General features: G+C 72.2%; 198 protein-coding genes, 7 tRNA genes, 1 pseudogene and 1 riboswitch (1 of these 207 cut by a window edge). Of the genes and pseudogenes, 142 read left to right on the top strand and 64 right to left on the bottom strand.

The window, feature by feature from the left end:
- The 4 genes in view from ACH4LD_RS13245 to ACH4LD_RS13230 are tightly spaced (at most 59 nt apart) and all read right to left on the bottom strand, a layout consistent with a single transcriptional unit that may run on beyond the window.
- Positions 1–251: the 5' end (the start) of an FMN-binding protein gene (locus ACH4LD_RS13245; RefSeq protein ID WP_398055826.1), read on the bottom strand. The gene continues 523 nt to the left of window position 1, outside the view; only the first 251 of its 774 coding nucleotides appear in the window; its start codon is at positions 249–251; the stop codon falls past the left edge of the window.
- Between the two features lie 16 nt (positions 252–267).
- Positions 268–1,650 carry a ferric reductase-like transmembrane domain-containing protein gene (locus tag ACH4LD_RS13240; protein WP_398055827.1) on the bottom strand — a complete coding sequence of 461 codons (1,383 nt, stop codon included), beginning with the start codon at positions 1,648–1,650 and terminating at the stop codon, positions 268–270.
- 59 nt (positions 1,651–1,709) lie between these two features.
- Positions 1,710–2,162: an FMN-binding protein gene (locus ACH4LD_RS13235; protein ID WP_398055828.1), complete on the bottom strand. Its 453-nt coding sequence runs from the start codon at positions 2,160–2,162 to the stop codon at positions 1,710–1,712.
- Between the two features lie 40 nt (positions 2,163–2,202).
- The gene (locus ACH4LD_RS13230; RefSeq protein ID WP_398055829.1) at positions 2,203–3,564 is read right to left on the bottom strand and encodes a ferric reductase-like transmembrane domain-containing protein; all 1,362 of its coding nucleotides are present in this window, start codon (positions 3,562–3,564) and stop codon (positions 2,203–2,205) included.
- Between the two features lie 156 nt (positions 3,565–3,720).
- On the opposite strand from ACH4LD_RS13230, the gene ACH4LD_RS13225 reads away from it, so the two are divergent.
- Together ACH4LD_RS13225 and ACH4LD_RS13220 are read left to right on the top strand one after the other, a co-directional pair.
- The gene (locus ACH4LD_RS13225; protein WP_398055830.1) at positions 3,721–4,461 is read left to right on the top strand and encodes a response regulator transcription factor; all 741 of its coding nucleotides are present in this window, start codon (positions 3,721–3,723) and stop codon (positions 4,459–4,461) included.
- The gene (locus ACH4LD_RS13220; protein ID WP_398055831.1) at positions 4,458–5,930 is read left to right on the top strand and encodes an ATP-binding protein; all 1,473 of its coding nucleotides are present in this window, start codon (positions 4,458–4,460) and stop codon (positions 5,928–5,930) included. Before ACH4LD_RS13225 ends, ACH4LD_RS13220 begins: the two co-directional genes overlap by 4 nt.
- Positions 5,931–5,950: 20 nt before the next feature.
- Here ACH4LD_RS13220 and ACH4LD_RS13215 read toward each other — a convergent pair whose 3' ends face one another.
- From ACH4LD_RS13215 to ACH4LD_RS13205, 3 genes are all read right to left on the bottom strand, one after another.
- Positions 5,951–6,655, bottom strand: a complete 705-nt coding sequence (locus ACH4LD_RS13215) for a L,D-transpeptidase (protein WP_398055832.1) — start codon at positions 6,653–6,655, stop codon at positions 5,951–5,953.
- A 3-nt stretch (positions 6,656–6,658) separates the two neighbouring features.
- A complete protein-coding gene (locus ACH4LD_RS13210; RefSeq protein WP_132786513.1) occupies positions 6,659–7,246 on the bottom strand; it encodes a pyridoxamine 5'-phosphate oxidase family protein in 588 nt (195 codons plus the stop codon).
- Positions 7,247–7,368: 122 nt separating this feature from the next.
- Positions 7,369–8,235 (bottom strand): hypothetical protein, encoded by an 867-nt coding sequence (locus tag ACH4LD_RS13205; protein WP_398055833.1) that lies wholly within the window; start codon positions 8,233–8,235, stop codon positions 7,369–7,371.
- Positions 8,236–8,407: 172 nt separating this feature from the next.
- Between ACH4LD_RS13205 and ACH4LD_RS13200 the strand changes: the two genes are divergently transcribed.
- From ACH4LD_RS13200 to ACH4LD_RS13180, 5 genes are all read left to right on the top strand, one after another.
- On the top strand, positions 8,408–9,601 hold the full coding sequence (locus tag ACH4LD_RS13200; protein WP_398055834.1) for an argininosuccinate synthase: 1,194 nt from the start codon (positions 8,408–8,410) through the stop codon (positions 9,599–9,601).
- A gap of 126 nt (positions 9,602–9,727) precedes the next feature.
- The gene (gene argH / locus ACH4LD_RS13195; RefSeq protein WP_398055835.1) at positions 9,728–11,161 is read left to right on the top strand and encodes an argininosuccinate lyase; all 1,434 of its coding nucleotides are present in this window, start codon (positions 9,728–9,730) and stop codon (positions 11,159–11,161) included.
- A 92-nt stretch (positions 11,162–11,253) separates the two neighbouring features.
- Positions 11,254–12,225, top strand: a complete 972-nt coding sequence (locus ACH4LD_RS13190) for an aldo/keto reductase (protein ID WP_398055836.1) — start codon at positions 11,254–11,256, stop codon at positions 12,223–12,225.
- A gap of 82 nt (positions 12,226–12,307) precedes the next feature.
- Complete coding sequence (locus tag ACH4LD_RS13185; protein ID WP_398055837.1) at positions 12,308–12,859, top strand: TetR/AcrR family transcriptional regulator; 552 nt, start codon at positions 12,308–12,310, stop codon at positions 12,857–12,859.
- Positions 12,856–14,379: an MFS transporter gene (locus ACH4LD_RS13180; protein ID WP_398055838.1), complete on the top strand. Its 1,524-nt coding sequence runs from the start codon at positions 12,856–12,858 to the stop codon at positions 14,377–14,379. Before ACH4LD_RS13185 ends, ACH4LD_RS13180 begins: the two co-directional genes overlap by 4 nt.
- 82 nt (positions 14,380–14,461) lie before the next feature.
- Here ACH4LD_RS13180 and ACH4LD_RS13175 read toward each other — a convergent pair whose 3' ends face one another.
- Both ACH4LD_RS13175 and ACH4LD_RS13170 read right to left on the bottom strand, forming a co-directional pair.
- Positions 14,462–16,102, bottom strand: coding sequence for a multicopper oxidase family protein (locus ACH4LD_RS13175; RefSeq protein ID WP_132786519.1), 1,641 nt, complete (start codon positions 16,100–16,102; stop codon positions 14,462–14,464).
- Positions 16,103–16,418: 316 nt separating this feature from the next.
- Positions 16,419–17,108, bottom strand: a complete 690-nt coding sequence (locus tag ACH4LD_RS13170; protein WP_103816343.1) for a 1-acyl-sn-glycerol-3-phosphate acyltransferase — start codon at positions 17,106–17,108, stop codon at positions 16,419–16,421.
- A gap of 328 nt (positions 17,109–17,436) precedes the next feature.
- On the opposite strand from ACH4LD_RS13170, the gene ACH4LD_RS13165 reads away from it, so the two are divergent.
- The 3 genes from ACH4LD_RS13165 (at position 17,437) to ACH4LD_RS13155 (ending at position 19,784) form a co-directional block, all read left to right on the top strand.
- On the top strand, positions 17,437–18,612 hold the full coding sequence (locus tag ACH4LD_RS13165; RefSeq protein ID WP_398055839.1) for a glycerophosphodiester phosphodiesterase: 1,176 nt from the start codon (positions 17,437–17,439) through the stop codon (positions 18,610–18,612).
- A 122-nt stretch (positions 18,613–18,734) separates the two neighbouring features.
- Complete coding sequence (locus ACH4LD_RS13160; RefSeq protein ID WP_398055840.1) at positions 18,735–19,241, top strand: sigma-70 family RNA polymerase sigma factor; 507 nt, start codon at positions 18,735–18,737, stop codon at positions 19,239–19,241.
- 45 nt (positions 19,242–19,286) lie between these two features.
- The gene (locus ACH4LD_RS13155; RefSeq protein ID WP_132786674.1) at positions 19,287–19,784 is read left to right on the top strand and encodes a GNAT family N-acetyltransferase; all 498 of its coding nucleotides are present in this window, start codon (positions 19,287–19,289) and stop codon (positions 19,782–19,784) included.
- 43 nt (positions 19,785–19,827) lie between these two features.
- Here the strand turns inward: ACH4LD_RS13155 and ACH4LD_RS13150 are convergent, their stop codons facing one another.
- Together ACH4LD_RS13150 and ACH4LD_RS13145 are read right to left on the bottom strand one after the other, a co-directional pair.
- The gene (locus ACH4LD_RS13150) at positions 19,828–20,247 is read right to left on the bottom strand and encodes a hypothetical protein (RefSeq protein ID WP_398055841.1); all 420 of its coding nucleotides are present in this window, start codon (positions 20,245–20,247) and stop codon (positions 19,828–19,830) included.
- Position 20,248: 1 nt separating this feature from the next.
- The gene (locus ACH4LD_RS13145) at positions 20,249–20,608 is read right to left on the bottom strand and encodes a hypothetical protein (protein ID WP_103816348.1); all 360 of its coding nucleotides are present in this window, start codon (positions 20,606–20,608) and stop codon (positions 20,249–20,251) included.
- A gap of 537 nt (positions 20,609–21,145) precedes the next feature.
- On the opposite strand from ACH4LD_RS13145, the gene ACH4LD_RS13140 reads away from it, so the two are divergent.
- The 9 genes from ACH4LD_RS13140 to ACH4LD_RS13100 all read left to right on the top strand — a co-directional run bounded on the left by ACH4LD_RS13140 (position 21,146) and on the right by ACH4LD_RS13100 (position 34,284).
- Positions 21,146–22,180, top strand: coding sequence for a methionine ABC transporter ATP-binding protein (locus ACH4LD_RS13140; RefSeq protein WP_165951661.1), 1,035 nt, complete (start codon positions 21,146–21,148; stop codon positions 22,178–22,180).
- Complete coding sequence (locus ACH4LD_RS13135) at positions 22,177–22,914, top strand: methionine ABC transporter permease (protein WP_165951662.1); 738 nt, start codon at positions 22,177–22,179, stop codon at positions 22,912–22,914. The genes ACH4LD_RS13140 and ACH4LD_RS13135 overlap by 4 nt, the downstream gene beginning before the upstream one ends.
- A 118-nt stretch (positions 22,915–23,032) precedes the next feature.
- Positions 23,033–23,863: a MetQ/NlpA family ABC transporter substrate-binding protein gene (locus ACH4LD_RS13130; protein ID WP_398055842.1), complete on the top strand. Its 831-nt coding sequence runs from the start codon at positions 23,033–23,035 to the stop codon at positions 23,861–23,863.
- A 21-nt stretch (positions 23,864–23,884) separates the two neighbouring features.
- Positions 23,885–24,706, top strand: coding sequence for a MetQ/NlpA family ABC transporter substrate-binding protein (locus tag ACH4LD_RS13125; protein WP_398055843.1), 822 nt, complete (start codon positions 23,885–23,887; stop codon positions 24,704–24,706).
- Between the two features lie 161 nt (positions 24,707–24,867).
- A complete protein-coding gene (locus ACH4LD_RS13120; protein ID WP_132786525.1) occupies positions 24,868–25,506 on the top strand; it encodes a GNAT family N-acetyltransferase in 639 nt (212 codons plus the stop codon).
- A 91-nt stretch (positions 25,507–25,597) separates the two neighbouring features.
- Entirely contained in the window at positions 25,598–26,821 is a 1,224-nt protein-coding gene (gene cbiE / locus ACH4LD_RS13115) for a precorrin-6y C5,15-methyltransferase (decarboxylating) subunit CbiE (protein ID WP_132786526.1), read from the top strand.
- 342 nt (positions 26,822–27,163) lie between these two features.
- A complete protein-coding gene (cobT, locus tag ACH4LD_RS13110) occupies positions 27,164–32,005 on the top strand; it encodes a nicotinate-nucleotide--dimethylbenzimidazole phosphoribosyltransferase (protein WP_398055844.1) in 4,842 nt (1,613 codons plus the stop codon).
- Positions 32,006–32,146: 141 nt separating this feature from the next.
- Positions 32,147–33,379, top strand: a complete 1,233-nt coding sequence (cobA, locus tag ACH4LD_RS13105; protein WP_398055845.1) for a uroporphyrinogen-III C-methyltransferase — start codon at positions 32,147–32,149, stop codon at positions 33,377–33,379.
- Between the two features lie 83 nt (positions 33,380–33,462).
- Positions 33,463–34,284, top strand: coding sequence for a TrmH family RNA methyltransferase (locus ACH4LD_RS13100; protein ID WP_398055846.1), 822 nt, complete (start codon positions 33,463–33,465; stop codon positions 34,282–34,284).
- Between the two features lie 42 nt (positions 34,285–34,326).
- On the opposite strand, the gene ACH4LD_RS13095 is transcribed toward ACH4LD_RS13100, so the two are convergent.
- On the bottom strand, positions 34,327–35,799 hold the full coding sequence (locus ACH4LD_RS13095) for a serine/threonine-protein kinase (RefSeq protein ID WP_398055847.1): 1,473 nt from the start codon (positions 35,797–35,799) through the stop codon (positions 34,327–34,329).
- Positions 35,800–36,401: 602 nt separating this feature from the next.
- On the opposite strand from ACH4LD_RS13095, the gene ACH4LD_RS13090 reads away from it, so the two are divergent.
- The 3 genes from ACH4LD_RS13090 (at position 36,402) to ACH4LD_RS13080 (ending at position 38,458) form a co-directional block, all read left to right on the top strand.
- Positions 36,402–36,578: a hypothetical protein gene (locus ACH4LD_RS13090; RefSeq protein WP_030654904.1), complete on the top strand. Its 177-nt coding sequence runs from the start codon at positions 36,402–36,404 to the stop codon at positions 36,576–36,578.
- A 543-nt stretch (positions 36,579–37,121) separates the two neighbouring features.
- Positions 37,122–38,084 (top strand): phosphotransferase family protein, encoded by a 963-nt coding sequence (locus tag ACH4LD_RS13085; RefSeq protein ID WP_398055967.1) that lies wholly within the window; start codon positions 37,122–37,124, stop codon positions 38,082–38,084.
- Positions 38,085–38,164: 80 nt separating this feature from the next.
- Positions 38,165–38,458: a zf-TFIIB domain-containing protein gene (locus tag ACH4LD_RS13080; RefSeq protein WP_078611708.1), complete on the top strand. Its 294-nt coding sequence runs from the start codon at positions 38,165–38,167 to the stop codon at positions 38,456–38,458.
- A gap of 63 nt (positions 38,459–38,521) precedes the next feature.
- On the opposite strand, the gene ACH4LD_RS13075 is transcribed toward ACH4LD_RS13080, so the two are convergent.
- The 5 genes from ACH4LD_RS13075 to ACH4LD_RS13055 all read right to left on the bottom strand — a co-directional run bounded on the left by ACH4LD_RS13075 (position 38,522) and on the right by ACH4LD_RS13055 (position 38,992).
- Positions 38,522–38,593: transfer RNA gene (locus tag ACH4LD_RS13075), tRNA-Val, on the bottom strand.
- A 29-nt stretch (positions 38,594–38,622) separates the two neighbouring features.
- Positions 38,623–38,694 (bottom strand) — tRNA-Val (locus ACH4LD_RS13070).
- 40 nt (positions 38,695–38,734) lie between these two features.
- Positions 38,735–38,806: transfer RNA gene (locus tag ACH4LD_RS13065), tRNA-Val, on the bottom strand.
- A gap of 1 nt (position 38,807) precedes the next feature.
- Positions 38,808–38,881: transfer RNA gene (locus ACH4LD_RS13060), tRNA-Cys, on the bottom strand.
- Positions 38,882–38,919: 38 nt separating this feature from the next.
- A tRNA-Gly gene (locus ACH4LD_RS13055) sits at positions 38,920–38,992 on the bottom strand.
- A 178-nt stretch (positions 38,993–39,170) separates the two neighbouring features.
- Here ACH4LD_RS13055 and ACH4LD_RS13050 point away from each other — a divergent pair.
- Genes ACH4LD_RS13050 through ACH4LD_RS13040 form a run of 3 tightly spaced genes read left to right on the top strand, consistent with a single transcriptional unit; the run spans position 39,171 to position 41,919 of the window.
- The gene (locus ACH4LD_RS13050; RefSeq protein WP_398055848.1) at positions 39,171–40,226 is read left to right on the top strand and encodes a chorismate-binding protein; all 1,056 of its coding nucleotides are present in this window, start codon (positions 39,171–39,173) and stop codon (positions 40,224–40,226) included.
- A complete protein-coding gene (locus ACH4LD_RS13045; protein WP_132786533.1) occupies positions 40,223–41,044 on the top strand; it encodes an aminodeoxychorismate lyase in 822 nt (273 codons plus the stop codon). Before ACH4LD_RS13050 ends, ACH4LD_RS13045 begins: the two co-directional genes overlap by 4 nt.
- Positions 41,045–41,094: 50 nt before the next feature.
- Positions 41,095–41,919, top strand: a complete 825-nt coding sequence (locus ACH4LD_RS13040; protein ID WP_398055849.1) for a GNAT family N-acetyltransferase — start codon at positions 41,095–41,097, stop codon at positions 41,917–41,919.
- Positions 41,920–42,025: 106 nt separating this feature from the next.
- On the opposite strand, the gene ACH4LD_RS13035 is transcribed toward ACH4LD_RS13040, so the two are convergent.
- Entirely contained in the window at positions 42,026–42,547 is a 522-nt protein-coding gene (locus tag ACH4LD_RS13035) for a DsbA family protein (protein ID WP_398055850.1), read from the bottom strand.
- A gap of 218 nt (positions 42,548–42,765) precedes the next feature.
- On the opposite strand from ACH4LD_RS13035, the gene ACH4LD_RS13030 reads away from it, so the two are divergent.
- Both ACH4LD_RS13030 and ACH4LD_RS13025 read left to right on the top strand, forming a co-directional pair.
- Positions 42,766–43,218: a hypothetical protein gene (locus ACH4LD_RS13030; protein ID WP_398055851.1), complete on the top strand. Its 453-nt coding sequence runs from the start codon at positions 42,766–42,768 to the stop codon at positions 43,216–43,218.
- Between the two features lie 154 nt (positions 43,219–43,372).
- Complete coding sequence (locus ACH4LD_RS13025) at positions 43,373–43,525, top strand: hypothetical protein (RefSeq protein WP_014671572.1); 153 nt, start codon at positions 43,373–43,375, stop codon at positions 43,523–43,525.
- Between the two features lie 82 nt (positions 43,526–43,607).
- Here the strand turns inward: ACH4LD_RS13025 and ACH4LD_RS13020 are convergent, their stop codons facing one another.
- Both ACH4LD_RS13020 and ACH4LD_RS13015 read right to left on the bottom strand, forming a co-directional pair.
- A complete protein-coding gene (locus tag ACH4LD_RS13020; RefSeq protein WP_132786536.1) occupies positions 43,608–44,168 on the bottom strand; it encodes a CGNR zinc finger domain-containing protein in 561 nt (186 codons plus the stop codon).
- 318 nt (positions 44,169–44,486) lie between these two features.
- Entirely contained in the window at positions 44,487–44,900 is a 414-nt protein-coding gene (locus ACH4LD_RS13015; protein WP_004002642.1) for an SsgA family sporulation/cell division regulator, read from the bottom strand.
- A gap of 191 nt (positions 44,901–45,091) precedes the next feature.
- On the opposite strand from ACH4LD_RS13015, the gene ACH4LD_RS13010 reads away from it, so the two are divergent.
- The 10 genes from ACH4LD_RS13010 (at position 45,092) to ACH4LD_RS12965 (ending at position 55,161) form a co-directional block, all read left to right on the top strand.
- On the top strand, positions 45,092–45,568 hold the full coding sequence (locus tag ACH4LD_RS13010) for a TIGR02611 family protein (RefSeq protein ID WP_398055852.1): 477 nt from the start codon (positions 45,092–45,094) through the stop codon (positions 45,566–45,568).
- Between the two features lie 84 nt (positions 45,569–45,652).
- Positions 45,653–45,724 (top strand) — tRNA-Val (locus ACH4LD_RS13005).
- Positions 45,725–46,349: 625 nt separating this feature from the next.
- A complete protein-coding gene (locus tag ACH4LD_RS13000; RefSeq protein ID WP_398055853.1) occupies positions 46,350–47,369 on the top strand; it encodes an alpha/beta fold hydrolase in 1,020 nt (339 codons plus the stop codon).
- Between the two features lie 401 nt (positions 47,370–47,770).
- Positions 47,771–49,054: an ABC transporter substrate-binding protein gene (locus tag ACH4LD_RS12995; RefSeq protein ID WP_398055854.1), complete on the top strand. Its 1,284-nt coding sequence runs from the start codon at positions 47,771–47,773 to the stop codon at positions 49,052–49,054.
- A gap of 11 nt (positions 49,055–49,065) precedes the next feature.
- Positions 49,066–50,025, top strand: coding sequence for a carbohydrate ABC transporter permease (locus ACH4LD_RS12990; protein WP_398055855.1), 960 nt, complete (start codon positions 49,066–49,068; stop codon positions 50,023–50,025).
- Positions 50,022–50,939, top strand: a complete 918-nt coding sequence (locus ACH4LD_RS12985; protein WP_398055856.1) for a carbohydrate ABC transporter permease — start codon at positions 50,022–50,024, stop codon at positions 50,937–50,939. The genes ACH4LD_RS12990 and ACH4LD_RS12985 overlap by 4 nt, the downstream gene beginning before the upstream one ends.
- Before the next feature lie 3 nt (positions 50,940–50,942).
- Positions 50,943–51,533: a hypothetical protein gene (locus tag ACH4LD_RS12980; RefSeq protein ID WP_398055857.1), complete on the top strand. Its 591-nt coding sequence runs from the start codon at positions 50,943–50,945 to the stop codon at positions 51,531–51,533.
- Positions 51,534–51,741: 208 nt separating this feature from the next.
- The gene (locus ACH4LD_RS12975; protein ID WP_398055858.1) at positions 51,742–54,480 is read left to right on the top strand and encodes a Tat pathway signal sequence domain protein; all 2,739 of its coding nucleotides are present in this window, start codon (positions 51,742–51,744) and stop codon (positions 54,478–54,480) included.
- Between the two features lie 123 nt (positions 54,481–54,603).
- Positions 54,604–55,050, top strand: coding sequence for an SRPBCC family protein (locus ACH4LD_RS12970; RefSeq protein WP_398055859.1), 447 nt, complete (start codon positions 54,604–54,606; stop codon positions 55,048–55,050).
- A 39-nt stretch (positions 55,051–55,089) separates the two neighbouring features.
- A tRNA-Val gene (locus tag ACH4LD_RS12965) sits at positions 55,090–55,161 on the top strand.
- Between the two features lie 54 nt (positions 55,162–55,215).
- Here ACH4LD_RS12965 and ACH4LD_RS12960 read toward each other — a convergent pair.
- Positions 55,216–55,941, bottom strand: a complete 726-nt coding sequence (locus ACH4LD_RS12960) for a 3'-5' exonuclease (RefSeq protein WP_398055860.1) — start codon at positions 55,939–55,941, stop codon at positions 55,216–55,218.
- A gap of 168 nt (positions 55,942–56,109) precedes the next feature.
- Here ACH4LD_RS12960 and ACH4LD_RS12955 point away from each other — a divergent pair, with 168 nt between their 5' ends.
- The 4 genes from ACH4LD_RS12955 to ACH4LD_RS12940 all read left to right on the top strand — a co-directional run bounded on the left by ACH4LD_RS12955 (position 56,110) and on the right by ACH4LD_RS12940 (position 60,698).
- Positions 56,110–56,676, top strand: a complete 567-nt coding sequence (locus tag ACH4LD_RS12955; RefSeq protein WP_132786546.1) for a DUF4365 domain-containing protein — start codon at positions 56,110–56,112, stop codon at positions 56,674–56,676.
- Positions 56,673–57,890 (top strand): hypothetical protein, encoded by a 1,218-nt coding sequence (locus ACH4LD_RS12950; protein ID WP_398055861.1) that lies wholly within the window; start codon positions 56,673–56,675, stop codon positions 57,888–57,890. The genes ACH4LD_RS12955 and ACH4LD_RS12950 overlap by 4 nt, the downstream gene beginning before the upstream one ends.
- Positions 57,891–58,004: 114 nt before the next feature.
- A complete protein-coding gene (gene thrS / locus ACH4LD_RS12945; protein ID WP_398055862.1) occupies positions 58,005–59,981 on the top strand; it encodes a threonine--tRNA ligase in 1,977 nt (658 codons plus the stop codon).
- A 153-nt stretch (positions 59,982–60,134) separates the two neighbouring features.
- Positions 60,135–60,698, top strand: a complete 564-nt coding sequence (locus tag ACH4LD_RS12940; RefSeq protein ID WP_132786549.1) for an HIT domain-containing protein — start codon at positions 60,135–60,137, stop codon at positions 60,696–60,698.
- Between the two features lie 111 nt (positions 60,699–60,809).
- Here the strand turns inward: ACH4LD_RS12940 and ACH4LD_RS12935 are convergent, their stop codons facing one another.
- Together ACH4LD_RS12935 and ACH4LD_RS12930 are read right to left on the bottom strand one after the other, a co-directional pair.
- Positions 60,810–62,456, bottom strand: coding sequence for a hypothetical protein (locus ACH4LD_RS12935; protein WP_132786550.1), 1,647 nt, complete (start codon positions 62,454–62,456; stop codon positions 60,810–60,812).
- 223 nt (positions 62,457–62,679) lie between these two features.
- A complete protein-coding gene (locus tag ACH4LD_RS12930; protein WP_398055863.1) occupies positions 62,680–64,881 on the bottom strand; it encodes an elongation factor G-like protein EF-G2 in 2,202 nt (733 codons plus the stop codon).
- A gap of 308 nt (positions 64,882–65,189) precedes the next feature.
- Here ACH4LD_RS12930 and pgsA point away from each other — a divergent pair, with 308 nt between their 5' ends.
- The 15 genes from pgsA (at position 65,190) to ACH4LD_RS12855 (ending at position 80,545) form a co-directional block, all read left to right on the top strand.
- Positions 65,190–65,855: a phosphatidylinositol phosphate synthase gene (pgsA, locus tag ACH4LD_RS12925; RefSeq protein WP_132786552.1), complete on the top strand. Its 666-nt coding sequence runs from the start codon at positions 65,190–65,192 to the stop codon at positions 65,853–65,855.
- The gene (locus ACH4LD_RS12920) at positions 65,852–66,760 is read left to right on the top strand and encodes a phosphatidylinositol mannoside acyltransferase (RefSeq protein WP_398055864.1); all 909 of its coding nucleotides are present in this window, start codon (positions 65,852–65,854) and stop codon (positions 66,758–66,760) included. The genes pgsA and ACH4LD_RS12920 overlap by 4 nt, the downstream gene beginning before the upstream one ends.
- Positions 66,757–67,920, top strand: coding sequence for a glycosyltransferase family 4 protein (locus tag ACH4LD_RS12915; RefSeq protein WP_398055865.1), 1,164 nt, complete (start codon positions 66,757–66,759; stop codon positions 67,918–67,920). The genes ACH4LD_RS12920 and ACH4LD_RS12915 overlap by 4 nt, the downstream gene beginning before the upstream one ends.
- A gap of 180 nt (positions 67,921–68,100) precedes the next feature.
- Positions 68,101–68,643 carry a hypothetical protein gene (locus ACH4LD_RS12910; RefSeq protein ID WP_132786555.1) on the top strand — a complete coding sequence of 181 codons (543 nt, stop codon included), beginning with the start codon at positions 68,101–68,103 and terminating at the stop codon, positions 68,641–68,643.
- 115 nt (positions 68,644–68,758) lie between these two features.
- The gene (gene pdxS / locus ACH4LD_RS12905; protein WP_398055866.1) at positions 68,759–69,664 is read left to right on the top strand and encodes a pyridoxal 5'-phosphate synthase lyase subunit PdxS; all 906 of its coding nucleotides are present in this window, start codon (positions 68,759–68,761) and stop codon (positions 69,662–69,664) included.
- A gap of 13 nt (positions 69,665–69,677) precedes the next feature.
- Positions 69,678–70,277 carry a pyridoxal 5'-phosphate synthase glutaminase subunit PdxT gene (gene pdxT, locus ACH4LD_RS12900; RefSeq protein ID WP_398055867.1) on the top strand — a complete coding sequence of 200 codons (600 nt, stop codon included), beginning with the start codon at positions 69,678–69,680 and terminating at the stop codon, positions 70,275–70,277.
- A gap of 65 nt (positions 70,278–70,342) precedes the next feature.
- Positions 70,343–71,095, top strand: a complete 753-nt coding sequence (locus tag ACH4LD_RS12895; RefSeq protein WP_014671555.1) for a YebC/PmpR family DNA-binding transcriptional regulator — start codon at positions 70,343–70,345, stop codon at positions 71,093–71,095.
- A gap of 125 nt (positions 71,096–71,220) precedes the next feature.
- Positions 71,221–71,760, top strand: a complete 540-nt coding sequence (gene ruvC / locus ACH4LD_RS12890; protein WP_189814885.1) for a crossover junction endodeoxyribonuclease RuvC — start codon at positions 71,221–71,223, stop codon at positions 71,758–71,760.
- A complete protein-coding gene (gene ruvA, locus ACH4LD_RS12885; protein ID WP_132786558.1) occupies positions 71,757–72,362 on the top strand; it encodes a Holliday junction branch migration protein RuvA in 606 nt (201 codons plus the stop codon). The genes ruvC and ruvA overlap by 4 nt, the downstream gene beginning before the upstream one ends.
- A gap of 25 nt (positions 72,363–72,387) precedes the next feature.
- Complete coding sequence (ruvB, locus tag ACH4LD_RS12880) at positions 72,388–73,482, top strand: Holliday junction branch migration DNA helicase RuvB (protein WP_398055868.1); 1,095 nt, start codon at positions 72,388–72,390, stop codon at positions 73,480–73,482.
- Between the two features lie 188 nt (positions 73,483–73,670).
- Positions 73,671–74,174 (top strand): preprotein translocase subunit YajC, encoded by a 504-nt coding sequence (gene yajC / locus ACH4LD_RS12875; protein WP_398055869.1) that lies wholly within the window; start codon positions 73,671–73,673, stop codon positions 74,172–74,174.
- Positions 74,175–74,316: 142 nt separating this feature from the next.
- Positions 74,317–76,101 carry a protein translocase subunit SecD gene (secD, locus tag ACH4LD_RS12870; RefSeq protein WP_398055870.1) on the top strand — a complete coding sequence of 595 codons (1,785 nt, stop codon included), beginning with the start codon at positions 74,317–74,319 and terminating at the stop codon, positions 76,099–76,101.
- A gap of 3 nt (positions 76,102–76,104) precedes the next feature.
- A complete protein-coding gene (secF, locus tag ACH4LD_RS12865) occupies positions 76,105–77,217 on the top strand; it encodes a protein translocase subunit SecF (protein WP_398055871.1) in 1,113 nt (370 codons plus the stop codon).
- Positions 77,214–77,753, top strand: a complete 540-nt coding sequence (locus ACH4LD_RS12860) for an adenine phosphoribosyltransferase (protein WP_132786563.1) — start codon at positions 77,214–77,216, stop codon at positions 77,751–77,753. The genes secF and ACH4LD_RS12860 overlap by 4 nt, the downstream gene beginning before the upstream one ends.
- Before the next feature lie 254 nt (positions 77,754–78,007).
- Positions 78,008–80,545 carry a RelA/SpoT family protein gene (locus ACH4LD_RS12855; protein WP_398055872.1) on the top strand — a complete coding sequence of 846 codons (2,538 nt, stop codon included), beginning with the start codon at positions 78,008–78,010 and terminating at the stop codon, positions 80,543–80,545.
- Positions 80,546–80,634: 89 nt separating this feature from the next.
- Here ACH4LD_RS12855 and ACH4LD_RS12850 read toward each other — a convergent pair whose 3' ends face one another.
- Together ACH4LD_RS12850 and ACH4LD_RS12845 are read right to left on the bottom strand one after the other, a co-directional pair.
- Positions 80,635–81,864, bottom strand: coding sequence for a DUF349 domain-containing protein (locus ACH4LD_RS12850; RefSeq protein WP_398055873.1), 1,230 nt, complete (start codon positions 81,862–81,864; stop codon positions 80,635–80,637).
- A 177-nt stretch (positions 81,865–82,041) separates the two neighbouring features.
- Complete coding sequence (locus ACH4LD_RS12845) at positions 82,042–82,878, bottom strand: peptidylprolyl isomerase (RefSeq protein WP_398055874.1); 837 nt, start codon at positions 82,876–82,878, stop codon at positions 82,042–82,044.
- 169 nt (positions 82,879–83,047) lie between these two features.
- Here ACH4LD_RS12845 and ACH4LD_RS12840 point away from each other — a divergent pair, with 169 nt between their 5' ends.
- From ACH4LD_RS12840 to rpsD, 5 genes are all read left to right on the top strand, one after another.
- Positions 83,048–83,755 (top strand): MBL fold metallo-hydrolase, encoded by a 708-nt coding sequence (locus ACH4LD_RS12840; protein ID WP_132786568.1) that lies wholly within the window; start codon positions 83,048–83,050, stop codon positions 83,753–83,755.
- Positions 83,756–83,768: 13 nt separating this feature from the next.
- Complete coding sequence (gene hisS / locus ACH4LD_RS12835) at positions 83,769–85,031, top strand: histidine--tRNA ligase (RefSeq protein ID WP_398055875.1); 1,263 nt, start codon at positions 83,769–83,771, stop codon at positions 85,029–85,031.
- Positions 85,032–85,249: 218 nt separating this feature from the next.
- Positions 85,250–85,906 carry a vitamin K epoxide reductase family protein gene (locus ACH4LD_RS12830; RefSeq protein WP_398055876.1) on the top strand — a complete coding sequence of 219 codons (657 nt, stop codon included), beginning with the start codon at positions 85,250–85,252 and terminating at the stop codon, positions 85,904–85,906.
- Between the two features lie 43 nt (positions 85,907–85,949).
- Positions 85,950–87,305, top strand: coding sequence for a replication-associated recombination protein A (locus ACH4LD_RS12825; RefSeq protein ID WP_398055877.1), 1,356 nt, complete (start codon positions 85,950–85,952; stop codon positions 87,303–87,305).
- 306 nt (positions 87,306–87,611) lie between these two features.
- Positions 87,612–88,226, top strand: a complete 615-nt coding sequence (rpsD, locus tag ACH4LD_RS12820; RefSeq protein ID WP_014671539.1) for a 30S ribosomal protein S4 — start codon at positions 87,612–87,614, stop codon at positions 88,224–88,226.
- A gap of 21 nt (positions 88,227–88,247) precedes the next feature.
- Here the strand turns inward: rpsD and ACH4LD_RS12815 are convergent, their stop codons facing one another.
- On the bottom strand, positions 88,248–90,419 hold the full coding sequence (locus ACH4LD_RS12815; protein WP_398055878.1) for an ATP-binding protein: 2,172 nt from the start codon (positions 90,417–90,419) through the stop codon (positions 88,248–88,250).
- A 162-nt stretch (positions 90,420–90,581) separates the two neighbouring features.
- Here ACH4LD_RS12815 and ACH4LD_RS12810 point away from each other — a divergent pair, with 162 nt between their 5' ends.
- The 13 genes from ACH4LD_RS12810 (at position 90,582) to nusB (ending at position 103,413) form a co-directional block, all read left to right on the top strand.
- The gene (locus ACH4LD_RS12810; RefSeq protein ID WP_086011507.1) at positions 90,582–91,019 is read left to right on the top strand and encodes a DUF948 domain-containing protein; all 438 of its coding nucleotides are present in this window, start codon (positions 90,582–90,584) and stop codon (positions 91,017–91,019) included.
- Positions 91,020–91,035: 16 nt separating this feature from the next.
- Positions 91,036–91,383, top strand: coding sequence for a hypothetical protein (locus tag ACH4LD_RS12805; protein WP_398055879.1), 348 nt, complete (start codon positions 91,036–91,038; stop codon positions 91,381–91,383).
- On the top strand, positions 91,383–94,055 hold the full coding sequence (gene alaS, locus ACH4LD_RS12800; protein ID WP_132786572.1) for an alanine--tRNA ligase: 2,673 nt from the start codon (positions 91,383–91,385) through the stop codon (positions 94,053–94,055). Before ACH4LD_RS12805 ends, alaS begins: the two co-directional genes overlap by 1 nt.
- A 14-nt stretch (positions 94,056–94,069) precedes the next feature.
- Positions 94,070–94,534 carry a Holliday junction resolvase RuvX gene (gene ruvX / locus ACH4LD_RS12795; RefSeq protein ID WP_132786573.1) on the top strand — a complete coding sequence of 155 codons (465 nt, stop codon included), beginning with the start codon at positions 94,070–94,072 and terminating at the stop codon, positions 94,532–94,534.
- Positions 94,535–94,655: 121 nt separating this feature from the next.
- Positions 94,656–96,308, top strand: a complete 1,653-nt coding sequence (mltG, locus tag ACH4LD_RS12790; RefSeq protein WP_398055880.1) for an endolytic transglycosylase MltG — start codon at positions 94,656–94,658, stop codon at positions 96,306–96,308.
- Positions 96,289–97,128: a shikimate dehydrogenase gene (locus ACH4LD_RS12785; protein ID WP_398055881.1), complete on the top strand. Its 840-nt coding sequence runs from the start codon at positions 96,289–96,291 to the stop codon at positions 97,126–97,128. The genes mltG and ACH4LD_RS12785 overlap by 20 nt, the downstream gene beginning before the upstream one ends.
- A gap of 163 nt (positions 97,129–97,291) precedes the next feature.
- Entirely contained in the window at positions 97,292–98,476 is a 1,185-nt protein-coding gene (aroC, locus tag ACH4LD_RS12780) for a chorismate synthase (protein ID WP_398055882.1), read from the top strand.
- Positions 98,477–98,508: 32 nt separating this feature from the next.
- Complete coding sequence (locus ACH4LD_RS12775; protein WP_103816420.1) at positions 98,509–98,991, top strand: shikimate kinase; 483 nt, start codon at positions 98,509–98,511, stop codon at positions 98,989–98,991.
- On the top strand, positions 98,988–100,079 hold the full coding sequence (aroB, locus tag ACH4LD_RS12770) for a 3-dehydroquinate synthase (RefSeq protein WP_398055883.1): 1,092 nt from the start codon (positions 98,988–98,990) through the stop codon (positions 100,077–100,079). Before ACH4LD_RS12775 ends, aroB begins: the two co-directional genes overlap by 4 nt.
- 164 nt (positions 100,080–100,243) lie before the next feature.
- Positions 100,244–101,146, top strand: coding sequence for a Pro-rich N-terminal domain-containing protein (locus ACH4LD_RS12765; RefSeq protein ID WP_398055884.1), 903 nt, complete (start codon positions 100,244–100,246; stop codon positions 101,144–101,146).
- Between the two features lie 107 nt (positions 101,147–101,253).
- Positions 101,254–102,360 carry an aminopeptidase P family protein gene (locus ACH4LD_RS12760; protein ID WP_398055885.1) on the top strand — a complete coding sequence of 369 codons (1,107 nt, stop codon included), beginning with the start codon at positions 101,254–101,256 and terminating at the stop codon, positions 102,358–102,360.
- A 49-nt stretch (positions 102,361–102,409) separates the two neighbouring features.
- Entirely contained in the window at positions 102,410–102,976 is a 567-nt protein-coding gene (efp, locus tag ACH4LD_RS12755) for an elongation factor P (RefSeq protein WP_030644726.1), read from the top strand.
- A gap of 2 nt (positions 102,977–102,978) precedes the next feature.
- A complete protein-coding gene (gene nusB, locus ACH4LD_RS12750) occupies positions 102,979–103,413 on the top strand; it encodes a transcription antitermination factor NusB (RefSeq protein ID WP_014671525.1) in 435 nt (144 codons plus the stop codon).
- Between the two features lie 302 nt (positions 103,414–103,715).
- Here nusB and bldD read toward each other — a convergent pair whose 3' ends face one another.
- Positions 103,716–104,219, bottom strand: a complete 504-nt coding sequence (bldD, locus tag ACH4LD_RS12745) for a transcriptional regulator BldD (protein ID WP_014671524.1) — start codon at positions 104,217–104,219, stop codon at positions 103,716–103,718.
- 263 nt (positions 104,220–104,482) lie between these two features.
- On the opposite strand from bldD, the gene pyrR reads away from it, so the two are divergent.
- From pyrR to ACH4LD_RS12675, 14 genes are all read left to right on the top strand, one after another.
- Positions 104,483–105,064 (top strand): bifunctional pyr operon transcriptional regulator/uracil phosphoribosyltransferase PyrR, encoded by a 582-nt coding sequence (gene pyrR / locus ACH4LD_RS12740; protein WP_132786579.1) that lies wholly within the window; start codon positions 104,483–104,485, stop codon positions 105,062–105,064.
- A 91-nt stretch (positions 105,065–105,155) separates the two neighbouring features.
- Entirely contained in the window at positions 105,156–106,133 is a 978-nt protein-coding gene (locus tag ACH4LD_RS12735) for an aspartate carbamoyltransferase catalytic subunit (protein WP_103816407.1), read from the top strand.
- Positions 106,134–106,138: 5 nt separating this feature from the next.
- Positions 106,139–107,425: a dihydroorotase gene (locus tag ACH4LD_RS12730; RefSeq protein WP_398055886.1), complete on the top strand. Its 1,287-nt coding sequence runs from the start codon at positions 106,139–106,141 to the stop codon at positions 107,423–107,425.
- Complete coding sequence (locus ACH4LD_RS12725; RefSeq protein ID WP_398055887.1) at positions 107,422–107,982, top strand: hypothetical protein; 561 nt, start codon at positions 107,422–107,424, stop codon at positions 107,980–107,982. The genes ACH4LD_RS12730 and ACH4LD_RS12725 overlap by 4 nt, the downstream gene beginning before the upstream one ends.
- Positions 107,979–109,121: a glutamine-hydrolyzing carbamoyl-phosphate synthase small subunit gene (gene carA, locus ACH4LD_RS12720; protein WP_398055888.1), complete on the top strand. Its 1,143-nt coding sequence runs from the start codon at positions 107,979–107,981 to the stop codon at positions 109,119–109,121. The genes ACH4LD_RS12725 and carA overlap by 4 nt, the downstream gene beginning before the upstream one ends.
- Positions 109,114–112,422: a carbamoyl-phosphate synthase large subunit gene (carB, locus tag ACH4LD_RS12715; RefSeq protein ID WP_398055889.1), complete on the top strand. Its 3,309-nt coding sequence runs from the start codon at positions 109,114–109,116 to the stop codon at positions 112,420–112,422. Before carA ends, carB begins: the two co-directional genes overlap by 8 nt.
- Before the next feature lie 146 nt (positions 112,423–112,568).
- Positions 112,569–113,675: a quinone-dependent dihydroorotate dehydrogenase gene (locus ACH4LD_RS12710; protein ID WP_398055890.1), complete on the top strand. Its 1,107-nt coding sequence runs from the start codon at positions 112,569–112,571 to the stop codon at positions 113,673–113,675.
- Positions 113,672–114,517: an orotidine-5'-phosphate decarboxylase gene (pyrF, locus tag ACH4LD_RS12705; protein ID WP_398055891.1), complete on the top strand. Its 846-nt coding sequence runs from the start codon at positions 113,672–113,674 to the stop codon at positions 114,515–114,517. The genes ACH4LD_RS12710 and pyrF overlap by 4 nt, the downstream gene beginning before the upstream one ends.
- 298 nt (positions 114,518–114,815) lie before the next feature.
- Positions 114,816–115,139 carry an integration host factor gene (locus ACH4LD_RS12700; RefSeq protein ID WP_003977346.1) on the top strand — a complete coding sequence of 108 codons (324 nt, stop codon included), beginning with the start codon at positions 114,816–114,818 and terminating at the stop codon, positions 115,137–115,139.
- Between the two features lie 60 nt (positions 115,140–115,199).
- Positions 115,200–115,757 (top strand): guanylate kinase, encoded by a 558-nt coding sequence (gmk, locus tag ACH4LD_RS12695; protein ID WP_030644746.1) that lies wholly within the window; start codon positions 115,200–115,202, stop codon positions 115,755–115,757.
- 53 nt (positions 115,758–115,810) lie between these two features.
- Positions 115,811–116,083, top strand: a complete 273-nt coding sequence (gene rpoZ, locus ACH4LD_RS12690; RefSeq protein WP_003982715.1) for a DNA-directed RNA polymerase subunit omega — start codon at positions 115,811–115,813, stop codon at positions 116,081–116,083.
- A gap of 128 nt (positions 116,084–116,211) precedes the next feature.
- Positions 116,212–117,414, top strand: coding sequence for a bifunctional phosphopantothenoylcysteine decarboxylase/phosphopantothenate--cysteine ligase CoaBC (coaBC, locus tag ACH4LD_RS12685; RefSeq protein ID WP_398055892.1), 1,203 nt, complete (start codon positions 116,212–116,214; stop codon positions 117,412–117,414).
- A gap of 249 nt (positions 117,415–117,663) precedes the next feature.
- Entirely contained in the window at positions 117,664–118,872 is a 1,209-nt protein-coding gene (gene metK / locus ACH4LD_RS12680) for a methionine adenosyltransferase (RefSeq protein ID WP_398055893.1), read from the top strand.
- Between the two features lie 114 nt (positions 118,873–118,986).
- On the top strand, positions 118,987–121,134 hold the full coding sequence (locus ACH4LD_RS12675; RefSeq protein ID WP_398055894.1) for a primosomal protein N': 2,148 nt from the start codon (positions 118,987–118,989) through the stop codon (positions 121,132–121,134).
- A gap of 108 nt (positions 121,135–121,242) precedes the next feature.
- Here ACH4LD_RS12675 and ACH4LD_RS12670 read toward each other — a convergent pair whose 3' ends face one another.
- On the bottom strand, positions 121,243–121,776 hold the full coding sequence (locus tag ACH4LD_RS12670; protein WP_132786588.1) for a hypothetical protein: 534 nt from the start codon (positions 121,774–121,776) through the stop codon (positions 121,243–121,245).
- Positions 121,777–121,990: 214 nt separating this feature from the next.
- Between ACH4LD_RS12670 and fmt the strand changes: the two genes are divergently transcribed.
- The 11 genes from fmt (at position 121,991) to ACH4LD_RS12615 (ending at position 134,275) form a co-directional block, all read left to right on the top strand.
- Positions 121,991–122,923, top strand: coding sequence for a methionyl-tRNA formyltransferase (fmt, locus tag ACH4LD_RS12665; protein WP_398055895.1), 933 nt, complete (start codon positions 121,991–121,993; stop codon positions 122,921–122,923).
- A gap of 301 nt (positions 122,924–123,224) precedes the next feature.
- Positions 123,225–124,643, top strand: a complete 1,419-nt coding sequence (locus tag ACH4LD_RS12660; protein WP_398055896.1) for an RsmB/NOP family class I SAM-dependent RNA methyltransferase — start codon at positions 123,225–123,227, stop codon at positions 124,641–124,643.
- Between the two features lie 131 nt (positions 124,644–124,774).
- Complete coding sequence (rpe, locus tag ACH4LD_RS12655) at positions 124,775–125,461, top strand: ribulose-phosphate 3-epimerase (RefSeq protein WP_398055897.1); 687 nt, start codon at positions 124,775–124,777, stop codon at positions 125,459–125,461.
- Between the two features lie 90 nt (positions 125,462–125,551).
- On the top strand, positions 125,552–126,595 hold the full coding sequence (locus ACH4LD_RS12650) for a sugar-binding transcriptional regulator (protein WP_398055898.1): 1,044 nt from the start codon (positions 125,552–125,554) through the stop codon (positions 126,593–126,595).
- Positions 126,596–126,655: 60 nt separating this feature from the next.
- Entirely contained in the window at positions 126,656–127,054 is a 399-nt protein-coding gene (locus ACH4LD_RS12645) for a ribonuclease domain-containing protein (RefSeq protein WP_398055899.1), read from the top strand.
- On the top strand, positions 127,051–127,380 hold the full coding sequence (locus ACH4LD_RS12640) for a barstar family protein (RefSeq protein WP_398055900.1): 330 nt from the start codon (positions 127,051–127,053) through the stop codon (positions 127,378–127,380). Before ACH4LD_RS12645 ends, ACH4LD_RS12640 begins: the two co-directional genes overlap by 4 nt.
- A gap of 132 nt (positions 127,381–127,512) precedes the next feature.
- Positions 127,513–128,955 carry a GuaB1 family IMP dehydrogenase-related protein gene (locus ACH4LD_RS12635; RefSeq protein WP_398055901.1) on the top strand — a complete coding sequence of 481 codons (1,443 nt, stop codon included), beginning with the start codon at positions 127,513–127,515 and terminating at the stop codon, positions 128,953–128,955.
- A gap of 428 nt (positions 128,956–129,383) precedes the next feature.
- A complete protein-coding gene (locus tag ACH4LD_RS12630; protein WP_132786594.1) occupies positions 129,384–130,871 on the top strand; it encodes an amino acid permease in 1,488 nt (495 codons plus the stop codon).
- A gap of 27 nt (positions 130,872–130,898) precedes the next feature.
- Positions 130,899–131,351: an Lrp/AsnC family transcriptional regulator gene (locus ACH4LD_RS12625; RefSeq protein ID WP_014671501.1), complete on the top strand. Its 453-nt coding sequence runs from the start codon at positions 130,899–130,901 to the stop codon at positions 131,349–131,351.
- 389 nt (positions 131,352–131,740) lie between these two features.
- On the top strand, positions 131,741–132,529 hold the full coding sequence (locus tag ACH4LD_RS12620; protein WP_398055902.1) for a carbon-nitrogen hydrolase family protein: 789 nt from the start codon (positions 131,741–131,743) through the stop codon (positions 132,527–132,529).
- A gap of 48 nt (positions 132,530–132,577) precedes the next feature.
- The gene (locus tag ACH4LD_RS12615) at positions 132,578–134,275 is read left to right on the top strand and encodes a flavin monoamine oxidase family protein (protein ID WP_398055903.1); all 1,698 of its coding nucleotides are present in this window, start codon (positions 132,578–132,580) and stop codon (positions 134,273–134,275) included.
- A gap of 76 nt (positions 134,276–134,351) precedes the next feature.
- On the opposite strand, the gene ACH4LD_RS12610 is transcribed toward ACH4LD_RS12615, so the two are convergent.
- Together ACH4LD_RS12610 and ACH4LD_RS12605 are read right to left on the bottom strand one after the other, a co-directional pair.
- The gene (locus tag ACH4LD_RS12610; RefSeq protein WP_398055904.1) at positions 134,352–135,038 is read right to left on the bottom strand and encodes a DUF5995 family protein; all 687 of its coding nucleotides are present in this window, start codon (positions 135,036–135,038) and stop codon (positions 134,352–134,354) included.
- A 76-nt stretch (positions 135,039–135,114) separates the two neighbouring features.
- Positions 135,115–136,530, bottom strand: coding sequence for a uracil-xanthine permease family protein (locus tag ACH4LD_RS12605; protein WP_398055905.1), 1,416 nt, complete (start codon positions 136,528–136,530; stop codon positions 135,115–135,117).
- A gap of 147 nt (positions 136,531–136,677) precedes the next feature.
- Between ACH4LD_RS12605 and ACH4LD_RS12600 the strand changes: the two genes are divergently transcribed.
- Both ACH4LD_RS12600 and ACH4LD_RS12595 read left to right on the top strand, forming a co-directional pair.
- Positions 136,678–137,946 (top strand): alginate lyase family protein, encoded by a 1,269-nt coding sequence (locus tag ACH4LD_RS12600; RefSeq protein WP_398055906.1) that lies wholly within the window; start codon positions 136,678–136,680, stop codon positions 137,944–137,946.
- A 106-nt stretch (positions 137,947–138,052) separates the two neighbouring features.
- The gene (locus tag ACH4LD_RS12595; protein ID WP_398055907.1) at positions 138,053–138,511 is read left to right on the top strand and encodes an acyl-CoA thioesterase; all 459 of its coding nucleotides are present in this window, start codon (positions 138,053–138,055) and stop codon (positions 138,509–138,511) included.
- On the opposite strand, the gene ACH4LD_RS12590 is transcribed toward ACH4LD_RS12595, so the two are convergent.
- The gene (locus ACH4LD_RS12590; RefSeq protein ID WP_398055908.1) at positions 138,471–139,682 is read right to left on the bottom strand and encodes an MFS transporter; all 1,212 of its coding nucleotides are present in this window, start codon (positions 139,680–139,682) and stop codon (positions 138,471–138,473) included. The two genes, ACH4LD_RS12595 and ACH4LD_RS12590, sit on opposite strands and share 41 nt — an antisense overlap.
- A 140-nt stretch (positions 139,683–139,822) precedes the next feature.
- Between ACH4LD_RS12590 and ACH4LD_RS12585 the strand changes: the two genes are divergently transcribed.
- Entirely contained in the window at positions 139,823–141,247 is a 1,425-nt protein-coding gene (locus ACH4LD_RS12585) for an ROK family transcriptional regulator (protein ID WP_398055909.1), read from the top strand.
- A gap of 123 nt (positions 141,248–141,370) precedes the next feature.
- Here ACH4LD_RS12585 and ACH4LD_RS12580 read toward each other — a convergent pair whose 3' ends face one another.
- Complete coding sequence (locus tag ACH4LD_RS12580) at positions 141,371–141,859, bottom strand: hypothetical protein (protein ID WP_398055910.1); 489 nt, start codon at positions 141,857–141,859, stop codon at positions 141,371–141,373.
- A gap of 259 nt (positions 141,860–142,118) precedes the next feature.
- A riboswitch (FMN riboswitch) is annotated at positions 142,119–142,249 on the top strand.
- Between the two features lie 162 nt (positions 142,250–142,411).
- Here ACH4LD_RS12580 and ACH4LD_RS12575 point away from each other — a divergent pair.
- The 9 genes from ACH4LD_RS12575 to ACH4LD_RS12535 all read left to right on the top strand — a co-directional run bounded on the left by ACH4LD_RS12575 (position 142,412) and on the right by ACH4LD_RS12535 (position 149,733).
- The gene (locus tag ACH4LD_RS12575) at positions 142,412–143,017 is read left to right on the top strand and encodes a riboflavin synthase (protein ID WP_103816490.1); all 606 of its coding nucleotides are present in this window, start codon (positions 142,412–142,414) and stop codon (positions 143,015–143,017) included.
- Entirely contained in the window at positions 143,014–143,655 is a 642-nt protein-coding gene (locus tag ACH4LD_RS12570) for a nicotinamide mononucleotide transporter family protein (protein WP_132786604.1), read from the top strand. Before ACH4LD_RS12575 ends, ACH4LD_RS12570 begins: the two co-directional genes overlap by 4 nt.
- The gene (locus tag ACH4LD_RS12565) at positions 143,652–144,959 is read left to right on the top strand and encodes a bifunctional 3,4-dihydroxy-2-butanone-4-phosphate synthase/GTP cyclohydrolase II (RefSeq protein ID WP_398055911.1); all 1,308 of its coding nucleotides are present in this window, start codon (positions 143,652–143,654) and stop codon (positions 144,957–144,959) included. The genes ACH4LD_RS12570 and ACH4LD_RS12565 overlap by 4 nt, the downstream gene beginning before the upstream one ends.
- A gap of 23 nt (positions 144,960–144,982) precedes the next feature.
- Positions 144,983–145,468 (top strand): 6,7-dimethyl-8-ribityllumazine synthase, encoded by a 486-nt coding sequence (ribH, locus tag ACH4LD_RS12560; protein ID WP_132786606.1) that lies wholly within the window; start codon positions 144,983–144,985, stop codon positions 145,466–145,468.
- Between the two features lie 34 nt (positions 145,469–145,502).
- Positions 145,503–145,775, top strand: a complete 273-nt coding sequence (locus ACH4LD_RS12555; RefSeq protein WP_398055912.1) for a phosphoribosyl-ATP diphosphatase — start codon at positions 145,503–145,505, stop codon at positions 145,773–145,775.
- Between the two features lie 55 nt (positions 145,776–145,830).
- Positions 145,831–146,679: an ATP phosphoribosyltransferase gene (gene hisG, locus ACH4LD_RS12550; RefSeq protein ID WP_398055913.1), complete on the top strand. Its 849-nt coding sequence runs from the start codon at positions 145,831–145,833 to the stop codon at positions 146,677–146,679.
- A gap of 14 nt (positions 146,680–146,693) precedes the next feature.
- A complete protein-coding gene (locus ACH4LD_RS12545) occupies positions 146,694–147,164 on the top strand; it encodes a PH domain-containing protein (protein WP_132786607.1) in 471 nt (156 codons plus the stop codon).
- Between the two features lie 164 nt (positions 147,165–147,328).
- Positions 147,329–148,663, top strand: a complete 1,335-nt coding sequence (locus ACH4LD_RS12540; RefSeq protein WP_398055914.1) for a hemolysin family protein — start codon at positions 147,329–147,331, stop codon at positions 148,661–148,663.
- Entirely contained in the window at positions 148,660–149,733 is a 1,074-nt protein-coding gene (locus tag ACH4LD_RS12535; protein WP_103816496.1) for a hemolysin family protein, read from the top strand. The genes ACH4LD_RS12540 and ACH4LD_RS12535 overlap by 4 nt, the downstream gene beginning before the upstream one ends.
- An 82-nt stretch (positions 149,734–149,815) precedes the next feature.
- Here the strand turns inward: ACH4LD_RS12535 and ACH4LD_RS12530 are convergent, their stop codons facing one another.
- The gene (locus ACH4LD_RS12530) at positions 149,816–151,678 is read right to left on the bottom strand and encodes an AAA family ATPase (protein ID WP_398055968.1); all 1,863 of its coding nucleotides are present in this window, start codon (positions 151,676–151,678) and stop codon (positions 149,816–149,818) included.
- Positions 151,679–152,108: 430 nt separating this feature from the next.
- Positions 152,109–152,765, bottom strand: a complete 657-nt coding sequence (locus ACH4LD_RS12525) for a uridine kinase (RefSeq protein WP_398055915.1) — start codon at positions 152,763–152,765, stop codon at positions 152,109–152,111.
- A 239-nt stretch (positions 152,766–153,004) separates the two neighbouring features.
- On the opposite strand from ACH4LD_RS12525, the gene ACH4LD_RS12520 reads away from it, so the two are divergent.
- From ACH4LD_RS12520 to ACH4LD_RS12500, 5 genes and pseudogenes are all read left to right on the top strand, one after another.
- On the top strand, positions 153,005–153,961 hold the full coding sequence (locus ACH4LD_RS12520; protein WP_398055916.1) for a hypothetical protein: 957 nt from the start codon (positions 153,005–153,007) through the stop codon (positions 153,959–153,961).
- Between the two features lie 126 nt (positions 153,962–154,087).
- Positions 154,088–155,541 (top strand): annotated as a pseudogene (locus ACH4LD_RS12515) (amino acid permease).
- 212 nt (positions 155,542–155,753) lie between these two features.
- Positions 155,754–157,118: a peptidase C39 family protein gene (locus tag ACH4LD_RS12510; RefSeq protein ID WP_398055917.1), complete on the top strand. Its 1,365-nt coding sequence runs from the start codon at positions 155,754–155,756 to the stop codon at positions 157,116–157,118.
- Between the two features lie 118 nt (positions 157,119–157,236).
- Positions 157,237–157,377, top strand: a complete 141-nt coding sequence (locus tag ACH4LD_RS12505; protein WP_132786613.1) for an SCO1431 family membrane protein — start codon at positions 157,237–157,239, stop codon at positions 157,375–157,377.
- 100 nt (positions 157,378–157,477) lie between these two features.
- On the top strand, positions 157,478–158,125 hold the full coding sequence (locus tag ACH4LD_RS12500) for a TetR/AcrR family transcriptional regulator (RefSeq protein ID WP_398055918.1): 648 nt from the start codon (positions 157,478–157,480) through the stop codon (positions 158,123–158,125).
- Between the two features lie 14 nt (positions 158,126–158,139).
- Here ACH4LD_RS12500 and ACH4LD_RS12495 read toward each other — a convergent pair whose 3' ends face one another.
- A complete protein-coding gene (locus tag ACH4LD_RS12495) occupies positions 158,140–159,372 on the bottom strand; it encodes a glycoside hydrolase family 18 protein (protein WP_132786615.1) in 1,233 nt (410 codons plus the stop codon).
- A gap of 331 nt (positions 159,373–159,703) precedes the next feature.
- On the opposite strand from ACH4LD_RS12495, the gene ACH4LD_RS12490 reads away from it, so the two are divergent.
- Positions 159,704–160,876, top strand: a complete 1,173-nt coding sequence (locus tag ACH4LD_RS12490) for an acyl-CoA dehydrogenase family protein (RefSeq protein ID WP_398055919.1) — start codon at positions 159,704–159,706, stop codon at positions 160,874–160,876.
- A 336-nt stretch (positions 160,877–161,212) separates the two neighbouring features.
- Here ACH4LD_RS12490 and ACH4LD_RS12485 read toward each other — a convergent pair whose 3' ends face one another.
- Complete coding sequence (locus ACH4LD_RS12485) at positions 161,213–161,452, bottom strand: hypothetical protein (RefSeq protein WP_398055920.1); 240 nt, start codon at positions 161,450–161,452, stop codon at positions 161,213–161,215.
- A 67-nt stretch (positions 161,453–161,519) separates the two neighbouring features.
- Positions 161,520–161,954: a hypothetical protein gene (locus ACH4LD_RS12480; protein ID WP_103816504.1), complete on the bottom strand. Its 435-nt coding sequence runs from the start codon at positions 161,952–161,954 to the stop codon at positions 161,520–161,522.
- Positions 161,955–162,190: 236 nt separating this feature from the next.
- Between ACH4LD_RS12480 and ACH4LD_RS12475 the strand changes: the two genes are divergently transcribed.
- The 4 genes from ACH4LD_RS12475 to fxsA all read left to right on the top strand — a co-directional run bounded on the left by ACH4LD_RS12475 (position 162,191) and on the right by fxsA (position 166,318).
- On the top strand, positions 162,191–162,631 hold the full coding sequence (locus ACH4LD_RS12475; protein WP_014671472.1) for an Lrp/AsnC family transcriptional regulator: 441 nt from the start codon (positions 162,191–162,193) through the stop codon (positions 162,629–162,631).
- Positions 162,632–162,713: 82 nt separating this feature from the next.
- Positions 162,714–164,321, top strand: a complete 1,608-nt coding sequence (locus ACH4LD_RS12470; protein ID WP_398055921.1) for an amidohydrolase — start codon at positions 162,714–162,716, stop codon at positions 164,319–164,321.
- A 559-nt stretch (positions 164,322–164,880) separates the two neighbouring features.
- Entirely contained in the window at positions 164,881–165,675 is a 795-nt protein-coding gene (locus ACH4LD_RS12465) for a polyprenol monophosphomannose synthase (RefSeq protein ID WP_132786618.1), read from the top strand.
- Positions 165,676–165,766: 91 nt separating this feature from the next.
- Positions 165,767–166,318 carry an FxsA family membrane protein gene (gene fxsA, locus ACH4LD_RS12460; protein WP_398055922.1) on the top strand — a complete coding sequence of 184 codons (552 nt, stop codon included), beginning with the start codon at positions 165,767–165,769 and terminating at the stop codon, positions 166,316–166,318.
- A gap of 83 nt (positions 166,319–166,401) precedes the next feature.
- Here fxsA and ACH4LD_RS12455 read toward each other — a convergent pair whose 3' ends face one another.
- The 4 genes from ACH4LD_RS12455 to ACH4LD_RS12440 all read right to left on the bottom strand — a co-directional run bounded on the left by ACH4LD_RS12455 (position 166,402) and on the right by ACH4LD_RS12440 (position 169,932).
- Positions 166,402–166,776: an RNA polymerase-binding protein RbpA gene (locus ACH4LD_RS12455; RefSeq protein ID WP_003977404.1), complete on the bottom strand. Its 375-nt coding sequence runs from the start codon at positions 166,774–166,776 to the stop codon at positions 166,402–166,404.
- A 278-nt stretch (positions 166,777–167,054) separates the two neighbouring features.
- Positions 167,055–168,401 (bottom strand): MFS transporter, encoded by a 1,347-nt coding sequence (locus ACH4LD_RS12450; protein WP_398055923.1) that lies wholly within the window; start codon positions 168,399–168,401, stop codon positions 167,055–167,057.
- Between the two features lie 56 nt (positions 168,402–168,457).
- Entirely contained in the window at positions 168,458–169,234 is a 777-nt protein-coding gene (locus ACH4LD_RS12445; protein WP_398055924.1) for a glycerophosphodiester phosphodiesterase, read from the bottom strand.
- Positions 169,231–169,932: a YitT family protein gene (locus ACH4LD_RS12440; RefSeq protein WP_398055925.1), complete on the bottom strand. Its 702-nt coding sequence runs from the start codon at positions 169,930–169,932 to the stop codon at positions 169,231–169,233. The genes ACH4LD_RS12445 and ACH4LD_RS12440 overlap by 4 nt, the downstream gene beginning before the upstream one ends.
- 103 nt (positions 169,933–170,035) lie before the next feature.
- Here ACH4LD_RS12440 and ACH4LD_RS12435 point away from each other — a divergent pair, with 103 nt between their 5' ends.
- Entirely contained in the window at positions 170,036–171,544 is a 1,509-nt protein-coding gene (locus tag ACH4LD_RS12435; protein ID WP_132786623.1) for a PLP-dependent aminotransferase family protein, read from the top strand.
- A gap of 202 nt (positions 171,545–171,746) precedes the next feature.
- On the opposite strand, the gene ACH4LD_RS12430 is transcribed toward ACH4LD_RS12435, so the two are convergent.
- On the bottom strand, positions 171,747–173,465 hold the full coding sequence (locus ACH4LD_RS12430) for a hypothetical protein (protein WP_398055926.1): 1,719 nt from the start codon (positions 173,463–173,465) through the stop codon (positions 171,747–171,749).
- A gap of 40 nt (positions 173,466–173,505) precedes the next feature.
- Positions 173,506–173,700: a hypothetical protein gene (locus ACH4LD_RS12425; RefSeq protein WP_014671463.1), complete on the bottom strand. Its 195-nt coding sequence runs from the start codon at positions 173,698–173,700 to the stop codon at positions 173,506–173,508.
- A 294-nt stretch (positions 173,701–173,994) separates the two neighbouring features.
- Between ACH4LD_RS12425 and ACH4LD_RS12420 the strand changes: the two genes are divergently transcribed.
- The 5 genes from ACH4LD_RS12420 (at position 173,995) to ACH4LD_RS12400 (ending at position 179,995) form a co-directional block, all read left to right on the top strand.
- Positions 173,995–174,387, top strand: a complete 393-nt coding sequence (locus ACH4LD_RS12420) for an ankyrin repeat domain-containing protein (protein WP_132786625.1) — start codon at positions 173,995–173,997, stop codon at positions 174,385–174,387.
- Positions 174,388–174,687: 300 nt separating this feature from the next.
- A complete protein-coding gene (locus ACH4LD_RS12415; protein ID WP_398055927.1) occupies positions 174,688–176,106 on the top strand; it encodes a HEAT repeat domain-containing protein in 1,419 nt (472 codons plus the stop codon).
- Between the two features lie 369 nt (positions 176,107–176,475).
- A complete protein-coding gene (locus ACH4LD_RS12410) occupies positions 176,476–177,603 on the top strand; it encodes a glycosyltransferase family 4 protein (protein WP_398055928.1) in 1,128 nt (375 codons plus the stop codon).
- Positions 177,600–178,775: a glycosyltransferase gene (locus tag ACH4LD_RS12405; RefSeq protein ID WP_398055929.1), complete on the top strand. Its 1,176-nt coding sequence runs from the start codon at positions 177,600–177,602 to the stop codon at positions 178,773–178,775. Before ACH4LD_RS12410 ends, ACH4LD_RS12405 begins: the two co-directional genes overlap by 4 nt.
- A 266-nt stretch (positions 178,776–179,041) precedes the next feature.
- Complete coding sequence (locus ACH4LD_RS12400; RefSeq protein ID WP_398055969.1) at positions 179,042–179,995, top strand: SGNH/GDSL hydrolase family protein; 954 nt, start codon at positions 179,042–179,044, stop codon at positions 179,993–179,995.
- Positions 179,996–180,386: 391 nt separating this feature from the next.
- Here ACH4LD_RS12400 and ACH4LD_RS12395 read toward each other — a convergent pair whose 3' ends face one another.
- From ACH4LD_RS12395 to ACH4LD_RS12375, 5 genes are all read right to left on the bottom strand, one after another.
- Complete coding sequence (locus ACH4LD_RS12395) at positions 180,387–181,256, bottom strand: biotin-dependent carboxyltransferase family protein (RefSeq protein WP_398055930.1); 870 nt, start codon at positions 181,254–181,256, stop codon at positions 180,387–180,389.
- Between the two features lie 256 nt (positions 181,257–181,512).
- Positions 181,513–182,130, bottom strand: coding sequence for an allophanate hydrolase subunit 1 (locus tag ACH4LD_RS12390; protein ID WP_398055931.1), 618 nt, complete (start codon positions 182,128–182,130; stop codon positions 181,513–181,515).
- Positions 182,127–182,885: a LamB/YcsF family protein gene (locus ACH4LD_RS12385; RefSeq protein WP_398055932.1), complete on the bottom strand. Its 759-nt coding sequence runs from the start codon at positions 182,883–182,885 to the stop codon at positions 182,127–182,129. The genes ACH4LD_RS12390 and ACH4LD_RS12385 overlap by 4 nt, the downstream gene beginning before the upstream one ends.
- 70 nt (positions 182,886–182,955) lie before the next feature.
- The gene (locus ACH4LD_RS12380; protein WP_398055971.1) at positions 182,956–183,786 is read right to left on the bottom strand and encodes a putative hydro-lyase; all 831 of its coding nucleotides are present in this window, start codon (positions 183,784–183,786) and stop codon (positions 182,956–182,958) included.
- 5 nt (positions 183,787–183,791) lie between these two features.
- Entirely contained in the window at positions 183,792–185,117 is a 1,326-nt protein-coding gene (locus tag ACH4LD_RS12375) for an MFS transporter (protein ID WP_398055933.1), read from the bottom strand.
- Between the two features lie 127 nt (positions 185,118–185,244).
- On the opposite strand from ACH4LD_RS12375, the gene ACH4LD_RS12370 reads away from it, so the two are divergent.
- The 4 genes from ACH4LD_RS12370 to ACH4LD_RS12355 all read left to right on the top strand — a co-directional run bounded on the left by ACH4LD_RS12370 (position 185,245) and on the right by ACH4LD_RS12355 (position 193,226).
- Complete coding sequence (locus tag ACH4LD_RS12370; RefSeq protein ID WP_398055934.1) at positions 185,245–185,946, top strand: GntR family transcriptional regulator; 702 nt, start codon at positions 185,245–185,247, stop codon at positions 185,944–185,946.
- Positions 185,947–186,074: 128 nt separating this feature from the next.
- The gene (locus tag ACH4LD_RS12365) at positions 186,075–187,604 is read left to right on the top strand and encodes a hypothetical protein (protein ID WP_132786633.1); all 1,530 of its coding nucleotides are present in this window, start codon (positions 186,075–186,077) and stop codon (positions 187,602–187,604) included.
- 40 nt (positions 187,605–187,644) lie between these two features.
- Positions 187,645–188,523: a hypothetical protein gene (locus ACH4LD_RS12360; protein ID WP_398055935.1), complete on the top strand. Its 879-nt coding sequence runs from the start codon at positions 187,645–187,647 to the stop codon at positions 188,521–188,523.
- A 71-nt stretch (positions 188,524–188,594) separates the two neighbouring features.
- A complete protein-coding gene (locus ACH4LD_RS12355; RefSeq protein ID WP_398055936.1) occupies positions 188,595–193,226 on the top strand; it encodes a hypothetical protein in 4,632 nt (1,543 codons plus the stop codon).
- A gap of 24 nt (positions 193,227–193,250) precedes the next feature.
- Here ACH4LD_RS12355 and ACH4LD_RS12350 read toward each other — a convergent pair whose 3' ends face one another.
- The 9 genes from ACH4LD_RS12350 to ACH4LD_RS12310 form a co-directional block, all read right to left on the bottom strand.
- On the bottom strand, positions 193,251–194,801 hold the full coding sequence (locus tag ACH4LD_RS12350) for a GMC family oxidoreductase (RefSeq protein WP_398055937.1): 1,551 nt from the start codon (positions 194,799–194,801) through the stop codon (positions 193,251–193,253).
- Between the two features lie 32 nt (positions 194,802–194,833).
- A complete protein-coding gene (locus ACH4LD_RS12345; protein WP_030644868.1) occupies positions 194,834–196,405 on the bottom strand; it encodes an APC family permease in 1,572 nt (523 codons plus the stop codon).
- Between the two features lie 78 nt (positions 196,406–196,483).
- Positions 196,484–197,950 (bottom strand): aldehyde dehydrogenase family protein, encoded by a 1,467-nt coding sequence (locus tag ACH4LD_RS12340; protein ID WP_398055938.1) that lies wholly within the window; start codon positions 197,948–197,950, stop codon positions 196,484–196,486.
- Positions 197,943–199,088 (bottom strand): aromatic ring-hydroxylating dioxygenase subunit alpha, encoded by a 1,146-nt coding sequence (locus tag ACH4LD_RS12335; RefSeq protein ID WP_398055939.1) that lies wholly within the window; start codon positions 199,086–199,088, stop codon positions 197,943–197,945. The genes ACH4LD_RS12340 and ACH4LD_RS12335 overlap by 8 nt, the downstream gene beginning before the upstream one ends.
- Before the next feature lie 11 nt (positions 199,089–199,099).
- Positions 199,100–200,290, bottom strand: coding sequence for an N-methyl-L-tryptophan oxidase (gene solA, locus ACH4LD_RS12330; protein WP_398055941.1), 1,191 nt, complete (start codon positions 200,288–200,290; stop codon positions 199,100–199,102).
- 9 nt (positions 200,291–200,299) lie between these two features.
- Complete coding sequence (locus ACH4LD_RS12325; RefSeq protein WP_398055942.1) at positions 200,300–202,762, bottom strand: FAD-dependent oxidoreductase; 2,463 nt, start codon at positions 202,760–202,762, stop codon at positions 200,300–200,302.
- Positions 202,763–202,947: 185 nt separating this feature from the next.
- Entirely contained in the window at positions 202,948–203,568 is a 621-nt protein-coding gene (locus ACH4LD_RS12320; RefSeq protein WP_398055972.1) for an MBL fold metallo-hydrolase, read from the bottom strand.
- Between the two features lie 2 nt (positions 203,569–203,570).
- Positions 203,571–204,656, bottom strand: a complete 1,086-nt coding sequence (locus ACH4LD_RS12315; protein ID WP_398055943.1) for an S-(hydroxymethyl)mycothiol dehydrogenase — start codon at positions 204,654–204,656, stop codon at positions 203,571–203,573.
- 231 nt (positions 204,657–204,887) lie between these two features.
- Positions 204,888–205,727, bottom strand: a complete 840-nt coding sequence (locus tag ACH4LD_RS12310) for an IclR family transcriptional regulator (RefSeq protein WP_398055944.1) — start codon at positions 205,725–205,727, stop codon at positions 204,888–204,890.
- 301 nt (positions 205,728–206,028) lie between these two features.
- Between ACH4LD_RS12310 and ACH4LD_RS12305 the strand changes: the two genes are divergently transcribed.
- The 3 genes from ACH4LD_RS12305 to ACH4LD_RS12295 are packed head-to-tail and all read left to right on the top strand — an operon-like array spanning position 206,029 to position 207,685.
- Positions 206,029–206,352, top strand: coding sequence for a bifunctional 3-phenylpropionate/cinnamic acid dioxygenase ferredoxin subunit (locus ACH4LD_RS12305; protein WP_398055945.1), 324 nt, complete (start codon positions 206,029–206,031; stop codon positions 206,350–206,352).
- The gene (locus ACH4LD_RS12300; RefSeq protein WP_398055947.1) at positions 206,349–206,483 is read left to right on the top strand and encodes a hypothetical protein; all 135 of its coding nucleotides are present in this window, start codon (positions 206,349–206,351) and stop codon (positions 206,481–206,483) included. Before ACH4LD_RS12305 ends, ACH4LD_RS12300 begins: the two co-directional genes overlap by 4 nt.
- Entirely contained in the window at positions 206,480–207,685 is a 1,206-nt protein-coding gene (locus ACH4LD_RS12295; RefSeq protein ID WP_398055948.1) for an NAD(P)/FAD-dependent oxidoreductase, read from the top strand. The genes ACH4LD_RS12300 and ACH4LD_RS12295 overlap by 4 nt, the downstream gene beginning before the upstream one ends.
- A gap of 383 nt (positions 207,686–208,068) precedes the next feature.
- On the opposite strand, the gene ACH4LD_RS12290 is transcribed toward ACH4LD_RS12295, so the two are convergent.
- Complete coding sequence (locus tag ACH4LD_RS12290; protein WP_398055973.1) at positions 208,069–208,602, bottom strand: hypothetical protein; 534 nt, start codon at positions 208,600–208,602, stop codon at positions 208,069–208,071.
- Positions 208,603–209,021: 419 nt separating this feature from the next.
- Between ACH4LD_RS12290 and ACH4LD_RS12285 the strand changes: the two genes are divergently transcribed.
- The 5 genes from ACH4LD_RS12285 to ACH4LD_RS12265 are packed head-to-tail and all read left to right on the top strand — an operon-like array spanning position 209,022 to position 216,974.
- Positions 209,022–211,889, top strand: a complete 2,868-nt coding sequence (locus tag ACH4LD_RS12285) for a nitrate- and nitrite sensing domain-containing protein (RefSeq protein ID WP_398055949.1) — start codon at positions 209,022–209,024, stop codon at positions 211,887–211,889.
- Positions 211,886–212,320 carry a roadblock/LC7 domain-containing protein gene (locus ACH4LD_RS12280; protein ID WP_398055951.1) on the top strand — a complete coding sequence of 145 codons (435 nt, stop codon included), beginning with the start codon at positions 211,886–211,888 and terminating at the stop codon, positions 212,318–212,320. Before ACH4LD_RS12285 ends, ACH4LD_RS12280 begins: the two co-directional genes overlap by 4 nt.
- A gap of 9 nt (positions 212,321–212,329) precedes the next feature.
- Complete coding sequence (locus ACH4LD_RS12275) at positions 212,330–212,725, top strand: DUF742 domain-containing protein (protein ID WP_103816536.1); 396 nt, start codon at positions 212,330–212,332, stop codon at positions 212,723–212,725.
- Between the two features lie 24 nt (positions 212,726–212,749).
- Positions 212,750–216,388, top strand: coding sequence for a hydantoinase B/oxoprolinase family protein (locus tag ACH4LD_RS12270; protein WP_398055952.1), 3,639 nt, complete (start codon positions 212,750–212,752; stop codon positions 216,386–216,388).
- Positions 216,369–216,974, top strand: coding sequence for a GTP-binding protein (locus ACH4LD_RS12265; protein ID WP_398055953.1), 606 nt, complete (start codon positions 216,369–216,371; stop codon positions 216,972–216,974). Before ACH4LD_RS12270 ends, ACH4LD_RS12265 begins: the two co-directional genes overlap by 20 nt.
- Positions 216,975–217,066: 92 nt before the next feature.
- On the opposite strand, the gene glpK is transcribed toward ACH4LD_RS12265, so the two are convergent.
- From glpK to ACH4LD_RS12250, 3 genes are all read right to left on the bottom strand, one after another.
- Positions 217,067–218,587 (bottom strand): glycerol kinase GlpK, encoded by a 1,521-nt coding sequence (gene glpK, locus ACH4LD_RS12260; RefSeq protein WP_398055954.1) that lies wholly within the window; start codon positions 218,585–218,587, stop codon positions 217,067–217,069.
- 81 nt (positions 218,588–218,668) lie between these two features.
- Complete coding sequence (locus ACH4LD_RS12255) at positions 218,669–219,418, bottom strand: MIP/aquaporin family protein (protein WP_132786648.1); 750 nt, start codon at positions 219,416–219,418, stop codon at positions 218,669–218,671.
- A 348-nt stretch (positions 219,419–219,766) separates the two neighbouring features.
- Positions 219,767–221,419 (bottom strand): GGDEF domain-containing protein, encoded by a 1,653-nt coding sequence (locus ACH4LD_RS12250; protein ID WP_398055955.1) that lies wholly within the window; start codon positions 221,417–221,419, stop codon positions 219,767–219,769.
- 411 nt (positions 221,420–221,830) lie between these two features.
- Between ACH4LD_RS12250 and ACH4LD_RS12245 the strand changes: the two genes are divergently transcribed.
- Positions 221,831–222,367, top strand: coding sequence for an NUDIX domain-containing protein (locus ACH4LD_RS12245; protein WP_132786650.1), 537 nt, complete (start codon positions 221,831–221,833; stop codon positions 222,365–222,367).
- Positions 222,368–222,376: 9 nt separating this feature from the next.
- Here ACH4LD_RS12245 and ACH4LD_RS12240 read toward each other — a convergent pair whose 3' ends face one another.
- Positions 222,377–224,737 (bottom strand): glycoside hydrolase family 31 protein, encoded by a 2,361-nt coding sequence (locus ACH4LD_RS12240; RefSeq protein WP_398055956.1) that lies wholly within the window; start codon positions 224,735–224,737, stop codon positions 222,377–222,379.
- A gap of 215 nt (positions 224,738–224,952) precedes the next feature.
- Here ACH4LD_RS12240 and ACH4LD_RS12235 point away from each other — a divergent pair, with 215 nt between their 5' ends.
- Together ACH4LD_RS12235 and ACH4LD_RS12230 are read left to right on the top strand one after the other, a co-directional pair.
- The gene (locus ACH4LD_RS12235) at positions 224,953–226,920 is read left to right on the top strand and encodes an acetoacetate--CoA ligase (protein WP_398055958.1); all 1,968 of its coding nucleotides are present in this window, start codon (positions 224,953–224,955) and stop codon (positions 226,918–226,920) included.
- 163 nt (positions 226,921–227,083) lie between these two features.
- Positions 227,084–227,977 carry a hypothetical protein gene (locus tag ACH4LD_RS12230; RefSeq protein WP_398055959.1) on the top strand — a complete coding sequence of 298 codons (894 nt, stop codon included), beginning with the start codon at positions 227,084–227,086 and terminating at the stop codon, positions 227,975–227,977.
- Positions 227,978–228,069: 92 nt separating this feature from the next.
- Here ACH4LD_RS12230 and ptsP read toward each other — a convergent pair whose 3' ends face one another.
- Both ptsP and ACH4LD_RS12220 read right to left on the bottom strand, forming a co-directional pair.
- Complete coding sequence (gene ptsP / locus ACH4LD_RS12225; RefSeq protein ID WP_398055960.1) at positions 228,070–229,740, bottom strand: phosphoenolpyruvate--protein phosphotransferase; 1,671 nt, start codon at positions 229,738–229,740, stop codon at positions 228,070–228,072.
- A 79-nt stretch (positions 229,741–229,819) separates the two neighbouring features.
- Positions 229,820–230,269 (bottom strand): PTS glucose transporter subunit IIA, encoded by a 450-nt coding sequence (locus tag ACH4LD_RS12220; protein ID WP_103816544.1) that lies wholly within the window; start codon positions 230,267–230,269, stop codon positions 229,820–229,822.
- Positions 230,270–230,686: the final 417 nt, after the last annotated feature.

Raw genomic sequence — 230,686 nt, 5'->3', positions numbered from 1 at the left:
AGCCGTACCTGCACGGCCCCGTACTGCGTCTGTGCCGCGTCACCGGTCACTGTGCCGGAGCCGGCCGGGGCCGCGCCGCCCGCTCCGCCCTGCGGCGACTCCTGCCCGGCCGCCGTCGCCTGCGGGGCCGCGCCCGCAGCCGACGCGGCGGCCGGATCCGACGCCGGCTTCAGCGACAGCAGCAGCACGACACCGGACACGGTGGCGGCGGTGGCCAGCACGACCCGCCGCACGGGGTGGCTCTTCCTCATCGGTTCGCAGCTCCGCTCACATCTCGAACGACTCGTGGTGGATACGGCGGGCGGGCACCCCCGCCTCGCGCAGTGCCTCGTACACCGACTGCGCGAAGCCGGGCGGACCGCACATGAAGACGTCGTGCCGGTCGATGTCCGGCATCTTCCGCCGGAGGTTCTCCGCGGAGATGTCCGGCCGCTCGCCCTCCGGGCTGTTCACCGCGTACATCAGCCGGGCCCCGCGCTCCTCGGCGATGGCCGCCAGCTCGTCCCACAGCGCCAGGTCCTGGGTGGTGTTCGCCCGGTACAGGAGCGTGATGTCACCGGCCGCACCGGGCAGCGTCTCGAACAGCGCCCGCATCGGCGTGATGCCCACCCCGCCCGCGACCAGCAGCACCTTGCCACGGCTGCGGCGCTGCGCGGTGAGCGCGCCGTACGGGCCCTCCGCCCACACCTTCGTCCCGGGCGCCAGCTCGCGCAGCCGGGCGCTGTGGTCGCCGATCGCCTTCACCGTGATCCGCAGCATGCCGGGGCGTGGGGCGGCCGAGAGGGAGTACGGGTGCGAGCTGAACCGCATCCCGGGGGCGAGGAACCGCCAGCGGAAGAACTGGCCCGCCTCCGCGCCCATCCGGTGCAGCTTCCGCCCGCCGATCAGCACCGACACGATGCCCGGCGTCTCCTCGATCACCGCTTCCACATACATGCGGTGCCGGAGGTTCAGCCGGATCGGGGTGAGGATCCGGTACCAGACCACCAGCGCGGTGACCACGCCGTACAGGCCGTACCAGAAGGTCCTGGCGGCGGGTTCCACCGCGAAGTCGTTGCCGGTGGTGATCTGGTGCCAGAACGTCAGGAACACCGCCGCGTAGGTCAGCAGGTGGACGTGGTACCAGGTGTCGTACGGCAGCCGGCGGCGGACCGGGCCGATCGACGTCAGCCCGATGACCACGAACAGGCCCGTGCCGATGGCCGCCTTGCCCATGTCCGGCAGCTGGTCGACGGAGTCGACGGTCTGCTGGACGATGTCGCCGAGGGACCTGCCGGCCTGGCGCGCGTATCCCCACATGACGAGGAAGACGTGGGCGACGATCAGGCACAGCGTGTACCGGCCGCTCATCGCGTGCCAGCGGGCCACCCGGTCGGAACCGACCCGCCGCTCCAGCGCCGGGACGCGCGCCATCTGGAGCACGACCAGCGCCATGAGGTAGCCGGCCAGCAGACCGGTGATCCGGCCCGCGCCCAGGATCCGGCCGGTGTCGTCGGCGATGGAGGGGGTGTTGTGCCACCAGAGCCACAGCACGGCCGCCGCGCCCGCCCAGACGGCGAGCAGCAGCGGTACGGCCGGGGAGCGGCGCGGGCGGATGCGGCGCATCGTCTGTCGGCGGGCGGCACGTCCGCCTGCGAGCGTGGTGGTCACGGTTCCTCCGTGGGGACTTGACCCATGGCCCACAGATACGTGCCGCAGGGCGGGAGTGTTCAGAGCCCCGCCGAGTCCAGCGCGGACTGGAGTGACTGCCGGTAACCGTCACTGGTGTACGTGGCTCCCGACACCGTGTCGATCTGGGCGCTCTGCGCCGCCAGCGCCTCGCGCCGCAGCTCGGGCAGGGCGTAGCTGTTGATCTCCTGGTCGCGTGGGTTCTCCTGCGGGTAGCTGACGGCCGTCACGTCGGTGAGCCTGCCGTTCCGCACGGTGACGCGTACCTGGACCGGGCCCCAGCGGGTCTGCACGGTGTCCCCGGTGGCCGTCCTGGTCCCGGCGGCCGAGCCGGGCGCAGGACTGCTCGACGCGGCGGGGGACCTGGTGCTCGCCGTCGCCACCGTGGGCGCCGTGTGCGGCTTCAGCGCCAGCAGCAGCACCATCCCGGAGACGGTGGCGGCACTCGCCAGCACGATCCGGCGCAGGGGACGGTTCTTGTTCAACGCGTGCATGTCTGGCCCTTCTCGGTCTCCGTGCGGGTCTCTCTGCGGCTCACAGCTCGAACGACTCGTGGTGGATGCGGCGGTCCGCCACCCCGGCCGCCCGCAGCGCCCGGTACACGTCCTGGGCGAAGCCGTGCGGCCCGCAGAGGAAGACGTCGTAGTCGCGGGCGAGGCCGGGGAAGGTGGCGCGCAACGACTCCGCCGTCAGGGCCGGGCGCTCCCCGCCCGGGCCGTTGAGCGCGTACAGCACCCGCCCGCCGCGCCAGCGGGCGATCGCCTCCAGCTCGCCGCCCAGCGCCAGGTCCTCGGCCGAGCGCGCCCGGTACAGCAGGGTGACCTCGCCGGGCAGCGTCTCGAACAGCGCCCGCAGCGGCGTGACGCCGACGCCGGCCGCGATCAGCAGGGTGTGCCGCCCGGCGGCCCGGCCGGCGGTCAGGGCGCCGTACGGGCCCTCCGCCCACACCCGGGTGCCGGGGCGCAGCAGGGCCACGGCCGCGCTGTGGTCGCCGAGCGCCTTGACCGTGATGCGCAGCAGGTCCGGGCGCGGCGGCGCCGACAGGGAGTACGGCGTCGACGTCCGGCGCATCCCCTCGGCGAGGAACCGCCAGCGGAAGAACTCGCCCGGCCGCACCCCCAGCTCGTCCAGGTTCCGCCCCCGTACGACGACCGAGTACACACCCGGCGCCTCCTGGTGCACCGAGTCGACCCGCAGGCGGTGGCGCAGGTTGAGCCGTACCGGGGCGAGGATCCGGAACCACAGCACCAGGGCCGCCACGCCCAGGTACAGCGCGTACCAGGCGGCGGTCGCGACCGGCTCGCCGTTGAACTCCTCGCCGAGGGCGAGCTGGTGCCCGAAGGCGAGGAACACGGCCGCGTACGTCAGCAGGTGGACGTAGTACCAGAACTCGTGGCTCGTCCGGCGGCGCACGGCCCGCGCCGAGGTGACACCGACCGCGAGGAGGATCAGCGTGCCGGCGGTGGCCTTCAGCATCTCCGGGTAGTCGAGGACGACGGTCACCGCCTCGTGCCAGAGGGAGGCCCGGTCCTGGGCGGCGTACCCGGCGAGGATCAGCACCACGTGCGCGAGCAGCAGGCAGACGGTGTACCGGCCGGCCAGCGCGTGCCAGCGCGCCACCCGGTCCGAGCCGATGCGCCGCTCCAGCAGCGGCACCCGCGCCATCAGCCCGACCAGCACCGCGCAGGCGTACCCGCACAGCAGCCCGGCGATCCGCCCGGCCCCGGTCAGCCAACCGGCCGCCCCGACCACGGACCCGGTGTCCGCCCACCAGAGCGCCAGTACGGCCGCCGCCCCCGCCCACAGCAGGGCCAGCACGGGCCCGGCGGGGGAGCGCCGTGCGGTCACGGGCAGCGGCGGGGCCGGGGCCGCCCGTCGCGCATCCACGGTGGTCATCTGATGTCGCCGTCCTTTCGTCCGTCGGCCAGGCCACTGTGCGGGGCGAAGCTCTGAGACAGCTCTGAGCGGGGCCCCGCCGGGGCGGACTCACAGGAAACTCAGAGGAGGCCGGGGCGCCCGGAGCGCCGGGGACCGGCGATGCTGGAAGGCGCGATGAACACCACCCGCTCCGGCCGCCCCGCACTCACCCGCCCCGACGGCACCCCGCTGCGCGTCCTCGTCGTCGACGACGATCCCGACCTCGCGGAGGTGCTCACCGGAGCCCTGCGCTACGAGCGCTGGGAGGTGCGCGCGGCCGGCGACGGCGCCGCCGCCCTCGCCGCCGCCCGCGAGCTGATGCCCGACGCCGTCGTCCTGGACGTGATGCTCCCGGACACCGACGGCTTCGCGGTGCTGCGCCGCCTGCACGAGGTGAAACCCGATGTGTGCGTGCTCTTCCTGACGGCGCGGGACGCGGTCGAGGACCGTATCGCCGGGATCACCGCGGGCGGCGACGACTACGTCACCAAGCCCTTCAGCCTGGAGGAGGTCGTCGCCCGGCTGCGCGGCCTGCTGCGCCGGGCCGGCATGGCCCGCACGCAGGAGGAGGGCCCGCGGCTGGTCGTCGGGGACCTGGTGATGGACGAGGACGCCCGCGAGGTGACCCGGGCCGGGGAGCTGATCGACCTCTCGCCGACCGAGTTCGAACTCCTCCGCTTCCTCATGCGCAACCCGCGCCGCGTGCTCAGCAAGGCGCAGATCCTCGACCGGGTCTGGTCCTACGACTTCGGCGGCCGGGCCCATGTCGTCGAGCTGTACATCTCCTACCTGCGCAAGAAGGTCGACGCGGGCCGCGACCCCATGATCCACACCGTGCGCGGCGCCGGCTACGTCCTGAAGCCGGTGACCAGGTGACCCGGCCGCGCCCCCGCACTCTGCGCCCCCGCACCCTCCGGGCCCGGCTCACCGTCGGGCTGGTGACGCTGCTCGCGGTGAGCTGCGCGGCCGTCGGCCTGGCCGCGGTCGTGGAACTGAACGGCTTCCTCACCCAGCGCCTGGACGAACAGCTCGCCCAGGTCGGAACCCGCTTCCCGGAGAGCCTGGAGCACGAAGGCCGGCTGCCCGACGACCACGACGGCGACGAGCACGCCGACACCCGCCGCATGGCCACCGGCACCTTCGGCGCCCGGCTGCTGAACGGCACCGTCACCCACAAGGGGCTCATCCGCTCCGGCGACCCCGCCGCCGACCTGAACGTGGACCTGACCGCGCGGGACGCCGGCCGGCTGGCCCGGGTACCGGCCGACGGCAGGCCCCACACCGTCGAACTGACCTCCCTGGACGACTACCGGGTCATCGCCACCCCCGGCCGGGACGGCGACGTGCTGCTCGTCGGCCTCCCCCTGGAGCCGGTCCAGGCCACGGTCCACCGGCTGGAACTGGTGGCCGGCGTCGTCTTCGGCCTCGCCCTGGTCGTCACGGGCGTGGCCGGAGCGTGCTGGGTCCGCTGGTCGCTCCGGCCGCTCAGCCGGGTCGCCGCCACCGCCACCCGGGTCAGCGAGCTCCCGCTGGCCAGCGGCGAGGTCGCGCTGCCGCCCCGGGCCCCGGACACCGACCCGCACGGCGAGGTCGGCCAGGTGGCCACGGCCTTCAACCGCATGCTGGGCCACGTGGAGGACGCGCTCACCAAGCGGCACGCCGTGGAGGAGCGGCTACGGCGCTTCGCCGCCGACGCCAGCCACGAACTGCGCACCCCGGTCGCCTCGGTCCGCGGCCACGCCGAACTGGCCCTCCTGCACCCGGGCCCGGTGCCACCGGAGGTCACCCGCGCCCTGGACCGCATCACGGCCGAGTCCGCCCGCATGGGCGAGATGGTCGACGACCTGCTCCTGCTCGCCCGCCTGGACGCGGGCCGCCCGCTGGAACGCCGGCCGGTGGACCTGACCCGCCTGGTCCTGGACGCGGTGACGGACGCCCGCGCCGCGGGCCCCGCCCACCGCTGGACCCTGGACCTGCCGGAGGAACCGGTGACGGTGCCGGGCGACGCCCACCGCCTCCACCAGGCGCTCGCCAACCTGCTGGCCAACGCGCGTCTGCACACACCGGCCGGCACGAAGGTGACGATCACCCTGGAGGCCGGTGCCGCCGAGGCCGCCCTCGCGGTCCACGACGACGGCCCCGGCGTCCCCGAGGACGTCCGGCCCACCGTCTTCGAACGCTTCACCCGGGCGGAACACCGCCGCCGAGCCGATGCCCCCGGCGGGGGAGCGGGCCTGGGCCTGTCGATCGTGGCGGCGGTGGCGGAGGCGCACGGGGGAACCGTGGAACTGGAGAGCCGGCCCGGCGCGACGACGTTCACGGTGCGTCTGCCCGTGACGCCCTGACGGGCCCGTCACCACGCGCTTCAGTAGCGGCCGACCGCCGTCGCCCCGCTCTCCGTGCCGATGGCGATGTGCGGCTTGGCCGCGGGGTCGGCCCAGGTGAGGATCCGGCGCATGGCGTCCTGTGGCACGGACACGCAACCGGCGGTCGCCGCCCGGCCGTTGACGTGCAGGAAGATCCCGGCTCCGCGTCCCCGCACGGGCCGGTCGTAGTTGAAGGCGATGACGAGGCCGTACGCGTACTGGGTGCCGTAGTCGATCAGGTGCTCGGCCTCGGCGGCGCGGCAGTCGGCGGGGAGCGGGTCGACCCAGCGGTTGTAGGAGCGGGAGTCGTTGTCCTGACACCACCAGGAGCTCTCCCGGACCGGGCGGTACGTGACCCGTGTGCCGGCCGGCGCGGCCTTGATCCCGAAGCCGAAGGGGAGGCCGTACAGCCCGGTCGGTGTCGTGTTCGTGCCCTGCTCGCGGGCGCCGCCGTCCACCAGCCCGCCCGCTCCGAACCGGGCCGGTGCCCAGCCGGCCCGGACCCACCGGCCGTCCCGCAGGTCCCACCAGCTGACCGTGCCCGTCGTGGCCTTGGTGTCCGGGGCCTGGGCGACGATCAGCTGGCGGCCGCCGCCCGTGTCCGCCATCCCCGCGGGCAGCGGCACCGGGCCGCGGCCGGGCGCGGCGCCGAGCAGGGCGAGGGCGGAGGCGGAGACGAGGGCGAGGACCACACCGGGGCGCATGGCTCAGACGGTAGAGGGCGGCAGCGGCAACGGCAGCCCGGGGAGGCCGTCCAGGCTAGTGGCGATGTGCTCCTTCTTCTCGAAGTACGCGCTCAGCGAGGCGTCGTCCTCGCGGGCGAAGCGCCTGCCGTGCAGGTCGCGGTCCTCCTCGTACGCCATGTGGGGGACGGCGTATCCGCAGCTGTCCCGGACCAGTTCGGCGCGGACGACGATGACCGCGCGGAGCCCGTGGAGGCTCGGGTCGATGTCCGGGAAGTGGGCGAGCAGTTCCGGGAAACGCGGGTCGTCACGGAAGACCGGCTCGCCCCGGCCGTGCACGCGCACGATGTTCGGCGGGCCCTGGAAGGCGCACCACATCAGCGTGATCCGCCCGTTCTCCCTGAGGTGCGCGACGGTCTCGGCGGTGGACCCGGCGAAGTCCAGGTAGGCCACGGTGAGTTCGTCGAGCACGGCGAAGGAGCCCTTGAGGCCCTTGGGGGAGAGGTTGACCGTGCCGTCACCGGAGAGCGGGGCGGTCGCGGTGAAGAAGAGGGGCTGCTCCTCGATGAACGTGCGCAGCCTGCCGTCTATGTGCTCATAGGTCTTTCCCATGTCTGCCGAGTATCGGCGGAAGTTCTTCGGCTGTCTAAGTAATTGCCGGATCCGGCGCGGGGAGTTCGCCGTGGCCGCCCCGGCCGGCGCTTCCCACGGGGCGGCCACGGCTGCCTGTCACCTCACTGGGTGAGGGTGCAGGCGGCCAGTGAGTCCAGCCCCGTCGGCTTGGCGGAGGTGCGGCCGATGGCGATGGCGATGCGGTCGATGGTCGAGGCGCGCTTGTCCTTCAGCGGGCCGAGGATCGCGTTGTCGACGAAGTTCGGTCCGCCCTGGCCGACCGTGTCGGCCAGCCGGGTGCTGGCCTCCTTGATCTGGGTCTGGAGGAGGGCGAGATTCCGGTCGACCTCGGCCTTCGCGGAGGCGGGGACGGCGGGCAGCTTGGAGGCGACGTCCGGGCAGGTGATCGTCCCGGCCCCGGTGTTCCCGCCGGCCGTGCCGCCTCCGCCCGCCGCCGTGCCGCCTCCGCCCGCCGTGCCGGCGCCCGACTGCTGGGTGGCGGGAGCGCTCGGGGCGGTGCCGGTGGACGCCCCGCCGCCGCCCGCGTTCAGGGTGCAGGGCGCCAGCGCGTCCAGCCCGGCCGGCTTGGCCGCCGTACGCCCGATGGCCGTGGCGATGCGGTTGACGGTGGCCACGCGCTTGTCCTTCAGCGGGCCGAGGATCGCGTTGTCGACGAAGTTCGGTCCGCCCTGGCCGACCGTGTCGGCCAGCCGGGTGCTGGCCTCCTTGATCTGGGTCTGGAGGAGGGTGAGGTTCCGGTCGACCTCGGCCTTCGCGGAGGCGGGGACGGCGGGCAGCTTGGAGGCGACGTCCGGGCAGGTGATCGTCCCGGGGCTCGCCAGGGTGCGGGCACCGGTCGCGCCGTCGCTCTTGGCGGGGGTGCCGGCGAGGGCGGAGCCGGCGATCACCGCGCCGGACAGCACCACGGCGGCGGCGCCGCCGATGACCGCCACACGACGCTTGTTGTACTTCGGAAGAGCCCTGGACATGCGAATGCCTCACTCGGGTCGGGAGTGTCGTCGTCGGACGAACGCGGCGCCTGCGTTCGTCCGAGGAGTACGAGAAAGCGGTTGCGCGCGTTCAGCCCCGGAGGAGATTGACGAATCATGCAGAGTTCTGCATACTCATGCATGTCAGCGAATGCACTGTGAGGAGAAACCCGTGACCGAGCGCGTCGTACTCGCCTACTCAGGCGGTCTGGACACCTCCGTCGCCATCGGCTGGATCGCCGAGGAGACGGGCGCCGAGGTCATCGCCGTTGCGGTCGACGTCGGCCAGGGCGGCGAGGACCTGGACGTCATCCGCAAGCGCGCCCTCGCGTGCGGCGCCGTCGAGGCCGAGGTCGCGGACGCCAGGGACGAGTTCGCCGACGAGTACTGCCTTCCGGCGATCAAGGCCAACGCCCTCTACATGGACCGCTACCCGCTGGTCTCCGCGCTGTCCCGGCCGACGATCGTCAAGCACCTCGTGGCCGCCGCCGAGAAGCACGGCGCCACCACGGTCGCCCACGGATGCACCGGCAAGGGCAACGACCAGGTCCGCTTCGAGGCCGGCATCGTCGCCCTCGCCCCCGGCCTCAAGTGCATCGCCCCGGTCCGTGACTACGCCATGACCCGGGACAAGGCGATCGCCTTCTGCGAGGAGAAGCAGCTCCCGATCGCCACCACCAAGAAGTCCCCGTACTCCATCGACCAGAACGTCTTCGGACGCGCGGTCGAGACGGGCTTCCTGGAGGACATCTGGAACGCCCCGATCGAGGACATCTACGAGTACACCTCCAACCCGGCCGTCCCGCGCGAGGCCGACGAGGTGGTCATCAGCTTCAAGGAGGGCGTCCCGGTCGCCATCGACGGCAAGCCCGTCACCGTCCTCCAGGCCATCCAGCAGCTGAACGAGCGCGCCGGCGCCCAGGGCATCGGCCGGATCGACATGGTCGAGGACCGCCTCGTCGGCATCAAGTCCCGCGAGGTGTACGAGGCCCCGGGCGCCATCGCCCTGATCACCGCCCACCAGGAGCTGGAGAACGTCACCGTCGAGCGCGAACTCGCCCGCTACAAGCGGCAGGTCGAGCAGCGCTGGGGCGAACTGGTCTACGACGGCCAGTGGTTCTCCCCGCTCAAGCGCGCCCTGGACGGTTTCATCAACGAGGCCAACCAGCACGTCACGGGCGACATCCGGATGACCCTGCACGGCGGCCGTGCCGTCGTCACCGGCCGGCGCTCGACGGAGTCCCTGTACGACTTCAACCTCGCCACCTACGACACCGGCGACACCTTCGACCAGTCGGCGGCCAAGGGCTTCATCGACATCTACAGCCTGTCGTCGAAGATCGCGGCCAAGCGGGACCTGGCGTAGCCGCGACCGGTCACACGCACGGGTTCACCTCGCACGCATCAGCCTGACGGCCGCCTCCTCGCCTGGAAAGGTGGGGAGGCGGTGGCACACCCAGAGCCACACCTAGAGCTTCGAGGAGCAACGCAAGTGAGCAGCAACAGCGGTGACGTACGGCTCTGGGGCGGCCGTTTCGCCGACGGTCCGGCCGAGGCCCTGGCGAAGCTGTCGGCGTCCGTCCACTTCGACTGGCGGCTCGCCCCCTACGACATCGCCGGCTCGCGTGCCCACGCGCGCGTGCTGCACACGGCGGGACTCCTCACCGAGGACGAGCTCCGGCGCATGCTCGCCGGACTCGACGAGCTGGAGGCCGACGTGGCCGCCGGCACCTTCGTCGGCACGATCGCCGACGAGGACGTGCACACCGCCCTGGAACGCGGCCTGCTGGAGCGCCTCGGCCCCGACCTCGGCGGCAAGCTCCGCGCCGGCCGGTCCCGCAACGACCAGGTCGCCACCCTCTTCCGGATGTACCTGCGCGACCACGCCCGGATCATCGGCGGCCTGATCGCCGACCTCCAGGACGCCCTGATCGGCCTCGCCGAGGCCCACCCCGACGTGGCGATGCCCGGCCGCACCCACCTCCAGCACGCCCAGCCGGTGCTCTTCGCCCACCATGTCCTGGCCCACGTCCAGTCGCTGTCCCGGGACGCCGAGCGGCTGCGCCAGTGGGACGAGCGGACGGCCGTGTCGCCGTACGGCTCCGGCGCCCTGGCCGGCTCCTCCCTGGGCCTGGACCCGGAGGCGGTCGCGCGCGACCTGGGCTTCGAGCACGGCAGCGCCGCCAACTCCATCGACGGCACGGCCTCCCGGGACTTCGTCGCCGAGTTCGCCTTCATCACCGCGATGATCGGCGTGAACCTCTCCCGGATCGCCGAGGAGATCATCATCTGGAACACGAAGGAGTTCTCCTTCGTCACCCTGCACGACGCGTTCTCCACGGGCTCGTCGATCATGCCGCAGAAGAAGAACCCGGACATCGCCGAGCTGGCCCGGGGCAAGTCCGGCCGGCTGATCGGCAACCTCACCGGACTCCTCGCCACCCTCAAGGCCCTGCCCCTCGCCTACAACCGCGACCTCCAGGAGGACAAGGAGCCGGTCTTCGACTCCTGCGACCAGCTGGAGGTGCTGCTCCCGGCCTTCACCGGCATGGTCGCCACCCTCACCGTCCACCGCGAGCGCATGGAGGAACTGGCCCCGGCCGGCTTCTCCCTCGCCACCGACATCGCCGAGTGGCTGGTCAGGCAGGGCGTGCCGTTCCGCGTCGCGCACGAGGTCGCGGGCGAGTGCGTCAAGGTCGCCGAGGCGGAGGGCAAGGAGCTGGACGACCTCACGGACGAGCAGTTCGCGAAGATCTCCGCGCACCTCACCCCGCAGGTCCGCTCCGTCCTCAACGTCCCGGGCGCCCTCGCCTCCCGCAACGGGCGTGGCGGTACGGCCCCGAGCGCGGTGGCCGTCCAGCTGGCGGAGGTCAAGGCGGACGTGGCGGCCCAGCACCAGTGGGCGGCGGCGAAGAAGCAGAACTGAGGGACGGCCCCCGCCCCTCCACCGCGATCACCAGGGCATCGCGGGTTACGTTTGGTCGCGAGCCCCACCGAGCCGACCGAACGGAGCCCGCGATGCCCTTCGCGCGACTGGCCACAGCGACGACCCCCACCTGCCACATCGGCCTGGGCCTCGCCGCGGTGGGCCGTCCCGGCTACATCAACCTCGGCCGCGACGAAGACCTCGGGGAGGACCGCAGCGTCGAAGCACTGCGCGCCCGGACCCACGAACTCCTCGACGCCGCCTACGCCCAGGGCGTCCGCTACTTCGACGCCGCCCGCTCCTACGGCCGCTCCGAGGAGTTCCTCGCCGGGTGGCTGAACGCCCACCCCGGGATCGACGACGTCGTCGTCGGCAGCAAGTGGGGCTACACCTACACGGCCGGCTGGTCCACCGACGCCGAACGGCACGAGGTCAAGGACCACAGCCTCGCCACCTACGAACGGCAGCGCGCCGAGACGGACGCCCTGCTCGGCGACCGGCTCGACCTCTACCAGATCCACTCGGTGACCCCGGACAGCCCGGCCCTCACCGACAAGGACCTGCACGCCAGGCTGGCGGAAGCCGCCGCTCAGGGCCTCACCGTCGGCTTCTCCACCAGCGGCCCCGCCCAGGCCGACGCCATCCGCGCCGCCCTCGCGGTCACGGTCGACGGCGAACCCCTCTTCCGCACCGTGCAGTCGACCTACAACGCCCTGGAGACGTCGGCCGGTCCGGCCCTCGCCGAGGCGCACGACGCCGGGCTCACCGTGATCGTCAAGGAGGGCATGGCGAACGGCCGGCTGGCCGACCCGCACGCCCCGGACGCGCTGAAGGCCGTGGCCGCCGCGACCGGAATGGGCTCTGACGCGGTCGCCCTCGCCTGGATCCTGCGCCGGCCCTGGGCCGGAGTCGTCCTCTCCGGCGCCGCGACCGTCCCGCAGCTCGTCTCCAACCTCCACGCCCCCGCCGTCGACCTCGACGAGGACCAGCTCACCCGCCTCGACACGCTGGCGGAGGACCCGCGCGCCTACTGGGAGCGGCGCGGACAGCTGCCCTGGCACTGACGAGCACCCGCCCGACCACCCTGAATGAGTCGTCCGCGCCCAGTGTGAGACATCAATGTCTCAGCTGGGCTATTCTTGTCTCATGGCCCTCGATCGTGACCACGTGCTGCGCAGCGCCGCCGCCCTGCTGACCCGGAGATCCACCGCGACCATGGACGAGGTCGCGAAGGCCGCGGGGATCAGCCGGGCCACGCTGCACCGCCACTTCGCCGGCCGGGACGCGCTCGTCCGGGCGCTGGAGCAGCTCGGCATCGCGGAGTGCGAGGGGGCGCTGGACCGGGCCCGGCCGGAGGAGGGATCCGCCGCCGAGGCCGTCCGCAGGCTGGTGCGCGAGATCCAGCCGGCCGCCGGACTGCTCGCGTTCCTCTACGGCGAGAACCAGCTGTGGGAGGGCGACCGGCAGAACGAGGGCTGGCAGCGCCTGGACGCCCGGATGGGCGCCCTCTTCCAGCGCGGACAGCGCGACGGCGAGTTCCGCATCGACCTCAGCCCGGTCTGGCTCACCGAGGCGCTGTACGGGCTGATCGCCTCCTGCGCCTGGGCCACCCTGGACGGCCGTGTGGCCTCCCGGGACTTCCCGACCATGATCGCCGAGTTGCTGCTCGGCGGCGCTCTGCGAAGAGAGGAATCATGACCAGCACCGTGCGGCCGGCACAGGCGACCGAGGCGGTGAAGCGCCCGGGCCGCTGGCTCGCGCTCTCCGTCCTCGTCCTGGCCGTGCTGCTGGTGGCCGTCGACGCCACCGTCCTCGGCCTGGCGACCCCCTACATCAGCGAGGACCTGAACCCCTCCGGCACCCAGCTGCTGTGGATCGGCGACGTCTACTCCTTCGTCATCGCCGGTCTGCTGGTCTCCATGGGCAGCCTCGGTGACCGCATCGGCCGCAAGCGGATCCTGCTGGGCGGGGCCACGGCGTTCGGCGCGCTGTCCGTGCTCAACGCCTACGCGACGACACCCGAACTGATGATCCTGGCCCGGGCGCTGCTCGGTGTCGCGGGCGCGACCCTGATGCCCGCCACCCTGGCCCTGATCCGCAACATCTTCCACGACCCGCGCGAGCGCAGCCTCGCCGTCGGCATCTGGGGCGCCACCGCCTCCGCGGGTACGGCCGTCGGCCCGATCGCCGGCGGATTCCTCCTCGAACACTTCTGGTGGGGTTCGGTCTTCCTGATCAACCTGCCGGTGATGGCGGTCCTGGTCCTGGTCGGCATCCGCACCCTGCCCGAGTCCCGCAACCCGCACCCGGGCCCCTGGGACCTGAGCAGTGTCCTGCTCTCGCTGGTCGGCGTGATCGCCCTGGTCTACGCGGTCAAGGAGGCCGCCACCCACGGCCCCACCGGTACGACCCTCGGCACCGGCCTGGTGGGCGCGGCGGCCCTCTACGGCTTCGTCCACCGCCAGCTGACCATGCCGGTCCCGCTGCTGGACATGCGGCTCTTCCGGCGCCGTGGTTTCAGCGGAGCGGTCCTCGCCGACCTGCTGACCGTCCTCGGCATGTCGGGTCTGGTGTTCTTCCTCTCCCAGTACCTGCAACTCGTTCAGGACCGGCGCCCCTTCGAGGCGGGCCTGGCCGAACTGCCCGCCGCCGTCGGCGCGGTGACGGCCGGTCTGGTCGCGGGCCGGGCCGCCCGGCGCTTCTCGGTCCGCGCGGTGGTCTCCGGCGGCCTGGCCGCGGTCGGCGTCGCCCTGGCCGCGCTGACGACGCTCGGCGAGTCCACCGGCTACCCGGTCCTCGGGGCCGCCCTGCTGGTCGTGGGCGTGGGAGCGGGCTTCTCCTTCACGGTGACCGCCGACGTCATCCTCTCCAGCGTCCCCAAGGACCAGGCGGGCGCGGCCTCGGCGGTGTCCGAGACGGCGTACGAACTGGGCGCCGCACTGGGCATCGCCCTGCTGGGCTCCATCGTGACCGGCGTCTACCGCGGCTTCACGGGGCCGTCCGGCACCCCGGCCGGCGCCCACGAGTCCCTGGGCGCGGCGGTGCAGGCGGCGGCCCGGCTGTCCCCGCACCGGGCGGAGGCCCTGCTGGACGCGGCCCGCGACAGCTTCGTCCACGGCCTCCACCTGGCCTCCGGAGCAGGAGCGGCGGTCCTCCTGACGGCGTCGGCGGCGGCGTGGTTCCTGCTGAAGGACCAGACACTGGAAGGCGCCGGGTGATCAGGCCCCGCGGAGGACCGGGGAACCGCGCGACGAGCCACGGCGCAGCCGCGTCCGGAACACGTCCGGACCACCCCGGAGCTCAGCGCTTGTAACCCAGCACCGTCATCATCCCGCTCTCCGAGTGGTACTGGTTGTGACAGTGCAGCATCCACAGTCCGGGGTTGTCGGCGTCGAAGTCGAGCACCAGCTTCCGGTGCGGCAGCACCAGCGCGGTGTCCTTGCGCGCCCCGACGGAATCCAGCCCCGTCAACGAGAACGTGTGTCCGTGCAGGTGCATCGGATGCCACATGCCCGTGGCGTTGATGAGGGTGAGCCGTACCCGCTCACCGGCGCGGACGGGGTGGCGCTGCTGCGGGGAGTAGGGCTTGTGGTCGAACCCCCAGTCGAACTTCTGCATGGTGCCGGTGATCCTGATGCGGATCTCCCGGTCGGGGTCCCGGTCGGTGAGCGCCACCGAGTCGGCGGGCAGCAGACGGCGCGCGGGGACGGTGTTGCCGTCGAGTTCGTCCGGGTGGACATCGGCCGGGGGAAGGTTTCTGCTGCTCCCCTTGCCGGTGCGCAGGACGGCGACGGCCCTGCCCTTCTTGCCCTCGGGCAGCGCGACCAGGGGGAAGACCCCGTCCCGGGCGGTGATCAGCACGTCGTACCGCTCCGCCATGCCGACGAGGAGCGCGTCGGTCCTCTTGTGCTTCACGGGGTAGCCGTCGGTGTGGGTGACGGTCATCGTGTGGTCGCCCAGCGCCACCCGGAAGGCGGTCTCCGAACCGGCGTTGATGATGCGCAGTCGCACACGGTCGCCGGGGCGGCAGCGGAACACCGACGGATTGTCGGGCAGGCGCCCGTTGACGAGGTAGTACGGGTAGGCGACGCTGCCGCCCTCCCCGTGCAGCATGCGGCTGTGGGAGTCGTGCAGCACCCGGTTGGGGCCCGTGGACTTCCCCGCGGACTTCTTGGACCCCGACGGGTGGGCGTCCGACCGGTGCGCGCTCGGGCCGCCGTGGCCGGGACCCATGGCCATGCCCCCCATGTCCATGGCGCCGCCGGGCTTGAGCTGTTCCAGGACGCCCTCCGGCGTGGAGCCCTGCACGCCGTCGAGCCAGTCGTCCAGGACCACGACCCACTCCTTGTCGTAGGAGAGGGGCTCCTTGGGGTCGTCGACGATGAGCGGCGCGTACAGGGCCCGGTCGGGCTGCATCCCCACGTGGGAGTGGAGCAGGTAGGTGCCCGGGTGCTTGGCGACGAAGCGGTAGCGGAAGTCGCTCCCCGGGTGGATGGCCCGCTGGGTCAGGTCCGGCACGCCGTCCATGTCGCAGCGCAGCCGCACCCCGTGGGAGTGCAGCGTGGTCGTGGCGGGCAGCCGGTTGGTGAGCGTCAGGTCGAGCACGTCACCGGCCGTGACCCGCACCAGCGGGCCGGGTACCTCCTCGTTGTACGCCCACGTGCGGACCGAACGCCCGCCCAGGTCCAGCTTGGCCTCGGCGGCGGTGAAGCTGAAGGTGCGTTCGCGGCCGGACCCGCGTCTCCGCTCGGCGGCCAGGACTTCGGGATCCGAAGGGTTGACGTACCCCCGGGGTCCGGCGGGGACGAACTTCTCCCCGCCGTTCATGTGTCGAGGGCCGGAACTGGGCTCGGAACCGGAGCTGGTGCAGGCTGCCAGGAATCCCGCGCCGGCGACGGCGATCGGGGTACGGAGCAGAGTACGCCGAGAAGGTTTGGACATGTCTGAATCAGACATGTTGTGTGGTCATATGGCCGTCTGATAGGGCCGAATGCCCTATGTGTCGGCGGCAGATTCCACCGGCAGGCGGACGGCAGCCGGTCCAACACCGGTCCGCCGAGCGGTCCGGAAACCGTCTGACGGACCGTAGGCGGGCCTAGGGCCTCTCGTTCGGATCATGCCGGGCTCGCGGGGTCTGGCACCGCGCCTCGCCGCGTTGTCGTCGGTTGCCATGGCTCCGCCATGGCGCCCTCCTCCGCCTTGCGATGCACGGCACCAGACCCCGCTCCCTGATCCGGCCTGATCCAAACGAAAGACCCTAGGCGGCCTTCGCCTTCGTGGCGTACATGTCCACGTACTCCTGCCCGGACAGCCGCATCACCTCGGCCATCACCGAGTCCGTCACCGCCCGCAGCACGTACCGGTCCCGGTCCATGCCGTCGTACCGCGAGAACTCCATGGGCTCGCCGAACCGGACGGTGACCCGGCCGGGCCGCGGGATGCCCCGGCCCCCCGGCTGGAGCTTGTCCGTGCCGATCATGGCGAACGGCACCACCGGCGCGCCGGTCATCAGGGTGAGACGGGCGATACCGGTGCGGCCACGGTACAGGCGTCCGTCGGGCGACCGCGTGCCCTCGGGGTAGATCCCGAAGATCCTGCCCTCCTCCAGGATGCGCCGTCCGGTCATCAGCGCGGCCACCCCGCCGCTCGCCCCGTCCCGGTCCACCGGGATCATGCCGACGCCGGTGAAGAACCACGCCATCAGCCGGCCCTTGACGCCCTTGCCGGTGACGTACTCGTCCTTGCCGATGAAGAACACCTGCCGCTTGCTGACCAGCGGCAGCACCATCGAGTCGATGAACGTGAGGTGATTACCGGCCAGAATCACCGGACCGTCGCCGGGGATGTTCTCCACGCCCTCCACCTGTGGGCGGAACATCAGGCGCATGATCGGTCCGAGCACTGCCTTGATGAGCGCGAAGCGGGACAACGGGTCCTCCGATGTCAAAGGGGGCGATATGAGTCTGTGCAGGTGAGGACATTACTCGCGGCGCCGGGCCGCGCGCACATCGGGGACGTCCGGTTCACCGAGGTCTTACGAAGTGTTGACGCGGGTTTACCTGCGGTTGCGCGCGAGAGACGGCGCGTAACCGCCTTGCGTCGATGTGACGGACATCGCGCCGACCGGGGGCCGCCGCCTCCGACGGCCCGTCACCTTCCGCCGTTCGCAGGACATCCGACAGCACCCGGGTGTTCGGGCCGGAGCCTCCCCCTCGTCATGTGCACGCCCCTACGATCGGGCCGCACCGATGGACGGAAGCGGCAGGAGGGCGCTCATGGACAGCGACCAGGCGAACGAGCAGACGCAGGGAACGGGACGGCGGGCGCTCCTCGGCGCCGCGGTGCTCGGCGCGGGCGGAGCGGTCCTCGGACTGTCCGGCACGGCCCGGGCCGCCGAGACCCGCACGGCCGGACAGGGCGGCCGCGGACTGAAGAGCCTGCCGGTGCCGACGATCATCGGCCACCGGGGTGCCAGCGGCTACCGCCCCGAACACACCTTCGGCTCGTACGAGCTGGCCCTGGACCTGGGTGCCGACGTGGTCGAGGCGGGCGACCTGGTGCCCACCAAGGACGGCCACCTGGTCTGCCGGCACGAGCCGGAGATCGGCGGCACGACGGACGTCGCCTCCCACCCCGAGTTCGCCGACCGCAGGACCACCAAGGTGCTCGACGGGGTCCCCACCACCGGCTGGTTCACCGAGGACTTCACGCTCGCCGAGCTGAAGACGCTGCGCGCCGTCGAGCGCATCCCGGCCAACCGCCCGCACAACACCCTCTACAACGGCCGTTGGGAGATCCCCACCTTCGAAGAGGTCCTGCGGTGGCAGGACGAGCAGACCCGCAAGCGCGGCAAGCAGGTCTGGATCTACCCCGAGACCAAGCACCCCACCTACTTCCGCAAGCTGGGCCTCGGCCTGGAGGAGCGGGTGGCCAAGCTGCTGCGCAAGTACGGCAAGGACGGCCGGAACTCCCCGGTCATCCTCCAGTCCTTCGAGCCCAGCAGCATCCAGCGGCTGAACCGGCTCGTCGACAACCCGCTCGTCGTCCTGCTCTCCTCGGCGAACAGCCGCCCGTACGACTTCGTCGAGGCGAACGACCCGCGTACGGTCGCCGACCTCGTGACGCCCAAGGGCCTGCGCGAGATCGCCGGTTATGCCCAGGGCATCGGTCCGACCCTGGACCTGATCATCCCGAAGAAGGCGGACGGCAGCCTGGCCGAGCCGACCACGCTGGTCTCCGACGCGCACAAGGTCGGCCTGATCCTGCACCCCTACACCATGCGGAACGAGAACCCCTTCCTGCCGGCCGAGTACCGCAAGGGCACCGCGGCCGACGCCTACGGCGACGTCTTCGGCGCCTTCAAGACGTACTTCGCGACCGGGATCGACGGCGTCTTCACCGACAACGCCGACACCGGACTGCTCGCCCGCGCCGACTTCCTTAAGGACTGACGGCCCATTCCCCGACGACCGGCGGCACCCGGGCGTCAACCGCCGCGCCGCTCGGCACTCCGTTCGGGCTGACTGTGCGCCGCCCCGGCAACCCGCCGCCGGGGCGGCTCGTCGTTCCGCATATGACGCACGACCTGGTCGCCACCCTGCATCCCCTGCTCACCGCCGAGGCATCCGCCGAGGCATATGCCGGGGGAGGTGAGCCGGGCGACCTGGAGCAGGCCGTCTGGCTCCGGCTCCTGGAGCGGCTGGAGACCGACGGGCCACCGCCGGACCCGCACGGATGGCTGCGCAGGGCCGTCCGGGCCGAGGCGCGCCGCACCCGTCGCGCCACCCGCCGTGAACGTCCGTACGGCACCGACCCGGCCGACGACCTGCGCCCCGGGCCGGAGCAGCACGTCCTGACCACCGCCCGGTACCGCGCGCTGCGGGACGCGGTCCGCCGCCTGCCCGGCCGCTGCCCCCGTCTCATCGAGGCGCTGCTCTCGCCGAAGGACCTCACCTACCGTGAGATCGCGGGGGAGTTGGGTATCTCACAGGGCAGTCTCGGCCCGGAACGTTCCAGATGTCTTGGATGTCTGCGTCGATTGCTCACACCGGAGGTTGCGGCGCGCGAAGCGCGGGGATAGGAGTGGGGGACGACAGGTGATCAGGTGAGCGGGAGGCATGCGCACATGGGCATGAGCGTGACCATCTCGGTGGCGACCGAACAGGACGCGGAGCAGATCTTCCGGCTCCAGTACCTGTGCTTCCAGAGCGAGGCGGCGCTGTACGGCAACTACCGCATCGACCCGCTCGTGCAGACCCTGGAGTCCGTCCGTCAGGAGGTCGCCGCCGACTGCGTCTTCGTCGCCCGGCTTGGCGACGAGGTGGTCGGCTCGGTGCGCGGCCGGGTCACCGAGGACGGCGCGGCGGCCATCGGCAAGCTCTGCGTCCACCCCCGCCTCCAGGGCCACGGCATCGGCGCGAGGCTGCTGCGCACGGCCGAGGCCGCGCTGGCGGACGAGCGTGGCGCCACCCGCTTCCGCCTCTTCACCGGCCACCGCAGCGAGGGCAACCTCCGCCTGTACCGCCGGTCCGGCTACGAGACGGTCGGCAGGGCCAAGGGCGCCGACGGCGTAGAGATGATCATCCTGGAGAAGCAGGCGGGCGCATACGCGCAGACGGCGTGAGGGCAGGTGCCCCGGAAGGGGCGCGGGGAACGGCCCACGCCCCTCAGGCGCCCCGGCGGACAGAAGCCTTCCGCAACCAGTACATCGCGGAGAGCGGCAGGAACACGGGGATGAAGACGTACCCCATCCCGTACTTCGACCACACCGTCGCGTCCGGGAACGCGGACGGCTCGACCAGGGTCCACGTGCCGACGATCAGCACGCCCGCGAGCTCCGCCGCACAGCACACCAGCGCCGCCCGGCGAGCCGTCTCCCCGCCGCGCACCAGCGTGTACGTGATGAACCCGTACACCACGCCGGCCACGGCGGACAGGGAGTACGCGAGCGGCGCCCGGTCGAACTCCGTGGAGATCTGGTACGCGGACCGCGACACCGCGCCGACCACCATCACGCCGTAGAACCAGACGAGCAGCATGCCCGGCCCGCCGATCAAGCGGGCCGGCTTCTCCTGCGCCGCCGTCACCTCAGCCTCCCCAGATGTCGAAGAGCCGCACTTCCAGCACGGCCAGCACCACACCGCCGGCGGCCACCGTCACGGAGCCCCAGCGGGTCCGCTCGGCCAGCGACATGAAGCCCGCCGCCGGAACGCACGCGAACGCGCCCAGCAGATACGCCACGAAGATCGTCGTGCCCTGCTCCGGCTTCTCGCCCCGCGCCAGCAGCACGATCCCGACGACCAGCTGGACCAGGGCCAGCAGCGACACCACGGCCATGCCGATGAAGTGCCAGTCCTTGGTCGGCTGGTCACGGTAGGCGGCCCAGCCGCACCAGGCGGCGAGCAACAGCGCGGCGACCCCGGTCACCAGCGTCAGGGCATTGAGCATGCCGTGACCTTATTACGGCGGAAACAGCCCATCGCCGCCGCCCCCGCCGTACGCCGTCCCGCGCGGCCACCGTGGCATTGGCCACAACCCGCCGGCCGGCCGAGCCCGGCACCGGCCCGGCGGGGCGGGCGCTGTCGGCCTTGTCCGCACTGGTGAAGGACGGGGAAGCCGAGGTCACCGCGCGTCGCCGGGCCTCCCACCGCCCCTGTCCGCGGCTGTCCACGATGCGGACAGCGGCGGCCGGTCAGGACCGTTCGTCTGCTTTACTTCTCACATGACCACGACGAGCTGCCGCACCCTTGCGACCGAGGCGACCCTGACGCCCGGTGCTCGTTGTATGTGTCGCCTGATGTGTCGAATGTGCGCCTTCTAGAGGGCCCCCGCATCAGCTGAGCCTCGCGCCCCGAAGCGAGACCCGTGGCATGTCCGTGCGCCGTAGGCCGTACGAGACGCACATCCATCTCCCCATGCCGGAACCGCATGCACCCGTGCCCGGGCACACCCACGCCCGCGCACTCGACAGTGACGGAAACCCACGTGATCACCACCTCGGGCCTGACCAAGGTCTACCGCTCCCGCGGCCGTGAGGTCACCGCCCTCGACGGCGTCGATCTGCACGTCCGCGAAGGCGAGGTCTACGGCGTCATCGGCCAGTCCGGCGCCGGAAAGTCCTCGCTCATCCGCTGCGTCAACCTGCTGGAGCGCCCCACCTCCGGCACCGTGACCGTCGCCGGGCAGGACCTCACCGCCCTGGCCGGGCGCGGCCCGCGCGCCGGCCGGGAACTGCGCCGGGCCCGCAGCCGGATCGGCATGGTCTTCCAGCACTTCAACCTGCTGTCCTCGCGGACCGTGCAGGACAACGTCGAACTGCCGCTGGAGATCCTCGGCCAGTCCGGCCGGGCCCGCTCCCGCAAGGCGCTGGAACTGCTCGACCTGGTCGGCCTCGCCGACAAGGCCAAGGCCTACCCCGCCCAGCTCTCCGGCGGCCAGAAGCAGCGCGTCGGCATCGCCCGCGCCCTCGCCGGCGACCCCAAGGTGCTGCTCTCCGACGAGGCCACCAGCGCCCTCGACCCGGAGACCACCCGCTCCATCCTCCAGCTGCTGCGCGACCTGAACCGGCAGCTCGGCCTGACCGTCCTGCTCATCACCCACGAGATGGACGTCGTGAAGTCGATCTGCGACTCCGCCGCCCTGATGGAGAAGGGCCGGATCGTGGAGTCCGGCACGGTCAGCGAGCTGCTGGCCACCCCGGGCTCGGAGCTGGCCGCCGCGCTGTTCCCCGTCGGCGGCGAGGCCACCGGCACCGACCGGACCGTCCTCGACATCACCTTCCACGGCGAGGCCGCCACCCAGCCCGTCATCTCCCAGCTCTCGCGCACCTACAACATCGACATATCGATCCTCGGCGCCGCCATCGACACCGTCGGCGGCCTCCAGATCGGCCGTATGCGCATCGAACTGCCCGGCCGCTACGAGGACAACGTGGTGCCGGTCGGCTTCCTGCGCGAACAGGGCCTGCAGATCGACGTGGTGGGCCAGGAGGCCCTGCTGGTGAAGGAAGGTGCCAAGTGACCTGGTCCGAGATGCAGCCGCTGCTGTCCCAGGCGTGTTCCGAGACGTTCACGATGGTCCTCTGGTCCACCGTGATCGCCGTCGCGGCCGGCCTCCCGCTCGGCCTCCTCCTCGTCGTCACCGACCGGGGCGGCCTGCTCCAGAACGTCGTCGCCAACAAGGTGGTCGGCCAGGTCGTGAACATCGGCCGGTCCATGCCGTTCATCATCCTGATGGTCGCGCTGATGAGCTTCACCCGCTGGGTCACCGGCACGACCATCGGCACGACCGCCGCGATCGTGCCGCTCGCCATCGGCGGCATCCCGTTCTTCGCCCGCCTGGTCGAGACGGCCGTCCGCGAAGTGGACCACGGCCTGGTCGAGGCCGTGCAGTCCATGGGCGGCAACACCTGGACGATCGTCCGCAAGGTCCTGATCCCCGAGGCCCTGCCCTCGCTGATCGCCTCCACCACGACCACGCTCATCGCCCTCATCGGCTACTCCGCCATGGCCGGCACCGTCGGCGGCGGCGGACTCGGCGACCTCGCCGTCCGCTACGGCTACCAGCGCTTCGAGACCGAGCTCATGTGGATCACCGTCGCGATCCTCGCCGTCGTCATCTCCCTCATCCAGTTCGCCGGCGACTTCGCGGCCCGCTCCCTGCACAGCCGGGGCGGCCGCTCGGGCCCGGCGCCCAAGCTCCGCCTGCTGAAGGCCAAGGAGCCGGCGGCGGCCGACATCAGCAAGGTCGCCTGAGCTTCCACGAGTTCCCCGTCCGCCCACCCGTCACCCGACCACCACCCCTCAACGACGGCGCTTCGCGCCGACAGCCCCTGATCCGGGGTCGCACCACCCTTAAGGAAAGGCACTTTTCGTGCGTAACACCGCCAAGTTCACCACCGCCGTCCTCGCCGCCGGAGCCGTCACCCTCGGGCTCACCGCCTGCGGATCGGACAAGGACTCCGGCTCCTCCGACTACAGCGGCCCGCTGGTCGTCGCCGCGAGCCCGACCCCGCACGCCGAGATCCTGAACTTCGTCAAGGACAAGCTGGCGAAGAAGGCGGGCCTCGACCTGGAGGTCAAGGAGTTCACCGACTACATCACGCCGAACACGGCGACCGAGGACGGTTCGGTGGACGCCAACTACTTCCAGAACCAGCCGTACCTGGACGACTTCAACAAGAAGCGCGGCACCCACATCGCGCCCGTCGTCACGGTGCACCTGGAGCCGCTCGGCCTTTACTCCCACAAGGTCAAGAAGGCCGACGCCCTCAAGAGCGGTGCGACCATCGCCGTCCCGAACGACGCCGTCAACGAGGCGCGCGCCCTGAAGCTGCTCGCCGCCAACGGGCTCATCACCCTCAAGGACGGCGTCGGCACCGAGGCGACCCCGCAGGACATCACCAAGAACCCCAAGGACCTCAAGTTCAAGGAGGTCGAGGCGGCCCAGACCGCGCGCTCCCTGGACGACGTGGACGCGGCCGTGATCAACGGCAACTACGCCATCTCCGCCGGCATCAAGCCCGCCAAGGACGCCCTGGTCCTGGAGTCCGCGAAGAACAGCCCGTACGGCAACTTCCTCGCGGTCAAGGAGGGCAACGAGAAGGACCCGCGGGTGAAGAAGCTCGCCAAGCTCCTCACCTCGCCCGAGGTCAAGAAGTTCATCGAGGACAAGTACCAGGGCTCGGTCATCCCGTCCTTCTGAGCCGCGAGGAGGACCGGACCGATGCGCATGTCCGTCATCGCCGTGGCGGCCCTGGCCCTCGGCCTGACCGCCTGCGGCTCCGGCACGGACTCCGGCAAGGGCGGTGGCACGGACGGCACCCTCGTCGTCGGCGCCACCGCCGTCCCGGCCGGCGAGGTGCTCACCTACGTCAGGGACCACCTCGCCGCCAAGGCCGGCCTGAAGCTGGAGATCAAGGAGTTCACGGACTACGTCCTGCCGAACACCGCCCTCCAGGAGGGCGAGCTGGACGCGAACCTGTACCAGAACCAGCCCTTCCTGGACGACTTCAACAAGTCCAAGGGCACCGACCTCGTCTCCGTGGTCAAGCCCTACCTGCCGCCCATGGGCGTCTACTCCCACAAGGTGAAGAAGGTCACCGAGCTCGCCGACGGAGCCACCGTCGCCGTGCCGAACGACATCACCAACGAGGGGCGCGCCCTGAAGCTGCTGGCCGCGGGCGGCGTCATCGGGCTGAAGGCCGGCGCCGGCACCGACGCGTCCCCCGCGGACATCACGTCCAACCCCCGGCACCTGAAGATCCGCGAGCTGGAGGCCGCCCAGCTGCCCCGCTCGCTCGGTGACGTGGACGCCGCGGTCATCAACAACAACTACGCCCAGGACGCGGGCCTCAGCCCCACCGAGGACGCGATCCTCCTGGAGTCGGCGAAGGACAACCCCTACGCCAACCTCCTCGCCGTCAAGCGCGGCCACGAGGACGACCCACGGGTGAAGAAGCTCGCGAAGCTGCTCGTCTCGCCCGAGGTGCGGACGTTCATCCAGGACAAGTACCACGGGTCCGTCCTGCCGACGACCGGCGGCTGACGGCACGTACACGGCGTTCCGCGACGCACGGGGTCCACTCCCTCACCGGGTGTGGACCCCGTCGTGCGGTTCGGTGGTTCCATGCTGCATGCTGGGCAGTTCAGCAGACCTCACGGTCCTGACGGTCTTTCGAGGAATTTCCGAAGGTTACGGAGCGGCGCATGACGAGCACCTTCCCCAACATCTCCATCAGCACGGAGCGGTTGGTGCTGCGTCCCCTCGACGAGGACGACGTGCCCGCGCTCGCCGACATGATGAACGACGAACAGGTCGTCGCCTGGACCACCGTCCCCCACCCCTACACCGAGGCCGACGCCCACCGGTGGATCACCCGCGTCGCCCCGGACGAGCGCACCGAGGGCCGCGGCATAGTCCTCGCCGTCACCGAGTTCCTCACCCAGCGGCTCGTCGGCATCGTCCACCTGAGGAACACGGACTGGCGCGTCCGCGCCAGCCAGATCGCCTACGTCATCGCCCCCTGGGCCCGCGGTGAGGGTTACGCCTCCGAGGCCGTCCTCGCCACCGCCCAGTGGCTCTTCCACGACCAGAAGTTCGAACGGCTCGAACTGCGCACCGCGGCCGACAACACCGCCTCCCAGCAGGTGGCCCAGAAGATCGGCTGCATCAGCGAGGGCGTCCTGCGCAACGCCTGGACAGCCCGGGCCAGGACCGAGGACGGTGCCTGGACCGAGGTGCGCACGGACGTCATCGTCTGGAGCCTGCTCCCCGAGGACCTCGCCGGGGCCGGCGAGCAGCAGGCCGACACCGGGGGTTTCACGTCGTACTCGGACTGGAACTGAGCCTTCCGAGCTTCACCAGGTACTCTCACGGAGCCCGCCCCGGGCTCTCTCCCCCCGAAGACCCGCGCAGAACCACTGGAGACTGACGACGATGGCCGACCGGGTCACGGTGATCGGCTGGGACGGCTCGCCGCTGACCGACGCGGCACGGGCCGCCCTCGGCGCCGCCACCCTCGTGGCCGGCGCCGCCCACCACCTGGCGCTGCCCGAGGTCCCGCCCACCGCCGAACGCATCCGCCTGGGCAGCCTCGCCCTGGCCGCCCGCCGCATCGCCGCCCATCGCGGCACCGCGGTCGTGCTCGCCGACGGCGACCCCGGCTTCTTCGGTGTCGTCCGCACCCTGCGCGCACCGGAGTTCGGCCTGGAGGTCGAGGTCGTCCCCGGCGTCTCCTCCGTCGCCGCCGCCTTCGCCCGCGCCGGCATGCCCTGGGACGACGCCCAGGTCGTCGTCGCCCACCCGCGCACCCTGCGCCGGGCCGTGAACGTCTGCCGCGCCCACACCAAGGTCGCCGTCCTCACCTCACCGGGCGCCGGCCCCGCCGAACTCGGCCTCCTCCTGGAGGGCGTGCACCGCACCTTCGTCATCTGCGAGGAACTGGGCACCGAACGCGAACAGGTCAGCGTCGTCACCTCCGACAAGGCCGCCGACCACACCTGGCGCGACCCCAACGTCGTCATCGTCATCGGCGGACCGGCCGCCGCGCAGGAAGGCGGCGGCTGGATCGCCGGACGCGACCCGGGCGCCGGCCCGCGCGGCTGGGTGCAGCCCGACGAGAGCTACGGCGCCGGCCCGGCCGGCGGTCTCGGCGAGGGCGAGACCCAGCTGCTGCGCGCCGCCCAACTCGCCCGCCTCGGGCCCCGGGTCGGCGACCTCGTCTGGGACATCGGCTGCGGCAGCGGCGCGTTCGCCACCGAAGCGGCGCGCGCCGGCGCGGCCGTCATCGCCGTCGACCACGACCCGGCCGCCTGCGCCCGCACCGAGAGCGCCGCGCGCCGCTTCGGCGTCCAGCTCCAGATCGTGCACGGCAGCGCCCCGCACGTCCTCGAAAACCTGCACGAACCGGACGTCGTACGGGTCGGCGGCGGGGGACCGGCCGTCGTCTCCGCGGTCGCCGACCGGCGCCCGCAGCGCATCGTCACGCACGCCGCCACCCGGGACGTCGCCGAACGCGTCGGCCGCGACCTGACCGAGCACGGGTACCGGGTCGAGTGCGCCCTGCTCCAGTCCGTCGAACTCGACACCCGGGCCTGGACGGAGACCGAGCGGAACGTGGCGTTCCTGCTCAGCGGGGTACTGCCGGACCGCGCCCCGTGATCCTGTTGTCGTACCGCGCGCGGTAGGCTGGCCGATCGTTGTACCGCACCGGTGGGCCGAACTTCGTTCACCAATGTCCGGAACGCACGCCCGTTTTGGGGTGGGTGTGGTACGGCGGAACCGGAGGATGCGCAACGTGGCGCAGTCCACAGCGTGCTGTCGCGGATCTTGCTGTCGCGACGGCACGACGACCGGGACAATGCCACTGAATGGCTTTGTCGCCTTTTCCGGCGGGTCGTTCGTGCCGCTGGGCACGGACGCTCGTTCTTCACTGCGGGCGGTCGGTGCGCCGTTCCGGGTGAGCTGGTCGTAGGAGCACTAACCGATGGGCGAGGGGTACGCATGACCGACACCGGCCAGGTCCCGGGCGAGGGGCAGCCGGAGAGCGCAGGCATGGTGGAGCAGCCGGGCGTCCCCGCGCACGGTGCGTACACCTACCTCTCCGAGGCTCCCGCCGAGGACGAAGACCTGCTGCTGCCGGGTGCCCAGGGCGCGTGGGGCAACGAGGTGCCGCCACCCGCTCCGGAACCGGTGGTGGAAGCCGTCCACGAGCCGGGCCCGCACGAGACGTCCGGCCGTGACAGTGGCTCGGTCGACCTCAGCGGTGTCCGCCTGCCCAACCCGGCCCCGGCATCGGTGCCGCCGTCGCCCATCCTCTCGGCGCCGCACGACCCGGCGGCCGCCCCGCAGCCCCCGCGCCGCCCGCTGCACCTCGGCCCGCCGATCCCCGACGCCTCCGCCAGCCCGGTCCGTTCCCTCGCCGACCGCGGCCCCGCCGGAGCGCCGGTACGGCAGCCCGGACCGGTGGCGAGCGGCCCCGAATACCTCGACGCCCAGTCGCAGGCGGCTCCGCAGAGCGCGGCCCCCTGGGGCGCGGCACAGGTCGCCACCCAGGCCCCGGCTGACGAAACGGTTGGCCCGTCCGACCCGGCCCAGGCCACGGTGGCCCGCCTCACCAGCCAGGCGTCGTCCCCGACCGACACCGGCCACGTTCAGGTCGTCCACGGCCATGACGGGGCCCAGCCGGTCCACGCGCACGACGGGGTGTACACGGCACCGGTGACGCCGGGTGCCGAGGGTGCGCAGGTGGGCGTGGCCGGGGCGGACGTGGCTTCCGGTGAGGCCGGGGCCGTCGCCGACGCGGCGCCCCCGGCCGTACAGGCCGCTGACGAAGCCCCAGAGCCGGCGCACGTCGGTGTGCAGGGAGCTGAAGGAGGCGCTGAGCAGGCCGGGACAGGCCAGGTGCCCCCGATGCCGGAGGCCCCGGAGGTCCCCGGGACGGTCCCGGCGGACCAGAGCGTTCCGGCCGAGGCCGCGCCGGGACAGGCCGTGCCGACCGGCGCGCTGCCTTCGGAGGCCACCGGCGCCGAGGGGGCTGCGGACGCGGCTCCGGTCGCCGGTACGTCGGCCGAGGCGGCGCCTCAGCCGCCGGCACCGGCCGATGACGTGCAGCCGGACGAAACGGCGCAGCCCACCGACGCCACTGCGGCCGCGCGGACCGCGGACGCCGGACAGGACCCAGGCGCCGGGGACGGAGCCGCTGCGCCGCAGGCCACCGCCCAGCCCGCCGACGCGGCCCCTCTCGCCGACCCCGCGCAGGCTGCTGTGGTCGCGCAGGCTGCCGACGCGGTGCAGTCCGCCGAGGGTGCGCAGGCTGCTGAGGCTTCCCAGGCTGCCGACGATGCGCAGGCTGCTGAGGCTTCTCAGGCCGCCGTTGCCGGGAATGCCGCTGGCGCGGTACAGCCCGGCGACCCGGCGCAGCCGGCCGACGCCGAGCAGATCGCCGCAGCTGGGCTGCCCGAGGGCGCGGCGCAGGCTGCCGGCGCGGCGCAGTCCGCCGAAGGCGCGCCGATCGCCGAAGCTCCTCAGACCGCTCCTGACCTGCATGCCGCTGGCGCGGTACAGCCCGCCGACCCGGCGCAGCAGACCGGCGCCGAGCAGATCGCCGCAGCTGGGCTGCCCGAGGGCGCGGCGCAGGCTGCCGGCGCGGCGCAGTCCGCCGAAGGCGCGCCGATCGCCGATGCTCCTCAGACCGCTCCTGACCTGCATGCCGCTGGCGCGGTTCAGCCCGCCGACCCGGCGCAGCCGACCGGCGCCGAGCAGATCGCCGCAGCTGGGCTGCCCGAGGGTGCCGCGCAGGTTGCCGACGCGGCGCAGGTCACCGGCGGCGGACGGATCGCGGAGGTTCCGCAGGCCGCCGCCGCTGGACAGGCCGCCGCTGCGCCGCAGTCCGTCGACGCCGCGCAGCCGGCCGGTTCCGAGCAGATCGCCGGAGCCGTACAGGCCGAGGGGCACGCGCCGGTCAACGGTGGCGCTCAGATTCCCGAGGCGCCGCAGGCCGCCGACGCCGGGCAGGCCGTCGACGCGTCGCACCCCGCCCACCCCGCGCAGCCCACCGGCGCCGAGCAGATCGCCGGAGTCGGGCAGCCCGAGGGACACGCGCAGGCCGACAGCGGCGCTCAGATTCCCGAGGGGCATGCGCCGGTCAACGGCGGCGCTCAGATTCCCGACGCGTCGCAGGCCGCCGACGCCGGGCAGGCCGTCGGCGCGGTGCAACCCGCCAACCCGGCGCAGCCAGCCGGCGCCGAGCAGATGGCCGACGAGCCGCAGCACGCCGGAGCACAGCAGGTTGCCGTCGCGCACGCTGCCGACGCCGCACAACCCCAGCCTCCCGCCGAGGCCCAGGCGTCCGCCGGTGCCCAGGGAGCGGTCGAGTCGGCCGATGCGGTCGCTCCCCAGGGTGTGGGCGAAGCCACCGACGCGGTTGTCGCCCAGAACGCGGCCCCGACTCCCGACGCGGCCACCGCCCAGGTAACGGTCGACGGCGCCGCCCTGGCACCCACCCAGGCGACGGTCGACGGCGCCGCCCCGGCACTCGCCCAGGCCGCCGAGCCCGCCGTCGCCGCCCAGGCCGCACAGCCGACCGCCGCCCAGACCGCCGTCGGCTCCCGGGCACCGCAGCCCGCGGCCCCGGCCGACGCGTCGCAGACCCCCGCCCCGCTCGCCGGTGACGGCACCGCCGAGGCCGCGGAGGTGACCGAGCCGGTCGTGCTCCAGGGCCCGCAGCTCGCCGAGAGCGTCCCGCAGGCCGTCGACGCCCCGGCCGCGCAGGCCGCCCCGCAGCCGGACGCGGCGCCGGGCGCCGCCGTAGCCGACGCCCCTCGGCCGCAGGGCCCCGCGCAGAACCCGGAGCAGCCGCTGCCCTCCGGGCTCCCCGTGGGGGCGGATCCGCGGCCGCTCGGTGAGTTCGTGCCGGTGGAGGGACAGGTGCCCACCACCCCGCACCTGGCGCCCACCCCGCCGCACCCCCTCGTCGTGCCGGCACCCCGCGACGGCGAGCCGGCCGGGGAGCTCACCCCCGACGTCGTCCAGCACGCCGAGGACCTGCGGACCAGGGCCGCCGATCAGGAAGAGAGCACGGCCGCGGTGGCGGAAGCACGACAGTCCACCGGCCCCGCCGCGCCGGGCTACGCGGACGCCGAGCGCGAGGCCGTCCTGAAGGTGATGCGCGAGCGCCGCGACATCCGCAACGGCTTCCGCAGCGACCCCATCCCGCACGAGGTGCTGCTCAGAGTCCTGGAGGCCGCGCACACCGCGCCGTCCGTGGGCCACTCGCAGCCCTGGGACTTCGTCGTCATCCGGTCCGCCGAGACCCGGCGGACCATGCACGAACTGGCGATGCGGCAGCGCGAGGCGTACGCCAAGTCGCTGCCGAAGGGCCGGGCCAAGCAGTTCAAGGAACTGAAGATCGAGGCCATCCTCGACACCCCGGTCAACATCGTCGTCACCGCCGACCCCACCCGCGGCGGCCGGCACACGCTCGGCCGTCACACCCAGCCGCAGATGGCGCCCTACTCCTCGGCGCTCGCGGTGGAGAACCTCTGGCTCGCCGCCCGCGCCGAAGGCCTCGGCGTCGGCTGGGTCAGCTTCTTCGACGAGCGGGAGATGGTCCGCGCGCTCGGCCTGCCCGAGCACCTGGAGGTCGTCGCCTACCTGTGTGTCGGGTACGTCGACGAGTTCCCGGACGAGCCCGAGCTGATGCAGGCCGGCTGGTCCAAGCGACGCCCCCTGTCCTGGGTGGTGCACGAGGAGACGTACGGCCGCCGCGCCCTGCCCGGAGAGGAACCCCACGACCTGCTTGCCGAGACCGTCGCACAGATCCGCCCGCTCGACGCCAAGGCGCTCGGCGAGGCGTGGGAGCGCCAGAAGCGCATGACCAAGCCGGCCGGCGCGCTCGGCATGCTGGAGATCATCTCCGCACAGCTGTGCGGGCTCTCCCGGCAGTGCCCGCCGCCGATCCCGGAGCCCGCCGCCGTCGCCATCTTCGCCGGCGACCACGGCGTGCACGCCCAGGGCGTCACCCCCTGGCCGCAGGAGGTCACCGCCCAGATGGTGGCCAACTTCCTCGGCGGGGGTGCCGTCTGCAACGCCTTCGCCGGCCAGGTCGGCGCCGAGGTGTGCGTCGTCGACGTGGGCGTCGCCGCCGACCTGCCGGCCACCCCCGGCCTGCTGCCCCGCAAGATCCGCGGCGGCACGTCCGACATGACCACCGGCCCCGCGATGACCCGCGAGGAGGCCCGGGCGGCCATCGAGGTCGGTATCGAGACCGCCCGCGACCTGGTGGCGGCCGGCAACAAGGCGCTGCTCACCGGTGAGATGGGCATCGCCAACACCACCGCGTCCGCCGCGCTGATCTCCGTCTTCACCGGCGCCGACCCGGCCGAGGTGACCGGGCGCGGCACGGGCATCAACGACGAGACGCTCGCCCGCAAGACGGAGGTCGTCCGCCGCGCCCTGGAACTCCACCAGCCGGACCCGGCCGACCCGATCGGCGTCCTCGCGGCGATCGGCGGCTTCGAGCACGCGGCCATGGTGGGCCTGCTGCTCGGCGGCGCCTCGCTGCGTACGCCGGTGATCCTGGACGGCGTCAGCGCCGGCGCGGCGGCCCTCGTGGCCCGCGCCATCGCCCCGGAGGTCCTCGCGGCCTGCATCGCCGGCCACCGCAGCGCCGAGCCGGGCCACGTGGCGGCCCTGAACAAGCTGGGCCTGCGTCCCCTGGTCGACCTGGACCTGCGTCTCGGCGAGGGCACGGGCGCCCTGCTCGCCCTGCCGCTGGTGCAGAGCACGGCGCGTGCCATGCACGAGGTGGCCACGTTCGATTCGGCGGGAGTCACGGAGAAGTAGGCACCGCGGCACGGGTGGTCCGGTGTTCAGCCTGCGGACCACCCGTGTCCCGTGCCCCGCCCACCGCTTAAAATCTGCACGTCAGGGCCGCTCCGAAGGTGCAGCGCGCCCATCGCACAGCTGCACGAGGAGCCGTCCCTCATGGCCGAACACCCCGCCTACCCCGTAGGCCTCCGCCTCTCCGGCCGTCGCGTGGTCGTCCTCGGCGGCGGCCAGGTCGCCCAGCGCCGCCTCCCGGCGCTCATCGCGGCCGGCGCGGACATCGTCCTCGTCTCCCCGGAGGCGACCCCCTCGGTCGAGGCCATGGCGGACGCGGGCGAGATCACCTGGGTGCGGCGTGGGTACGAGGACGGCGACCTCGCCGAGGCGTGGTACGCCCTCATCGCCACCAGCGACCCCGCGGCGAACACGGCCGCCTCCGCCGAGGCGGAGCGCCACCGCGTCTGGTGCGTCCGGTCCGACGACGCCGACCAGGCGACCGCGTGGACCCCGGCGACCGGCCACAGCGAGGGCGTCACCGTCGCCGTACTCACCACGCACGCGCGGGGCCGCGACCCCCGGCACACCGCGGCCATCCGGGACGCGGTCGTCGAGGGGCTGCGCGACGGCACCCTCGTCGCCCCGCACCACCGCACCCGCACCCCGGGTGTGGCCCTGGTGGGCGGCGGCCCGGGCGACCCCGACCTGATCACGGTCCGCGGCCGGCGCCTGCTCGCCGAGGCGGACGTCGTCATCGCCGACCGGCTCGGTCCGCGGGACCTGCTCGCCGAACTCCCCTCGCACGTCGAGGTGATCGACGCGGCGAAGATCCCGTACGGCCGGTACATGGCGCAGGAGGCCATCAACAACGCGCTCGTCGAGCACGCCAAGCAGGGCAAGGCGGTCGTCCGGCTCAAGGGCGGTGATCCGTTCGTCTTCGGCCGGGGCATGGAGGAGGTCCACGCGCTCGCCGAGGCCGGCATCCCGTGCACGGTGGTCCCGGGCATCTCCAGCTCGATCTCGGTGCCGGGCGCGGCCGGCATCCCGGTCACGCACCGGGGCGTCGCCCATGAGTTCACGGTGGTCAGCGGCCATGTGGCGCCCGACGACGAGCGCTCCCTGGTCGACTGGCCCGCGCTGGCCAGGCTCACCGGCACCCTGGTGGTCCTGATGGGCGTCGACAAGATCGGGAAGATCGCCGAGACGCTCGTCGCGCACGGCAGGTCGCCCGAGACGCCGGTCGCCCTGGTGCAGGAGGGGACGACGGCCGCGCAGCGGCGCGTGGACGCCACCCTCGCCACGGTCGCCGAGACGGTCCGCGCCGAGGACGTGAAGCCCCCGGCGGTCATCGTCATCGGCGAGGTGGTGCGGGTCGGTCCCGCGCCTTCGGCGTGACCTTGCCCTGATCACGCGTGACCCGGGGTGACCCACCCCTCCCAGCCGTTGGCACCACACCCAGGACAAGGCAGTATCACCCCGTGGCCGATCTCATCACCGTCGAGGACCCCGACGACCCGCGCCTGGCCGACTACACGGGCCTGACCGACGTCGAGCTGCGCCGCAAGCGCGAGCCCGCCGAGGGCCTGTTCATCGCCGAGGGCGAGAAGGTCATCCGCAGGGCCGGGGAAGCCGGCTACGAGATGCGGTCGATGCTGCTCTCGGCCAAGTGGATCGACGTGATGCGCGACGTCATCGACGAATCCCCGGCCCCCGTCTACGCCGTCAGCCCCGAGCTCGCCGAACGCGTCACCGGGTACCACGTGCACCGCGGCGCCCTCGCCTCCATGCAGCGCAGACCGCTGCCGACGGCCGGCGAACTGCTCCGCTCCGCCCGCCGGGTGGTGGTCATGGAGTCGGTGAACGACCACACCAACATCGGCGCGATCTTCCGCTCGGCGGCGGCCCTCGGCATGGACGCCGTCCTGCTGTCGCCCGACTGCGCCGACCCGCTGTACCGGCGGAGCGTCAAGGTCTCCATGGGAGCGGTGTTCTCGGTACCGTACGCCCGGCTGGAGACCTGGCCCAAGGGCCTGGACTCGGTGGTGCGCGAGGCCGGTTTCACCCTGCTCGCGCTCACCCCGGACGACAAGGCCCGCACCCTGGACGAGGCCGCCCCGCACCGGATGGACCGAGTGGCGCTCATGCTCGGCGCCGAGGGCGACGGGCTGTCCAGGCAGGCGCTGGCCGCCGCCGACGCGTGGGTCCGCATCCCGATGTCCCACGGCGTCGACTCGCTCAACGTGGGCGCGGCGGCCGCGGTGGCCTTCTACGCGGTGGCCACGGGCCGGCCGGAGTCCTGACCCGGCACACCCCGCCCCGACGGAGCCTTCCGGACGCGGCCCTCAGTTACCGGCGTCGCGACTCACAGCCGTCTGGTTCGGGTCCGGTACGAACGTCGCGTCGCCCAGCGGCGGGTGGCCCGGCTGGGTGTGCTGCTGCCGGGGGACGCCGTCGTCGCCGAGCCCGCGCGCCGGCCCCTGGCAGCCCTGGGCCACCGCGATCCCGAGCGCCACGAGCAGCGTCACCACCACGAACACGAACAACCGCTGCCGCAGCAGCCGCGGATTGGCCGGCCGCCGCAGGCTGCCCGCCGGGCGCTGCCCCGGCCGGCCGGAACCGCCGCGCTGAGCGGGCCGGCCGCCACCGGAGCGCGGGCCGCCGCCGCGCGGCACCGGGGTGGGACGCGCCGTACCCGCCCGGGCGGAGGACCCGGCACCGCCACCGCGCGCACCGCTGCCACCGCGTGAGGGCACCCCGCCGCGCGAGGACGCCCCGCCACGGGACGGCATCTCGCCCCGCGAGGACACCCCGCCCCTGGAGGACACGGGCGCACCACCCCGGGCGGGAGTTCCGCCGCGCGGCAGCGGCGTACCGGGCGAGGCGCGCCGCTGGGTGCGCTGCTGCTCGGGATAGGTGTCGGCGAGCCGTCCGGTGGGCCGGTCCGCCTCGGCGGCCCGCGGCGAGGGCGGCCGTACGCCGTCCAGGCCCTGCGCCTCCCGGGCGGCGATCTCCTTCAGCCGCAGCGAGAGCTGGAGCGTGCTGGGCCGCTCGTCGGGGTCCTTCGCCAGGCACGCCCGGATCAGCGGGGCCAGCGCGTCCGGTACGCCGTACAGCTGCGGCTCCTCGTGCACCACCCGGTACAGCATCACCTCGGAACTGCCGTGCCCGAAGGGCGAGTCGCCGGTCGAGGCGTACGCCAGGGTCGCGCCCAGCGAGAACACGTCGGTGGCCGGCGTGACCGCCGCGCCGCGCACCTGCTCCGGAGCGAGGAAGCCGGGGGAGCCGACCGCGGTGCCCACGTGGGTGAGCGTGGAGGCGCCGGTGGCCCAGGCGATGCCGAAGTCGATGATCCGCGGCCCCTTCGGGGACAGCAGGATGTTGGAGGGCTTCAGGTCCCGGTGGACGACCCCGGCCTCGTGCACGGCGACCAGTCCCTCGGACAGGGCCGCGCCGATCGCCGCGGTGTCCGCCGCGCCGAGGGCGCCCTCCTCGGCGATCTTGTCGTGCAGCGACGGGCCCGGTACGTACTGGGTGGCGAACCAGGGCCGCTCGGCCTCCAGGTCCGCGGCGACCAGCCGGGCCGTGCACCCGCCCCTGATCCGCCGGGCCGCCGACACCTCGCGCGCGAACCGCGACCGGAACTCCTGGTCCTCCGCCAGATCCGGCCGGATCACCTTCAGAGCGACCCGCTGCCCCTTCTTGTCGGAGCCGAGATAGACCACGCCCATCCCGCCCGCGCCGAGCCGTCGGTGAAGCCTGAACGAGCCGACGACGCGCGGGTCCTCGCGCCTCAGGCGCATCATCGCCATGTTCATCCCCGCTGCCCGGTCCCTGTGACGTGGCACAGCTTACGTTTCCACGGCCGCCTGCGCGCAGAGGCCGCGCCCTCCGGGCCGGATGGATTGTGTCGGCCGTCCGGGGGAGGTGAAACGCGGTCAGGAGGCTCCGGCCGACGGCGACTTCGCGCCACCCGGCACCTCAACCGGTCGGCGTGGCAGGGAGGTTGGCATCCCGCTGGGCGCGGCGCAGGGGTCCGGACGCCCACCGGCCCGTGGGCGGCGGCGACCCGTGGCCGCGCCCGCGCCCCGGATCCCGGTCCACCCCCGACACTCCCTCCGACCCGGACGGGAGTGATCGAAGTCACTCAACTCACCCCATAGAGCACGCCGGAAATAACGGGACAGAACGGGCTACCCCTCCGGGAAGACCCCGAGACACCGGCCCGCGTCTCCACCCAGGGGAGTACGTCGCAGGTCATGGCTCATCCTCATGGAGGCCCGGCAATCGGTACGCGGGCATGACGCCCGGTGGGCACCGCGCGCCTAGATTTGAGGTCAAGCGGCGGGTGCAGCACTCGTCCCCCGAGGTCAGACACCCGCCGCTGCCGACGACAACCGAAACGGTCAGGAGAGGGACCATGGCCTACACGGCACCGCGACGCACGGCGTTCGCCCCCCGCCGGACGGGCCGTCGCCACCCCCTGGTGGCGACGCTCATGGCCCTTCCCCTGGCGGCCCTGCTCCTGCTCGTCTTCGACGGCTGGGAGACGGTGGCCACACAGGCGTCGTCCGTGGGTGCGATGCTGGGGCGCTGAGCGGCGACCCCAGGCCCGGAAGAGCGGTCCGGGCGGGGACATCGATCCATGAAACCCCGTGGGGACGGGGGTACGGCGGACGGCACAAATGCCGGCGCAGCTGGGGAGCTGCGCCGGCATTGGCCGTTTCTCCAGCACCGTCACCGCGCGGGTCGCGTGCGGGCTGCGGGCGCGTGGGGGCCGTTCAGGGCCGGTCGTGTGCCGGCTGCGGCCGAGCGGGGGCTGGTCGCGCAGTTCCCGCGCCCCTGGGGGACCGCAGTGTGCCGCGCTCCACAGCAGCCGTAGCTGCGGGCAGTCGTGCCGCTGGGGCGGCACGGGTGGGCGCAGCGGCACCCCGTCAGCGCGGGCGAGCGTTCCCGTCACCCGTCACCCGTCACCGGCCACCGGCCACCGGCAGCGTGCCGCAACCTCGTAGCCCCGCCCCAGTACTCTCGCTCCGACACCACACCCCGCCCGAGGCCCCCTTTGACCGAAGACACCGGCAGCGACACCGATACCGACACCCACCCCGAACCCGCCGGAACCGACAACCCCGCCGCCCTCATGTCCGCGCTGGCCGACCGAGCCAAGGCCGCCGCTCACCCCCGTACCCCCACCACCCCCTGCTGCTGCCCCAGCACCCCCCTCGCCGACCGCCGGGACGCCACCGTCGTCCGCCACGACGCCACCGTCGCCAAGGCCCACGCCCCGGACACGGACCCCGCCGCACTCACCCTCCGCGTCGCCACGGCCGCGCGTCTCCCCGACGTGCTCCTGCCCCCACTCACCCCGGACGCGGCGACCCTGCACGACCGCCTGGTCACCTTCTGGCCGTACGGCGTCCCCGTGGACCCGGACGACCCGGACGCCGCTCCCTGGGAGGCCGCCGCCACCCTCCTCGCCCGTCTGCACCGCACCCCCGTGCCCGCCGGCCTTCCCCCGATGCGCGGCCCCGACAAAGCCGTCCGCGCGCTCGACCGCCTCCGGGCGACCCTGCGCGCCACGCCCGGCGGGGCCGCGCGCGCAGCCGCCCGTCCCGTCCTGGCCGCCTGGGCCGCCCTGCCCGCCTGGGCGCGCGCGCAGGCGCCGATGCCCGGCCCGCCGGCCCTCTGCCACGGCGACCTGCACCTCGGCCAGCTCGTCCGGCACCCGGCACCGGACGGCCCGTGGAAGCTGATCGACGTGGACGACCTCGGCGCCGGTGTCCCGGCCTGGGACCTCGCCCGCCCCGCCGCCTGGTACGCCTGCGGACTGCTCCCGCCCGACGAGTGGACCCGCTTCCTGACGGCCTACCGGCGGGCGGGTGGCCCGGCCGTACCCGCGGACGGCGACCCGTGGACCGCCCTGGACGTCCCGGCCCGCGCGCTCACCGTGCAGACGGCGGCCCTGGCGGTCACGAAGGCGCTCGCCGCGGACCGCCCGCTGGACGAGGTGGAACAGGCCGTGGTGGACGCGTGCGCGCGCATGCCGTCCGTCCCCGCCGGCCTCGCGCGTCCCCCTCGGCCCGCGCCCGGATTCCCGGACTAGGCTGCAACCGCCCGGGACCGGACGGAGTCTGTCCTGGGGAAACACGAAGCAGGACCGACCGGCGAGGAGTTGAGCCGACCATGCAGTGTCCGAAGTGCCATGCGCCGATGCACACCTACAACCGCAACGGCGTCCAGATCGAGCAGTGCAGCGGCTGTCGCGGCATATTCCTCGACTACGGCGAGCTGGAGGCGCTGACCCGCCTGGAGGCCCAGTGGTCGCAGCCGGCCCCGCCGCCCCCGCCCGCCCCGCAGGCCTACCCGGCGGCTCCGCCCGCGCCCGCCTGGGGCGCCCCGCACGGCGGCCACGGCGGCCACGGTCACTACGGCCACCAGCGCCACAAGAGCTTCGGTCACATGCTGTTCTCCAGCTGATCCCCGGCCGAGCACACGCAGAAGCCCCCGGCCGCACGAGACGGCCGGGGGCTCCTTGCTGTGTGGACGATACTGGGATTGAACCAGTGACCTCTTCCGTGTCAGGGAAGCGCTCTCCCGCTGAGCTAATCGTCCGCGGGCTGTGACCCGTGAGTCACAGACAGTGCGCGATACTGGGATTGAACCAGTGACCTCTTCCGTGTCAGGGAAGCGCTCTCCCGCTGAGCTAATCGCGCGGGCGGGATCTTCGAGAAGACCCAGGATCCGAAGATCCAGTGGACGATACTGGGATTGAACCAGTGACCTCTTCCGTGTCAGGGAAGCGCTCTCCCGCTGAGCTAATCGTCCTTGGAGGTGGAGACGGGATTTGAACCCGTGTAGACGGCTTTGCAGGCCGTTGCCTCGCCTCTCGGCCACTCCACCAGGAGTGTAAGGGGATCGGGACGACCCCTTCTCCTTCGAGCGGACGACGAGGCTCGAACTCGCGACCTCAACCTTGGCAAGGTTGCGCTCTACCAACTGAGCTACGTCCGCCTGTCGTTTCGGTCCGCTTCCGCGTCCCGGCGACGTGTTGAACTCTAGCGGATTCCCGGGCCAGTACAAAAACGCGTTTGCCCAGCGTGCTGCGGTGCACCCGACGGACCCCGTGGTCAGGGCCCCCGCCGGGACATCCCGGAGCCACCTTCCGGACACCCGCCCTAGACTCGACCACGTGCTCCACCACCCATCCGGACTCCCCCCGCTGGCCCGTTTCGGCGACCGTGTCGCCACCGGCCTCCTCGACGTCACCAGCGATCCGGCCGCCCTGGACTCCACCGGTTTCTGGGCCGTCTGCGCGGACTTCGAGGGCCGCCTGACCTGCGCGCGCTTCGCTGACGTACGCGAGGAGCCGGTGCCCGCGCCGGTGCCCGGCGGATGGCGGGGCCCGCGGCCGGGGGACTGGACCTCTTCCCTGGACCGCGCCGCGTACACGGCGGCCGTCCACCGCATCCGCGAGCACATCGCGGCCGGCGAGGTCTACCAGGCCAACCTCTGCCGCGTGCTCAGCGCGCCGGTCGACCCGGGCGCCGACGTGGACGCCCTGACCGCCCTGCTGGCCCGCGGCAACCCGGCGCCGTACGCGGGAACGATCCGGCTGCCGGAGCACGGTGTGGAGATCGCCACCGCCTCGCCCGAGCTGTTCCTGCGCCGGGACGGCCGTACGGTCGAGTCGGGACCGATCAAGGGCACCGGGCGCACCGAGGCGGACCTCCTGGAGAAGGACTACGCCGAGAACGTGATGATCGTGGACCTGGTCCGCAACGACATCGGCCGCGTCTGCGCGACCGGCAGCGTGACCGTCCCCGACCTGTGCGCCGTGGAGAAGCACCCGGGGCTCGTCCACCTCGTCTCGACGGTGCGCGGCGAGCTGCGGGCGGACACCGGCTGGCCGGAGCTGCTGGCCGCGGCCTTCCCGCCCGGCTCGGTCACCGGCGCCCCCAAGCCGAGCGCCCTGACGATCATCGAGGCGCTGGAGACGGCACCGCGCGGCCCGTACTGCGGCGGCATCGGCTGGGTGGACGCCGACCGGGGCACCGCCGAGCTGGCCGTGGGCATCCGCACCTTCTGGATCGACCGCGCCGCGGGTGCCCTGCGCTTCGGCACCGGGGCCGGCATCACCTGGGGATCCGATCCGGAGGGGGAGTGGCGCGAGACCGAGCTGAAGGCGTCCCGGCTGCTCGCGGTAGCGTCGGGGGCGTACGACGAGACAGAGGGGGCGCTCCTGTGAAGATCTGGCTGGACGGCGAGCTGCGGGACCTGGAATCCGCCAGGATCTCCGTCCTCGACCACGGGCTGACCGTCGGCGACGGCGTCTTCGAGACCGTCAAGGCGGTCCACGGCACGCCCTTCGCGCTGACCCGGCACCTGGACCGGCTGACCCGCTCGGCCCGCAGCCTCGGCCTGCCCGACCCGGACCACGACGAGGTGCGCCGCGCCTGCGCGGCCGTCCTGGAGGCCGACCCGGTGCCGCTGGGCCGGCTGCGGATCACCTACACCGGAGGCCACGGCCCGCTCGGCTCCGACCGCGGCGAACAGGGTCCGACGCTCGTCGTCGCCGTAGGCGAGACCAGCCGCCGCCCCGACTCCACGGCCGCGATCACCGTCCCCTGGACCCGCAACGAACGCGGCGCCCTCGCCGGCGTGAAGAGCACCTCGTACGCGGAGAACGTCGTCGCCCTGGCCCGCGCCCATCAACACGGCGCCTCCGAGGCACTGTTCGGCAACACGGTCGGACAGCTCTGCGAGGGCACCGGGTCCAACGTCTTCGTCGTCCTGGACGGCGAGATCCACACCCCGCCGGTCACCTCGGGCTGCCTGTCCGGCATCACCCGGGCCCTGGTCGTCGAGTGGGTCGGCGCCAAGGAGACCGACCTGCCGCTGGACGTCCTCCGGAGCGCCGACGAGGTCTTCCTGACCTCGACCCTGCGGGACGTACAGGCCCTGCACCAGATCGACGACCGCGAACTGCCCGGCACCGGCGGCCCGGTGACCGCCGAGGCCATGCGGATCTTCGACGAGCACGCCGGGCGGGACCTGGACCCCTGAGCCGGAAAACGGGCTGACGTCCGGTGGTCGTCGTGGGTAGAACACCTGTGATGACCACGACCCTGCGGCCGGCCGAGCCGCTCCAGCAGCACCCCGACGGATCGTGTTCCCGCCGCTACGCGGTCTGCGTGAACAGCCGCCCCGTCGGCGAGATCCACCTCGGCACCTCGCCGTCCCTCGGCGCCTCGGTGGCCCGCGTCGTCGATCTGCGGATCACCGAGCCCGACCGGCGGCGCGGCCGGGGCACGGTGGCCGCGCTCGCCGCGGAGGAGGTGGCCCGGGGCTGGGGCTGCGTACAGATGGAGGCGGTGGTGCCCGCCACGGCGGACGCCGCGCTGCGCCTGTTCGGTGCCCTCGGTTACACGGTGCGCAACCGCGGCATGGAGAAGCGCCTCGGTGCCACCCCGCCCGTGCTGCCGCCGGGCAGCCACGCGCGCCCCATGACCGAGGCGGAGTTCGCCGCCTGGCGGGAGGCGGAGAGCGAGCGGTACGCGCGCGGGTGGATCGGGCGGGGCGTCCCCGAGGCCGCGGCCCGGGCCAAGGCCCGCGACGACCACGCGCGGCTGCTGCCGCACGGACTCGCCACCGAGGGCGTGCTCTTCAGCGTGCTGGAGCACGAGGGCGTCCGGGTGGGCACCCTCTGGCTGTCCCTGGAGGACGCCAGGGCGTACGTCTTCGACGTGGAGACCGACGCCGCCCACCGCGGGCGAGGCCACGGCCGGACGCTCATGCTGCTGGCGGAACGCCAGGCGATCGAGGCCGGCCGGACGGTCCTCGGCCTCAACGTGTTCGCGGGCAACACCCCGGCCGAGCGGCTGTACGCGTCACTCGGCTACGAGACGGTGACCCATTCCCTGAGCAAGCCCCTGCTGTAGGACGGCGGGGTCTCTGCCGCGTGCCGGTGCCGCGCGCCTTCGCGCGACGGCGCCCGCGCCGCCGAGCCCCCGGAGCCGCTGCCCCGGACCCTTCCCCCGCCCTCGGTCAGGCCTGGTCGGCGAGCAGCCGGTCCGCGATCTCCTCGATGCGTTCGAGCAGGCCCTCCTGGCTCTTGCCGCCGTCGAGGCGCTCGCCGCCGATGACGTACGTCGGGGTACCCGTCACGCCGATCGCCTTGCCCTCGGCCTGGTCGGCGTCGACGGCGAGGATGTGCCGGCCGTCGATCAACGCGGTGTCGAACTCCTCCGCGTCCAGGCCGAGTTCCCGGGCCACCTCGACCAGGAAGGGTTCTCCCTGACGGTCCAGCTCCGCCACCCGCTCCAGCACGGCCTCCACGTACGGCCAGCCCTTGCCCTGCTCCAGCGCCTCCTCGGCGGCCTGGGCGGCGGCGAAGGCGTGCTTGTGCTTCTCCAGCGGGAAGTGCCGCAGCCGCAGCTCCAGCCGGTCGCCGTAGCGGGCGCGCAGGGCGCGGACGTCGTCCAGGGCGGTGCGGCAGTCGGGGCACTGCAGTTCGCACCAGACCTCCAGGACGGGGGCTTCGGTGCGTGCGGGGGAGGAGTCGCTCATGCCCACCAGTCTTCCAGGCCGGGACCGGGCGACCCAATCGGGACCTGGGGGTCGCGCCGGCCGGTGGGGGCGGCGACCGGCGCTGTGGGCACCGGACCAGGACCGGCACTCCAGTAGGAGGTGACCCGGAGATGTCCCTGATGTCTGGCCCGGGCATGGCACCGCGGGGGCCGGGCGGTGCACGATGGAAGCGACGAACGAGCCCGCCAGGAGGACGGATGATTGCCGAGACAGTCTGCTCCGCGGTGTCGGCGGCGGGCCTGGGTATCGCGGTGGTCACGGCCTACCGCAAGCGCTACCTGGCCGCGGCCCGCCTCGCGGCCTACTCGCTGGTGCCGGTCGGCCTGGTCATGACCGGGGTCGTCGGCTGGCTCGCCGACACCGCCCTGAGCCCCACCGCCTGGGCGGGCTTCGGAGTGCTGGGCGCGGCCTGGTTGCTGTTCGCCGGCACGCGCGCCGTGGAGCGACGGCGCGGAGGTGCCGGGCGCAAGGCGGCCGGGCGGGCCGAGCGGGACGCGGTGGCGCCCGCGGCCTCGGCGCCGTCCCTGGGCGGGGCACCCCGGTCCACGGGGCGCCCCACGACCGGACCGCGGGCCGGCGCGCCCCGGGCCGCCGATCAGGCCGAGGACTTCAGCGACATCGAGGCCATCCTGAAGAAGCACGGCATATGACAGTCACATGACTCGCTGAAACGACACAGTGGGTCCCAGGACGTCCGGAATCGTTCACGAGCCGAACGAGACCTCGCGCTATTGGCGAAGTCCCGCAAGATCCCTGAGCGTTGATCGCGTATGACCCGTCGCGTGCGCCATCATCGGCCGCGAGATGCTGGACACGCAACAGAGCGAGGCCGCGCCGCCGAAGGACGAGCCGCGCGGATGCCTCTTCGCCCTTTCCCAGCCACCGCTGATGATCTTCCTTGCGGTGATCGGGTGTCTGCTGCTCATGGCTGCGCTGCACGACCTGCTGCTGCTGTGAGCCGTACACGTCCGTCCCGGCGCCACCCGCCGGGACCGACGTCGCACCGGACCGGGCGGAGGACACCTCGGCCGCCGTCCCCTCAGCCCGTCGCCTCCTTGCGCCGGGCCCGGTAGGCGGCGACGTGCAGCCGGTTGCCGCAGGTGCGGCTGTCGCAGTAGCGGCGCGAGCGGTTGCGCGACAGATCCACGAAGGCGCGCCGGCAGTCCGGCGCCTCGCAGCGCCGCAGCCGTTCCTGCTCACCGGCCACCACGAAGAAGGCGAGTGCCATCCCGCAGTCCGCCGCGAGATGGTCGGCCACGGAGGCGCCCGGCGCGAAGTAGTGCACGTGCCAGTCGTAGCCGTCATGGTCGGTCAGCCGGGGCGTGGTCCCCGCCGCGGCGACCAGTTCGTTGATCATCATGGCGGCGGACCGGGCGTCCGGGGCCGCGAAGATCGCCGCGAACCGCGCCCGGACCCTGCGCACCGCGGAGAGGTCGAACTCCGAGAGCACGCCGACATCGCTCATCTTGTGGTTTCGTACGAAATCCGCAAGAGCCGGGACATCGGGCAGTCCGTCCGCCGTCGCGTCGTCCTCCGGCGCGGTGTTCACCAGATCCACCACGGTGTCGAGGGCGCACCGGGTGTCGTGGGTGATCAGCACGTTTCGCTCCCTGGCCTGGGGGGTCGGGCGGACGCCCGCCGATGCTGGCCGATGGTAGCGACAACAGCGCCCGCCGCACCCGTGTGTGCCCGACCTCTCGCCTGCCGGTAGGACGCCGCTGATCCTCCGGGGGTTCCCGGGCCGGGCCGCCCGGACGCAGCGCGGTCGGCCGCACACGGAACGCAGCCGGCCGTGCACGGCCCGACGCCGCCTCCGTGAGGCTCACGGTGACGGCGCCTGCCTGTGCCGTATGCGGTTGTCTTGGCCCGAGCCGTCTCCCCGAGTGGACGGCGCCGGGCTGCTCGGAAGGGCCGCGACCTAACTCTCCGCCAGGATGTGCGAGAGCTCCTGATCCAGGTCGAAGTGCCGGTGTTCCGTGCCGGGCGGCACGGCGGCGTCGGTTCGCTTCAGGAAGGACTCCAGGGCCCGCGCCGGGGCCTCAAGCAGCGCCTCCCCCTCCGGGGAGCTGAGGGCGATGCAGACGACGCCCTGACCATGGCTGCGGGATGGCCAGACGCGGACGTCGCCGGTGCCGGTGGGCCGGTGCAGCCCCTCGGCGAGGAGGTCGCGGGCGAACACCCACTCGACGGTCTCCTCGGCTCCGGTGTGGAAGGTGGCGTGCACGGCGTAGGGGTCGGCCGTGTCGTACCGCAGGCCTGCGGGGACAGGCAGGGAGGACTCGCTCGACACAACGAGGCGCAGGTGCAGCTCGCAGCTGACCGTGGTGTTCATAAGCGCCAGGGCCTTTCGCTCAGTGTGCGCTCGGGGATTCGCACGTCGGCGAAATCGACATGCCACCTACGGTGCCGTTGTAAACCCCTCTGAGGGTTTTGCGTGTGTTTACGTAACTCTTCCGGCCGAGAACTCGTACCAGTCCTACGGCCATTCCGGTGACTGGATTCACTCGGGTAGGGTTTGTCTGTATGAATACGGGGAGTGACGAGCCGGGCGAGGTCGCCGTGGCAGCGGACAAGGCGGGGACGGACCGGCCCGGGGCAGGGCAGGAGACCGGGCGCGAGGCCGAGCGCGGGCTCGGCTCACGGGCGCCGGAGTTCATCAAGTCCCGCCGGCTCCTGCACCTGAGCTGGCAGGTCGGGGTCTTCGTGGTGGGCCTCGCGGTGGTCGGCGCGGGGATCGTCATGCTGCCGCTGCCCGGGCCCGGCTGGGTGGTGATCTTCGGGGGCATGGCCATCTGGGCGACCGAGTTCGTCTGGGCCCAGCTCGTGCTCCGCTGGACCAAACGCAAGGTCACCGAGGCGGCCCACCGGGCCCTCGACCCCAAGGTGCGCCGCCGCAACATCACACTGACCGTGATCGGCCTGGTGATCATCGGCGTGCTCGCCGGGATCTACCTGTGGAAGTTCGGCCTCGTCATGCCGTGGAAGATCAAGGACCAGTGACGCGGCTCCGGAGGCGGACCGCCCCCGCGGCCCGGCCCCGGTCGGAAGCACCCCCTGACATGCGGTAATGTTCTTCCTGCGCCCGGGCGATTAGCTCAGTGGGAGAGCGCTTCGTTCACACCGAAGAGGTCACTGGTTCGAACCCAGTATCGCCCACCCGGACCGACGGCCCATCTGCGACCAGCAGGTGGGCCGTCGGCGTTCGCGCGCCCTGCCGGCGGCGAGTGCGAGGCAGGTGGGCCCGGGTCCCGGGCACTCGCGGCCACTCGCACGCTTTGCCGAAACGGCAACAACTCTCGTGCCCGCCGGGCCCCCCACCGGATCATCGTGACGCGGGCCCCGCCCGGCAGCCCGAGCGCAGGCCGCCGGACACCGGCCCGCCCGCGCCCACCGTCAAGAGCGGCGGCCGCAGCCCGAGGACCACGTCGCCCGGCGCCGACGGCGAGGCTGACGCCGACTGGCGAGGCCGGCCCCAACGGTGAGCCTGGCGCCGACGGCGAGGCTTGCGCCGACGGCCAGCGTGGCTCCGTCACCGACCGTACGTCCCGACCGAAGATCGTCCACCGTCACCCGATCGAGCGTCCTGACCGCCTCCGCCCCCGCCTCGCCGGCTCCGCAAACCTGAAGGCCCTCCGCCGGCCCATCCTGACCTCTCCCGACCCATCCGGCCCTCACCGGCCCTCGCAACCTCACCTGCACCCAGCCCCCGGCAACCGACGCCCCCGGCACCACCGACACCGCAGCTCCGGTCCACGTAGGCATCCCACCATCAGGAGGCCCCATGTCACCCAGCACCCCCAGCGCTGCCACCCACCTCCTCCTCCCCACCCCCGCCGGTCGCACCCACGCCGTGCAGCAAGGACGCCGGGGCCCGCTCGTGCTGCTCCTGCACGGCTTCCCGGAGTCCTGGTACGCCTGGCGTCACCAGTTGCCAGTGCTCGCCGCCGCCGGTTACCGGGCGGTGGCGATCGACGTGCGGGGTTACGGCCGTTCGTCCAGGCCGGAGTCGGTGGACGCGTACCGGATGCTGGACCTGGTCGCGGACAACGTCGCCGTGGTGGAGGCACTGGGCGAGCGGTCGGCAGTGGTCGTCGGGCACGACTGGGGCGCGTCGATCGCCGCCGTATCGGCCCTGACCAGGCCGGACGTCTTCCGGGCCGTGGGTCTGCTGAGCGTGCCGTACACCCCGCCGGGTGGCCCACGGCCCAGCGAGGTCTTCGCGGCGATGGCGGGGGAGGGGACCGAGGAGGGGGACGGGGCCGGGGCCGGGGAGGAGTTCTACGTCTCGTACTTCCAGCGGCCGGGCCGCGCGGAGGCCGAGATCGAGCCCGATGTGCGCGGGTGGCTGGCCGGTTTCTACGCGGCCCTGTCCGCCGACACCATGCCCGGGCCGGACGCCCCGGCCCCGTACTCCGTCAGCCGCGGCGGCACTCTGCGTGACCGTTTCCCCACCGGTGTTCTGCCGTCCTGGCTGGGCGAGCGGGACCTCGACGTGTACGCCGGGGAGTTCGAGCGGACCGGAATGACCGGGGCCCTGAACCGGTACCGGAACATGGACCGGGACTGGGCGGACCTGGCCGATCAGGCGGGCGCCCAGATCACGCAGCCCTCGCTGTTCATCGGGGGCGAGCGGGACGCCTCCCTCGCCTGGCTGGCCGACGCCCTGAAGGCATTCCCCGACACCCTGCCGGGGCTGTCCGGCTCGCACATCCTGGACGGATGCGGGCACTTCGTCCAGCAGGAACGCCCGGACGAGACGAACCGAATCCTGCTCGACTGGCTAGCGTCCCTGCCGGCCTGACCGGCCTGACCTATCAGATCTGCGGGCTGCTGGGTGACGGAATTCCGCGTGCCGCGAGTCAGCCGGCCTGTCTCCGACCTTGCCTCACGGGCCTGCGCTCCGCCGGCCCGCCTCCGCCCCCACGTCACCGACCCGCGGCCTGCCGACCCGCCCCCCACCTCCCGGACCCACGGCGTCCCGATCGCCCCGCCCCGTCCGCCCCCCACGTTCGGCCTGCCGGTCACCCCCACCCCCACCAGGCGGAACCGCCGGCAGGCCGACCCGTCGCCCCGGCCGCCCGGAAGAAAATCCTGTCCGAATCATTGACGCACCCCGGACCCCTCCGTAACTTGTGCCAGCAAGCGCTTACTTGAAACGATTCATGCGGCGCGCGGCGACGATGCTGCGGGGAGGGCCCGACTGTGGGAACCAGGAATCTTGACAGGCGTACGATCCTGAAGGCGGCCGGGGCGTCGGCGGCCACGCTGGGGCTCGCCGCGACGACCGGGTGCGGGGGCGACAGCGGCTCCGGGAACGGGACGGTGACGATCCGTTACTCCTGGTGGGGTGCCGAGGAGCGGGCGAAGAAGATCAACCAGAGCATCGCGCTCTTCGAGGAGAAGTACCCGAAGATCAAGGTCAAGACGGACTTCCAGACGTACCAGTCGTTCTGGGAGAAGTTCCAGACGCAGGCCGCCGGCGGAAATCCCCCGGACGTTTTCCAAAACGCCGTCACATTCCTTAGGAAGTACGACAAGCGAGGAATTCTTCTCGATCTGAAGTCACAGGTGCAGGCCGGAAATCTGAGCCTGGATCACTTCCGCGAGGGTGTCACGAAGGTCGGCGAGGTCGACGGCAAGCAGCTCGGCGTTCCCGTCGGCTCCAACACCATGGCGCTCGTCATCGACAAGAAGGTCTTCCGGAAGGCGGGCGTCGAGCCGCGGCCGGGCTGGACCTGGGACGAGTACTTCAAGGCCCTGAAGACCATCCACGACCGGACGAAGGTCCCCGGGGACACCGGCTACTTCACCATCATGTACCTGTACGACCTCTACCTCCGCCAGAACGGCAAGGCGTTCTTCACCGACGACGGACTCGGCTTCGACAAGGCCGACCTGACCGAGTGGTGGACCGACGGCTACAACCGGGTCAAGGCCGGCCACGTCACCGACCCGAAGGTCGTCTCGCAGGACCAGCCCAAGTCCTCGCTGTCCGCCGGTCATGGCGCCTCCGAGTTCACCTGGGACAACTTCACCGTCCGCTACTCCGCGGAGGGCGACAGCGAGTACGGCCTGGCACCGATCCCCACCACGGACGGCAAGCAGACCGGCCAGTACCTCGCCTCCCTGATGCTCAGCGCCTCCGCCCGCACCTCCCACCCCAAGGAAGTCGCACAGTTCATCGACTTCATGGTCCACGACCCCCGGGTCGGCAAGATCATGGGCTACGACCGGGGCATCCTCGCGAGCACCGAGCAGTACGAGGCCTACAAGCCGACCGACGCGGTCAACAAGGAGATCGCGCAGTACGAGGAGGACACCGCCAAGTCCGGCGTCCTCGGCACGATCACCCCGCACCCCTCCGGTGCCGACACCATCGAGGCCGCCTTCCTGCGCATCGGCGGCGACCTCGGACAGGGCAAGGCGAAGGTCGCGGACGCGGTGAAGCAGTTCTTCACCGAGGCCGAGGCCGCCTTCCAGGCCTGAGGGGGACCGCCGTGACGCTCGTCAAGGACTCGGTGCCCGCGACCCGCGCGGCACGCCCGGCCGCCACCGCGAGGACGCGGCGGCCGGGCCGGCGGCGGGAGAACCTCGCCGGCTACCTCTTCATGTCCCCGTGGATCGCCGGCTTCCTGCTGCTCACCGCGGGCCCGATGATCGCCTCGCTGTACTTCGCCTTCACCGACTACAACCTCTTCACCACCCCGAAGTGGGTCGGGTTCGACAACTTCACCAAGATGTTCGACGACCCGAGATGGCAGAAGTCGGTGGAGGTGACGGCCAAGTACGTCGTCGTCGGCACCCCGCTGAAGCTGCTGCTCGCCCTCGGCGTCGCCCTGCTCCTCGCCCAGAGCCGCCGCGGACAGGCCTTCTACCGGGCCGCCTTCTACGCCCCCTCGCTCATCGGCGCGAGCGTCTCGGTCGGCTTCGTCTGGCGGTCGCTGTTCTCCGACGGCGCGGTCGTGGACCGTACGCAGACCTTCCTCGGCTTCCACGTCGGCGGCTGGGTCGGCAACGCCGACTGGGTGCTGTACTGCCTGGTCGCGCTGACCGTGTGGCAGTTCGGGGCGCCCATGGTCATCTTTCTGGCCGGGCTCAAGCAGGTGCCCAGGGCGCTGTACGAGGCGGCCGAGATGGACGGCGCCGGGCCCTTCCGGAAGTTCTGGAACATCACGCTGCCGATGATCTCCCCGGTGCTCTTCTTCAACGTGCTGCTGGAGACCATCCACTCCTTCCAGATCTTCGGCTCGGCCTACGTCGTCTCCAACACCTACTGCGGACCGGCCGACGCCACGCTCGTCTACACCTGCTACCTCTACCAGCAGGGCTTCAAGAACTCCCAGATGGGCTTCGCCTCCGCCATGGCCTGGATGCTGCTGCTGGCCGTGGCCCTGGTGACGGCCGTCCTCTTCTGGTCGCAGAAGAAGTGGGTGCACTACGAGGAGGACGCCCGGTGAGCTCCCCCGATCTCTCGGCTCCGTTCGAACCGGGGGTACCACCCCCATCCACCACGACCAAGCCGTCCCCGCCGATCCGCCGGCGCACCGGCTCCCTCACCTGGCACCTCGGCGCCCTGCTGATCCTGGCCGTCATCCTCTACCCGGTCGTCTGGGTGGTCGGCGCCTCCTTCAAGCCGAGCAAGGACATCATCAACAGCCTCACGCTGTTCCCGTCCCGGCCGATCCTGTCCAACTTCAAGGGCCTCGCCGACGGCATCGCGGACATCTCGATCTGGACGTTCTTCCAGAACTCCCTCTTCTACGCGGGCGGAGCGGTCGTCGGCGTCCTGATCTCCTGCTCACTGACCGCGTACGCCTTCGCGCGCATCAGGTTCGCCGGGCGCAACCTGCTGTTCTCCCTCATGATCGGCACGCTCCTGCTGCCGTACCACGTGCTGCTGATCCCGCAGTACGTGATGTTCCAGAAGCTGGAGCTGGTCAACACCTACGTGCCGCTCCTGATCGGCAAGTACCTCGCCACCGAGGCATTCTTCGTCTTCCTCATGGTGCAGTTCATGCGGAACCTGCCCCGTGAACTGGACGAGGCCGCTCGTCTCGACGGCTGCGGACACCTGCGCATCTACTGGTCGGTCGTGCTGCCGCTGTGCCGGCCCGCACTCATCACCAGCGCGATCTTCACCTTCATCAACGCCTGGAACGACTTCATGGGCCCGCTGATCTACCTCAACGAGCCCGGTAAGTACACCGTCTCGCTGGGCCTGATGATGTTCCGCGACTCCGACGGCGTGGCCGCCAACTACGGCGGCATGATCGCGATGTCGCTCGTCGCGCTGCTGCCCGTGCTGCTGTTCTTCCTCGCCTTCCAGCGCTATCTGATCGACGGCATGGCGACCTCCGGACTGAAGGGCTGAGCGATGTCCGAAGCACGGGTGAAGCCGCGCCGGGAGTCCCTGCTCGCCGAGCGCTTCGGGATCTTCGCCGAGTGCCTGCTGACCGGGGTGTGGATCGCGGTCGCCTCCCTCGGGGTCGTCACCTACCCGGGCGCGTTCGCCGCCGGTGCCCGGCACCTGCGCCGGCGCATCGCCCAGCGGGGCGGTGGATGGCGGGAGTTCGCCGCCGACTTCCGGTCCGCGCTGCGCGGGGGATGGGCGGTCGGTGCCGCCGGGTGGATCGCCGCGCTGCTCGGCTGGGTGGACGTCCAGGCCGTGCGGGCCGGGCTGCCCGGCGGACCGCTGATCGGGGCCGTGGGACTGTTCGCGCTGCTCGGGCTGGCCGTGGCCGGACTGCGGGCGGCGGCGGTCTGGACGCCGGGGGAGCGCTGGCGGGTGCTGCTCTCCGACGCCGGACGGCGGACCGTCCGGGACCCCGCCGGCTCCTTCCTGCTCATCGGCGGAGCCGTTCTGACCTGCACCTCAGCCATGCTCATCGCCCCGCTGGCGGTCCCCGTGCTGGGAGCCGTCACCGCGGCGGCCGTCGCCGTCGAGGAGCGGTACCGGAACCGTTGAGTCCGCCGGTGGTTCCGGTGCCGCTGAGTCCGCCGGTGGTTCCGGTGCCGCTGAGTCCGCCGGTGGTTCCGGTGCCGCTGAGCCCGCCGGTGGTTCCGGGCACCGCTGGACCACCGGTGCCCGTCACTCAAGGCCGGTGCCCCGAGCACCGTCCCCTTCTCTGTCATGCCCCTGACTAGAACCGTACGGAAGGAAGGCCGCCACTCTCATGTCTCCCATCCCCCGCAGGTCCCTCCTCAAGGCCGCCGCCGTCGCCGGAGCCGCCGCCCAGTTCAGCTGGGCACTCGGGACCAGGAGTGCCGAGGCCGCACCCGGAGCCGCCGGCGACGGCGCCGACCCGGTGACCCTGGACTGGCTGGAGGACGGCGGCCTCGGCGCGGCCCCCGGCGCGACCGTGGGCGTGCCCTGGCCCATGGGCGTCCACCAGGAGGACCAGACCTTCGCCGTCACGGACGCCGACGGCAAGACCGTCCCCGTCCAGACCTGGCCGCTCGCCTACTGGCCCGACGGCTCCCTCAAGTGGACGGCCCACGCCGTCAGTTCGGGCAACGGCAAGCTCACGCTCACGCCGGGCACCCCCGCCGAACCCGCGAAGAGGGTGACCGTCGACAGGAGGGGCGGCACCATCGCCGTCTCCACCGGCGTCATCACCGCGAAGATCGGCACGAACGGGTCCACGATCGTCAAGTCCGTCACCCGCGGGTCCACGGAGATCGCCAGGAACGGAAGGCTCGTCCTGATCCGGCAGCCCGAGATCGAGGACGAGGACCAGGGCACGGTCAGGACCGAGCGGTTCGACGGCGCGATCTCCGGGGTCACCGTCGAACAGGACGGACCGGTCCGGGCCGTCGTCCGCGTCGACGGCAAGCACCGCAAGGGCGACCGCGGCTGGCTGCCGTTCTCCCTCCGCCTCTACTTCCACGCCGGCTCCGACTCCTTCCGCATGGTGCACACCATCACCTACGACGGCAGCCAGGAACCCGGCAAGGCATCCGGCGACTTCGTCCGCGGCCTCGGCGTCCGCTTCACCGTCCCGATGCGCGACGCCCCCTACGACCGGCACATCCGCCTCGGCGGCGAGGGCACCGGCCTGCTCCGCGAGGCCGTCCAGGGCATCACCGGACTGCGCCGCGACCCCGGCGCCGCCGTGCAGGCCGCGCAGTACGAGGGGAGGAAGCTGCCCGACCCGGCCACCTGGGACCAGCGGGTGACGACCCGCCTGCAGTACATCCCGCACTGGGGCGACTACACCCTCTCCCAGCTCTCGGCCGACGGCTTCACCGTCCGCAAGCGCACCAAGAAGGGCCACGGCTGGATCGCCGCCGGCGGCGGCGGGCGGGCCTCCGGCTTCGGCTACGTCGGCGGGACGAGCGGCGGCCTCTCCTTCGGCCTGCGGGACTTCTGGGAGAGGTTCCCCGCCCAGCTCGACATCCGCGACGCCCACACCGACGACGCCACCGTCACCCTCTGGCTCTGGTCACCCGAGGCCCAGCCCATGGACCTGCGCTTCTACCACGACGGCATGGGCCAGGACACCTACGCCGAGCAGCTCGAAGGCCTCAACATCACCTACGAGGACTACGAGCCCGGGTTCGGCACCCCCTACGGCATCGCCCGCACCTCCGAACTCCTCTTCTGGGCCAACGACTCCACCCCGGCCGCCGAGACCCTCGCCCGGCAGGCCCAGGCCGTCCGGGTGCTGCCCCAGCTCGCCGCCCCGCCCAGGCAGCTCATCAAGGCCAAGGTCTTCGGCCCCGGCCTGTACGCCGAGCCGGACCGCTCCACCCCGGCCAAGGCGAAGATCGAGGACCACCTCGACTTCCTCTTCACCTACTACAAGGACCAGGTGGAGACGCGCCGCTGGTACGGCTTCTGGGACTACGGCGACATCATGCACACCTACGACTCCGCCCGGCACGTGTGGCGCTACGACATCGGCGGCTACGCCTGGGACAACTCCGAGCTCTCACCCGACCTGTGGCTCTGGTACGCGTACCTCAGAAGCGGCCGGTCCGACATCTTCCGCTTCGCCGAGGCGATGACCCGGCACACCGGCGAGGTCGACGTCTACCACCTCGGCAAATGGGCCGGCCTCGGCACCCGGCACGGCGTCCAGCACTACGCCGACAGCGCCAAGCAGCAGCGCATCGCCAACACGACGTACCGGCGCTTCTACTACTTCCTCACCGCCGACGAACGCGTCGGCGACCTCATGCACGCCAACGTCGACTCCGACGAGACCTTCCTCGTCCTCGACCCGCAGCGCAAGGTCCGCACCGACCCCTACACCCCCGACCGGCACGCCCTGTCGATCGGCTTCGGCACCGACTGGAGCGGCCTGGTGTCGGCCTGGCTGACCGAGTGGGAACGCAAGGGCCCCCAGTGGAAGAAGGCCAAGGCGCGGGTCCTGTCCACCATGGAGGGCATCGCCGCCCAGCCCAACGGCTTCGTCCAGGGCAGCGGCCTGTACGACCTCGACACCGGGAAGTTCGCCGTCGCCGACAAGCCGGTGGTCTCCGTGTCCCACCTCTCGGCCGTCTTCGGGCTGAACGAGCTGTGCGCCGAGCTGATCCACCTCGTCGACATGCCGGAGTTCAAGGACGCCTACCTGGACTACTGCCGTTACTTCAACGCCACCAAGGCCGAGCAGAAGGCCCGCTACGGCTCCGACTTCGGCAGCCTGCTGCTCTTCCAGGGCCACTCGCGCCTCGACGCCTACGCCGCCGTACAGACCGGCGACGCGGCCCTCGCCAAGCGGGCCTGGGCCAAGTTCTACGGCTCCGACGGCTACACCGAGTCCTCCCCCTGGAAGACCGAGAAGCTGACCGGACCGGCCACCCTGGTCGCGGGGAGCGAGGCGGCCTGGGTGTCCACCAACGACACCGCCCTCTACGGCCTCGCCGCCATCGAGAACCTGGCCCTGCTCGGCGACGCGATGCCCGCCTGACCGGGGCTGGGGAGCGCCGCTGCACGGGCGGCGGCGCTCGCGCCCCCAGTGTGACGCCGGCCACCGTCCGGCGCATGGGTACTCGTACTCAGATCCCCGCACGTCTTCGCGCACACTCGACCCATGGACTGGAACCACTACCGCTTCCGCAGCGAGTGGCCCCTGCCCGCCCCGCCGGCCACCGTGTACGCGGCACTGGAGCGGGCCGAGGACTATCACCGCTGGTGGCCGCAGGTGCGGGCGGTGACTCGGCGGGACGACGGCACCGGTGTGATCACCATCCGGTCCGCGCTGCCGTACGCCCTCACCTCCACCGTGCGGGAGACCCGCCGGGACCCGGCCGCCGGTGTCCTGGAGGTCACCTTGTCCGGCGACATCGACGGCTGGGCCCGCTGGACGGTCACCCCCGGCGGCCCCGGCACCCTCGCCCGGTACGAGCAGGAGGTCCGCGTCCGCAAGCCCCTGCTCAGGCGGCTCGCCGTACCGGGACGGCCGCTCTTCCGCCTCAACCACCGGCTGATGATGCGGGCCGGACGGCGCGGACTGCTGCGCCACCTGGAAGCGGTTTGAAGGAACCCCGCCGGGACCTGTATTGTTCAGTGCGTTCCCGGGCGATTAGCTCAGTGGGAGAGCGCTTCGTTCACACCGAAGAGGTCACTGGTTCGAACCCAGTATCGCCCACCGGGAAAGGCCGGTCCGCCGTCGCGGACCGGCCTTCTTCATGCCGCCAGCCCGTCACGCCGCCGCCGGCAGCTCCGGCCGGAGCGGCCACTCCGTGCTGACGACCTCCTCCGAGCCGCTGCGCGCGAACCACGCCTGCAACCCGCGCGCCTGCGCGGCGTGCCAGTTCGCCTGCAAGGTGTGCAGGTCGGCGGGGGACAGCCGCTCCAGCCGGGCCGCGAACCGGCGGCCCAGCGCCCGTACGACATCCATCGCGGCCAGCGCGTCCGCCGCCGCGTCGTGCGCTTCCTGCAGTGTCACCTCGTAGTGCGCGCACAGGTCCGTCAGGGTGCGCCGGCCCTTGCGGTACCGGTCCAGATGCTTGTCCAGCACCCGCGGGTCCAGCACCCTGAGCGGCACCGACTCGAACCAGCGGTCCAGCGACGACGCCCGGTGCCGGCGCAACTCCCGGTCCAGCAGCGTCAGATCGAACGGCGCGTTCATCACCACCAGCGGCCGGCCCAGCGCCGCGTGCTCGGCCAGCTGCTCGGCTATCTCGTACATCACCGGGGCCGGCCAGCGCCCGTTGTGCTGCAGGTGCTCCTCCGTCAGCCCGTGCACCGCGGTCGCCGCCTCCGGCACCGGCACACCCGGGTTCACCAGCCACCGGGTGATCCGGGGCCGGGTCCCCGGCGCGTCCTGGACGACGACGGCGGCCGACACGATCCGGTCGGTCTCGACGTCCACGCCCGTCGTCTCCGTGTCGAAGGCGGCCAGCGGCCCCTCGTACCAGGTCGTCATCCCAACCCAACTCCTCGTTCACCGACGGCAGGTGACGTTCCGTCTTCTGCCCGTTTGGTGATACCCGGGCCGTTTGCGCCGTACGCCGGGAGGACACAACAGGAGTACGGGTCTTTGCAGTTCAGCGGCCCACAGCGGGGAAACCCTTGCCTTGGAAGGCTGTTGGTCATGGCCATAGCGCAGCCCGAGCGGGGCGGGCTGCTGCCCGAACGTCCGGGTCACCTTCGCGGCTCGCTCGCCACCACCGCCTGCATGGAGACACTGCAGGTCGGCTATCTGCACGCGGTCGCCGCCGCGGCCGGCTGCTCGCTGTCCCAGCCCTTCCCGGACAACGGCATCGACTGGCACGTCAGCCACAGCGCGCCCGGACACACCGTCGACGACGAGGTCACGATCAAGGTGCAGCTCAAGGCCACCTACCAGGTCCCGCCGAATCCTCCGGGGCGCTCCTTCTCCTTCACCCTCGACAACGACCACCTGCGCAAGCTCGCCCGCACCCCCGTCTCGGTGCACAAGATCCTGGTCGTCATGCTCGTGCCGCGCTCCCAGGGCGACTGGCTGCGCGCCAGCCACGACCGCCTCGACCTGCGGCACTGCTGCTACTGGATCAACCTCGCCGGCCACCCCATCACGGGCCGGAACCGGACCACCGTGCGGATACCGACCTCGCGCATCTTCGACGACCGGGCGCTCTGCGAGATCATGACGCGGGTCGGGACGGGAGGCAGACCATGAGGAACCGTCCCTACGACGAGCCGGTACGGCAGGTCCGGCCGCACCCCGACGACCTCCCCTGGGACCGGCCGCCCGAGCCCGCCGACGTCGACCCCGCCGTGCTCGGCGCCCTGCTGCGCCGGCACGGGTGGCAGCGGCGCGGCGGAGCACCCGGCCGGTACGGCCGCTGGACCCCGCCCGGCCCGGCCGGCGGCGCGACCAGCCTGCTCGTCCCCGAGAGCCGCGCCTTCCCCGACAGCGACGACCTGCTCGCGGAGGCCCTCGACGCCCTCGCCCGCAGCCACACCCCCTCCGCGCGCGAGGTCCTGATCTCCCTCGCCGTACCCAGCGACGAGATTCGCTGGTGGCGCGACACCCCGAGCGGACCCGCCGGTGCCGCCCCCTGGACCACCGACGACCAGCTGCGCGGCGCCGCCCGGCACATGCTGCTCGCCGCCGCGCTCGCCACGCGCGCGCGTGCCGGCTACTACGGCGCCCGCCACCGCCGCTCCGCCGCCGCCCTCCTGGACGACGTCCTCGTCGGCCCCGCCGCCGAGGGCCGCACCCTCACCGCCTTCGTCCCCGTGACCGCCGGCCGCCCCCTCGCCGTCCGCCTGCACCAGGCCCTCCACGCGGCCCGCGAGGCCATCGACTACCGGCGGGCCACCGGCGGCATGGACGCCTTCGACGGCGCCGTCGAGGCCGGCGTCAGCCGGGAACTCACCGAGGCACTCGCCGCCCTCGTCCACGGCACCGAGGGAGCCCGGGTCGCCGTCGCCTGGGCCCCCGGCACCGGCGTCCCCGAAGGCTGCGCCCCCTCCGCCGAACCCGTCGAGTTCTCACCCGGCGACCTGCCCGCGCTCCGCGAGGCCGCCGCCCGCTACCTACGGGCCGAACCCTCCGTCCCGGTCACCGTCACCGGCGCCGTCGTCCGCATGCGGCGCTCCGGGCCCGGCGGCGAGGGCACCGTACGCCTGCGCGTCCTCGCCGGCGCCGACGTCCCGCACGTCCGCGTCACCCTCGACGAGGAGGACTACCGCATCGCCGGCCACGCCCACCTCGTCGGCCTCCCCGTCCGCGTGCACGGCCGGCTGGAGCGCCGGGGCGGCTTCCGCAGGCTCACCGGCGCCTCGGGAGTGGTCCCCGTGCAGGTGGACGAGGCCGAGCGGGACCGGCTGCTGAAGTCCCTCCAGGAGAACCTCGACTTCTTCGAGGAGGCGTGCGGGGAAGCGTGAGGGAAGGGCGACCGAGGGTGACCGTTTCGCGGTCGGTGCCGTGGGGTCGGTACGATCGCCTGTGCGCGCGCTCCTGGTATGGCGCCGCACCCCACCTTCAGTCAGGAGAGACCGGTGTCAGACGTCCGTGTGATCATCCAACGCGATTCCGAGCGGGAAGAACGCGTGGTGACGACGGGCACTACGGCCGCCGACCTCTTCGCGGGCGAGCGCTCGATCATCGCCGCGCGCGTGGGCGGCGAGCTGAAGGACCTCGCGTACGCACTGTCCGACGGCGACGAGGTCGAGGGCGTCGAGATCTCGTCCGAGGACGGCCTGAACATCCTGCGCCACTCCACCGCGCACGTGATGGCGCAGGCCGTGCAGGAACTCTTCCCCGAGGCCAAGCTGGGCATCGGCCCGCCCGTCAAGGACGGCTTCTACTACGACTTCGACGTCGAGAAGCCGTTCACGCCCGAGGATCTCAAGGCCATCGAGAAGAAGATGCAGGAGATCCAGAAGCGCGGGCAGAAGTTCTCCCGCCGTGTCGTCACCGACGAGGCCGCCCGCGAGGAGCTGGCGGACGAGCCGTACAAGCTGGAGCTGATCGGCCTCAAGGGTTCGGCGTCGCACGACGACGGCGCGGACGTCGAGGTCGGCGCCGGCGAGCTGACGATCTACGACAACCTGGACGCCAAGACGGGCGAGCTGTGCTGGAAGGACCTGTGCCGCGGTCCGCACCTGCCCTCGACCCGGCTGATCCCGGCGTTCAAGCTGATGCGCAACGCGGCCGCCTACTGGCGCGGCAGCGAGAAGAACCCGATGCTCCAGCGCATCTACGGCACCGCCTGGCCGTCCAAGGACGAGCTGAAGGCGTACCTGGACTTCCTCGCCGAGGCCGAGAAGCGCGACCACCGCAAGCTCGGCACCGAGCTGGACCTGTTCTCCATCCCGGAGCAGATCGGCTCCGGCCTCGCCGTCTTCCACCCCAGGGGCGGCATCGTCCGCCGCGTGATGGAGGACTACTCGCGCCGCCGGCACGAGGAGGAGGGCTACGAGTTCGTCTACACCCCGCACGCGACGAAGGGGAAGCTCTTCGAGACGTCCGGGCACCTGGACTGGTACGCCGACGGCATGTACCCGCCCATGCAGCTCGACGAGGGCGTGGACTACTACCTCAAGCCCATGAACTGCCCGATGCACAACCTGATCTTCGACGCGCGCGGCCGGTCGTACCGCGAACTGCCGCTGCGCCTCTTCGAGTTCGGGACCGTGTACCGGTACGAGAAGTCGGGCGTCGTGCACGGCCTGACCCGAGCGCGGGGCTTCACGCAGGACGACGCGCACATCTACTGCACCCGTGAGCAGATGTCCGACGAGCTGGACAAGACGCTCACCTTCGTCCTCGGCCTGCTGCGCGACTACGGTCTGACCGACTTCTACCTGGAGCTGTCCACCAAGGACCCGGAGAAGTTCGTCGGCTCCGACGAGGTCTGGGAGGAGGCGACCGAGACCCTGCGCCAGGTCGCCGAGAAGCAGGGCCTGCCCCTCGTGCCCGACCCGGGCGGCGCCGCCTTCTACGGCCCGAAGATCTCCGTCCAGGCCAAGGACGCCATCGGCCGGACCTGGCAGATGTCGACCATCCAGCTCGACTTCAACCTGCCCGAGCGGTTCAACCTGGAGTACACCGGCCCGGACGGCTCCAAGCAGCGCCCGGTCATGATCCACCGCGCGCTGTTCGGCTCCATCGAGCGCTTCTTCGCCGTTCTGCTGGAGCACTACGCGGGCGCCTTCCCGGCGTGGCTGGCCCCGGTCCAGGCGATCGGCATCCCGATCGGCGACGCACACGTGGAGTACCTGCAGAAGTTCGCCACCGCGGCGAAGAAGCAGGGTCTGCGCGTCGAGGTGGACTCCTCCTCGGACCGCATGCAGAAGAAGATCCGCAACGCCCAGAAGCAGAAGGTGCCTTTCATGGTCATCGCCGGCGACGAGGACATGTCGAACGGCTCGGTGTCCTTCCGCTACCGCGACGGCTCCCAGGAGAACGGCATCCCGTTCGACGAGGCCATCGCGAAGATCGCCAAGGTGGTCGAGGAGCGGACCCAGGTCTGAACCGCCTGAGCCCTGAGGGCCCCCGGGATCACGGTCCCGGGGGCCCTTCCCGCCTTCCCCGGCCGCGAACGGCAGTCGTCGTCCACCGGCCGAGCTTGGCCGGAGAGCGTCGACCGGCCGCCCCGGCGACACGCCGGGAAGGGGTGAAGCCATATGCTGCCTAGCATGACGAGTGAGCCGGAGCAGCAGATCGGAGTGGGGACGCAGGACGCGTTCCAGCGCCTGTGGACGCCCCACCGGATGGCCTACATCCAGGGCGAGAACAAGCCGACCGGCCCGGGTGCCGGCGACGGTTGCCCCTTCTGCTCGATCCCGGCCAAGTCGGACGAGGACGGACTGATCGTCCGGCGCGGTGAGCATGTGTACGCGGTGCTCAACCTGTACCCGTACAACGGCGGCCACCTGATGACCGTGCCCTACCGCCATGTGGCCGACTACACGGATCTGACCGGGCCGGAGACCGCCGAGCTGGCGGAGCTGACCAAGCAGGCGATGACCGCCCTGCGGACCGCGTCCGGCGCCCAGGGTTTCAACATCGGCATGAACCAGGGCGCGGTCGCCGGGGCCGGTATCGCCGCGCATCTGCACCAGCACATCGTCCCCCGCTGGGGCGGCGACACGAACTTCATGCCCGTCGTGGGCCACACGCGGGTGCTGCCGCAGCTCCTGGCGGACACCCGGAAGATGCTGGCGGAGGCGTGGCCGACGGCGGCGTGAGCCCGTCCGGCGTTCGAGGACGAGGCCGTTCACGGCCGATGCGGGGGCCGGGGGCGGCAGCCCCCGGTGGCCGGAGCCTCCACGCACCCGCACCGGCCGAACCGCCGCGGCCTACGCGTCGTAGACGTCGGCCTTCTTCGGCATCGGGTCCTGGACGTTGCCGCTGAGGAAGGCGGAGCGGGCGCCGAACTTCTCCGTGTTCACGCCGTTCTCCTCCAGGAGCTTGATCGCGGCGGAGTGGACCACGCGCAGCACCGGTGTGGCCGCGCGCAGCGCGTCGTCGGCCATGAAGCGGTGGCGCCACGGCTGGTCGGCCCAGGCGTGCCGCAGGCCGAACGGCTCGGGCAGGCCCAGCGAGCCGCCGAGCCAGTTCAGCAGCGGCGGGTACCAGGTCAGCGGGGCGCGCACCGCGAGCCGTACCACCTCGTCGGTGGTGACCAGCGGCAGCTTGATCGTGCGGTTCTCCCAGGGCTTGAAGGACTTGGCGACCTCCTTGGTCGGCGCCTCCGGCTTGCTGGTGAACAGCGAGTTCACCGGTCCCAGCGCGTGCCCGGTGACCTCGATGCGCAGCGTCTCGTGCAGCACGGTGACGGTGATCAGCATGGTGATGACCAGCTGGCCGTCCCACAGGGTCCACTGCACGCCCAGGTAGTGCCGGTCGCCGCTGCCGAACTGCTGCTTGTTGCAGATGTCCTGTATGGCGTGCGGCTTGACCTGGAAGGCCTCGACGTCGGTGCCCTCGGGCCGGGACACCGCCGTGGCCTTCTCGCCGATCGGGGTGACGATCCAGTGCCGTATCGACGGCTTGGGGAAGCCGCCGGTGTTCAGCGGGCCGCGCTCCAGGAGGGCCAGCTGGTCGTGGATCGCGCGGACGACGTCCCAGCTGCGGAAGGGGTGGATCTCCCGGCTGGGGTCGGCGGGCACGAGGTCCTCGGCGAGCTGCCAGGCGCCCCAGCGGGTACCCATGCCGAGTATGCCCTTGGGGCCGGCGTAGAAGACCGAGTTCGACTGCTGTTCGGCGCTCAGCCGGGCCAGTGACTGGCGCAGCTCCTCCGCGGCGGTCTGGCCGGGTCCGCGCGGCACGGCCTCCGGGACCTTGGCGCCGACGCTGGTGCCGGAGAGCAGGCCGTCCCAGCGCACCCGCAGGTCGTTGGCGGTGCGCTCGCAGATCTGCTTGGCCCAGAACCAGCCGAGTACGGGGACGATCACGGCCGCGCGGGCGTACCACGCCCAGAAGCCGGAGAACGGCATCTTGATCAGGAACAGCGCGGCGAGCACGCCGACGCCCAGCAGGAGCGCGGTGGCCAGTGCCCCGGCCCGCTTGTCGTCGCGCCTGGCGACGAAGGTGCGCAGCTGGAAGACGAGCAGCCAGCCGATCATCCCGGGCAGGAAGAGCAGACCGCAGACGACGGTGATGGCGGTCAGGCGGTTGTCGCGCTCCCGGCGGATGTTGTTGGCGGCCAGGGCGTGTTCCACGACGAACTGCGGCTCGGAGCCGAAGGACTGGATGAGCGGCTTGCGGCCGGGGGCCAGCATCCGGTCGACGAGGGCCCGGGAGAACGCCTCACCGAGATTGGGCCGGAACAGCTTGATCCGGCCGGGCTTAACGGTCGACTGGTGCCACTCGTTGTCGGCCTTCTTGATCTCCTCGATCGGGCTGTCCCGGTACGCCGCGGAGGCCAGCGCGGAGGTCGCCGCCTGGCCCTCGTCGCCCGAGACGGGTACCTGGGGCCCGTCCCACTCCGTTCCAAACGACATTCCCGCCCCCATCGCCGCCGGTGCCGTTCCTGCGGCCTTCCCGACTTCCCTGCTCCGCACACCTGTTGGACCGGCCGTCGTGCCGACACCGGTCGGCTGCCGGTCGGTTGCGGCACGACGACACCAGGTGATCAGCGTATCCGCCTGCACCGACAGCGCGTGGGCGGACGGCCGAAGCCGCCCGCCCGTGCGCCCGTCGTGCGCCGGTGTACTGCGTCTCGTCCTACGCCTCGTCCCCGGCCTGTTCGCGGAGGCGTTCGGCGATCTGCGGCGGCATCGGCTCGTGCCGGGCGTAACTCCGGTCGAAGCGGGCCGTGCCGTGCGAGAGCGAGCGCAGGTCGACGGCGTACCGCCCGATCTCGAACTCGGGCACCTCGGCGCGGATCAACGTCCGCCCCGTGCCCACCTGTTCGGTGCCGAGCAGCCGGCCGCGACGGCCGGAGAGGTCGCTCATCACGGCGCCCACGTAGTCGTCGCCGACCAGGACGGTCACCTCGGCGACCGGCTCCAGCAGATGGATCCTCGCGTCCGCCGCGGCCTCGCGCAGCGCGAGCGCGCCCGCCGTCTGGAAGGCGGCGTCGGAGGAGTCCACCGAGTGGGCCTTGCCGTCCACCAGCGTGACCCGCACGTCGACCAGGGGGTAGCCGGCGGCGACGCCCTTGGCGGCCTGGGCGCGCACCCCCTTCTCGACGGAGGGGATGAACTGGCGGGGCACCGCGCCGCCGACCACCTTGTCCACGAACTCGATGCCCGAGCCGCCCGGCAGCGGTTCGACCTCGATCTCGCAGATGGCGTACTGGCCGTGGCCGCCGGACTGCTTGACGTGCCGGCCGCGCCCGGTGGCCCGGTTCGCGAACGTCTCCCGGAGGGAGACCCGGTGCGGGACGACGTCGACCTGGACGCCGTAGCGGTTGCGCAGCCGTTCCAGGGCGACGTCGGCGTGGGCCTCGCCCAGGCACCACAGGACGACCTGGTGGGTGTCCTGGTTCTGTTCCAGGCGCATGGTCGGGTCCTCGGCGACCAGCCGGGACAGCCCCTGGGAGAGCTTGTCCTCGTCGGCCTTGCTGTGCGCGTGGATGGCGAGCGGCAGCAGCGGGTCGGGCATCTGCCAGGGCTCCATCAGGAGCGGGTCGTCCTTGGCGGAGAGGGTGTCGCCGGTCTCCGCGCGGCTGAGCTTGGCCACGCAGACCAGGTCGCCGGCGACGGCGCGGGTGACCGGGCGCTGCTGTTTGCCGAAGGGCATGGACAGCGCGCCGACCTTCTCGTCCACGTCGTGGTCCTCGTGCCCGCGGTCGGCGAGGCCGTGCCCGGAGACGTGCACGGTCTGGTCCGGGCGCAGGGTGCCGGAGAAGACACGGACCAGCGAGAGCCGGCCGACGTAGGGGTCGGAGGAGGTCTTGACGACCTCGGCGACCAGCGGGCCGTCCGTGTCGCACGGCTTCAGCTCGCGCGGCTCGCCGTCGATGGTGGTGACGCCGGGCAGCGGGTGCTCGAACGGGGTCGGGAAGCCGCGCGTGACCAGCTCCAGCAGCTCCACCGTGCCGAGGCCCTGCCTGGCGCCCTCGGCGGCGGGGGCGGCGGCCAGCACGGGGAAGAACGCACCACGTGCCACGGCCCGCTCAAGGTCCTCGATCAGCGTCTTGACCTCGACCTGCTCGCCGCCCAGGTAGCGGTCCATGAGGGTCTCGTCCTCGCTCTCCGCGATGATCCCCTCGATGAGCCGGTTCCGGGCCTCCTCGATGTCCGGAAGCTGGTCCTCGCCGGGCTCGGACTCCTTGCGCTCCCCGGTCGAGTAGTCGAACAGCTTCCGCGACAGCAGCCCGACGAGCCCGGTCACGGGCGCGTGCCCGTCGGGGCCCTCGGGGCCGCGCAGCGGCAGGTACAGGGGCAGGACGGCGTCGGGGTCGTCACCGCCGAAGGCCTCGGCGCAGATCCGTGTCATCTCCTCGAAGTCCGCGCGCGCGGCCTCCAGGTGCGTGATCACGATCGCGCGGGGCATGCCCACCGCCGCGCACTCCTCCCACACCATCCTGGTCGAGCCGTCCACGCCGTCGGAGGCCGAGACGACGAACAGGGCCGCGTCCGCCGCCCGCAGACCGGCCCTGAGCTCACCGACGAAGTCGGCGTAGCCCGGGGTGTCGAGGAGGTTGACCTTGATGCCGTCCCACTCGACCGGCACCAGGGAGAGCTGTACCGATCGCTGCTGCCGGTGCTCGATGTCGTCGTGGTCGGAGACGGTACCGCCGTCCTCGACGCGCCCCGCCCGGTTCACCGCCCCCGCGGTCAGCGCGAGCGCCTCCACGAGGGTCGTCTTTCCCGAGCCGGAGTGGCCGACCAGCACCACATTCCGTACGGACGCGGGTCGGTCGGCCGCCAGAGCCCTGCCGGCGGCCCCGGGGTGGTGTGTCTGTGCCTTGTCGCCCATGATCCTGCCTCCCGTGCACGGTGAGGGTGGGCGCGGACACGCGGGATCCGCGTGTGCGGCGGCTCCGGCGACGCCCGCGGTTATTCGAGCTTTCCACTCCCGTCACGTCGCGTCCATACGAAGGACCGCGAAGGGTGCGCAGGTGCGTACGCGGCACCGATCGCGTCGCGCACGCCCCGTGCGCGACGGCACGCGCCGGTTCCCGGCGCGGCTGTGGGTGCCCGCCCGCCACGCACACGCGCGCGTGGCTACGATGGGCCAGCCGGCGGCCACCAGGGGCCGCGGCGACACCGACCGTCGGGAAGGCCATGCTGAACAAGTACGCGCGTGCATTCTTCACGCGTGTCCTCACACCGTTCGCCGCGTTTCTCATCCGCCGGGGCGTGAGCCCCGACACCGTCACGCTCATCGGCACGGCCGGGGTGATCGCGGGGGCGCTGGTCTTCTACCCCAGGGGCGAGTTCTTCTGGGGCACGGTCGTGATCACCCTGTTCGTCTTCTCCGACCTGGTCGACGGCAACATGGCCCGCCAGCTCGGCCGCTCCAGCCGCTGGGGCGCCTTCCTGGACTCCACCCTGGACCGGGTCGCCGACGGAGCGATCTTCGGCGGCTTCGCGCTCTGGTACGCGGGCAACGGGAACGACAACGTGCTGTGCGCGGTGTCGATCTTCTGCCTGGCGAGCGGCCAGGTGGTGTCGTACACCAAGGCGCGCGGTGAGTCGATCGGGTTGCCGGTCGCCGTCAACGGACTCGTCGAGCGTGCCGAGCGGCTGGTGATCTCGCTGGTCGCCGCCGGTTTCGCGGGCCTGCACAAGTTCGGCGTGCCGGGCATCCAGTGGCTGCTGCCCATCGCCCTGTGGATCGTCGCCGTCGGCAGCCTCGTCACGCTGATCCAGCGGGTCGTCACCGTCCGCCGCGAGTCCGCCGAGGCGGAGGCGGCGGCCCGGCAGAGCACGAGCGAGGCGACGCAGTGAGCGCCGCCGACCGGCTCACCGACACGCTGTACGGGCTCGGCTGGAGCACCGTCAAGAAGCTCCCGGAGCCGGTCGCGGTGCGCCTCGGCCGGAGCATCGCCGACCTCGCCTGGAAGCAGCGCGGCAAGGGCGTCCAGCGGCTGGAGGCCAACTACGCGCGCGTGGTGCCGGGCGCCACCGCGGAGCGACTGGCCGAGCTGTCCCGCGCGGGCATGCGCTCCTACCTGCGCTACTGGATGGAGTCCTTCCGGCTGCCGGCCTGGAGCGCCGAGCGCGTGCGGACGGGCTTCGACCCCAAGGACGTGCACCACCTGACCGACGGCCTCGCCGCCGGCCGGGGCGTGATACTCGCCCTGCCCCACCTGGCCAACTGGGACCTGGCCGGCGCCTGGGTCACCACGGAGCTGAAGACGCCGTTCACGACGGTCGCCGAGCGGCTGAAGCCCGAGACGCTGTACGACCGGTTCGTCGCCTACCGCGAGGGCCTCGGCATGGAGGTCCTGCCGCACAGCGGCGGCTCCGCCTTCGGCACCCTGGCCCGCAGGCTGCGCGACGGCGGCCTGGTCTGCCTGGTGGCCGACCGCGACCTGTCCGCCTCCGGCGTCGAGGTCGACTTCTTCGGCGAGACGGCCCGGATGCCGGCCGGACCGGCCCTGCTGGCCCAGCAGACCGGCGCGCTGCTGCTGCCCGTCACCCTCTGGTACGACGAGACGCCCGTCATGAAGGGCCGGGTGCACCCGGCGGTCGAGGTCCCCGGGTCAGGTACCCGGGCCGAGAGGACGTCTGCCATGACACAGGCGCTGGCCGACGCCTTCGCCACCGGGATCGCCGACCATCCGGAGGACTGGCACATGCTCCAGCGGCTGTGGCTCGCCGACCTCGACCCCGCGAAGGGACCCGCGTGAGAATCGGGATCGTCTGCCCGTACTCCTGGGACGTGCCCGGTGGCGTCCAGTTCCACATCCGCGACCTCGCCGAGTACTTCCTGCGGCTCGGCCACGAGGTGTCCGTCCTCGCCCCGGCCGACGACGACACCCCTCTGCCGCCGTACGTGGTCTCCGCGGGCCGCGCGGTCCCGGTGCCGTACAACGGCTCGGTGGCCCGGCTGAACTTCGGCTTCCTGTCGGCCGCGCGGGTACGGCGCTGGCTGCATGAGGGCGCCTTCGACGTGGTGCACATCCACGAGCCGACCTCGCCCTCGCTGGGCCTGCTGACCTGCTGGGCGGCGTCCGGGCCGATCGTGGCCACCTTCCACACCTCCAATCCGCGCTCGCGCGCGATGATCGCCGCGTACGCGATCCTCCAGGCCGCGCTGGAGAAGATCAGCGCGCGGATCGCGGTCAGCGAGTACGCCCGCCGCACCTTGGTCGAGCATCTCGGCGGGGACGCGGTGGTCATCCCCAACGGCGTCGACGTGGACTTCTTCGCCGGGGCCGAGCCGAGGCCGGAGTGGCAGGGCGACACCATCGGCTTCATCGGCCGCATCGACGAGCCCCGCAAGGGCCTGCCGGTCCTGATGAGGGCGCTCCCGCGCATCCTGGCCGCCCGCCCCCGCACCCGGTTGCTGGTCGCCGGCCGCGGCGACGAGGAAGCGGCCGTCGAGGACCTGCCGAAGGAGCTGCGCTCCCGCGTCGAGTTCCTCGGCATGATCAGCGACGAGGACAAGGCGCGGCTGCTGCGCAGCGTCGACCTGTACGTCGCGCCCAACACCGGCGGGGAGAGCTTCGGCATCATCCTGGTCGAGGCGATGTCCGCGGGCGCCCCCGTGCTCGCCTCCGACCTGGACGCGTTCGTGCAGGTCCTGGACCAGGGGGAGGCCGGCGAGGTCTTCGCCAACGAGGACTCCGACGCACTGGCCGAGGCGGCCGTGCGCCTGCTTGAGGACCCGGCCCGCCGGACCGAGCTGCGCGAGCGCGGCAGCGCCCATGTACGGCGGTTCGACTGGTCCACGGTCGGCGCGGACATCCTGTCCGTCTACGAGACGGTGACGGCGGGCGCGGCGGCGGTGGCCGCGGACGAACGGACGACGGGCCTGAGGGCGCGGTTCGGTCTGGCGCGGGACTGAGGCGGGGGGTTCCGGGGTCCCGGGAGAACCTGGACGGGAGCGGGCTGCGCAGCGCCGAGCCGGGAGGCGCGGGCTGTTCGCGCTGGGCCGCGGGGGACTGGCCGGAGCCGCTCCCGGGCCGTGTCCGGTGACGCGGTACTGGCTCGTAGCGGCGGTCCGGGCAGCCGATAGCCTTCCGGCGTGACCGCAACTCTCATCTGGATCCTCGTCGCGCTCCTCGCCGTCGGCGTGTACCTCAGCTGGACGGCAGGGCGGCTGGACCGGCTGCACGTGCGGATGGACGCCGCCCGGGCCGCACTCGACGCCCAGTTGCTGCGGCGGGCCTCCGTGGCGCAGGAACTGGCGACCTCGGGCGTGCTGGACCCGGCCGCCTCGATCGTGCTCTACGAGGCCGCGCACGCGGCCCGGCAGGCCGAGGAGGAGCAGCGGGAGGTCGCCGAGAGCGAGCTGAGCCAGGCGCTGCGGGCGGTCTTCGAGGACCCGGCGCAGGTGGAGGCCGTACGGGAGGCCCCCGGCGGCGAGGAGGCCGCCCGTGAGCTGGCCGAGGCCGTCCGCAGGGTGCCGATGGCCCGCCGCTTCCACAACGACGCCGTGGGGGCCGCCCGCAGACTCCGCGAGCACCGCAAGGTCCGCTGGTTCCGGCTGGCCGGCCACGCCCCCTTCCCGCTGGCCTTCGAGATGGACGACGAACCGCCCGCGGCCCTCGTCGAGAGGGTCGCCTGACCGGCAGGCGGACCAAAAGGATCCACCGGCTTGCCATTGGCCCTTGCTGTGGCCTGGTCCACTCACGTTTCCTCATCGGTGCAGAAAACCCTCTTCCCCTTCAGTGAGGTCACCCGTGTCCACCACCGAGAACCAGGCTCCCGAGACCGGCACCGCCCGCGTGAAGCGCGGCATGGCCGAGCAGCTCAAGGGCGGCGTGATCATGGACGTCGTCACACCGGAGCAGGCGAAGATCGCCGAGGACGCGGGCGCCGTCGCCGTCATGGCCCTGGAGCGGGTCCCGGCCGACATCCGCAAGGACGGCGGCGTGGCCCGCATGTCCGATCCGGACATGATCGAGGGCATCATCGACGCCGTCTCGATCCCGGTCATGGCCAAGTCCCGCATCGGCCACTTCGTCGAGGCCCAGGTGCTCCAGTCCCTCGGTGTCGACTACATCGACGAGTCCGAGGTGCTCACCCCGGCCGACGAGGTCAACCACTCCGACAAGTGGGCCTTCACCACCCCCTTCGTCTGTGGCGCCACCAACCTGGGCGAGGCCCTGCGCCGCATCGCCGAGGGCGCCGCGATGATCCGTTCCAAGGGCGAGGCCGGCACCGGCAACGTCGTCGAGGCCGTCCGCCACCTGCGCCAGATCAAGAACGAGATCGCCCGCCTGCGCGGCTACGACAACCACGAGCTGTACGCCGCCGCCAAGGAGCTGCGCGCCCCGTACGAGCTGGTCAAGGAGGTCGCCGAGCTGGGCAAGCTCCCGGTGGTGCTGTTCTCCGCCGGCGGTGTGGCCACCCCGGCCGACGCCGCCCTGATGCGTCAGCTCGGCGCCGAGGGCGTCTTCGTCGGCTCCGGCATCTTCAAGTCCGGCGACCCGGCCAAGCGCGCCGCCGCCATCGTCAAGGCCACCACCTTCTACGACGACCCGAAGATCATCGCGGACGCCTCCCGCAACCTCGGCGAGGCCATGGTCGGCATCAACTGCGACACCCTCCCCGAGACCGAGCGCTACGCGAACCGCGGCTGGTAAGGCACTGGAACCCATGAACACCCCCGTCATAGGCGTCCTGGCCCTCCAGGGCGACGTACGGGAGCACCTCATCGCCCTGGCCGCGGCCGACGCCGTGGCCAGGCCGGTGCGGCGCCCCGAGGAACTCGCCGAGGTCGACGGCCTCGTCCTGCCCGGCGGTGAGTCCACCACCATCTCCAAGCTGGCCATCCTCTTCGGCGTGATGGAACCCCTCCGCGCGCGCGTGCGCGCCGGCATGCCGGTCTACGGCACCTGCGCGGGCATGATCATGCTCGCCGACAAGATCCTCGACCCGCGCTCGGGCCAGGAGACCGTCGGCGGCATCGACATGATCGTGCGCCGCAACGCCTTCGGACGGCAGAACGAGTCGTTCGAGGCCGCGGTCGACGTCAAGGGCGTCCCGGGCGATCCTGTGGAGGGCGTCTTCATCCGCGCCCCGTGGGTGGAGTCCGTGGGCGCCGGGGCCGAGGTGCTCGCCGAGCACGACGGTCACATCGTCGCCGTACGCCAGGGCAGCGCGCTCGCCACGTCGTTCCACCCGGAACTGACGGGCGACCACCGCGTGCACGCCCTGTTCGTCGACATGGTGCGCGCGCACCGGACACCGGAGTAGCACGAGAGTCCTTGTAGGATCTCTGGCGTTCGTATCTGGATGGGTTACGCGAAGGAGACAGGCAGATGTCCGGCCACTCTAAATGGGCCACGACGAAGCACAAGAAGGCCGTGATCGACGCCAAGCGCGGCAAGCTCTTCGCGAAGCTCATCAAGAACATCGAGGTCGCGGCGCGGATGGGCGGCGCGGACCCCGAGGGCAACCCGACGCTCTACGACGCCATCCAGAAGGCGAAGAAGTCGTCGGTCCCCAACAAGAACATCGACTCCGCGGTCAAGCGCGGCGCGGGCCTGGAGGCCGGCGGCGCCGACTACGAGACGATCATGTACGAGGGCTACGGCCCGAACGGCGTCGCGGTGCTCATCGAGTGCCTCACCGACAACCGCAACCGCGCCGCCTCCGAGGTCCGCGTCGCCATGACCCGCAACGGCGGCTCCATGGCCGACCCGGGCTCCGTGTCGTACCTGTTCAACCGCAAGGGCGTCGTCATCGTCCCCAAGGGTGAGCTGACCGAGGACGAGGTCCTCATGGCCGTCCTGGACGCGGGCGCCGAGGAGGTCAACGACCTCGGCGAGACCTTCGAGGTCATCAGCGAGGCCACCGACCTGGTCGCGGTCCGCACCGCGCTCCAGGAGGCCGGCATCGACTACGACTCCGCCGAGGCCAACTTCGTCCCGACCATGCAGGTCGAACTGGACGAGGAGGGCGCGAAGAAGATCTTCAAGCTGATCGACGCCCTGGAGGACAGCGACGACGTGCAGAACGTCTTCGCCAACTTCGACGTGAGCGACGAGATCATGGAGAAGGTCGACGCGTAACGCCCAGAGCCGGCTGACCGGGCCGACGGGACACCCCCGTCGGCCCGTCGCGTTGTACGGCGTTGTCAGTGGCACCCGATAGCCTGCACGAACAAGCGACGGGGTCATCGGAGGGAGGGGCGCGCGTGCGCGTACTGGGGGTGGACCCCGGGCTGACCCGGTGCGGGGTCGGTGTCGTCGAAGGGGTCGCGGGCCGCCCGCTCACCATGGTCGGCGTCGGAGTCGTCCGGACCCCCGTGGACGCCGACCTCAGCCACCGGCTGCTCGCCGTGGAGCAGGGCATCGAGCAGTGGATGGACGAGCACCGCCCCGAGTTCGTCGCCGTCGAGCGCGTCTTCAGCCAGCACAACGTGCGCACGGTCATGGGCACCGCCCAGGCCAGCGCGGTCGCCATGCTGTGCGCCGCCCGGCGCGGCATCCCCGTCGCCCTGCACACCCCCAGCGAGGTCAAGGCCGCCGTCACCGGCACCGGGCGCGCCGACAAGGCACAGGTCGGAGCCATGGTGACCCGGCTGCTCCGGCTCGCCGCGCCGCCCAAGCCGGCCGACGCCGCCGACGCCCTCGCGCTCGCCATCTGCCACATCTGGCGGGCCCCCGCCCAGAACCGGCTCCAGCAGGCCGTCGCCCGGCACGCAGTCCACGCAACGAAAGGCCGTACGGCATGATCGCCTTCGTCAGCGGCACGGTCGCCGCGCTCGCCCCCGACGCCGCGGTCGTCGAGGTCGGCGGCGTCGGCATGGCCGTCCAGTGCACCCCGAACACGCTGTCGACGCTGCGGATCGGCCGGCCGGCCAAGCTGCACACCTCCCTCGTCGTCCGCGAGGACTCGCTCACCCTGTACGGCTTCGCCGACGACGACGAGCGCCAGGTCTTCGAACTGCTGCAGACCGCGAGCGGCGTCGGCCCGCGCCTGGCCCAGGCGATGCTCGCCGTGCACACCCCGGACGCGCTGCGCCGCGCGGTCGCCACCGGTGACGAGAAGGCCCTCACCGCCGTCCCCGGCATCGGCAAGAAGGGCGCTCAGAAGCTGCTGCTGGAGCTGAAGGACCGGCTCGGCGCGCCCGTCGGCGCCCCCGCCGTCGGCGCCCCCGTCAGCCAGGGCTGGCGCGACCAGCTGCACGCGGCCCTGATCGGCCTGGGCTACGCCACCCGCGAGGCCGACGAGGCGGTCGCCGCCGTCGCCCCGCAGGCCGAGGCAGCGGGCGGCACGCCCCAGGTCGGGCAGTTGCTCAAGGCCGCCCTGCAGACCCTGAACCGCGCCCGCTGACCTGCGCCACCGCTAGGAGAACTTCGTGAACTGGGACGACACGACCGACGGCGCCGCCGAGGAGCGGCTCGTCGGGCCCGCCGAGGAGCGGCTGGTGGGCTCTGTCGCCGACCGGGAGGACCAGGCCGTCGAGGCCGCCCTGCGCCCCAAGGACCTCGGCGAGTTCATCGGCCAGGAGAAGGTCCGCGAACAGCTCGACCTCGTCCTGCGCGCCGCCCGCGCGCGCGGCGCCACCGCCGACCACGTGCTGCTCTCCGGCGCACCGGGCCTCGGCAAGACGACCCTGTCGATGATCATCGCCGCGGAGATGGGCGCCCCGATCCGCATCACCTCCGGCCCCGCCATCCAGCACGCCGGCGACCTCGCCGCGATCCTGTCCTCCCTCCAGGAGGGCGAGGTCCTCTTCCTGGACGAGATCCACCGCATGTCCCGGCCCGCCGAGGAGATGCTGTACATGGCGATGGAGGACTTCCGCGTCGACGTCATCGTCGGCAAGGGCCCCGGCGCCACCGCGATCCCGCTGGAGCTGCCGCCGTTCACCCTGGTCGGCGCCACCACGCGCGCGGGCCTGCTGCCGCCGCCGCTGCGCGACCGCTTCGGCTTCACCGCGCACATGGAGTTCTACGAACCGCACGAGCTGGAGCGCGTCGTCCACCGCTCGGCGCACCTGCTGGACGTCGAGATCGAGCCGGACGGCGCCGCCGAGATCGCCGGCCGCTCCCGGGGCACGCCCCGCATCGCCAACCGCCTGCTGCGCCGGGTCCGCGACTACGCGCAGGTCAAGGCCGACGGAGTGATCACCCGCGACATCGCGGCCGCCGCCCTCGCCGTGTACGAGGTCGACGCCCGTGGCCTCGACCGGCTCGACCGCGCGGTGCTGGAGGCCCTGCTGAAGCTGTTCGGCGGCGGACCGGTCGGCCTGTCGACCCTCGCCGTCGCGGTGGGGGAGGAGCGGGAGACCGTCGAGGAGGTCGCCGAACCCTTCCTGGTCCGCGAGGGTCTGCTCGCCCGCACCCCGCGCGGGCGGGTCGCCACGCCCGCGGCGTGGTTGCATCTCGGCCTCACCCCACCGCGCCCGTCCGGCACGGGAAACGGACAACAGGACCTGTTCGGGGCGTGACGGCCACGGGATGGCCACAGCCCGGCGAGGGTGGTGGCCCGGGCAGGAACCCGAGTGCCATGCTGAGCGTTGTTCCATGAGAGCGGACTCGCTTAGACTCCGCCGATGCCGCCCTTGCGGGTGGCGCCGACCACACCCCCATCAACAGGCCGCTCACCCGCGCGGTCGCGCGAAGGAAATTCCGTCCCGTGAATGCCTATACCCTTCTCCCGTTCATCGTGCTCATCGCGGCGATGTTCCTGATGACGCGTTCGGCCAAGAAGAAGCAGCAGCAGGCCGCCCAGATGCGGAACGAGATGCAGCCCGGCTCCGGTGTCCGCACGATCGGGGGTATGTACGCGACGGTCAAGGAGGTCAACGAGGACACCGTCCTCCTCGACGCCGGACCGGGCGTCGAGCTCCTCTTCGCCAAGAACGCCATCGGCGCCGTCCTCACCGACGACGAGTACAACCGCATCGTCCACGGCATCGAGCACGACCTGAAGTCCGACGCCGGCCTCGTCCCGGACGACGCCTCCTCCCTCACCGAGACCGACGAGACCGACGGGCCTGCCGCCGCTGCCGCCGCCTCCGACGACAAGATCGACCTCGGTAAGAAGGACGCCGCCGAGGACGCCGACGCGGCCGGTGCCGCCGACGCCAAGGCGGAGGACGAACCGAAGAAGACCGACGGCGACTCCGACGCGAAGTAGTCACGCCCCGGGAGGCGCGACGGCGGCACGATGACGCCCCGCGCGTCCCGGGCGCGTCTGTTTCCCGCACGGGAGCCCGACACCATGTCATGGCCGACCGCGCCGACGGGGCGCGGGGCGGCCCGAGAGGGAGTACGAGAAGGTGGCAGCACCTAAGAGGGGCCGAAGCGCGAGCGCCCAGAGCAAGCCAGGGCGCTCGCTGGCCCTCATCCTGATCGCCATCGTGGCGCTCACCGGAGGGATGTTCCTCTCCGGGCACACCACTCCGCGTCTCGGTATCGACCTCGCCGGTGGCACGAGCATCACGCTCAAGGCGAAGGCCGACCAGGGGTCCGCGATCAACAAGGCCAACATGGACACCGCGGTCGACATCATGAACCGCCGTGTCAACGGCCTCGGCGTCTCCGAGGCGGAGGTGCAGACCCAGGGGAACGACAACATCATCGTCAACATCCCCAAGGGCACCAACTCCAAGGAGGCCCAGGAGCAGGTCGGCACCACCGCCAAGCTGTACTTCCGGCCGGTCCTGGCCAGCGAGCCCAGCGGCGCCGCCGCGCAGAGCCCCTCGCCGAGCGCGTCCCCCAGCGGCGGCTCCTCGTCGAAGCCGACCACGAGCCCGTCGTCCAGCGCCTCCTCGTCGCAGAAGGCCTCCTCGTCCGGCTCCGAGTCCCCCTCGGCCACGGCGACCTCCCAGGGCCGCGCCGTCACCGACGCGCTGAAGGCCGACTCCACCCCCTCGCCGAGCGCTTCCGCCTCCGGCAGCGGCAAGCCGTCGGCCACCCCCTCGGCCACCCCCGGCGGCGGCACGGACTCCAAGCTCCAGGCGCAGTACGCGGCCCTGGACTGCAGCAAGGCCACCGACCGCGCCAACGCCGGCAAGAACGCCAAGCCCGGCGAGCCCACCGTGGCCTGCGGCGAGATCGACAAGGCCTGGTACAAGTACCTGCTCGGCCCCGCCGCCGTGGACGGCACCGAGGTGAAGAAGGCCCAGGCGGTCTTCGACACCCAGGGCGCCGCCGGCTGGCAGGTCCAGATGACCTTCACGGGCAGCGGTGCCAAGAAGTTCTCCGACATCACCGGCGAGCTGGCCAAGAACCAGCCCCCGCAGAACGAGTTCGGCATCGTCCTCGACGGCGAGGTCGTCTCCAGCCCCTACGTCAGCTCGGCCATCACCGGCGGCCAGGCGGAGATCTCCGGCAGCTTCAAGCAGGAGGAGGCGCAGAGCCTCGCCAACATGCTGTCGTACGGCGCCCTGCCGCTGTCCTTCCAGGAGCAGTCCGTCACGACCGTCACCGCCGCGCTCGGCGGTGAGCAGCTGCACGCCGGTCTGCTCGCCGGCGCGATCGGTCTCGCGCTGGTCGTGATCTACCTGGTGGTCTACTACCGCGGCCTGTCCGTCGTGGCCATGGCGTCCCTGGTGGTCTCCGCGATCCTCACCTACGTGATCATGTCGCTGCTCGGCCCGGCCATCGGCTTCGCGCTGAACCTGCCCGCCGTCTGCGGCGCCATCGTGGCCATCGGTATCACCGCGGACTCGTTCATCGTGTACTTCGAACGCATCCGGGACGAGATCCGCGAGGGCCGCACGCTGCGTCCCGCCGTCGAGCGGGCCTGGCCGCGCGCCCGGCGCACCATCCTGGTCTCCGACTTCGTGTCGTTCCTCGCCGCCGCTGTGCTGTTCATCGTCACGGTCGGCAAGGTGCAGGGCTTCGCCTTCACCCTGGGCCTCACCACGCTGCTCGACGTGGTCGTCGTCTTCCTCTTCACCAAGCCGCTGATGACGCTGCTGGCCCGCCGCCAGTTCTTCGCGGGCGGCCACAAGTGGTCCGGACTCGACCCCAAGAGCCTGGGTGCCAAGCCTCCGCTGCGCCGCACCCGCCGTCCCGCCGGTCCCGTCGCCGGCCCTGTCGACCCGAAGGAGGCGTGAGCGATGTCGAAACTCGGCAACCTCGGCGCTCGACTGCACCGCGGCGAGATCTCCTACGACTTCGTCGGCAAGCGCAAGATCTGGTACGGCGTCTCGATCCTGATCACCATCACGGCCATCGTCGGCCTGGCGGTGCGCGGCCTGAACATGGGCATCGAGTTCCAGGGCGGCGCGGTCTTCACCACGCCGACCAAGATGAGCACCTCGGTGGCCAAGGCCGAGGAGTACGCCAACGAGGCCTCGGGCCACCAGGCGGTCGTGCAGAAGCTGGGCAACGGCAGCCTGCGCATCCAGATCGCCGGCATCGACACCGACCAGTCCGACAGGATCAAGCAGGAGCTGGCCAAGGACCTCAACCTCGACCCCGAGAAGCTCGCCGCCGACCTGGTCGGCCCGAGCTGGGGCGAGCAGATCGCCAACAAGGCCTGGGAGGGCCTGGCGATCTTCATGGTCCTCGTCGTGATCTACCTGGCGATCGCCTTCGAGTGGCGCATGGCCATCGCGGCGCTCGTCGCCCTGATCCACGACATCACCATCACGACCGGTATCTACGCCCTGGTCGGCTTCGAGGTCACGCCCGGTACGGTCATCGGTCTGCTGACCATCCTCGGTTACTCGCTCTACGACACGGTCGTCGTCTTCGACAGCCTCAAGGAGCAGACGAAGGACATCACCAAGCAGACCCGGTTCACCTACAGCGAGATCGCCAACCGGTCGATCAACGGCACCCTGGTCCGCTCCATCAACACCACGGTCGTCGCGCTGCTGCCGGTCGCCGGTCTGCTCTTCATCGGCGGCGGCTTCCTCGGCGCGGGCACGCTCAACGACATCTCCCTGTCGCTGTTCGTCGGCCTCGCGGCCGGTGCCTACTCGTCGATCTTCATCGCCACGCCGCTCGTCGCCGACCTCAAGGAGCGCGAGCCCGCGATGAGGGCCCTCACCAAGCGGGTCCTGGCCAAGCGCGCCCAGGCCGGCACGGAGGGCGACCTGGCCGCGGACACCCGGACCGGCGCCGGTGACGACGCCGACGACGCCGCTCCCGCCGTGGTGGGCCCGCGCAACCAGCCCGCCCCCCGTGGCCGTGGCCGCGGCCGGACCTCGGGGAAGCGCCGATGACCGACATCCAGGAGCTGCTGCTCAGCCGCATCCGTGACGTCGCCGACTATCCGGAGCCCGGGGTGATGTTCAAGGACATCACCCCGCTCCTGGCCGACCCGGCGGCCTTCACCGCGCTCACCGACGAACTGGCCGAGATCGCCGCCAACACCGGCGCCACCAAGGTCGTCGGCCTGGAGGCCCGGGGCTTCATCCTCGGCGCCCCGGTCGCCGTCCGCGCCGGCCTCGGCTTCATCCCCGTCCGCAAGGCGGGCAAGCTGCCCGGGGCCACCCTGCGCCAGGCGTACGACCTGGAGTACGGCTCGGCGGAGATCGAGGTGCACGCGGAGGACCTGGTCACCGGCGACCGCGTCCTGATCGTGGACGACGTCCTGGCCACCGGCGGCACCGCCGAGGCCGCGATCCAGCTCATCCACCGCGCGGGCGCCGAGGTCTCCGGCCTCGCGGTCCTGATGGAGCTGGGCTTCCTGGACGGCCGCTCCCGCCTGGAACCGGCCCTCGGCACAGCCCCGCTGACGGCCCTCCTCCAGGTCTGACCGCTCAGGTCCGACCGATCCGCACAGCGCGACGGCCGCCCCGGAAACCACCGGGGCGGCCGTCGCCGTACGGACACGCGCCGCACACCCGAAGACCCCCCGAAGGACACCTCCCGGAATCCCCCGGTGGCCCCCCGCGTTGCACAGATACACGGTCCTCACATCCGCCTGCAGGCGATGACCGGGCGCCGGATCGCTACCATGGGGTTTCCGGAGCCTGACCGGGGGACCCGGATCGCGCACGAGGAGCCCTCTTGCCAGACGAGGCCCAGCCACTGACCGCCGCCAAGCCCGAGCCCGCCTCGGCCCCCGCGGCGAAGCCCGCGCCGAACGCTTCCCACGTGAAGAACGACACCCGCGGGACGGTCCAGCGCGCCCAGTCCGCGCCCGTCGAGAAGAGCGCCGAGTCCTCGCGCCCCAAGCCGGCCCCCCCGGAGCGCCCGACGCAGCCGCCCGTGGTCCGCCAGCCGGTCACGCCGCCCACCCGCACCGGCTCCTCCAACCGTGTCCGGGCCCGCCTCGCCCGCCTCGGCGTGCAGCGCGCGAACCCGTACAACCCGGTCCTGGAGCCGCTGCTGCGGATAGTGCGCAGCAACGACCCCAAGATCGAGAACTCCACGCTGCGCCAGATCGAGCGCGCCTACCAGGTCGCCGAGCGCTGGCACCGCGGCCAGAAGCGCAAGAGCGGCGACCCGTACATCACGCACCCGCTCGCCGTCACCACCATCCTCGCCGAGCTGGGCATGGACCCGGCGACCCTGATGGCGGGCCTGCTGCACGACACCGTCGAGGACACCGAGTACGGGCTGGAGGACCTGCGCCGCGACTTCGGCGACGTCGTGGCCCTGCTGGTCGACGGCGTCACCAAGCTGGACAAGGTCAAGTTCGGCGAGGCCGCGCAGGCCGAGACCGTGCGCAAGATGGTCGTCGCCATGGCCAAGGACCCGCGCGTCCTGGTCATCAAGCTCGCCGACCGCCTGCACAACATGCGCACCATGCGCTACCTCAAGCGCGAGAAGCAGGAGAAGAAGGCGCGCGAGACGCTGGAGATCTACGCGCCGCTCGCCCACCGCCTGGGCATGAACACCATCAAGTGGGAGCTGGAGGACCTCGCGTTCGCGATCCTCTACCCCAAGATGTACGACGAGATCGTACGGCTGGTGGCCGAGCGGGCACCGAAGCGTGACGAGTACCTGGCCATAGTGACCGACGAGGTCCAGGCCGACCTTCGCGCCGCCCGCATCAAGGCGACCGTCACCGGCCGCCCGAAGCACTACTACAGCGTCTACCAGAAGATGATCGTGCGGGGCCGTGACTTCGCCGAGATCTACGACCTGGTGGGCATCCGCGTCCTCGTCGACACGGTCCGCGACTGCTACGCCGCCCTCGGCACGGTGCACGCGCGATGGAACCCGGTCCCCGGCCGGTTCAAGGACTACATCGCGATGCCCAAGTTCAACATGTACCAGTCGCTGCACACGACGGTCATCGGCCCCAACGGCAAGCCGGTCGAACTGCAGATCCGCACCTTCGACATGCACCGCCGCGCCGAGTACGGCATCGCCGCGCACTGGAAGTACAAGCAGGAGGCCGTCGCCGGCGCCTCCAAGATCCGCACCGACGCGCCGAAGACGTCCGCCAAGGACAAGGACGCCATCAACGACATGGCGTGGCTGCGGCAGCTCCTGGACTGGCAGAAGGAGACCGAGGACCCCAGCGAGTTCCTGGAGTCCCTGCGCTTCGACCTGTCCCGCAACGAGGTCTTCGTCTTCACCCCCAAGGGCGACGTCATCGCGCTGCCGGCCGGTGCCACCCCGGTGGACTTCGCGTACGCCGTCCACACCGAGGTCGGCCACCGCACCATAGGGGCGCGGGTCAACGGCCGTCTCGTACCGCTCGAATCGACCCTGGACAACGGCGACCTGGTGGAGGTCTTCACCTCCAAGGCGGCCGGCGCCGGCCCGTCCCGGGACTGGCTCGGCTTCGTCAAGTCGCCCCGGGCCCGCAACAAGATCCGCGCCTGGTTCTCCAAGGAGCGCCGGGACGAGGCGATCGAGCAGGGCAAGGACGCCATCGTGCGGGCCATGCGCAAGCAGAACCTGCCGATCCAGCGGATCCTCACCGGCGACTCCCTGGTCACGCTGGCGCACGAGATGCGCTACTCGGACATCTCCGCGCTGTACGCGGCGATCGGCGAAGGCCATGTCTCCGCGCAGAACATCGTGCAGAAGCTCGTCCAGGCGCTCGGCGGCGAGGAGGCCGCCACCGAGGAGATCGACGAGACGGTCCCGCCGTCACGCACCCGGGGCCGCAAGCGCCGCTCCAGCGCCGACCCTGGGGTCGTCGTCAAGGGCGTCGAGGACGTGTGGGTCAAACTGGCCCGCTGCTGTACGCCCGTGCCCGGCGACCCGATCATCGGTTTCGTCACGCGCGGCAGCGGCGTATCGGTCCACCGCAGCGACTGCGTCAACGTGGATTCCCTGTCCCGTGAGCCCGAGCGCATCCTGGACGTCGAGTGGGCGCCCACCCAGTCCTCGGTCTTCCTGGTCGCCATCCAGGTCGAGGCGCTGGACCGCTCCCGGCTGCTCTCGGACGTCACCCGGGTCCTGTCCGACCAGCACGTCAACATCCTGTCGGCGGCCGTCCAGACCTCCCGCGACCGCGTGGCCACCTCGCGCTTCACCTTCGAGATGGGCGACCCGAAGCACCTCGGCCACGTCCTGAAGGCCGTCCGGGGCGTGGAGGGCGTGTACGACGTCTACCGCGTGACGTCGGGCCGCAGCCGCTCGTAGGGCGGCTCCGGCCCCGCGCCGGGCCCCAGAACACAGGGAGGGCCCCGTACGCCTCGTACGGGGCCCTCCGAGTGCCTAGCGGGGGGATTTCAGCCGCCGAACTCCTGCAGCCCCTTCAGGGCCTGGTCCAGGAGCGCCTGGCGGCCCTCCAGTTCCTTCTCCAGCTTGTCGGCCCTGGCGTTGTTGCCCTGGGCGCGCGCCTGCTCGATCTGCGCCCTGAGCTTGTCCACGGCGGCCTGGAGCTGACCGGTCAGACCCTCCGCACGCGCGCGTGCCTCCGGGTTCGTGCGGCGCCACTCGGCCTCCTCGGCCTCCTGGAGCGCCCGCTCGACGGTGTGCATCCGGCCCTCGACCTTCGGCCGGGCGTCCCGGGGGACGTGACCGATGGCCTCCCAGCGCTCGTTGATCGAGCGGAAGGCGGCCCGGGCGGCCTTCAGGTCGGTGATCGGCAGGAGCTTCTCGGCCTCCTCGGCCAGCTCCTCCTTCAGCTTCAGGTTCTCCGACTGCTCCGCGTCCCGCTCGGCGAAGACCGAGCTGCGGGCGGCGAAGAACACGTCCTGGGCGCCGCGGAAGCGGTTCCACAGGTCGTCCTCGTGCTCGCGCTGGGCGCGGCCCGCGGCCTTCCACTCCGCCATCAGCTCGCGGTACCGGGCGGCCGTGGGACCCCAGTCCGTCGAGTCCGACAGCGCCTCGGCCTCCGCGACCAGCCGCTCCTTGGTCCGGCGGGCCTCCTCGCGCTGCGCGTCGAGCTGCGCGAAGTGCGCCTTGCGGCGCTTGGAGAACGCGGACCGGGCGTGCGAGAAGCGGTGCCACAGCTCGTCGTCGGACTTGCGGTCGAGGCGCGGCAGCCCCTTCCACGTGTCCACCAGCGCCCGCAGCCGCTCCCCGGCGGCCCGCCACTGGTCGGACTGCGCCAGCTGCTCGGCCTCGGTGACCAGGTCCTCCTTGGCCTTGCGGGCCTCGTCGGACTGCCGGGCCCGCTGCTGCTTGCGCTCCTCGCGGCGCGCCTCGACGGTCTCGACCAGCTTGTCCAGCCGTCCCCGCAGCGCGTCCAGGTCGCCGACCGCGTGGTGCGCGTCCACCTGCTCGCGCAGGTGGTCGATGGCGGCCTGGGCGTCCTTCGCCGACAGGTCGGTGGTCCGCACTCGCTTTTCGAGGAGGCCGATCTCGACAACCAGGCCCTCGTACTTGCGCTCGAAGTAGGCCAGCGCCTCCTCGGGGGAGCCGGCCTGCCAGGAACCGACGACCTTCTCGCCGTCGGCCGTACGCACGTACACGGTCCCCGTCTCGTCGACGCGGCCCCACGGGTCGCTGCTCACAGCGCCTCCTCCACATGATGCCTGCGAGGGGCCTCAGCACCCCCGGGCATCGTCCACAGTTTCGTCACGGCCAACATAGGCGACCAGCGGGTTGCCTGTCCGCATCCAGCGCGACCGAAATTCGGCAGCCCGCCGTTCCCGGCCCCCGTTGACCTCAGGACTTGGTGACGGCCGGCCTCAGGACTTGCTGACGGTCGCCTTGTTGATCACGACCGTCGCGTTCGGCGCACCGTCACCGGCACCCGTGTTCTCGCCGGCCGCGGCGATCTTGTTCAGCACCTTCATGCCCGCCGCGTCGATCGTGCCGAACGGGGTGTAGCTGGGCGGCAGCGGGCTGTCCTTGTAGACGAGGAAGAACTGGCTGCCGCCGGTGTGCTTCTGGCCGGTGTTGGCCATCGCCACCGTGCCCGCCGGGTAGGTGTTGTTCTTCAGGCTCTTGTCCTTGAGGTTCTCGTCCGGGAGCGTGTAGCCCGGACCGCCCGTGCCGGTGCCCTGCGGGTCGCCGCACTGCAGGACGTAGATGCCCTGGGTGGTCAGGCGGTGGCACTTGGTGTGGTCGAAGTAGCCCTTGCCCGCGAGGAAGTCGAACGAGTTCACCGTGTGCGGGGCCGCCGACGTCTTCAGCGCGATGCCGATGTCACCGCACGTCGTCGCGAGCTTCAGCGTGTACTTCGCCGACGTGTCGATCGTCATCGTCGGCTCCTTCTTCCAGCTCAGCTTCTCCACCGAGCCGGCCGCCGGCTTCGCGCACGGGTCCGGGGCCTTGCCGGTCGGCGCGGAGCTCGGGCTGGCGCCCGGGGTGACCTCGGCGCTCGCGTTCTCCTTCTTGTCGCCGTCGTCCTTCAGCACCCCGGTCGTGTACAGGGCGACGCTGCCGATCACGACCACGCCCAGTACCGACGCGATCACGGAGTTGCGCAGGCGGGCCTTGCGCCGCGCCTCGGTGCGCCGCTGCTGCTGCCGCAAGAACTTCTCCCGGGCGAGCTGACGCCGCCGCTGCTCCTGGCTGACCACCGGGTTCTCTCCTCATGCGTGTCATGTGTCGGGCGGTACGCGTGCGTCCTCGTGATCCGACCGCTGCGTGTAGCCCCGTACCGTATATGGGTTGGCTGAGGAAACGGCAGCGCCGGTAGGCTCTGACTGCAGCGGAAGCCGCCCGTAATCGACACAACGAAGGACGATCGTGCTCATTGCCGGGTTCCCCGCCGGGGCCTGGGGGACGAACTGTTATCTCGTCGCCCCCGCCGCCGGTGAGGAGTGCGTGATCATCGACCCCGGCCACCAGGCCGCCGAAGGCGTCGAGGAAGCGCTCAGGAAGCATCGGCTCAAGCCCGTCGCCGTCGTCCTCACCCACGGCCACATCGACCATGTCGCGTCGGTCGTCCCCGTCTGCGGGGCGCACGACGTCCCGGCCTGGATCCACCCCGAGGACCGGTACATGCTGAGCGACCCCGAGAAGGCGCTCGGCCGCTCCATCGGCATGCCGCTGATGGGCGAGCTGACCGTGGGGGAGCCGGACGACGTCAAGGAGCTGACGGACGGCGCCGGCCTCGAACTGGCGGGCCTGGAGTTCTCCGTCGCGCACGCGCCGGGGCATACCAGGGGGTCGGTGACCTTCCGGATGCCCGAGACCGCCGACGTGCCGTCGGTGTTCTTCTCCGGGGATCTGCTGTTCGCCGGCTCCATCGGACGCACCGACCTGCCGGGCGGATCCATGGACGACATGTTGCGGTCGCTGGCGCGTGTGTGCCTGCCCCTCGACGACTCCACCGTGGTCCTGTCCGGCCACGGCCCCCAGACGACCATCGGCCAGGAGCGCGCCACCAACCCCTACCTGCGGCAGGTGGCGGCCGGCCAGGGAGCCGCCGAGGCTCCCCGACGAGGAATGTGACGAGAGACCTTCCGTGAGCGCCTTCCAGGCCCCCAAGGGCACCTACGACCTGATCCCGCCGGACTCGGCGAAGTATCTGGCGGTCCGCGAGGCGATCGCCGCGCCGCTGCGCGACTCCGGCTACGGCTACATCGAGACCCCCGGCTTCGAGAACGTCGAACTCTTCGCGCGCGGTGTCGGCGAGTCCACCGACATCGTGACCAAGGAGATGTACGCCTTCGAGACCAAGGGCGGCGACAGGCTCGCCCTGCGCCCCGAGGGCACGGCGTCCGTGCTGCGCGCGGCCCTGGAGGCCAACCTGCACAAGTCGGGCAACCTCCCGGTCAAGCTCTGGTACTCCGGCTCCTACTACCGCTACGAGCGCCCGCAGAAGGGCCGTTACCGGCACTTCTCCCAGGTCGGCGCGGAGGCGATCGGCGCCGAGGACCCGGCGCTGGACGCCGAGCTGATCATCCTGGCCGACCAGGCGTACCGCTCGCTGGGCCTCAGGAACTTCCGCATCCTGCTGAACAGCCTCGGCGACAGGGAGTGCCGCCCGGTGTACCGGACGGCGCTGCAGGAGTTCCTGCGCGGCCTGGACCTGGACGAGGACACGCGCCGCCGCGTCGACATCAACCCGCTCCGGGTCCTCGACGACAAGCGCGAGTCGGTCCAGAAGCAGCTCACCGGCGCGCCGCTGCTGCGCGACTACCTGTGCGACGCGTGCAAGGCGTACCACGAGGAGGTCCGAGAGCTGATCACGGCCGCGGGCGTCTCGTTCGAGGACGACCCGAAGCTGGTGCGCGGCTTGGACTACTACACCCGCACCACCTTCGAGTTCGTGCACGACGGCCTCGGCTCGCAGTCCGCGGTGGGCGGCGGCGGGCGGTACGACGGCCTGTCCGAGATGATCGGCGGCCCCGCGCTGCCCTCCGTCGGCTGGGCCCTGGGCGTCGACCGCACGGTCCTCGCGCTGGAGGCCGAGGGCGTCGAACTGGACATCCCGGCCTCGACCAGCGTCTACGCCGTCCCGCTCGGCGAGGAGGCCCGCCGGGTGCTGTTCGCCAAGGTCACCGAGTTGCGCAAGGTGGGCATCGCGGCGGACTTCGCGTACGGCGGCAAGGGCCTGAAGGGCGCCATGAAGAACGCCAACCGCTCGGGCGCCCGCTACGCCCTCGTCGCCGGTGAGCGCGACCTCGCCGAGGGCGTCGTCCAGCTCAAGGACATGGAGTCCGGCGAGCAGGCGGCGATCGGCGTGAACGAGATCGTGGCGGAGCTGGAATCGCGGCTCGGCTGACGGCACACGCGCGCGTGGGCGCCGGACGCTCTCCCGAGGGGACGTCCGGCGCCTTCGTCGTACGTACCGCGCGAGGCGGCCGGCGCTGTCCGGAACCGAACAGGCGGTACCCGTCGTACGTACATCCTTATGCGGAGCGAACGGTGCGCACACACGCGTGTGCGGCACAATGACCCGTGCCCGAAGATGGTCCAGTCTCAAGTGACGGAATCGGCGTGATGAGCAAGACGACAGTCAAAGACGTCTCCGCGGAGCCCGGCCCGGAGCGCGCCGCCGACGCCCCGCGCGCGGTCGGCGGCAGCCGCGCCTTCGCCATCCTGCTGGTGATCACCGGCGCGGCCGGACTGCTGGCCGCCTGGGTCATCACGATCGACAAGTTCAAGCTGCTGGAAGCCAAGGTCGCCGGCAAGACGTTCACCCCCGGGTGCAGCCTCAACCCGGTCGTCTCCTGCGGCAGCGTCATGGAGAGCAAGCAGGCCGCCGCCTTCGGCTTCCCCAACCCGATGCTCGGCCTGGTCGCCTACGGCATCGTCGTCTGCGTCGGCATGAGCCTGCTGGCCCGCGCCCGGTTCCCGCGCTGGTACTGGCTGACCTTCAACTTCGGCACGCTCTTCGGCGTGGCCTTCTGCACCTGGCTGCAGTTCCAGTCCCTGTACCGGATCAACGCGCTGTGCCTGTGGTGCTCGCTGGCCTGGGTCGCCACGATCACCATGTTCTGGTACGTCACCTCGTTCAACATCCGCAACGACTTCCTGCCGTCCCCGCGCTGGCTGAAGTCCTTCTTCGGCGAGTTCACCTGGGTGCTGCCGGTCGTGCACGTCGGCATCATCGGCATGCTGGTCCTCACCCGCTGGTGGGACTTCTGGACCAGCTGACGGTCCCGGCCGGATTGTCAGTGCGGTGTTCTAGGGTTTCAGCGTGGAACCCGACCTCTTCACCGCAGCAGCAGAAGAACGCCAGGAGAAGGATCCGGCAGCCAGCCCCCTGGCGGTACGCATGCGCCCGCGCACCCTCGACGAGGTCGTGGGCCAGCAGCATCTGCTCGGGCCGGGATCCCCGCTGCGCCGGCTGGTCGGCGAGGGCAACGGCGGCCCGGCCGGCCCGTCCTCGGTGATCCTGTGGGGCCCGCCCGGCACCGGCAAGACCACCCTGGCCTACGTCGTCTCGAAGGCGACGAACAAGCGGTTCGTGGAGCTGTCCGCGATCACCGCGGGCGTCAAGGAGGTCCGCGCGGTCATCGACGGCGCCCGCCGCGCCACCGGCGCCTTCGGCAAGGAGACCGTCCTCTTCCTGGACGAGATCCACCGCTTCAGCAAGGCCCAGCAGGACTCCCTGCTCCCGGCCGTGGAGAACCGCTGGGTGACCCTGATCGCGGCCACCACCGAGAACCCGTACTTCTCGGTGATCTCCCCGCTGCTCTCCCGCTCCCTCCTGCTCACCCTCGAACCGCTCACCGACGACGACATCCGCGCACTGCTCCGCCGAGCGCTGAGCGACGAACGCGGCCTCAAGGAGGCCGTCGCCCTCCCCGAGGACACCGAGGAGCACCTGCTCCGCATCGCCGGCGGCGACGCCCGCCGCGCCCTGACCGCCCTGGAGGCCGCTGCCGGGGCCGCCCTGGACCAGGGCGAGAGCGAGATCGGCCTGCGGACCCTGGAGCAGACGGTCGACCGGGCCGCGGTGAAGTACGACCGCGACGGCGACCAGCACTACGACGTCGCCAGCGCCCTCATCAAGTCCATCCGCGGCTCCGACGTCGACGCGGCCCTGCACTACCTGGCCCGCATGATCGAGGCCGGCGAGGACCCCCGGTTCATCGCCCGCCGCCTGATGATCTCCGCCAGTGAGGACATCGGCCTGGCCGACCCGAACGCGCTGCCCATCGCCGTGGCCGCCGCCCAGGCCGTCGCCATGATCGGCTTCCCGGAGGCCGCGCTCACCCTCAGCCACGCCACGATCGCCCTGGCCCTCGCCCCCAAGTCCAACGCCGCGACCACCGCGATCGGCGCCGCCCTGGAGGACGTACGCAAGGGACTGGCCGGACCGGTGCCGCCGCACCTGCGCGACGGGCACTACAAGGGCGCGGCCAAGCTCGGCCACGCCCAGGGGTACGTGTACCCGCACGACCTGCCCGAGGGCATCGCCGAGCAGCAGTACGCCCCGGACGCCCTGAAGGACCGCGAGTACTACACCCCGAGCCGGCACGGCGCCGAGGCCAGATACGCGGACGCCGTGGAGTGGACCCGCAAGCGCCTCGGTCGCAAGCGGTCCTGAGCACCCTGTAGACTGCTCCGAAGTGCTGAGTCCCGTGCTGTCAGAGCGGGACAACCAGCCGGAGAACCGGTCCCGCGCGGACCGGCTCCAGGAGCGTCGCGCACCGTCGAACGGTGTCGCGGGCAGCCCACCACCCCCCGGAGTTCCGGGGACGGTCGGTGGGCCACTCGCGTGCTGCACGTATGTGCCCAGACCAGGGAAGCGGCTGCCCGGCAGGTCCCCTGCGGACCCGGCGGGTTTTCCCGGCTGCGGATGCGACCTCCCTCAACACTGACGAGCCGAACACTACGAAAGAGACGAAAGACAGTGGCGAACCAGTCCCGCCCCAAGGTCAAGAAGTCGCGTGCCCTCGGCATCGCGCTGACCCCGAAGGCCGTCAAGTACTTCGAGGCCCGCCCCTACCCGCCGGGTGAGCACGGCCGCGGCCGCAAGCAGAACTCGGACTACAAGGTCCGTCTGCTGGAGAAGCAGCGCCTGCGCGCTCAGTACGACATCTCCGAGCGCCAGCTGGTCCGCGCCTACGAGCGCGCGTCCAAGGTCCAGGGCAAGACCGGCGAGGCCCTGATCGTGGAGCTGGAGCGCCGCCTCGACGCGCTGGTCCTGCGTTCGGGCATCGCCCGCACGATCTACCAGGCCCGCCAGATGGTCGTGCACGGCCACATCCAGGTCAACGGCCAGAAGGTCGACAAGCCGTCCTTCCGCGTCCGCCCGGACGACGTCGTGCAGGTCCGCGACCGCTCCAAGGACAAGACGCTCTTCCAGATCGCCCGTGAGGGTGGCTTCGCCCCCGACGGCGAGACCCCGCGCTACCTCCAGGTGAACCTCAAGGCCCTGGCGTTCCGCCTGGACCGCGAGCCGAACCGCAAGGAAGTTCCGGTCATCTGCGACGAGCAGCTCGTCGTCGAGTACTACGCCCGCTGACCCCCGTCACGGCGTAGGTCCTCAGCCCGCCGTCTCCCCGCCCTTCCGGGTGGGCGAGGCGGCGGGTTCGCGCTGTCCGGGGCGGGTGCGCGGGACCGGTCCCCGGGGTGCGGGCAGCGCCGGCAGCGGCCGTCCGTCCTTCCGCAGCGCGCGGGCCACGGCGGTCTCCCGGTCCAGCCGCGCCCCCCGGCGCACCCATTCCTCGTAGTGCTCGTCGCCCAGCGCCTCCCGGGCCATGGCCTCGCACTGCTCGTGCGGGGCGTTGTAGTAGGCCGAGCCGAACAGCCGCAGCCCGACCGAGGGCCACATCCGCCCGGCGGCGCCCTGGAGCACCGCGGCCTCCACCGGATCGCCCTGCGTCACCGTCACCAGGGCCAGCAGCTCGACCGACAGCACCGTGCCCAGCAGGTCGTGGAAGCCGTGCGCGTTGTCCAGGCAGTCCGCCAGCAGCTCCCGCGCACGGGCCGCGTCACCGCCCTGCCAGGCCGCGTACGCCAGCACGTACAGGGCGTACGACCGCGCCCACCGCTCCCCGTGGTCCTCGCAGACCCGGCGCACGTCCTCGCACAGCCGCACCGCGTCCGGCAGATCCCCCTGGAACGCCCGTGTCATCGCCAGTTCCACCTGGCCCATCAGGACGTTGCTGTTCAGCTCGCCGATCTCCTGGTAGCGGTCCAGCGCCGACCGCAGCAGCGTTTCCGCGCGGGCCATGTCGTCCGTGACCAGGGCGAGACAGCCGGTGCGGTGCTCGGCGTACGCCACCGCCGTCGGATCGGCCGACCGCTCCGCCTGCTCACGGCACATCCGCAGCGCCTGGAGCGCCGGTACGGTGTCGCCCTGAAGGATCGCCACATAGCCGAGCACCCACAGCGCCTTCAGCCGGGACCGCTCGTACTCCGAGTCCAGCTCCAGGCCGCGCTCCAGCCACCGCCGCCCCTCCGCGAGCCGGCCGCACCCCACCCAGCAGAACCACAGCGAACCCGCCAGATGCTGGCCGAGGTGCGCCTCCTCGGGCTCGGTCAGGCAGAACTCCAGCGCGGTCCGCAGATTCGGCAGCTCCGCCTCGACCCGCGCGGCCACCTCCCGCTGCCGGGGCGAGAACCAGTCCAGCTCGCACATGGTGGCGAGGCCCAGGTACCAGTCACGGTGCCGTCTGCGCAGCCGGCCCGCGTCCCCGGTCGCCTCCAGCCACTCGGCGCCGTAGGCCCGGACCGTGTCCAGCATCCGGTAGCGCGGGCCCGCCGGGGTCTCCTCGCGGGAGACGACCGACTGGACGAGCAGCTCCGACAGCACGTCCAGCACGTCCTCGGCGGCCAGCCCGTCACCGCTGCACACGTACTCGGCCGCCTCCAGGTCGAAGGAGTGCGCGAACACCGACAGCCGGGCCCACAGCAGCCGTTCGGCCGGCGAGCACAGCTCGTGGCTCCAGCCGATCGCCGTGCGCAGCGTCTGGTGCCGGGGGAGGACGTCCCGGCCGCCACCGGTCAGCAGCCGGAACCGGTCGTCCAGGCGCCGCAGCAACTGCGCCGGGGACAGCGCCCGCAGCCGCCCGGCCGCCAGCTCCAGCGCCAGCGGGATGCCCTCCAGCCGCCGGCACAGCTCCCGCACCACGGCGCCGTCGGCCACCGGCACGCCCTGCGCCCGGGCCCGGTCCGTGAACAGCTCCACCGCCTCGTCCTCGCCGAGCGGCGCCAGCGGGAACAGCCGCTCGCCCGCGAGGCCCAGCGGACGCCGGCCCACGGCCAGCACCCGCAGCTCCGGGAGCCTGCGCAGCAGCTCCGCCGTCAGATCGGCACAGGCGGCCACCAGGTGCTCGAACCCGTCCAGCACCAACAGCGCCCGCCGCGCGGCCAGATGCTCCAGCAGCGTGTCCCGGGGCAGGCGCGTGGTGTGGTCGGTCAGCCCCAGCGCCTCCACGACCGCGTACTCCACGAACTGCGGATCCCGCACCGCCGCCAGCTCCACCCGCCCCCGGCCCGGGGCGCCCGCCGCGCCGCCGGACGCCCAGCGCGCCGCCACCCGCGCGGCCAGCCGGGACTTGCCGACCCCGCCCACCCCCGTCACGGTCACCAGCCGCGCCTGACCGAGCGCCGTCGTCAGCTCGGCCACCTCCGCCGAGCGCCCGACGAAAGCGGTGAGTTCGAGGGGCGGATCGCCGTCCGCCCAGGAGCCGGGGCTGTGAGGACCTCGCATGGGACACGGAGCGTACTGAACCGTGTTCACCGCGTACAATCGCTTCCCGCAACTCCGCCCGCCCCACCCGGTAATCCGGTACGGAGCCTCCGCCCCGGCGCGATAGGCTCGGGACACTGCTTTTTCATGGTTCCGATGTTCAGAGCACGTTTCAGGGAGCGGGTGCGCACAGTGTCCGGTGGTGAGGTGGCCGGGATCCTGGTGGCCGTGTTCTGGGCGATCCTGGTCTCCTTCCTCGCGGTCGCGCTCGCGAGGCTGGCCCAGACGCTCAAGGCGACCACCAAGCTCGTGGCGGACGTGACCGACCAGGCGGTCCCGCTGCTCGCCGACGCCTCCCAGGCGGTGCGCTCCGCGCAGACGCAGATCGACCGGGTCGACGCGATCGCCTCCGACGTCCAGGAGGTGACGTCGAACGCCTCCGCGCTGTCCACCACCGTCGCCTCGACCTTCGGCGGCCCACTGGTGAAGGTCGCGGCCTTCGGCTACGGCGTCCGCCGGGCGCTCGGTGGCCGCAAGGAGGAGGACGTGCCCGGGAAGTCGCCCCGGCGTACGGTGATCGTGGGCCGGACGGTCCCTGCCGCACGACGCAAGCGGAAGTAAGGACTGAGACCGAGCGATGTTCCGCCGTACGTTCTGGTTCACCACGGGTGTCGCCGCCGGTGTGTGGGCCACCACCAAGGTCAACCGCAAGCTGAAGCAGCTGACCCCGGAGAGCCTGGCCGCCACCGCGGCGAACAAGGCCCTGGAGACCGGTCAGCGGCTGAAGGACCGCGCGGTCGGCTTCGCGCTCGACGTCCGCGACAACATGGCCCAGCGGGAGGCCGAGCTGGAGGAGGCGCTCGGCATCCAGGAGAGCCCCGGACTGACGGAGCCCCGGCGGTACGCCGCCATCGAGAACAACCGCAACAACCCGCAGTACATCGAGAACACGACGTACTCGTACAACCGGAATGAGGACCACTGATGGAGTCGGCCGAGATTCGCCGCCGCTGGCTGAGCTTCTTCGAGGAGCGCGGGCACACCGTCGTCCCTTCGGCGTCGCTCATCGCGGACGACCCGACTCTGCTCCTCGTCCCCGCCGGCATGGTGCCCTTCAAGCCCTACTTCCTGGGTGAGGTCAAGCCGCCCTTCCCGCGCGCCACCAGCGTGCAGAAGTGCGTGCGCACGCCCGACATCGAAGAGGTCGGCAAGACCACCCGCCACGGCACGTTCTTCCAGATGTGCGGCAACTTCTCCTTCGGCGACTACTTCAAGGAAGGCGCCATCAAGCTCGCCTGGGAGCTGCTCACCAGCCCCCAGGACAAGGGCGGTTACGGCCTCGACCCCGAGCGCCTGTGGATCACCGTCTACCAGGACGACGACGAGGCCGAGCAGATCTGGCACGAGGTCGTCGGCGTGCCCAAGGAGCGCATCCAGCGCCTGGGCATGAAGGACAACTTCTGGTCCATGGGCGTCCCCGGCCCCTGCGGCCCCTGCTCCGAGATCAACTACGACCGCGGCCCCGAGTTCGGCGTCGAGGGCGGCCCCGCCGTCAACGACGAGCGGTACGTGGAGATCTGGAACCTCGTCTTCATGCAGTACGAGCGCGGCGAGGGCACCGGCAAGGACAACTTCGAGATCCTCGGGGACCTGCCGAGCAAGAACATCGACACGGGCCTCGGCCTGGAGCGGCTCGCCATGATTCTGCAGGGCGTGCAGAACATGTACGAGATCGACACCTCCATGGCCGTCATCAAGCGCGCCACCGAGCTGACCGGCGTCCACTACGGTGACTCGCACGCCTCGGACGTCTCCCTCCGCGTGGTCACCGACCACATGCGCACCGCCACCATGCTCATCGGCGACGGCGTCACCCCGGGCAACGAGGGCCGTGGCTACGTGCTGCGCCGCATCATGCGCCGCGCCATCCGCAACATGCGCCTGCTGGGCGCCACCGGTCCGGTCGTCAAGGACCTGATCGACGTCGTGATCCGGATGATGGGCCAGCAGTACCCCGAGCTGGTCACCGACCGCGAGCGCATCGAGAAGGTCGCCGTCGCCGAGGAGAACGCCTTCCTCAAGACGCTGAAGGCCGGCACCAACATCCTCGACACCGCCGTCACCGAGACCAAGGCCTCCGGCTCCAGCGTCCTGCCGGGCGACAAGGCCTTCCTGCTCCACGACACCTGGGGCTTCCCGATCGACCTCACCCTGGAGATGGCCGCCGAACAGGGCCTCTCCGTGGACGAGGAGGGCTTCCGCCGCCTGATGAAGGAGCAGCGGGAGCGCGCCAAGGCCGACGCCCAGGCCAAGAAGACCGGCCACGCCGACCTCGGTGCCTACCGTGAGATCGCCGACGCCGCCGGTGAGACCGACTTCATCGGCTACACCGACACCGAGGGCGAGTCCACGATCGTCGGCATCCTGGTCAACGGTGTCTCCTCCCCGGCCGCCACCGAGGGCGACGAGGTCGAGGTCGTCCTGGACCGCACCCCGTTCTACGCCGAGGGCGGCGGCCAGATCGGCGACACCGGCCGGATCAAGGTCGACTCGGGTGCCGTGATCGAGGTCCGCGACTGCCAGAAGCCGGTCCCGGGCGTGTACGTCCACAAGGGCGTCGTCCAGGTCGGCGAGGTGACCGTCGGTGCCAAGGCCCACGCCGCCATCGACGCCCGCCGGCGTACGGCCATCGCCCGCGCCCACTCGGCCACCCACCTCACCCACCAGGCCCTGCGCGACGCCCTCGGCCCGACGGCCGCCCAGGCCGGTTCCGAGAACCAGCCCGGCCGCTTCCGCTTCGACTTCGGCTCCCCGTCCGCCGTGCCGACGGCCGTGATGACCGACGTCGAGCAGAAGATCAACGAGGTGCTCGCCCGCGACCTCGACGTGCGCGCCGACATCATGGGCATCGACGAGGCCAGGAAGCAGGGCGCCATCGCCGAGTTCGGCGAGAAGTACGGCGAGCGGGTCCGGGTCGTGACCATCGGCGACTTCTCCAAGGAGCTGTGCGGCGGCACGCACGTGCACAACACCGCCCAGCTGGGCCTGGTGAAGCTGCTCGGCGAGTCCTCCATCGGCTCCGGTGTGCGCCGTATCGAGGCCCTGGTCGGCGTCGACGCCTACAACTTCCTCGCCCGCGAGCACACGGTCGTCAACCAGCTGACCGAGCTGCTCAAGGGCCGCCCGGAGGAGCTGCCGGAGAAGGTCTCCGCCATGCTCGGCAAGCTGAAGGACGCCGAGAAGGAGATCGAGAAGTTCCGCGCCGAGAAGGTGCTCCAGGCCGCCGCCGGCCTCGCCGAGTCCGCCAAGGACGTGCGGGGCGTCGCCCTGGTCACCGGCCAGGTCCCGGACGGCACCACACCGGACGACCTGCGCAAGCTGGTGCTGGACGTGCGCGGCCGGATCCAGGGCGGACGGGCCGCCGTCGTGGCCCTGTTCACCGTCAACAACGGCAAGCCGCTCACGGTCATCGCCACCAACGAGGCCGCCCGTGAGCGCGGCCTCAAGGCCGGTGACCTGGTCCGTACGGCCGCCAAGACGCTCGGCGGCGGCGGTGGCGGCAAGCCGGACGTCGCCCAGGGCGGCGGCCAGAACCCGGCCGCCGTCGGTGAGGCCGTCGAGGCCGTCGAGCGCCTGGTCGCCGAGACCGCCAAGTAGGAGACGGTCGAGACATGCGCAGAGGACGTCGGCTCGCGATCGACGTCGGGGACGCCCGGATCGGGGTCGCCTCGTGCGACCCCGACGGCATCCTCGCCACACCGGTGGAGACCGTCCCGGGCCGGGACGTCCCCGCCGCCCACCGCCGGTTGCGTCAGCTGGTGGAGGAGTACGAACCGATCGAGGTCGTCGTCGGCCTGCCCCGCTCCCTCAAGGGGGGCGAGGGCCCGGCCGCGGTCAAGGTCCGCGCCTTCGCCCAGGAGCTGGCCAAGGGCATCAAGCCGGTGCCGGTGCGGCTGGTGGACGAGCGGATGACGACGGTGACGGCCAGTCAGGGACTGCGCGCCTCGGGCGTGAGGTCGAAGAAGGGCCGTGCGGTCATCGACCAGGCCGCCGCCGTCATCATTTTGCAGCAGGCCCTGGAATCCGAACGGGTGTCAGGAGAACCACCCGGCGAAGGCGTCGAAGTGGTCATCTGATCGCGATACGGTAACGTTCCGCGCGATGCGCCGGTGTTCGAACAGCCGGGGCACAGCAAGAGGCGGAGCGGAAGCCGGCCCCCGGCCGCGTGACCGCCGGCCTCGCGGCTCTAGGGGATCGATGACTGAGTATGGCCGGGGCCAAGGCTCCGAACCGTGGCATCCGGAGGACCCGTTGTACGGGGACGGCGGATGGGGACGGCAGGCCCAGGCGGGCCCGCAGTCTCCCTACGGCGGCCAGCCGCAGCACTATCCGCAGGCGCCGCAGCACGGCGACTGGAGCCAGGAACAGCAGCCCGGGTACGACGGGCAGCAGCACCAGTACCACGACGGAGCGGGCCGGCCCGAGTACGACCAGCGGTTCGCCCACCAGACCCAGCAGCAGTTCCACCAGGGCGGCTGGGACGCCACCGGCACCCACGGGCATGTGCCCTACGCCGCCGACCCCGGCGACCCGTACGGCCAGCAGCCCGTGGCCTACGGCGCGGAGCAGCCCGACTTCTATCCCACCGAGGACGCCTACCCGCCGCCGGAGCCGCCCGGCCGCCGGCAGCCCGAGCCGGAGCCCGAGCCGGAGGCGGCGGGCGAGGAGGAGCACGGCTTCTTCGCGGGAGGCGGCGGTGCGGACGACGAGGAGGAGCACGAGCTCCAGAGCCGGCGCGAGCGGCGCGGGAAGAAGCCCGTCAAGAGCAGGAAGCGGCGCACCGGCTGCGCCTGCATGGTGGTCGTCCTGGTGTTCGGCGGTGGCCTCGGCGGCGTCGGGTATTTCGGCTACAAGTTCTACCAAAATCGTTTCGGCACGGCTCCGGACTACGCGGGCGACGGCACCAGCGAGACGGTGACCGTCGAGATCCCGAAGGGAGCGGGCGGCTGGGAGATCGGCCGCCGCCTGAAAGAGGCCGGGGTCGTCAAGAGCGCCGAGGCGTTCGTCCACGCCCAGACCACGACACCGGGCAGCGACGGAATCCAGGCCGGCGCCTATCTCCTGAGGAAGGAGATGTCCGCCGCCAGCGCCGTCCGGCTGATGATGGACCCGCGCAGCCAGAACAATGTGATCGTCACCCCCGGCGAGCGCAATTCCGGTGTGTACGCGGCCATCGACAAGAAACTCGAACTGTCCGCGGGCACCACCAAGAAGGTCGCCGAGAAGAGTTACAAGAGCCTCGGCCTGCCGGCCTGGGCGCAGAACGACAGCGACCTCAAGGACCCGCTGGAGGGCTTCCTCTTCCCGGGCACCTATCCGGCCGCCAAGGGCATGAAGCCCGACGCCGTCCTGAAGCAGATGGTCACCCAGGCCAAGCTGAAGTACGCCGCCTACGGCCTGACCGGCAAGGCCAAGGCGCTCGGGCTGAAAAACGCCTTCGAACTCGTCACGGTCGCGAGCCTGGTGCAGGCCGAGGGCAAGACCCACGACGACTTCCGCAAGATGGCCGAGGTGGTCTACAACCGCCTCAAGCCCACCAACACCGAGACCAACCGGCTGTTGCAGTTCGACTCGACCTACAACTACCTCAAGGGCACGAGCAACATCCACATCTCCGAGAAGGAGATCAACAGCAACCCGAGCCCGTACAACACGTACCGCCACCCGGGACTTCCGCCCGGCCCGATCGGCAACCCCGGCGAGGACGCGCTGAAGGCGACGCTGAATCCGACGCACGACGGCTGGATCTACTTCGTGGCGACGGACGGAACGAACAACACCGAATTCGCCAAGACGTACTCGGAATTCCTAGAGCTCAAGGACAAGTTCAATGCCAACGCGGGCAACTGACGGCCGTCGTGCCGCCGTGCTCGGTTCGCCGATCGCCCACTCCCTCTCCCCGGTGCTGCACCGGGCCGCGTACGCCGCGGCCGGACTCACCGGCTGGTCGTACGACAGCTTCGACGTCGACGAGGCCGCCCTGCCCGGCTTCCTGGACAAGCTCGGGCCGGAGTGGGCGGGGCTGTCGCTGACCATGCCGCTGAAGCGGGCGGTCATCCCGCTGGTGGACGAGATCAGCGACACGGCCGCCTCGGTCGACGCGGTCAACACGCTCGTCTTCACCGACGACGGCCGCCGGCTCGGCGACAACACCGACATCCCGGGCATGGTGGCGGCCCTGCGCGAGCACGGCATCGAACAGGTCGACTCCGCCGCCGTCCTCGGCGCCGGCGCCACCGCCTCCTCCGCGCTCGCCGCGCTGGCCCGGATCTGCACCGGGGAGATCGTCGCCTACGTCCGCAGCGAGGCCCGCGCCGCCGAGATGCGGCAGTGGGGCGAGCGCCTCGACGTGGAGGTCCGCACGGCGGACTGGGCGGACGCGGCCGGGGCCCTGCGCGCCCCGCTGGTCGTCGCCACCACGCCCGCCGGTACCACCGACGCCCTCGCCGCCGCCGTACCCGAACGCCCCGCCACCCTCTTCGACGTGCTCTACGACCCCTGGCCCACCGAGCTCGCGGCCCGCTGGTCCATGTTCGGCGGTGCCGTGGTCAGCGGCCTCGACCTGCTGGTCCACCAGGCCGTGCTCCAGTTCGAGCAGATGACCGGGCACGCCCCGGGCCCCCTGGAGGCCATGCGGCACGCCGGCGAGCAGGCCCTCGCGGCCCGCTGACGCCCCGCACGCGTCCGTCTGCTGGACCGGCGGCCGGTCCGCGTCCTGGGACGTGGGAGGATCGGAGGTGGCGTACCGGGGTCGCGCACCCGGCAGCGCCGTCGCCGTACGCGAGGACGCGCGTACGCCGGGCAGTACCGGGCGCGAGCACTGAGGAGCACCGTTGAGCAGGCTGCGTTGGCTGACCGCGGGGGAGTCCCACGGTCCCGCACTTGTCGCGACGCTGGAGGGTCTTCCCGCCGGCGTGCCGATCACCACGGAGATGGTGGCGGACCACCTGGCGCGGCGGCGGCTCGGCTATGGCCGCGGTGCGCGGATGAAGTTCGAGCGGGACGAGGTCACGTTCCTCGGCGGCGTCCGGCACGGGCTGACCCTGGGCTCCCCGGTGGCGATCATGGTCGGGAACACCGAGTGGCCGAAGTGGGAGCAGGTCATGGCGGCCGACCCGGTCGACCCCGAGGTGCTGGCGGGCCTGGCCCGCAACGCGCCGCTGACCCGTCCCCGCCCCGGCCACGCCGACCTGGCGGGCATGCAGAAGTACGGCTTCGACGAGGCCCGCCCGATCCTGGAGCGCGCCTCGGCCCGTGAGACGGCGGCCCGGGTGGCGCTGGGCGCGGTCGCCCGGTCGTACCTGAAGGAGACGACCGGCATCGAGATCGTCTCCCACGTCGTCGAGCTGTGCTCCGTGAAGGCCCCGCAGGGCGTGTACCCCACTGCGGCCGACGTCGAGAAGCTGGACGCCGACCCGCTGCGCTGCCTCGACGCGGACACCTCGAAGGCGATGGTCGCCGAGGTCGACCAGGCCCACAAGGACGGCGACACCCTGGGCGGCGTGGTCGAGGTGCTGGCCTACGACGTCCCGGTCGGCCTCGGCTCGCACGTGCACTGGGACCGAAAGCTGGACGCCCGCCTCGCCGGCGCGCTCATGGGCATCCAGGCGATCAAGGGCGTCGAGATCGGCGACGGCTTCGAGCTGGCCCGCGTGCCCGGCTCCCAGGCCCACGACGAGATCGTGTCCACGCCGGAGGGCATCCGGCGCGTCTCCGGCCGCTCGGGCGGCACCGAGGGCGGCCTCAGCACGGGTGAGCTGCTGCGGGTGCGCGCCGCGATGAAGCCGATCGCCACCGTGCCGCGCGCGCTCAGGACGGTGGACGTCACCACCGGTGAGCCCGCCCAGGCCCACCACCAGCGCTCCGACGTCTCCGCCGTCCCGGCGGCCGGCATCGTCGCCGAGGCCATGGTGGCGCTCGTCCTCGCGGACGCGGTCGCCGAGAAGTTCGGCGGTGACTCCGTTGCGGAGACCCGGCGCAACGTCCGGTCGTACCTCGACAACCTGGCGATCCGGTGAGCGGCACACCGGCGGTCGTCCTGGTCGGGCCGATGGGTGTGGGCAAGTCCACCGTCGGCCGGCTGCTCGCCGACCGCCTCGGCGTCGGCTACCGGGACACCGACGAGGACATCGTGGCGGCCGAGGGCCGCACCATCGCCGAGATCTTCGTGGACGAGGGCGAGGCCGCCTTCCGCGCCCTGGAGAAGGCCGCCGTGCGGGCCGCGCTCGCCGAGCACCGGGGCGTCGTCGCGCTGGGCGGCGGGGCGGTCCTGGACCCGGACACGCGCGCGCTGCTGGCCGGGCAGCGGGTGCTCTACCTCTCGATGGAGGTCGAGGAGGCCGTCAAGCGCACCGGTCTGAACGTGGCCCGCCCGCTGCTCGCGGTCAACCCGCGCAAGCAGTGGCGGGAGTTGATGGAGGCGCGCCGGCACCTGTACGAGGAGGTCGCCACCGCCGTCGTCGCGACGGACGGACGCACTCCGGAAGAGGTCGCGCAGGCGGCGCTGGACGCACTGGAGTTGAAGCAGGTATGAGCGAGGCAGTCACCCGGATCCAGGTCGCCGGCACCGCGGGCACCGACCCCTACGAGGTGCTGGTGGGCCGGCAGCTCCTGGGCGAGCTGGCCGGGCTCATCGGGGCGAAGGCCAAGCGGGTCGCCGTGATCCACCCGGAGGCGCTGGCCGACACGGGGGAGGCGCTGCGCGCCGACCTGGCCGGGCAGGGCTACGAGGCCGTGGCGATCCAGGTGCCCAACGCGGAGGAGGCCAAGACCGCCGAGGTCGCCGCCTACTGCTGGAAGGCACTGGGCCAGTGCGGCTTCACCCGCACCGACGTCCTCGTCGGTGTCGGCGGCGGCGCCACCACCGACCTGGCCGGGTTCGTCGCCGCGACCTGGCTGCGTGGGGTGCGCTGGATCGCCATCCCCACGACCGTGCTGGCCATGGTCGACGCGGCGGTCGGCGGCAAGACCGGCATCAACACCGCCGAGGGCAAGAACCTGGTCGGCGCCTTCCACCCGCCGGCCGGTGTCCTGTGCGACCTGGCCGCGCTGGACTCCCTCCCGGTGCACGACTACGTCTCCGGACTGGCCGAGATCATCAAGGCGGGGTTCATCGCCGACCCGGTGATCCTGGACCTGATCGAGGCCGACCCGGAGGCCGCCCGCACCCCGGCGGGCCCGCACACGGCCGAGCTGATCGAGCGGTCGATCCGGGTCAAGGCCGACGTCGTCTCCTCGGACCTGAAGGAATCCGGCCGGCGGGAGATCCTCAACTACGGCCACACGCTCGGCCACGCCATCGAGAAGAACGAGCGGTACAAGTGGCGGCACGGGGCCGCGGTCGCGGTCGGCATGCACTTCGCCGCCGAACTCGGCCGCCTCGCGGGCCGTCTGGACGACGCGACGGCCGACCGCCACCGCAGCATCCTCGAATCCGTCGGCCTGCCGCTGCACTACCGCTACGACCAGTGGCCCAAGCTGCTGGAGGCGATGAAGGTCGACAAGAAGTCCCGCGGCGACCTGCTGCGCTTCATCGTCCTGGACGGCCTGGCCAAGCCGACCGTCCTGGAAGGGCCGGACCCGGCCGTCCTCCTCGCCGCCTACGGCGAGGTCGGCCAGTAGGCCCCGGACCGCTCCCCGCGTCCGGTTTCCTTCGCCCGCCGGGCACTTCGGACCGCCCCCGGCCGTTTCACCGAACGACGGCCGGGGACGGTACCGTTCGGTGGCAAGCGGGGCACGCCCCCGCTGCCAGCGCCAGATGTGTGTACGAGACGGAGTGGCAACGGATGCAGCACGCAGTGGGGTCTCCGCTGCCGCCGCCCCACCAGCCGGGGCAGGGCCCGCACGCCGGCTGGGTGTCGGCCGCACACCACCCGGGCCCGCACCCGGGAGTCTCCCAGGGGCCCGCCCCCGTCCCCCCGCCGCCGGGCTTCCCGGCTCCGCCCGGACCGGTGCCGCCGGCCCCACAGCAGCCCCCGGCCCCCTCCGGCCAGGTGCCGCCGCCCCCGCCGCCGCGGCACACCGGCGGACCGCAGACCCCCGACAGCACCGGACACGTCCCGCTGCCACCCGGCGGTCCGGTCGGCGCCCCCGCGACCCCGCCCGCCGCGGCCGCGGCACCGGACCCGACGGCGACCACCCTCGCCGTCCTCCTCATCGGCCCCGCCGGTGCGGGCAAGACCAGCGTCGCCAAGTACTGGGCGGACCACCGCCGGGTCCCCACGGCCCACATCAGCCTGGACGACGTCCGCGAATGGGTCCGCTCGGGCTTCGCCGACCCGCAGTCCGGCTGGAACGACAACTCGGAGGCCCAGTACCGCCTGGCCCGTCGCACCTGCGGCTTCGCCGCGCGCAATTTCCTGGCCAACGGCATCTCCTGCATCCTGGACGACGCCGTCTTCCCGGACCGCCCGGTCGTCGGCCTCGGCGGCTGGAAGCGGCATGTGGGTCCCGGTCTGCTTCCGGTGGTCCTGCTCCCGGGCCTCGACGTCGTCCTGGAGCGCAACGCCGAACGCAGCGGCAACCGCCGCCTCACGGACGAGGAGGTGGCCCGCATCCACGGCCGCATGGCCGGCTGGTACGGCTCGGGCCTCCCGATCATCGACAACTCCCAGCTGGACGTCCAGGGCACGGCCCGCGTGCTGGACGAGGTCCTGGCCAGGGCGATAGCGAGTCCTCCGAGCTGGTGAGCGGGGAGTGCCCGCAGCACACCACCGCACCACCCCCGACCTGCTCCGCAGCCCCACTCGGCCCCCGCCGATCGGCATAATCCGGACAAACCTCCTACGCTCATCTCATGTCAGAGGTGTACGCGAACCGCCGATCCCGGCTGAGGGAACACTTCAACGCGGCCGGCACCGCGGCAGCGCTCGTCACCCGCCCGGCCAATGTCCGCTACCTCGCCGCCGCGGCCCCGCAGGGCGCCGTGCTGCTGATCGGCAGGGGCGAGGACGTCCTGGTGTGCGCCGGTCCGCCGGACGACCGCCCCCACGAAGGCCAGCCGGACGAGAACCTGCGCCTGCACGTCCTCCCGGCGAACGAGGGCGACGCCGCCGTCGCCGCGGCCGGCCTCGCCGCCGACCAGGGCGCCGACTCCCTGGCGGTCGAGGAACACCACCTCACCGTCACCCGGCACCGGGCCGTCGCCTCCGTCGCCCCGAAGCTCCGCCTCATCGACCTCGGCGGGGCCGTGGAGCAGCTCAGGGTCGTCAAGGACGAGGAGGAGATCTCCTGTCTGCGCATCGGCGCCGAGATCGCCGACCAGGCCCTCGGTGAGCTGCTGGAGTCCATCCTGGTCGGCCGTACCGAACGGCACCTCGCGCTGGAGCTGGAGCGGCGCCTGGTCGACCACGGCGCCGACGGCCCGGCCTTCCCCACCTCCGTGGCCACCGGACCGCACGCCGGCCGCCGCGGCCACCGCCCCACCGACCGGCGGGTGGAGGAGGGCGACTTCCTCTCGGTCTGCCTCGGCGCCACCTACCGCGGCTACCGATGCGAGATCGGCCGCACCTTCGTCATCGGCACCTCACCCGCCGACTGGCAGATCGAGCTGTACGACCTGGTCTTCGCCGCCCAGCGGGCCGGACGCGAGTTCCTGGCACCCGGCGCCGCCTACCGCGACGTGGACCGCGCAGCACGCCAGGTACTGGACTCCGCGGGCTACGCGGAGGCCCTGCCACCGCTGACCGGACACGGTGTCGGACTCGAAATCGACGAGGACCCGCAGTTGGCGCCCGCGGCCATGGGTAAACTGGACGCTTGCGTGCCGGTCACCGTCGAACCGGGGGTCCACCTTCCGGGCCGGGGCGGTGTCCGGATCGATGACACGCTCGTCGTACGCCCCGAGGCGGACGGCGGACCCGAGCTACTCACCATCACGACCAAGGAGCTGCTCGCCCTCTAGGCAGGTGCGTGCGCCGGGGTCGTACGTCAGTCCAGGAGATTCCGCAACCGTGGCTTCCACGAACGACCTCAAGAACGGCATGGTGCTCAAGCTCGAAGGCGGCCAGCTCTGGTCCGTCGTCGAGTTCCAGCACGTCAAGCCCGGCAAGGGCCCCGCCTTCGTGCGCACCAAGCTCAAGAACGTGCTCTCCGGCAAGGTCGTCGACAAGACCTTCAACGCCGGTGTCAAGGTCGAGACGGCCACTGTCGACAAGCGCGACATGCAGTTCTCGTACATGGACGGCGAGTACTTCGTCTTCATGGACATGGAGACCTACGACCAGCTGCACATCGACCGGAAGGCCGTCGGCGACGCCGCGAACTTCCTGGTCGAGGGCTTCACCGCCACCGTCGCGCAGCACGAGGGCGAGGTCCTCTTCGTCGAGCTGCCCGCCGCCGTCGAGCTCACCATCCAGGAGACCGAGCCGGGCGTCCAGGGCGACCGCTCCACCGGTGGCACCAAGCCCGCCACCCTGGAGACCGGCCACCAGATCCAGGTTCCGCTCTTCATCACCACCGGTGAGAAGATCAAGGTCGACACCCGCACCAGCGACTACCTCGGCCGGGTGAACAGCTAACCGTGGCTGCCCGCAACACGGCCCGCAAGCGCGCCTTCCAGATCCTCTTCGAGGGCGACCAGCGCGGCGCCGACGTCCTGACCGTCCTCGCGGACTGGATCCGGCTCTCCCGGTCCGACACCCGGCAGCCCCCGGTCAGCGAGTACACGATGCAGCTGGTCGAGGGCTACGCGGAGCACGCGAAGCGGATCGACGAGCTGATCGCCCAGTACGCGGTGGGCTGGACGCTCGACCGGATGCCGGTCGTGGACCGCAACATCCTGCGGCTGGGCGCGTACGAGCTGATCTGGGTCGACGAGACCCCGGACGCCGTCGTCCTGGACGAGATGGTGCAGCTGGCCAAGGAGTTCTCGACCGACGAGTCGCCGTCGTTCGTCAACGGGCTGCTGGGCCGCCTGAAGGAGCTCAAGCCGTCCCTGCGCCGGGACGAGGCGTAACCGCCCGACAGCCATCGCCGGAGGGCCCGCAGCGCGCCTGTGCTGCGGGCCCTCCGGCGTGTGTGGTACCGCCGCTGAAACGCCGCCGGGGGGGGGGGGGGCCCCCGGGGGGGGGCCCCCCCCCCCCCCGCGGGGGGGGGGGGGGGGCGGGGGGGGGGGGGGGCGGGCCGGGGGGGGGGCACACTGTGCACCCCCCCCCCCCTGGCCCCCACCCCCCCCCCCCCCCGGGGGGGGGGGGCCCCCCCCCGCCCCCCCCCCCCCCCCCCCGGGCGCCACGTTTCTGCTGAGGCGTACGAGGGTGGTTACGCCTCTTCGTGCGTGGCCACCGCGCGGCGCGCGTCCGCGTCCAGGACGCCCCAGCTGATCAGCTGCTCGGTGAGGACCGAGGGGGACTGGTCGTAGATGACGGCGAGTGTGCGCAGGTCGTCCTGGCGGATGGAGAGCACCTTGCCGTTGTAGTCACCGCGCTGGGACTGGATCGTCGCCGCGTAGCGCTGCAGGGGGCCCGCCTTCTCGGCCGGCACGGTGGCCAGCCGCTCCAGGTCCAGGACCAGCTTCGGCGGCGGCTCGGCGGCGCCGCCCGGCGTGGTGCCCGGCAGGAGCTCCTGCACCGGAACGCCATAGAAATCGGCCAGCTCGGCCAGGCGCTGCACGGTCACGGCACGGTCGCCGCGCTCGTAGGAACCGACCACCACGGCCTTCCAGCGACCCTGGGACTTCTCCTCGACACCGTGGAGGGAAAGGCCCTGCTGGGTGCGGATGGCCCGGAGCTTGGCCCCGAGCTGTTTGGCGTATTCGCTGGACATATAGCTCCCCGGACACTGTGTCGACGCGGCCGGCTGCTTTCCCGCCGCGCGGCTGGTAACTCACTGTGAGGTTACGCAGCGTGACTCTGGTGCGTCAAGCCGAATGGTCCACACCGACTCTTCCGTGGTAGTGGCGACCGATTAGGCCAAGCGGGTGACAGGGGGGTGGACGGGGCCGGTCAGGTGACCTGCTACGGTGGATGGCGCAATTCCGACGTCCTTTAAGGTCCGTCCCGTGAGGCGGAGAAGGAGGTCCGTTTCGTATGGACAAGCACGTCACGCCTGCGCATCCGCAAGCGTCCGATGCGCGGCCCGTTCTTGAGGGCCCCGACATCGCACGGGTGCTCACCCGTATCGCCCACGAGATCGTCGAGCGCGCCAAGGGCGCCGACGACGTGGTGCTCCTCGGCATCCCGACCCGCGGCGTCTTCCTCGCCCAGCGGCTCGCCGCCAAGCTGGAGCAGATCACCGACCGCGCGGTCCCGGTCGGCTCGCTCGACATCACCATGTACCGCGACGACCTGCGCATGCATCCACCGCGCGCGCTGGCGCGCACCGAGATCCCCGGCGACGGCATCGACGGCCGGCTGGTCGTCCTCGTCGACGACGTGCTCTTCTCCGGGCGCACGATCCGCGCCGCCCTCGACGCCCTGAACGACATCGGGCGCCCGCGCGCGGTGCAGCTCGCGGTCCTGGTCGACCGCGGCCACCGCGAACTGCCCATCCGTGCCGACTACGTCGGCAAGAACCTCCCCACGTCGCTGCGGGAGACGGTCAAGGTCCAGCTCGCCGAGGAGGACGGTCGCGACACCGTGCTGCTCGGTGTGAAGCCGGCCGCTCAGTAGCAAGCCGGGCGCACGGCCGCTCCGGTGTGCCGTGCACACGCGCCCGCCTGCCCGAAATCTCCCGAATGAACTGCCTTACGGAGCCTGACAGATGCAGCGTCATCTCATCTCGGCCGCCGACCTCACCCGCGACGACGCCGTCCACATCCTCGACACCGCCGAGGAGATGGCCCGGGTCGCGGACCGGCCCATCAAGAAGCTGCCGACCCTGCGCGGCCGGACGATCGTCAACCTCTTCTTCGAGGACTCCACGCGTACGCGCATCTCCTTCGAGGCCGCCGAGAAGCGCCTGTCCGCGGACGTCATCAACTTCTCCGCCAAGGGCTCCTCGGTGTCCAAGGGCGAGTCCCTGAAGGACACCGCGCAGACCCTGGAGGCCATGGGCGTCGACGCCGTGGTCATCCGGCACGGCGCCTCCGGAGCCCCGTACCGCCTGGCCAACTCCGGCTGGATCGACGCGGCCGTCATCAACGCCGGCGACGGCACCCACCAGCACCCCACCCAGGCCCTGCTGGACGCCTTCACCATGCGCCGCCGGCTCATCGGCCGCGACGCCGGGCTCGGCCAGGACCTGTCCGGCAAGCGGATCACCGTCGTCGGCGACGTCCTGCACAGCCGGGTCGCCCGCTCCAACGTCGACCTGCTGCACACCCTCGGCGCCGAGGTCACCCTGGTCGCCCCGCCCACCCTGGTGCCGGTCGGCGTCGACTCCTGGCCGTGCGCGGTCTCGTACGACCTCGACAGCACGCTGCCCAAGTCCGACGCCGTGATGATGCTCCGCGTCCAGCGCGAGCGCATGAACGCCGCCTTCTTCCCGACCGAGCGCGAGTACTCACGGCGCTACGGCCTCGACGGCGACCGCATGGCCAAGCTGCCCGAGCACGCCATCGTGATGCACCCCGGTCCGATGGTGCGCGGCATGGAGATCACCGCCGAGGTCGCCGACTCCGACCGCTGCACCGCCGTCGAGCAGGTCGCCAACGGCGTCTCCATCCGGATGGCCGTCCTGTACCTGCTGCTCGGCGGAAACGAGCCTGCCGTCACCCACTCTCGTACCGAGGAGAAGTAAGACACATGAGCAAGATCCTGATCCGTGGTGCGAAGGTGCTCGGCGGCGCGCCGCAGGACGTGCTGATCGACGGCGAGACCATCGCCGAGGTCGGAACCGGGCTGTCCGCCGAGGGCGCCGAGGTGGTCGAGGCCGCCGGCAAGGTGCTGCTGCCGGGCCTGGTCGACCTGCACACCCACCTGCGCGAGCCGGGCCGTGAGGACTCCGAGACCGTCCTCACCGGCACCCGCGCGGCGGCGAGCGGCGGCTACACGGCCGTCTTCGCCATGGCCAACACCTTCCCGGTCGCCGACACCGCCGGTGTGGTGGAGCAGGTCTGGCGGCTCGGTCAGGAGCACGGCTACTGCGACGTCCAGCCCATCGGCGCGGTCACCGTCGGCCTGGACGGCAAGAAGCTCGCCGAACTCGGCGCCATGCACGACTCCGCCGCCGGCGTCACCGTCTTCTCCGACGACGGCAAGTGCGTGGACGACGCCGTGATCATGCGCCGCGCGCTGGAGTACGTGAAGGCCTTCGGCGGTGTCGTCGCCCAGCACGCGCAGGAGCCGCGGCTCACCGAGGGCGCCCAGATGAACGAGGGCGTCGTCTCCGCCGAGCTGGGCCTGGGCGGCTGGCCGGCCGTCGCCGAGGAGTCGATCATCGCCCGCGACGTGCTCCTCGCCGACCACGTCGGCTCCCGCGTCCACATCTGCCACCTGTCGACCGCCGGCTCCGTCGAGATCGTCCGCTGGGCCAAGTCCCGCGGCATCCAGGTCACCGCCGAGGTCACCCCGCACCACCTGCTCCTCACCGACGAGCTGGTGCGCACCTACAACCCCGTCTACAAGGTCAACCCGCCGCTGCGCACCGAGCGCGACGTGCTGGCCCTGCGCGAGGCGCTCGCCGACGGCACGATCGACATCGTCGCCACCGACCACGCCCCGCACCCGCACGAGGACAAGGACTGCGAGTGGGCCGCCGCCGCCATGGGCATGGTCGGCCTGGAGACCGCGTTGTCAGTGGTCCAGGAGACCATGGTCGACACGGGCCTGCTGGACTGGGCCGGCGTCGCCGACCGCATGTCCTTCAAGCCCGCGCGGATCGGACAGGCCACCGGCCACGGCCGTCCCGTCTCGGCTGGTGAGCCCGCCAACCTCACCCTGGTCGACACGGAATACCGTGGCCAGGTGGACCCCGCGGGCTTCGCCTCGCGCAGCCGCAACACCCCCTACCAGGGGCGCGAGCTGCCGGGCCGTGTGACGCACACGTGGCTGCGGGGCAAGGCCACGCTCGTCGACGGGAAGCTCACGTGACACCTGTAATCCTGCTGGCCGAGGCGAAGAAGTCGGCCGAGGTCACCGACTGGGGGGCCCGCATCGGCTGGCTCGTCGGACTGGCCCTGTTCATCGCGCTGGTCTACTGGCTGATGCGCGAGGGCTGGAAGTGGCGCGGCACCCTCCAGGGCGACCTGCCCGAGCTGCCTGCCGCGCCGGAGGAGACCGGTCCCGCCAGACTGAGCATGAACGGCCGCTACCACGGCTCCACCACCGCCGGGCAGTGGCTGGACCGCATCGTCGCCCACGGCCTGGGCACCCGCAGCCGGGCCGAGCTCACCCTGACCGACGCGGGCCTGGAGGTCGAGCGCCCCGGCGCGACCGACTTCTTCGTCCCCGCCGCCGCCCTGCGCGGAGCCCGGCTGGACAAGGGCATCGCCGGCAAGGTCCTCACCGAGGGCGGACTGCTGGTGGTGACCTGGGCGCTCGGCGACAAACTGATCGACTCGGGCTTCCGCTCCGACCACGCGGCCGAGCACACCGAGTGGGTCGACACCCTGAACCAGATGATCAACGACACGGAAGGCGCACGATGACGACCTCCACCAGGGGAGCCGCGAAGGCTCCCGCCGTACTCGTCCTGGAGGACGGCCGCACCTTCCGCGGCCGCGCCTACGGGGCCGTGGGGGAGACCTTCGGCGAGGCCGTGTTCTCCACCGGCATGACCGGCTACCAGGAGACCCTCACCGACCCGTCGTACGACCGCCAGATCGTCGTCGCGACCGCTCCCCAGATCGGCAACACCGGCTGGAACGACGAGGACGACGAGTCCGGCCGCATCTGGGTCTCCGGCTACGTCGTGCGCGACCCCGCGCGCGTGCCGTCCAACTGGCGGGCCAAGCGCTCCCTGGACGACGAGCTGGAGCGGCAGGGCGTCGTCGGCATCTCCGGCATCGACACCCGGGCCCTCACCCGCCACCTGCGCGAGCGCGGCTCCATGCGCGCCGGCATCTTCTCCGGCGAGGCGATCGCCCCGGAGGCGGAGCTGCTGGAGCGCGTGCAGGCCCAGCCGCACATGAAGGGCGCGAGCCTCTACGAGGAGGTCGCGACCCAGGAGGCGTACGTCGTCCCGGCGGTCGGCGAGAAGCGGTTCACGGTCGCCGCGATCGACCTCGGCATCAAGGGCATGACCCCGCACCGCATGGCCGAGCGCGGCATCGAGGTGCACGTCCTGCCCGCCACCGCCACGGCCGACGACGTCTACGCCGTCGAACCGGATGGTGTGTTCTTCTCCAACGGTCCCGGCGACCCCGCCACCGCCGACGGCCCGGTCGCGCTGATGACCGCCGTCCTGGAGCGCAAGACCCCCCTGTTCGGCATCTGCTTCGGCAACCAGATCCTCGGCCGCGCCCTCGGCTTCGGCACCTACAAGCTGAAGTACGGCCACCGGGGCATCAACCAGCCGGTCCAGGACCGTACGACCGGCAAGGTCGAGGTCACCGCGCACAACCACGGCTTCGCCGTGGACGCGCCGCTCGACAAGGTCAGCGAGACGAAGTTCGGCCGTGCCGAGGTCTCGCACGTCTGCCTGAACGACGACGTCGTGGAGGGGCTCCAGCTGCTCGACCAGCCCGCCTTCTCCGTCCAGTACCACCCCGAAGCGGCAGCCGGCCCGCACGACGCCGCCTACCTCTTCGACCGCTTCGTCTCCCTGATGGAGGGCCAGCGTGCCTAAGCGCACCGATATCCAGTCCGTCCTGGTCATCGGCTCCGGCCCGATCGTCATCGGCCAGGCCGCAGAGTTCGACTACTCCGGCACCCAGGCCTGCCGTGTGCTCAAGGCCGAGGGGCTGCGTGTCGTCCTCGTCAACTCCAACCCGGCGACGATCATGACCGACCCGGAGATCGCCGACGCCACCTACGTCGAGCCGATCACCCCCGAGTTCGTCGAGAAGATCATCGCCAAGGAGCGCCCCGACGCCCTGCTGCCCACCCTGGGCGGCCAGACGGCCCTGAACACCGCCATCTCGCTGCACGAGAACGGTGTCCTGGAGAAGTACGGCGTGGAGCTGATCGGCGCCAAGCCCGAGGCGATCCACAAGGGCGAGGACCGCGACCTGTTCAAGGACGTCGTGGAGGAGGTCCGCAAGAAGATCGGGCACGGCGAGTCCGCCCGCTCGGTCATCTGCCACTCCATGGACGACGTCCTCAAGGGCGTCGAGACCCTCGGCGGCTACCCGGTCGTCGTCCGCCCGTCCTTCACCATGGGCGGCGCCGGCTCCGGCTTCGCGCACGACGAGGAGGAGCTGCGCCGCATCGCCGGCCAGGGCCTCACGCTCTCCCCGACCACCGAGGTGCTCCTGGAGGAGTCCATCCTCGGCTGGAAGGAGTACGAGCTGGAACTGATGCGCGACAAGAACGACAACGTCGTGGTCGTCTGCTCCATCGAGAACTTCGACCCGATGGGCGTGCACACCGGCGACTCGATCACCGTCGCCCCGGCCATGACCCTGACCGACCGCGAGTACCAGGTGCTGCGCGACGTCGGCATCGCCATCATCCGCGAGGTCGGCGTGGACACCGGCGGCTGCAACATCCAGTTCGCGGTGAACCCCGAGGACGGTCGTGTGATCGTCATCGAGATGAACCCGCGCGTGTCGCGGTCCTCCGCGCTCGCCTCCAAGGCGACCGGCTTCCCGATCGCCAAGATCGCCGCCAAGCTGGCCGTCGGCTACACCCTGGATGAGATCCCGAACGACATCACGCAGGAGACCCCGGCCTCCTTCGAGCCCACGCTCGACTACGTGGTCGTCAAGGCCCCGCGGTTCGCCTTCGAGAAGTTCCCGCAGGCCGACTCCACGCTGACCACCACCATGAAGTCGGTCGGCGAGGCCATGGCCATCGGCCGCAACTTCCCCGAGGCCTTCCAGAAGGCGCTGCGCTCCCTGGAGAAGAAGGGCAGCCAGTTCACCTTCACCGGCGAGCCCGGCGACAAGGAGGCCCTGCTGCGCGAGGCCGTACGGCCCACCGACGGCCGGATCAACACGGTCATGCAGGCCATCCGCGCGGGCGCCACCCCGGAGGAGGTCTTCGAGTACACGAAGATCGACCCCTGGTTCGTGGACCAGCTCTTCCTGATCAAGGAGATCGCGGACGAGCTGGCCGAGGCCCCGGAGCTGACCCGCGACCTGCTCGCCGAGGCCAAGCGGCACGGCTTCTCCGACCAGCAGGTCGCCGAGATCCGCGGTCTGCGCGAGGACGTCGTCCGCGAGGTCCGGCACGCCCTCGGCCTCCGCCCGGTCTACAAGACGGTCGACACCTGCGCCGCCGAGTTCGCCGCCAAGACGCCGTACTTCTACTCCTCCTACGACGAGGAGACCGAGGTCGCGCCCCGCGAGAAGCCCGCCGTGATCATCCTGGGCTCCGGACCCAACCGCATCGGCCAGGGCATCGAGTTCGACTACTCCTGCGTCCACGCCTCCTTCGCGCTGTCCGACGCCGGGTACGAGACCGTGATGGTCAACTGCAACCCGGAGACCGTCTCCACGGACTACGACACCTCCGACCGCCTGTACTTCGAGCCGCTGACGCTTGAGGACGTGCTGGAGATCGTCCACGCGGAGCAGCAGGCCGGCCCGATCGCGGGCGTCATCGTCCAGCTCGGCGGCCAGACCCCGCTGGGCCTCTCGCAGGCCCTGAAGGACAACGGCGTGCCGATCGTCGGCACCTCCCCGGAGGCCATCCACGCCGCCGAGGACCGGGGTGCCTTCGGCCGGGTCCTCGCGGAAGCGGGCCTGCCGGCGCCCAAGCACGGCACGGCCACCACCTTCGCCGAGGCCAAGGCCATCGCCGACGAGATCGGCTACCCGGTCCTGGTCCGGCCGTCGTACGTGCTCGGCGGACGCGGCATGGAGATCGTCTACGACGAGACCCGCCTCGCCTCCTACATCGCCGAGTCGACCGAGATCAGCCCCTCCCGGCCGGTCCTCGTCGACCGCTTCCTGGACGACGCCATCGAGATCGACGTCGACGCCCTCTACGACGGCGAGGAGCTGTACCTCGGCGGCGTCATGGAGCACATCGAGGAGGCCGGCATCCACTCCGGCGACTCGGCGTGCGCCCTGCCCCCGATCACCCTCGGCGGCTTCGACATCAAGCGGCTGCGGGCCTCCACCGAGGCCATCGCCAAGGGTGTCGGCGTGCGCGGCCTGATCAACATCCAGTTCGCGATGGCCGGCGACATCCTCTACGTCCTGGAGGCCAACCCGCGTGCCTCCCGCACGGTCCCCTTCACCTCGAAGGCGACCGCGGTGCCGCTGGCGAAGGCCGCCGCCCGGATCTCCCTGGGCGCGACCATCGCCGAGCTGCGCGCCGAGGGCCTGCTGCCGAAGAACGGTGACGGCGGCGAGCTGCCGCTGGACGCTCCGATCTCCGTCAAGGAGGCCGTCATGCCGTGGTCGCGGTTCCGCGACATCCACGGCCGCGGCGTCGACACCGTCCTCGGTCCGGAGATGCGCTCCACCGGCGAGGTCATGGGCATCGACTCGGTCTTCGGCACGGCGTACGCCAAGTCGCAGGCGGGTGCCTACGGCCCGCTGCCCACCAAGGGCCGCGCGTTCATCTCGGTCGCCAACCGCGACAAGCGCTCGATGATCTTCCCGGCGCGCGAGCTGGTCGCACACGGCTTCGAGCTGCTCGCGACCTCCGGCACCGCCGAGGTCCTCAAGCGCAACGGCATCAACGCCACCGTCGTGCGCAAGCAGTCCGAGGGCACCGGCCCGAACGGCGAGCGGACCATCGTCCAGCTCATCCACGACGGCGAGGTCGACCTCATCGTCAACACCCCGTACGGCACCGGTGGCCGCCTCGACGGCTACGACATCCGTACGGCGGCCGTGGCGCGGTCCGTGCCGTGCCTGACGACCGTCCAGGCGCTCGCGGCGGCCGTCCAGGGCATCGACGCCCTCAACCACGGTGACGTGGGCGTCCGCTCGCTCCAGGAGCACGCGGAACACCTGACCGCGGCACGCGACTAGCGCTCCGCGAAGAGGCCGACACCACACTGCGGGCCGGCTGTGGCCGGTCGCGCAGTTCCCCGCGCCCCTTCGGGGGCGCGGGCCCCTAGCCGCCGACGAGGGGGGACTCCGGAAACGGTGTCCCCCCTCCGTGTGAGGACACCTCCATGTATCACCTCTTCTTCCGTCTGGTCTTCCGCCGGATGGACCCGGAGCGGGCCCACCACCTGGCCTTCCGCTGGATCCGCCTCGCCGTCCGCGTCCCGGTGCTGCGCACCTTCGTCGCAGCCGCCCTCGCGCCCCGCCACAAGGAGCTGCGCACGGAGGCGTTCGGGCTGCGCATGCACGGCCCGTTCGGCCTCGCGGCCGGGTTCGACAAGAACGCGGTGGCCATCGACGGGATGTCGATGCTGGGCTTCGACCACGTCGAGATCGGCACGGTGACGGGGGAGCCGCAGCCCGGCAACCCCAGGAAGCGGCTGTTCCGCCTCGTCGCGGACCGCGCGCTGATCAACCGCATGGGCTTCAACAACGACGGCTCCCTGGCCGTGGCGGCCCGCCTGGCCACCCGTGAGCCGGTCTTCAAGACGGTGGTCGGCGTCAACATCGGCAAGACCAAGGTCGTCCCGGAGGCGGAGGCCGTCGCCGACTACGTGAAGTCCGCCGAGCGCCTCGCGCCGTACGCCGACTACCTGGTCGTCAACGTCTCCTCGCCGAACACCCCCGGTCTGCGCGACCTCCAGGCGGTGGACCACCTGCGTCCGCTGCTCACCGCCGTGCGCGAGGCCGCCGACCGGACGGTCGCGAACCGGCGCGTCCCGCTGCTGGTGAAGATCGCCCCCGACCTCGCCGACGAGGACGTCGACGCGGTCGCCGACCTCGCTGTGGAACTGGGCCTGGACGGCATCATCGCCACCAACACCACCATCGCGCGCGAGGGCCTCGGCCTGCGCTCCTCCGCCGCGCTGGTCAAGGAGACCGGCGGCCTGTCCGGCGCCCCGCTCAAGGAGCGCTCCCTGGAGGTCCTGCGCCGCCTGTACGGGCGCGTGGGCGACCGGATCACCCTGGTGGGCGTCGGCGGCATCGAGACCGCCGAGGACGCCTGGCAGCGCATCCTGGCCGGTGCCACGCTGGTCCAGGGCTACAGCGCCTTCGTCTACGAGGGCCCCTTCTGGTGCCGCGCGATCCACAAGGGCCTCGCCGCCCGCCTGCGCACCAGCCCGTACGCCACCCTCGCCGACGCGGTCGGCGCCGACGTGAGGAAGCCCGCATGAGCCCCTTGGAGCCCTTCGGCGCCCGGCTGCGCCGCGCCATGGACGAGCGGGGCCCGCTGTGCGTCGGCATCGACCCGCACGCCTCGCTGCTCGCCGAGTGGGGCCTGGACGACGACGTCGCCGGCCTGGAGCGGTTCAGCCGCACGGTCGTCGAGGCCCTGGCCGACCGGGTGGCCGTCCTGAAGCCGCAGAGCGCCTTCTTCGAGCGGTTCGGCTCGCGCGGTCTCGCCGTCCTGGAGAAGTCGGTCCAGGAGGCGCGCGCGGCCGGCGCCCTGGTCGTGCTGGACGCCAAGCGCGGCGACATCGGCTCGACCATGGCCGCCTACGCCGAGGCGTTCCTCCGCCCGGACGCCCCGCTCTTCTCCGACGCCCTGACCGTCTCGCCGTACCTCGGCTACGGCTCGCTGAGCCCGGCCGTCGCGCTCGCCCGGGAGAGCGGGGCCGGCCTGTTCGTGCTGGCGCTGACCTCGAACCCGGAGGGCGGCGAGGTGCAGCACGCGGTCCGCGCCGACGGCCGGACCGTCGGGGCGACCATGCTGGCCCACCTGGCGGCCGAGAACGCGGGGGAGGAGCCGCTGGGCTCCTTCGGCGCGGTCGTCGGCGCCACGCTCGGCGACCTGTCCTCGTACGACCTCGCCATGGGCGGCCCGCTCCTCGCGCCGGGCATCGGTGCCCAGGGCGCGACCCCGGCCGATCTTCCCCGGGTCTTCGGGGCGGCCGTCCGCAACGTCGTGCCCAACGTCAGCCGGGGTGTTCTGCGTCACGGTCCCGACGTCAGCGCGCTGCGCGGGGCGGCCGAGCGGTTCGCGGAGGAGATCCGGGCGGCCGTCGCGGGCGCCTGAACCCCGGCCGCCCGCTCGGCTGAGCGGGATCACGCCGACTTGAGGGTGAATACATCCTCAAATCAGGGGCATTATGTCTGCAATGTCCGGCCTGACGGAGGCTGACCAGGACTTTTCCGCTGTTCTCGCTGACTCTGGCGGACTTGCCCGCTAGTCTCCGAGCAGTGGGGGCACCTCCCGCGCCCCTCAGGCAGTGGGGGAGAACGGGCAGCGTGTTGCTCGTGGCTCCCCAGGTGTGGGGCGACTAGGTTCCTCACCGGTCCGTATCCGACAGTTCGACATCCGAGGTGACGTAGGCGTGGCTCTTCCGCCCCTTACCCCTGAACAGCGCGCAGCCGCGCTCGAAAAGGCCGCCGCGGCTCGCCGGGAGCGGGCCGAGGTCAAGAATCGACTCAAGCACTCCGGCGCCTCCCTGCACGAGGTCATCAAGCAGGGCCAGGAAAACGACGTCATCGGCAAGATGAAGGTCTCCGCCCTTCTTGAGTCCCTGCCGGGCGTGGGCAAGGTCCGCGCCAAGCAGATCATGGAGCGTCTGGGCATCTCCGAGAGCCGCCGCGTGCGCGGTCTCGGTTCCAACCAGATCGCCTCCCTGGAGCGTGAGTTCGGCAGCACCGGCTCCTGAGTCCGCCGCCCGGCGGACCGGGAGTCCCGGGCACTCCGGGATTGCTGGAATAATCGCTGCATGAGTGAACGTCCGCGGCTGACCGTGCTCTCCGGCCCCTCGGGGGTCGGCAAGAGCACGGTCGTCGCCCATATGCGCAAGGAACACCCCGAGGTCTGGCTCTCGGTGTCGGCGACGACCCGCAAGCCGCGCCCCGGCGAGCAGCACGGAGTCCACTACTTCTTCGTCACCGACGAGGAGATGGACAAGCTGATCGCCAACGGCGAACTGCTGGAATGGGCCGAGTTCGCCGGCAACCGCTACGGCACGCCCCGCGCGGCGGTGCTGGAGCGGCTGGAGAACGGCGAGCCCGTCCTGCTGGAGATCGACCTCCAGGGCGCCCGGCAGGTCCGCGAGTCCATGGCCGACGCCCAGCTGGTGTTCCTCGCTCCGCCCTCGTGGGAGGAGCTGGTGCGCAGGCTGACCGGCCGGGGGACCGAGCCGCCCGAGGTCATCGAGCGCCGCCTGGCGGCGGCGAAGACCGAGCTGGCGGCCGAGCCGGAGTTCGATACGACCTTGGTCAACACCTCCGTCGAGGACGTGGCCCGCGAGCTGCTAGCCTTGATGGACGTTGTGTGATCGTGACTGTGATCACGATGTCTGATTCTTTCCCATCCATCGGAAGGTAGAGCGTGTCCTCTTCCATCACCGCGCCCGAGGGCATCATCAACCCGCCGATCGACGAGCTTCTTGAGGCGACCGACTCGAAGTACAGCCTCGTGATCTACGCGGCCAAGCGTGCCCGCCAGATCAACGCGTACTACTCGCAGCTCGGTGAGGGCCTCCTTGAGTACGTCGGTCCGCTCGTCGACACCCACGTCCACGAGAAGCCGCTGTCGATCGCGCTGCGCGAGATCAACGCCGGTCTGCTGACCTCCGAGGCCGTCGAGGGCCCGGCGCAGTAGTACTTTCAGATCGCGATTGACTTATCCACAGGCCCGGCAGTCCTTCCCCCAGCCAACGCCGGGGGGACCCTCTGCCGGGCCTGTGGTGTGTCATGGGTGGTGCAGATTCTCGAATGCGAGGAGCCGTGGTGGACAAGCCGAAGGTCGTGCTGGGGGTCAGCGGTGGCATCGCCGCTTACAAGGCCTGTGAGCTGCTGAGAAGGTTCACGGAGTCGGGCCATGACGTCCGCGTCGTGCCGACCGCCTCCGCGCTGCACTTCGTCGGCGCCGCCACCTGGTCCGCGCTGTCCGGCAACCCGGTCGCCACCGAGGTCTGGGACGACGTCCACCAGGTGCCGCACGTCCGCATCGGCCAGCACGCCGACCTGGTCGTCGTGGCCCCGGCCACCGCCGACATGCTCGCCAAGGCCGCCCACGGCCTCGCCGACGACCTGCTGACCAACACCCTCCTCACCGCCCGCTGCCCGGTCGTCTTCGCCCCGGCCATGCACACCGAGATGTGGGAGCACCCGGCCACCCAGGAGAACGTGGCCACGCTGCGCCGCCGCGGCGCCGTCGTCATCGAGCCCGCCGTCGGCCGCCTCACCGGCGTCGACACCGGCAAGGGCCGGCTGCCCGACCCGGCGGAGATCTTCGAGGTGTGCCGCCGGGTGCTGGCCCGCGGTGTCACCGAGCCCGACCTGAAGGGCCGGCACGTCGTCGTCTCCGCCGGCGGCACCCGGGAACCGCTGGACCCGGTCCGCTTCCTCGGCAACCGCTCGTCCGGCAAGCAGGGCTACGCCCTCGCCCGCACCGCCGCGGCCCGTGGCGCCCGGGTGACCCTGGTCTCCGCCAACGCCGGCCTGCCCGACCCCGCGGGTGTGGACGTCGTCCGGGTGGGCACCGCGGTGCAGCTGCGCGAGGCCGTCCTCAAGGCCGCAGCGGACGCCGACGCCGTGGTGATGGCCGCCGCCGTCGCCGACTTCCGCCCGGCCGTCTACGCCGCCGGGAAGATCAAGAAGAAGGACGGCCAGGACCCGGAACCAATCGTTCTGGTGCGAAATCCGGACATCCTCGCGGAGATCTCCGCCGACCGCGCCCGGCCTGGACAGGTCGTCGTCGGCTTCGCCGCCGAGACCGACGACGTCCTCGCCAACGGCCGCGCCAAGCTCGCCCGCAAGGGCTGCGACCTGCTCGTCGTCAACGAGGTGGGGGAGCGCAAGACCTTCGGCTCCGAGGAGAACGAGGCCGTCGTCCTGGGTGCCGACGGCAGCGAGACCCCGGTGCCCCACGGTCCCAAGGAGGCCCTGGCCGACACCGTCTGGGACTTGGTCGTACGGCGTCTGGACTAACCCCCGGCAGGCGATCGGGCGAACTCGACATCAGAATTGCGCCATGCCGAAATCTGGCGTGGCGGCCCTGGTCAAGGCCGCTCGCCATTGTGCAGAATGCCCGTGCCGCAGGTCACAGCGCTCCCGAGAGGCGAGACGGTGGCCCGCCGGTCGAGTGCGACCGATAAACTGTTCACGGTCGACGCCCGGCGCAGCCCCGCGTCGACCGTAAATGATCAGCCAGCAGCCGCTGCAACCACAGGGAGCGTTGTGTCCCGTCGCCTGTTCACCTCGGAGTCCGTGACCGAGGGTCACCCCGACAAGATCGCTGACCAGATCAGCGACACCATTCTCGACGCGCTCCTGCGCGAGGACCCGTCCTCCCGGGTCGCCGTGGAGACGCTCATCACCACCGGCCTGGTGCACGTGGCCGGCGAGGTGACGACGAAGGCGTACGCGGACATCGCGACCCTCGTCCGCAACACGATCCTGGAGATCGGCTACGACTCCTCCAAGAAGGGCTTCGACGGCGCCTCCTGCGGTGTCTCGGTGTCCATCGGCGCGCAGTCCCCGGACATCGCGCAGGGTGTCGACGCGGCGTACGAGGCCCGGGTCGAGGGTGACGAGGACGAGCTGGACCGGCAGGGCGCGGGCGACCAGGGCCTGATGTTCGGCTACGCGTCCGACGAGACGCCGACCCTCATGCCGCTGCCGATCTTCCTGGCGCACCGGCTGTCCAAGCGCCTGTCCGAGGTCCGCAAGAACGGCACGATCCCCTACCTGCGTCCGGACGGCAAGACGCAGGTCACCATCGAGTACGACGGCGACAAGGCCGTCCGCCTGGACACGGTGGTGGTCTCCTCCCAGCACGCGAGCGACATCGACCTGGAGTCGCTGCTCGCCCCGGACATCCGTGAGTTCGTGGTGGAGCCGGAGCTGAAGGCGCTGCTGGAGGACGGCATCAAGCTGGACACCGAGGGCTACCGGCTGCTGGTCAACCCGACCGGCCGCTTCGAGATCGGCGGTCCGATGGGTGACGCGGGCCTGACCGGCCGGAAGATCATCATCGACACCTACGGCGGCATGGCCCGGCACGGCGGCGGCGCCTTCTCCGGCAAGGACCCGTCCAAGGTGGACCGCTCGGCGGCGTACGCGATGCGCTGGGTGGCGAAGAACGTGGTGGCGGCGGGTCTCGCCTCGCGCTGCGAGGTCCAGGTCGCCTACGCCATCGGCAAGGCCGAGCCCGTCGGCCTGTTCGTGGAGACCTTCGGCACGCACAAGATCGAGCCGGAGAAGATCGAGAAGGCGATCGACGAGGTCTTCGACCTCCGTCCGGCCGCGATCATCCGCGACCTCGACCTGCTCCGCCCGATCTACGCCCAGACGGCGGCCTACGGCCACTTCGGCCGCGAGCTGCCCGACTTCACCTGGGAGCGCACGGACCGCGTCGACGCCCTGCGCACGGCCGTGGGCCTGTAACCCCGGCCCACCCGCTGTCACCGAGGCCCGGTTCCCTTCGGGGGGCCGGGCCCGGTCGTCGCTGGCGCCCGGCGGACCGGCCGCGTTGTCGGTGGGGTTTGCAAGAATGCAAGCGTGAGCAGCGACAACGGGTCGGGGGGCGGCGGGGCCGAGGGGGCGCCGCCGGAGCAGCTCGCGCTCATCCGGGAGAGCGTGCGGAAGGCGAAGGTGCCGCGGGCCAAGCCCCGCACCTGGCGCGGGGCCGCGCTCGCCGAGGAGCTGCCCGTCGCACGGGTGCTGGTCGACAAGGGCGTGCTGCACCTCGACCGGTACTTCGACTACGCCGTGCCCGCGGAGCTGGACGCGGACGCACGGCCCGGGGTGCGCGTGCGCGTGCGGTTCGGGGCCGGGCGGCACCGGGTGCGCGACGGACGCCGGGAGGGCGGCGGACTCATCGACGGCTTCCTCGTCGAGCGGCGCGCCGAGTCCGACTACTCCGGACCGCTGGCCGCGCTCGCCCAGGTAGTGTCGCCCGAGCCGGTGCTGAGCGAGGAACTGCTCGGCCTCGCCCGGGCCGTCGCCGACCGCTACGCGGGCAGCCTCGCCGATGTCCTCCAGCTGGCGGTGCCCCCGCGCAGCGCCCGCGCGGAGCAGCGCCCGTCCCCCGAGCCGCTGCCCCCGCCCCAGGCGCCGGACCACGGCTCCTGGGCGCGGTACGAGCACGGGGGCGCCTTCCTCGACGCCCTGGCCTCCTCAGGGGCGCCCAGGGCCGTGTGGAACGCGCTCCCGGGACCGCTGTGGAGCGAGGAGCTGGCCCGGGCCGTCGCCGCCACCCTCGCCTCCGGGCGCGGCGCGCTCGTCGTCGTACCGGACGGGCGCTCCGCCGCGCGCGTGGACGCCGCCCTCACCGCGCTGCTGGGCACCGGCCGGCACGCGCTGCTCACCGCCGACGCCGGGCCCGAGAAGCGGTACGCGCAGTGGCTGGCGGTGCGGCGCGGTTCCGTGCGTGCCGTCGTCGGGACCCGGGCGGCGATGTTCGCGCCCGTCCAGGATCTGGGGCTCGTCGCGATCTGGGACGACGGGGACGACAGCCACAGCGAGCCGCACGCCCCGCAGCCGCACGCCCGCGATGTCCTCCTGCTGCGCGCCGCACTCGACAAGTGCGCCTTCCTGCTGGGGAGTTGGGGCTGCACCGTGGAAGCCGCCCAGCTCGTCGAGAGCGGCTGGGCCCGGCCGCTGGTCGCCGGGCGGGAGCAGGTGCGCCGCACCGCGCCTCTCGTCCGCACGGTCGGGGACGAGGACCTCGCCCGCGACGAGGCCGCCCGCGCCGCACGGCTGCCCACGCTCGCCTGGCAGGCGGCCCGTGAGGGGCTGCGGCACGGGCCGGTGCTGGTGCAGGTGCCCCGGCGTGGTTACGCGCCCCGCATGGCCTGCGCCCGGTGCCGGGCACCCGCCCGGTGCCGGCACTGCTCCGGCCCGCTCCAGGGACAGGACGCGGGCGTCCTGCGCTGCGGGTGGTGCGGGCGCGAGGAGGGCTCCTGGCACTGCCCGGAGTGCGGCGGCTTCCGGCTCCGCGCCCAGGTCGTGGGCGCGCGCCGGACCGCCGAGGAGCTGGGGCGGGCCTTCCCCGCCGTACCGGTGCGCACCTCGGGGCGCGAGCATGTGCTGGACACCGTCCCGGACACGCCCGCGCTGGTCGTCAGCACCCCGGGCGCCGAACCGGTCGCCGAGGGCGGCTACGCGGCGGCCCTGCTGCTGGACGGCTGGGCCATGCTCGTACGACCGGACCTGCGGGCCGGCGAGGACGCGCTGCGCCGGTGGATCGCGGCCGGGGCGCTGGTGCGGCCCCAGAGCGAGGGCGGCACGGTGGTCGTGGTGGCCGAGCCGACCCTGCGGCCCGTCCAGGCGCTGGTGCGGTGGGACCCCGTCGGGCATGCCGTGCGGGAGCTGGCCGAGCGGGCCGAGCTGGGCTTCCCGCCGGTGTCCCGGATGGCGGCCGTGTCCGGGCCGCCCGCGGCCGTCGCCGAGTTCCTGGCGGCGGTCGACCTGCCGCCGGACGCCGAGGTGCTGGGGCCGGTGCCGTTGCCGCCGCCCCCGCCCGGCGGAGCACGCAGACCCGGTGCTCCGCCGCCCGGCGAACACTGGGACCGGGCACTGGTCCGTGTGCCACCGGGCAGCGGCTCCGCACTGGCCGCGGCCCTGAAGACCGCCCAGGCGGCGCGGATGGCGCGGGGGAGCGGGGAGGCGGTCCGGGTGCGGATCGATCCGCCGGACATCGGGTGACGGGCGGACGCTGGGCGGGCGAAGTCCCCGGCACCCGCCACAGCAGGACCGGGTGGGAGGACGCGTCCGCCCTCCCGGTCGTGTCCCGGGAGGGCAGCGGTGGGGGTGTCAGCCGTTGCGGGGGCCCGGGAAGGCCGTCGGGCGGGCGTCGTCGCGCAGTGTCGGGCTGCCCGCCGTCGGCTGTGTGGGCATGGAGCGGGCCGCGGGGACCGTGGGCAGCCCGGTGTTCACATTGATCGTGCGGGTGCCGGACGGCTCCGTCGTCCGCTCCGTCTCCGCCGCCGCCTGGGCCGCGGCGCGGCGGGCGCCGTACCGGCGGTGCACCGCCTGCTTGGTGACCCCGAGGGCGGAGCCCACCGCGTCCCACGAGAAGCCGAGCGAGCGGTCGAAGTCCACGGCGGCCGTGACCAGGGTTTCGACACTGTCCCGGAGTTCCTGGGCGAGGCGGACCGTCGGGGCGGGAGCGCGTCCGTAGACGACGAAGCCCGTGGACGGGCCGGAGCGGCGCGGGCGGTAGACGTTGCCCAACTGGGCGGTGAGCGTGCGCAGCGCGTCCACCTGCCGGCGGACCCTCTCGATGTCCCGCACCAGCAAGTGCAGGCTGGCCCGGGCCTGGGCGTCGTGGGTTGCGTGGTCGGCCATGAACAAGCCTCTCGAACCGGCGTTGAAAGGAATTGGGCCGCGAAAGCGGCCCGATGTGGTCAACTCTTCCTTGACCAACGCGCTTACGCTCCGCTGGTCACGGGGTGGGGGCGTACGGGCATATGCGTACGCCGCCCACCCGCTCGTGCGCCGCCCATGGTCATAGACTGGTGCGCTGCCCGCCGACCCCCGCCCGAGAGGCCCGATCCCGCCCATGAAGCTCGTCTTCGCCGGTACCCCCGAGGTCGCCGTTCCCGCTCTGGACGCCCTGCTCGCCTCCGGGCGACACGAGGTGGCCGCCGTCGTCACGCGGCCCGACGCGCCGGCCGGGCGCGGACGCAGGCTGGTCGCGTCGCCCGTGGCCGAGCGGGCGGAGGAGGCCGGGATCGAGGTGCTCAAGCCGCTGAAGCCCCGGGACCCGGAGTTCCTGGAGCGGCTGCGGGAGATCGCCCCGGACTGCTGCCCGGTCGTCGCCTACGGCGCCCTGCTGCCGAGGGCCGCGCTGGACATCCCCGCCCACGGCTGGGTCAACCTGCACTTCTCGCTGCTCCCCGCCTGGCGCGGCGCCGCACCGGTCCAGCACGCCATCATGGCGGGCGACGAGATCACCGGGGCGTCCACCTTCCTCATCGAGGAGGGGCTGGACTCCGGGCCCGTCTACGGCACCGTGACCGAGGAGATCCGCCCCACCGACACCAGCGGCGATCTGCTCACCCGGCTCGCCTTCGCGGGCGCCGGGCTGCTCGCGGCCACCATGGACGGCATCGAGGACGGCACGCTGAAGGCCGTACCGCAGCCCGCCGAGGGCATCACCGTGGCGCCGAAGATCACCGTCGAGGACGCCCAGGTGGACTGGGCGGCGCCCGCACTGCGCGTCGACCGGGTCGTGCGCGGCTGCACGCCCGCGCCCGGCGCCTGGACCACCTTCCGCGGTGAGCGGCTCAAGCTCGTCCAGGTCACGCCCGTGCCCGAGCGCACGGACCTCGCTCCGGGCCGGCTGGCCGTGGGCAAGAACAGCGTGCACGTGGGCACGGGGTCGTACGCCGTCGAACTGCTCTGGGTGCAGGCCCAGGGCAAGAAGCCGATGCGCGCGGCCGACTGGGCCCGCGGGGTACGCATCGCGGACGGCGAGACGCTGGGCGGCTGACACCCCGGACGGGCAAGCAGCCGTGAGGGCGGCGGGCGCCCTGGCAAGGCGGAGAACGGGCGAGCGGCGGCTGACGCTCCGGCGGCGGTCTCACGTGCGCCTCCGGCAGTGGTCGGACGCTCCAGCAGCGGTCGGAAGTGCACCCCAGCAATGGTCGGACGTACACCTCCCGCAGTCGTCGGACGTGCGCGCGCCGTGCGTCGACCGGGCGGCGGCACAGTGCGGCCCGGGCGGTGGGCCCCCGGGTGCGGCGACGTACGCTGGAGGCGCATCCCCTCTTCACACCCGGAGCACCTTTTTCGTGAGCGAGCAGTCCCGGCGGCCCCGCAAGCCCGCCAAGCCCTACCGCCGTCCCCAGAAGGACCCCGTCCGCATCCTGGCCTTCGAGGCGCTGCGCGCGGTGGACGAGCGGGACGCGTACGCCAACCTCGTGCTGCCCCCGCTGCTGCGCAAGGCCCGCGAGCAGGGCGACTTCGACGCCCGGGACGCCGCCCTCGCCACCGAGCTGGTGTACGGCACGCTGCGCCGGCAGGGCACGTACGACGCCGTCATCGCCGCCTGTGTCGACCGGCCGCTGCGCGAGGTCGACCCGCCGGTCCTCGACGTGCTGAGCCTGGGCGCGCACCAGTTGCTCGGCACGCGCATTCCCACGCACGCGGCCGTGTCCGCCTCGGTGGAGCTGGCCCGGGTCGTACTCGGCGACGGACGGGCCAAGTTCGTCAACGCAGTGCTGCGCAAGGTGGCCCAGGACGATCTGGACGGCTGGATCGCGAAGGTGGCGCCGCCCTACGACGAGGATCCCGAGGACCACCTCGCCGTCGTGCACTCGCACCCCCGCTGGGTCGTCTCCGCGCTCTGGGACTCCCTCGGCGGCGGCCGGGCCGGCATCGAGCGGTTGCTGGCGGCGGACAACGAGCGGCCCGAGGTGACGCTCGTCGCCCGGCCGGGCCGGGCCACCACCGAGGAACTGCTCCACGAGGACGCCGCCGTACCCGGGCGCTGGTCGCCGTACGCCGTCCGGCTCGCCGAGGGCGGCGAGCCGGGCGCGGTCGAGGCCGTGCGCGAGGGGCGCGCCGGCGTCCAGGACGAGGGCAGCCAGCTGGTCGCCCTCGCGCTGGCGAACGCCCCGCTCGACGGCCCCGACGAGAAGTGGCTCGACGGCTGCGCCGGACCGGGCGGCAAGGCGGCGCTGCTGGCCGCGCTCGCCGCCGAGCGCGGGGCCGCCCTGCTCGCCTCGGAGAAGCAGCCGCACCGGGCCGGGCTGGTGGCCCGGGCCCTGCACGGCAACCCGGGGCCGTACCAGGTCATCGCCGCCGACGGCACCCGCCCGCCGTGGCGGCCCGGCAGCTTCGACCGGGTGCTGGTGGACGTCCCGTGCACCGGCCTCGGCGCCCTGCGCCGCCGCCCCGAGGCCCGCTGGCGCCGCCGCCCCGAGGACCTGGACAACTTCGCCCCGCTCCAGCGCGGCCTGCTGCGCACCGCCCTCGACTCCGTCCGCGTCGGCGGCGTCGTCGGCTACGCCACCTGTTCCCCGCACCTGGCGGAGACCCGCGCGGTCGTCTCCGACGTGCTCAAGCAGCGCCCGGACACCGAACTGATCGACGCCCGCCCCCTCCTCCCAGGCGTACCCGACCTCGGCGAGGGCCCCGACATCCAGCTGTGGCCCCACATCCACGGCACGGACGCGATGTACCTGTCCCTGATCCGCAGAACCGCTTGACGCCGGGCAGGACAGCGCGCCCCGAAGGGGCGCGGGGAACTGCGCGACCAGCCCCCACCGGCCCGCACCCGAATCCCCACCGCGAGGGACCGCCGCTACAGCCCAGCGCAGCGACATGGCAGGCTTGGGTCATGGCCGTGCAGATCAACCCCAGCATCCTGTCCGCCGACTTCGCCCGCCTCGCGGAGGAGGCCGAGGCGGTCCGGGGCGCCGACTTCCTCCACGTCGACGTCATGGACAACCACTTCGTCCCCAACCTCACGCTCGGCGTGCCGGTCGTGGAGTCCCTGGCCCGTGCGACGGACACCCCGCTGGACTGCCACCTGATGATCGAGGACCCCGACCGGTGGGCGCCCCAGTACGTCGAGGCGGGGGCGTCGTCGGTCACCTTCCACGTGGAGGCCGCCGCCGCACCGGTGCGGCTCGCCCGGGAGATCCGCGCCAAGGGTGCCCGCGCCTCCATGGCGCTCAAGCCGGCGACGCCGATCGAGCCGTTCGAGGACCTGCTGCCGGAACTCGACATGCTGCTCGTCATGACGGTGGAGCCCGGCTTCGGCGGCCAGGCGTTCCTCGACATCATGCTGCCGAAGATCCGCCGCACCCGTGAGCTGATCAAGAAGCACGGTCTGGAGCTGTGGTTGCAGGTCGACGGCGGGGTCTCGGCCTCGACGATCGAGCGGTGCGCGGACGCGGGGGCGGACGTGTTCGTCGCCGGCTCGGCCGTCTACGGTGCGAAGGACCCGGCGGAGGCCGTACGCGCGCTGCGCGCCCAGGCGGAGGCGGCCACCGGCAAGGCCTCCTGGGCAGGCGACCACTGAGCCACGGCCAAGTGAACGGTTAAGTGAACGGCGCCCATCAGGGCAGATCAGTCGCCCCGAATCTGCAAGGATGAACGGCGAATCCAGAGTGTGAACAGCAGTGAGGAGATCGCCGTGTCGGGTATGTCGGCGGGCCGGTCAGCCATGCGGATGGGACCCGCTGAGCTGGTGCAGGCGGCGGCCATGGCCCGCCGCTTCTACCTCGAAGGCAAGTCCAAGATCCAGATCGCGGAGGAGTTCGGCGTCAGCCGCTTCAAAGTGGCCCGGGTACTGGAGACTGCCCTCGAAAGGGACCTCGTACGCATCGAGATCCGCGTGCCGGCCGAACTGGACGCCGAGCGCTCCGACGCGCTCCGCGCCCGCTACGGCCTGAGGCACGCCGTCGTGGTCGAGTCCCCGGCCGAGGCCGAGGAGACCCCCGACCCCGAGAACCTCGGGGAGGTCGCCGCCGACCTGCTCGGCGAACTCGTCAACGAGGGGGACGTGCTCGGGCTGGCCTGGGGCCGGTCCACCATCCACATGGCGGCGGCGCTCGACCGGCTGCCGCCGTGCACGGTGGTGCAGCTGACGGGCGTGTACGACGCCGGGACCGCCGAGCGCGGCTCGGTGGAGGCCGTCCGCCGGGCCGCCCAGGTGTCCGGCGGCGACGCGCACCCCATCTACGCGCCGATGCTGCTGCCGGACGCGGCCACCGCGGCGGCGCTGCGCCACCAGACCGGGATCGCCCGGGCCTTCGAGTACTTCGACAAGGTCACGGTCGCCTGTGTCTCCATCGGCTCCTGGGAGCCGGGCATCTCGACCGTGCACGACATGCTCAGCGACGAGGAGCGCGCGCACTACGCCTCGCTCGGGGTCGCCGCCGAGATGTCGGCACACCTCTTCGACGCCGAGGGGCGCCGGGTCGGACGGGACCTGGGGGAGCGGTGCATCACGGTCAAGGCCGACCAGTTGCGCCGTGTCCCGGAGGTCGTGGCCATCGCGGGCGGGCAGCGCAAGGCCGCCGCGATCGACGCGGTGCTGCGCTCCGGGCTGGTCACCAGCCTGGTGACCGACACCTCGGCCGCCGACTACCTGATGACGGCGGGCCCGACCCCGAAGTCGGCGCTCAGCCGTCAGGACCCCGACGGGATCTGACCGGGTCCGACCTGGTCCGGGAGCGGGCCGTGGCGGGACGGCCGTGGCAGCATCGTCCGCATGCTGCCACGGTTCGTCCCCCGTGCTCTCGCCGGGCTGCTGGTCTGTCTCGCCGTTCTCCTGACGGGGTGCTCCGGCGCCTCCAACCCCGCCTCCCGGGCGTCCCCGGCCTGGGCGCGGGGCATGGCCACGGTCCAGGAGTCCCGGCTCCCGGCCGAGGCCCGGCAGACACTCGCCCTCATCGACAAGGGGGGTCCCTTCCCCTACGCCAAGGACGGGACCGTCTTCGGGAACTTCGAGGGACGCCTGCCGCGGCACCGGCGCGGCTACTACCACGAGTACACCGTGCCGACCCCCGGCTCCCACGACCGCGGGGCCCGGCGCATCGTCACCGGGCAGGGCGGGGAGTTCTACTACAGCGATGATCACTACGAGTCGTTCCGGGCGGTACTGAGATGAGCGAAGAGCTGACCGGCCGCTTCGTGGTCGCGCTCGACCTCGACGGCGTCACGGACAAGGCCGGCCTGATGGACCGTGCCGCCCGGGCCCTGTCGCTGCCGGACTGGTTCGGCCGGAACTGGGACGCGCTGGCCGACTCCCTGTCCGACCCGTCCGTGTGGCCGGAGGAGGCCGAGGGCAGAGGACTCCTGGTCGTCGTTGGGGGCTGGGAGGGCTACGCGAAGGAGCGGCCCCAGGAGTGGGAGACCGCCCAGGCGGTGTTCACGCAGGCGATGAGCGTGGCGCCGGCGCTCACCGTCGCGCTCGCCCTTGGAGGAACCTCCTAGCTGATCGGCGACGACCCTGGATGATCCGTCAGGGCATGACACCGGCCCCGACATGGGACAATGAAGTACGTGCTCTTTCCCCCTGGCACACCTGTCAGGGGGTCGCCTCTGATCGACTGGGATGTGCAGCACGTGCGTTTCCTCAATGACATCCAGCCCGCGTACGACCTGACGTACGACGACGTGTTCATGGTGCCGAGCCGTTCCGCGGTCGGCTCGCGTCAGGGCGTGGACCTCGCCTCGCCGGACGGCACGGGCACCACCATCCCGCTCGTCGTCGCCAACATGACCGCCATCGCCGGCCGCCGCATGGCCGAGACGGTGGCCCGCCGGGGCGGCCTGGTGGTCATCCCGCAGGACATCCCGATCGACGTCGTCACCGACGTGATCTCCTGGGTCAAGAGCCGCCACCTGGTGCTCGACACCCCGATCGTGCTGGCCCCGCACCAGACCGTCGCCGACGCCCTGGCGCTGCTGCCCAAGCGGGCGCACAACGCCGGCGTGGTCGTGGACGAGAACCACCGGCCCGTCGGTGTCGTCACCGACGCCGACCTGTCCGGTGTCGACCGCTTCACCCAGCTCGAAGTGGTCATGTCCAAGGACCTGCTCCTGCTGGACGCCGACATCGACCCGCGCGAGGCCTTCAACACCCTCGACCAGCACAACCGCCGCTACGCACCGGCCGTCGACAAGGACGGCAGTCTCGCCGGCATCCTCACCCGCAAGGGCGCGCTGCGCGCCACGCTGTACACGCCGGCCGTGGACGCGAACGGCAGGCTGCGGATCGCCGCCGCCGTCGGCATCAACGGCGACGTCGCGGGCAAGGCCAAGCAGCTGCTCGACGCGGGCGTGGACACGCTCGTCATCGACACCGCGCACGGCCACCAGGAGTCGATGATCAACGCCATCAGGGTGGTGCGCGCGCTCGACCCGCGGGTGCCGATCGCCGCGGGCAACATCGTCTCCGCCGAGGGCGTCAAGGACCTGATCGACGCCGGCGCGGACATCATCAAGGTCGGTGTCGGGCCGGGCGCCATGTGCACCACCCGCATGATGACCGGCGTGGGCCGGCCCCAGTTCTCCGCCGTCCTGGAGTGCGCGGCCGAGGCGAGGAAGTACGGCAAGCACGTGTGGGCCGACGGCGGTGTCCGCCACCCGCGCGACGTCGCCATGGCGCTCGCCGCCGGCGCGTCCAACGTGATGGTCGGCTCCTGGTTCGCGGGCACCTACGAGTCGCCCGGTGACCTCCAGCACGACGCGGGCGGCCGCGCCTACAAGGAGTCGTTCGGCATGGCCTCCGCGCGGGCGGTGGCCAACCGCACCTCGGAGGAGTCGGCGTACGACCGCGCCCGCAAGGCGCTGTTCGAGGAGGGCATCTCCACCTCCCGCATGTTCCTCGACCCGGCCCGCCCGGGCGTCGAGGACCTGATCGACTCGATCATCGCGGGTGTGCGCTCCTCCTGCACCTACGCCGGTGCCGGCTCCCTGGAGGAGTTCGCCGAGAAGGCCATCGTCGGCATCCAGAGCGCGGCCGGCTACGCCGAGGGCAAGCCGCTGCACGCCAGCTGGAGCTGACCCCCGCTCCGCCCCGACGGCCCCCGTCGATCCCCTGCCCGGGAACGACGGGGGCCGTCGGCGTGCCCGGCGCCGGGCGGCAAGCCGGTCGCGCCGGGAGGCCGGTCACGCCGGCGGGAAGCCAGTCGCGTCCTGCGGGAAGCCGGGCGGGAAACGGGACCCCCGGGACGCCTGTGCAACGGTCGACAGGTGGCGCGCAACGATTTGTCATTACGTCCCGATGAACGCAAGGATCATGCGGGTATACGCAAGGTTGCTGCATTACGCCCGTGAAGGCCCGCCTCATAGGGTGCTGCGCTAGTACGTGGCGTGGCGGGGACCCCGCTCGGCGGGTTCCTGCCTCGCAGGCTCCGCCGGTCCCCGCCCACGAGGGCCGGCGCTCCCGCCGGCCCGCCCCGCAACCACCGGCAGCGATAAGGAGCCAGCGCGTGCTCGATCAAGGCGCACCCCCGCACCACCAGACTTCGGCCGCCCCCGCGTCCCCGGGCGTCGCCGCGCGCCTCATGCGTCGCAAGCCCGTGGAACACCTGGTCGCGGAGGGCGGCCACGGTGAGGGAGGGCAGCTCCGGCGCTCCCTCGGGCTGTGGCAGCTGACCATGATCAGCATCGGTGCGACCCTGGGCACCGGCATCTTCGTCGTCCTCGGTGACGCCGTTCCCAAGGCCGGTCCCGCGGTCACCCTCGCCTTCGTCATCGCCGGTCTCACGGCGCTGTTCTCCGCCCTGTCGTACGCCGAACTGGCCGGCAGCATCCCGGTCGCCGGCTCCTCCTACTCGTATGCGTACGCAACGATGGGCGAACTGGTCGCCTGGGTCTGCGGCTGGTGTCTCGTGCTGGAGTACGGCGTCTCGGTGGCCGCGGTCGCCGTCGGCTGGGGCGAGTACCTGAACGAACTGCTGGACGGCACCATCGGCGTCACCATCCCGGCCGCCCTGTCCTCGGCGCCGGGCGAGGGCGGCATCATCAACCTGCCGGCCCTGATCGTCGTGCTCCTGGCGATGGTGTTCCTGCTCGGTGGCGCGCGGGAGTCCGCCCGCGCCAACACCATCATGGTCTGTGTGAAGATCGCCGCGCTGGTGCTGTTCTGCGCGATCGGCGTCATGGGCTTCAAGTCCGGCAACTACGCCGACTTCATGCCGCTCGGCATGACCGGGGTCAGCGCCGCCGGCGCCACGCTCTTCTTCTCCTACATCGGCTTCGACGCCGCCTCCACCGCGGGTGAGGAGGCCAAGGACCCCAAGCGGGACCTGCCGCGGGCGATCATGCTGTCGCTGATCATCGTGACCGCGCTGTACGTGCTCGTCGCGGCCGTCGCCGTCGGCGCCTGGAACTGGAAGAAGTTCGACGGTTCCGAGGCCGCCCTCGCCGGGATCATGAACGACGTCAGCGGTCAGACCTTCTGGGGCACGCTGCTCGCGCTCGGCGCGGTCATCTCCATCGCCAGCGTGGTGCTCACCGTGCTCTACGGCCAGACCCGCATCCTCTTCGCGATGGCCCGCGACGGCCTGGTGCCGAAGGCGCTCGGCAGGGTCCACCCGAAGACCGGCGCGCCCCGGCTCAACACGGTGATCGTGTCCCTGTTCTGCGGTGCGCTCGCCGCTCTCATCCCGCTCGGCAAGCTCGTCGACGCCACCAGCATCGGCACGCTGTTCGCCTTCGGTCTGGTCAACATCGCGGTGATCGTGCTGCGGGTCAAGCGACCGGAGCTGGAGCGCACGTTCAGGGTGCCGTTCGGCCCGGTCCTGCCGGTGCTGGGCTTCCTGTTCTGCGCGTACAACATGTTCAGCCTCGACACCATCACCTGGGTGGTCTTCGGATTCTGGATGGCCGCCGGGCTCGTGTTCTACTTCCTGTACGGCTACCGCCGTTCCCGTCTCGCGGCCGATGACGCTCCCGCGCTGACGGCAGAGAAGTGACCGGACCGAAGAAGTGAACGACCCCCTGTGCTGAACGATCTCGACGAACGCATCGTGCACGCCCTCGCCGAGGACGCCCGCCGCTCCTACGCGGACATCGGGCAGATGGTCGGCCTGTCCGCGCCCGCGGTGAAGCGGCGCGTGGACCGGCTGCGGGCCACCGGAGCCATCACCGGATTCACCGTACGGGTGGATCCGGCGGCGCTCGGCTGGGAGACCGAGGGGTTCATCGAGATCTACTGCCGGCGGAACACCTCGCCGGAGACGATCCAGCGGGGGCTGGAGCGGTACCAGGAGGTCGTGGCCGCGTCCACCGTCACCGGGGACGCGGACGCCGTCGCGCAGGTCTTCGCGTCCGACATGCGTCACTTCGAGCGGGTGCTGGAGCGGATCGCCGGGGAGCCGTTCGTGGAGCGGACCAAGTCGGTGCTGGTGCTGTCGCCGCTGCTGAGGCGGTTCTCCTCGGGGGCGCCGGGCTAGGAGCGGACCATGGCTCGGGGCGCCTCGTCGTCACCGGGTGCGGGTCGGCGCCCCGAAGGGGCGCGGGGAATGCGCGAGCACCCCGGACGACCCGCACCCGGCCGTCGACAAGGCGCCCCGAGCACTTTTCCGTCCGACGGCAAGCCGCCCCGAGCCCTCTTCCTCCCGTCGACAAGGCGCCCCGAGCCCCCTTCCGGGCTCCTCCCGTCACCCTCACCGGCCCGCGCAACCCGTCACCTCACCGGCCCGCGCAACGAATCGCCGCCCAGCCCCTCCTCCGCGCAACAAACCCCGCACGGGCGCGCAACGGCTCCTTCTTGTCCGGCCGAGCGCGCCGAACGTACCTTCTTCCTGGCCCCCCAAACCCCCCGTTCCGGTGAGGATCACGCATGCGCACCGCCCTGCTCCAGAGCTCCGGCTGTCCCGGCTCGGTCACCGAGAACCTCAAGGTCCTCGACGAGGCCGCGGGCCGGGCCGCCGCCGCGGGCGCCGGGCTGCTGGCCGCGCCGGAGATGTTCCTCACCGGGTACGCGATCGGCGACGACATCGCCCGCCTCGCCGAGCCCGCCGACGGCGACTCCGCCGACGCGATCGCCGAGATCGCCACCCGGCACGGCCTCGCCCTCGCCTACGGCTACCCCGAGCGCGACGGCGACGCCGTCTTCAACTCCGCCCAGCTGATCTCCGCCGACGGCACCCGGCTCGCGAACTACCGCAAGACCCACCTCTTCGGCTGCTTCGAGCGCGACCACTTCACGCCGGGCGGGCAGCAGGTCGTCCAGGCCGAGCTGAACGGCCTCACCGTGGGCCTGCTGATCTGCTACGACGTCGAGTTCCCGGAGAACGTCCGCGCCCACGCCCTGGCCGGCACCGACCTCCTGGTCGTGCCGACCGCGCAGATGCACCCCTTCCAGTTCGTCGCCGAGTCGATGATCCCGGTGCGCGCCTTCGAGAACCAGATGTACGTCGCCTACGTCAACCGGGTCGGCCAGGAGGGCGAGTTCGAGTTCGTCGGCCTCTCCGTCCTCGCGGGTCCCGACGGCGTCGCCCGTACCCGCGCCGGCCGTGCCGAGCAACTCGTGCTCGCCGACGCGGACCCCGGCTTCCTGGCCGCCTCCCGCGAGCACAACCCGTACCTGAAGGACCGCCGCCCCGGTCTCTACGGGTCCCTCGTCTGACACCCGAGCCTCCCCCCGAACCACCCCCGTGCAAGGAGTCCGTACCCCATGACGTCCACGGTGCCCAACGCCGTCGAGCACACCGACGAGCAGCAGCCGCCGATCACCATGTTCGGCCCGGACTTCCCCTACGCCTACGACGACTTCCTCGCCCACCCGGCGGGCCTCGGGCAGATCCCGGCGACCGAGCACGGCACCGAGGTCGCGATCATCGGTGGCGGCCTGTCCGGCATCGTGGCCGCGTACGAGCTGATGAAGATGGGCCTCAAGCCCGTCGTCTACGAGGCCGACCAGATCGGCGGACGGCTGCGCACGGTCGGTTTCGAGGGCTGCGACGAGTCGCTGACCGCCGAGATGGGCGCGATGCGCTTCCCGCCGTCCTCCACCGCGCTCCAGCACTACATCGACCTGGTCGGCCTGGAGACCAGGCCCTTCCCGAACCCCCTGGCCGAGGCGACCCCGTCCACCGTGGTCGACCTCAAGGGCGAGTCGCACTACGCCGAGACGATCGACGATCTGCCCCAGGTGTACCGGGACGTCGCCGACGCCTGGAACAAGTGCCTGGAGGAGGGCGCCGACTTCTCCGACATGAACCGCGCGATGCGCGAGCGGGACGTCCCGCGCATCCGCGAGATCTGGGCGAAGCTGGTCGAGAAGCTGGACAACCAGACCTTCTACGGCTTCCTCTGCGACTCCGAGGCGTTCAAGTCCTTCCGGCACCGCGAGATCTTCGGCCAGGTCGGCTTCGGCACCGGCGGCTGGGACACCGACTTCCCGAACTCCATCCTGGAGATCCTCCGGGTCGTCTACACCGAGGCCGACGACCACCACCGCGGCATCGTCGGCGGCTCCCAGCAGCTCCCGCTGCGCCTGTGGGAGCGCGAGCCGGAGAAGATCGTCCACTGGCCGTACGGGACGTCCCTGAAGACGCTGCACATGGACGGGGAGCCCCGTCCGGCCGTGACCCGGCTGCACCGCACCGCCGGCAACCAGATCACCGTCACCGACGCGAACGGCGACATCCGCACCTACAAGGCGGCGATCTTCACCGCCCAGTCCTGGATGCTGCTGTCCAAGATCGCCTGCGACGACTCGCTGTTCCCGATCGACCACTGGACCGCGATCGAGCGCACCCACTACATGGAGTCCAGCAAGCTCTTCGTGCCGGTCGACCGGCCGTTCTGGCTGGACAAGGACGAGGAGACGGGCCGGGACGTCATGTCGATGACGCTCACCGACCGCATGACCCGCGGCACCTACCTGCTGGACGACGGCCCGGACAAGCCCGCCGTCATCTGCCTGTCGTACACCTGGTGCGACGACAGCCTGAAGTGGCTGCCGCTGTCCGCGAACGAGCGGATGGAGGTCATGCTGAAGTCGCTCGGCGAGATCTACCCGAAGGTCGACATCAGGAAGCACATCATCGGCAACCCGGTGACCGTCTCCTGGGAGAACGAGCCCTACTTCATGGGCGCGTTCAAGGCCAACCTGCCCGGCCACTACCGCTACCAGCGGCGCCTGTTCACGCACTTCATGCAGGACCGGCTGCCCGAGGACAAGCGGGGCATCTTCCTCGCCGGCGACGACATCTCCTGGACGGCCGGCTGGGCCGAGGGCGCCGTGCAGACCGCGCTGAACGCGGTCTGGGGCGTCATGCACCACTTCGGCGGCGAGACCGACGCGGCGAACCCGGGCCCGGGTGACGTCTACGACGAGATCGCGCCGGTGGAGCTCCCCGAGGACTGACCCGGGAGACGGACCAGGGCGCGGGCGGCCGGCCACCGACTCCGGCCGCCCGCGCCTTCCTCAACCCCCTGGCGGATCAGTCGGCCAGCGGTGTCAGCAGCATCCGGCCCGCGAACCCCACCGCCGCGTCCAGCCGTTCGGTGAACTCCTCGGCCACGTCGGCGCAAGTCCGTAACGCCCACAGGGCCCGGGCCGCCGCCCAGGTCGCGTCCCGGGCCCGCTCCAGGCTCCAGGAGCCCAGCAGATGGGTGAGCGGGTCGGCGATCTGGAACAGGTCGGGGCCGGGCATCAGATCCTCGCGGATGCGCTCCTCCAGCGACACCAGGAGATCACCCACGCGGTCGAACTCGTCCTCCAGGTCGGCCGGTTCACAGCCGAGCGTGCGGCAGGCGTCGACCACGGCGAGGGCCAGGTCGTGCCCGATGTGCGCGTTGATGCCCGCCAGCGCGAACTGCAGCGGTCGTACTCCGGGATGGCGGCGGAACTGGAACAGGGGCCGCCAGCAGGCGGGCGGGCGGCGGTCCGCCGCGGCCGCGTCCACCGCCGCCAGGTAGCGCTCGGCGAACCGCACGTCCAGCGCGGTCGCCGCGCGCGGGTCCGGGAACTCCCCGGCGTCCAGGCGCCGGTCGATCTCCTCGGTGACGGCGAGGTAGACCCGGTTGAAGACGGCGACGCCGTCCCGTGGGGGCAGGGCCGCGTCCAGCGCGCGCATCCGTGCGACGACGGCGTCGACGGGGGCGGTGAGGTGTTCCAGCTGCACCATGAGGGAAGGGTCCCAGCCCGGGGCCGGCCGGTGTGCCGACCGGCCCGGTGCTTCGCCGGAACGGGGGAACGCCGGACTACGACTCGGCGCGCGGGGCGGCCGTGTCCGTGTCCGCCTCCGCCTCCCTGTCGTAGGAGGAGGTGCCCTCGTCCAGCAGCGGCTCCTGCTTCTTCAGGTGGGCCGGGGCGAAGGCGCGCAGCGCGTGGTAGCCGGTGATGACGACCAGCGTGCCGAGGGCGATGCCGCTGAGCGAGAAGGTGTCGGTGAACTTCATGCTGACGTTGCCGACGCCGATGATGATGCCGGCCGCGGCCGGGACCAGGTTCAGCGGGTTGCGCAGGTCCACCTTGGCGTTCAGCCAGATCTGGGCGCCGAGCAGGCCGATCATGCCGTAGAGGATGACGGTGATGCCGCCGAGCACCCCGCCCGGGATCGCGGCGACGACCGCGCCGAACTTGGGGCAGACGCCGAAGAGCAGCGCGAAACCGGCGGCGGCCCAGTAGGCGGCGGTGGAGTAGACGCGGGTCGCGGCCATCACGCCGATGTTCTCGGAGTAGGTGGTGTTGGGCGGGCCGCCGACGGCCGTCGACAGCACGGAGGCGACGCCGTCCGCCGAGATCGCCGTACCGAGCTTGTCGTCCAGCGGGTCGCCGGTCATCTCGCCGACCGCCTTGACGTGGCCCGCGTTCTCCGCGACCAGCGCGATGACGACCGGCAGCGCGACCAGGACCGCCGACCACTGGAAGGTCGGGCCGTGGAAGGACGGCAGGCCGATCCAGTCGGCCTTGGAGACGCCGGAGAGGTCCAGACGCCAGTGGTCGGTGAGCTTGCCGCTGGCGTCCACCGAGTGGATCCTGCCGAAGACCCGGTCGGACGCCCAGGAGAGTCCGTACCCGAACACGAGGCCCAGGAAGATCGCGACGCGGGACCAGAAACCCCGCAGACAGACGACCGCCAGACCGGTGAAGAGCATCACCAGCAGGGCGGTCCACTGGTCCTGCGGCCAGTAGGTGGACGCGGTCACCGGGGCCAGGTTGAAGCCGATCAGCATGACGACCGCGCCGGTGACGATCGGCGGCATGGCGGCGTGGATGATCCGCGCCCCGAAGCGCTGCACCGCGAGACCGACCAGGAACAGCACGACACCGACCACGAGGACCGCGCCGGTCACGGTCGCGCTCGTACCGCCCTGCGCGCGGATGACGGCGGCCACGCCCACGAAGGACAGGGAGCAGCCGAGGTAGCTCGGCACCCGGCCGCGGGTGGCGAGCAGGAAGATCATGGTCGCCACGCCCGACATCATGATCGCCAGGTTGGGGTCCAGGCCCATGAGCACGGGGGCCACGAACGAGGCGCCGAACATCGCGACCACGTGCTGGGCGCCCAGACCCACGGTGCGGGGCCAGGACAGCCGTTCGTCGGGGCGTACCACCGCTCCGGGCGCGGGCGTGCGCCCGTCACCGTGCAGCTTCCAGCGCACGCCGAGATCCATGAGGGGTTTCGCTTTCTGTACGTGAAGAGGTTCCGAACCATTGTCAGGGGTACCTGGCGGCTCTACGCTCGCACGGTCCTCCTCATGAACTGCGTTCACATACCTGATCGAGGTCTGATCGGGTCGAGCGAAGATCGGAGTGCCTGAATGAGTGGAAGACCCCGTGCGGCCGCGCTGCTCGCCGCCGTGGTGGCCTTCGGAGCCCTGCTCGTCCCCTCCGCCCACGCCACGCCGTCCCCGTCCAAGGCGGTTCCGCGGACCGCGGTCCTCGACGGCGTCCGCCTCCAGCAGACCCGGGCCCGCCTGCCCCACGACCCCCGGCTCCGGCGCGCCCTCGCGGACCTGACCACCCGCGCCGACGCCTGGCTGGACCAGGGCCCCTGGACGGTCGTCGACAAGCCGAAGCCCGCCCCCGGCGGCGACATTCACGACTACCTGAGCCAGGCCCCCTACTGGTGGCCCACGACCGCCCCCACCGCCGACAACCCCTGGGGCTGCCCCTACGTCCAGCGCGACGGCCGGCGCAATCCGGAGGTCGACAGCGGGACCGACCGGCAGGACGTGGAGAAGGTCTTCGACGCGACGTACGACCTCTCGCTCGCCTGGTACTACACCGGCCGGCGGAGCTACGCGGAGAAGGCCGGGCAGATCCTGCGCACCTGGTTCCTCGACCCGGCCACCCGGATGAACCCCGACCTGGACCACGCCCAGTTCATCCCGTGCAAGTACGACGGCCGGGCCATCGGCATCATCGACTTCTCGCAGTCCTACACCAGCGTCCTGGACGCACAGGCCATCCTCGCCACCGGCGCACCCGGCTGGACGGCCGCCGACCGCACCGCGATGACCCGCTGGAACGAGGACTTCCGCGACTGGCTGAAGAACAGCGACTTCGGCCGGCAGGAGGGCGCCGCCGCCAACAACCACGGCACCTTCTACGACATGCAGCTCGCCGCCCTCGCCTACGCCACCGGCGACACCGCGCTCGCCCGGCGGACCGTGCTGGACGCGCGCGCGAAGCGGATCGACCCGCAGATCGCGGCCGACGGCAGCCAGCCCCAGGAGGTCACCCGCACGCGGAGCTGGCACTACTCCACCTTCGACCTGGTCGCCTACACCCGGCTCGCGGCCATCGGCCGGCACGTCGGGGTGAACCTGTGGGCCTACGCGGGGCCGGACGGGCAGAGCTTGTTCAAGGCGGTCGACTACCTGCTGCCCGCCGCGACCGGCGCCGAGGCCTGGCCGCACCCCGAGCTGGAGTTCCACCGCTACGCGGCGGCCGACGTGGTGCACGCGGCGGCCGACGCCGGTGACCGGTCGGCCAGGGCGGCCGTGCCGAAGCTGGAGGCGCCGCCCGGGGGAGACCTCTGGGCGCTGCGGCCCGCCGCCGAGCAACTGGACTCGATAGCGGGTTGAACCGCGCTGACCTGGGGCCTTCCCGGCCGAGCTCCTGAGCGGTCGCTTAGTATGGTGGCGTACGGGGGTGTCGCCACCCCAACAGCGCTGCTCAGGAGCCCTTCCCGTGACCGCCGAAGCCCCGACCGCCCCCGCCGTCTCCTACGGCCGGCTGATCCCCGTCACCGTTCACTTCGACGACCTCGACGCGCTCGGGCTGCTGCACAACGCCCGTTACCCGCTGATGGTCGAGCGCGCCTGGACCGAGCTGTGGAACGAGCACGGCGTCCGCTTCGACGGCGACTGGGCGGCGGCCGGCGACGCCTGCAACGCGGTGCGCGAACTGCGCATCGGTTACGAGGCGCCGGTCACCCGCCCCGGCACCTACGCCGTGCACCTCTGGCTGGAACGGCTCGGCACCACCGGCCTCACCTACGGCTTCCGGTTCTGCTCGGCCGACGGGACCGAGACCTACGCCCGGGGCACCCGCGTCCTGGTCCGGCTGGACGCGGCGACCCTGCGCCCCGCGCCCTGGAGCGAGACCTTCAGGGCCGCGGGTCGGGAACTGCTGCGGCCCGCCGGCTGACCTCGCCGCCGACACGCTCGGCGGTGCGCAGCACGCCGGCGAAGACCGCGAGCCCGCACGCCAGCGCCGTCACCACCACGAAGGACACCATCAGGCTGGTCGCCTGGGCCACCCCGCCGATCAGGCTCGGCGCGATCAGCCCCGAGGTGTAGGTGATGGTCGCCACGCCCGCGATGGCCTGGCTGGGGTTCGGGCCCGCGTGCCCGGCCGCCGCGAAGCACAGCGGTACGACCACCGCGATGCCGAGCCCCATCAGCGCGAATCCGGCCATCGCCACCAACGGATGCCCGGCGAGCACGATCAGCAGCCCGCCCAGCCCGGCCAGGACACCGCCGGCCCGCACCGTGCGGACCGCGCCGAAGCGGTTCACCACCGCGTCCCCGGCGATGCGGGCCACCGCCATGGTCAGCATGAACCCGGTCGTGGAGGCCGCCGCCAGCCCGGCCGAACTGTCCAGCCGGTCCCGCAGGAACACCGCCGACCAGTCCAGGCTCGCGCCCTCCGCGAACACCGCGCAGAAGCCGACCGCGCCGATCAGCAGGGCGGAGCGCGGCGGCAGCGCGAACCGCGGGGGCGGCTCCTCGTCCTCGGCGGGCTGGAGGTCCAGCACCCAGCTGCAGGCCACCAGGCCGAGCAGGGTGAGGACGGCCGAGGCCAGGGCGAAGTGCACGCGCGCGTCCGCGCCGAGGTGCGCGGCGAGGGTGCCGGCCGCCGAGCCGATCAGGGCGCCCGCGCTCCACATGCCGTGCAGACCCGACATGATCGACTTCCCGAGCCGCCGCTCGACCTCCACACCGAGCGCGTTCATCGCGACATCGGCCATGCCCGCGCTGGCGCCGTAGACGAACATCGCCAGGCACAAGGTGACCAGGTTCGGCGCGATCGACGGCAGGATCAGGGACAGCGTCCACAGCGCGAGCAGCCCGCGCAGGGCCGCACGGCTGCCGAAGCGGTGGGTGATCCCGCCCGCCAGCGGCATCGCGCACGAGGCGCCGAGCGCCGTGAAGGCCAGGGCGAACCCCAACTGGCCCGCGCCGAGCGAGGTGTGGTCCTGGACCCAGGGCACGCGCGTCGCGAAGGAGCCGGTCACCGCGCCGTGCACGGCGAAGACGGCCGCCACGGCGTACCGGGCGCGCCTGACCTCATCGCCCGCAGGCGTAACGTCACTCATGATCCTGTCCCCTCCACGGGAGTGCCCGGCCCCAGGGGCGCCGCTCCACTGCAACGCGCCGTAAACTATCAGGAACCCTGCCTGATAGATAGCGGATACAAGGACCTCGCCTGCCACGGCGATCTGGGAGGATTCCCGTCATGCCCGCATCACCCAGCACCGCACGGGCCCTCAACGACCGGCTTGCCCTGAGGCTGTTGCAGCAGGAAGGCCCGCTCACGGCAGGGCAGTTGAAGCAGCTGACCGGACTGTCCCGCCCCACGGTCGCCGACCTGGTCGACCGGCTCACGGCCTCCGGGCTGATCACGGTGGTCGGCGAATCCGGCGAGCAGCGCCGGGGCCCGAACGCCCGGGTCTACGGCATCGTCGCCGACCGCGCCCACCTCGCCGCGCTCGACGTCCGCACCGAGGGCGTCTTCGTCCTCGTCTCCGACCTGGTCGGGCGGGTGCTCGCCGAGGCGTCCGTGCCGATCGACCCCGACGCCGGGACCGGGCCCGCCGTGGAGCAGGCGGTGGCGGCGGTGGAGAACGCCGCGAAGGAGGCCGGCGCCATGGGGGCGCCCCCGCGCGAGGGCGTTCGGGGGTGGGGGAGCCTGCACACCGTCGGCATCGGCGCGCCCGGTCTGATCGACCCGGCCACCGGAGACCTCCGTGACTCGGCCGGGCTGCCCGCCTGGCACCGCAGCCTGGCCGTCACCCTCCAGGAGCGGCTGCCCGGCGCACGCGTCACCGTCGAGAACGAGACCAACCTCGCCGCCCTGGCCGAACAGCGCGAGGGCGCCGCGCGCGACCGGGACACCTTCGTCCTGCTCTGGCTCGGCCACGGCGTCGGCGCCGCGGTCGTCCTGGACGGCACCCTGCGCCGCGGGGCCTCCGGCGGCACCGGTGAGATCGGCTTCCTGCCGGTCCCGGGAACGGCCAGGCTGCCCTCGGCGACCGACTGCGCCGGCGGCTTCCACTCCCTCACCGGCGCGGCGGCGGTCGCCTCCCTGGCAGCCGAGTGCGGCCTCCCGACCCCTGCCACACCGGACGGCCCCGGCGCGGCGGAGGCGGTGCGGTGCGCTGTGGCGGAGGTGGAGAAGGCGGGGGAGGCGGTGCCTGTGCCTGTGGCGGGGCGGGCAGCGGCGGTGCCCGTGCCCGGGGCGCTGCCGGTGGCGCGGCCCGGCTCCGGTGCCGCGTCGGCTGCGACAGCGACGCCGGAGCAGGTCGGAGACGTGGCGTCCCCGCAGGCGCAGCCGGGCGGCGCACCCCCGGTGACCCTGCCAAGTGACCTTCCCGCCGCCCGTTTCCTCCGCATCCTCGCCGACCGGGTCGCCGTCGGTGCCGCATCCGTGGTGGCTGTTCTGGACCCCGGCTGTGTGGTGCTCGGCGGGGAGGTCGGCCAGGCCGGGGGCGCGGTGCTCGCCGGGCTGGTGGAGGAGCGGTTGCGTCGGATGTCGCCGCTGGTCACCGAGGTTCGGGCGAGCAGCCTCGGCGGGACGGCCGTACTCCGCGGCGCGCTCCTCACCGCCCGGGAGCGGGCACAGGACGAGCTGTTCGCGCCACCGGAGCGCCCGGGCGGCTGACACACCGCCGCAGCGCCCGCGGCCCTGGACCGGGGCGGCCCTCCCGGTCGCGACGGGGCGGACACCGGTCCTCGGACGGCTCTTCCGGCGGGGCCCGGGAATCTCAGGCCGGGCCGCCTCGGCTCAAACGGCGCTCCGGACTGTCGCGTGACCTCGGCGCCGGGCGGCGCTCCGGGCTGCCGTGCGACCTCGACGCCCAAGCGGCTCTCCCGGCTGCCCCAGGAGCTCGGAAGACCTCACGGCCCCTGCGGCTCCCCCGAGGGTCGCCACGGCACCCACGGCAGCGCCTCCCCGCCAGCCCGGTCGTTCGAACGCCCAGGCCTGTACCACCTCGGCCACGGGCTCGACGGCGAACACCTCGTGCTCGCGCGGCACCCGGGCCTGGAAGTGCCGGTCCGGGCCGCCCTCCCGATACTCCACCCGGTAGCTCAGATCATCGTTGAGACACACCTGCATGCAGTGGTGCCCGGCAGGCTCCCGGTCGAGCCGCTCGACGATGACGAAGCGCCAGGTCAGACTCATGTCCGCCAGCAGATCGTGGAGTTGGTCCGCGGAGGGGTCGTCCCACGCCGTCCCGTCCCACTCGATCGCGCGGATCACCGGTGCCGTCATGCGGGTGACTGTACTGGGCGCGGTGGCGGCCCGGCGGCGGGCAAGGGCCGTCGTCACCGCCGCCGGGCCCGTCCGCACCCTAAAAGGACTAGACCAGTACGGTCAATGGTCCGGACCGAGGCCAATACTCCTTCCCCGCCGACCAGTTGACGGCGTCGGCCGCGTGACGCAAGGGCGGTGACACGCACTGTGAGCGACCCCACACCCCTCACCCGCATGGACGCCTACCGGGCGTGGCACACTGGCCCTGTACCAGAAGCAGCGCACTCCGGGGTCGGTGAAAGTCCGAACCGGCGGTTACAGTCCGCGACCCGGTCGCTTCCAGCGGCCGGTTGACCAGGTGAAATTCCTGGACCGACGGTTAAAGTCCGGATGGGAGGCAGTGCGCGGCGGGCGGGCATGCGTCTCCCGTGTGCGCGCCGCCGTATCTGGACGCGTCCCTGCGCGGACGTGTCCTTTCGGCGACGCCCCCGGTGTGTGCTCATCCGTCCCTTTCTGTCGTCATCGACAGGCCCCGGAGTCCGTGCCCGAAGAGGCAGGAGGACCCGGGAAGTGTTCACCGGAATCGTCGAAGAACTGGGTGAAGTCACCGCCGTCGAGAACCTCGGCGACTCCTCCCGCTTCCGGCTCCGCGGCCCCGTCGTGACCGAGGGCGCACGCCACGGCGACTCCATCGCCGTGAACGGGGTCTGTCTCACCGTCGTCGAGCACGAGGGCGACGAATTCACCGCCGACGTCATGGCCGAGACCCTGAAGCGCTCCAGCCTGGGCGCGCTCACCCTCGGCTCCCGCGTCAACCTGGAGCGCCCCACCGCCGTCGGCGCCCGCCTCGGCGGACACATCGTCCAGGGACACGTGGACGGCACCGGCGAGATCCTGGCCCGCACCCCCTCCGAGCACTGGGAGATCGTGAAGATCTCCCTCCCCGCGGACCTCTCCCGCTACGTCGTGGAGAAGGGCTCCATCACCGTCGACGGCATCAGCCTCACCGTCGTGGAGGCCGGCCCCGACTACTTCACCGTCAGCCTCATCCCGACCACCCTCGCCCTCACCACGCTCGGCGTGAAGCAGCCCGGCGACCCGGTCAACCTCGAAGTGGACGTCATCGCCAAGTACGTGGAGCGGCTGCTCGCGGCCGGGCAGGGGGCCGGCAAGTGAACTGGATGAACTCCGAGGCGTTCACCCTCTTCGGCCAGCACATCATCTGGTCCGACATGATCGGCAACATCCTGGGCCTCATCACCCTCGCCCTCGGCTGGCGCCGCTCCCTGTGGACCTGGCCCGTGCAGTTCCTGTCCGGCCTGGTCCTGTTCGCCGCCTTCTACGGCCACCTGACCGGCAGCGCCGGCAAGCAGGTCGTCGTCATGGCCGTCGCGCTGTACGGCTGGTGGCAGTGGCAGCGCAGCAAGGACCGGTCCGACGACGGCCACATCGCCCCCCGCTTCGCCACCTGGCGGGAGCGCGCGGCCATGCTCGCCGCTGCCGCAGCCGGCACGGTCGCCGTCGCCCTGCTCTTCACGGCCTACCCGAAGCTCTCCTGGGACCCCTGGCCCGACGCCTACATCTTCGTCGGCACCATCGTCGCGATGTACGCACAGGCCAAGAGCATGGTCGAGTTCTGGATCGCCTGGCTGCTCGTCGACCTCGTCGGCGTCCCCCTCAACTTCGCCAACGGCTACGCCTTCTCCGGCTTCGTCTACGTCATCTACGGCGCACTCGTCCTGTGGGGCATGCGCGACTGGTGGCTGCGCTCCCGCCGGGGCCCGCAGCCCGCACTGGAAGGAGCGCCGGCATGACCTCGGCACCGCTGCTGTACGGCACCGACGACACCGAGAACTTCGCCCTCGACCCGGTCGAGCAGGCCATCGCCGACATCGCGGCGGGCCGCCCGGTGGTCGTCGTGGACGACGAGGACCGGGAGAACGAGGGCGACCTCGTCATCGCCGCCGAGAAGGCGACCCCTGAGATCGTCGCCTTCATGATGAGTGAATGCCGGGGTCTGATCTGCGCCCCCATGGAGGGTGAGGAGCTGGACCGGCTGCGACTGCCGCAGATGGTCCAGGACAACACCGAGTCGATGAAGACCGCGTTCACCATCTCGGTGGACGCCTCCGCCGCCCACGGCGTCAGCACCGGCATCTCGGCCGCCGACCGCGCGACGACGCTCCAGCTGCTCGCGAGCGGCACGGCGCAGCCCACCGACCTCGTCCGCCCCGGCCACGTCTTCCCGCTGCGCGCCCGGCCCGGCGGCGTCCTCGTGCGCAACGGCCACACCGAGGCCGCCGTCGACCTCGCCCGGCTCGCGGGGCTCCGCCCGGCCGGCGCCATCGTGGAGATCGCCGGTGAGGACGGCCGGATGCTCCGGCTGCCCGAGCTGATCCCGTTCGCCCGCAAGCACGGCCTGACGATCATCTCCATCGCGGACCTGATCGCCTACCGCCGCGGCAGCGAGCCCACCGTCCGCCGCGAGGCAGAGACCCGTCTGCCCACCCGGCACGGCACCTTCACCGCCTACGGCTACCGGTCCACCGTCGACGGCGTCGAGCACGTCGCCCTCGTCCACGGCGAGATCGGCGACGGCGAGGACGTCCTGGTCCGCGTCCACTCCGAATGCCTCACCGGCGACGTCTTCGGGTCCCTGCGCTGCGACTGCGGCCCCCAGCTGGACACCGCCCTGGAACGCATCCAGGCCCAGGGCCGGGGCGTCGTCGTCTACCTGCGCGGACACGAGGGACGCGGCATCGGCCTGCTGTCCAAGCTGCGCGCCTACGAGCTCCAGGAACAGGGCCACGACACCCTGGACGCCAACCTGGAACTCGGCCTGCCCGCCGACGCCCGCGACTACGGCGCCGGCGCACGGATCCTCGCCGACCTCGGCGTACGCAGCGTCCGGCTGATGACCAACAACCCCGACAAGACCCAGGCGCTGCTGCGCCACGGCCTGAAGGTCACCGGCCGCGAGTCGATGCCCGTACAGGCCGGTGAGCACAACCTCCGGTACCTGCGCACCAAGCGGGACCGGATGGGCCACGACCTGCCCTGGCTCGACACGCCCGCCGTGTCGGCCTCCGCGGCCGCGGCCACCTGCGGCAACCAGTAAGCACGAAAGCACTGAGGAGAGACGTGAGCGGCAAGGGTGCACCGGAACTGTCCGTACGCAATGTGAGCGACCTGCGGGTCGCCGTCATCGCGGCGCAGTGGCACGAGCAGGTGATGGACGGTCTGGTGAACGGCGCCCTGCGCGCCCTGAGTGACCTGGGCATCGACGAGCCGACCCTGATCCGGGTCCCCGGCAGCTTCGAGCTGCCGGTCGCCGCCAAGGTCCTCGCGGGCCGTGGCTACGACGCGGTGGTCGCCCTCGGCGTCGTCATCCGGGGCGGCACCCCCCACTTCGACTACGTGTGCCAGGGCGTCACCCAGGGTCTCACCCAGGTGTCCGTGGAGACCGGCGTGCCCGTCGGCTTCGGCGTGCTCACCTGCGACACCGAGGAGCAGGCCCTGGACCGGGCCGGCCTGGAGGGCTCGAACGAGGACAAGGGCCACGAGGCGGTGACCGCCGCCGTCGCGACCGCGGCCACGCTCCGCTCAGTATCCGAACCCTGGCACTGAGGAGTGGGGCCGACCGCGTAGGGTGGGCAGCACCATGTCCAAGAAGACGTTCGAGGAGCTCTTCGCCGAGCTCCAGCAGAAGGCCGCCCACGGCGATCCCGCCACCTCCCGTACCGCCGAGCTGGTCGGCAAGGGTGTCCATGCCATCGGCAAGAAGGTCGTCGAGGAGGCCGCCGAGGTCTGGATGGCCGCCGAGTACGAGGGCAAGGAGGCGGCGGCCGAGGAGATCTCGCAGCTGCTGTACCACGTCCAGGTGATGATGGTCGCCCGCGGGATCTCCCTGGACGACGTCTACGCCCACCTGTAAGCCGCCTGCCGCAACCAGCCGTAGAAAACCCCTTCACGCAAAGGAAGCCGACCTCATGCTGCGCATCGCCGTCCCCAACAAGGGTTCACTGTCCGGCCCTGCGGGGGAGATGCTGCATGAGGCCGGCTACCAGCAGCGCCGTGAGTCCAAGGAACTGCGCATCGTCGACCCGGAGAACGAGGTCGAGTTCTTCTACCTCCGCCCCCGCGACATCGCGATCTACGTCTCCTCCGGCCGCCTCGACATCGGCATCACCGGCCGTGACCTGCTGATCGACTCCGGCGCCGACGCCGAGGAGATCCTGCCGCTCGGCTTCGCCCGCTCCACCTTCCGCTTCGCCGCCAAGCCCGGAACGGCGAGCGGCATCGAGGACCTCAAGGGCAAGACGGTCGCCACCTCCTACGAGGGCATCGTCGACAAGCACCTGGCGGACCGCGGGATCGACGCCTCCGTCGTCCACCTGGACGGCGCCGTGGAGACCGCGATCGAACTGGGCGTCGCCGAGGTCATCGCCGACGTCGTCGAGACCGGCACCAGCCTGCGCAACGCGGGCCTGGAGGTCTTCGGCGAGCCGATCATGAAGTCCGAGGCGATCGTCATCCGCCGCACCGGCGCCGACGCCGAGGAACCGAAGGTCCAGCAGTTCCTGCGCCGCCTCCAGGGCGTCCTGGTGGCCCGGACGTACGTGATGATGGACTACGACTGCCGGGTCGAGCAGCTGGAGAAGGCCGTCGCGCTCACCCCCGGCCTGGAGTCCCCGACCGTCTCCCCGCTGCACAACGAGGGCTGGGTCGCGGTCCGCGCCATGGTCCCCGCCAAGGAGGCCCAGCGGATCATGGACGACCTGTACGCCATCGGCGCCCGCGCCATCCTGACCACGGCCATCCACGCCTGCCGCCTGTAAGAGGTACGCCCGAGATGTCCGACCTGCCCCCTCCTCCTCGCCTCCCCGTCACCTTCAGGCCGGGACACACCCGGGCGATCCTGCTCACCGCCGGTGTCGTGATCTTCCTGGTGATAAGCGGGATCGCCCTGCTGCTGGAGCACCTCGGCCCGGGTTCGAAGCTCAGCTTCGTCATCACCGGCGCGCTCATCTTCTGGGGCCTGGCCCAGCTCGCCCGGGTGAAGGTGGTCGCCGAGGAGTCCGGCGTCACCGTTGTCAACATCGTCAGCAAGCGCCGCCTGGCCTGGGAGGAGATCCTCCGGGTGAACCTCCGGCCGGGTGACCCGTGGGTGTTCCTCGACCTCAGCGACGGCACCAGCCTGCCCGCGCTGGGCATCCAGCCGGGCATCGCCAAGCAGCGTGCCATCGCCGACGCCAAGGCCCTGCGCGCGCTCGCCGAGGCCCACTCGGCGCCCTCCGCCCTGCCGCATGAGCCCAGATCTTGATTAATCTGGTGGGCGGAGGCCGTCTCGCTGCGCCTCCGCCCCTGCGCGCCGCCCGGTGCACAGGGGTTCCTGCTACCCGAGGAGTGACTCCCTCCGGCGATGGACGGATCGTCCTGTAGTACCTGCGCCACCCCTGCCCGACTCAGCGGGAAGGCGGTGGCAGCGTGACCATCCCCCTGCTGCTCCTCGGAGCGGCGTTCCTGCTGATTCTCGCCAACGGTTTCTTCGTGGCGGCCGAGTTCGGCCTGGTGACCGTCGAGCGCCCGGAGGCCGAGCAGGCCGCCGCCGACGGCGACACCCGCGCCCGTACGGTCGTGGAGTCGCTGAAGGAGCTGTCCTTCCAGCTCTCCGGCACCCAGCTCGGCATCACCATCACCTCCCTGGTCGTCGGCATGCTCGCCGAACCGGCCCTGGCCGAGCTGCTGCGCGGCCCGTTCGCCGCCCTCGGCATCCCCGAGGGTGCCGCCTCCGGCGTCGCCGTGGTCGTCGGCATGCTGCTGGCCTCCGCGATCCAGATGGTGATCGGCGAACTCGTGCCCAAGAACTGGGCGGTGTCCCGGCCGCTGCAGGTCGCGCGCTTCGTCGCCGGCCCCCAGCACCGCTTCGCCCGCCTGTTCCGCCCGGTGATCTCGGCGCTGAACACGGTCGCCAACCGGCTGGTCCGCGCCCTCGGCGTCGAACCCGCCGACGAGCTGGCCTCCGCCCGCACCCCCGGTGAACTCGTCTCCCTGGCCCGGCACTCCGCCCAGGCCGGGGCCCTGGAGCAGGACACGGCCGACCTGTTCGTCCGCACCCTGTCCCTGGGCGAGCTGACCGCTCAGCACGTCATGACCCCGCGCGTGAAGGTGAGCGCGCTGCAGGACTCGGCCACCGCCGAGGACGTCGTCAACCTCACCCGGGCCACGGGCCTGTCCCGCTTCCCCGTCTACCGGGAGAAGATCGACGAGATCGTCGGCATGGCCCACCTCAAGGACGCGCTGGCGGTCCCCGTGCACGACCGGCTGCGCACGCCGGTCAGCCGGATCGCCCGCAAGGCGCTCCTGGTCCCCGAGACCCTGCCGGTCCAGCCCCTGCTCGCCCGGCTGCGCAGTGAGCAGCCCATCGCGGTCGTCGTGGACGAGTACGGCGGCACGGCCGGCGTGGTCACCCTGGAGGACATCGTCGAGGAGCTGGTCGGCGAGGTCCGCGACGAGCACGACGCCAAGGACGTGCCCGAGCTGGCCCCCGCCCCGCCCGAGGACGGCAGGCCCGCCTGGGACGTGGACGGAAGCTGCCGCGTCGACATCCTCCAGCGCATAGGCCTCGACGTGCCCGAGGGGCCGTACGAGACCGTCGCCGGCCTGGTCGCCGACCTGCTCGGCCGGATTCCGGCCCCTGGCGACCGGGCCGAGCTGCCCGGCTGGCGGCTCTCGGTCCGCCAGGTCGGCCACTACCGCGCCGAACGGGTCCGCCTGGTCAGGACGGCCCCGGCGGTGAACGTGATGGAGGCCGCCCGATGAGCGTCCTCCAACTGGTCTTCGCGGCGCTGCTCGTGCTCGCCAACGGTTTCTTCGTCGGCGCCGAGTTCGCGCTCGTCTCCGTCCGCCGCAGCCAGATCGAACCGCTCGGCACCGCCCGGGCCCGGCAGGTGCTGTACGGCCTCGAACACCTGCCGCAGATGATGGCCGCCGCCCAGTTCGGAATCACCGTCTGCTCGCTGACGCTCGGCGCGGTCGCCGAGCCCACGGTGGCGCACCTGCTGGAGCCGGTGTTCGAGTGGATCCACCTCCCGCACGGCATGATCCACCCGCTGGGCTACGTCATCGCGCTGGCCGCCGTGGTCTTCTTCCACCTCGTCATCGGCGAGATGGTCCCGAAGAACCTCGCGATGGCCGCCCCGGAGAAGGCCGCGCTGTGGCTCAGTCCGGGCCTGGTCTGGTTCGCCCGCCTCTGCAAGCCGATCACGGTGTCCCTCGGCGCCTGCGCCCAGGGCATCCTGCGGCTGTTCCGGGTGGAGCCGAAGGACGAGGTCGAGGCCGTCGTCACCACCGAGCAGCTCAACCGGCTCCTGGAGGACTCCGGTCAGGCCGGACTCCTCGACCCGGAGGAGCAGGAGCGCCTGGAGGACGCCCTGGAGCTGGGCTCGCGCCCGGTGACGGACGTCCTGCTGCGCCGGGAGGCCCTGGTCACGGTGACCCCGGCGGTCACCCCGGGCGAGATCGTGGAGCTGACCGCCCGCACGGGCTACTCCCGCTTCCCGGTCGCGGCCGGCGAGAAGGGCCCCTTCATGGGGTACGTGCACGTGAAGGACGTCCTCGACCTGGAGGACTCCGACCGGGCCGTCCCGCAGCACGTGTGGCGCCCGATGGCCACGCTCCGGGCCGAGCTGCCGCTGGACGACGCGCTGACGGTGATGCGCCGGGCGGCCACGCACCTGGCCCAGGTGGCGGACGCGACCGGCAGGGTGCTGGGGCTGGTGGCCCTGGAGGACGTGCTGGAGATGCTGGTGGGCGAGGTCCGGGACCCCGCGCACCGGGAGATGCCGGAGCCCCGGGTGAGCGGGGAGCCCGAGGGCGCGCTCGCCGGCTAGCCGGGCGGTGACGCGGAGCTGTGCGGCCGCCGGCCGGTGGCGGGCCGGTCGCGCAGCTCCCCGCGCCCCTCACAGGGGTGTCTCACATACCCGACGGATCCTGGGGCGCCCGCCCTGACAGCACCTCACCGTAGGCCTGCATGAGGTCCGGCAGCCGGAGCGTCGCCAGGTCGTCCCGGGTGAGCGCACCGGCGTACGCCGACAACCGCAGGTCCCGGTAGGCGCAGCTCTTCTCGTACAGCGTCCGCAGGAACCGCCCGTTCCCCAGTTCGTCGATCCACCCTTGGTCGACGACGTGCCCGGCGATGGACCGCAGCTCGTCCAGCGCCTCCTCGTCCCACAGGTCCCCGTTCTCCGCCGCGAGCACCTTGCCGATCTCGGTCAGCTCCAGCGGCCGGTAGGAGGGGAAGTCCACCCGGGTGGTGAAGCGGGACGACAGCCCGGGGTTGGCGGCGAGCAGGCGGTCCATGCCCTCCGGGTAGCCGGCCAGGATCACCACCAGGTGGTCCCGGTTGTCCTCGGCCCGCTTCAGCAGTACCTGCAAGGCCTCGTCGCCGTACGCGTCGCCCTTGCCGTACCCGGAGTTCGACAGCGAGTAGGCCTCGTCCACGAACAGCACCCCGCCGATCGCGGAGTCGATCAGCTCGTTGGCCTTCACGGCCGTCTGCCCCAGGTACTCGCCGACCAGGTCGGCGCGCTGGGCCTCCACGAGGTGGTCCCCGCCCAGCAGCCCCAGCGCGTAGAACACCCGGCCGAGAATCCGCGCGACCGTGGTCTTGCCCGTGCCGGACGGGCCGGAGAAGACGAAGTGCCGTTTGGGCGGCTGGACCGGCAGCCCCTGCCCGGCCCGCAGCCGCGCCATGTTCAACTGCGCGGACAGCGCCTTGACCTGGCGCTTGACCGGTTCGAGCCCCACCATGCGCTCCAGTTCGGCGAGCGCCTCCTCCAGTAACGCCGGGTCGGTGGGCCCGGCCGGGATCGGCGCGGCGGCCACCCCGGCCCTGGCCCGCACCGAGGGATCGGCCACCGAAGGCAGCGGCCCGGTCGGCAGATCGGGCTCCGGCAGCCGCAGGTCCCGGCCCTCCGTGCCGAACAGCGGATCGAACCCGTCCGGCCCGTCCACCACGTCCTGCCCCGCGCCGCTCAGCGTGATCGCGGCGTAGTCGACCGTCTCGTCGTACCCGTCGCCCTCGGAGATCGCGGCGAGCCGGGCGGAGGTGTCCATGAAGGCCGGGTCGACCCGGTGCACCGCGCGGTACAGGGGGAGAGCGGCGGCCGAGCGTCCCGTTCCCTCGTGCGCCCTCGCCAGCCAGTAGCGCAGCTCCTTGCGCTGCGGCTGCTCGCTGCGGCACCGCATCAGCGCCGTCGACAGCAGCGGCTCGGCCTGGCCGTACATCTCCAGCCGGACCCGGGCCATGCCGCCGAACAGGCCGGCCTCGATGCCGAGCAGGGAGTCGTCCAGCAGCGGATCGGTGTGCCGGACCAGTTGTTCCCAGTCCTTGACCAGATAGGCGCGGCAGGCGTGCAGGAAGCGGACCTGCGGGTCGGCGTCCACCGGGGGCAGCCCGGCGAGGGCGCGGTCCAGCTCGGGCACGTGCCGGCCGTCCAGCCAGTGGGAGGCGTGCGCCAGCAGCAGATCGCGTGGGCTCTCCAGCACCGGCTGCACCCACCAGCCCAGCCAGTACCAGGAGTTGAGGCTGCGGCGGTGCCGGGCGCGCTGTTCGCCGAAGCGGTCGCGGTGCCGGAACATCCGCAGCAGCGCGGTGGTCGTGTCGACCCGGAGCGCGTGCAGCCCGAGCCAGGCGTCCGCCATGCCCGGGTCCATCCGCACCGCGGTGCGGAACTCCTCCTCCGCCTGCGGGTAGGCGCCCATCGTGTAGGCGTCCACCCCCCGCAGCCAGGCGAGGTCGGCCGGGGCCTCGGGGCCCTGCGTGCCGAAGTCCATCACGTCCCCCCACAGACCGTGTCCCCGTGGTTCACCACCGGGCAGTCGCCCGACGGCCGCCGCGGTCGAACCGCTGTGCCGCGGACCGGAGTTGCAGTGCGCGAGGCAGCCGCTCGAAGGTCGCACCGAGGGCATCGTACCCGCGGTACCTCCGCGTGCCGAAGGGTGCCGCACGGGGCGTTCGACGAGGTGGGAGCAGACGGGGCGCACGGCGTTTCGTGACCGAGGGTGAGAGCGCGGGTGCGCGGGGCGCCTGGAAACACCCCTTGGCGGGCAGAACGAAGCCCCCGGTCACGGGGGAACAACCGGGGGCTTCGCGTCGACGGGCGACTCCGAAAGCCGCACATTGAGAACGTAAGACCTGTACGGCCCCCCGGTCAAGCGTAGTTGAGGCACCGGGAGAAGTTGTCCCGCAAGGCTCTTCACGACTTCACCACATCCGGGACGGTCCGTCACCCAGCGTCACATCCGGTCCGACTTCGGGGGTCCTCGCCGGTCCCGGCAGCACCTCATATCCCTCGGGTCGCTGGAGCACCAGCAGATCGGCATGGGGGCGCGAGGGGTCCTCGGCGAAGTGCGCGCGCTCCGCCGCGACCCAGCCGTCCCAGAACTCCCGTTGCTCCGCGCCGTCCCGTCGCCGACCGCGCGCCCAGGACTCCTCCCGGGGCACCTCCATCCACAGCAGCCGGGCCAGGTACGGCCGCAGGGCGCGGCGGCCGGCGCCGACGCCCTCGATCAGCACGACGGGTGCCGCCGGCAGCGGGCGCGGGGCGCCGAAGGCGCGGGCCCGCCAGTCGTAAGGGGTGTAGTGCGCGCTCTCGCCGCGTGTCAGGGGCTCGATCACCTGCGTCATGATCCGGTCGGTCCACGAGAAGAGCCGCTCGTGGCTGGCGATGTCGTCGAGGTGGAGCACCGGAGCCCCGCCCAGTGCGTGCGCCAGCCGCCCGGCGAAGGTGGACTTTCCCGAGCCGGCGTGGCCGTCGACGGCGATCAGCCGGACCGGTCCCAGTGAGGGCGGGAGCCCGGGCAGCCGGGCGGCGAGGTCGTGAATGGTGATTCCCGGGGTGTCGTGCAGTGTGTGGGGCATGAGGTCCGCGTTGTGGGTTTTCCGTGAAACAGTCTAGTGGCGGTCATCTGTCAGTAGGGATCAAGCGCCCAGTGGTTGTCACGCGTTGAACCATCGGCTGGCGACCAGTCAATGGCTACCGATAAACAGTCCGAATCCCCTGACCGATATGTCGAATTCGGCGTTCCAGGTGTGCCCCACGCTGAGTAAGGTGCCTTCTGCGCAACGTGATGCGTCGAACGGGGACCGGCAGGGGGACCATGGCCGCGGAATTATTCGAAGGGCACTATGTATGGCACCCGGCGGCCGACGACCGGGTCCTGGCGAGCGTATGCGTCGATGTGCGCGCCGGACGTCACCGGTACGCCCACGAGGCGCTCGCCGAGACGCGTTCCGACTTCGCCCTGCGCGCCCACCGCTCGCTGGTCCTCGCCTCCGAGGCGGCCGGCACCGACCTGGTCGAACGCTGGCTCGCCGAGGAGCCGACCCCCGAGGCCGCGCTCATGTGGGCACGGGTCGCGGTGCAGCGCGCCCTGCGGGCCGCCGACGCCCGTGACGAGCGTGCCGAGGCGCTGGAGCGGATAGCGCTGACCGCCTGCGACCGGGCCGCCGAGGCGGCCCCCGCCGACCCCACCCCCTGGGTCGCCCGGCTCGCCATGGCCCGGCTGCACCGGCTCCGCGACCCGGCCCCGCAAGGCCTGCTCACCGCCCCGCCCGGCCCCTGGCGGCTGTTCGCGCACATCCTGTCCCTGGACCCCTGGCACCGCGAGGCCCACCACCGCTTCCTGTCCTGCTTCTTCACGCGGTACGGCGGCTCGGTCACCGCGGCCTGGGACGTGGCCGCCTTCCTCAGCCAGCGGGCGCCCACCGACTCCGCCCTCCGGCTGCTGCCCCTGGTGGCCCTGGTGGAGAGCTACAACCCCACCCAGCTCCTCGCCGACCGGGTCTGGGAGCAGCCCCAGTGGCGCTCCACCGCACTGGCGATCTACCAGCACTGGCTGCCCACCGTGGCCGGTTACCGCTTCACCCCCGTGCTCGACCTGGCCTACCTCGCGCACGCGCTGGTCATGGGCCAGCGCGCGTTCGAGGCCCGGGCGGTCTTCACGGCGATGGGCCCGTACGCCTCGCGCATGCCGTGGAGCGCCTTCGGCGACCCCGCCGAGCAGCTCTCCCGGGCGCGGCGCGCCTGCGGGCTGCCCGTCCCCGGGCCCGCCTGACCCGCTCGTCCCCCAACCCCCCATCCAGAGAAAGGCCGATCTGTGTCGGAACGGATGTCGACTCCCCGGGCCCGCGCCCGCGCGGCGGACTCCGTCGTGCTCGACGACGACGCCACCCTGCACGCGATGGGTTATCCGCGGAAACTCACCCGGCGCTTCCAGGCGTTCGACAATTTCGCGATCTCGTTCACCATCATCAATATCCTCTCGGGTATCTTCTCGTCCTTCGGATTCGGCATGAACGCGGGCGGCCCCCGCTTCTTGTGTTCGGCTGGATCGGCGTCTCGCTCATGGTGCTGCTCATCGGCGCGGCCATGGCGGAAGTCGCCTCCGCCTATCCGACGAGCGGTGCCCTGTATTTCTCCGCCGGCAAACTCGCCAAGCGGCACAAAGGCGCCTGGTCGTGGTTCACGGGCTGGCTGAACTTCGTCGGCCAGATCGGTGGCACCGCCGCCACCGGCTATGCCGCCGCCACCTTCATCCAGGTGTTCGTGCAGTTGCAGTGGCCCTCCTACCAGCCGACCGCGCACCAGACGGTCCTCGTCACGGCCCTGATCATCGTGCTCCAGGGGCTCGCCAACACCTACACCGTCCAGCTTGTCGCCGTACTGAACCGCATTTCCGTGTGGTGGCTGCTGATCGGACTCGTCGTGATCGTGGGCGCACTCACCGTGATGCCCGATCATCACCAGCACGCCTCCTTCGTCACCCATTTCGAGAACAACACCGGCTTCACGAGCGGGCTTTACGGCGGCATGCTCGGCCTGCTGGTCACGAGCTGGACCTTCACCGGGTTCGACGGCAGCTTCCACATGTCCGAGGAAACGGTCCACGCGACGGTCAGCGCACCGAAGGGCATCACCCGCGCCATCGGCTATTCCGCGGTCACCGGCCTGATCCTGATGCTGGCACTGGTCTACAGCATCGGCGACTACGCCAAGGTGGCCGGCGCCGCCGCGCCGCCCGTGCAGATCCTCATCGACGGCCTCGGCCTGCCCACCGCCAAGGTGATGCTGCTCATCGTCATCGGCGCGATGCTCTTCTGCGGTCTGGCCAACCTCACCAGCAACACCCGGCAGATCTTCGCCTTCTCGCGGGACGGCGCCATGCCCGGCTCCCGCTGGTGGCACTCGGTCTCGCTGCGCACCCGCACGCCGGTGAAGGCGGTCTGGCTCGCGGTCGGCTGCTCGCTGGCCCTGGTGGTGCCGGGCTGGTGGTCACACACGGCGTTCACCGCCATCGTCAGCGTCAACGTGGTCGGCCTCTTCCTGGCCTACGCCGTGCCGATCTTCCTGCGGCTGCGGCTCGGCGACGAGTTCCGGCCCGGTCCCTGGCACCTGGGGCGCTGGGGCAGGCCGATCGGCTGGCTCGCGGTGACCTGGATCCTGCTCAGCAGTGTCCTGTTCATGCTGCCGCAGGCCTCCCCGATCACCGTCGGCTCCTTCAACTACGCGCCGATCGCGCTCGCCGTCGTCCTGCTGGTGGCGACGGTGTGGTGGTTCGCCACGGCCCGCCGCCGCTTCCAGGGACCGGTCAGCTACGGTCGCCCGGACGAGGTCGCCGCGATGGACCTCGTCTGAGCGCGCGGGGGCGCGGGCGCGTGGGCTGGTCGAGCCCGCGCGAGGGAGCCGCACAGCGGTACGGTCCCGCGCCCCTTCCGGCACCCCGCCAGTGGTCCAGGCCAATATTCGTACGGCGGCATGCGCCGAAGTGCTGGCAGCGAGATCCGGCCTGCTTCATAGTTACCGGACCGGATCAGCCCGTCTCGGACACCCTGGGGGTCATCGCGCCCATGAGCAGAGCCCAACAGCCGTCCCGCAGAACCGTTCTGGCCGTGGCCGTCGCCGCGGCGGTGACCGGCACAGCGGCCCCCGCTGCCGCCGCACCGCGACCCGCCGACACCGACGACCCCGGCCAGGCGCAGGCCCGCCCGATCGACTACCACTGCTGGACCACGTTCCGCGACTGGCGCTGCGGCACCGCCCAGGGCGCCCGGCCCGTCTCCGGCAGCCGCCCCGGCGTCGTCATCGGCGCCCCCGCCGGCCGTACCGACTACACCGACCCGCACACCGGGACCACCGCCACCTGGGAGTACGCCACCTGGACCTCCCCGGTGCACCGGCTCACCGTGCCCGCGACCGAGGTCATCGCCTCCTGGAACGCGCACACCCCCGCCGGCACCTGGCTCCAGGTCGAGCTGCACGGCACGTACTCCGACGGCACCGAGACACCCTGGTACGTGATGGGCCGCTGGGCCGCCGGCGACCAGGACATCAAGCGCACCTCGGTGGACGACCAGACCGACGGCAAGAGCACGATCTGGACGGACACCTTCGCCATCGACGACGCGAGCACCGGTCTGCGCCTGACGTCGTACCGGCTGCGCCTCACCCTGTACCGCCGGCCCGGCACGCACCTGACCCCGACGGTCTGGCGGCTCGGCGCCATGGGCTCCGACATCCCCGACCGCTTCACCGTGCCGGCCTCCACCCCCGGACTCGCCCAGGAACTGGCCGTCCCGCGCTACTCGCAGGAGATCCACAAGGGCCAGTACCCCGAGTACGACAACGGCGGCGAGGCCTGGTGCAGCCCCACCTCCTCACAGATGATCATCGAGTACTGGGGCGGCCGGCTCACGCCCGAGCAGCTGTCCTGGGTCGACCCGTCCTACGCCGACCCGCAGGTCTGCCACGCGGCCCGGTTCACCTACGACCACCAGTACCAGGGCTGTGGCAACTGGCCGTTCAACGCCGCCTACGCGGCCACCTTCGACGGTCTGCAGGGCGTGGTCACCCGGCTCGCCTCCCTCGCCGACCTGGAGACGCTGATCGCGGCCGGCATCCCGGCCATAACGTCCCAGTCGTTCCTCAAGGAGGAGCTGACGGGGGCCGGTTACGGCACCTCCGGCCATCTGATGACCGTCATCGGCTTCACCGCGGACGGGGACGTGATCGCCAACGACCCCGCCTCGCCGAGCGACGAGGCGGTGCGGCGCGTCTACAAGCGGCGCGAGTGGGAGAACATCTGGCTCAGGACCAAGCGGTACAACGCCTCCGGCAAGGTCGTCTCCGGCACCGGAGGGGTCTGCTACCTCTACTTCCCGGCCCACCCGACCCCGCACCAGCGCAAGGCGCTCGCCGCGGTGGGCGTGTACTGAGGTCCGGCGGGCGCGGCGTGTGACCAAGCTCATCGCCGCGAACGCCGTCGCGGGTGGCATGGTGGACGGATGGGTGGGGGGATTCCGCCGTATACGTCCGACCTCTGCGAGTAACACCATGACCGCACACCCGGCCACCGCCACCCGCGCCGTCACCGGCGGCCCGCAGGAAGACGGCCCGAAGATCGTCGAGCACATCCTGGGCTGGGTCCTCGTCGCGGTGTTCGCGATGCTGGTGACCCAGCTCGGCCTGCTCTGAACCGACGCGCGCCTGCCTCTGAACGGGCCGCTCAGGCGCGCGACTTGTTCTGACATACTGCGGCTGTCCCGTCGTACCCAGATCAGGGCCGGTCTTGAACATGCCGCAGCAGCGTGCCGTCGTCCGTCCGCGCGGCACCGAGCGCTCCGTGGCGCGCCGCGCCGAACTCATCGCCATCGGGCGGAAGTTGTTCGCCGACACGTCCTACGACGCGTTGTCCATGGACGACATCGCCCGCCAGGCGCAGGTGGCCAAGGGCCTGATCTACTACTACTTCCGGTCCAAGCGCGGCTACTACCTGGCGATCATCGAGGACTCCGTCGCCGACCTGGTCACCTCCGCCGCCGGCGGGGTGCAGCTGCCCGCCGTGGACCGTGTGCACCGCACGATCGACGGCTATCTGCGCTACGCCGAGCACCATCAGGCCGCCTACCGCACCATCGTCAGCGGCGGCGTCGGCTTCGACACCGAGGTGCAGGCGATCCGGGACGGCGTGCGCGAGGCGATCGTCACCACGATCGCCGAGGGGGCCTATGGCCGCGCCGGCATCTCCCCGGTGGCCCGGATGGGTCTGCTGTCCTGGGTGTGCAGCGTGGAGGGCGCCACCCTGGACTGGATCAGCCGCCCCCGGCTGTCCCGCGAGACCATGTGCGAGCTGCTGGTGAAGACGCTGGGCGGGGTCCTGCGCGCCATCGAGGAGCTGGACCCCGCCCACCCGGCCCCGCCGCCCGCCCGCCGGGACGGCTGATCCGGGAGGAACCGTCAGTTGATCGCCTTGATCAGCTCACCGTTCGCGGTGTCGCCGCTCAGCTCCCAGAAGAAGGTGCCGCCGAGGCCCTGCTGGTTCTTGTACGTCATCTTCGTGGCGATGGTGGCCGGGGTGTCGTAACTCCACCAGTCGCTGCCGCACTTGGCGTAGGCGGTGCCGCCCACGGTCCCGGTCGCCGGGCACTTGGTCTTGAGCACCTTGTAGTCGTCGATGCCCTGCTCGTACGTCCCGGCCGCCGGGCCCGTGGCCGTACCGCCGGGGGCCGCCTGCGTGACGCCGGTCCAGCCGCGCCCGTAGAAGCCGATGCCGAGGAGCAGCTTCGAGGCCGGGATGCCGAGGCCCCTGAGCTTGGCGATCGTCGCCGACGTGTAGTAGTTCGCCTTGGGGATGCCCGAGTAGGAGTTCAGCGGGGAGTGCGGGGCGGTCGGGCCGGTCGCGTCCCAGGCGCCGAAGTAGTCGTACGTCATCGGGTTGTACCAGTCGACGTACTGGGCGGCGCCGGCGTAGTTCGCCGCGTCGATCTTGCCGCCGCTGGTGGCGTCCGCGGTGATCGCCGCGGTCACCAGGTTCCCGGAGCCGAACTTCGACCGCAGGGCCGCCATCAGGTTCTTGAACGCCTCGCGTCCGCTCGTGTCACAGGTGTTGCCGCAGGCGTTCGGGTACTCCCAGTCGATGTCGATGCCGTCGAAGACCCCCGCCCACTTGGAGTTCTTCACCAGGTCGTAGCAGGACTGGGCGAACGCGGCCGGGTTCTTCGCGGCCTCGCCGAAGCCGCCGGACCAGGTCCAGCCGCCGAAGGACCACAGGACCTTCAGACCGGGGTGCTTCTTCTTCAGCTTCAGCAGCTGGTTGAAGTTGCCGCGCAGCGGCTGGTCCCAGGTGTCGGCGACGCCGTCGACGGACTCGGCGGCGGTGTAGGCCCGGTCCGTGGCCGCGTAGGAGTCGCCCATGGCGCACTTGCCGCCGGTGACGTTGCCGAAGGCGTAGTTGATGTGGGTCAGCTTGGCGGCGGAGCCGGAGGTCTCGACGTTCTTGACGTAGTACTTGCGGTCGTAGGTGCCCCATTCGGTGAAGTAGCCGACGACCTTGGAGCCGGCCGCCGGCCGCGGGGCGCTCGGGGCCGCCGCGGTCGCCGTGCCCGTCCCGGCCAGCAGGCCGGCGCCGAGGGCGGCGGTACACGCGGCCGAGACGAGGGCCCGGACGAGGGAGCGGTGGGGAGTGTGCATTCGGGTGTCTCCTCGTGGGGGAGAGGGGAACGCGCGCCGATTGGCATGAACGCGGTAAAGCGTTGGTCATGCACCCTAGGAGGACTAGACCAGTAGGTCAATGGTTCGGACCAATATCGCCGCTGCGCACAGCTCCGACTGGACTCCTGAAGTAAGCGGTCGTTAACTGGTGACGGGAGGTCGCTGATCGGGCATACTCACTGCGCATGCCGCTGGTCAGCAGCTTCCGAGACCCGGGAGCGGGCGCCTTCGGCGAAGCGCGATACCAGGCGGAGCCGCCCCCCACCCCGGGCCGGACCGCCGGTGCCCGAACAGGGAGGAGCCCGACGCCATGTCCGACCGCGACCCGCAGCCGGTGGAGCGTCAACTGCCGACGGAAGAGGCGAGGGATCTGCTCGCCCTCGTCCGGGAGATCGCCCAGCGCGAGATCGCGCCCAGGGCCGCCGAGGAGGAGGACGCGGGACGCTTCCCGCGCGAGATCTTCACTCTGCTCTCCGAATCAGGCCTGCTGGGCCTGCCGTACCCCTCGGAGTACGGCGGCGGCGACCAGCCCTACGAGGTCTATCTCCAGGTCCTGGAGGAGCTGGCCGCGGCCCGGCTCACCGTCGGCCTCGGCGTCAGCGTCCACACCCTCGCCTCCTACGCCCTCGCCACCTACGGCACCAAGCAGCAGCAGGTCGAGCACCTGCCCGCGATGCTGGGCGGCGGCCTGCTCGGCGCGTACTGCCTGTCCGAGCCGTCCTCCGGTTCGGACGCCGCCTCCCTGCGCACCAAGGCCGTCCGGGAGGGCGACCGCTGGGTGATCGACGGCACCAAGGCATGGATCACGCACGGCGGCATCGCCGATTTCTACACCGTGATGGCCCGCACCGGGGAGGACGGCCCGCGCGGGATCACCGCCTTCCTCGTGCCCGGCGACGCCCCCGGCCTGAGCGGTGCCGCACCGGAGAAGAAGATGGGCCTGAAGGGCTCACCCACCGCGCAGGTGCACCTCGACGGCGTCCGCGTCCCGGACGACCGGCGCATCGGCGAGGAGGGCCAGGGCTTCTCCATCGCCCTGGCGGCGCTCGACTCGGGCCGGCTCGGCATCGCGGCCTGCGCCATCGGCCTCGCCCAGGCCGCACTGGACGAGGCGGTGCGCTACGCCACCCAGCGCCGCCAGTTCGGCCGGCCCGTCGCCGACTTCCAGGGCCTGCGTTTCATGATCGCCGACATGGCCACGCAGATCGAGGCGGGCCGCGCGCTGTATCTCGCCGCCGCCCGGCTGCGGGACGCGGGCAGGCCGTTCGCCAAGCAGGCCGCGATGGCCAAGCTGCACTGCACCGACACCGCCATGAAGGTCACCACGGACGCGGTGCAGATCATGGGCGGCTACGGCTACACCGCCGACTTCCCGGCCGAGCGCTATATGCGCGAGGCCAAGGTCCTGCAGATCGTCGAGGGCACCAACCAGATCCAGCGGATGGTCATCGCCCGTCACGTGGCGGGGCCAGAAGGTCGCTGAACTGGCCCGTGAGCACCGTCGGGGCCGCCAGCCTGACCCACTCCGGGTCATGGCGGCCGGGCAGGGTACGGCCGCGGTCGGCCCAGGTCCGCATGAGGTCGCGGTAGATGGGCGGGTCCGGCGGCGCGGCCGGCGGAACCGATTCTCCGGGGCGCGGGACGAAGATACGGCGCTGACGCCCGGGTGCCGAGTACGTGGGGGTCATACCAGGGGAACGCGCCGACGGCCGGACAGGTCACCTCCCCACGGAATCGAGCTTCTGTTCATCCCCGTCCGGGTCCCTCCCCAGGCACCCGCGAGGCGGCTGACGCGTCGTCAACTCCTCGTCATGCAGGTTCAATTGTGACCGTCGGCCTTCCCGTACCGCTCGACGAGCACCCCGAGCACGGATGCGCCCCGCCGGGCGTCATGCCGTACCGCCGCGAGGGCGATCCGCCCCCGGGAAGTGACGTCGGGCGCGAGCGCCTGGAGACGGCGACTCCAGTGCACCGCCCGGCGGCACGCGATCGTCATGCGGGGCGTCGCCTGCCGGTGGGCGTGCGCGGGGGAGGTCGCCGTTTCCGTGGTCTCGGACACGCTGATCCCGCGCCACGGCGGCCGGTGTGCCCGGCAAGGCGCGTACGCGTGGGCGGGGTGAGCCGGCTCAGGCGGCCTGGCGGCGCATCGACGGCACGCGCATCGGGCGCGAGCCCGGGCCGCCGACGTGCGAGAAGGGCTGCGTCCGCCAGTTCAGGCCCTGGGGAAGCGTGAGCAGCAGGGCGGTGTCCTGCTCCTGCGGCTCGAAGGACTCGTCCGCGGGGCGGGCGTCGGCCGCCGCACGGCCCGTGCCCGCGCACACCGTGAGCCCGAACGGGTTCCACGGCGAGGCGCACAGCGCGTGCTCCGGCAGCACCTCCTCGTCCGCCAGCAGCGCGATCGGCTGCGCGCAGTCCGGGCAGATCACCCGGTACATCTCGAAGGTGTCGTAGGCGTCCAGATCGTCTTCGAAGGCGTCGGGTTCGACGCCCTCCGGCTCGGGTTCGGCGACCGACTGCCGGTGCGTGGACGCGGAACGACCAGGGCGATGGGTACTCTGCATGGGATTCTCCCCCTAAGGCTGGGCCGTGAAGGCGCTGCGGCCTCGACCACAGCAAGCACTTCCCGTCCGCTCTCGGCGGTAATCACGAGAACATCACGGAGCCTGTGTTCGAGACGTGTGGTCTTCGTCACATGCCGTGTGCAGGTGCCCGTCCCGGTGCATTTTCTGCCGAACAGGCAATGACCTGCACCTCTGAGGTATCCGAGGAGATCAAGCGCACTGTAGGTTTTGGCGCCATGGAGGAGCTGGACCGTCAGATCGTGCAGCTGCTCGTCAAGGACGGGCGGATGAGCTACACAGACCTGGGCAAGGCCACGGGCCTGTCCACGTCGGCCGTGCACCAGCGGGTGCGCAGGCTGGAGCAGCGTGGCGTCATCCGCGGCTACGCCGCGGTGGTCGACCCCGAGGCCGTCGGGCTGCCGCTCACCGCGTTCATCTCGGTGAAGCCGTTCGACCCCAGCGCCCCCGACGACATCGCCGACCGCCTCGCCGGGGTCCCCGAGATCGAGGCGTGCCACAGCGTGGCGGGCGACGAGAACTACATCCTCAAAGTGCGCGTGTCCACCCCGCACGAACTGGAGGAGCTGCTGGCCCGGCTGCGCTCGCTGGCGGGGGTCTCGACGCGGACGACGGTGGTCCTCTCGACACCGTACGAGGCCCGGCCGCCGAAGATCTGACAGTCGCCGCGCCGACCGCGCCGGGTGCCTTGTGGGCGCCCCGAGTGCGCCTCTCTCCCGGCGCCGGGAGAAACTGTCGGCCATGAGCAACCGCACCGCCGAGCCCCCCGAGACCGTCCTGCTCCGCCGCGGCGAGGTCCACAGCCCCGCGGACCCCTTCGCGACGGCGATGGTCGTCGAGGCGGGCCATGTCGCCTGGGTCGGCTCCGAGGGCGCGGCCGACGCCTTCGCCGACGGCGTGGACGAGGTGGTCGATCTCGACGGCGCCCTGGTCACCCCCGCCTTCACCGACGCCCATGTGCACACCACCGCCACCGGCCTCGCCCTGACCGGTCTCGACCTGTCCGGCGCCCCCTCTCTGGAGGCCGCCCTCGCCCGTGTCCGCGAGTTCGCCGCCGCCCGCCCCGACGACCGGGTCCTGCTGGGGCACGGCTGGGACGCCGCCCGCTGGCCCGGCGGCCGGCCGCCGGCCCGCGCGGAGCTGGACGAGGCCACCGGCGGACGCCCGCTGTACCTGTCCCGCATCGACGTGCACTCGGCGGTCGTCAGCACCGCCCTGCTGGACCTGGTCGCCGCCGACGTCCCGCGCGAGGACGGCCCGCTCACCAAGGACGCCCACCACGCCGTCCGTGAGGCCGCCCTCGCCGCCATCACCCCCGCCCAGCGCGCCGAGGCCCAGCGCACCGCCCTGGCGCACGCGGCCTCCCTCGGCATCGGCACCGTGCACGAGTGCGGCGGCCCGCGGATCTCCTCCGAGGACGACTTCACCGGCCTGCTGCGGCTCGCCACCGAGGTGCCGGGCCCCCGGGTCGTGGGTTACTGGGCGGAAGAGGACACCGCGAAGGCCCGCGAGCTGGGTGCGACCGGCGCCGCGGGCGACCTCTTCGCCGACGGCGCCCTCGGCTCGCACACCGCCTGCCTGCACGAGCCGTACGCCGACGCCGGCCACAGCGGCACCGCCTACCTGGACGCCGACGCCGTCGCCGCCCACGTCGTGGCCTGCACCGAGGCGGGCCTCCAGGCCGGCTTCCACGCCATCGGCGACGCCGCCGTGGCGGCCGTGGTGGAGGGCGTGCGCGCCGCCGCCGAGAAGGTCGGCCTCGCCCGGATCCGTGCCGCCCGGCACCGCGTCGAACACGCCGAGATGCTCACCCCCGACACCGTCGCCGGCTTCGCCGAGCTGGGCCTGATCGCCTCCGTCCAGCCCGCCTTCGACGCGCTGTGGGGTGGCGAGGACGGCATGTACGCCCGGCGCCTGGGGGCGGAGCGGGCCCGCACCCTCAACCCGTTCGCGGCCCTGCTCCGCTCCGGTGTACCGCTCGCGTTCGGCTCCGACAGCCCGGTCACCCCGCTCGACCCCTGGGGCACGGTCCGTGCCGCCGCCTTCCACCGCACGCCCGAGCACCGCATCTCCGTCCGCGCCGCCTTCACCGCGCACACGCGCGGCGGCTGGCGCGCCGTCGGCCGCGACGACGCGGGTGTCCTGGTCCCGGGCGCCCCCGCCGACTACGCCGTCTGGCGGACCGACGAGCTGATCGTGCAGGCCCCCGACGACCGGGTCGCCCGCTGGTCCACCGATCCGCGCTCCGGCACGCCCGGCCTGCCCGACCTCACTCCGGGCCGTGACCTGCCGGTCTGCCTGCGGACCGTGGTCGGCGGGCGGACGGTGTTCGTACGGCCGGGCGAGTGATCTCCCGGGGCGGCGTGGGCGGCCCGGGCCGCCGGGGCCCCGCCGCCCCACCTGCGCATCCTCCCCACCGGCCGCGCCACCGGTGCCGTCCGCGCAGTTCAGAGGGCTGTTGACAGTCGGCGGCCAGGGGCGGGTAGGTTCGTCCGAGTCCACCACCGGACGCCCGACCGGGGGACGTTCAGCCGACTCGTCGCAGCGCCGCTGGGTCAGGGACGGTGTGCCGCACCGGGGCACCGTCACTGGGAGCCAGGCTCAGCGCCCGCGCCGACGAGGGGAACGTTCTCGCGGGTCGGCCAGGTGTGACCCGGGTGGGGCCCGGGCGTTCAGTAGACAACGGCTTCCGGTCGACCCGCAGCCAGCGGGTCCCGGGTCGGACCGAAGGGCGCCGGGCCCCCATCCGCCGTGGTACGAAGGTGTTCAGCACGTGGTGGGAAGGTACCGAAAAAGTCCTTCTTACCCCGCTCTTGTGGAACCGACACCACCATACGAACGCGCTGTCACGTCTTCCCAGGCCGCGGCCACTATGGTGGACCCCTGCGTACGACATGAAGGGGCAGCAGTGAACGACGGCGACGGGACCCTCGCGGCCAAGGCCCAGGGGAGGCAGTTCGGCCCGCTCGGCACGGCCTTGGTGATCATCCCGACCTACAACGAGGCGGAGAACATCAAGTCCATCGTCGGCCGGGTGCGCAAGGCCGTCCCCGAGGCGCACGTGCTGATCGCGGACGACAACAGCCCCGACGGCACCGGCAAGCTCGCCGACGAACTGGCCGCCGACGACGAGCACGTCCACGTGCTGCACCGCAAGGGCAAGGAGGGCCTCGGCGCCGCCTACCTCGCGGGCTTCCGATGGGGCCTGGAGCGGGACTACGGCGTGCTGATCGAGATGGATGCCGACGGCTCCCACCAGCCCGAGGAACTGCCCCGGCTGCTCACCGCGCTCAAGGGCGCCGACCTGGTCCTCGGTTCCCGCTGGGTGCCCGGCGGCCGGGTGGTGAACTGGCCGAAGTCCCGGGAGTTCCTCTCGCGGGGCGGCTCCACGTACTCGCGGCTCATGCTCGACGTGCCGATCAAGGACGTGACCGGCGGCTTCCGGGCCTTCCGTCGCGAGACGCTGGAGGGCCTCGGCCTCGGCGAGGTCGCCTCGCAGGGCTACTGCTTCCAGGTCGACCTGGCCCGCCGCGCGGTGAAGGCCGGCTACCACGTCGTCGAGGTCCCCATCACCTTCGTCGAGCGGGAACTGGGCGACTCCAAGATGAGCCGGGACATCGTGGTCGAGGCCCTGTGGCGGGTCACCTCCTGGGGCGTCGGGGACCGGCTCGGCAAGCTCACCGGCAGGGACAAGCAGGCGTAGCGGCCGGCTCGCGGCTGCGCCGGTCGGCCGGTCCGCGCCGGCCGATCACCCCCTTATCCCGCGCTGAGGCGTGCCCAGGCACACTGGGACCATGACGACTGGCGCTCCGACCTCTCCGTACACCGCCCGCCGCCGGCGCTCCCGGCTGCGCAGGTATCTGCCGCTGGGCCTCGCCGCGTGGCTGGTGCTGGAGATCTGGCTGCTGACCCTGGTCGCGGGCGCGGCGGGCGGTCTCACGGTGTTCCTGCTGCTGGTCGCGGGCCTCGTGGCGGGGTCCGTGGTCATCAAGCGGGCGGGCCGCCGTGCCTTCCAGAGTCTGAACGAGGCGGTGCAGCGGGGCGGCTCACCGGCGCGCGGCGGCGGCAACGGCCTGATGATGCTCGGCGGCCTGCTGCTGATGATCCCGGGCCTGGTCTCGGACGCGGCGGGCCTGCTCCTGCTGCTGCCGCCGGTCCAGAAGGCGGTGAGCCGCTTGGCGGAGAACGCCCTGGAGCGGAGTCTGCGCAAGGCCGCCCCGGGCAGCCTGGGCGACGCGTTCCAGCAGGTCCGCATCCACCGGCCGGACGGCAAGGTGGTGCAGGGCGAGGTCATCAGGGAGGACCGGCCCGAGCCGGGGGAGCAGAGGCCCCCGCTCACGCGCTGAGCATCCCGCACGGAAATGGCAACGACCGAGGGCGCCGTACGTAGGAGACGTACGGCGCCCTCGGTCGTTGTGCTGTATGCGCGTTACGCGCTCTTGCGGCTGTCCCTGGGGTGGACCGCGATGTTCATCGCCCCCGAGCGCAGCACCGCCAGACGCTCCTCAAGGACCTCTTCGAGTTCCTCACGGGTGCGTCGCTCCATCAGCATGTCCCAGTGGGTACGCGCGGGCTTGGCCTTCTTCTCCTCAGGGCCGTCGCCGTCCACGAGGAGTGCCTGGGCACCACATACCTTGCACTCCCACTCCGGCGGGATCTCCGCCTCGACCGAGAAGGGCATCTCGAAGCGGTGCCCCTTCTCGCATGCGTACTCCACGGCCTGGCGCGGGGCCAGGTCGATACCGCGGTCCGTCTCGTAGCTGGTCACCACGAGGCGCGTACCGCGAAGAGCTCGCTCACTCATGAATCGTGCCTCCCGGGCTTGTCGCCCACAGGACAGGTGTCGCTGTCGTCGTCATCCGGTCAACGTCCGGTCGGCGGTAAAGATTCCCGTTCCGAGTCCCGTTCCGGGTCATGCGTCGCCGTCGTAGCCGCCCCTTGTTCTACCCACAGGCGCCCGGTTTGTCACATCTGCTAGCAGATGTCACCCAGCGTTTCGGCATCTTTGACGCGCAGTAACGGTACGCCTGGCAGGCCAAACGCGTACACTACCGCCCTTTCACGCCGAGTGCTAAATCGGCGCTAGATCTTCTCCGGAACCGGGTTCCCCGCCTCGGAGATCGCACGCCGAACCGGGACCCGCGCCAGCAGGACGAAGCCGACGACGAAGAAGGCCACCAGTGAGAAGATCGCCGACCGGTAGCTGCCGGTCAGCTGGTAGGTCACGCCGAACAGCAGCGGCCCGAGCCAGCTCATCCCGCGGTCGCTCATCTCGTACGCCGAGAAGTACTCGGCCTCCTTGCCCGGGGGCACCAGATGGGAGAACAGCGACCGGGACAGCGCCTGGCTGCCGCCGAGGACCAGGCCGATCCCGGCGGCCAGCACGAAGAACCACACCGGCGCCCGCGCGGGCAGGAACCAGCCGGCCGCCAGCGTGAGCGTCCACGCCACCAGCGAGCCCAGGATCGTCCGCTGCGCGCCGTACGTCCGCGCCAGCCGGCCCATCGCCAGCGCCCCCGCCACGGCCAGCACCTGCACCAGCAGCACCGCCCCGATCAGCGTCGACTGGCCGAGACCCAGCTCCTCGGAGCCGTAGACCGAGGCCTGGGTGATCACCGTCTGGATGCCGTCGTTGTAGACGAGGTACGCCAGCAGGAACGCCAGGGTCAGCGGATGCCGGCGCATGTCCCGGACCGTCGCGGCCAGCTGCCGCAGCCCCGGTGCCGTGGCCCGGCCCACACGCGCGTGGCGGTCGCGCAGCCGGCGCAGCGGTACGAGCGTGAAGGCGCCCCACCACAGGCCCGCCGAGGCCAGGCAGACCCGGACGGCGGCGGTCTCGGAGAGGCCGAAGGAGTCGTGCGCCGAGTACAGCACCAGGTTCGCGACGAGGACGAGTGAGCCCGCCGCGTAGCCGAAGGCCCAGCCCCGGGAGGAGACCGCGTCACGCTGCTCGGGCGGCGCGATCTGCGGCAGATAGGAGTTGTAGAGCATCATCCCGACGGACTGCGCCGCGTTGGCCACGACGAGCAGCACCCCGCCGAGCAGGTACCGGTCGCCGTCCAGGAAGAACATCCCGGTGGTCGCCGCCGCGCCGGTGTACGCCGCCGCCGCGAGCAGCGGCTTCTTGCGGCCCGTGCGGTCGGCCGCGCTGCCCACCAGGGGCATCACGACGACGGCCAGGACCACCGACAGGGACACCGAGTACGCGAAGAAGGAGCCGGCCCGGACCGGGACGCCCAGCGGGTGCACATAGCCGTCGGCGTCCGCCGCGTGCTCGGCGACCGAGGTGAGGTACGGACCGAGGAAGACGGTGAGGACGCTCGTCGAATAGACCGAGCACGCCCAGTCGTAGACGTACCAGCCGCGCTGCTCGCGCCCGAGGCCGGCGGACTCGTCCGCCGCCCCCGCCCGCACGGTGTCGGTGCTCACCCGTGCCCTCGCTTCCCCGCTCAACCGCGAAGGCCCGGGCCGAGGCTGCCGGGCGGTCAGACCCAGACGCCGCGGTCCTCCATCACCTTGCGCAACGTGTCGATGTGATCGGTCATGATGCCATCAACCCCCAGGTCCAGGAGCCGGTGCATCCGTTCCGCCTCGTTGATCGTCCACACGTGCACCTGGAGCCCGCGCGCATGGGCGGCGCGGACGAAGCGGTGGTCGACGACGGGCACGCCCGACTGCGCCTCCGGCACCTGCGCGGCCACGGCCGACCGGCGCACCGCGGCCGGCAGCCCCCACGAGCGCAGCCGCAGGCTCAGCACTCCGCGCGTGCCGAACGAGGTGGCCAGCCGGGGCCCCGCCAGCCGCTGGGCCCGCAGCACGCGTGCCTCGGAGAAGGAGCCCACGCAGATCCGGTCCCAGGCGTCCGTGCGCTCGACCAGCTCCAGCAGGGGCCGCAGCGCGGGCTCCGCCTTGACGTCGACGTTCCAGCGCACCTCGGGGAAGATCTCCAGCAGCTCCTCGAACAGCGGCACCGGTTCACGGCCGCCCACGCGCGCGTGCCGCACGTCCGCCCAGGGCAGGCCGGCGATCCGGCCCGCGCCGTCGGTGACCCGGTCCAGGGTCGCGTCGTGGAAGGCGACCAGCCGGCCGTCCGCCGTGGCGTGCACATCCGTCTCGATGTAGCGGTAGCCCAGCTCCACCGCGCGCCGGAACTGGGCCACGGTGTTCTCCAGCCCGTCGGCCGCCCCGCCCCGGTGGGCGAAGGCGATCGGCCCCTGGTGGTCCAGGAAGGGGTGGCGCGGGCGTGGTGTCGTGAGGCTCACGGTCGCAGTATCGCGCGCCCGGGTGTCGCCGTGGCAACGACGGTGCTGCCCGCCGGTGCCGACGGGAAGGCGAACACCCGCAGGAAGGCCTGCGCCAGCGGTCCGATGGACACGGCGTAGAGCACGGTGCCCACCCCGATGGTGCCGCCCAGGACGAATCCGGTGACCACCACCGCGACCTCCACCGCCGTCCGCATCAGCCGGATCGACCGGCCGGTGCGCCGGTGCAGGCCCGTCATCAGCCCGTCGCGCGGGCCCGGCCCGAAGCGCGCCGCGATGTAGAGGCCGGTCGCCGCGCCGTTCAGCACGATCCCCGCGAGCAGCAACGGGACACGGGCGGTGAGGGCGTGCGCGTCCGGGAGCAGGGCGAGCGTGCCGTCCATGGCGAGTCCGACCACGAAGACGTTGGAGACCGTGCCGAGACCGGGGCGCTGGCGCAGCGGGATCCACAGGAGCAGCACCGCCGCGCCCACGATGATCGACACCACCCCGATGCTCAGCCCGGTCAGCTCCGCGAGCCCCTGGTGCAGCACGTTCCACGGCTCCAGGCCCAGGCCCGCCGCCACGAGCAGCGCGGAACTCGCGCCGTACAGCGTGAGCCCGGCGTACAGCTGGACCAGCCGCCGTCCGAGGTGGCGGCCGTGAGCGGATGGACTGGGAGCGGATGGACTGGGAGCGGATGGACTGGGAGCGGACATGGACATACCCCCCTGGGTGGTGGCTGTGGCCTGACGCATGACACTCTGTGGCTTGGGAAGAATCGTCATCCATGGCCAATTCGGGGAAGGTGGACTGATCTTCATGGCGCAGTGGACCTCGGCCGTGGGGGCCGCGCAGCTCGCCCGGCTCCTCAACTCCCAGCAGGACCGCCCGGCCGGCCCCGGCACCCGCCGTCCCCCCGCCTATCGCGCCCTCGCCGACGGCGTCCGGCTGCTCGTGCTGGAGGGCCGGGTCCCGGTGGCCGCGCGCCTGCCCGCGGAACGCGAACTGGCCCTGGCCCTGTCCGTCAGCCGCACCACCGTCGCGGCGGCCTACGAGGCGCTGCGCGGTGAGGGCTTCCTGGAGTCCCGGCGCGGCGCCGGGAGCTGGACCGCCGTACCGGCTGGCAACCCCATCCCCGCCCGCGGCCTGGAACCCCTGCCGCCCGAGGCCCTGGGCTCGGTGATCGACCTCGGCTGCGCCTCGCTCCCGGCGCCCGAGCCGTGGCTCACCCGGGCCGTGCAGGGCGCCCTGGAGGAACTGCCGCCGTACGCCCACACCCACGGCGACTACCCGGCCGGACTGCCCGCGCTGCGTTCGATGATCGCCGAGCGGTACACCGCGCGCGGCATCCCCACCATGCCGGAGCAGATCATGGTGACGACCGGCGCGATGGGCGCCATCGACGCCATCTGCCACCTCTTCGCGGGCCGGGGCGAGCGGATCGCCGTGGAGTCCCCGTCCTACGCCAACATCCTGCAGCTGATGCGCGAGGCGGGCGCCCGGCTCGTGCCCGTCGCCATGGCCGAGGGCCTGTCCGGCTGGGACCTGGACCACTGGCGCCAGGTGCTGCGCGAGGCCGCGCCGCGGATCGCCTACGTGGTCGCCGACTTCCACAACCCCACCGGCGCGCTCGCCGACGAGGACCAGCGGCGCCGGCTGGTGGACGCGGCCCGCGCGGCCGGCACGGTGCTGGTCGCCGACGAGACGATGAGCGAGCTGTGGCTTGAGGAGGAGTTCCGGGACGGCGGCATGCCCCGCCCGGTGTGCGGCTTCGACCCGGCCGGCTCCACGGTGATCACGGTCGGCTCGGCCAGCAAGGCGTTCTGGGCCGGGATGCGGATCGGCTGGGTGCGGGCGGCGCCCGACGTCGTCCGCAGCCTGGTCGCCGCGCGGGCCTACGCCGACCTGGGCACACCGGTGCTGGAGCAGCTGGCCGTGAACTGGCTCTTCAGCACCGGCGGCTGGGAGCAGGCGGTCGAGCTGCGCCGGGCGCAGGCCCGGGAGAACCGGGACGCCCTGGTGGCCGCGCTGCGCCGGGAACTGCCCGGCTGGGAGTTCGAGGTGCCCCGGGGCGGCCTGACCCTGTGGGTGCGCGCGGGCGGCCTGTCCGGGTCCCGCCTCGCGGAAGCGGGCGAACGGACCGGCGTGCGTGTCCCGTCCGGCCCGCGCTTCGGCGTCGACGGCGCGTTCGAGGGCTATGTCCGGCTTCCGTTCACCGTCGGGGGAGCGGTGGCGGACGAGGCGGCGGCACGGCTCGCCGCCGCGGCCCGGCTGGTGGAGTCGGGGGCGACGGTGGCGGGCGAGGCGCCGAGGACGTTCGTGGCGTAGGGCGGGCGGGTCCGGGGCCCTGCGGTTCGGGGTCTGCGGTCCTGGGCCTTGGCGGTTTGGGGCCCTGGCGGCCCGGGGCCTTGGCGGTTCGGGGATCGGGTGCGTGTCCGGCTGCCGGACCGTCGTGGCCGGTCGCGCCGGTTCCCCACGTCCCTGGGGGTCGCAGTCCCGTCGGCCGCGGGGTTCCGCTGCCGCCGGGGCGCTACGAAGGCTCCGCCGCCAGAGCCTCCGCGGGGACCGGTGCCTTCCCCGCCGTCGGTTGCGAGAGATCCGTCGACTTCGAGACATCCGCCGGTTCCGAGAGAGCCGTCTGTTTCGAGAGAGCCGTCGGGTTGGGGGCCGCCGGTTTCGCGAGAGCCGTCGGGTTCAAGGGAGCCGTCGGCTCCTCCTCCACGGCGGTGGTCCGCGGTGGCAGCAGCTCCAGCACCGCCTGCCGGTCGGCGTCACTCGTGGCGTCGTCGTACGGATCCGGCGTACGCGGCACCTGGAGCCGGTGCACCGGACCGGACCCCAGCCGGGCGTACCCCCGCCCGGGCGGCACGTGCGCCATCGACGTCGTGTGCGGTGACGCCCCCAGCACCGCCTCCACCTCCTCCGGCGCGGCGGACCCGAGCACGACACGCGCGCGCGTGTGCTGTCGTACCGCGTCGCTGAGCACCTCCGCGCTGTCGAACTGCTCGGCCACGACCACGGTCACGTTCGCCGCGCGGCCGTGCCGCAACGGCACCTGGAGCAGCGCCTGCGGGTCCTTGCGGCCGTCCGCCAGGGCGAGGTGGGCGAAGACGCCCGGGCGGTCCAGCACGATCCACAGCGGGCGCCGGGTGTCCGGGGGCGGTGGGTCGCCCGCCTGCCGCGCGAGGTTGATCGCGACGAGCCGCCGCTCGGTCTCCCGCGCGGCCCACTCCAGGCTGGCCAGCGCCCCGGGCAGCGCGCACTCCACGGCCAGGACGCCGTTCCGTCCGGTCAGGCAGGCGTACTCGCCGGTGCCGCCGCCGTCGACGATCAGCACGTCGCCGTACTGGAGGGCCTGGATGGCGACCGAGCGCAACAGGGTGGACGTGCCGCTGCCGGGGTGGCCCATGGCCAGCAGGTGCGGCTCGGTGGAGCGGATGCCGGTGCGCCAGACGACCGGCGGCACGTCGACCCGTTCCTCCCCGTAGGAGAGGGGGAGCGTGCGCTGGACCTCACTGGGGTCGGTGAAGCCGAGGACTGTTTCGCCGGGCGCGGTGACGAAGCGCTGGGCGGGGATGTCGGCGGGCAGCGGTGGGAGGGCGGTGACGGTGAGCTGGTTGCCCTCCTCGTCCCAGGCGAAGTGGTACTCGCGGCTCCGCCCGGCCTTCGCGGTGAGCAACTGCTCGATCCGCGCGCGGGCCGCGGGCTCGCCGTCCGGGAAGTAGGCGGGGTAGCGGATCACGAGGTGGCCGATGCGTCCGGCGTCGTCGAACTCGTGGGCGACGTAGGCCTTCTCCCACTCCCCGCCGTGCGCGTACAGCGGCGCCGGGTCCTCGGAGCTGGAGAAGCACGGCACCAGGGCCTCGTACAGCGCCTGGAGCCGTTGGGTCTGGGACTCGTCGGGTCCCTCGGGCGCCGACGGGGTGCGGTCGCGGCCGTGCCAGGCCGCTGCCGCCATCACGGCGATGACGGCGAACAGCGGCCCGTACGGCATCAGGGCCACGATCAGGACCATGGAAGCCACGAAGAACAGCAGTGGCCCGCGCTTGTCCTTGGGCGTCTCCGCCCATCTGCGCCGGCCGGCCGAGGCCAGCAGGCGCAGCCCGCGCGTCACGGTGATCAGCGGCTGGAGGACGTCGGTGGCGCTGTCGGCCGCCGTCCGGGCCAGCTCCCTGCTCCGGGCGATCTGCGTCCGGGCGATCTGGGCGCTGTCCTTGCTCAGAATGCGGGGGAGAGGGCGCCGGGCCACTGCTGTCTCCTGATGGTGCGTGCGGGCGGGACTGGAAGGGTCAGAACTTGATGCCGCCCAGGAGGCTGGCCAGGCTCTCTCCTCCGGCTTTGATGCTCGGGGCGATGCCTGTGGTCGACAGGTAGAAGCCGAAGAGTGCCGACACCGTGGCGTGCGAGCCCTTCAGTCCGTCCTTGCGGAAGAACAGGAAGACGACGACGCCGAGCAGCAGCACGCCTGAGAGCGAGAGGATCATTTGGGGCCTCCTGGTGTCGATGGTGGGGGACAGTCACCATGAGTTCTTCCAGGATCACAGGATGTATCCATACGATTAAAGGTGCAACTGGGTGAAAAACGGTAGATTTCCCTCACTCGGGTGAGTGTGTCAGAACGCGGTTGACCAGGCGTGATGTCGGTGCGGAGCGTCCGGTGGGCGCTGCTGCTGATCTTTGCCTCGGGCAGATCGGGTCATGTGCCACGCGAGCCAGTACGCTGGCGATTCACCCGTACGAAGCAGTCCCCGAATCAGCATGGAGAGGCGGTCCGGCCGATGAGTGAAGTTCCCGACCCCGAGGTCGTGGAGCTGGCGACCAAGATCTTCGATCTGGCCCGGCAGGGGCAGACCGAGGCGCTCGTGGCGTATGTCGACGCGGGTGTTCCGGCGAACCTCACCAACGACCGCGGCGACTCCCTGGTGATGCTCGCCGCCTACCACGGTCACGCCGACGCGGTACGCGCGCTGCTCGCCCGCGGCGCGGCGGCGAACCAGGTCAACGACCGGGGCCAGACCCCGCTCGCGGGTGCCGTCTTCAAGGGTGAGACGGACGTCATCAAGGCCCTCCTGGAGGGCGGAGCCGATCCTTCCGCAGGCACGCCGTCGGCCGTCGACACGGCCCGGATGTTCGGCAGGACAGAGCTTCTGCAACTGTTCGGCGTCCACTGACGTCGACGCACTGAGCAAGTAGGACACGGAAAACGGGGGAGGCGGTACAGGGCCGCCGGAAATACGGTCGCGGCAGCACACACCGCGGGTCATCATGACGACGTGATTCACGGACGCGATGGCTGGGCAGGTGTTGCCGCACCGCGCGGGCCGTGATGCGGTCCGCATGGGCCACCGACGAGAGGCAGAGAGAGATGGTCTACAGCAAGCAAGAGACGGCGGGCGCTCCGACGTTGTGTCACGCGGCCAGGTAATGCGTGTTCCCCGGTTGCGTCGACGCTTGATGTGAGGCTGTTTCCCATGTTCGATCCGGTCATAGCGCCCAGCGGTACGCTGCTCGGCCTGCTCCAGCGCGGCCGTGGTGACGGCACGCTGCACGCGCTCACGGCCCCGCGCGCCGAAGCGCTCGCGGCCCTGAACCACTGCGTGCTGCGCGACCCCCGCCACGACTGGCAGGTGGAGAACCGCTCCCTTTACTACGCCCGGCTCTACCTCGACCTGAACGGCGAGCTGGACGCCGTGGAGGCACACCTCTTCGACCCCGAGGACGTCGTCGACACCGACGAGTCCCGCACCGGCCTGGCCCTGGCCGTCCTCGGTCACCTCGCCTCCTACGGCAGGCGGGACGCCCTGGAGCTGCTGCGCAGGTACGCCGCACACGGCTCCAACTGGGCGTGGGCCCTGGACGAGCTGGCCCTCAGGGACGACGACGCCGGCCTGCGCGCCCTCGCCGCCCCCGTCCTGGCCCGCTTCGCCACCGATCCCGAGGGTGAGGCCGAGCTGGCCGCCGCCGTGCGTGACGCCTTCGAACCGCGGCCCTGGCGGCTGTGGGCCGAGGATCCGCGCGCGTCGATCGCCACACGGGTGCGTGCCGCCCAGGAGACCGGCTGTTTCGACCGCTGGCAGCGGCAGATGCGGCCCACCGGCCCCCGCCCCGGCTGGAGCGTCCGCGCCGTCTTCGAGTGGGCCCAGCAGGGCATGGAGCGCGGCGCCGCCCTCCATGTGCCCGCCGCCCGCTGCCTGGTCGCCGTGGCCGGCCCCGAGGACCGGCCCGAGATCCTCCAGGCGGCCCGGACCGGCACCGACGGAGCCCGCTGCACCGCGCTGCGGTACCTCGCCGACAGCAACGACCGTGACGCCCTCGACCTGATCGAGGCAGCCGTCGTGGACGGGACGGCACCCGTCGTGGAGGCCGCCGTGGACGCCTTCGAACGGATGCGCAGCGTCGCCGCCGTCGACCGGGCGCGCGGTTGGGCCCAGCGCCCCGACGCGCTCGGGGAAGCCGCCGGACGCATGCTCGCCTGCCGCGGCGGCGCACAGGACCGCGACCTCGTCCTCGGCGCCCTCCGCGAGGCCGTGCGCGGCGAGGGGCCGGACGCGCCGACCCTGTGGACGCTCGTCGACGGTGCCGGACGCCTCGGCATCGTCTGCGCCGCCCCCGTCCTGCGCCATGTCTACAGGGAGACGGCCTCCTCCCATCTCCGCGGCCGCGCCGCCCGCGCGCTGGCCGCGACCGACCCCTCCTTCGCCACCGGCTTCGCCGTCGAATGCCTGTGGGACTGCGAGGAGACCACCCGTGAACTGGCCGCCCGGCACGCCGAGACCGGCGACGCCCGGGTCGTGGAACGCCTGCGCCGCCTGGCCGCCGATCCGGCCGAGGAGGACGAGGTGCAGACCGCGGTACGCAGCCGCTTCGGCCCGGACGCGGCCCTCGGCTGAACCGCTGGGGACCGGACGCGGGCGCGTACCGAACCGCTGGGACCGGGCGTGAGCCTCGGCTGGATCGCTGGGGACCGGACGCGGGCGCGTACCGAACCGCTGGGACCGGGCGTGAGCCTCGACTGGATCGCTGGGGACCGGGCGTGGGTGCGGACCGAACTGATGGGACCGGGCGTGAGCCTCGGTTGAGGCGTGGCTGCGAGGTGCGGTTGCCCACCCCCCACCCGTACATCTGCCCCGGCGGACGAGCGCCCGCCGGGTGAACACCGGGTGACCCGCTCGGGTGTGCAGCCCAACGCTCATGGGACGTTCCCCGCGCCGAAAGATCGAAGTTGACGCGGGCACGTCCAGCGCGGCGACAACACCCGTATGCGTGTCGTCATCGTGACCGAATCCTTTCCCCCCGATGTGAACGGCGTGGCCCACTGCGCGCTCCAGACCGCCCGGCACCTCGTAGATCGCGGTCACCTCCCGCTCGTCGTCGCCCCCGCCCCCGCGCCCGGCAGCGGCCCGGACACGGACGCCCCGTGCCCGGTCGTCCGGATCCCCTCCCTCCCGCTCCCCGGCTACCCCCAGGTCCGTGTCGCCCTCCCCAGCCGGCGCCTCGCCGCCGCCCTCGTCGCGCACCGCCCCGACGTGGTCCACCTGGCCAGTCCCTTCGTCCTCGGCGTCCGCGGCATGGCGGCCGCCGCCCGGCTCGGCCTTCCCGCCGTCGCCGTCTACCAGACCGACCTGGCCGGCTACGCCCGTACCTACATGGGCGCCGGGGAGGCCGCGGCCTGGCGGCGGATCCGCTCCGTGCACGGCGCCGCCGACCGCACCCTGGCCCCCTCCAGCGCCGCCCAGTCGGACCTGGAGGAACACGGCATACCGCGGGTACGGCTCTGGCCGCGCGGCGTGGACACCGTACGTTTCCGGCCACAGCACCGCGACGAGGCGCTGCGCCGCGAACTCGCGCCCGACGGCGAACTGATCGTCGGCTACGTCGGCCGGCTCGCCCCGGAGAAGCACGTCGAACTGCTCTCCGGAGTCTGCGGGCTGGCCGGCGTACGGGTAGTGGTCGTGGGCGACGGGCCCAGCCAGGCCCATCTGACCGAGGCCCTGCCCGGCGCCGTCTTCCTCGGCCGTCGCACCGGCGACGAACTGGCGCGGATCTTCGCCTCACTGGACCTGTTCGTGCACACCGGTCCCTTCGAGACGTTCTGCCAGACCGTCCAGGAGGCCATGGCCAGCGGTGTCCCGGTCGTCGCCCCGGCCGCCGGCGGCCCGCTCGACCTGGTCGACCACGGCCGTACCGGCCTGCTGGTCCCGCCGCGCGACGCCGCCGCCGTACAGGAGGCCGTCCGCGCCCTGGGCGCCGACCCCGCGCGGCGCGCCGCGTACGGCGCCAGCGCCCGTGCGACGGTCGAGGGCCGTACCTGGGCCGCCGTGGGCGACCAGCTGATCGCCCACTACGACGACGTCCTCGCGGACCGGAAGACGGCGGTGGCGGCATGACCGGGCAGTCCCTGCGCATCGTCCGCCTCGCCAACTTCGTCGCCCCCGCCTCCGGCGGCCTGCGCACCGCCCTGCGGGAACTCGGCAGGGGTTTCCGGGCCGCGGGCCACGAACCCGTCCTGATCGTGCCCGGCGAACGGCACACCGACCGCGACACCGAACAGGGCCGGGTCATCACCCTGCCCGGCCCGCCGCTGCCCGGCACCGGCGGCTACCGCGTCCTCACCGACAAGCGGCGCGTGGCCGCCCTCCTGGAGGAGCTGGCCCCGGACCGCCTGGAGGTCTCCGACCGGACCACCCTGCGCTGGACCGGCCGTTGGGCCCGGCGCGCGCGTGTGCCCGCCGTGATGGTCTCCCACGAGACCGCCGACGGCGTTCTGCGCACCTGGGGCCTGCCCGAGCACCTGGCGCGGCGCGCCGCCGACTCCCTCAACACCCGGACCGCGCACGTCTATTCGCGGGTGGTGTGCACCACCGAGTTCGCCGAGCGCGAGTTCGTGCGCATCGGCGCGCGGAACGTCGTACGCGCCCCCCTGGGTGTCGATCTGACGGAACGGCACCCGGCGCTGCGCGACCCCGGGCTGCGTGACCGCCACGCGCGCGGGGACGAGGCGCTGCTCGTGATGGCGTCCCGGCTGTCCGTCGAGAAGCGTCCGGGTACGGCCCTGGACGCCCTGGAGGCGCTGCGGCGGCGCGGGCGGCGGGCGGTGCTCGTGGTGGCTGGGGACGGGCCACTGCGGGCCCGGCTGGAACAGCGCGCGCGGGACCGCGGGCTCCCCGTGACCTTCCTCGGGCACGTCTCCGACCGGACGGCCCTCGGCGCGCTCCAGGCGTCCGCCGACGTGTGTCTCGCGCCGGGGCCCGCCGAGACCTTCGGACTGGCCGCGCTGGAGGCCATGGCGTGCGGCACGCCCGTGGTGGCGAGCGCGTCCTCCGCGCTGCCCGAGGTCATCGGGTCGGCGGGGGCAGCCGCGGTGGGCGGCGCAGAGGCCTTCGCGGACGCCGTGGAACTGCTGCTGGACCGCGCCGAGCCCGAGCGGCGGGAAGCGGCACGCGCGCGTGCGGAGTGCTTCGGCTGGGCAACGGCCGTGGAGGTATTCCTGGCGGCCCACGACACGGAGGTGCTGCGCCAGGCCGATACCCGGCCCGTCGTTCCGGAGGGCGTGGCATGAGAGCCGATGCCGCCACGGGGCGGAGTGGCTCCGTCTGTGGGGGAGGGGCTGGTGGGGGAGCTGATGTCGCGACGGGGCGGGGTGGTCCTGTTCGCGTGGGAGGGGGTGGTCCCGTTCGTGGGGGAGGAGCCGGTGGCGGAGCTGAGGTCGCGATGCGGCGGAGCGGCTCCGTCCGTGCCGCAGGGGGTGGCTCGGCGGCCGATGACGGGGCACAGCGGAGCGGCTTCGTCCGCTTCGTCGCGCTCGGGGACTCGCTGACCGAGGGCGTGGGCGACCCGGCCGATGCCGGATGGCGGGGCTGGGCCGCGCTGCTGGCCGCTTCCCTCGCCGAGGACAGCGAGCGGGTGCGGTTCACCAACCTCGCGGTCAGCGGGGCGCAGACCCGGGACGTGCTGGAGAGGCAGACGCCGGCCGCCCTGGAGCTGCGCCCCGACCTGGTGTCCGTGGTCGTCGGCGTCAACGACACGCTGCGCCGCACCTTCGACATCCACGCCGTGGCCGCCCACCTCGACCAGGTCTACGGCTCCCTCACCCGTCAGGGCGCCACCCTGCTCACCGCCTGCCTGCCCGACCCCGGCGCCATGCTCCGGCTCCCGGACGCCTTGGCCCGTCCGCTGGCCCGCCGGCAACGGGCGGTGAACGCGGTGGTCCACGCGCTGTCCGAGCGGTACGGCGCCGTCCATCTGCACGCGGCGGACGACGGCTGGATCAGCGACCGGAGACTGTGGAGCGCGGACCGGCTGCACCCCGCCGAGCGCGGTCACCGGCAGTTCGCCGTCCGCTGCCACGCCCTGCTCGCCGAGGCGGGTCACGCGACCGGGGAACCTCCCACGCCCGAACCGGAGTTCCCCGCGCCGACCCGCACGGCGAGCCTGTGGTGGCTGGCCACGGCGGGGACCGGTTGGGTGCTCCGCCGCTGCAACGACCTGCTGCCTCAGCTGCTGCGCCTGGCCGCCGGCGAACTGCGCCACCGCGCGCGGGGCACCGGCGCCCACCTGGACCTCCGCGCATCGGCGGCGGTGTCGGCAGCCCTGGCGGCGCTTCCGGAGGCCGGCGCCGAGGAGGCGGCGGCTCAGTGGCGCGGCGACGAGAGGGACGGGGCTGTCCCGGCGGAGCGGGAGGTCGAGGTGGTGGGCCTGGCGGCGGCGGGGGCCGTGGAGACGGTTGCCTCCGCCGGGGCCGTTTCGGCCGGTCCAGGTGGGCTGGAGTCGTTCCGCTGACATTCGGCGGGTGGGGCGGGGCGGTGGGGCTGTGTCCCCCTGGTGAGACTCAGTGGTGCCGGCGACCACGAACGCGCGGCAGCCCTGCCCGTCGGCGCCGCCGGGGCGTCGTGGCAGCGGCGACGGCCGCGCCCGAGGCGATGGCGGCGCGGCAGTCGGGGACGGTCACGCCCGGGGCGGCGCCTAGGCCCTGTCGTCAAACTCCCGTCTGCCGCGCGACGCCATGCACGCACTCTCGCCGCACCGGCCCCAGACCCGAGTACGCCCAGTACGAGGGCCTGTGGCCGGCACGGCGAGAGCACGCACCTGACGCCGCACGGCCCGCCCTCCGGGCGGACGACGGGAGTTTGACGACAGGACCTAGGGCGCGGGGTGTCTCAGCCGTCGAGGCTCAGCGGCGCCGCACCGGTACGAACCGGACCGGGGTGCCCGGGAGGGCCTGGGCGGCGGCCGGGAGGTCGGCGGCGCGGACCACCGCGATCACCGGGTAGCCGCCGGTGGTCGGATGGTCCGCGAGGAAGACCACCGGGCGTCCGTCCGGCGGAACCTGGACCGCGCCCAGCACCATGCCCTCGCTGGGGAGTTCACCGGGCCGGGACCGCTCCAGCGCGGGCCCCTCGGTGCGCAGGCCGATGCGGTTGCTCGCCGCGGAGACCCGGTACGCGCGCGTGGTGAGATCCCGGACCGCCCGCGCCGTGAACCAGTCGTCGCGCGGGCCCGGCGTCACCCGGAGCACGAGCTCGGCCGGCGGACGCGGCTGCGGCGCGCCGTCCACGCGCGCGGGAGGGCCGGCCGGGGCGCCCAGGGGCAGGACCGTGCCGTCCGTGAGCGGCGCCGGACCGAGGCCGGACAGCAGGTCGGTGGCGCGGCTGCCGAGGACCGGCTCCACGGCGACGCCGCCGCCGACCGAGACGTAGCTGCGCACCCCGGCCGTGGCCGCGCCCACTTCCAGCACTTCGCCCGCCGGTACGACCACCGGGGCACCCCACGCGGCCGGGCGACCGCCCACCGACACCGGGCAGGGCGCACCGCCGACCGCGACGGTCACCGTCGAACGCGGGCGCAGCGCACAGCCGTTGAGCGTGGTCTCCAGGACGGCGGCGTCCGGTGGATTGCCGACGAGCCGGTTCACCAGTGCCGCGGCGATCGGGTCGAGCGCTCCGGACCGGGGCACGCCGAGGTGCGCGTACCCCGGCCGCCCGCGGTCCTGCACGGTGGTCAGCGCCCCGGCGCGCACGACGACCAGCGCACGGTCGGTCATGGGGCCCCCCAGGTCACGGGTCGCGTCGGCACGAGCCACACGCGCGCGTGGGCTGCCGTTTGCCGCCCGGCCACGCGGGTCTTCGGGATGCGCGCAGCTACCGGTGCGGCGGTCCTCCGGGCGCGTACCCGATCCGGTGTGGTGGGTTCCGGGGGGTGTACTCGTGCCGGTGCGGTGGTTTCCGGGGCGTGTACTCGTGCCGGTGCGGCGGTCTCCCCGGCGCCCACCCCCTGCGAAACAGCCCGCCACCGCCCGTTCATGCGTCCCCCACCGGCACGAACCGTACGCGTGTGCCCGGCTCCAGCAGGGCCGCCGGGACGCGTGCCGGGTCCCACAGCACCGTGTCCGTCGTGCCGATCAGTTGCCAGCCGCCGGGCGAGGAGCGCGGGTAGACGCCGGTGTACGGGCCGGCCAGGGCCACGGCGCCGGCCGGAACCGCCGTGCGCGGGGTGGCGCGGCGCGGGACGTGGTAGCGCTCCGGGAGCCCGGTGAGATAGCCGAAGCCGGGAGCGAAGCCGCAGAAGGCCACCGTGAACTCGGTGCCGGCGTGGACGCGGGCCACCTCCCGTCCCGGCACCCGCCAGTGCGCGGCGACCGCCGCCAGGTCCGGGCCGTCGTACCGCACGGGCAGTTCGATCAGCTCGCTCGCGTGAGGAGGGACCTGCGGCACCCGCGTGCCGGTCAGTTCCGCCGCCCAGCGGGCCGGCTCGGCCAGCCCGTCGAGCAGCACGGTACGGGCCGCCGGGACGATCTCGCGCACGGTGAGCGCGCCCTCCGCGCGGCGCCGCAGCAGCTCCGCGTGCAGGGCCTGCGCCTCGTCCCCGGAGGCCACCTCGACGAGCAGCGCGTCGTCGCCGACGGGAAGCGCCCTCACGCGAACGCCTCCACCCGCACGCCCGCCGCCACCAGTCGTTCCCGCACCCGCCGGGCCAGGCCGACCGCGCCCGGTGTGTCACCGTGCAGGCACAGTGACCGGGCGCGCACCTGGATCCGCGCGCCGGAGTGCGCGATGACCGCACCGGAGCGCGCGAGGCTCACCGAGCGCTCCACGACGGCGTCCGGGTCGGTCACCACGGCACCCTCGTGGCCGCGCGGCACGAGCGTGCCCTCGTCGGTGTACGCGCGGTCCGCGAAGGCCTCCGTGACGGCCGGCAGGCCCGCCTCCGCCGCCAGCTCCAGGAACCGCGAGCCGGGCAGGCCCAGCACCGGCAGTGAGGCGTCCGCCAGGCGCACGCCCTCGATCACCGCCCGGGCCTGCTCCTCGTCGTGCACGACCCGGTTGTAGAGCGCGCCGTGCGGTTTGACGTACGCCACGCGCGCCCCCGCCGCCCGCGCGAACACCTCCAAGGCGCCGATCTGGTAGGTCACTTCGGCCGCCAGTTCGGCGGGCGGTACATCCATCGCGCGCCGCCCGAAACCGGCCAGGTCCCGGTAGGAGACCTGCGCGCCGATCGTCACCCCGCGCTCGGCCGCCCGTTCGCACACCCGGCGCATGGTGGCCGCGTCCCCGGCGTGGAAGCCGCAGGCCACGTTGGCGCTGGTGACGACGGACAGGAGTTGTTCGTCGTCGGTCAGCCGCCAGCGGCCGAAGCCCTCGCCCAGGTCGGCGTTCAGATCGATCGCGGTCATGGTGTTCTCGCGTCTCCGGTTCTCGTGGAGGTTTCTTGTGCGCGGGGCAGGGGCTGCGGCGCGGCCGGGCTCAGTCGACGCCGACCAGCCGGTACTGCTCGTCCCGTGCGTCGGTCAGGAACATCTGGCCCGGCGCGTGGGTGATCGCGAACGGCGGCCGGGAGGCCATCACGGCCGCCTGCGGGGTCACCCCGCAGGCCCAGAACACCGGGATGTCCCCGTCGGCGGCGGTCACCGGGTCGCCGAAGTCGGGCCGGCCGAGGTCCTCGATGCCGAGGGCCGCCGGGTCCCCGCAGTGCACGGGACCCCCGTGCACGGCCGGCAGCAGGCTGCTCTCCCGGATCGCCGCACCCAGACGCTCGGGCGGCACGGGACGCATGGAGACCACCATCGGCCCGCGCAGCCGGCCCGCCTCCCGGCAGGCCCGGCTGGTCACGTACATCGGCACGTTCCTGCCCTGCTCGACGTGCCGGATCGGCACGCCCGCGCGGGCCAGCGCCCACTCGAAGGTGAAGCTGCACCCGAGCAGGAACGACACCAGGTCGTCCCGCCAGTACGCGCGCGCGTCCGTGGGTTCGTCCACCAGCTCGCCGTCCTGCCACACCCGGTAGCGCGGCAGGTCGGTGCGCAGGTCGGCGCCCTCGGCGAGGACGGTCGTCGGGGAACCGGCGTCCGTGACGTCGAGCACGGGGCACGGCTTGGGGTTGCGCTGGCAGAACAGCAGCATGTCGTAGGCCCAGTCGGCGGGCACCGCGATCAGGTTGGCCTGGGTGTGGCCCGCCGCGACCCCGGCGGTCGGCCCGGCGAGACCGTCGCGGAAGCGGGCCCGCGCGGTTTCGGGGCTCCACGCGTGCGCGTGCGCGTCGACGGTGGTGACGGGGCGGTCCTCGGTACGGTTCACCCGCGTCACGCCAGCTCCTTCCCGCGCGTCTCCGGCAGCCCGAGCAGCGCCAGCGCGGCCAGGCCGTAGCCGATCGCGCCGAAGACCAGCGCCCCGCCGACGCCCCAGCTGTCCGCCAGGAAGCCCACCAGCGTCGGGAACACCGCGCCCACCGCGCGGCCCGTGTTGTAGGTGAAGCCCTGCCCGGTGCCGCGCACCGCCGTCGGGTACAGCTCGCTCAAGTAGGAGCCGAAGCCGCTGAAGATGGCCGACATGCAGAAGCCGAGCGGGAAACCGAGCACCAGCAGCAGGGTGTTGGCGCCGTGCGGGATGTTCGCGTACGTCAGGATGCACACCGCCGACAGCAGCGCGAACAGCCAGATGTTGTTCCGCCGGCCGAGCCGGTCGGTGAGGTGGCCGCCGGTCAGGTAGCCGAGAAAGGCGCCGGAGATCAGGAAGGCCAGGTAGCCGCCGGTGCCGACGACCGACAGACCGCGGTCGGACTTCAGGTACGTCGGTACCCAGGTCGCCAGCGTGTAGTAGCCGCCCTGCACGCCTGTGGAGAGGAGGCTCGCGAAGACCGTGGTGCGCAGCAGGCCGGGGGCGCCGTCCCGGCCGGCCGGCCGGAAGATCGCGGCGAACGAGCCCCGGCGCGGGTCCTGTTCACGGGCCGCGGTCGCCGTGGGGGCGTCGTGCACCGAGCGGCGCAGCCAGACCACGAGCAGCGCCGGCAGCGCGCCGGTCCAGAACATCACCCGCCAGGCCAGGTCGTCGCCGGCGAAGGAGAACACCAGCGTGTAGACGACCGCCGCCAGTCCCCAGCCGACCGCCCAGGAGCTCTGGATCGCGCCGAGCGTACGGCCCCGGTGGCGCGCGCTCGCGTACTCGGCGACCAGGATCGCGCCGACCGCCCACTCGCCGCCGAAGCCGAGGCCCTGGAGGGCACGGAAGACCAGCAGGGTCTCGTAGGTGGGCGCGAAGCCGCAGGCGACGGTGAAGACGGCGTACGTGACCACCGTGATCATCAGGGCCCGGACGCGGCCGACCCGGTCCGCGATCACGCCGGCGGCGGCCCCGCCGACCGCCGAGACCACCAGGGTGACGGTGGTGAACAGGCCGGTCTGGCCGCTGCTGAGGCCGAAGTACGCCGAGAGCGCCACCATGCTCAGCGGCAAGGTGAAGTAGTCGTACGAATCCAGGGCATATCCGCCGAAAGCACCGGCGAACGCGCGTCGGCCGCGCGGGCCGAGGGCGCGCAGCCAGGCGAACGCGCCGTCCTCGGTGGTGGGTTCGGCCGGTCCCCGGCGGACGTCGGTGGAGGGCGCGGACCGGGGTGGTGGGGTCGTGCTCATGGGCACCTCGCAGAAGAGGGACGGAGGGTGCTGGGAAGTGAGCCGTGCGGAGCACCGTAGAGGATCGTTCAACGATCCTTCAATACCCGTGTTGTTTCGTTCTGGTGTCTGCGATTGAATTCCGGGCATGGCAGAGGAGCTGACGGGACTGGCCGGCGACCGGGTCCTCCTGGGTCGCACGAGCACCGCGGAGCGCGTTTCGGACATCCTCAGAAGCCGCATCTCCGAGGGCTACTTCCCGCCCGGCACCCGGCTGTCCGAGGACAGCATCGGCGGGGCGCTCGGCGTCTCCCGCAACACCCTGCGCGAGGCGTTCCGGCTGCTCACCCACGAGCGCCTGCTGATCCACGAACTCAACCGGGGCGTGTTCGTCCGGGTCCTGACCGTCGAGGACGTCGAGGACATCTACCGCACGCGCTCCCTCGTCGAGTGCGCCGTCGTCCGCGGACTGGGCGAACCGCCGTACCGGGTGGACGGGCTGGTCTCGGCGGTCGAAGAGGGGCACACGGCGGCCGCGGAGCATGACTGGAAAGGGCTGGGTACGGCCAACATCCACTTCCACCGGGAACTGGTCGCCCTGGCCGGCAGCGAACGCACCGACGAGCTGATGCGCAGCGTCTTCGCCGAGCTGCGCCTCGCCTTCCACGTCGTGGACGACCCGCGGCGGCTGCACGAGCCGTACCTCGCCCGCAACGGCCGGATCCTCCAGGCGCTCCAGGCCGGCGACCGGCGCGACGCCGAACGGCTGCTGGAGACCTACCTCGCGGACTCGCTGGAACGGGTCGTGGAGGTGTACCGGCGCAGGGTCGGCGAGGAAGGCGCCCCGTAGGGCGTGGGGACCCGCGCGACCGGCCCCGCACGGTCCGCGCCCGGACGACGCCCCCGCAGCCGTGCCGGCCGAACCGGCGGAGCCTCTCGTTTGGGTCGATGTCAGACCCAGGACCTAGTCTGTGCACCGTGACTTCGCCTGCATCGACGGACCGTGTTCCGCCCCAGCTCAGCGCGGGGCCGCGCCCGGCTCCGGGCCCGGCCGCCGACGAGGGGCTGGCGCGTCGGCTGCGCGCGCTCGCCTGCACCGCGCCGCTGCACGACCTGGACGCGCGCAAGGCCAACCTGGCCGGTGAGTACTCGGTGTACGGGATGGCCGAGGTGGCGCTGGCAGCCATCGACCTGGTCACGCTGAACATGGACTTCGACACCGGCGCCGACCACGAGCAGATCGTGGCCCGGCTCGTCCCGCGCATCGCCGCCCAGGCGCCGGGCCGGCCCGCCGCCGAACACGAGCGCGTGGCCCGTTGGGTGCTGGAGAACCTGATCAACGTCGGCAGCGTGGACCGGGGCTTCCGCGCGGTCTACGGCACCTTCGCGCCGGACGGCACCTACGTCCGCCGTGACTACGACTTCAAGCTGATCGAGGAGGTCCCCGGCCCCGGCGGCACGGTGTACCTGCGGACGACGGACGAGGCGGTCAACGTCCTGGTCGGCGCCCTCGACACGGACGTCACCAGCGCCCAGATCGCCGCCGAGGTCAAGCTGGAGGTGCTGATCAGCCGCGGCCGGCTGGCCGACGCCCAGCTCGCCGCCGAGCAGGCCCGCTACCGCACGGTCCAGTACTCCGAGACGCTGCGCCGGGCCCTGGAGGCCACCCGGCGCAACGTCCGCGCGGTCGACTGGCTCAACGCCGTCCCCGACATGATCGCCGAGGCCCTGGACCACGTGGCCGAGCGCTACCGCCACGAGAACGCGATCCTCACCAACATCCGCAAGGCCCGCGACGAGACCGAGGACCCCGAGCACAAGCGCCGCGCCGCCGAACTCGTCGACATCGTCAAGGACTGCATCCGGCGCCACACCCAGCTCCAGTCGCGCCTGCTGGAAGCGGGACCGCTGTTCCGCGCCGAACAGGACCGGCAGGCCTTCGCCACACCGGCGGCGACGTCCGGGATAGACCTCTACGGCCATCTCGTCGCCCCCGTGCTGCCCCTGCCGCTGGAGCAGGCGACCCGGGTCACCGACGCCTTCTTCGCGCGCGGCACGGGACTGCGCACGCCGGTGTCCGTCCGGGTCGGGGACCTCGTGGACATCCTGCTGACCCCGCCCGTGGAGCGGGAGCACCTGGGCGCGGAGATGCCCGAGCCCGATCTGATCGCGACGCCGGACGACAGCCGCTTCAGCGAGGAGCAGCTGGCCGTGGCGAGGGAGCTGCTGGACCTGCCGGCGGACGCCCCGAGGCGACTGTCCGGGCTGCTGGCCGAGGCCCGGCGGACCGGGGACCCCGACCTCGCCTACCTGGTGGCGCTGCTGGCGGTCCACGCGGCCAGCCCGCCCGTCGGCACCGCCTACCGGCAGGGCGAGGAGAAGCTGCTGTTCGCCGTGGACGACGGGACCGAACTGGACGATCCCGAGTTCGGCGGGGCGGACCTGATCGTGGGGACCGCCCTGCTCGACGCGGCCGGGATGGCCGCGGACCGGACGGAAGCAGCATGAGCGGCATCAGTGGACAAGAGCACGACAAGGAGCCGAACCCGTGACCGAGCACGTCGACCGGAGTGAACCCGAGCCTGCCGCCGCCCCGGCGGGCTCCGCCGTCACCCCCGCCGACGCCGCCGACGCGGCGCGGCTCGTCGCCTTCGGACTCCAGCCCAAGCTGGCGCCCGCACGCGACCAGGAGTACACCGAACTGCTGCGCCGCTACCGCGACGACCCGGCGTTCGCCCGGCTCGCCGACGCCGTCGCCGCCGGTCTGGGGCTCGTCGTGCTGGAGGTCTCCCCGCGCGCGGGAATGGCCGTGACCGCCGCCGAGGACTCGGTGTTCGCCGTCCGCATGGGTGACTACGCGCGTCGCACCGCCGCCGACTCCGGCGACCGCTTCCTGCACGGGCTGGCCCATCTCGCGGTCGCCGCGCTGGCGTTCCCGCGCCCGGAGGACCTGGTCGACGACTCCTACATCGGCCGGGTCACCGTCAACGGCGTCGACGCCTTCGTCCGGCAGGCCTGCCGCCGTCTGGAGGAGCGCGCCGAGGAGCAGGGCGAGAACACCGACCCGGCGACCGACGCGCCCGGCCTGGAGGCGGCCTGGCGAATCTGGGCCAGACGCAGTGCCACGGGCGCCACCAAGGACGCCCGCCGGCCGGCCGCCTCCACCACCGGCATCGTGGCGAAGGCCATGGCCTTCCTCACCGACTCGGGCTTCCTCCAGCGCACCGGCGACGACAACGGCGGCACCTACCGCACCACGGCCCGCTACCAGCTCCAGGTCCGCGACCTGGCCGGCAGCGCCGCCCTGGCCGAACTGCTGGAGCTGGGCATCGTCCCGGTCACCGACGGCACGGCCACCCTGCTGCCCGCCCAGGACACCGACGACCTGGACCTGGTGGCCGACGCCGGACTGCCGTTCCACTCCTGACGCGCTGAAGCTCCCGCAGCTCCAGACCTCCCGAACCACCGCACCTTTCACCAGACTTACGAGAGTCCGCCATGTACGAGCTGTCCCGGGTCCGCCTCTACTCCATCGGTCCCGCCGGTGCGCGCTACGCCGACACCGTGCTCGACCTCAGGGGTGTCGGCGAACCCGTGCCCGACCCGGCGCCCACACAGGTGGAGTTCTTCGAGGAGGAGCCGTCCGGTCCGCCGCGCCGGCCCGCGCCCGCGGGCGTGCTGTTCCTGGAGAACGGCGGCGGCAAGTCCGTGCTGCTCAAGCTGATCTTCTCGGTGATGCTGCCGGGCCACCGCAACACGCTCGGCGGCGCCAGCTCCGGCGTGCTGCGCAAGTTCCTGCTCGCCGACGACTGCGGTCACGTGGCCCTGGAGTGGCAGCACGTGCTGACCGGCGAGTGCGTGGTCGTCGGCAAGGTCAGCGAGTGGCGCGGCCGGCAGGTCTCCAACGACCCGCGCAAGTTCGCCGAGGCCTGGTACTCCTTCCGGCCCGGCCCCGGCCTCAGCCTGGACAACCTGCCCGTCGCCGAGTCCACCGCCGTACGGCCGCCCGCCGAGGGCACCTCGGGCGCGCACGGCCGCCGCCGCACCATGAAGGGTTTCCGCGACGCCCTCATGGAGGCCGGCAAGGTCTACCCGCACCTGGAGGTGCACTGGGAGGAGATCCACGAGCGCTGGACCGAGCACCTCGGCGACCTCGGCCTCGACCCGGAACTCTTCCGCTACCAGCGCGAGATGAACGCCGATGAGGGCGAGGCGGCCGGCCTCTTCGCGGTCAAGAAGGACTCCGACTTCACCGACCTGCTGCTGCGCGCCGTCACCGACACCCGCGACACCGACGGCCTCGCCGACCTCGTCAGCGGCTTCGGCAACAAGCTCGGCCGACGCGCCGAACTGATCGCCGAACGGGACTTCACCGCGGGCTCGGTCGACCTGCTCGGCCGGATCGTGGAGGCCGCCGAGGCGCGCGCACGCGCGCGTGACGTCCACGCGGGCGCCGAGCGCCGCACCCGGACGCTGGCCCGGCGGCTGTCCGCGCGAGCCGTGCGCGAGCGTGTCCGGGCCGCCGACCTCGCCCAGCGGGTGACGGCCGCCGCGTACGCCGTCACCCATTCCGAGGGCGCCCGCGAACGCAGCGCCCTCATCGCCGCCGAACTCGCCTACCGGCACGCCTCCCTGGCGCTGGCCGCCGCCGAGAAGTCCGCCGCCGCGCAGAAGCGCGAGCTGGCCGACGCCCGCACCCTGCACGCGGCCTGGCAGGCCGCCGAGGCCGTACTGCGCCACCGGGCCGCCGCCGACCGCGTCGCGCGCGTGTCCGCCGCCATCCAGGAGGCCGAACGGGACGCGGCCCCCGCGCTCGCCGCCCGCGCCAAGGCCGCCGTCGACCTCGTACGGGCCCTGCACGCCGCCGCCGGGAGCGCCGAGGCCCTGGCCAACGAGGAGGAGGAGCGCTCCGCGGCCCTCCAGGCGGTCAGCGACTCCGCCTACCGGGACTCCACCGCCGCCGCCACCGAGGCGCAGCGGGCCCGCAGCGAGGCCGGGCATCTGCGCCAGCGGCTCGCCGAGGTCGAGCAGGAGACCGCCGAGGCCGTTCGCGCGGGCTGGCTGGACGACAGCGCCCCGGACGCCGACCCCGCGCGGGCCGCGCTCGCCGCCAGCGACGCCGAGAAGACCGCCGTCGCCGCCTGGGACGCGGCCCGCGAGGCCGCCCGCAAGGCCACCGAGCACGCGCGCGAGGCGGCCTCCGCCGAGTCCCGCGCGGAGCTGACGGCGGCCCGCGCGGCGGACGCGGCGGCCGCCGCCGAGCGCGCCCATGAAGCCGAGCGGCGCCTCGCCGAGTCGCTGGCCGCCGAGGAACGGCTCGCGGAACTGCTGAGCCTGCCGGGCGCGCCGAGCGTGGCGCGGGTGCCCGCGCCCAGGACGGAAGAGGGCGACACCCCCCGCGCACCGGCCGCCGAGGCGGCCCGCGGCGCTCTCACCCCCGAGGAACTCGACCGCTTCGCCGACGAGTTGCGCCAACTCCTCGACGACGCCGTGTCCACCGCCGAACGGCACCTGTTCGAGCTGCGTACGGCCGCCGCCGACGACGCCCGCATCCTCGGCGCCCTCGGCGACGGCGGGCTGCTGCCGCCCGGCCCGGACGTGCTGGCCACCGTGGAGTTCCTCGGCGAACACGGCATCCCGGCCCTGCCCGGCTGGCGCTACCTGGCGCAGGCCGTCGACCCCGCCGACCACGCGCGCGTGCTCGCCGCTCGCCCGGAACTCGTCGACGGCGTGATCATCACCGACCCGGACACCCACGCGCGTGCCCGTGAGGCCCTCGGTGACGCCGCCCTGCTGCCCCGCTCCGCCGTCGCCGTCGGCACCGCCGCCGCGCTGCTCGCCCCGCCCCCCGCCCAGGGCACCACCCCTGGTGACGTGTTCCTCGTGCCACCGAACCCGGCCATGCACGACGAGCATGCCGCCGACGAGGAACGCCAGGCACTGCGCGCCCGGGCCACCGCACGCGACGAGGAGATCCGCGCCCTGGCCGCCCGCCTCGGCAAGGACCGGGAACTGGCAGCGCGGCTCGCCTCCTGGCGCACCGGCTGCCCCGCCGGACACCTCACCGAGCTGGCCCGGGCCGCCGAGGAGGCCCGCGCCTTCGCCGAGGAGACCGAGGCCGAACTCGCCGAGGCACGCACGGTACGGGCGGAGGCCGACGAGTCCGCCGCCGAGGCCGCCCAGATCCGTGACGAACGGCAGGAGGCCGCGCAGAAGGCCCGGCGCGCCGCCGACGCCCTCGCCGGTCTCGCCTTCCGGCTGCGCGAACGCGCAGGCTGGCAGGTGAAGCTCCGCGAACTCGCCGACGAGGCCGCCGAGTCCGAGGCCCGCGCCCAGACCTGCCTGGACCGCGCCCGCGCCGCCGACGAGGACCGCCGCGCCGCCCAGCGCGCCGCCGACGACGCCCGCCGCACCGCGCGCGCCCTGCGCGCCGAGCGCGCCGAGATCGCCGGCGCCCCCGACGACGTACCCGTCGACGACGAGGACGCCCCGAAGGCGTCCCTGCCCGCCCTCCGCGAGGCCTACCGGGCCGCCTCCCAGGTGTACGAGAAGGTCGGCGTCGGCGCCGACCTGCGCGCCGAGCAGGCCCGCGCGGAGAGCGACGAGAGCGCCGCCCGCGCCGAACTGGACCGGCTCAGCAACAAGGTCCGCACCCGCGCCGAGCAGCTGCTCCAGTCGCCCGACGGCGCCGACGGGCCCTCCCGGCAGGCCGCCGCCGCCCGCGCGGAGGAGCTGGTGCAGCTCCTGGAGACCCGGATGTCGACCGCGAGCGAGCAGCTCGGCCGGCTGCGTGGCGAGGCCGAGCGGCACGCGCCCGAGGACGGCGAGGCGCACACCGAGCTGCCCGGGGAACTCGTCCCGCGCGACGCCGAGCACGCCCAGGCGCTGCTGCGCACCGCCACGGCCGAACTCGCCGCGCGCACCGGGGCGCTGGCCGAGGCCCGCGAGGCGCACGCGGAGCTGCTGGACGCCCACCGCGCCGCCGAGGACGCGGCAGGCGGCTTCGACGAGATCGCCGCCATGCTCCGCGACCTGCTGCGCGAACACCCCCCCGAGGAGGAGCAGGAGGAGCCGGAGCCGTACCCGGGCACCCTGGAGGAGGCCCGGCACTCCGCCGCCGAGGCCCGCCGTTCGCTGCGGGGCTGCGCGGCCGACCTGTCCGCCGCCGAGGCCGCCGTGCGCGAGGCGAGCGACGTCCTCGTCCGGCACGCGAACTCCACGCGCTACGAGCAGGTCCGCACCCCCGCCCGGCAGCAGATCCGCGAACTGCCCGCCTCCGCGCTGCCCGAACACGCCCAGAAGTGGGCGGACGCCTTCGCGCCCCGGCTGCGCGTCCTGACCGACGAGCTGGCCCAGCTGGAGCGCAACCGCGACTCGATCGTGGACCGGCTGCGCGGTCTCGTGGAGTCGGCGCTCGCCACCCTGCGGTCCGCCCAGCGGCTCTCCCGCCTGCCGGAGGGGCTCGGCGAGTGGTCCGGTCAGGAGTTCCTGCGCATCCGCTTCGAGGAGCCCGACCACGCCACGCTCACCGAACGGCTCGGCGAGGTCATCGACGAGGCCACGCGCGCGGCCGTCAAGAAGAACTCCGACCTGCGCCGCGACGGCATGTCCCTGCTGCTGCGCGGCGTCGCCGCGGCCCTGCAGCCGAAGGGCGTGGCCGTCGAGATCCTCAAGCCCGACGCCGTGCTGCGCGCCGAACGCGTCCCGGTCGGCCAGATGGGCGACGTCTTCTCCGGTGGCCAGCTCCTCACGGCGGCCATCGCCCTGTACTGCACGATGGCCGCCCTGCGCTCGAACGACCGGGGCCGGGACAAGCACCGGCACGCCGGCACGCTCTTCCTGGACAACCCGATCGGCCGGGCCAACGCCACCTACCTGCTCGAACTCCAGCGAGCGGTGTCCGACGCGCTGGGCGTCCAGCTGCTGTACACCACCGGCCTGTTCGACACCACCGCCCTCGCCGAGTTCCCACTGGTCATCCGCCTCCGCAACGACGCCGACCTCCGGGCGGGCCTGAAGTACATCAGCGTGGAGGAACACCTCCGGCCCGGGCTGCCCCAGCAGCCCCAGGCCGGGGAGGCGGTGCACAGCGAGATCACGGCGACGAGGATGTACAAGAAGCCGGCGTGATCAATGGGTTGACCGATCCATTGATCAAGCGTCCTCCTTGATCAGGTCGGCACACTTCTCACCGATCATCATCGTCGTGATGCACGGGTTGACGGCGATCAGGTCGGGCATCACCGAGCCGTCGGCGACCCGCAGCCCCTCGACCCCCTTGACCCGCAACCGCGCGTCGAGCGGGGCCGAGGGGTCGTCGTCGGCGCCCATCTTCACGGTGCACGACGGGTGGTAGACGGTGTTGTGCGTCTTGTGGATGTAGTCCAGCAACTCGTCGTCCGTGCGGACGTCCGGTCCCGGCGCCAGCTCGGCGCCCGCCCAGCCGCCCAGCGCCGGCTGCTCGGCGATACGACGGGCCAGCTTCAGCCCGTACGTCATCACCCGCACGTCGTGCTCGTGCGTGAAGTAGCGCGGATCCACCTTCGGCTTGTCCCGGTAGTCCCGCGTCCGCAGCCGTACCGTGCCCCGCGACTTCGCCTTCGTCACGTTGGGGGTAAGGCAGAACGCGTTCTCCGAGGTCGGGTAGCCCCAGCGCGCGGTGTTCATGTCGAACGGCACGGACCCGTAGTGGAACATCAGGTCGGGCCGGTCCAGGCCGGGCTCGGTGTCGTAGAAGACGCCCGCCTCCCACCACTGGCTGGACGTGGTGGTCATCGGCTGCTTCGCCTCCCACATGATCACGCCCTCGGGGTGGTCCTGGAGGTTCTCGCCGACGCCCGGGGCGTCCACGACGACCTCGACGCCGACCTCGCGCAGATGCCCGGCCGGGCCGATGCCGGACAGCATCAGCAGCTTGGGGGAGTCGATCGAGCCGCAGGAGACGATCACCTCGCGCCGGGCCCGTACCGTGCGCGTGTGCACCAGATCGGGGTCAAGGTACTCGGCGCCCACGCACCGCCGCCCCTCCAGCACCAGCCTCTTGGCCCGCACCCCGGTCCGTACGTCCAGATTCGGGCGTTTGCCCAGGACGGGGTGGAGATAGGCGACGGACGAGGACTGACGGATGTTGTTCTCGTCGGAGTTGATCTGGAACCAGTTGGCCCCGCGCACCACCGTCTTCCCGGTGTTGAACGGGACCGTCGGTATACCGGCCTGGGCGCACGCCTCCAGAAGGGCGGCGCCGCACGGGTCCCCGCCCTTCAGCGTGCGCAGCCTCACGGGGCCGGTGCGGCCGTGGTGGTCGCCGGGGGCGTCGTTGTTCTCCAGCCGGCGGTACAGCGGGAACAGGTCGGCCGCGCTCCAGCCCGCACAGCCCTGGGCCGCCCAGTCGTCCAGGTCCTCCGCGGGCGCCCAGAAGGCGATACAGGAGTTGTGCGACGAACAGCCGCCCAGCACCTTCGCCCGCGCGTGCCGCATGAAACTGTTGCCGCTGGCCTGCGGCTCGACCGGGTAGTCCCAGTCGTAACCGGACTCCAGCAGCCCCATCCAGCGCTCCAGTCTGAGGACGTCGTCGTCGCCGACGTCGCTGGGGCCCGCCTCCAGCACGCACACCGTCACCGAGGGGTCCTCGGAGAGCCGGGCGGCCACGACGTTGCCCGCGGTGCCGCCACCGACCACGACGTAGTCGAACTCATCGATGCTCATGTGACCTCCTGGTCAGCCGGAATCGGGCGGGATCACTCGGCCGCGGGGGCGGCGAGCGGAGGGGGCGGGGCGGCCGCCGCGGCGTCCAGGCGGTGCTCGGCGAGGACACCGGTGCGGTGCCGCTGGACGAACCAGTAGTAGGCGAAGCCGCCGCCCGCGATGACCGCGACGAAGAGGACCGCGCCCCAGCGCAGGTACCAGTGGTACGGCGCGGACGCGTTGTAGACGGCGGCGCGCGGCCAGATCAGGTTGACCGTCATCGCCGCCCCCCAGACCACCGCGACGATGTTGACGAGCAGTCCCCAGCGGCCCAGCGAGAACCTGCCCTCGCCCGCGGGCCGCCAGGTGCCGCGCAGCCGGGCCACCAGCATCGGCCCGGTGACGCCCAGGTAGGCGAGGTAGATCATGATGATGCCGATGCTGGTGACGACCGTGAAGATCTGCGGCTGGCGGATGTTGACCACGAGGATCGCCAGCGCCAGCACCCCGATGATCACGGCCGGCAGGACCGGGGTCTGGAAACGGGGGCTGACCCGGGCCATCAGTGAGGACGCGGGCAGGTTGTTGTCCCGGGCCATCGCGAACGCCAGCCGGATCGCCGCCGTGTGCACGGCCAGCGCGCACACCGTGACCGCGATCAGCACGCACCACAGCATCGCCTTGCCCGCCGTCGGGCCGAGCACGTCGAGCACGACGTACTGCAGGCCGTCGGTCGACAGCTTGTCGCCCTTGAGGCTGGAGACGCTCATCAGCGCGAGCAGCAGCACCAGGCCGCCCAGGATGAACGAGGCGACGATCGCGCGGATGATCGCGCGCGGGGCGTTCCGGGACGGGTCCAGGCACTCCTCGCCGAGGGAGGAGGCGGTGTCGAATCCGTACATGACGTACGCGGACGCCAGCGAGGCCACCAGGAAGGCGCCGAGGTAACCCGTTGAGTAACCCGATCCCGTGTGGTTCGTCTGCATGACGACTTGAGGACCACGGGTGATGTGGACGGCGAAGAGGATGATCAATACAACCGTCGCGATCAACTCGATGAAGACGCCCGCCGTGTTGATCGTGGCCATCAGCTTGACGCCGAACGCGTTGACCAGGGTGGTGAACAGGATCAACACGGCAGCGAGCACGACCGCGTTGGTCGCCACGTCGTACTTGCCGGTGCCGTCCCCGACGAACTGGAACACGGAGGAGATCTGCGGCAGCGTGAGCTGATAGGCCAGCGCGACCGCCGAGATGGACACGATGGACGCGATCAGCATCATCCACCCGGCGAGCCAGCCGAGATGCGGATTGCCGATCTTCTTCGACCAGTTGTAGACCGAGCCGGCCACCGGATAGCGGGCGGCCAGTTCGGCGAAGCACAGGGCCACCATGAACTGGCCGACGAACACCATCGGCCACGACCACCAGTAGGCGGGGCCGCCGCTGCCGTAGCCGAAGTAGAACAGCTGGAAGGTGCCGGTCAGGATGGAGATGTAGCTGATCCCGGCGGCGAAGGTGTGGAAGTGGCCGAGGGTGCGCCTGAGTTCCGGCTTGTAGCCGAACTCGGCGAGCTCGGCGTCGTCGTGGTGGTGCGGGCCTGGCGATTGCTCGGTGGTCGTCATGAGCGGACTCCTCGTGGGCCTGGGGAGGGGGAGGCAGCGGCCCGTGCGGGTGCCGGGATCGGGTGGGTGACGGGTGGGTCAGTCGAACCAGCCCTGCGGTGAGGGCGCGGTGTTGCGCCAGATGTGTTTCGTCTCGCGGTACTCGGCGAGCCCCGCCGGTCCGAGTTCGCGTCCGAACCCGGACTGCTTGTAACCGCCCCATTCGGCCTGCGGCACGTACGGGTGGTAGTCATTGATCCAGACCGTGCCGAGCCGCAGCCGTCCCGCCACCCGCGCGGCCCTGGCCTCGTCGCAGGTCCAGACGGCACCCGCGAGGCCGTAGACCGTGTCGTCGGCGAGCCGGACGGCCTCCTCCTCGGTGGTGAACCGTTCGACGGTCAGCACCGGCCCGAAGGACTCCTCCCGGACGACGGACATGGCGCTCGTGCACTCGTCCAGGACGGTCGGCAGGTAGTAGAAGCCCTTGTCGTAGCCGGGGCCGGCGGGCCGGGCGCCGCCGCAGCGCAGCACCGCGCCCTCCGCCAGCCCTCGCGCGACATAGGCCTCCACCTTGGCCCGGTGCGCCGCGGAGATCAGCGGCCCGGTCCGCGCCCGCTCGTCGAACGGCCCGCCGAGCCGGATCAGCCGCGCCCGCCGGACGACCTCGTCCACGAACCGGTCGTGCAGCGCGTCCTCGACCAGCAGCCGGGCCCCGGCGGAACAAACCTGCCCGGAGTGCAGGAAGACGGCGGTGAGCGCCATGTCGACCGCGGCCTCGAAGTCGGCGTCCGCGAAGACGATGTTGGGGTTCTTGCCGCCGAGTTCGAGCGCGACCTTCTTCACCGTGCCGGCCGCCGCCGCCATCAGCCGGCGGCCGGTCTGCAGACCGCCGGTGAAGGACACCAGGTCGACGTCCGGATGGTCGCCCAGCGGGGCGCCCGCCTCCGGCCCGGCACCCAGCACCAGATTGGCCACGCCCGGCGGAAGCCCCGCCTCCGCCAGCAGCCGGACCAGGTGGATCGCGGTGTGCGGGGTCAGCTCGCTCGGCTTCAGCACGAAGGTGTTGCCGGCCGCGAGCGCGGGGGCGACCTTCCACGCGGTCTGCAGCAGCGGGTAGTTCCACGGTGTGATCAGGGCGCAGACACCGACCGGTTCGTACACCACCCGGCTGTCGACGTCCGCCCGGCCGGTGTCGATCACCCGGCCGGTCTCGCCCGCGACCAGCCGCCCGAAGTAGCGGAAGCAGTGGACGACGTCGTCCATGTCGTACGCGCTCTCCACCAGCCGCTTGCCCGTGTCCAGGGACTCGGCGCGGGCCAGGGCGTCCTTGTCCCGGGCGAGGAGGTCCGCGACCCGCAGCAGCAGGAAGCCGCGCTCGGTGGCGGGCGTACGCGGCCAGGGGCCGGTGTCGAAGGCGCGCCGGGCCGCCGCGACGGCCTCCACGGTGTCCTTGCCCCCGGCTTCGTCCACGACGCCCACCAGGGAGCCGTCGGCGGGACAGCGGATCTCCCGGGTGCGCTCGTCGAGGGCGCCCCGCCACGTACCGTCGATGAACAGGTCAGGCACGGGAGTCCCCCAGCAGGTCCAGCAGCCAGGCGTGGAAGATCCCGATGTGGTGCTCGTTCGGGACCAGCACCCCGCCGTGGCGGTAGGCGCGCGAGGACATCGCCGGCTGGGTGCGCTCGCAGGCCTCGAAGTCCTGGACGTTGACGCGGTGGAACAGCTCCACGGACTTCGACACGTCCGCGCCCGAGGCCACGACCTCCGGCGCGTACAGCCAGTCGCACTCCACCACCGTGCGGTCCTCCGCCAGCGGGAACATGCGGTGCAGGATCACATGGTCGGGGACGAGGTTGACGAACACGGTCGGCTTGACCGTGATCGCGTAGTAGCGGCGGTCCTGGTCGGCGGTCACCTCGGGGAGCCTGGCGAAGCCCGCGCTGCCGTCCACCGTGAAGCCCTTGACCTCCTCGCCGAACTCGGCGCCGTGGCCCACGTAGTACTGGGCCGCGTAGCCGTCGGCGAACTCCGGCAGCACTTCGGTGAGTTCCGGGTGGATCGTCGCGCAGTGGTAGCACTCCATGAAGTTCTCGACGATCAGTTTCCAGTTGGCCCGGACGTCGTAGGTGACGCGTCTGCCGAGGGCCAGCTGCTCGGTGCCGTAGTGCTCGATGGCGGCGGCGTCGCCGAGCCGCTCCACCGCCGCGTGCATCACCGTGTCCTCGAAGGACGGCGGTTCCTCGGCGAGGCACACCCAGGCGTAGCCCAGCCACTCGCGCAGAGCCACCTTGATCAACCCGTATGCGACTCGATCAACATCGGGCATCTTGATCAAGTTGGGTGCGGCGATCAACTTGCCGTCAAGGTCGTACGTCCACGCGTGGTACGGGCATTGCAGGCTGCGCCGCACCTCACCGGACTCCTCGGTGCACAGCCGCGCCCCGCGGTGCCGGCACACATTGAGGAAGGCGCGCAGCTCGCCGGTGCGGGTCCGGGTGATGATGACGTTCTCGCGCCCCACCTGGACCGTGCGGAAGGCGCCCGGCTTGTCCAGGTCGGCGCCGCGCACCGCGCAGAACCACAGGGACTCGAAGATCTTCTCCTGCTCCTGCCGGAAGACCTCCGGGTCGGTGTAGTAGTGGCCCGGAAGCGTCGCGATGAGGCTCGGGGAGACCGGGCTCGGGGAGATCGGGGTCGTCGTCACGGGCGGGCTCCTCAGGCGGACGCGGCGGCGGTGGGGGTGCCCCCGCTCGGACGAGGCCGAGCCAGGGGGCGGGCGGGGTCGAACAGGCCGATGGGATGCGCGGTGGCACCGGTCAGCGCCAGGTCGGCCAGGATCTCGCCGACGACCGGCACGAACTTGAACCCGTGCCCGGAGAAGCCGCAGGCCACGGTCACCGACTCCGGGTGGGCGGGGTGCCGGGCCAGCACGAAGTGTTCGTCCGGGGTGTTGGAGTACATGCAGGTGGCGGCCTTGAGGAAGGTGCCGGGCAGGTCCGGGATGCAGCGGGACATGTGGTCCGCCATGGCCCGGATCTCGTCCTCGTGCACCGTCCGGTCGATGGTCTCCGGGGTCGTCACCTGCCCCTTGCGGAAGAAGGCGACCTTGGCGCCGAGGTCCGGGCCGTCGATGGCCGGGAAGCCGTAGACCTGGACGCCGGCCGCGTCCTCCCAGATGTAGACCGGATGGTTCTCGGGCCGGAACGGCTCGGTGCCGCCCTTCGGCTGGAACCAGTACATGACCTGCCGCTCGACGGTGACCGGCACCCCGAGATCGGTGAGCAGCTGCGGCGCCCAGGCACCGGGGCAGATCACCAGCTGCCCGGCCGTGTAGGTGTTCTCGGCCGTGTGCACACGCACCCCGTCCCGGTACGGCTCCCAGCGCAGCACCGGCTCCTCGAAGTGCAGGTCGGCACCCTGCCGGGTGGCCAGCTGGAGATGCGCGGCGACCATGTTCTCGGGCCGCACCAGGCCCGCCTTCGCCTCGAACAGGGCGACTTCGTCGTCGTACGGGTGGAGCGTCGGGAAGCGGCGGCGGATCTCCTTCGCGTCCAGCATCTCGTGCGGCAGGTCCCACTCGGTCGCCGAGCGCAGCGCGCCGGAGACGGTCCGGGACTCGGGCGGGCCGACCATCACACCACCGGAGAGGATCGCGATGTCCCGGCCGGTGGCCCGCTCCAGTTCCTCGTACAGCTCGTAGGCGCGCAGCAGCAGCGGCACGTACGCGGGGTCCTCGAAGTACGACTGCCGGGTGACGCGCGAACCGCCGTGGCTGGAGCCGCGGTTGTGGACCGGGCCGAACTTCTCCAGGCCGAGGACGCGGGCGCCGCGTGCGGACAGGTGGTGGGCGGCGGCGCTGCCCATGCCGCCGAGTCCGATGACGATGACGTCGTAAGACGGTGACACGGTCGCCTCCTAGCGGCGGATGCGGGTCATCTTCGGGTCGAACAGCGGCTCGTCGGCGACGGTCGCCGGGACCTTCTCGCCGAAGTACTCGATGTGCACGCCGGTGCCGGTGGCGAGGCCGGCCGGCAGCCAGGCGTAGGCGACACAGCGTCCCAGCGTGTAGCCGTACGACGCGCTGGTCACGTAACCGGCCGGGGCGCCGTCGGCGTAGACCGGTTCCTTGCCGAGGACCACGGCGGCGGGGTCGTCCAGCAGGAGCGGGGTGAGCCGGCGGGTGGGTTCTCCGGCCCGCTGGAGCGCCGCCTTGCCGACGAAGTCCTCCTTGTCCATGCGGACGGCGAAGCCGAGGCCCGCCTCGAAGGGGGTGTGCTCGTCGGTCATGTCGGTGCCCCACGCCCGGTAGCCCTTCTCCAGGCGCAGCGAGTTGAAGGCGGAGCGGCCCGCGGCGATCACACCCAGGTCCCGTCCGGCCTCCCACAGCGTGTCCCACAGCCTCAGGCCCAGGTCGGCGGTGGTGTACAGCTCCCAGCCCAGCTCGCCGACGTAGCTCAGGCGCATCGCCGTCACCGGCACGTGTCCGAGGTACGTCTGCTTCGCCCGGAAGTAGCCGAAGCCTTCGTGGGAGAAGTCGTCGCCGGTCAGGGGCTGGACGAGGGCGCGGGCGAGGGGGCCCCAGACGCCGATGCAGCAGGTGCCGGAGGTGATGTCGCGGACCTGGACGTCGCCTGGTGCGTGGCGCAGGAGCCGGTCGAGGTCGGCGGGGGAGTTGGCGCCGACCTGGAAGCGGTCGGCGGCGAGACGGGCGACCGTGAGATCGGAGCGGATGCCCCCGGTCTCGTCCAGGAGCAGGGTGTACGTGACCGCGCCGGGCTTCTTGCGCAGGTTGTTGCTGGTCATGCGGTCGAGGAAGGCGAGGGCGCCGGGCCCGGTCACCTCCAGGCGGCGCAGCGGGGTCATGTCGTACAGGGCGACCTTCTCGCGGGTGGCCTTCGCCTCGGCGGCGGCGACGGGGGACCAGTAGCGGGCCGACCAGGCGTCGCGCTCGGGCAGGTCGCCGAGGGCGTCCACGAGCGGGGCGTTCGCCTCGTACCAGTGCGGGCGTTCCCAGCCGGCGCCCTCCAGGAAGAACGCGCCGAGCTGCTGCTGGCGGGTGTAGAAGGGGCTGACGCGCAGCGGCCGCGGCCGCTCCATGGGCTGGAGGGGGTGAAGGACGTCGTACACCTCGACGAACTGCTGTGAACCGCGCTCGCGGACGTACGACGGTGAACGCTGCGCTTCCTCGAACCGCGTGAGGTCGCACTCGTGCACGTCGAAGGACGGCCGTCCGTCCACCATCCACTCGGCCACCGCCCTGGCGACACCCGCGGAATGGGTCACCCAGACCGCCTCGGCCAGCCAGAAGCCCCGCAGCCGCCGCGCCTCCCCGAGCACCGGCATGCCGTCCGGAGTGAAGGAGAACACCCCGTTGAACCCGCTCTCGATCACGGACTCCCGCAGCGCGGGCAGCAGCCGCCGGCAGTCCTCCCAGCTCGGTGCCCAGTCCTCGGGGGTGAACGGGTACGAGGACGGCATCTCCATGTCCCGGCCGCGCGCCTCGTCGTACGCCGGGACCGCGAACGGATCCACCGGCATCGGGCGGTGCGCGTACGAACCGATCCCGATGCGGTCGGCGTGCTCGCGGAAGTACAGGTCACGGTCCTGGAAGCGGAGGATGGGCCGCGTGGCCTCGGCCGTGGCACCGCGCGGCCCGGGCAGCGGCCCGGTCTTCGCGTACTGGTGGGCGAGGGGCTGGAGCGGTACGTCGATCCCGGCCATGCGGCCGATCACCGGGCCCCAGAAACCGGCCGCCGAGACGACGTGGTCGGCCGGGAAGGCGCCCCGGTCGGTGACGACCGCGGTGACCCGGCCGTCCCGCTGCTCGATCCCGGTGACCGTGTGCCGGTCCAGGAAGCGGGCCCCGCGCACGGTGGCGCGGTCCATCTGGGCGCGGGCCGCGAGCAGAGCGCGGGCCAGGCCGTCGTCCGGGGTGTGGAAGCCGCCGAGGACCACCGACTCGTCCAGCAGTGGCCAAAGTTCCTTGCACCGGGCCGTGCTCACGACCTCTCCCCGGATGCCCCAGGAGGCGGCGTAACCGGCCCGTCGGTGCAGATCGGCCAGCCGCTCGGGGGTGGTGGCCAGTTCCAGGCCGCCGACCTGGTGGAAGCAGGAGACGCCGTCGACTTCGAGGGCGCGGAACTTCTCGACGGTGTACCGGGCGAACTCCGTGAGAGTCTTGGACGGGCTGGTCTGGAAGACGAGTCCCGGGGCGTGCGAGGTGGAGCCGCCCGGGGCGGGCAGGGGGCCCTGTTCGAGGACGGTGACGTCGGTCCAGCCGCGGGCGGTCAACTCGTCGGCCAGGGAGCAGCCGACGATGCCGGCGCCGATGACGACGACACGGGGTCCCTGGGACCGGTTCTCGGGGGTGCTGGACATGCCCCTCCTTGTGGTGGCGGGGATGGCGGGTGCGGGCTCTTGTGGCGTAGGTGCGCGAGGCCCTCGGGGCGGGCCGGGGGAGGCGGGGAGGCTGGGCCGCGGGGGAGGCCGACGGCGGGGTGTTCAGGTGGAGGGCGAGCCGTTGGCGGGGTGTTCAGGTGGAGGGCGAGCCGGTGGCGGGGTGCTCAGGCGGCGGGGACGTTCGGCCGCTCGGCGGCGATCGTCGTGTCCTGGCCGTGGCCGGGGTGGACGACGGTGTCACCCGGGAGGGTCAGCAGCCGCGCGCGGACGGACGCCTCGATCGCCGGGCGGTCGGAGTAGGAGCGGCCCGTGGCGCCGGGGCCGCCGTGGAAGAGGGTGTCGCCGGTGAAGACGGCGTTCAGGAAGGGGGCGTGGAGGCAGCAGCTGCCCCAGGTGTGACCGGGGGTGTGGACGACGTGCAGCTCGATGCCGGCCACCGTGAGGATGCGGCCGTCGGCCAGCTCGCCGTCCGGCTCGCGACCGGGGTGGGTGAGCGACCACAGCCCGGTGTCGTCGGGATGCAGGAGTACGGGCGCGCCGGTCAGGACGGAGAGCCCGGGCGCCGCGTCGATGTGGTCGTCGTGGGCGTGGGTGCAGACGATGGCGGTGACCCGCCGGCCGGCGGTGGCGCGGTGGATCGCCTCGGCGTCGTGCGCGGCGTCCAGCACGAGCACCTCGTCCTCGTCGCCGACCAGCCAGACGTTGTCGTCGACGTCGAACGTCCCACCGTCCAGGCTGAACGTCCCGGAGGTGACGACCCGCTCGACGCGTACGGCCCCGCGCACGCTCACAGGACCACCACCGAGCGCAGCACCTCACCGCGGTGCATCTTGCCGAACGCCTCCTCCACCTGGTCCAGGGCGATCGTCTCGGACACGAACGCGTTGAGGTCGAGCAGGCCGTAGAGGTACTGGTCGATCAGGAACGGGAAGTCCCGGCTCGGCAGACAGTCGCCGTACCAGGAGGACTTGATGGCGCCGCCGCGCGAGAAGACGTCGATCAGCGGGAGTTCCACCTTCATCTCGGGGGCCGGGACGCCGACCTGGACCAGCAGACCCGCGTGGTCGCGCATGTAGAAGGCCTGGAGGAAGGTCTCGGGACGGCCGACCGCGTCGATCGCGATGTCCACGCCGTGCCCGTCGGTGAGCTCCCGGACCGCCTCGACCGGGTCGGTGCCCCGGGAGTTGACGGTGTGCGTGGCGCCGAACTTCTCGGCCTGGTCCAGCTTCTTTTCGTCGATGTCCACGGCGATCACCTTCATGGCGCCGTTGAGGCAGGCACCCGCGACGGCCGCGTTGCCGACGCCGCCGCAGCCGATGACGGCGACCGAGTCGCCCCGGCCGACGTTGCCGGTGTTGACCGCCGCGCCGTAACCGGCCATCACCCCGCAGCCGATGAGACCGGCCGCCTCGGGCCGCGCCGCCGGGTCGATCTTCACCGCCTGGCCCGCCGAGACCAGCGTCTTCTCGGCGAAGGCACCGATGCCGAGCGCGTTGCTGAGCGGGGTGCCGTCCAGCAGCGTCATGGGCTGTGCGGCGTTGCGGGAGTCGAAGCAGTACCAGGGCCGGCCCCGGCGGCAGGAACGGCAGCTGCCGCACGGCGCCCGCCAGGCCAGTACGACGTAGTCGCCGGGCTTCAGATCGGTGACGCCGGGGCCGACGGACTCGACGGTGCCGGCCGCCTCGTGTCCCAGCAGGAACGGGAAGTCGTCGGTGATCGCGCCCTCGCGGTAGTGGAGATCCGTGTGGCACACCCCGCAGGCCTGCACCTTGACGAGCACCTCGCCGGGACCCGGGTCGGGGACGACGATCGTCCGCACCTCCACGGGTGCGCCCTTCTTCACAGCGACTACGGCACGGACCTCGTGTGGCACGACAAGCTCCTCTGCTGTTGCGCATTGCACGATGGGTTGCGCGATGGGGAACATATTGAGAACGGCGTCACGGGGCCGTCAAGGGGTGCGCGTTAACCCTTGGCAAAAGGAACCTGGGGGGCGAAACCCGTCGGACACACGGCGGCGCGGGACCGGGAGCTTCCGGTCCCGCGCCGTGGTGCGGGTGGTGAGCGTGACGAGGGCGTGGGGGATCAGCGGAGTCGCGGCGCGTCAGAAGCCGTATCCCATCCGCCGGGACAGCTCGGCGCCCGCGGCGACCGTCCGCTTGGCCACCTCCGGCAGCCGGTCCGCGTTGAGCCGGTAGACCGGACCCGACACGCTGATCGCGGCGATCACCTTGCCGTCGTGGGCGCGCACCGGCGCCGCGACGGCCGCGAGCCCCAGCTCCAGCTCCTCGATCGTGACGCCGTAGCCCTGCTCCACCACGGCCTCCAGCTCGGCGCGCAGCATCGCCGCGCCGGTGATCGTACGGTCCGTGAACCGCGGCAACGGCCGTGCCAGCAGGCCCTCGCGCAGGGTCGGCGGCATGTGCGCGAGGAGGACCTTCCCGCTGGAGGTGGCGTGCAGCGGGGTGCGTCTGCCCAGCCAGTTCTGCGCGGTGACGGACGCGGTGCCGCGCGCCTGCATGATGTTGACCGCCGCGTCGTCGTCGAGCACGGCGATGTTGACCGTCTCGCCCAGCTCGTCGGCGACCTCCCGGCAGACCGGGACGCCCTCCTGGGAGATGTCGAGACGCACCGCCGCCGCCCCCGCCAGGCGCAGGACGCCGGCCCCCAGGTAGTACTTGCCGCGGTCCTTGGCCTGGGCCACCAGGCCACGGTTCTCCAGGACGCCGAGCAGGCGGAACGCCGTGGACTTGTGGACGTCCAGCTCCTCGGCGATCTCGGTGACGCCCGCCTCGCCGTGCCGCGCGAGGATCTCCAGCACGCTCACGGCGCGGTCCACCGACTGCACCGCGCTGGCGGCTCCGCGGCCGCTCTGCCTCTCCGGGGTCCCTGGGTTCTCCGTGGTCTCCTCGCTGCGGTCAGACTGCTTCTGCGTGCGGGTCATGGCTCAACTCTCACCACCTGTGGGCCCGGTTCGGGCCGCATCTGCGGGAAGCCCTTGACGCGACGGTCGTCCCGCCCGGATTCTGTTGCGCATAGCGCTGGATCGTGCGCCATGCGAAACATCATGTTACCGAAGCGTCCGGATCCCGGAAGGGTGCCGGACCACCCGGACCGTTGGCGGTCCGTCACTCCCTTGCCGCTTCACCGGGCCGGACCGACGTGGGTCCGGGTTCCCGGCAGCATCCCTGACGCCTGCATCGAGCAGGTCCCGGACCCTGTGTCCCGGACCGAGAGGGGGGCCCGTGATTCCCGTCTGCCGCCTCGAAGACCTCCCCGAGGGTGAGTCCGTCCGCGTCGCGAGCACACCGCCGATCGCCGTGTTCCGCACCGAGGACGGCGAGCTGTACGCCATCGACGACACCTGCACCCACCAGGACGCCTCCCTCTCCGAGGGCTGGCTGGAGGGCTGCCTGGTCGAATGCCCGCTGCACGCGGCGTCCTTCGACCTGCGCACCGGCGAACCGACCTGTCTGCCGGCCCGGCGCCCGGTGCGCACCTATCGCGTCACCGTGGAGGACGGCGTCGTGCACGTCCACCTCGGCGCGGAGGAGGGCACGGCCGCGTGACCACCGACCGGCACCGGCACCCCGCCCCCACCGTCCTCGGCCGCGCGCCCGCCGGCGCGGGCGCTCGTCTCCGCCCCGCCCGGTCCCGCCACCACCCCACCGCCCCCGACGCCAGGAGCCGTGCCGTATGAGAACCGTGACCATCGTCGGCGCCTCCCTCTCCGGGCTCTACGCCGCCCGTGAGCTGCGCGCCCAGGGCTTCGACGGCCGACTGGTGATCGTCGGCGAGGAACCCCACCACCCCTATGACCGCCCTCCTCTCTCCAAGGACTTCCTCATCGGCCGCGCCGACGAGAGCGCACTGGCCCTCACCGACGCCGACGAGACCGCCGCGCTCGACGCCGAGTGGCTGCTCGGCGTCCGCGCTCGCGGGCTCGACCCCCGTGGCCGCACCGTCCTCCTCGGCGACGGCCGCACAGTCTCCACCGACGGCGTCGTCATCGCCACCGGCGCCGCCGCCCGCCGACTGCCCGGCGACCGCCTCGCCGGGGTCCACACCCTGCGCACCCTGGACGACGCCCGCGCCCTGCGCGCCGAACTCACCCGGGGGCACCGCCGGGTCGTCGTCATCGGCGGCGGCTTCATCGGCGCCGAGACCGCTTCCTCATGTGCCCGGCTCGGCCACGACGTCACGGTGGTCGAGGCCGCCCCGCTACCACTCGTGCCCCAACTCGGCGCCCGGATGGCCGAGGTCTGCGCCACCCTGCACCGCCGCGGCGGGGTTGAGCTGATCACCGGCACCGGCGTGGCCGCGCTCCGGGGCACCGCCGGCGTCACCGGGGTCGACCTCACCGACGGCCGCAGACTGCCCGCCGACGTCGTGATCGTCGGTATCGGCGCCCGTCCCCACACCGACTGGCTCGTGGGCTCGGCACTCGCGCTGCACGACGGTGTGCTGTGCGACGACGGCTGCGTGACCGCCCTGCCCCAGGTGGTGGCGATCGGTGACGTCGCCCGGGTGGGCGGCACCCGGGCCGAACACTGGACCTCCGCCACCGAGCAGCCCCGCGTGGCCGTGACCAACCTCCTCGCCGGCCACACCGTCGCGACCGCTCGCACGCTGCCGTATTTCTGGTCCGACCAGTACCACTCCCGGATCCAGTTCGCGGGCCGGTACCGCGAGGGCGACACCGTCCACGTCACCGAGGGCGAGATCACCGACGACGGCGCCCCCGGTGAGTCCGGCTTCCTCGCCCGCTACGAACGGGACGGCCGTACCGTCGCCGTACTCGGAGTGGACCGACCCCGCGCCTTCATGCGGGCCCGACGCGAACTCCAGCGAGAGGAACGCCGGCGGACGGGAGAGCCGCGGGTGGAGCCGGCCGCGCTGTGACGGGTCCGGTGCTGCCGCGGATCGCCCGGGGTGTGCGTGGCTCGGCTCCGGATCGGGGTGAGCCGGCTGTTGGTGGCCGGGCGTTCCGATGACGTTTGCTTCCGGTGGCCTGCGCTGTTGATGGCCGGATTTCCGGTAGCCGGTGCTCCTGCTGACCCGTGCTGCTGGTGGCCGGGTTTCACGATGGTCGGCGCTGCTGGTGGCCGGTTCTTCGGTGGTCCTTGCCCTCCGATGGCCTGCGTCTCCCGCGGCCGGGTCCGGTGGGCCAGGCTTCCGTGCGTCCCCTCGCCCGCCGGTTTACCGGGCGCGCAGCGACCGGGCTTCCGGCACCCAGGCCCCCGGTCAGCCTGATCGCCCGCGGTTGCGGCGCCGTACGTCAGGAGTCAGGAGTGCGACAGCCGCCCCGCGCCGCCGGTGGGGCGTATCCGCTCCTGTTCCCGCACGCCAGCCCGCTCCTGGCGTCGGCGGGCGCGCCGCTCCCGGCGCAGGGACCGGGCCGTGCTGCTCGGCTCGGAGACCACGCCGTACCGCTGGTTCCACACCTGACGGGTGACCCATACGTCGACCACGGCCCAGGTGGCCACCACCGTGCTGGCCACGCCGCTGATCACCATGGGGAACGCCAGCCAGGACCCGGCCAGCGTGCACAGGAACGCCACCATCGCCTGGATCAGTGTCACCGCTATGACGAGGAGCGCCCGCACCGCCGCCGTACGCACCGGATCGGGCAACGGGTGCCGGCGCGCGGGCTCCTCGATCCACAACGGGCGGTAGTTCTGCCGCTGTCCGTCACCACCGGGCTCCCCGGCGTGCTCCGGCCTCGGAATGTCCCGATCCGGAGCCTCCTTCCCCCACCGCGCCTGCGAGCGCTCCGCCACGCTCTCCTCGGGTGCCCCGCGCCGCTCCGCCGTGCCCATCACCGTGTCACTCCCCACCGCCGGCAGACCCCTCGCCCCCGGCATCCGAAGACCCCGACTCCCCAGTGGCTGCCCGGCTTGCGCTCATTTACGCCGCCGGGATGCGGGATGCGGCTCCTGTGGCCCATTCCGCCCCCATTTCCCATAGAGAAGGACGCACGAGATCCCCCGAAGATTCCCAACTGGCGAAAAATTCCGGCCAACCGCCCGACCGCGTGGCTGTCGCAGCACCGCGTGGGTGTCCTGATCGCGGTGGCGATCTCCCCCCATGCCCGGACAACTCGCCATGTCTGGCCGCCAGTGCGGAAGTTCGCCCTCCGGACACGTCTTCGAGTTAACTGTGAGGCGGTAGTAGGCTCGCGCCGTTTGTTGACGGACATGAGCACCCCCGACCGGCGGGGGTCGAGCTGGGGGAGGCCATGCGCTTTCGCGGGAAGTCGATCCGCCGGAAGATCGTGGCGCTGCTTCTCGTGCCGCTGGTGTCCCTGACCGCCGTCTGGGGCTTCGCCACGGTGCTCACGGGGCGCGAGGTCACCCAGCTGTTCCGCGTGACCGACGTCGTCGAGGACATCGGCTACCCCACCGAGGACACCGTTCGCGTCCTGCAGCAGGAGCGCCGCCAGACACTCGTCTACCTCGCCGACCCGCGCGCCTCCGAGGCCCTTTCGGCGCTGCGCCGTACCCGCGCCGCGACCGACCGGGTGATCGCCACCATCCGCGGGAACGCCAAGGACCAGGACCTCCGGGCCGACGTGGACGCGGACGACGGCGAACACCTCACCGCGGTCCTGGACGCCCTGGACGGTCTCGGGCCCCTGCGCCGCAGTGTCGAGGGAGGCACCCTCACCCGCGCCCAGGCGCTCGACCTCTACAACCGTCTCGTGGACCCCTGCTACGCGCTCCTCGCGTCCCTCGACGGCCTGGACGACGTCGAGCTCGACAAGCAGGCCCGCGCCCTGGTGAACATCACCCGCGCCCGCGAGTTGCTCTCCCGCGAGGACGCCCTGCTCGGCTCCTCCCTCGTCGTCGGGCGGCTCACCCGCGACGAGACCCGTGACATCTCCGACCTCGTCGCCCAGCGCACCCTCCTGTACGACATCAGCCTCCCCCTGCTGCCCGCCGCGGAGCGCGACCGCTACGAACGCTTCTGGAAGAACGCCACCACGGCCCCGCTGCGGGAGGCCGAACGGACCGTCATCGCCTCGGACTCCGGCACCCCCGGCGATGTCACCGCGAAGAGCTGGGACTCCTCCGCGGCAACCGTCCTGGACGAACTCGGCACCCTGGACGACCAGGTGGGCGACCGCTTCCAGGACCGTATGCGCCCCGTGGCGGTCGGCGTCATCGTGCAGGCGGCCGTCGCCGGCGCCCTCGGCCTGCTCGCGCTCCTGCTCTCCGTCGTGCTCTCCGTCCGGGTCGGCCGTTCCCTCATCCGCGACCTGCGCCAGCTGCGCCTGGAGGCGCACGAGGCGTCCGGTGTCCGGCTGCCCAGCGTGATGCGCCGGCTGTCCGCGGGCGAACAGGTCGACGTCGAGACCGAGGTCCCGCGCCTGGAGTACGACAAGAACGAGATCGGCGAGGTCGGGCAGGCCCTCAACACCCTGCAGCGCGCGGCGGTCGAGGCCGCCGTCAAACAGGCCGAGCTGCGGGCCGGCGTCTCCGAGGTCTTCGTCAACCTCGCCCGCCGCAGCCAGGTGCTGCTGCACAAGCAGCTCACCCTGCTCGACAGCATGGAGCGCCGGACCGAGGACACCGACGAACTCGCCGACCTGTTCCGCCTGGACCACCTCACCACCCGCATGCGCCGGCACGCCGAGGGCCTCGTCATCCTCTCCGGAGCCGCGCCCTCCCGGCAGTGGCGCCGGCCCGTGCAGCTCATGGACGTCGTCCGTGCCGCCGTCGCCGAGGTCGAGGACTACGAGCGCATCGAGGTCCGGCGTCTGCCGCGGGTGGCCGTCACCGGGCCCGCCGTCGCCGACCTCACCCATCTCGTGGCCGAGCTCCTGGAGAACGCCACCGTCTTCTCGCCCCCGCACACCGCCGTCCAGGTCCTCGGCGAGCGGGTCGCCAACGGTTTCACCCTGGAGATCCACGACCGGGGCCTCGGCATGACGGCCGAGGCACTCCTGGACGCGAATCTGCGTCTCGCCGAGACACCCGAGTTCGAACTCTCCGACACCGACCGGCTCGGTCTGTTCGTGGTCAGCCGTCTCGCCCAGCGCCAGAACGTCCGGGTCTCCCTCCAGCCGTCGCCGTACGGCGGCACCACGGCCGTCGTGTTCATCCCCGACGCGCTGCTCACCGACGACGTCCCGGACACCAACGGCGTCGGCTTCCGGCTCGACCGGGACCGCCCGGCGAAGGGCACCGAGCAGGCGCTGGGCCGCGGTGCCGGGCGGTCCCCGGCCCCGTTGCAGCTGCCCGGTCTGCCGACGTCCCTGTTGGACGGCCCGGTCGAGCTGGAGGCGCCCGTCGATCTGGACACGCTGGACGACTTCCCCGGCGCCCTCCCGGACGAGGACAGCGAGCGCGGCGGTCTGTTCCGTCCCCGCAGGGTCCGCCCGGACGACGAGGAGCAGGCGGCCACCCCGCCGGGCGACGGCCTGCCGCAGGACGGGACCCGTGAGCACGGGGCCGTACCGCTGCCCCGGCGGCAGACGCCCAAGCTCGTCAGCTCGCACGGCAAGCCCGTCACCGACCCGCGGCCCCGCCGCGGCGCACCGGACCCCGGGCCCTCCGCCGCCACCCGCCGCTCCGACACGGAGGGACCGGACCCGCTGCCCACCCGCCGCCGCGGCGCGTCCTCCCGACGCCCCACCGGACGCACCGACCACGCCGAGGACAGCACCGCGAGGCCGGCCGGGAGCGCCGAAGCGGCCACCGAGGTTCCGGCACTGCCCAGGCGTACCCGGACCGGGACACCCGGCACCGACGGACCGGCGGACACGGCTCCGTCCCACTCCGAGGCCACGACTCCGACCCGCTCCGAGGTCACGGCCCCGCCCCGCTCCGGCACCGCCGCACCCGCCGATGAGCCGGCCCCGGAGCCGGGCACCGGGCCGCTGCCCCGGCGCGTACGCCAGGCGAGCCTGGCCCCCCAGCTCAAGCACGACACCGACCGGCGCGCCGAGCGCGCGATGTCACCCGCCGACCGCGATGCCGAGGAGGTCCGCAGTCGGATGGCCTCACTCCAGCGCGGCTGGCAGCGTGGCCGGGAGGAGAACGCCGCGGGCGACGAGGCCCCGAACGGCACAGTACGAGGAACGACTAAGGGGGACGGTCGATGACCGCACCGAAGGAGACCGGCCACACGGCGACGGACAAGGGGGAGCTGAACTGGCTCCTGGACGATCTCGTCGACCGCGTCGCCAGCATCCGCAAGGCCGTCATCCTGTCCGGCGACGGCCTGCCCACGGGGGTCTCCAAGGACCTCACCAGGGAGGACAGCGAGCATCTGGCCGCCGTGGCGTCCGGCTTCCACAGCCTCGCCAAGGGCGTCGGCCGCCATTTCGAGGCGGGCAGTGTCCGGCAGACGGTGGTCGAGCTGGATGACGCCTTCCTCTTCGTCACCGCCGCCGGGGACGGCAGCTGCCTCGCCGTCCTCTCGGACGCCGACTCCGACGTCGGCCAGGTCGCCTACGAGATGACGCTCCTGGTCAAGCGGGTCGGCGTCCATCTGGGCACCGCCCCGCGCACCGATCTGCCCGCAGGCGGGTAGTGGAATGACATGAGCGCAGACGGTCAGGGAAGAAACCACTGGTTCGACGACGAGGCCGGGCCGGTCGTCCGTCCGTACGCCATGACACGTGGCCGCACCACGAGCGAGGGCCAGCACCGCCTCGACCTGATCGCGGTGGTCGTCACGGAGCCCGGCACGGGCGACCCGGAATCGGACCCGACGCTGTCCCCCGAACACGTGGAGATCGTCGGACTCTGCCGGGACGTGCCCCAGTCGGTCGCCGAACTGGCCGCGGAACTCGACCTGCCCATCGGTGTCGTCCGCGTCCTCATCGGTGACCTGGTGCACGCCGAACTCGTCCGTGTGACCCGCCCGGTGCCCCCGGCCGAGCTGCCGGACGAGAGTATTCTGCGCGACGTGATCAACGGCCTCCGAGCGCTGTGACCGGCGCGGAAGCGGGGTAGCGACGTGACTGGCTGGCAGTTCTGGGTGGACCGGGGCGGCACCTTCACCGACATCGTCGCGCGCCGCCCGGACGGCCGGCTGCTCACGCACAAACTGCTGTCCGACAACCCGGCACGGTACTCCGACGCGGCCGTCGCCGGCATACGAGAAATCCTGGGCGGCTCCCAGGAGCCCGTCGAGGCCGTTCGCATGGGCACCACGGTCGCCACCAACGCCCTGCTGGAACGCAAGGGCGAGCGCACCCTCCTCGTCGTCACCCGCGGCTTCCGCGACGCGCTGCGCATCGCCTACCAGAACCGCCCCCGCATCTTCGCCCGCCGCATCGAGCTGCCCGAGTTGCTCCACGAACGGGTCGTGGAGGTGGACGAACGCGTCGCCGCCGACGGCACCGTCCTGCGCGCGCCCGACCTGGACGCCCTGGAGGGCCCGCTCCGGAAGGCGTACGACGACGGGATCCGCGCGGTCGCCGTCGTCTGCCTGCACAGTCACCTCCACCCCGGCCACGAACGTGCCGTCGGCGAACTCGCCGCACGCATCGGCTTCCCGCAGATCTCGCTGTCCAGCGAGGTCAGCCCGCTGATGAAGCTCGTCCCGCGCGGCGACACCGCCGTCGTGGACGCCTACCTCTCGCCCGTGCTGCGCCGCTACGTGCGGCACGTCGCCGACGAACTGCGCGGCGTGCGGCTGATGTTCATGCAGTCCAACGGCGGGCTGACGGAGGCCGGGCAGTTCCGCGGCAAGGACGCCGTCCTGTCCGGACCGGCCGGCGGCATCGTCGGCATGGCGCGCATGTCGCAACGCGCCGGCTTCGACCGCGTCATCGGCTTCGACATGGGCGGCACCTCCACCGACGTCTCGCACTTCGCCGGCGCGTACGAGCGGGTCTTCACCACCCAGATCGCGGGTGTCCGGCTGCGGGCCCCCATGCTGGACATCCACACCGTCGCCGCCGGCGGCGGCTCCGTCCTCCACTTCGACGGCTCCCGCTACCGGGTCGGCCCCGACTCGGCCGGCGCCGACCCCGGCCCCGCCTGCTACCGCGCGGGCGGCCCGCTCACCGTCACCGACGCCAATGTCATGCTCGGCCGCATCCAGCCCCCTCACTTCCCGGCCGTGTTCGGTCCCGGTGGTGACCAGCCACTGGACGCGGCCCTCGTCCGTGACCGGTTCACCGCCCTCGCGTGCGAGATCCACGAACAGACGGGCGACGACCGCACCCCGGAACAGGTGGCCGAGGGCTACCTGCGGATCGCCGTGGCCAACATCGCCAACGCGGTGAAGCGGATCTCCGTCCAGAAGGGCCATGACGTCACCCGCTACGCCCTGACGACCTTCGGCGGAGCGGGCGGCCAGCACGCGTGCCGGGTCGCCGACTCGCTCGGCATCCGCACCGTCCTCGTACCCCCCATGGCCGGTGTGCTCTCCGCGCTCGGCATCGGCCTCGCCGACACCACGGCCATGCGCGAGCACTCCGTGGAAGCACCCCTGGAAGCCGCCTCCATGCCCGGCATCCACCGGACGGCCGACGACCTGGAGGCCGCAGCACGGGCCGAACTCCTCGCCGAGGACATCCCGGAGGACCGCATCCGGGTCACCCGCCGCGCCCAGCTCCGCTACGACGGCACCGACACCACCCTCACCGTCGAGCTCTCCGGGCCCGACGCCATGCGGAACGCCTTCGAGGAACGTCATCGCGCCACGTACTCCTTCACACTCGACCGCCCGGTCGTCGTGGAAGCCCTCTCCGTCGAAGCCACCGGCATCACCACACCCCCCGATCTCTCCGCCCTCGCCCCGTACGAGGGCCGTGCCCAGGCGCCCGGCACCGTCCGTCTCCACACCGGCGGTGCCTGGCGCGACGTACCCCTCCACCGCCGGGAGGCCCTTCCTCCCGGCGAGGCCGTCACCGGCCCCGCGATCATCACGGAGGCCGGCGCCACGACCGTCGTCGACGACGGCTGGCGGGCCGCCGCGACCGATGACGGGCATCTGCTCATGGAACGCGCGGCGATCACGCAGAGTTCCGATGTGGACACGGAATCAGATCCGGTTCTGCTTGAGGTCTTCAACAACCTCTTCATGTCGATCGCCGAACAGATGGGCGCGCGGCTGGAGTCCACGGCCCAGTCCGTCAACATCAAGGAGCGGCTGGACTTCTCCTGCGCGCTGTTCGACCCGGACGGGAACCTGGTGGCCAACGCCCCCCACATCCCCGTCCACCTGGGATCCATGGGCACCAGCGTCAAAGAGGTCATCCGCCGGCGCGGCTCCGCCATGCGGCCGGGCGACACCTACGCCGTCAACGACCCCTACCACGGTGGCACGCACCTGCCCGACGTCACCGTGATCACCCCCGTCTTCGACACCGACGTGGCCGCGGACACGCGGAGTGAGCCGCGGATCCTCTTCCACGTCGCGTCACGCGGTCACCACGCCGAGATCGGCGGCATCGCCCCCGGCTCCATGCCGGCCCACAGCCGCACCATCGAGGAGGAGGGCGTCCTCTTCGACAACTGGCTCCTCGCCGAGAACGGCCGCTTCCGGGAAGAGGAGACCCACCGCCTCCTCACCGAGGCGCGGTACCCGTCCCGCAACCCGCGCACCAACCTCGCCGACCTGCGCGCCCAGATCGCCGCCAACCAGAAGGGCGTCGACGAGGTGCGGCGCATGATCGAGGAGTTCGGCCTCGACGTCGTCCTGGCCTACATGCGGCACGTCCAGGACAACGCCGAGGAGGCCGTCCGCCGCGTCATCGACGCCCTGGACGACGGCGAGTACGCCTATGAGACCGACTCCGGGGCCGTCATCCGGGTCCGCGTCCGCGTCGACCGCACCGAGCGCCGGGCGACCATCGACTTCACCGGCACCTCCGCGCAGCTCACCACCAACTTCAACGCGCCCGGCGCGGTGGTCGACGCGGCCGTCCTGTACGTCTTCCGCACGCTCGTCGCCGATGAGATCCCGCTCAACGACGGCTGTCTGCGCCCCCTGGACATCGTCGTGCCGTCCGGCTCGATGCTCGCCCCCGAGCCGCCCGCCGCCGTGGTCGCGGGCAACGTCGAAACCTCCCAGGCCATCACCGGCGCCCTGTACGCCGCGCTCGGCGTCCAGGCCGAGGGCTCCGGCACCATGAACAACGTCACCTTCGGCAACGAGCGGCACCAGTACTACGAAACCGTCGCCTCCGGATCCGGCGCCGGCGACGGTTTCCCGGGCGCCGACGTGGTCCAGACCCACATGACCAACTCCCGGCTCACGGACCCGGAAGTCCTGGAATGGCGGCTACCGGTCCGGCTGGAGGAGTTCGCCGTCCGGCGGGGCAGCGGCGGTGCCGGACGGTGGCGCGGCGGCGACGGAGCCGTGCGCCGCATCCGGTTCCTCGAACCGATGACCGTCTCCACGCTCTCCCAGCACCGCCGCGTGCCCCCGTACGGCATGGCCGGCGGAGCCCCCGGGGCGCTCGGCGCCAACCGGGTGGAGCACGCCGACGGCACGGTCACCGACCTGGGCGGAAGCGGCTCGGCCGACGTCGGCCCCGGCGACGTACTCGTCATCGAGACCCCCGGTGGCGGCGGCTACGGCCGACCGTCGCCCGACCCCCATCAAGCAGGAGAAGAGATCGATGATCTTCGGGCGTTCTGAGCGCGGCAAGGCTCCGGTCGAGCCCGTCACGCTCAAGATCCTCGTGGCCGGCGGCTTCGGCGTGGGCAAGACGACCCTCGTGGGCACGGTCAGCGAGATCAGGCCGCTGCGCACCGAGGAACTGCTCACCGAGGCCGGGCGGCCCGTCGATGACACCAGCGGTGTGGAGGGAAAGCACACCACCACGGTGGCCATGGACTTCGGCCGGATCACCCTGCGCCAGGACCTGGTGCTCTACCTCTTCGGCACGCCCGGGCAGGAGCGGTTCTGGTTCATGTGGGACGAGCTGTCCGAGGGCGCGCTCGGAGCCGTGGTGCTCGCCGACACGCGCCGCCTGGACGACTGCTTCGCCGCCGTCGACTACTTCGAGCGGCGTTCCATCCCCTTCCTCGTCGGCGTCAACTGCTTCGAGGGAGCCGCCCGTCACCCCGTGGAATCCGTCCGTCAGGCCCTCGACCTGGACGACGACGTGCCCCTCCTGCTGTGCGACGCCCGTGACCGGGAGTCGGCCAAGGAGGTGCTCGTCGGACTGGTCCAGCACGCGATGGAGTACACGACCGGCCGCCGGGAGGCCGTCATGCGCTGACCGCGGGACACGGCCCGTACCCCCGCCGACCGGGGTACGGGCCGTGGTCCTGTGCGCAGCGCCCGCGCGCGCGTGCGGCGACATTCCCGCTGCTAGGGTCTGTCCTCCTCCACCCAGCCGAAGCTCTTCTCCACGGCTCTGCGCCAGTTCCGGTACTCGCGGTCGCGGACCGACGCCTCCATGACGGGCGTCCACTCCGCGTCCTTCCGCCAGTGCGACTTCAGCTCGTCAAGGTGGTTCCACACGCCCGTGGCCAGCCCGGCCGCGTAGGCGGCGCCCAGGCACGTCGTCTCCGACACGCGTGGCCGGATCACCGGGACGCCGAGGACGTCCGCCTGGTGCTGCATGAGCAGGTTGTTCCGGGTCATGCCGCCGTCGACCTTCAGAGTGCTGATCCGCACCCCGGAGTCCTGGTACATCGCGTCCACGACCTCCCGGGTCTGCCAGCTCGTCGCCTCCAGCACCGCGCGCGCGAGGTGCGCCTTGGTGACGTACCGGGTGAGGCCGGTGACGACGCCGCGCGCGTCGGAGCGCCAGTAGGGCGCGAACAGGCCGGAGAAGGCCGGCACGATGTAGGCGCCGCCGTTGTCGTCGACGCTCGCCGCCAGTGGCTCGATCTCGTCCGCGGTCCGGATGATCCCCAGCTGGTCGCGGAACCACTGGACCAGCGCGCCCGTTATCGCTATCGACCCCTCCAGGCAGTACACCGGCGCCTCCCCGCCGATCTTGTAGCCCATCGTCGTCAGCAGCCCGTTCTTGGACGGCACCGGCCGGTTGCCGGTGTTCAGCAGCAGGAAACTTCCGGTGCCGTAGGTGTTCTTCGCCGTGCCGACGTCGTAGCAGGCCTGTCCGAACACAGCGGCCTGCTGGTCGCCCAGCGCCGAGGCCACGGGCACCCCGGACAACTGCCCGACGGCTGTCCCGTACACCTCTGCGGAGGACCTGATCTCGGGCAGTACGGCCTCGGGCACGTTCATCGCGGACAGGATGGAGGGGTCCCACTGGAGGGTCTCCAGGTTCATCAGCATGGTGCGGCCGGCGTTCGTGACATCGGTGACGTGCCGGCCGCCGTCGGGGCCACCGGTGAGGTTCCAGATCAACCAGGAGTCGATGGTGCCGAACGCGATCTCACCGCGCTCCGCCCGCTGCCGCAGACCGGGCACATGGTCCAGCAGCCAGGCCGCCTTGGGCCCGGAGAAGTAGCTGGCCAGCGGCAGTCCCGTCGTCTCGCGGAAGCGGTCCTGGCCGTCCGCGCCGCCCAGTTCGCCGCACAGGGCCGCGGTACGGGTGTCCTGCCAGACGATCGCGTTGTGCACGGGCTTGCCCGTGGCGCGGTCCCACAGGACCGTGGTCTCCCGCTGGTTGGTGATGCCGAGGGCGCTGAGCTGGTCGGCGCGCAGTCCCGCCCGGGCGAGCGCCCCGGCCACCACGGCCTGCACCTTGGACCAGATCTCGGTGGCGTCGTGCTCCACCCAGCCGGGCCTGGGAAAGATCTGCCGGTGCTCGCGCTGGTCGACGGCGACGACGGCACCGCTGTGGTCGAAGACGATGCAGCGGCTGGACGTGGTGCCCTGGTCGATGGCGGCGACGTACGTGTCGGCGGTGTCCGTCATGGCTGCCCCTGGGTCGCTGGGTCGGATCACTGGTCGGAAGGACGCGTGCGGATCGTGGATCGCGGTGGCGGGAGCGGGGGTTCAGAAGGCCGCGTTGTAGACGAGGCCGGCCAGCGCCCCGCCGATCAGCGGCCCGACGACCGGGATCCAGGCGTATCCCCAGTCGGAGCCGCCCTTGTGGGGGATCGGCAGGAAGGTGTGCACGATGCGCGGACCGAGGTCGCGGGCCGGGTTGATGGCGTAGCCGGTGGGGCCGCCGAGGGAGAGGCCGATGCCCACGACGAGCAGGGAGACGATGAGCACGGTCGTGCCGGACTCGCCGAGCCCCTGGGTCAGCCCGAAGGCGAGCACGGGCAGGACGAGCGCGACGGTCGCGATGATCTCCGTGACGAGGTTGGCGACCGGGTTCCTGATCTCCGGAATCGTGGAGAAGATGCCTAGGGTCGGCACCGGGTCGCCCGCGGTGCCGTCCGTGGTCCCTTCGGTGCGCACGTTGGCCTGGAACTGGGCGAGATAGACGAGGTAGGCCAGTACGGCGCCGAGCATCGCGCCGACGAACTGCCCGAGCAGGTACACCCAGACCTTGCCCCACTTCCCGGTGTCCACGGCGATGCCGATGGTGACCGCGGGGTTGAGCTGACCACCGGAGAGGGGAGCGGCGGTGTACGCGCCCGCGAGGACGCCGAAGCCCCAGCCGAACGCGATCACGATCCAGCCCGAGGCGCGCGCCTTGGAGTATCTGAGGGTGACGGCGGCACAGACGCCCGCGCCGAACAGGATCAGGATCGCGGTGCCGATGACCTCGCCGACGAATATGTCTCCGTTGCTCATGGCGGCTCCCTTGGCGCCGGCAGGGGGCGATCGGCCCCCGGCCCTGGCGTGCAGGACGGTTCCCTTGGCGACTTCAGCCGAAGGCAGGGAGGGCCCCGCGCCCCGCCCGGCGTCGGTGACGAGCGTGCCGTCGCAGCCGGATCGCCCTGGATCGCCGGGCCGTGAACAGGACAGACCCGTGCCCCAGTGCCTGATAACGCCAAGAATGTACGGCGATGTCGGCCGACACCGGGAAGTGTTCTCCGGTGCCCCGGGGGCGTCAAGGTTGCGGACGGCGACGGTGACATGAGCGCTCCGTCGGTCTCGGTGGAGCCGGCGCGCCGCAACAGACGTGTACGAGAAGGCGGTTCACCACCGTGGCTCGGCGGTCGCGTAGCCGGTCTGCGCCGGGGTCGGGTCCGGGTTGCCGCGCCGGACCTCGTGACCGGGGAGTCCGGCGCGCCCGAGCACCCAACTCCCGCCGTTCAGCGCTTTGGCGGCCTTCTTCAGCGGGGCCAGCTGTGCGGCGGCCTGGTGATGGTCGCGCACGCTGCCCGGACCGCAGACGACCGTCGCCACGGAGAGCGTGACCGGCCGCCCGCCCGCCGCCCAGGGAACGTCCAGCACGGCGGTGACCAGCGGATCGAGCGCCTCTTCCTCCGCCAGCACCAGGAAGTCGTCTCCGCCGATGTGCCCCACGCGCGCGTGCTCCGCGACCACCTGTTGGAGCGCGCGGCCCACCGCGCGGATCAGCTCGTCGCCCGCGGCGAACCCCGCACCGTCGTTGACCTGCTTGAAGTGGTCGATGTCCAGCCAGCTGAGGGCGAACGCCCGCCCGTCGGAGATCCGCCGGTCCACCTCGCCGACGATCGCGTCCGAACCGGGCAGCCGGGTCAGCGGGTTGAGCCCGGCGGCCTCCTCCACCCGGTTCTCGGCCAGGGCCCGCACCAGATCTGCCAGCCGTACGACGCCGACGCACCGGCCGTGCCCGTCGACCACCGCCACGTCGTCGGAGGTCCGGTCCCGGCCGCCGACCGCCACCACGTCCAGCACCTGCCAGGCCGTCGCGTCGACGCCGACCGTGCGGGGCGCGTCGCCCAGTTTGAAGGCCGGCCGGTCGGCGTACAGGGCGTGTCCGTAGCGCCCCGACATCGACAGCAGGAAACGCGAACGGTGCACCGACCGGACCGGCCTGCCGTACTGGTCCACCAGCAGTACGCCGGAGACGTCCGGGGAACCGGTCAGCAGCGCCCGCACCTGTCCGGCCGAGGCGGTCAGCGGCAGGACGGCGGCCGGCCGTACGAACTCCCGCACCGAAGGTCCGGAGCGGGGCACGGCCGAGGCGCCGGGCCCCAGGGACGGAACGTATACGTCCGCCGCGGGGATGCGGGCCGGCGGAGCGAACAGCTCGCCCTGGGCCAGCTGCGCACCGGCCGACAGCGCCGCCGCGCACTGGAGTTCCGTCTCGACTCCCTCCACCGCGACCAGGGCGCCCAGCTCCTCGCACAGCGTCCGCATCGCCCGCACCGCGGCCGGCCGGGCCAGCAGCGAGGCGTCGAGTTTGACCAGGTCGGGGGAGAGGTCGGTGAGCAGCCGGAGCGGAACGTCGCCGTCCCCGATGCCGTCCGCGCTGATCCGGAACCCCTGCGCGCGCAGTGAGGCCACCGCCTCCAGCAGGGCCCGTTGCGGCACATGCGTGTACGGCGGGACGATGTCGAGCGTCACCTCCCAGGCCATGCGCCCCGCCGCGCGGACGGCCTCGTACAGCGGTGTCAGGCCGCCGAGGTCGGCGAGCGTGGCTGCGAACACGTTCAGGTGCAACGGCAGCAGGGTTTCCTTGCGGGCCGCGGCGCGGAGCGCCAACACGGTCAGCCTGCCGTCCAGTTCGGGATCCCGGCGGGCCTCGGCCAGGATGTCACCGGCCTCCGGTCGGGCGAGTATCTCCAGTGCGGCGACCGCGCCCGTCCTCAGGTTGACCACCGGCTGGAAGGCGAAGCGGAGAGTATCCGTCCAGGAGTGCACGGCAGCATGATGGCGCTGCCCGCGCACGCCCAGGCACAGTTCATGAGACGTTCACGCAGGATTCCGGGGTGATCACGGAGAGTGGTGCGGAAAGTGGCCAGTCTCATCGGCTTCCTTGCCGGCGCAGGAGCCTCCAGTTTCCCTGTGGTCACCGCGCGGCGATCATCGATGACCCGTGCCCGGCACGGGGCCTCCTCTCCGGGCACACCTGACGGGACGTCAGAGCCATGCCACGGGCAATCGGAAACGGGCAGGCCGATTCGGTGAACCGAACAGCGGCGCACGGCGTCGTGGTACACGAGGGGCGGCCGGGACCGACGGGGGTGATTCCGGCCGCCTCTTCCGGATCCGCTCGTTCCTGATGCCTCACTAGCGGAACACGTCCCTCCCCTGATCGGATACAGTCCGCGCGTGTCCGAAACTCAGCAACCAACTGCCAACTCCGCGCCCGACTCTCACTGTTCGAGCTGCGGAGCGCCCTATGGAGAGGGCGTTTCCGGATGGCCGCGCACCTGCCCGTCCTGCGGCACCATCGCCTACCGCAATCCGCTGCCGGTCGCGATCGCTCTCCAGCCCGTGTACGACACCAAGGGCACGGCCCTGGTCGTCATCACCCGAACCGTCGCCCCCGCCCGCGGAGGCATCGCCCTGCCGGGCGGGTACATCGACGACCGCGAGGACTGGAAGCAGGCCGTCGTACGGGAACTCAAGGAGGAGACCGGAATCGAAGCAGCCGCCCGTGACGTGCGGCTCGTGGACGTCATGAGCTCACCCGACGGGCACCTGCTGCTGTTCGGAGTGCTGCCGGAACGCCCGGCCGACGGACTGCCGCCCTCCGGTCCCACCGACGAGACCGAGGGCTGGCAGCTGTTGCGCAGACCCGAGGAACTCGCCTTTCCGCTGCACACCGTGGCCGTCAAGGCATGGTTCGAGGGCCGCTACGTCTGAGCCCGTGGCTCAGCCGAGCCCGCGCACGCGCACCGGGTAGGGCGGCGCCGCCACGCCGTCCTCCCGGTCCCGGGTGACCACCACCCGCCCACCGTGCCGACGGGCGACGTAGCGCTCGATCTCCGGCTCCTCCCACCCCTCGCCCGGGTCCGCCACGACCAGGCCGGCCCCGGTGCGTCCGCGCGCGGGCGCCCACACCTCCAGCTCCAGCCCGCCGTCGGCGCCACGCACGGGCAGCACCGCCCCCGCGCGCGCGAGCACCGGTGTCCGGGACAGCGGCGCGTCCACCAGGACCCGCCCCGGCCCCTCATGGACCTCCTCCGTCAGCGTGTCGTACCAGCGGCCCCGCGGCAGCCGCACCGCGCGCCGGCGGACACCGGGATCCAGGACGGGGGCCACCAGAAGGCCGTCGCCCAGCAGAAACGTGTCCTCACAGTCGCGCAGCGCCCGGTCCTCCGGCGCCCCCCACCACAGCGGCCGCACATACGGAGCGCCGGTCCGCCGGGCCAGATGCGCCAGCGTCAGGAAGTACGGGAGCAACCGCCGCCGTTCGAGCAACGCCACGCGCGCGTGCTCCAGCACCTCGGCACCGAACTCCCACGGCTCCCGGCGCCCCGCCCGCAGGCTCGCGTGGGTGCGGAACAGCGGCAGATACGCGCCCAGCTGGAACCAGCGCAGATACAGCTCCGGCGACGGACTGCCGTCGAAACCGCCCACATCCGGACCCGAGTACGGCACCCCGCACAGCCCCAGACCCACCACCAGCGACAACGACGCCCGCAGCCCCGGCCAGCCGGTCGCCACGTCCCCCGACCACGTGCCCCCGTACCGCTGCAGCCCCGCCCAGCCCGAGCGGGAGAACAGGAAGGGCCGCTCCTGCGGCGCCAGCTCGCGCAAACCCTCATAGGCGGCCTGCGCCATGCACAGCGCGTACACGTTGTGCCCTTCCCGGTGGTCACCGCCGCGCCCTTCCAGGGCATGCCGGACCGAACGCGGCAGCGTCGGCTCACCGAAGGCGCTGAACGACGTCGGCTCGTTCATGTCGTGCCAGAACCCGGCGAAGCCCTGCTCCAGCCGCTCCTCGTACAGCCCGCCCCACCACGCACGCGCGCGTGCGTCCGTGAAATCCGGGAAGACCGACTCACCGGCCCACGCGACACCCCGCACCCTCCGGCCCTGAGCGTCCCGCACGAAGGCGTCCACGGCCGCGCCGCTCTCGTACACGGCACTGCCCGGTTCCGCCCGCACCGCCGGATCGACGATCGACACCAGCCGGATCCCGTCCCGGCGCAGCTCCTCCGCCAGCACCGGAAGCTTGGGAAAACGCTCCTGGTCGACCGTGAACACCTGATGGTCGTCGTAGTGGTCGATGTCGAGGTGCACGGCGTCCAGCGGCAGCCCGCGCTCGTGATAGCCCGCGACGATCCGGCGCACCTCCTGCTCGCTGCCGAATCCCCACCGCGCGTGCTGGTGGCCCAGCGCCCACGCCGGCGGCAGGGCGGGCGCACCGGTCAGCGAGACCCACGTGTGCAGCACGCGCGCGGGAGTCCCCACCATCACCCAGCAGCGCAGCGGACCGCCGTCCATCCGCACCTCGCAGTGCCCCGCCCGGTCGTGCCCGGACCCGGCGCCCTCCTCGCCCTCCCGCAGGACCACCGTGCCGTCCCAGGTGGTGTCATGGAACACCAGATGGGTGCCGGCATCCGCCACCACCAGCTGCACCGGCATCGTCAGGTACAGCGGATCGTCGCCGGGTCCGAACGCCCGGCCGGGATCGGTGTTCCACAGCCGGTACCTGCCATCGCGCAGCCGGGGCCCGCCCGCGCGGGCGCCCAGGCCGAAGAACCGGGCGTCCGCGGCCACCTCCGACCGCAGCATCCACCGCGCCGTCCCCCCGCCGACCGGCTCCCACCAGCGCGGCGGCAGATCCCGCCGCAGCACCACCCCGCCCGGAGTGCACACCTCCACCGCGCCGTGCCGCGACACGACGACCGTCGCCCGCTCGGCCACCACGCGCCAGCCGCCGTCCTTGTCCGGCTCCAGCACCGCCCGCGGATCCGGCTCGGGACCGCTCCCCGCGAGCGCGTACGACGGCTGCGGACCAGCCCCGTCCCACCCCCAGAAGACCGCCCCGTTCACCGCCACGACGATCCGCAGCTCCGAGCGGCCGAACCGGATCAGACCACCCCCGGGACCCGGCTCCGCGCCCCGCACCTGACCCGGCACCCGGGCCCGCTCGGGCCCCCGCCGCGGGAGCCCGGCGGCGTCGATACGCCTCCTGCGCCACGCCGCCCGTACGGTACGCAACCCCTGGGCCGCCTTGCCCGAACCGACCACACTCACCGAACGCACCAGGTCACGACCGTCCATGCTGCTCACCCTGCCACTGAGCGCCCCACGCGCGTGTGTCGTTCAACTGTCGTTCACCCGTGCCCGGACCACATCTTCATGACATGGACTGTGTGGAGCGCACCCTGGTGTAGAAGTCGATCACATGGCATCGTCCCTGTCAGCCGCGTCACGCGCACACCCCAGCCCGTGCGCGGACCGACGCACACGACGCGCACAGCCCGGGAGCCGCACCAATGTCGACCGCGAACCCCCAGCCGCTCTGGCAGCCCGATCCCCAGCGGATCGCCCAGGCCCGCATCACCCGGTTCCAGGCATGGGCCGCCGAACACCACGGCGCCCCCGCCGAGGGCGGGTACCCGGCCCTGCACCGGTGGTCCGTCGACCAGCTGGACACCTTCTGGAAAGCCGTCACCGAGTGGTTCGACGTACGGTTCTCCACGCCCTACGCGCGCGTGCTCGGCGACCGCACCATGCCCGGCGCCCAATGGTTCCCCGGAGCCACCCTCAACTACGCCGAACACGCCCTGCGCGCCGCGGCCGACCGCGCCGACGAACCCGCCCTCCTCTACGTGGACGAGACGCACGAGCCGCGCCCGGTGAGCTGGTCCGCGCTGCGCCGCCAGGTCGGCTCCCTCGCCGCCGAACTCCGCGCCCTCGGCGTCCGCCCGGGCGACCGGGTCAGCGGCTACCTGCCCAACATCCCCCAGGCCGTCGTCGCCCTCCTCGCCACCGCCGCCGTCGGCGCCGTCTGGACCTCCTGCGCCCCCGACTTCGGCGCCCGGAGCGTCCTCGACCGCTTCCAGCAGGTCGAACCCGTCGTCCTGTTCACCGTCGACGGCTACCGCTACGGCGGCAAGGAGCACGACCGCCGCGAGGTCGTCGCCGAGCTGCGCCGCGAGCTGCCCACCCTGCGCGCCGTCGTCCACATCCCCCTGCTCGGCACCGAGCCCCCCGAGGGAGCCCTGGAGTGGTCCGCGCTGACCGCCGGGGACACCGAGCCGGTCTTCGAGCAGGTCCCGTTCGACCACCCGCTGTGGGTGCTCTACTCCTCCGGCACCACCGGCCTGCCGAAGGCCATCGTCCAGTCGCAGGGCGGCATCCTGGTCGAACACCTCAAGCAGCTCGGCCTGCACTGCGACCTCGGCCCCGAGGACCGTTTCTTCTGGTACACCTCGACCGGCTGGATGATGTGGAACTTCCTCGTCTCCGGCCTGCTCACGGGCACCACGGTGGTCCTGTACGACGGCAGCCCCGGCTACCCCGACACGGGCGCCCAGTGGCGCGTCGCCGAACGCACCGGAGCCACCCTCTACGGCACCTCCGCCGCCTACGTCATGGCCTGCCGCAAAGCCGGCGTCCACCCCGCACGCGACTACGACCTGTCCACGGTGAAGTGCGTCGCCACCACCGGCTCCCCCCTGCCGCCCGACGGCTTCCGCTGGCTGCACGACGAGGTCCGCGACGACCTGTGGATCGCCTCCGTCAGCGGCGGCACCGACGTCTGCTCCTGCTTCGCCGGCGCCGTACCCACCCTCCCGGTGTACACCGGGGAACTCCAGGCACCCGGCCTCGGCACCGACCTGCAGTCCTGGGACCCCAGCGGCAAGCCCCTCATCGACGAAGTCGGTGAACTGGTCGTCACCAACCCCATGCCGTCCATGCCGATCCACTTCTGGAACGACCCCGACGGCAGCCGCTACCACGACAGCTACTTCGACACCTATCCCGGCGTCTGGCGGCACGGCGACTGGATCACCGTCACCTCACGCGGGACCGTGATCATCCACGGCCGCTCCGACTCCACCCTCAACCGGCAGGGCGTGCGCATGGGCTCGGCCGACATCTACGAGGTCGTCGAACGCCTGCCTGAGATCAAGGAATCGCTGGTCATCGGCATCGAGCAGCCCGACGGCGGCTACTGGATGCCACTGTTCGTGCACCTGGCACCGGGCGCCGTCCTGGACGAGGCCCTCCTCAACCGCATCAAGCAGGCCATCCGCGAGCAGCTCTCCCCGCGGCACATCCCCGACGAGATCATCGAGGTCCCCGGCGTCCCGCACACCCTCACGGGCAAGCGCATCGAGGTCCCGGTCAAGCGCCTGCTGCAGGGCACCCCGCTGGACAAGGCGGTGAACCCCGGCTCCATCGACGACCTCGCCCTGCTCGGCTTCTACGAGGAACTCGCCCGCAAGCGCCCCTGACGCCGGACGATCACCCTCCGCATCCGGGCCTCTGTACGGCTCAAGCGATGTGACCTGCGCAGACGACCTCGCCACCCGACCGTGACCACCGGCGGCACCGCCATTGTCAGTGCCGCCGGTTACGGTGAGTGAGCATTGATCGACCGCGCATTGGGGGAAATTCATGGCGCACACCGACCACCAGACCATGCGGCGCGTCCTGCGCCGCGAGATCGCGGGCACCATCGGCGTGCTCACCGACGACCACGACTTCCGCGCCATGCGGCGCTACCGCAGCTTCACCTTCGACGACCACACCACCTACCTCCGGCAACTGGAGGCCGTCCTCCAGGCCCGCGCCGCACAGGGCAAACACACCACCCTCGCCCTGTTCGACCCCGAGGACTACGCCGCGTACTGCGCGGACACCGGCCTCGACCCGGAAGCCCCGACCAGCCGGACCCGATTCACCGCGGAACTCGCGGCCACCGGCCCGACCATCCCCTACGACGGCCGCCCGCTCGCCGTCCTCCTGCCCGCCCTCGTGGACGAAGCCGTACGTCAGGCCACCTGGGAGTACACCACCACCCTCCTGACCCGCCTCGGCCCCTGCCCGACCTGCGGCGAGGACATCGGCAGGGCAGCCTTCACCCGCGCCTCCGACCTCGTGGTCCGCATCCTCGACACCGCACCACCCGGCGACCGACACCTCGTCTGCACCGTCGCCGGCCCCCCGGACACCCTCGTCGCCGTCCTCCACGGCGACCAGGACCCCCACGGCGCGACCCGCCTGGACGAGACCGAAGCGCTGGAATTCACCAGCGTCCTCGCCCTCGGCCTCGCGACCCGCAGCCCCGGCGGACTCGTCATCCGCGTCAGCACCGACGGAACGGCCGACCGCGTCTACGGCTGGCGACTGCGCGGCGGCGCCCTCGAACCACTGACGGCATCCGAGGTGTTCGACGCCTACTGCACCGACGTCGAATCGGGCGAGCTGATCTCCCCGGAACCCGGCGTCGACTACCGCGAGCCACCCGCCCTCGGAGAGGAGAGCACCGCCCCGGGCCACCGCCACTGAGCCCCGCACACTCAGCGGCCCGAACGCGTCAGGGGCGCCCCGCCCGAAGGCAGGACGCCCCTGAACCGACACACCGACGGTGATCGGTACGGCTACTCGCCGGACAGCACAGCCTGAGCCGCGCTGCGCGCCTCCTCGGCACTGTCCGCCGCACGCGCCGCCGCCGCGGCCCGCTCACACTGCGCCAGCGTGTACTTCGCCAGCGTGGCGCGCACGTACGGAATCGACGCCGCACCCATGGAAAGGGAGGTGACACCCAGACCGGTCAGCACACAGGCCAGCAGCGGATCCGACGCGGCCTCGCCGCACACCCCACAGCTCTTGCCCTCGGCCGTGGCCGCCTCGGCGGACAGCGCCACCAGGTCGAGCAGCGCCGGCTGCCACGGGTCCTGCAGCCGCGACACCGCACCCACCTGCCGGTCCGCCGCGAACGTGTACTGCGCCAGGTCGTTGGTCCCCAGCGACAGGAACTCGACCTCCTGGAGGATCGAGCGCGCCCGCAGCGCGGCCGAGGGGATCTCGACCATCGCGCCGAACTTCGCCCGCAGCCCCGCCTCACGGCAGGCGTCGGCAAAGGCCTTCGCGTCCTTGCGGTCCGCCACCATGGGCGCCATGACCTCAAGGTAGACGGGCAGCCCCTCGGCGGCCTTCGCCAGCGCCGTCAGCTGAGTGCGCAGAACCTCGGGGTGGTCGAGCAGCGTCCGCAGCCCCCGCACGCCGAGAGCCGGGTTCGGCTCGTCCGCCGGCGTCAGGAAGTCCAGCGGCTTGTCGGCCCCAGCGTCCAGCACCCGCACGACCACACGGCTCTCGGGGAACGCCTCCAGCACCTGCCGGTAGGCCTCCACCTGCTTCTCCTCGGAAGGAGCGTTCTTGCTGTCGTCCAGGAACAGGAACTCGGTACGGAACAGACCGACACCCTCGGCCCCCGCCTCGACGGCCGCCGGCACATCCGCCGGCCCGCCCACGTTGGCCAGAAGGGGCACCTTGTGCCCATCCGCGGTCACCCCGGGACCCGTCGAAGCGGCCAGCGCGGCCTTGCGCGCGGCGGCTGCGGCCTCCAGCTCCGCCTTCTTCCCCTCGCTCGGGTTCACGAAGACATCGCCGGTGCTGCCGTCGACGGCGATCAGCGTGCCCTCGGCCAGCTCACCGGCACCGGGCAGCGCCACCACGGCCGGCACCCCCAGAGCCCTCGCCAGGATGGCGCTGTGACTGGTCGGACCGCCCTCCTCGGTCACGAAACCGAGGACCAGGGAGGGGTCGAGCAGCGCGGTGTCGGCCGGAGCGAGATCACGGGCCACGAGCACATAGGGCTCGTCACTGTCCGGGACACCCGGCATCGGCACGCCCAGCAACCGGGCGACGATACGGTTCCGCACGTCATCGAGGTCGGCCACGCGCCCGGCCAGGTACTCACCGGCACCGGCCAGCAGCTCCCGGTACGCCGCGAAGGCGTCGTACACGGCACGCTCGGCGGTGCTCCCGACGGCGATCCGCCGGTCCACGTCGGCCATCAGCTCGGGGTCCTGCGCCATCATGGCCTGTGCCTCCAGCACGGCCTGGGCCTCGCCCCCCGCGAGATTGCCGCGTGCCATCAGATCGGCGGCCACGGCGTCCACGGCCTGACGGGCGCGTCCCTGCTCCCGCTCCGCGTCCTCGGCGGGAATCTGCTTGGCCGGCGGCTCCAGAACCGCCGTGCCCATGTGCCGTACCTCGCCGATCGCCACGCCATGGCTCACGCCGACGCCTCGCAGCGTTGTCTCCATCTCACCCGTCTCCGGATAGTGCGGCGGGTCCCGCCGCCGCGGTGGTTGTCCTGTTCGCCGCCTTACGACGGCAGTGCTGTCAGTTCCAGGAGAAGAGGCTGTCGCCGACCTTCACGTCCCCGTCCTCACGGAGGTCGGAGAGCGACTCGGCGGTGGCTTCCAGGGCGACGACCGGGCACACCGGCGACTTGCCGGCGGCCTCGACCGCGGCGGGGTTCCAGCGCACGACGGCCTGGCCGCGGGTCACGGTGTCGCCCTTGTTGACGAGAACCTCGAAGCCCTCGCCGTTGAGCTGGACGGTGTCGATGCCGAGATGGGTGAGCACACCGTGCCCGCTCTCGTCGACCACGACGAACGCGTGCGGATGCAGGGAGACGATGATGCCGTCGACGGGCGCCACGGCCTCGGAGATCTCACGCACGGGGTCGATCGCTGTGCCCGGGCCGACCATGGCCCCGGAGAAGACCGGATCCGGCACTGCGGCCAGTCCGATGGCACGCCCGGCAAGAGGGGACGTCACGGTGGTCATGGGAAGCCTCCCAGGGAGTGGAGCTGTTCACGGGCCGTCACTGGCAGTCCCCGGACGGCGCACTGAGCAGCAGCGTATGTCATGTGAACTGGCGGTTCCGGATGGAAGCTACCAGTTAGTGGTCTAGACCACCAGCTCACCGGATTTGCATGGCCTCCAAGGCTGCGTGTACAGTCGTACTCCTGCCGGGGGGTAGTGAGGCGTGCAACCGCATCCTCCTCCGACAGCAACCAAACTCATCAGATCCTATCTCTGGATCTCCTTCTGCATGCTCGCAGCGGGGTGGTCAGAGAGACAGAAAAACCCTGGTAGAGTTTAAAACACCGAAGGGAAGCGCCCGGAGGAAAGCCCGAGAGGGTGAGTACAAAGGAAGCGACCGTTCCTTGAGAACTCAACAGCGTGCCAAAAGTCAACGCC

It is taken from the genome of Streptomyces sp. NPDC017676 (assembly GCF_044329325.1).
GTDB lineage: Bacteria > Actinomycetota > Actinomycetes > Streptomycetales > Streptomycetaceae > Streptomyces.
This window is presented reverse-complemented; position numbering and strand designations above follow the sequence as displayed.

Bases quoted from the DNA above. Each gene is read 5' to 3' on its own strand.
- ACH4LD_RS13235 (WP_398055828.1), bottom strand. From the start codon at position 2,162: ATGCACGCGTTGAACAAGAACCGTCCCCTGCGCCGGATCGTGCTGGCG.
- ACH4LD_RS13230 (WP_398055829.1), bottom strand. From the start codon at position 3,564: ATGACCACCGTGGATGCGCGACGGGCGGCCCCGGCCCCGCCGCTGCCC.
- ACH4LD_RS13225 (WP_398055830.1), top strand. From the start codon at position 3,721: ATGAACACCACCCGCTCCGGCCGCCCCGCACTCACCCGCCCCGACGGC.
- ACH4LD_RS13215 (WP_398055832.1), bottom strand. From the start codon at position 6,655: ATGCGCCCCGGTGTGGTCCTCGCCCTCGTCTCCGCCTCCGCCCTCGCC.
- ACH4LD_RS13210 (WP_132786513.1), bottom strand. From the start codon at position 7,246: ATGGGAAAGACCTATGAGCACATAGACGGCAGGCTGCGCACGTTCATC.
- ACH4LD_RS13205 (WP_398055833.1), bottom strand. From the start codon at position 8,235: ATGTCCAGGGCTCTTCCGAAGTACAACAAGCGTCGTGTGGCGGTCATC.
- ACH4LD_RS13190 (WP_398055836.1), top strand. From the start codon at position 11,254: ATGCCCTTCGCGCGACTGGCCACAGCGACGACCCCCACCTGCCACATC.
- ACH4LD_RS13185 (WP_398055837.1), top strand. From the start codon at position 12,308: ATGGCCCTCGATCGTGACCACGTGCTGCGCAGCGCCGCCGCCCTGCTG.
- ACH4LD_RS13180 (WP_398055838.1), top strand. From the start codon at position 12,856: ATGACCAGCACCGTGCGGCCGGCACAGGCGACCGAGGCGGTGAAGCGC.
- ACH4LD_RS13175 (WP_132786519.1), bottom strand. From the start codon at position 16,102: ATGTCCAAACCTTCTCGGCGTACTCTGCTCCGTACCCCGATCGCCGTC.
- ACH4LD_RS13165 (WP_398055839.1), top strand. From the start codon at position 17,437: ATGGACAGCGACCAGGCGAACGAGCAGACGCAGGGAACGGGACGGCGG.
- ACH4LD_RS13160 (WP_398055840.1), top strand. From the start codon at position 18,735: ATGACGCACGACCTGGTCGCCACCCTGCATCCCCTGCTCACCGCCGAG.
- ACH4LD_RS13155 (WP_132786674.1), top strand. From the start codon at position 19,287: ATGGGCATGAGCGTGACCATCTCGGTGGCGACCGAACAGGACGCGGAG.
- ACH4LD_RS13145 (WP_103816348.1), bottom strand. From the start codon at position 20,608: ATGCTCAATGCCCTGACGCTGGTGACCGGGGTCGCCGCGCTGTTGCTC.
- ACH4LD_RS13125 (WP_398055843.1), top strand. From the start codon at position 23,885: ATGCGCATGTCCGTCATCGCCGTGGCGGCCCTGGCCCTCGGCCTGACC.
- ACH4LD_RS13120 (WP_132786525.1), top strand. From the start codon at position 24,868: ATGACGAGCACCTTCCCCAACATCTCCATCAGCACGGAGCGGTTGGTG.
- cbiE (WP_132786526.1), top strand. From the start codon at position 25,598: ATGGCCGACCGGGTCACGGTGATCGGCTGGGACGGCTCGCCGCTGACC.
- cobT (WP_398055844.1), top strand. From the start codon at position 27,164: ATGACCGACACCGGCCAGGTCCCGGGCGAGGGGCAGCCGGAGAGCGCA.
- cobA (WP_398055845.1), top strand. From the start codon at position 32,147: ATGGCCGAACACCCCGCCTACCCCGTAGGCCTCCGCCTCTCCGGCCGT.
- ACH4LD_RS13095 (WP_398055847.1), bottom strand. From the start codon at position 35,799: ATGAACATGGCGATGATGCGCCTGAGGCGCGAGGACCCGCGCGTCGTC.
- ACH4LD_RS13090 (WP_030654904.1), top strand. From the start codon at position 36,402: ATGGCCTACACGGCACCGCGACGCACGGCGTTCGCCCCCCGCCGGACG.
- ACH4LD_RS13085 (WP_398055967.1), top strand. From the start codon at position 37,122: ATGTCCGCGCTGGCCGACCGAGCCAAGGCCGCCGCTCACCCCCGTACC.
- ACH4LD_RS13080 (WP_078611708.1), top strand. From the start codon at position 38,165: ATGCAGTGTCCGAAGTGCCATGCGCCGATGCACACCTACAACCGCAAC.
- ACH4LD_RS13040 (WP_398055849.1), top strand. From the start codon at position 41,095: ATGACCACGACCCTGCGGCCGGCCGAGCCGCTCCAGCAGCACCCCGAC.
- ACH4LD_RS13035 (WP_398055850.1), bottom strand. From the start codon at position 42,547: ATGAGCGACTCCTCCCCCGCACGCACCGAAGCCCCCGTCCTGGAGGTC.
- ACH4LD_RS13030 (WP_398055851.1), top strand. From the start codon at position 42,766: ATGATTGCCGAGACAGTCTGCTCCGCGGTGTCGGCGGCGGGCCTGGGT.
- ACH4LD_RS13025 (WP_014671572.1), top strand. From the start codon at position 43,373: ATGCTGGACACGCAACAGAGCGAGGCCGCGCCGCCGAAGGACGAGCCG.
- ACH4LD_RS13015 (WP_004002642.1), bottom strand. From the start codon at position 44,900: ATGAACACCACGGTCAGCTGCGAGCTGCACCTGCGCCTCGTTGTGTCG.
- ACH4LD_RS13010 (WP_398055852.1), top strand. From the start codon at position 45,092: ATGAATACGGGGAGTGACGAGCCGGGCGAGGTCGCCGTGGCAGCGGAC.
- ACH4LD_RS13000 (WP_398055853.1), top strand. From the start codon at position 46,350: ATGTCACCCAGCACCCCCAGCGCTGCCACCCACCTCCTCCTCCCCACC.
- ACH4LD_RS12980 (WP_398055857.1), top strand. From the start codon at position 50,943: ATGTCCGAAGCACGGGTGAAGCCGCGCCGGGAGTCCCTGCTCGCCGAG.
- ACH4LD_RS12975 (WP_398055858.1), top strand. From the start codon at position 51,742: ATGTCTCCCATCCCCCGCAGGTCCCTCCTCAAGGCCGCCGCCGTCGCC.
- ACH4LD_RS12970 (WP_398055859.1), top strand. From the start codon at position 54,604: ATGGACTGGAACCACTACCGCTTCCGCAGCGAGTGGCCCCTGCCCGCC.
- ACH4LD_RS12960 (WP_398055860.1), bottom strand. From the start codon at position 55,941: ATGACGACCTGGTACGAGGGGCCGCTGGCCGCCTTCGACACGGAGACG.
- ACH4LD_RS12955 (WP_132786546.1), top strand. From the start codon at position 56,110: ATGGCCATAGCGCAGCCCGAGCGGGGCGGGCTGCTGCCCGAACGTCCG.
- ACH4LD_RS12950 (WP_398055861.1), top strand. From the start codon at position 56,673: ATGAGGAACCGTCCCTACGACGAGCCGGTACGGCAGGTCCGGCCGCAC.
- ACH4LD_RS12940 (WP_132786549.1), top strand. From the start codon at position 60,135: ATGCTGCCTAGCATGACGAGTGAGCCGGAGCAGCAGATCGGAGTGGGG.
- ACH4LD_RS12935 (WP_132786550.1), bottom strand. From the start codon at position 62,456: ATGTCGTTTGGAACGGAGTGGGACGGGCCCCAGGTACCCGTCTCGGGC.
- ACH4LD_RS12930 (WP_398055863.1), bottom strand. From the start codon at position 64,881: ATGGGCGACAAGGCACAGACACACCACCCCGGGGCCGCCGGCAGGGCT.
- pgsA (WP_132786552.1), top strand. From the start codon at position 65,190: ATGCTGAACAAGTACGCGCGTGCATTCTTCACGCGTGTCCTCACACCG.
- pdxT (WP_398055867.1), top strand. From the start codon at position 69,678: ATGAACACCCCCGTCATAGGCGTCCTGGCCCTCCAGGGCGACGTACGG.
- ACH4LD_RS12895 (WP_014671555.1), top strand. From the start codon at position 70,343: ATGTCCGGCCACTCTAAATGGGCCACGACGAAGCACAAGAAGGCCGTG.
- ruvA (WP_132786558.1), top strand. From the start codon at position 71,757: ATGATCGCCTTCGTCAGCGGCACGGTCGCCGCGCTCGCCCCCGACGCC.
- secF (WP_398055871.1), top strand. From the start codon at position 76,105: ATGTCGAAACTCGGCAACCTCGGCGCTCGACTGCACCGCGGCGAGATC.
- ACH4LD_RS12860 (WP_132786563.1), top strand. From the start codon at position 77,214: ATGACCGACATCCAGGAGCTGCTGCTCAGCCGCATCCGTGACGTCGCC.
- ACH4LD_RS12830 (WP_398055876.1), top strand. From the start codon at position 85,250: ATGAGCAAGACGACAGTCAAAGACGTCTCCGCGGAGCCCGGCCCGGAG.
- ACH4LD_RS12815 (WP_398055878.1), bottom strand. From the start codon at position 90,419: ATGCGAGGTCCTCACAGCCCCGGCTCCTGGGCGGACGGCGATCCGCCC.
- ACH4LD_RS12805 (WP_398055879.1), top strand. From the start codon at position 91,036: ATGTTCCGCCGTACGTTCTGGTTCACCACGGGTGTCGCCGCCGGTGTG.
- alaS (WP_132786572.1), top strand. From the start codon at position 91,383: ATGGAGTCGGCCGAGATTCGCCGCCGCTGGCTGAGCTTCTTCGAGGAG.
- ruvX (WP_132786573.1), top strand. From the start codon at position 94,070: ATGCGCAGAGGACGTCGGCTCGCGATCGACGTCGGGGACGCCCGGATC.
- mltG (WP_398055880.1), top strand. From the start codon at position 94,656: ATGACTGAGTATGGCCGGGGCCAAGGCTCCGAACCGTGGCATCCGGAG.
- ACH4LD_RS12785 (WP_398055881.1), top strand. From the start codon at position 96,289: ATGCCAACGCGGGCAACTGACGGCCGTCGTGCCGCCGTGCTCGGTTCG.
- ACH4LD_RS12775 (WP_103816420.1), top strand. From the start codon at position 98,509: ATGGGTGTGGGCAAGTCCACCGTCGGCCGGCTGCTCGCCGACCGCCTC.
- aroB (WP_398055883.1), top strand. From the start codon at position 98,988: ATGAGCGAGGCAGTCACCCGGATCCAGGTCGCCGGCACCGCGGGCACC.
- ACH4LD_RS12765 (WP_398055884.1), top strand. From the start codon at position 100,244: ATGCAGCACGCAGTGGGGTCTCCGCTGCCGCCGCCCCACCAGCCGGGG.
- ACH4LD_RS12760 (WP_398055885.1), top strand. From the start codon at position 101,254: ATGTCAGAGGTGTACGCGAACCGCCGATCCCGGCTGAGGGAACACTTC.
- bldD (WP_014671524.1), bottom strand. From the start codon at position 104,219: ATGTCCAGCGAATACGCCAAACAGCTCGGGGCCAAGCTCCGGGCCATC.
- pyrR (WP_132786579.1), top strand. From the start codon at position 104,483: ATGGACAAGCACGTCACGCCTGCGCATCCGCAAGCGTCCGATGCGCGG.
- ACH4LD_RS12735 (WP_103816407.1), top strand. From the start codon at position 105,156: ATGCAGCGTCATCTCATCTCGGCCGCCGACCTCACCCGCGACGACGCC.
- ACH4LD_RS12730 (WP_398055886.1), top strand. From the start codon at position 106,139: ATGAGCAAGATCCTGATCCGTGGTGCGAAGGTGCTCGGCGGCGCGCCG.
- carA (WP_398055888.1), top strand. From the start codon at position 107,979: ATGACGACCTCCACCAGGGGAGCCGCGAAGGCTCCCGCCGTACTCGTC.
- ACH4LD_RS12710 (WP_398055890.1), top strand. From the start codon at position 112,569: ATGTATCACCTCTTCTTCCGTCTGGTCTTCCGCCGGATGGACCCGGAG.
- pyrF (WP_398055891.1), top strand. From the start codon at position 113,672: ATGAGCCCCTTGGAGCCCTTCGGCGCCCGGCTGCGCCGCGCCATGGAC.
- gmk (WP_030644746.1), top strand. From the start codon at position 115,200: ATGAGTGAACGTCCGCGGCTGACCGTGCTCTCCGGCCCCTCGGGGGTC.
- ACH4LD_RS12670 (WP_132786588.1), bottom strand. From the start codon at position 121,776: ATGGCCGACCACGCAACCCACGACGCCCAGGCCCGGGCCAGCCTGCAC.
- fmt (WP_398055895.1), top strand. From the start codon at position 121,991: ATGAAGCTCGTCTTCGCCGGTACCCCCGAGGTCGCCGTTCCCGCTCTG.
- rpe (WP_398055897.1), top strand. From the start codon at position 124,775: ATGGCCGTGCAGATCAACCCCAGCATCCTGTCCGCCGACTTCGCCCGC.
- ACH4LD_RS12645 (WP_398055899.1), top strand. From the start codon at position 126,656: ATGCTGCCACGGTTCGTCCCCCGTGCTCTCGCCGGGCTGCTGGTCTGT.
- ACH4LD_RS12640 (WP_398055900.1), top strand. From the start codon at position 127,051: ATGAGCGAAGAGCTGACCGGCCGCTTCGTGGTCGCGCTCGACCTCGAC.
- ACH4LD_RS12620 (WP_398055902.1), top strand. From the start codon at position 131,741: ATGCGCACCGCCCTGCTCCAGAGCTCCGGCTGTCCCGGCTCGGTCACC.
- ACH4LD_RS12615 (WP_398055903.1), top strand. From the start codon at position 132,578: ATGACGTCCACGGTGCCCAACGCCGTCGAGCACACCGACGAGCAGCAG.
- ACH4LD_RS12610 (WP_398055904.1), bottom strand. From the start codon at position 135,038: ATGGTGCAGCTGGAACACCTCACCGCCCCCGTCGACGCCGTCGTCGCA.
- ACH4LD_RS12605 (WP_398055905.1), bottom strand. From the start codon at position 136,530: ATGGATCTCGGCGTGCGCTGGAAGCTGCACGGTGACGGGCGCACGCCC.
- ACH4LD_RS12600 (WP_398055906.1), top strand. From the start codon at position 136,678: ATGAGTGGAAGACCCCGTGCGGCCGCGCTGCTCGCCGCCGTGGTGGCC.
- ACH4LD_RS12590 (WP_398055908.1), bottom strand. From the start codon at position 139,682: ATGAGTGACGTTACGCCTGCGGGCGATGAGGTCAGGCGCGCCCGGTAC.
- ACH4LD_RS12585 (WP_398055909.1), top strand. From the start codon at position 139,823: ATGCCCGCATCACCCAGCACCGCACGGGCCCTCAACGACCGGCTTGCC.
- ACH4LD_RS12580 (WP_398055910.1), bottom strand. From the start codon at position 141,859: ATGACGGCACCGGTGATCCGCGCGATCGAGTGGGACGGGACGGCGTGG.
- ACH4LD_RS12565 (WP_398055911.1), top strand. From the start codon at position 143,652: ATGACCTCGGCACCGCTGCTGTACGGCACCGACGACACCGAGAACTTC.
- ACH4LD_RS12555 (WP_398055912.1), top strand. From the start codon at position 145,503: ATGTCCAAGAAGACGTTCGAGGAGCTCTTCGCCGAGCTCCAGCAGAAG.
- hisG (WP_398055913.1), top strand. From the start codon at position 145,831: ATGCTGCGCATCGCCGTCCCCAACAAGGGTTCACTGTCCGGCCCTGCG.
- ACH4LD_RS12545 (WP_132786607.1), top strand. From the start codon at position 146,694: ATGTCCGACCTGCCCCCTCCTCCTCGCCTCCCCGTCACCTTCAGGCCG.
- ACH4LD_RS12535 (WP_103816496.1), top strand. From the start codon at position 148,660: ATGAGCGTCCTCCAACTGGTCTTCGCGGCGCTGCTCGTGCTCGCCAAC.
- ACH4LD_RS12530 (WP_398055968.1), bottom strand. From the start codon at position 151,678: ATGGACTTCGGCACGCAGGGCCCCGAGGCCCCGGCCGACCTCGCCTGG.
- ACH4LD_RS12525 (WP_398055915.1), bottom strand. From the start codon at position 152,765: ATGCCCCACACACTGCACGACACCCCGGGAATCACCATTCACGACCTC.
- ACH4LD_RS12520 (WP_398055916.1), top strand. From the start codon at position 153,005: ATGGCCGCGGAATTATTCGAAGGGCACTATGTATGGCACCCGGCGGCC.
- ACH4LD_RS12510 (WP_398055917.1), top strand. From the start codon at position 155,754: ATGAGCAGAGCCCAACAGCCGTCCCGCAGAACCGTTCTGGCCGTGGCC.
- ACH4LD_RS12505 (WP_132786613.1), top strand. From the start codon at position 157,237: ATGACCGCACACCCGGCCACCGCCACCCGCGCCGTCACCGGCGGCCCG.
- ACH4LD_RS12500 (WP_398055918.1), top strand. From the start codon at position 157,478: ATGCCGCAGCAGCGTGCCGTCGTCCGTCCGCGCGGCACCGAGCGCTCC.
- ACH4LD_RS12495 (WP_132786615.1), bottom strand. From the start codon at position 159,372: ATGCACACTCCCCACCGCTCCCTCGTCCGGGCCCTCGTCTCGGCCGCG.
- ACH4LD_RS12490 (WP_398055919.1), top strand. From the start codon at position 159,704: ATGTCCGACCGCGACCCGCAGCCGGTGGAGCGTCAACTGCCGACGGAA.
- ACH4LD_RS12480 (WP_103816504.1), bottom strand. From the start codon at position 161,954: ATGCAGAGTACCCATCGCCCTGGTCGTTCCGCGTCCACGCACCGGCAG.
- ACH4LD_RS12475 (WP_014671472.1), top strand. From the start codon at position 162,191: ATGGAGGAGCTGGACCGTCAGATCGTGCAGCTGCTCGTCAAGGACGGG.
- ACH4LD_RS12470 (WP_398055921.1), top strand. From the start codon at position 162,714: ATGAGCAACCGCACCGCCGAGCCCCCCGAGACCGTCCTGCTCCGCCGC.
- fxsA (WP_398055922.1), top strand. From the start codon at position 165,767: ATGACGACTGGCGCTCCGACCTCTCCGTACACCGCCCGCCGCCGGCGC.
- ACH4LD_RS12455 (WP_003977404.1), bottom strand. From the start codon at position 166,776: ATGAGTGAGCGAGCTCTTCGCGGTACGCGCCTCGTGGTGACCAGCTAC.
- ACH4LD_RS12440 (WP_398055925.1), bottom strand. From the start codon at position 169,932: ATGTCCGCTCCCAGTCCATCCGCTCCCAGTCCATCCGCTCCCAGTCCA.
- ACH4LD_RS12435 (WP_132786623.1), top strand. From the start codon at position 170,036: ATGGCGCAGTGGACCTCGGCCGTGGGGGCCGCGCAGCTCGCCCGGCTC.
- ACH4LD_RS12425 (WP_014671463.1), bottom strand. From the start codon at position 173,700: ATGATCCTCTCGCTCTCAGGCGTGCTGCTGCTCGGCGTCGTCGTCTTC.
- ACH4LD_RS12420 (WP_132786625.1), top strand. From the start codon at position 173,995: ATGAGTGAAGTTCCCGACCCCGAGGTCGTGGAGCTGGCGACCAAGATC.
- ACH4LD_RS12415 (WP_398055927.1), top strand. From the start codon at position 174,688: ATGTTCGATCCGGTCATAGCGCCCAGCGGTACGCTGCTCGGCCTGCTC.
- ACH4LD_RS12410 (WP_398055928.1), top strand. From the start codon at position 176,476: ATGCGTGTCGTCATCGTGACCGAATCCTTTCCCCCCGATGTGAACGGC.
- ACH4LD_RS12405 (WP_398055929.1), top strand. From the start codon at position 177,600: ATGACCGGGCAGTCCCTGCGCATCGTCCGCCTCGCCAACTTCGTCGCC.
- ACH4LD_RS12395 (WP_398055930.1), bottom strand. From the start codon at position 181,256: ATGACCGACCGTGCGCTGGTCGTCGTGCGCGCCGGGGCGCTGACCACC.
- ACH4LD_RS12385 (WP_398055932.1), bottom strand. From the start codon at position 182,885: ATGACCGCGATCGATCTGAACGCCGACCTGGGCGAGGGCTTCGGCCGC.
- ACH4LD_RS12375 (WP_398055933.1), bottom strand. From the start codon at position 185,117: ATGAGCACGACCCCACCACCCCGGTCCGCGCCCTCCACCGACGTCCGC.
- ACH4LD_RS12370 (WP_398055934.1), top strand. From the start codon at position 185,245: ATGGCAGAGGAGCTGACGGGACTGGCCGGCGACCGGGTCCTCCTGGGT.
- ACH4LD_RS12355 (WP_398055936.1), top strand. From the start codon at position 188,595: ATGTACGAGCTGTCCCGGGTCCGCCTCTACTCCATCGGTCCCGCCGGT.
- ACH4LD_RS12350 (WP_398055937.1), bottom strand. From the start codon at position 194,801: ATGAGCATCGATGAGTTCGACTACGTCGTGGTCGGTGGCGGCACCGCG.
- ACH4LD_RS12345 (WP_030644868.1), bottom strand. From the start codon at position 196,405: ATGACGACCACCGAGCAATCGCCAGGCCCGCACCACCACGACGACGCC.
- ACH4LD_RS12325 (WP_398055942.1), bottom strand. From the start codon at position 202,762: ATGTCCAGCACCCCCGAGAACCGGTCCCAGGGACCCCGTGTCGTCGTC.
- ACH4LD_RS12310 (WP_398055944.1), bottom strand. From the start codon at position 205,727: ATGACCCGCACGCAGAAGCAGTCTGACCGCAGCGAGGAGACCACGGAG.
- ACH4LD_RS12295 (WP_398055948.1), top strand. From the start codon at position 206,480: ATGAGAACCGTGACCATCGTCGGCGCCTCCCTCTCCGGGCTCTACGCC.
- ACH4LD_RS12290 (WP_398055973.1), bottom strand. From the start codon at position 208,602: ATGGGCACGGCGGAGCGGCGCGGGGCACCCGAGGAGAGCGTGGCGGAG.
- ACH4LD_RS12285 (WP_398055949.1), top strand. From the start codon at position 209,022: ATGCGCTTTCGCGGGAAGTCGATCCGCCGGAAGATCGTGGCGCTGCTT.
- ACH4LD_RS12280 (WP_398055951.1), top strand. From the start codon at position 211,886: ATGACCGCACCGAAGGAGACCGGCCACACGGCGACGGACAAGGGGGAG.
- ACH4LD_RS12275 (WP_103816536.1), top strand. From the start codon at position 212,330: ATGAGCGCAGACGGTCAGGGAAGAAACCACTGGTTCGACGACGAGGCC.
- ACH4LD_RS12265 (WP_398055953.1), top strand. From the start codon at position 216,369: ATGATCTTCGGGCGTTCTGAGCGCGGCAAGGCTCCGGTCGAGCCCGTC.
- glpK (WP_398055954.1), bottom strand. From the start codon at position 218,587: ATGACGGACACCGCCGACACGTACGTCGCCGCCATCGACCAGGGCACC.
- ACH4LD_RS12255 (WP_132786648.1), bottom strand. From the start codon at position 219,418: ATGAGCAACGGAGACATATTCGTCGGCGAGGTCATCGGCACCGCGATC.
- ACH4LD_RS12240 (WP_398055956.1), bottom strand. From the start codon at position 224,737: ATGGACGGTCGTGACCTGGTGCGTTCGGTGAGTGTGGTCGGTTCGGGC.
- ACH4LD_RS12235 (WP_398055958.1), top strand. From the start codon at position 224,953: ATGTCGACCGCGAACCCCCAGCCGCTCTGGCAGCCCGATCCCCAGCGG.
- ACH4LD_RS12230 (WP_398055959.1), top strand. From the start codon at position 227,084: ATGGCGCACACCGACCACCAGACCATGCGGCGCGTCCTGCGCCGCGAG.
- ptsP (WP_398055960.1), bottom strand. From the start codon at position 229,740: ATGGAGACAACGCTGCGAGGCGTCGGCGTGAGCCATGGCGTGGCGATC.
- ACH4LD_RS12220 (WP_103816544.1), bottom strand. From the start codon at position 230,269: ATGACCACCGTGACGTCCCCTCTTGCCGGGCGTGCCATCGGACTGGCC.